This is a genomic window from Aestuariibaculum scopimerae, from assembly GCF_059428085.1.
In genome coordinates, this window is sequence record NZ_CM182089.1 from 1,989,514 (window position 1) to 2,220,199 (window position 230,686).

Sequence of the window (230,686 nt, forward strand, 5' to 3'; positions counted from 1 at the left end):
CCAAAATGGGATTTGGATATTACTGCTTTCACGACTTCGACCTTATCCAAGAAGGTGCTACATTCGTCGAATCTGAAAGCCGATTGGCAACCATTACCGAGTATTTAAAACAAAAACAGGCAGACTCTGGTGTAAAACTATTATGGGGAACAGCAAACTGTTTCTCTAACCCACGTTACATGAATGGCGCAGCTACCAACCCAGATTTTAATGTGGTGGCTAGAGCTGGCGGACAAATAAAACTGGCCCTAGATGCTACCATGGCTCTTAATGGTGAAAACTATGTGTTTTGGGGCGGACGTGAAGGTTATATGAGCTTGTTGAATACCGATATGGGTCGTGAATTGGATCATATGGGGCAGTTCTTAAGCATGGCAAGAGATTATGCACGTGCCCAAGGGTTTAAAGGTAATTTCTTTATAGAGCCTAAACCCATGGAACCCTCTAAACACCAATATGATTTTGATACAGCAACAGCTATTGGCTTCCTTAAAGAGTATGGCTTAGATAAAGATTTTAAAATCAACATCGAAGTCAACCATGCTACCTTGGCACAGCACACCTTTCAACATGAATTGGAAGTAGCGGCCAAAGCAGGAATGCTGGGAAGTTTAGATGCCAATCGTGGCGATTACCAAAATGGTTGGGATACCGATCAGTTTCCCAATAACATCCAAGAAACAACTGAAGCCATGTTAGTGTTCCTAAAAGCAGGTGGCCTACAAGGCGGAGGTGTTAATTTTGATGCCAAGATAAGACGTAACTCTACCGATTTAGAGGATGTATTTCACGCCCATATTGGAGGTGCCGATACCTTTGCAAGAGCTTTGTTGATTGCAGATAAAATTATCACAGCATCGCCTTATGAAACCCTTAGAAAAGAACGCTATAGTAGTTTTGATACAGGTAAAGGAAAAGATTTTGAAAACGGAAAATTAAGTTTACAGGATTTGTATAAGATAGCCCAAGAGAATGGTGAACTAATATTGCAAAGTGGTAAACAAGAGCTGTTTGAGAATATTATTAATCAATATATTTAATTTATATTTATAAAAGGTTAAGCAACGTCAAATTCAACTAAACTAAATTTTAATATATGGGACATTATTTATTAGCCATGCAATCAGTGTTAGAAAGTTTTGATTGGGTGGTTTTGGGAATTTACTTCCTCGCTTTAGTAGCGGTGGCAGTTTGGGTGGTACTTCAAAAGGACAAAAACACTGAAGATTATTTTTTAGCAGGTAGAAATGTAGGCTGGTTTGTAATAGGAGCTTCTATTTTTGCGTCAAACATCGGATCGGAACACGTTGTGGGTCTTGCGGGAACTGGCTTTGAATCGGGAACCCCAATGGCACATTACGAGCTACATGCTTGGATTGTATTGTTGTTAGGCTGGTTGTTTTTACCATTTTACATTCGTAGTGGCGCGTTTACAATGCCCGAGTTTTTAGAAAAACGTTTCGATAGCCGTTCACGATGGTTTTTATCAGTATTTTCATTAGTGGCCTATGTGTTAACAAAAGTATCGGTAACCATTTATGCAGGAGGTATTGTTGTTTCAGAACTCTTAGGTATTCCGTTTTGGTACGGTGCCATTGGTATTGTGCTTTTTACAGGTGTTTATACTGTAGTTGGTGGTATGAAAGCAGTAATTTATACAGAAACGCTACAAACAGTTATTTTAATTTTTGGGTCGGTAGTTATCACGTATTTGGGTATGCAAGAAGTAGGTGGTTGGTCTCAGTTGCGCCAAACAGTAGAATCTGTAAGTCCAGAACACTTTAACATGTGGCGCCCAATGAGCGATCCGCAATTCCCATGGACCGGTTTATTAATTGGTGGCACCATTGTAGGTATTTGGTATTGGTGTACAGACCAATACATTGTACAGCGTACCTTGGCAGCCAATAATATAAAAATAGGTAGGCGTGGTGCCATTTTTGGTGCCTACTTAAAACTACTTCCCATAATGATCTTTTTAGTACCTGGTATAATTGCCTTTGCATTAACCATACAAAATCCAGAGGTCTTTTCGGTTGAAAAAGCAGATCGGGCATTCCCCATGCTGGTTAAAACCTTATTGCCTGTTGGTTTAAAAGGATTAGTCGCAGGAGGATTAATGGCTGCTTTAATGAGTTCATTAGCATCGGTTTTTAACTCTTGTTCTACAATATTTACTATAGATATTTACAAAAAGCTACATCCTCAAAAAACTGAAAAAGTATTGCTAAAAACGGGTAAGATCGCTACAGGTATTATTGTGCTTTTAGGGATTATTTGGATTCCTATTATGGAGAAGATAGGTGGCGGTGTTATGTACCAATATCTACAAAATGTACAATCGTACATTGCCCCACCAGTAACAGCTGTGTTTTTATTGGGCATCATATGGAAGCGTGTTAACTCTACCGCAGCTATAAGCACTTTAATGGTTGGATTGGTGTTACTTATTTTAAGGTTGGGAAGTGAGATTTACTACCAGCCACAAATAGCAGCAGGCGAAGCTGTAGATGGTATAGCCTATGCGTTTGCAACTATTAACTTTGCACATATGGCTATCTTTATGTTTGTGTTTTCAGTATTTATTTGTATTACGGTAAGTGTGATGTCTCAAGCACCTAATTATGAACTTATAAAAGGTTTGGCGTTTGGAACACTTACAGACGAACAGAAACATGCCAATAAAAATAGCTTCGATACAATTGATATTGTATTATCAGTTATATTAGTATTGATTGTTATAGGTGTGCTTAGCTATTTTACATAGACTTTATAAAAATAAACACATAAAAAAAAAGACTGCTAAACAGCAGTCTTTTTAATTTATAACAAGGCTCAAAGATTACTCTTCATTAACTTCTTCAGCCTTTTTGTCAATAACATCACCTGATTTTTCTATGGCTTCATCGGTGGCTTCAATGGCATCATCTGTAGCATCTACAGCATCGTCCATAGCTTCGCCCATTCCTTCAAAAGCGCCTTGAGTAGCTTCTTCAGCTTCTTCGGCAGTATTTTCAATAGCATCTCCAACAGAGTCTGCTTTTTTAGTATCTCTACAAGATGTAAAGGTTAAACTTAATGCTAACAATAGAACTGAACTTAATAATAATTTTTTCATCGGTTTTGTTTTAGTATTAATTATAATTGTTGGTATATATACGTAAACAATTATAAGTTTGGATGTATTAAGTTCAAACAGCCTTTTTTAAAGCCCTAAATAATGAGAGATAGTAGTGACAGCACCTTTGTTTTCGGCAATATAAAGTGCATTGCTTTTTCCAGCATTTAAACGCTTTTCTTTATTATCAATAAGTTCAGTCAAGACGGCATTAAAGCCTTTTTGATTTGAAATAGCAAACATGCCATTTCTAGAAATCATTGCTTGGGCTTCAGGAAACTTATCGTGGTTGGTCCCTATAATAATGGGTACTCCAAAAACAGCAGGCTCTAAAGTATTGTGCAGTCCCGTAGTACCAACAGCACCTCCCACATAAGCAATATCAGCATAGTTGTATATTTTAGAAAGAATGCCAATAGTATCAATAATAAAAACTTGGGCCGTATTTAATGGGCTGTTATCTTTTTCTGAAAATAGCACACTATGAACGCCCAGTTTTTCTTGAAGAGCTTTTATTTGTGTTGACTTAATATTGTGTGGTGCCATAATAAACTTAACCTCTTTAGGTGCATTATTGTTTATATAATTAATAAAAAGCGCTTCGTCTTCAGGCCAAGTACTTCCTGCCACAACACAAAGTTGGTCTTGTTTAAAAGTTTCAATAAAATCTAAAGTATTATCATGTGCTAATTGACTGGTTACCCTATCAAATCGTGTATCGCCAGCTACTGTTACCGCTTTATATCCTATAGTTGCAAGTAAAGTTTTAGAGGGATCGTTTTGGGTAAAGATATGCTCAAAAGCAAATAAGGCTTCCCTTAAAGGTTTTCCATAGAATTTAAAATAAGATTGGTGACTTCTAAAAGCTGCCGAGATAAGAATAGCACGCAAGTGTCTTTTTTTAATTTCGTTTAAAAAGTTAGGCCAAATATCGTATTTAACAAAAATGGTCAATTCAGGGTTTACTAGATCTAGAAAATAATTGGCATTTTTTGGCGTGTCTAGGGGTAAGTAAACCACAATATCGGCAATGGGAGAATCTTTTCTAATAGTATAGCCAGAGGGCGAAAAGAAACTTAAAACAATCTTGTGGTTTTTATAATGTTCTCGAAGTACCTTAAAAATAGGTAGTCCTTGCTCGTATTCACCCAATGAGGCACAGTGGAACCATAGGGTATTATCTTGAGAGGTTATATGTTCTTTTAAAATAGAAAAGGTATGTTGTCTTCCAATAACACCTTGCTTGATCTTGGGATTAAATGCAGCAACGCCTTTTAATCCAAAACCCATAAGTTTAATACCAATGTTATAAATAAAACCCAATTCTTTTTTGTTTGGCGCTAAAATACATTTCTTTAAAATAAATTCATTGGTTACCGACTACTAATTTTGTAATTTCGTGCCTTAGTAAGAGACCTATCGCAAAAGACCAGTTCATGATTTACCAAAGGACAATACAGGCCAAGTTTTTTTATCCCTATCTACTGGCAGGCAGGTTTTGTTTAACAGTGAAACGGTCTAATATCTAAAATATAAATAGATGAAAAAAATTCAAATGGTTGACCTTAAAGGTCAATATGAAGGCATCAAAGAGGAGGTAAACACCTCTTTTCAAGAAGTTTTGGAAACCACGGCATTTATAAACGGGCCAAAGGTACACCAGTTTCAAGAGCACTTGGAGCAGTATTTAGGTGTTAAGCACGTGATCCCCTGTGCCAATGGAACCGATGCCTTGCAAATAGCCATGATGGGCCTAGGTTTAAAACCTGGTGATGAGGTTATTACAGCCGATTTTACATTTGCAGCCACAGTAGAAGTCATCGCACTATTGCAACTAACCCCTGTTTTGGTTGATGTAAATCCAGATGATTTCAATATTAATATAGAAGCCATTAAAAAAGCTATTACGCCCAAAACAAAGGCCATAGTGCCTGTGCATTTATTTGGGCAATGTGCCAATATGGAAGCAATTTTGGATATAGCTAAGGCACATAATTTATATGTTATAGAAGACAATGCCCAAGCCATAGGAGCTAATTATACCTATACCAATGGTAAAAAAGTAAAGGCAGGTACTATGGGGCATGTGGGAGCAACCTCCTTTTTCCCTTCAAAGAACCTAGGATGTTATGGTGATGGAGGTGCCATTTTTACTAACAACGACGATTTGGCACATACTATAAGAGGCATTGTTAACCACGGGATGTATGAGCGCTATCATCATGATGTGGTAGGTGTAAATTCGAGGTTAGACAGTTTACAGGCAGCTGTACTGGATGCCAAATTACCTAAGTTAGATGTCTATAATAAAAAACGACAAGCAGCAGCTAGAAAATATAGTGCTGCGTTTAAAGATGTTGAAAAGATAATAACCCCAAAAGTTTCCAATGGCTGTTTAACTATCTGCGATACATGCGATTGCCATGTTTTTCACCAATATACATTGCGTATGAAAGGAATAGACAGAGATGCTTTGGCAAAGCATTTAAATGACAAGGCCATTCCATGTGGTGTGTATTACCCCATACCACTTCATAAACAAAAGGCTTATGCCGATGCACGGTATAATGAGGCAGATTTTAAGGTAACCAACCAATTGGTTAAAGAGGTTATATCGTTACCCATGCACACAGAGCTGGACGACGAACAAATAGAGTATATTACATCAACAATTATAAACTTTGTAAATGAATAAAATATTAGTTACTGGCGGATTAGGATTTATAGGCTCTCATACGGTTGTAGAATTACAGAATGAAGGCTATGAGGTTGTTATAATAGATGATTTATCTAATTCCTCCATAAAAGTGCTGGATGGTATTACGGCCATAACAGGAAAGTCACCCATTTTTGAAAAGCTTGACTTAAAAGATAAAGCTGGAGTAGAAGCTTTTTTTAAAAAACACAATAATAATATAAAGGGCGTTATTCATTTTGCGGCTAGCAAGGCGGTGGGCGAGAGTGTTAAGGAGCCCTTGTTATATTATGAAAACAATATAAGTACGCTAGTTTATTTACTTAAAGAATTAAAAAAATTACCTGAAGCCAGTTTTATTTTTAGTTCCTCATGTACTGTTTATGGTCAAGCTGATACATTACCTATAACCGAGAACGCTCCAGTTAAGCAAGCCGAGTCTCCTTACGGAAACACTAAGCAAATAGGAGAAGAAATTATACGCGATACCTGTAAAATAACACCAAGTTTAAAGGCCATTGCATTACGCTATTTTAATCCCGTTGGGGCTCACGAGTCTGCCAAGATTGGTGAATTGCCCATTGGTGTTCCACAAAACTTGGTGCCTTTTATAACGCAAACAGCCATTGGTGTTCGTGAACAACTATCAGTATTTGGAGATGATTATCCAACACCCGACGGAACCTGTATTCGTGATTATATTCATGTAGTAGATTTGGCAAAAGCTCATGTGGTAGCACTTAAAAGGTTGCTGAATAATAAAAACAAAGCGAACTATGAAACCTTTAATTTAGGAACAGGTAAAGGAAGTTCCGTTTTAGAAGTTATTCAAGCTTTTGAACGGGTTTCGGGAGAAAAGCTGAATTATAAAATTGTGGGGAGGCGCGAAGGCGATATCATTTCAGCCTATGCTGATACTACCAAAGCCAATAAAGAATTGGGTTGGAAAGCCCAATTAGATTTAGATGATGCCATGCGTTCTGCCTGGAAATGGGAGCAAGTAGTAAGGGGATAGTCAATTTGTGATGGTACTCAGGCTATACTTAGATGTCTTTATTGGAATAATAACCTTAACCATAACGTTTCCATTCTCATTAGCGATATCAAAAGAAAAATTGTTTTTGAACAATATTTTTAACCTGTCCTGAATATTTTTTAGTCCTATTCCCTTTTTCATGTTTTCTTCAAAACTACCTGAAAAAGGAAGACCATTATTTTTTATTACTATTGATAATGTGTCATTAATTTGTTTTATAGTAAGAGAGATTTTTAATTTTTTTGAATCATACCCATGTTTTAAAGCATTTTCAAATATAATTTGTAATAGCATGCTAGGAATAAGTACATGTTCTATATTTTCTTCAATATTTAGTTCAATTTCTAAATTATTTGAAAACTTAAGTTCCATGATTCTAATATATTTGTTTAGTAAGGAAACTTCATCCTGCAACTCAGATAGATTGTCATCTTTGTAGTCTAGGATCATTCTCAAAAGATCACTTAAATCTACTAGCATAGATTTAGATTTTTCTTTGTCTATATCAATTAATGTTTGAATGTTGTTTAAGGTGTTAAACAAAAAATGTGGTTGTATTTGCGAATTCATAAACTTTATTTTAGCATGAGTCAATTTTTGCATCAGCTTAAATTTTTGTTTATGTATTTGGTTTAATTGTTTTTGATTTAAATAAATATGTGTAATTACAACAATTGAAAAGTAAATTAAAAAATTTAGATCTAGAACATTAAAGTAGTAATAAATAACTTTTTCAAAGGTGAGGTTTATTTTTGGAGTTGACCCAAACCAGCTTTGTATTACGACTAATCCAAAAAATATAGTAAACCCTAGTAAAATTGAAAGTAATAAATGAACACAAATAATAGTAATCCATTTATACTTATTAACAACCAAATATTTTGTAATTATGGATACTACAGACATGAAAAGGATAACCAACATATAGTCAACAAAATAGGTCTCAAAAAACATGTAGGTCCATGTATTATTTACAAACCTTTCGCCAATACTCTTAAAATATATCATTTTTATTAGGGCAAAAAAAGTATATATTGAATAAAACCCTATACTAATAATAAATAGTTTTTTGTCAATGTAGGGTTTTATTTTTTTTAGAAAAGACATATGGTTTTTTAAAACAGAGAATATTGATTTTTATAAATGGTTTGTTCAAACAAAATAAAAAGTATTTAAAAAGGATTGAGCTCTTCAGATAATTCAGAAATTGATAGTTTAATAGGAAAACTTACTTCAGTAATCACTTTATTAGTATCATTAAAAATTTTAAACACATATTTGTCTTTATATAATGTTTCTAGTCTTTCTCTTATATTGTTAAGACCTGTTCCTTTTTTCAATAAAGTAGATAAGTCTTCATCAACTTTTTTTCCTGTGTTTTCAATTTTAATTATAAGCTTTTCTTTTTTGCTATATATATTTACAAAAACATCTAGTAACATATGGTTTTTGCTGTAACCATGTTTAGTGGCATTTTCTATAATAGGTTGAATTAACATGTTAGGCACTAAAACATTTTCAAGTCCATTTTCAATATTTAAATGAAAATTTAACTGATCAGAGAAGCGCGTTTTCTTTATGTTTATGTATTTATAAAGAATGTCTAGCTCTTCTTGTAGTTCGATTAAATTTTGGTCTTTTTTATCTAAAACACTTCTAAGCAAATCACTTAAATCTATTGCCATACTTTTAGATTTATCAATATCTATATCCATTAAAGAACAAATGCCATTTAGCGTGTTAAACAAAAAGTGTGGGTGCATTTGCGATTGCAAAAATTTTAAATGAGATTTAGATAATTGTTCCTGTAGTTTAATTGTTTTAAGTGTGTTTTCTTGGTTTTGTTTAAAGTAATAATAAGAGTAAATAATAGAAACCAAGGTTATATAAATTAAAAAGTGTAAATCTGAAAGTCTTACAAAAGCATTAAAAAAATCTAAAAATGAAAATTCTGATTTTGGGGATGGATTGTTAATATAATTTATTATGCGTACAATGCTTAGTGTAAAAATGCCAATGAAAAAAGAAAAAAATAAATGAAACAACCCAATATAAATTAATTTGGTCTTTTTTTGCATCATTATTTTAGTTGTTAATGCTATAAAAACAATAAATACAGTTATAATAAACCAATCTAAAAGGTTTTCATAAATAAACGAACCCCAATTAGTTGATGAGCTATAGAAAATTCTTAAATAAGCATTTTTAGACGCGTAAATAACTACAAATAATAAATAGAACAAAGATAAAATGCCTATAAGCTTAAAGTCTAGATGTTGTTTTATTTTTTGTATCATAAGTTAAATGCCCATTTTGTTTTGAAACTCTTTTTTGTGGGACTTACTAATTCTAAATAACTTTTCATCTTGCATTTTTACATCAATCTCCCCATAATTAGAATATATCAACTCATTGATAAAAGACATATTAATTATTGTAGATCTGTGAATTCTTATAAATTTGGTTGAACTTAATTGATCTTGTAAAGAACTTAAAGAAATTCGAAGTAGGTATTTTTTTTGGTCAGAGTATATTTCGGCATAGGAACCCGAAGCAATAATATATTTTATTCTAGTTTTTTCTATAAAAGAAATCTTGCCGTTTGATTTTATAGCTAGCTTACTCTTTTTAATTTCAGAAAAATCTTCGTCTGGGTTTTCAATAAATTTCATTAAGTCATTTATTTTTTTGCTTATAACACTTGATTCATTAGAATGGAAAGACTCTATTACTTTATTGGTTGATAAAAAGAAGCGCTCATCCTTAAAGGGTTTTAATAAATAATCAAAAGCAAAAAAATCAAAGGCCTTAAGCGCAAACTCATCAAAGGCAGTTATAAATATAACTAAAGGCCTAATAGATAAGTCAATTTGTTTTAATACATCAAAACCAGTCATGTCTGATAATTGAATGTCTAGAAAAATTAAATCGGGTTTTAGGGTAGATACCATATCAATAGCTTCTTTTCCAGAACTACATTCGCTAATAAGTTCAATGTCAGGTATTTCCTCTAATAGATTAGAAACTCGCCTTCTTGCTAAAAGCTCATCGTCTACTATTATTGTTTTTATTTTACTGCTCATTTGATGATTGATGATTTTTGTATTTTTTGACGAAACTAATACATTTTATTTTTTCTAGAGATCATTACACAAGCCTTTATAACATTATTTAGTTGATTCATAACCAAATAAGATTATTTGAACACTTTTATTAGGTTGTTCAAATCAATTTGAATGATTAAGATTATTTTAAGTTTTTTAAGCAAAATGTTAACTATAAGCATTTGTGTTTAAGTTAATTATAAAAAGTTGGACACTAGTTGTTTTTAGAATTTTTTTAAGCAATAATTTTAAAAATTGATAAATACATTTCAACAAAGAAAACAGACAAATTGAATCAAGTTAAAAGTGTTTCAAAACTTTAGTTTAAGTACAACGTAATTAATTCTATTCCTTTACTAATGCAATTGCATAAGGTTTGGTGGCATAAGAGCTTTACTATATACTTTGAGTTCCACTAAACTTTGGTTCTTTTCGTGAAGTAATTTTTTGAATTAGTCCTTTAAAAAAATGTCTTTGCCACCTTCCTTATCGCAATCTGCTTAGACTAACTCAAAATTATTTATTTATGAAAGTAAAAAAACACTATTTTTTGTTTGCGCTTTTGTTGTTTGGTGTCACCATAACATATTCGCAAGAAAAGGTAATTTCAGGATCGGTAACCGATGAGTCTGGATTACCATTATCAGGAGCTACTGTTTTAGTAAAGGGTACTTCTTTAGGAACATCAGTCGATTTTGATGGCAATTATTCAATTAAAGCAAATCAAGGAGATATTCTTGTGTTTAGTTTTATTGGCTATACCAGCCAAGAGATTACAATTGGATCTTCAAATGTAATTAATGTTTTAATGCAAGAGGATACAGCCATTTTAGAAGAGGTTGTTATAACAGCTTTAGGGCTTTCTAAGGAAGAAAAAACATTAGGGTATTCAGCACAATCAGTAAAGGCCGATGAAATTGCGGGTACAGGTCAAGGAAACTTGGTAAATGCTCTTAACGGAAAAGTAGCGGGGGTCAATATAACTAGTTCTAATGGTGCTCCTGGAGCTTCTGCAAATATTGTTATACGAGGATCTTCTAGTATATCTGGAAATAATCAGCCTCTTTTTGTAGTCGATGGGCTGCCAATAAACAATAATACTGACAATGGTTCTCAGTTTGGAATATTAGATGGGACAACATTTGAAGATTATGGTGAAACAGTGGGAACCAATAGGGCAGCAGATATCGATCCTAACGACATTGAGTCAATGACAGTTTTAAAAGGAGGAGCCGCTACAGCACTTTATGGAAATAGGGCAGTAAATGGGGCTATTATTATAACTACAAAAAAAGGAAAAGCAGGGCATGGTTTAAATGTAACCTTAAATACAAGTTATTCTTTTGAAAAAGTTAATAAGACTCCAGAATTTACTTTTGGATATACTAGAGGTAGAAGCGGTCAATATTCAAATGTAACCCACTGGAGTTGGGGATTGCCTTATGCTAATAATCCAGTTTTTCCATCTGGAACAACAACCGATTTGGATGGAGATGGAGTTGTTGAAGATGTGTCTGGGCAACCTATTCCGCTTTTTAAAGATAATTATAAACGATTTTGGAATGAGGGTCATACCTTAAAAACTTCATTGTCTGTATCAGGAGGTAATCAAGAAGGGAGTTTTTATATATCCGTAGGGAGACATGATCAAGAAGGTATTGTTCCAAATAGTGGCTATGAGAGAATAAATTCAACCATTAAAGGAGAATATAAAGTTACCAGAAAATTTAAAATAGGAGGGTATGCAACTTATGTCAACTCTAGAACAGCTTCTTTACAAGGTGCCAATACGGGTTACCAAGCTTTAGGTTATTGGCATCACATGTGGGATATTAAAAGTAGAGGGTGGAAAGACGCCCAGGGTAATAGAACTTGGTTTAGTTCAACAGTTGCTGATATTAATTGGACGGTAAATGAAGAAATTGAAGATAGTGAAGTTAACCGTTTTATAGGGAATATAAATTTCTCATATGATTTTACTGATTGGTTAAAGTTATCTTATCGTGTAGGTATGGATACTTATAGTGATGATCGAAATTTGGTAAGACCAATAAGCTCAGTTAATACAACAAATAATTTGGGAGATTTATATGAAGTTAGAATAAATAACAAAGATTTCAATTCAGATGTTTTATTAACAGGAAGGATTAATGCCACTACAGATTTTGGCATTAGTTATTTGTTAGGAAACAATATTTATGAAACTTTATATGATAGGCTGTTTGTTAAAGGGGATGGTTTATCCGTTCCAGGATTTACAGATATTTCTAACGCCATTGCCATAACATCTAACAACATAACTAAAAGAAAAAGGACCATAGGTGTTTTTGGAGAGTTAAGCTTTGATTATAAAAACACCTATTTCTTAACGGTAACAGGTAGGAATGATTGGTCCTCAACATTGCCAGAGGGTGCCAATTCTTTCTTTTATCCTTCTATTAGTGGAGCTATTGTTTTATCAGAAATGGTTAAACAACAGGGCTGGTTGTCATTTGCTAAAATAAAGGGATCATGGGCAGAGCTTGGAAATGACTCACAGGGGCTTTATGCAACGACAGATACATATGCAAAAAGAGATCCCAATGTTTTGGGGCAGCCACGGTTTACTGTAAGCAATGTTCAAGGAAATCCCAATATTAAGCCTGAAATATCATCAACATGGGAAGTTGGTACAGAATTAAAGTTCTTGGATAAATTAGTGAATATAGATTTTACTTACTATAACAGAACAACGAATGATCAAGTTGTTCAAATTCCGCTATCATCAACAACGGGTTATGCAGCCTATTATGATAATGCAGGTAAAGTTGTAAATAAAGGTGTTGAAGCTATTTTGAGTTTTGATAATATCTTGAGGAAATCTGAAAATTTTCAATGGAACTTACTATTCAATTTTACTAAAAATGAAAGTGAAGTTATTTCAATACCAGAAGGATTAGATGAAATCATTATAGGGTACGGGTACTGGAATGGGGCTAACATTGTGGCAAGACCAGGGTTGCCCTATGGTACGTTTGTTGGTTCTGGCTATAAACGAAATGAAGACGGGGTCTTGTTACTAGATGATAATGGTTACCCACAAGTAGCCACAGAGAATTTAGTATTAGGAGACCCAAACCCAGATTGGATTTTAAATATAAACAATAGCTTTTCTTATAAAGGGTTTACCTTAAGTGCAGATTTAGAATTTAGGCAGGGAGGTGAAATTTTAAATGATTCCGAAGCCTTTTGGGTTTATGCAGGTTTAAGTAAAACTACTGAAGATCGTTTTTATACAGCAAGTACACCCAATGGAAACGCTACTACTGTTTTTGATGGGATTATCGAGTCTACAGGACAACAAAGTGATATTGCAGCACCACTTACAAATGGTTATTACCATAATCTTAACTCATTTGTTGATGAAGCCCACATAGAAGATGCCTCTTGGGTTAGGCTAAGAAATATAAGTTTATCATATACACTTCCAAAAAAATGGCTTAAAAATACTGGGTTTACAGGTATAGATTTAACACTAAACGGTAGAAATTTATGGCTAGACACCAATTACAAAGGTGTTGATCCAGAAACAAATGCTCTAGGAGCTGGTAATGTTCAAGGTGTCGATTTAATAAATGCACCAGGAACTAAAAGTTATGGTTTTGCGGTTAAAGTTAACTTTTAAAAAATTGGAAAAATGAAAAATATAAGTATTAAAATATTTCTTTTAATAACCCTATTTCTTTCTCATTCATGTCAAGATGAGTCATTAACAGAGTTAAATATAGATCCAAACAACCCCGCTAGTGTAAATTTGGGTTTAACATTTACTGCAGGAGCAGATTATATTCTTTATAAATACGGTCGGTTTACCAATGGTACAGATTGGGATTCATGGGCAGGGTTATTTACACAGCAATGGGCAGGAAACCACGGAAGCGGAATAAATTTTGACCAATATAATATTAGAAATAATGATGCCTTATGGGGTAGATGGTGGGATGGTTTATTAGATCTAAAAGATGTAATAAATAAAGGGACAAATCAAGAAGCTTGGGGGCATGTAGGGGCAAGCAAGGTACTTTCAGCATTAGCTCTTGGCACTCTAACTAGTTGGTATGGAGACCTTCCATGGACTGAAGCCTTACAAGGATCTAACAACCCCACCCCAGTTTTTGATTCGCAAGAACAAATATACAATGCCATCTTTTCTCTTCTTGATGATGCCATAATAGATTTAGATAAAACCTCATTAATTCCTATGGGGGCTGAAGATATAGTATATGCTGGTGATGTTGCTAAATGGAAAGCATTAGCATATGCACTTAAGGCAAGATATGAAAATCACTTTAGTATAAAAGACCCTAACGGTTCTGCAACTAGGGCATTAGCAGCCATAAACCAAGCTAAGGCATTAGGCTTCACTAGTTTTGAATCTGATCTTAAGTTTACATACGATAATACAGGGGAATATCAAAATGGGTGGTACGATATGTTTGAGAACAACCAAATGATCGCTTCAGAGAATTTCATGAATTTATTAATTGACACAAACGATCCCAGATTATATTCTTATTGGAATGATTTTGAGGTAACAGGATCTTATGTTGGTTTTATTGGTAAGCCAACAGGTTTTGGCACCTCTAATGTAAGCTTTTCACCTATAGGTCCTAAAGGATTTTATGGAGCGCCTAACTCACCTCAATTAATAATGACTCATTTTGAACTCTTATTTATTGAAGCAGAAGCTGAATTTAGGCTTAACGGGGCAACTACTGCAGCAGCAGATGCACTAAATAATGCAATAGAAGCACAATTAGACCTTGTACTTCCAAATGATTCGAATTACTTGAGTGAGTATATGAGTTTAAAACCAGGATACATTTCGAGTTTTGCAAATGAGTCTGCAGCTACCATTACCTTAGAAAAGATAATGGTAGAGAAATATAAGGCTATGGTAACTATTAATAGTGAATGTTGGGTAGATGTTAGAAGGCATAACTATCAATATCCTGATTATTTAGAAATTCCTGTAACGCAAAGTGGGGTACAAGTGGCAGATGAATTTATACAACGTGTATTGTACCCTCAAGAATCAATTAACACAAATCCAAATACGCCAAATACGGTAAGTATTTTTGATAAGCTTTGGATTTTTCAATAAAACATTTAAAAATGAAAAATTTTAGATACATATTATTAATTACAGTACTATTTTCTGTATTGTATTCTTGCGTTGTTGAAGACGGAGAAAATCCCTATTATAGTCCCAAAGCTTATGGAATTTATCCTAATTATGTGGCGGGATCTAACTCTGTATATAACCTATTGGATCCTTCCAATTCTATTGTTGATTTTACCCTTGAAGCTTCAGAGTCTGGTGGTGCTAAAGCGGCATCTGCAGAATTACATGTAGCACTAAATAATGGTGATTTCTCAAAAATTAATGATGTTAATACATTTCCTTCAACTTTAAATATTTCTTTATCTGATGTTGTTAGTGCACTCTCAATGAATACAAGTTCATTAACAGGAGGCGATATCGTTAGATTTAAAACTTTTTTCATAGATTCTAAAGGGATGAAAATGACTTCTGGAGGGATATATAATGCAGCAATTGTCTGCCCTCCAATATCTGGAACATATACTATTGACATGCAGGATTCATATGGAGATGGATGGCAAGGAGGGGGAATTAATGCTACTTTAGATGGTGTTACTACATTTATAAATATTCCTGATGGTGGAGGGAGTAGTTTGTCCACTACCTATACTGTGCCATTTGGTTCAATTGCATTAGTTTGGGAATATATTAATGATACATATAATGAAGAGGTTTCATTTCAAATCTATGACCCTAATGGTCAATTGATTAATGAGAGTTCAAACCCAACACCTGGCGTATTGTCTGTGCCTTCTACTTGTCCGTAAATGACAAAATGAATGTAAAATAGCTATAATCAACTATAAAAAGGCTGTAAAATTAATTTTGCAGCCTTTTATTCAGTAATTGGTTTCTTCTTTTTAAAACTAGTAAATAACAATATAAACATGCCAGTAGTAACCGAAAGATCTGCCATGTTAAAGATACCTGTTCTAAAAACACCTCCTAAATCTATAAAGAAAAAATCGGTAACAGAACCATATACAATCCGGTCATAAACATTTGCCAGGCCACCACCAATAATGCTGGAAAAAGCAAATAGCGAAAGTTTATCAATGGTCTTATCTTTTATAATATGTCTTAAAACAAATGCCAAAACCACTATAGGTAAAATAAGCAGGGTAATAAGTCTTAAGGTAGGGTTTAAATCACTACCCATGCCCAAAAAGGCACCAGTGTTTTCAACATTCATCATAAGGAAAGCATCCCCGATTAATGAGATACGTTCACCCGCATTTATTTCAGTTCGTGGTTCAATATTAGCCCTTACTAGAACTTTTGATATTTGATCAATTGCAATGGTAATTGCAATAACAGTAAGTATATATAGGTTACGTTTTGTAAACTTCATTATAAGCCAGCGGAAGCCGTTTGCGCTTCTCTATTTATTTTTTTCACTAAACCTTGCAATACATTTCCAGGACCTACCTCGGTAAAAGATGTAGCGCCATCAGTAATCATTTGTTGTACAGATTGTGTCCAGCGTACGGGGGCCGTTAATTGCGATATTAAATTAGTTTTTATAGCTGCTTCATCAGTAACAGCATTGGCTGTAACATTTTGGTATATCGGACAGCTTGGTTTGTTAAAAGTTGTATTTTCAATAGCAGCGGCCAATTCTTCACGTGCAGGTTCCATTAACGGAGAATGGAAAGCACCACCTACAGGTAATACCAATGCCCTGCGAGCACCAGCTTCCTTTAAAGCTTCACAGGCTTTGTTGATAGCTTCTATTTCACCAGAAATCACCAATTGCCCCGGGCAGTTATAATTAGCAGCTACTACAACACCATCAGTTGCAGCACAAACCTGCTCTACCACGGCATCCTCTAAACCTAAAACAGCCGCCATAGTACTGGGTTGTAGCTCACAGGCTTTTTGCATGGCCAATGCACGTTGTGATACCAGCTTTAAACCATCTTCAAAGGTTAGGGCGCCATTAGCTACCAAAGCAGAAAACTCGCCAAGGGAATGGCCTGCAACCATATCAGGTTTAAACGTATCGCCTAAAGTTTTCGCCAGAATTACAGAATGTAAAAAGATTGCTGGTTGGGTTACTTTTGTTTCTTTAAGGTCTTCAGCAGATCCTTCAAACATAATATTAGTAATATTAAAACCAAGAATAGTGTTCGCTTTTTCAAAGAGTTCTTGAGCTAAAGGCGAGTTTTCGTAAAGATCTAAACCCATGCCTGTAAATTGGGCACCTTGCCCCGGAAATATATATGCGTTCATTTTTTATTTAGTTTTTTGACGCTGCAAAAATAGCAATAATTTTTGGAGGCAACGGCTAAAATACCAACAGTCTAACAATAGAATCTTCTAAAGCCCTCTAACTGCTGCTTCGGCACAACGTTCCCCATCCATAGCAGCCGATACAATACCGCCCGCATACCCGGCACCTTCACCACAAGGGAAAAGGCCCTCTATTTGCGGATGTTCTAACTGCTCATTTCTAGGAATACTAACAGGTGAAGAGGTCCGAGACTCTACACCCACTATATTAGCTTCAGCTGTGTAATAGCCTTTCATTTTTTGTCCGAAAGCCGTAAAGCCTTTTCGCAACCGACTTCCAATAAGTTTAGGCAATAGCGAATGTAAAGGTGCCAGGTTTAATCCAGGCTGATAGGACGTAGGGTTGAGGTTGTTAGATAAGCGTCCTTCCACAAAATCTGTTAAACGCTGTGCAGGAGCTGCTTGGCTACGTCCACCAGCAGTAAAAGCCATACGCTCTAGGTTTTTTTGGTATTCCAACCCTTTTAAAGCACCAAAGTGTTCATATTTATGAAGATCGCTATGGGCATCAATTTCAACCACAATACCCGAATTAGCAAATAGGTTGTTGCGTTTGGATGGCGACATACCATTCACCACCACTTCACCATTGGCAGTGGCAGCAGGGACGATAAAACCACCTGGGCACATACAAAACGAATACACTCCACGCTCATTTACTTGCTGTACCAAGCTATATGAGGCAGCTGGCAACAACGCATGGCGTCCTCCTTGGCAATGGTATTGAATACTATCGATAATATGCTGTGGATGTTCTACCCGCACACCCATTGCAAACGACTTTGCTTCTATGGCAATCTGCTTGTTATGTAGCAAATAGAAAATATCCCGGGCCGAATGCCCCGTTGCTAAAATAACACGATTCACAGGCATCTCGGTGCCATCCAGTAATTGAATAGCCTGTAGTTTATTGTTTTTGATGGTGAAATCCGTTACGCGACTCTCAAAATGAATCTCGCCTCCATAGTTTAAAATGGTTTCTCGAATATTCTGTACCACTTTAGGGAGTTTATTCGTGCCAATATGCGGATGGGCATCTACCAGAATTTGATCGGTAGCCCCATGATACACCAGATTTTCGAAGATTCTGCGCACATCTCCGCGTTTTAAACTGCGGGTATACAGCTTGCCGTCACTATAAGTCCCGGCACCGCCTTCACCAAAGCAGTAGTTAGAATCTTCGTGCACTTCATGCTGCTGGTTAATAGCTCTAAGATCTCGCCTGCGGTCCTTCACATTTTTGCCGCGCTCCAATACCACGGGTTTAAATCCTAATTCAATACACCGTAACGCTGCAAACATGCCCGCAGGGCCAAACCCAATAATATGAATAGGCTTGGCTTTAGAGACATCTTTATAATAAAACTGATATTCTGAAGTTTTGGGTAAAGCTTCTTGGATATAAACAGCCACCTTGTAGTTAAAGATAATGGTAGGTTTTCGGGCATCAATAGATTTTCTTAAAACCTTAATGCCAGTAATATCGGTAGGTTCAACACTTAAAAATGCGGCCGACTTAACCACCAATATGTCCTCGTGTTCCTCTTCCTTAAGTGTTACACGCAGTTGTATCTCTTTAACCATGCTGCGAAATTAGTGAAAATAGTTATGCTCTATCTAAAGATTTTAATCAACGAAACGTATTCTGTTTCTACCACTAAGCTGCATTAAATCTCCAAGATCATAATACTTCAAAACTCCATACAACACATTCGTATAAATATCGCGTTGCAACGGATTTTCCAAATAGTCTCTATAAGACTTTACGGAGCGCGTTATGTCTGTATGCGCAATCCGATTATCCAGATACGTGGCGTGAATGGCTGTAGGACCATAGAGTCCATTAGCTACTAAAGAAACATTACGTCCCTTCAACTCCGGCGTGGCATCTATAAAATCCATGAGCGTTATCACATCAATAACACGTTGCCCCATAATAGGTTTACCAATGTGCATACTCGCCATGGCATTACGGTATTCCCAATTCCAGTATTTGGAATCATTAAGGTTGGCCGGGTCTTTCGTTTCTCCAAAGCCCCGTAGGTCTGCCAATACAAGAATATTCCCTTGGTTAATATGGTTGTCAATTAAGTTTTCGTTTGCCATGATATCTGCTTTGCCACTTTCGTTCAAATACAGAACAATTTCACTATTGGCACTCACATTCCCAGGCAAAAGCACCAAGCAGGGCACAGGCATTTGTCCAACCCTATTAATGGTATATTTGTGTAAATCGTACTTTCTTAATGCAGCTGATCCTGTTGATTGAATATCGATAGGCTCTTTTGGGATATTTAAACCTAACAGGTCCATAACTTTACCTTTAATAATTGAAGCATCTTGCTTTAAAAAGGCTTCCCGGTCGTTTTTATAATCATTAAAAAGTTGCAAATGGTAATCAGGAATGGAAATATTATCTGCTATTGCAGTAATAACTTGTCCTGTTGAAGTGCACTGCAGGTTTTCCAGAGCGGTGGTTCTACTTTCAGTTTCTTTTACCGGGGTCGTATCATTATAAAACCAAGTTCTAAACCAGGTGACCATAGCTTCCCGTTTGGGTTGTGGCATACCATGACCACTTTCCACCGCTACCATATCTACCTTTTCAGGATTGCCCAATACGGTATAGGCGCTTTTAAGTTCTTTATATCCTTGGGTAGCACCCCAAAAATCCACAAAATCATATTTACCAGACATGATTAAAACAGGCTTAGGAGCCATCATAAAAACAAAGTCGGCAATTTCAAGTTTTTCCCGACCTTCGTACGGGATATGTTGGCAACCATCGGAAGCACCAAAGATTTCAAAAACTTTTTCCCGTTGGTTAAAATAACTACATACGGTAGCCACTTTAATACGGGGTTCTAAACCAAGCATATAAGAGGTTTGCGTACCACCGCCAGAACTACCATAAACGCCAATACGGTTTTTGTCAATATCGTTGCGGGTTTCTAAATAGTCTATAGCACGATGGTTGTCCCAATATTCTTCAGCGGCCAGGCTGGTGCCTAGTAAATTGGCACCCATGTTAACCAAAGTATGGCCAGTTGTGGCACCACGGGTAAGAGATTGGCTGTTTTTGTCTACAAACTGAATACGTTCACCTTGGCCTATTGGGTCTACCACTAAAACAGCAATCTTATTTAGTGCCATAAGAGTGGCAGCACGCGATAAAGGGCTTTTGCCTCTTAGACCATGACCACATAAATGCAATGATACAGGAAAAGGACCATCTCCATCGGGTATATAAAGGTTGACCGTTACATAGCGCTTAGGAGTGCTTTCAAAAATAATTTTCTCTACTCTAAATCCATCTAGTTGAGTTACACCAAGCACCTGTGCGTTTAAATCCCCTTTTTCAGGAAACTCGCCCACAATACTTTTGTATTTTTCAATGAGGTTGTCACGATATTTCAATAAGGCTTTTTTAGAGGAAAGGGCTTCTTCAAAATCATGCTTTCTGTCACTGTATTGTTGATGGATATCTCGCATGAGATGGTTGTTGTAGGCCGTATTCATACGCCAGGGGAGGGCATTGGAATTGGTTTGTGTATAGCCGTTAAAAAGTAAAAAACAAAAAGCTAGTGTGGTGAAAGTTTTTAAATGTCTCATTAGTAAGCAAATATTAAGTAAAGTTGCTTACAAATTACACAAATTTATATAAGATAGAAAGGAAGAGATATGGCTTTAACAAAATTATTTTCTTTCATAGGTTAAAAATGAAAAGTCATATTCATTTTTGTCGTCCTTACTGTGAAATGTGTTAGCCGTTTCTTTCCATATATGAGGATCTATCTTTGGGAAAAATGCATCGGCCTCAAAAATCTCATGAACACGTGTTATTTCTATTTTATCAGCAATATCCATAGCTTGCTTATAAATCTCACCACCCCCAATAATAAACGGTTGGTTGTCTTTTTTTGCAGCATCAAGGGCATCTTCAAGGGAGTTAACTACAACAACGCCATCTGGCACTGGATATTTGTCTTGCCTGGTAATAACTATGTGTGTTCGGTTAGGTAAGGGCTTGGCAAAGCTTTCAAAAGTTTTGCGTCCCATAATAATGTGATGGCCATTGGTTAGGTTTTTAAAATGTTTTAAATCATCACTCAAGTGCCAAATCAGTTTATTATCTTTTCCTATAGCATTATTCTCTGCTGCAGCCGCAATAATGGTAATTGTTGTTTTTGTGTCTTTTGGTTTTATGTTTGAAATAGCTTCAGTATCTTCACTACCAATATCCTTTTTAAGTTTTTCAATACGTGCTTGTTGCTTGGCAACCAATTTGTTCAATTGCTTTTTCTCCCAGGCCTTACCCATAAACCGATGTGTAATAAATACATTGAATGTATGGTATATAAGAAAAAATAACCATAATAGGATGGCAAATAAAAACCATTCTCTGCCAAATATTTTAAAAGTTTCACCTATGCCCAAGAGGGTGTTGGCAACAATTAGAAAAATACAGCCAATTAAAAAGAATATAAAGTGAACGTACAAGCGCTTCTTTTGTTTAATTCGCTTTTGTGCATTTTCAATAAGCTCTAATTGATCTTTATCTATTTCTGGTATGGCTTTCTTTTTTCCGAACATAGCTATTTAATAATAAGCGTAAAGTTAAAGTTTTTTAGTAATACCTACTATTTTTTATTTAGGGCTTTAAACAATTAAGGTGCTATAGTTTGTTTTGTTTAGAATGGCTTGAAAATCAGATATAAACATATTTTTGCCATTGTTAAAAACATAATTAATGCGCTAAAAATTTGCCAGCTTTAAATTAAGTTAAGGCCATATTATTAAATTGATAATTCTTATAGGTAAAGTCATTTTTAATGATAAGCCAATTATAATGTTTTATAAATTTGCGTAGTACACAACACAAAAAAAATTAATTATGGCTATTACAAAACAATATTTAAAAAGCAAACCAGTTTGCAAGGTAACATTTTCCATTCTTGCAAAAGACGCAAAAAAAGTATCACTTGTTGGAAGTTTTAATGAGTGGGATACCAAATCTACACCTTTAAAAAAATTAAAGAGTGGTGTTTTTAAAGGTACTGTAGATTTAGATAAAGACGATTCTTATGAATATAAATATGTAGTTGATGGGACCTATGTAAATGACGATGCTGCCGATGCCTACGCTTGGAGCGATTATGCAGCTGCAGATAATAGTGTAGTGAATGTTTAGTTAAATCCTAATTAAACTCAAAAAAAGACCATCTAATAAGGTGGTCTTTTTTTTTGTAAATAATATCTTAAGGACTAAATTGCCACAATACCCTTAATGTGCGGATGCGGATTATAGTCTTCCAAACTAAAATCTTCAAACGTAAAGCTAAAAATATCTTTTACATCTGGATTTAGTTTCATTTTCGGCAATGGTCTGAGTTCTCTAGATAATTGTAATTCCAGTTGCTCAAAATGGTTGCTGTAAATATGGGCATCGCCAAAGGTGTGGATAAATTCACCAGCCTCATAACCACAAACTTGTGCCATCATCAACGTGAATAGAGCATAAGACGCAATATTAAAAGGAACTCCCAGAAAGATATCAGCACTGCGTTGGTACAACTGGCAAGATAGTTTCCCGTTAGCCACATAAAATTGAAAGAAAGCATGGCAAGGTGGCAAAGCAGCTTTACCATTGGCAACATTTTCGCTAAATGATTTTGAGGTATCTGGTAGTACAGATGGGTTCCATGCCGATACTAGCATGCGTCTACTATTAGGGTTGTTTTTTAAGGTTTCTACAACCTCTTTTATTTGGTCTATTTCATCACTGTTCCAGTTACGCCATTGGTGTCCATAAACAGGGCCTAAATCACCATGTTCGTCTGCCCATTCGTTCCAAATGCGCACCCCATTTTCAGTAAGGTATTTTATGTTGGTATCGCCTTTTAAAAACCAAAGAAGTTCATAAATAATAGACTTTAAATGTAGTTTTTTGGTAGTAACCATAGGGAATCCCTCGCTCAAATCAAATCGCATTTGATACCCAAAAACACTTTTGGTACCAGTGCCAGTACGATCGCTCTTTACATTTCCATGTTCTAAAACATGTTTTACTAAGTCGTGATATTGCTTCATGCCATCTGCCGTCTTCCCAATTAGAAGAAACTGTTTTTAATTAAAATTAATTGTGGGTTAAAAATATAAAAACAACCAGCTATTTGCTATTAAATTTAAGGCTAATTATTAATAGGTTATTAACCACACAGTGTCTCTTAATATTAGAGCGCACAAAATTGTTAAGTTGATCAGTTGAAAACATTAAGTTAATCAGTTGGAGAGATTAGGTTAATCAGTTAAAGACATTAAGTTAATCTTTCTAAGATTATAACTTATCCAATAATCATACCGGCAATGGTAGCCGAAACTAGAGATGCTATAGTGCCCCCAATTAAAGCTTTCATCCCAAATTTAGATAAGGTTTTACGCTGCCCGGGTGCCAACGATCCAATACCCCCAATTTGTATGCCTATAGAGGCAAAATTGGCAAACCCACAGAGCATATAAGTTGCCATAATGATGGATTTTTCGTAGTTAAGATGTACAATATTAGCAACATCTTTTAAATCTCTAAGTTGTATGTAACCTATAAATTCACTGGCTGCAAGCTTAATGCCCAGTAGTTGCCCCATCATCATAATATCCTCTTTAGCTACACCAATAAGCCACATTAAAGGGGCAAAGGCATAACCTAAGACAAACTCAATGGACAGACTATCGTATCCCGTATTACCAGCAATCCAATTGTTTATAGTAGAAACATCGCCAACCCAACCTAAAATGCCATTAAACATGGCAATAAATGCCACAAAAACCAATAACATAGCTCCTACGTTAACGGCCAACTTTAAGCCTTCAGTTGTTCCGTTGGCTATAGCATCTAAAAAATTAGAACCTATTTTTTCTTGGGAGACTGAAACATTGGTATTGATGTTTTCTGTTTGCGGATACAATATTTTTGAAACAACAATAGCCCCGGGAGCAGCCATAACAGATGCAGCTAAAAGGTGTTTGGCATAAAATAATCTAAGCAAAGGGTCATCGCCACCTAAAAACCCAATATAGGCTGCTAACACGGCGCCAGCAACTGTAGCCATACCACCAATCATAACCAATAGCATTTCAGATTTATTCATCTTTTCCAAATAGGCCTTAATTAAAAGAGGGGCTTCAGTTTGTCCTAAAAAAATATTACCGGCTACACTTAAACTTTCAGCACCAGATATTTTTAATGCTTTTGAAAGTAACCAGGCCATTGCTTTTACCACTTTTTGTATAATGCCCAAATAGAATAAAACAGAAGTTAAAGCCGAGAAAAATATAATGGTTGGCAATACTTGAAAGGCAAATATAAACCCGAAAGTATCCATATCAACCACTAAACCTTCAAATAAAAACTTGCTACCGGCTCTGGTAAAGTCTAGAACGCTGACAAACAAACTGCCAACAAACTCAAAACCGGCCTTAATTAATTCAACTTTTAAAACTCCAATAGCTATAAGTAATTGAAAAGCCAACCCAATACCAACAATTTTCCAATTAATGGCCTTTCGGTTGCTGCTAAATAAAAATGCTATAAAAATTAAGCAAATCATTCCCAAAGCACCTCGCCAAAGGCTGGTTATAGTAAACCCCTGGCTACTTATAATAGGTTTTGAAGCAAGAGTCGTAGTTACAGTTGGCTGTTCTGTTTTTTGTGAATTGGTTTTTAACGAATCGGCAGCCATTGTAGCTATTGGCTGTGCTACGATTTCAGTTTGGATACTATCTGGTGTTGTAATTTTGTCTGTGCTCTGTGCGGTAAGTGTAATGGAAATTGAAAGAACTAGGGCAACGGACAAAAAAACATGTTTCATAGTAATGCTAGTGTGTATGGTTATTCGCGTTTGGATATTTCATCCCGGATGTGTGCAGCTTTTTCATAATCTTCATTAGCAACCGCTTCGTCCAATAGGTTTTGAAGCTCTTCCAGAGTTTTGCCTTTCAAGTTTTCTCGTGGCGAACTGCTTGGCTCTAGCTCATTGGCTATTAAATCGTCAACCAAAACACTGTCCTGCGATTCATCACGTTCTTTATCTTTTTTAGGGTTCACCTTTAAATAAATACCAGCTTTGTCAAGAATGTTTTTGTATGTAAAGATAGGTGCTTCAAAGCGCAGCGCTAAAGCAATAGCATCACTAGTTCTGGCATCTATAATCTCTTCAATTTTATCACGTTCACATATTAAACTGGAGTAAAAGACACCATCTACTAACTTATGGATAATAACTTGCTTTACAATAATATCGAAACGATCGGCAAAATTTTTAAATAAATCATGTGTAAGGGGTCTAGGGGGGCGGATTTCTTTTTCCAGTGCAATGGCTATAGATTGGGCCTCAAAAGCACCAATAACAATAGGTAGTTTTCTGTCTCCGTCTAATTCATTTAAAATCAATGCGTAAGCGCCATTTTGTGTTTGGCTATAGGATATTCCCTTTATATTTAATCTTACTAAACTCATAAACTTATCAAAACGCAAAGAACTGTTTAAATTAGGACTTTACCAACTGCCAACGGCAGATTTAAGAAAATTAATGCTAATTTAAGCAGTTCCTTAAACAATACAATTTATAAAAAATAATTTATTGTTGCGCTTTAAACGCTTTTAATTTTTCAATTAGCCGGGGTACAACTTCAAAAGCATCGCCTACTACACCATAATCAGCAGCTTTAAAGAAAGGTGCTTCAGGATCGGTATTTATAACCACTTTTACTTTAGAGGCATTAATACCAGCTAGGTGTTGAATGGCCCCCGATATACCTATAGCAATATATAAATTTGAAGCTACTGGTTTACCGGTTTGTCCAACATGCTCTCCATGAGGACGCCACCCTAAATCAGATACCGGTTTAGAGCATGCAGTCGCAGCCCCTAGCACATCGGCTAATTCCTCAATCATGCCCCAGTTTTCAGGCCCTTTAAGCCCGCGACCTCCAGAAACCACAATATCAGCATCGGCAATACTTACTTTATTGGTAGCTTTGTCTACCGACTCTACAGTAACCCCCATATCTGAAATAGTAGGAGCAAAGGCCTCAGTTGCAGCAGCACCATTACTTTCTACCAATCCAAAAGCATTATTTGAAACACCAACAATCTTTACATCGGTATTAATGGTTATATTTTCAAAAGCTTTATTGGTAAAAGCGTTGCGTTTTACTGTAAAAGGGTTTGTGTTTAAAGGAGCTTCAATAACATTAGAAGCATAACCAGCATTTAAACTAACCGCCAACAAAGGAGCTAAATACTTACTATTGGCACTTGAACTTAAAACAACAACCTTAGAGGCATCCTTTTCAGCAGCTTGTTTAATGGCTTGGGCGTATCCACTGGCATTAAATTTTTCCAATTGTGAATTGGATACCGTTAAAACCTTATCAACACCATACTTGGTCAATGCCGAAGCGTCGTCTATGTTAAATGCTATGGCTGTAACCGTTGTGCCTAATTGGTTAGCCACAGCTTTGGCATAGGAAGCCACTTCAAAGGCTGTTTTTTTAAAGGTTCCTTTTTCGGATTCTGTATATACTAAAACTGACATGTTTTTTATTTAAAGATTAAAAGATTTAATAATTGAATGATTGTTGTTTCTAAATAACTTTAGCTTCATTGTGAAGTAAATTAACCAACTCATCTAAATTATCAGGAGCTACTAATTTTACAGCACCTTTTGGTGCAGGCTTTTCAAACTTAACAGAAGTTGTTTCGGCACTGGCATCAATAGGGTCTACAACCGTTAAGGGTTTTTGTCGTGCCATCATAATACCTCGCATGTTAGGAATACGTAGGTCGCTTTCTTCAACCAATCCCTTTTGGCCACCAATAACTAAAGGCAATGATGTAGAAACAGTTTCTTTACCACCATCTATTTCTCTAATAGCTTTAACCGATGTGCCATCAATTTCCAAACCAATACAATTATTGATAAAATTTGCTTGTATTAAACCAGCAATCATACCAGGAACCATACCGCCATTATAATCAATAGACTCACGGCCAGCTATTATTAAATCATAAGCATCATTTTTTGCAACGCTAGCCAATTGTTTCGCAACCGAAAACCCATCATGGGCCGGTGCATTTACGCGAATGGCAGCATCGGCGCCTATAGCTAAAGCTTTACGCAGTGTTGGCTCGGTTTCAGCACCTCCAACATTAACTACAGTAACATGGGCACCTTGTTTTTCTTTAAACCACATAGCACGTGTTAATCCAAATTCGTCATTCGGATTAATAACAAATTGCACACCATTCGTATCAAATTTGGTGTCGTTATCAGAAAAATTGATTTTAGATGTGGTGTCTGGAACATGACTAATGCACACTAATATTTTCATACTTTTTTTAGTTTAAAAGGTTTATGTGTATATGAGCTTATTTTAATCAGTTTAGATAAAATCATAACACTGAACTCATAACTTTGAACTTCGAGTTATCGAGACTGCGAAGTTAATTATTTTATTCTGATTATTTAGTATGCATGCATAGTAAATTTTGATAAAATCGCAGTAATTTTTAAATAATTCCTATTAGAAGGTTTGTTATTTATTGCTATTTTTGCAATTCGAACTAATAATTACTTAATGAAGACAATTCAATTTAGAGAGGCGATCTGTGAAGCCATGAGTGAGGAAATGCGCCGAGATGAGAGCATTTATTTAATGGGAGAAGAAGTAGCAGAATATAATGGTGCTTATAAGGCATCAAAAGGGATGTTAGATGAGTTTGGCCCCAAGCGTGTAATCGATACACCCATTGCAGAACTTGGGTTTGCAGGTATAGCTGTTGGATCGACCATGACAGGAAATCGCCCTATAGTTGAATATATGACCTTTAACTTCTCGTTAGTTGGTATTGACCAAATCATTAATAATGCAGCAAAGATTAGGCAAATGTCTGGCGGCCAGTTTAAATGCCCTATTGTTTTTCGTGGGCCAACAGCTTCGGCAGGACAATTAGGTGCCACACATTCACAGGCTTTTGAAAGTTGGTTTGCCAACACACCTGGTTTAAAAGTGGTTGTGCCTTCAAATCCATATGATGCCAAGGGACTGCTAAAAGCAGCTATTCGTGATGACGACCCCGTTATTTTTATGGAGAGCGAGCAAATGTACGGCGACAAAGGCGAAGTGCCAGAAGGGGAGTATATATTGCCATTAGGGGTAGCAGATATTAAACGAGAAGGTACCGATGTTACCATCGTATCTTTTGGGAAAATCATTAAAGAAGCCTATAAAGCTGCTGATGAACTTGAGAAAGAAGGTATTTCTTGTGAAATAATCGACTTACGTACCGTACGCCCAATGGATAGAAAAGCAATTATTGAATCCGTTAAAAAAACAAATCGCTTAGTAATTCTGGAAGAAGCATGGCCTTTTGGAAATGTATCAACCGAAATTACCTATTTAGTACAAAGTGAGGCTTTTGATTATTTAGATGCTCCTATTGTAAAAATAAACACAGCCGACACACCGGCACCTTACTCGCCAGTTTTACTAGCAGAGTGGTTGCCAAACAGCGATGATGTTATTAAAGCGGTAAAAAAAGTATTGTATATATAATTATTATATAAGAAACCATATTTTTTACGTTATATAAACTTCATTAGCATGATTGTTGATGGAGTTTTTTTATATTTTATGAACTTAAAACTACTTATCACATTTTTTCTATTTGGAATTATAAGTGCATTTGCGCAAACAAAAGTTAGCGGATATGTATTTGATGAGTTTAATGACCCCGTTCCATTTGCCAACATTATATTTAAAGGCTCAACAAAAGGCACTATAACTAACGAAAATGGTAGGTTTTATTTAGAATCCGATGAAACATGGGAGACTTTAACCGTGTCTTTTATAGGGTATGAAACCCTAGAGATTCCATTAACCAAAAAAGTAAATTACGATTTAAAGTTTACCCTAAAAGAAGAAGCTGCCCAGCTGGACCAAGTTTTTATAGTTTCAGGCAAACAATCCAAAAAGAATAATCCTGCTATTGATATCCTTAGAAAAATATGGGAACACAAGCGTAAAAACGGATTAAACCTCTATAAACAATATCAGTACGATAAATACGAAAAAGTAGAGTTTGATATCAATACCATAGACAGCGCACTTATTAAAAGCAAGTTGTTTAGAGGGATGGAGTTTGTTTTTAATGAAGTAGACACCTCTAGAGTTACAGGCAAAACCTATTTGCCCATGTTTATTAACGAAGCGGCATCAACTGTTTATGGCGACAACCTTATTAACAAAGAAAAAGAGGTACTAAACGGCAATAAAAATTCGGGGTTTAGTGATAACCAAGTAATCATAGATTTTGTGGATGATCTGTATTCAGACTATAATGTGTATGATAATTACCTGCGTTTTTTTGATAAAAGCTTCGTAAGCCCACTATCAACAACAGGCATAAACACTTATAACTATGTTTTAAAAGATAGTGCCTATATAGACAACAAATGGTGTTTTAATATCATTTACTATCCCAGACGTAAAAACGAGCTGACCTTTAAAGGCGATTTTTGGGTGGCCGATACAACCTATGCCATTAAAACCATTAATCTACAGGCATCAAAAAGTGCTAATATTAACTGGGTAAAAGAAATTTATATCGAACAAGAATTTGAAGTCCTAAACGACTCCCTGTTTTTAGTGAAGCGCGACTATATGATGTCCGACTTTGCATTTAATAAAAAAGAAGCTTCCAGAGGTATTTATGGCAAACGAACCACCTTGTATGATAATTATAAGTTTGATATAGAAAAGGACAAAAAGTTCTATGAAGAAGAAGTGTACAACTACGATAAAGATGTTTACGATAGAGACGATGCCTTTTGGGAAGCAAACCGTTTGGAAGCCTTAAACAAAGACGAAAAGGGAGTTTATAAAATGCTGGATACCTTAAAAACCGTAAAAAAGTTTAAACGTCTTTATAACTTAGGAAGTATTTTAGCCTCTGGCTATATCGAGTTCAATACCTTGCCGTTAGATTATGGTCCTATATTTTCAACCTTTGGGTTTAACGAAGTAGAAGGTTTGCGTTTACGCACTGGGGGGCGCACCTATTTTGGAAGAAATGATTTATGGCGATTGGAAGGCTTTTTAGCCTATGGCTTTAAAGACGATAAATTTAAATATGGCATTTCAGGAAAGTGGTTATTGGACAAGAAAAGCCGGCTCATTATTTCAGGAGGCAATAGGCGCGATGTAGAACAAATAGGAGCCAGTTTAACAACCAGTACCGATGTCTTGGGCCGTAGTTTAGCATCCTCATCCGTAGTAGGTACAGGAGCCAACGATAAGCTAACCTCCATTAACCTAACCAGTTTAGCTATAGAGGCAGAACCCTGGCGAAATGTTATTTTTAGGTTGGGAGGTAATTATCGAACCTTAGAATCGGCATCATCTACCTTTAGTTTAGATTATAATACCCCAGAAGGTGTAGCATCAGAAATCAAACAATACGAGTCCACGTTATCGGTATCCTACTTTCCCAAGCGAAAAATGACAGGCTTTGGGGTAGAGCGTAAAGAAGCCAATGATGATTTTGCTCGGCTTTTTGCTCAAGTAAGTCGTGGTGATAAAGCCATTTTTAGTAGTGATTTTGATTATACCAAAGTACAATTCTCATACATTCAACCTTGGCAAATAGGAGGCTTTGGTAGGTTAACCACAACCATTGAAGCTGGAAAAACCTTTGGCGAAGTGCCCCTTGGTTTATTAAGTGTAATACCAGGAAACCAAACATATTTCTCTATTTACAATACTTTTTCACAGTTAGATTTTTATGAATTCGTATCAGATACTTACACCTCATTTCATTTAGAGCATAACTTTAACGGACGCCTATTTTCAAGAATTCCCTTTTTACGAAAATTCAATCTACGTGAAATTGTAAGTCTACGTGGGGTTTGGGGCGATATCTCCGATGAAAACATAGCGTTAAACACCACCGGCAACCCTTATAGCATCCCATTAATAGCGCCCAACAATAAAGTTTATTACGAATATAGTTTTGGTATAGGCAATATATTTAAGGTATTTAGAATCGATTTTAACTTTAGAGGAAACTATTTAGATCCTATTGAGAATCCCGATGCTAGAAAATTTGGTATTACAGGAACATTCGGATTTTATTTTTAAGCCCTTTTTTTATTTCAGATTATTTATATAAAATATTTGAGTACTTCCATAGGATTTAGGTGTACGAATAATGTGTTCAAAGTAATTGCTGTGCCATAATTTTTTAATGGAATCATTGCCGTATCATTCAAAACAAAATCCAATAACAAAACCTTGCACCAACCCAAACCAATCAGTACCTTTGCACCTTAAATTGAATATAGAATGAGTATAGATAAAACAGTAACTTTTGATGTATTGATAGAGATACCAAAAGGCAGTAGAAATAAATACGAATACGATTTTACATTACATAAAATTAGGTTCGATCGCATGTTGTTTTCATCCATGATGTATCCAGGCGATTATGGGTTTGTTCCAGAAACTTTAGCTTTAGACCAAGACCCCTTAGATGTATTGGTGTTAGGGCACCAACCTACATACCCAATGGTAGTTATGGAAGTGAGACCCATAGGTGTTTTTCATATGACCGACGAAAAAGGCCCAGATGAGAAAGTAATTTGTGTACCCGTATCAGATCCTATTTGGAGCAAGAACAAAGATATTAGTGATTTAAACCCACATAGATTAAAAGAAATTGAACACTTTTTTCAAGTATATAAGGATTTAGAAAAGAAAAAAGTAGATGTTGGTGGCTGGGGAAATGCCGATGAAGCCGTAAAGATTTACCACGAATGTGTTAAAAGGTATGAAGAGAGTGACCACAAGAAAAAAAGAACCTTTACTATATAAATTAAAAGATTCACAAAATATTACGAAAAAAATGAACCATCTTAAAACAAAGGTGGTTTTTTTTATCACTTATATTTTACTATTTTTAGCGACGTTTAAAAAAAGAACTCCAGAAAAGAGTTTATGATATTAACTTAAAACCAACTAATTTCATATGGATTTAATAATAAAATTTTTACCGCTGTTTGGTGTATTAGCACTAGCGTTTGTATTTATTAAAAGTGCTTGGGTAGCAAAGCAAGATCAAGGAACAGATCGCATGATCAGGATTGCTAAAAATATTGCCGATGGCGCCATGTCTTTCCTTAAGGCAGAATATAAAATTTTATCAGTATTTGTTATAGCAGTTGCTATTCTACTCTATTTTAAAGGCGCTAACGAAGTAGGGTCCAACGGTATGGTAGCTGTTTCCTTTATTGTTGGGGCTATTTGTTCAGCTTTAGCAGGCTTTATAGGTATGAAAGTAGCTACCAAAGCTAACGTTAGAACTACCAGTGCAGCTAGAACATCCTTAGGAAAAGCATTAGAAGTTGCCTTTGCCGGTGGTGCCGTTATGGGACTAGGCGTGGTTGGCTTAGGCGTTTTGGGCTTAAGCAGTTTGTTTATGATTTATAGTGAAATGGGCTGGGGGTTAAATGAAGTGCTTAATGTGCTTTCTGGCTTTTCATTAGGAGCTTCATCTATAGCGCTATTTGCACGTGTAGGAGGCGGTATTTACACCAAGGCTGCCGATGTTGGCGCTGATTTAGTAGGTAAAGTAGAGGCAGGAATACCAGAAGACCATCCTTTAAACCCTGCAACCATTGCTGATAACGTTGGAGATAACGTTGGAGATGTTGCTGGTATGGGAGCCGATTTGTTTGAATCGTATGTAGGGTCTATAATAGGGACTATGGTGCTGGGAGCTTTTATAATAACACCCGATTTTGCAGGCTTAGGAGCTGTATATTTACCATTAGTGTTGGCAGCAATAGGTATTATTATGTCTATTATAGGAACCTTTTTTGTAAAAGTAAAAGATGGCGGAAATCCGCAAACAGCATTAAATATTGGAGAATTTGGTTCAGCAGGATTAATGGTTATAGCATCCTATTTTGTTATAACCGCATTACTTCCAGAAACAGTTGAAGGCTTACCTTTTGGTGCTATGGGGGTTTTTTGGGCAACCATTGCAGGCTTGGTAGCTGGATTGGCCGTTGGTAAAGTAACCGAATATTATACGGGTACAGGAAAGGCACCAGTAAATTCTATCGTAAAGCAATCTGAAACAGGTTCTGCAACAAACATAATAGCCGGACTGGGCATTGGAATGATGTCTACTGCAATTCCAATTTTACTAATTGCAGCTGCTATTTTGGTATCCCATTATTTTGCAGGTTTATATGGTATAGCTATTGCAGCAGTAGGTATGTTGGCAAATACAGGCATTCAGTTAGCTGTTGATGCTTACGGACCCATATCAGATAATGCTGGAGGTATAGCAGAAATGGCAGAGTTACCAAGTGAAGTACGTGAGCGAACCGATAAATTAGATGCCGTTGGTAATACCACGGCCGCTATTGGCAAAGGTTTCGCCATTGCTTCTGCTGCGCTTACGGCATTGGCATTATTTGCTGCTTTTATGAAAACAGCCAATGTAATAGCTATTGACGTATCACAGCCTGATATTATGGCAGGATTACTGGTGGGTGGTATGTTGCCGTTTGTGTTTTCCGCTTTATCTATGAATGCTGTAGGTCGTGCTGCCATGTCTATGATTGAAGAGGTGCGTCGTCAGTTTAGAGATATTCCACAACTTAAAGCTGCTTTAGAAGTGATGCGCAAGTATGACTCCGATATGAGTAAGGCTTCTAAAGAAGATAGGGCAATTTTTGATGCTGCAGATGGTTGTGCAGAATACGATAAGTGTGTGGCTATATCAACAAAGGCATCTATAAAAGAAATGGTATTACCAGGCTTGTTGGCTATTGCAGTACCAGTAGCAGTTGGTTTTATTGGTGGTGCAGAAATGTTAGGAGGCTTGCTGGCAGGAGTTACTACTTGCGGTGTACTTATGGCTATTTTTCAATCAAATGCTGGAGGTGCTTGGGACAATGCCAAGAAAACCATAGAAGAACAAGGTAGAAAAGGTACAGAGGCTCATAAAGCAGCCGTAGTAGGTGATACAGTAGGCGATCCATTTAAAGATACATCAGGGCCTTCATTAAATATTTTATTGAAATTAATGTCGGTAGTAGCTTTGGTTATTGCGCCAAGTATAGCATTATCTTCAGATGTTGTTACGGCATATGTATCAGATAGTGTACAAGAAAAAGTTGAGGTAGTAAAGGAAGTAAAGGTGGATATGAATAAAAATGAAGATGGTACTGTTAAAGCAGTTGTAAAAACCATAACCACAAATAATGGCGAACAATCCACTAGCTATAAAACCTTTGAAGGAAGTGAAGCAGAAGTGAAAGCAAATCTTGAAGCCTTAGAAAATAATGTGGCAACTGTTATAGAAGAAACCATTAAATAACGCAACTACTTAATTTTATATACTTAAAACCACACTTATAAGTGTGGTTTTTTGCTTATATGTGCTATCTTAAACATAAAAGATTACCAATGTCTCTTTTTTACAATTATTACACATGCAACCCTTATAATTTAGCGCTTTAAAATACTGTAAAAGTTTTGTTTTTAACGCATAATAAAGTAAGAATTCACAGAACAAATGTTAATTGTTTGTTTTCTATGTGTCAAATATTAAAATAATATTAATTTTAAAGAAAAAACGACCCCGCATGCGTGACTATTTTTATGTTGTTATTCTTCATGGTTTATTAGTAGTTAATTTTTGTTTTTCACAATCACAATCACAATCGGCAATACCAAGTAAACAGTATTATAAATTTTATGATGCATCTACACTTACAGAAAACAGTGATATTTATAATGGCTTAGAATATGTGGATGAATTTAGAAGCCTAAAATCAGATAATCACAAATTTTATTACTCATTTGATTTTGTAAATGGATTTGTTGTTTATAACGGACAGCCATTTTACGATTTAAAAATGAAATACGATTTGTTAAGAGACTTAATAGTTATTGAGTTTGTAAATGTTAAAGTCAATAACTTAAGTTTAAACCCTTCGTTGGTCGAATCATTTGTTGTAAACCAGGATAAATTTGTTAGACTTTCCTTTAACAAGACCTTAGAGCCTTTTTATGGTAATGGTTATTTTAGGGAAGCTTATAAGGGTAATACCTATTCATTTTATATTAAGTATGAAAAGAAAAAGATAGAAAAAATACGTAACAAAAAGGTCTTTTATGTTTTTACAGATCACAATACCTATGTTTTGCAAAACAAAGAAGTCTTTTATAAAGTTGATAAATTAAGAGACCTTATAAAGGCCATACCAGAAAAAAAGAATCAGATAGAAGCATTTTACAAAACTAACAAAAGACAATACAGAAACAATAAGCACCAATTTTTAGTTAGGCTCTTAACGAGCATAGAAAGATAATTATAGACAGTACTATATATGATTATAAAAAGAATATTTTTTGCATTGCTTTTATTGGTGTTTTTACAAACCAGCCATAGTCAATCCAACAAAAAAGTATCAATAAGTTTTAACGATGTTACGCGTATCGATGCCATTTTACAATTAGAACGTGAGGTAGATTTTGTGTTTTATTTTGATAAGGATTGGTTTGATAATTCCTTAATAACAAAAACTTTTAATAATGTTGAAGTTACTACCATTGTAGAAGGTATATTGGAAGATACACAATTAAATTACATTTTGTTGGACAAAAGAATTGTGCTTACCAAAAACAACGCGATAGTAAACGAACTGCCTCTCAATTTTTTTGGAACTGATGAAAAGCAAGAGGAAGACAATATTAAACCTCCAGTACTACAAAAACAGTTTGTACAAAGTTCGGCAAACAATACAGGCAAGGTATATGCCATAGGTAAAGAAAATAAGGCATCTTCAAAAAATGAGTTTATGGTTTCAGGATATATAACAGATTTTAAAACGGGTAGACCCATTGAAAATCTAGCTGTTTTTGTGACTGGGGAAAATGCTAATGCCTCAACCGATGCTAATGGATTTTATTCGTTAAAGCTCCCTTCAGGGTTTAATATTTTAGAAACCTCTTCGTTGTCTTATGGCAAGCAACAAAAAGAAATAATTGTTTATGGTGATGGTACCTTAAATTTCAGTCTTGAAGAGTCTCTTGAACAATTGGAAGAAGTAGTCATAGAGTCCAATAAAGATGATAACATAAAGAAAGCCTTAGTGGGTGTTACCAAAATAGATGTAGAAGGAATAAAGAATATACCCTTAGTATTGGGAGAGCGTGATATTTTAAAAGTAGCCACTACCATGCCCGGGATAAAAACAGCAGGTGAAGGCGCTTTGGGATATAATGTTAGGGGAGGTAAAGTAGATCAAAATTTAATTCTTTTTGATAATGCAGTAATGTACAACCCCTCCCATTTTTTTGGAGTGTTTTCTGCTATCAATCCATTTGTTACTGGAAGTGTTGATATCTATAAAGGTAGCATACCTGCAGAATTTGGGGGGCGTTTATCATCTGTAATAGACATTTCAACAAAAGAAGCCAATATGGAATCTTTTGCAGGAGAGGGTAACATAGGGCCCATTACTGGAAATTTAACTTTAGAGACGCCTATAGTGAAGGATAAAATTTCTGTAATGGCGGGGGTAAGGGCTACCTATTCAGATTGGGTTCTTAAATCTATAAAAGAAGAATCCATTAAAAATAGTCGAGCATCTTTTTACGATGCGGTTTTAAAATACGACCACAAGATAAATGAAAATAACTCCTTACAGGCAACAGGCTATCTTAGTCACGATGAGTTTAGTATCTCGTCAGATTCTGTATTCAGTTACAGCAATCGCCTAGCTTCTATCAAGTGGGACCATAAGTTCAATGACAAGAATAGGGCAACATTACAATTGGCCAATAGCCAGTATAAATTCAATATAATTTATGAAGGCGATTTTAATAGAAATTTTGATTATGGTTACAATATTAACGAAACACAGTTAAAATTAATGGCTAACTATAATCACAGCAAAGCGCATAAAATCAGTTATGGATTAAGTAGTAAATTATATGATATACAGCCGGGAGACATGAAACCTTTAGGCAATCAGTCTGTTATAGAGAGTAGGCATGTGGAAAGTGAAAAAGGCTTAGAATCGGCAGTGTTTATCTCAGATTTATTTGAAGTGAATGATAAATTGTTGTTGGATATTGGCTTTAGGTATTCTTTGTACGCAGCATTGGGGAAAAGTGTTCAAAATATTTACAACCCCAATCTGCCCATAAGTGAAGAAAGTGTTATAGATATCAAGACATATGGCAATAATGAGATTATTAAAACATATGGAGGTCCTGAGGTACGCCTCTCTGGTAGATATTTTTTGTCCCCAAGTATGTCAATAAAAGCAGGGTACAATAAAACTATTCAATACTCTCATTTATTATCTACAAATACAACTGCTTCTCCTGTAGATTCGTGGAAATTGTCAGATCTTAATATTGAACCACAGCGGGCAGACCAATACTCGGTGGGCTTGTATAAAAACCTTAAAGATGACCTTTATGAAGTTAGTCTTGAGAGCTATTATAAGCGCATGAAGAATTTGCTTGATTTTAAAATTGGTGCAGAATTGATCTTGAATGAAAATATTGAAACCGAATTATTGCCAGGTACAGGAAAAGCCTATGGGGTAGAGTTTTTAATAAAGAAGAAAAAAGGCCGATTAAATGGCTGGTTAGGCTATTCCTATTCCAGAACATTGGTAAAATTGGATAGTGAGTTTCTAACAAATCGAGTTAATAACGGTGAGTATTTTGCAGCCAACCAAGATAGGCCCCATGATTTAAGTTTAGTTTCTAATTTTAGAATTACAAAACGTTATAGCATTTCATTCAATTTTAATTACCAATCGGGTAGACCTATTACATATCCCATTGGAAAATATACCTATGGAGGTATTGAGCATGTGTTGTATAGTGATAGGAACAAGTACCGAGTACCAGATTATTATAGGCTCGACCTTGGTTTAAATATAGAAGGGAATCACAAAAATGTAAAATTGGCACATAGTTTCTGGAACATTTCAGTCTATAATCTTTTAGGAAGAAACAATCCTTACTCTGTGTTTTTTGTGAATGAAAACGGTCAAATAAAAGGCTATAAATCGTCTATATTTTCCATACCCATTCCAACAATAACATATAATTTTAAGTTCTAAAAATGCGTAGATTACATGTAATATATAGTATGGTTGTCATTAGTTTAATTGGTCTGGGCTTAACAAGTTGTACAGAACAATTTGAATTGAAAACAGAATCATTTGAGGATGCGCTTGTTGTTGAGGCAACCATAACGGATGAATTAAAAGCACAGGAGATTAAAATTTCAAGAACCTATTTACTTGAAAACGACCTTCCTGTTTTAGAAAATAATGCCAATGTTAGGATAGAGGACAGCAACCAAAATGTTTATAATTTCACCGAAACTGCTAATGGGTTGTATACATCTACTGCTGCATTTCAAGCAGTAGAGGGGGTCTCTTATACGCTTTATATAAACACAGTCGATGGAAAGCAATATGTGTCTTCAGAAGAATCTTTAGCTGCCAAGGCTACGATAGATAGGTTGTATGCTGAGGCTATTACCATAAATGGAGAACCTGGAATTCAGGTTTTGGTAGATACTAATGAAGATTTGGGGAATGCACAGTTTTTTAGGTATGAATATGAAGAAACCTATAAAATTGTAGCGCCTTATTTTGTTTATTATGATGCGGTGATTACCAATTTGACATTTGGTGAGGATCCAGACCCTCCACTTGAATATAATTTAGAGATGGTACCTAGACCAGAAGAGCAAAAAACATGTTATTCATCCAATTATTCTAATAAAATTATAATTACCAATGTTAATGGCCTATCTGAAAATTCGCTTAAGCAATTTCCTGTTCGTTTTATACCGGTAGGTGACCCTATTTTAAGGGATCGATATAGTATTTTAGTAAAACAATATGTGCAATCTGTTGATGCAAATAATTATTATAAAATTTTAAAAGCGCTCAGTTCTGATGAAAGTGTTTTTGTAGATAGCCAACCTGGCTTTATTCAAGGGAATGTGTTTTCTCAGCAAAGTTCAAGCGAAAAGGTTATTGGCTTTTTTGATGTATCGTCTGTAACTTCAAAAAGAATTTATTTTAATTACTCAGATTTTAATATAGCAATGCCCCCTTATTTTTATGAGTGCGAATTAGCTGTTTTAGATTATAATAAAATAGGGCCAGACGAGCCTAATGAGCGCTATTTATTATATCAATTATTAACTTTTGATAATTATAAATATGTTGGTAATAATGATTTAATATATTCTGTTGTAAGACCAGAATGTGGCGATTGCACAACATTTTCATCAAGTATAAAACCAGTATTTTGGGAAGATTAATTAAACATATAACAATGGTAAGCACAATGGTATTGTGTTTATTAAGCCATGTTATCTTGGCACAAGAGACTAACCACCTTAAAACATTACCAAATGAGGATATGTATTTAAGTTTGAATACTAACATATTTATAGCTGGTGAAGCACTCTACTACAAGTTATATAGTTTGGTAAATAATAATAGCCCCAGTACTATTAGCAAAATTGGGTATGTGGAGCTTATCGATGAAAAGGGCGCTCCACTTTTTAAGCATAAACTGAAATTGAGTAAAGGTCTAGGACAGGGTGATTTTTTTATTCCATCAAATGCACCCACAGGACATTATAAAATGGTGGCCTATACCAAATGGATGAGTAGTAGTAATTCTAAACCTTTTTATGAGAAGGATATTTACATTATTAATCCCTATATACCGTTCGATACAAACAAAATTAATGTAACAAAAGCATCGGTCAGTGTTCAAGTTAAAGATATCGAACAAGATGCCATTAAATCGAATAACTCACCTATTGACATTATTACTGAATTTAAGGATTACAATACAAGGAGTCTTGTTTCAATACAATTAAACAGCAATTTAAGTGTAACAGATCTGGGCAACTTCAGTTTGTCTGTTAGAAAAGTCAGTCCAGTGAAAATTCAGAGACATTTGGATGCCAGTGAGGCCGTTGATATTGTAAACAAGTCCAATGATGGGGTACTGCCAGAAATTAGGGGTGAAGTTATATCTGGAGTAGTTAAATCTAAGGCAGATGATGCTTTGGCCCCTAATAAAATTGTTTCAATATCCATTCCCGGAACTAATTTTATCTATAAGAATGCTAAAACAAACCAAACCGGTAGATTTTATATAAACCTGCATGAAAATTATAACGATGGGAGTGTATTAATGCAAATTTTAGATGAGCAAAGCCAGGATTATAAGATTGTTTTAGATGATGCTGCATTTCAGTATTATAATGATTTAAACTTTCAAACCATATATTTAAATCCTAATATAAAAGAATGGTTATTAAAGCAGAGCATATATAGCCAGATTGAAAATACCTATCTAAACTCTAAACAGGATAGCATTATTAACCAAGCACCTCCAAGTGTTTTTTATGGCAAACCAAGCGTTGTTTATGTTTTGGATAATTACAAAAGGTTTCCAACCTTAAAAGAGACATTTATTGAAGTTATAGAAGAAGCTGCTATGCGAAGAGAAAATGGCAGCTTTGAGTTTAAGGTGTTTAATTATGAGGAACAACGAAGTAATTATTTTAGAGATTGGGATCCTTTAGTGCTTTTTGATGGTGTATTAATACAAAATACGGAAGATGTTATTAACTATGAAGCCCATAAAATTGAAAAAATAAGTATTGTTAGAGGTATTTACTTCTATGGACCAAGTATATTTAATGGTATTATAGATGTTACAACCAAAAACGGTGATTTTAGATTGGTAAGTAACGGAAGTAATATGGTAGAATTGCCACTTAAGGCTCCGGAAAGACCAAAACTATATTACAAACCGAATTATAAAAGTGGAGACGTTGATTTGAAAAGAATCCCAGATTACAGGAACCAATTATTGTGGCTGCCAAATATTCAAATGGATGCTAATACCAAGTCAATTATGTTTTACACTTCTGATGTAGAAGGCACTTTTGAGATTGTGTTGGATGGATTTACCCAAACAGGAAATCATATAGTTTCGAAAGCTTATATTAAGGTAAACGAGTAATTAAAATAACCCATTTATTTCAGCATCAATGGTATTAATTACGTAACCTAAATCTTCAGGTTTGTCTACAAAATTCAATCTATCTACATCAATAATAAGCAATTTTCCTTTGTCGTAGCCATGAACCCAAGCTTCATAGCGCTCATTTAACCTGCTTAGATAATCAATGCTTATGGAATTCTCATAATCGCGCCCACGTTTATGAATTTGTGAAACTAAATTAGGAATGGAACTTCGCAAATAAATTAAAACATCGGGACCATGTACCAAAGATTCCATCAAATCAAAAAGTGATTTATAGTTTTCATAATCACGATTGGTAAGCAACCCCATAGCGTGTAAGTTTGGAGCAAAAATATGGGCATCTTCGTAAATAGTCCTGTCTTGAATAATATCTTTACCACTTTCCCTAATTTGCAACACTTGCCGAAACCTACTGTTTAAAAAGTATACTTGTAAATTAAAACTCCACCGCTCCATTTGATTGTAAAAATCGTCTAAGTATGGATTATCTACAACGTCTTCCAGTTGGGCTTCCCATTTATAATGTTTTGCTAGTAATTTAGTGAGCGTTGTCTTTCCTGAGCCAATATTTCCGGCAATAGCAATATGCATAATGTTAGTCGATTTTTATTTGGAATTCGAAAAGGGTTTCATTGTTGTAAATATACAAGGTTTCATCGGTTACAAAAAACGCTTCTATTAAAAAATTTGGTAATTTAATAGGAATGACGTTTCCTTTATCTTGTTTCAAATAAAATAGGGTGTTTCCTTTTTTAAAAACAAAATCACCCTGATTTTCAATGAACGATGTGTAACCATCATTCTTCATTTTTTTAATAAGGCTTCCAAAATAATTATAAACGTACAAATACCTTTTGGTAAGTAAAAAACAGGTGTTGTAGTTACTTTTTAAATCCAGAATTTCACTTTTTATAGGTAAAGTTTTGGCCCGGGTAGAATTTGTTTTATAATCAAAAAGCTCTAGCTGTTGGGTGTTTTGGTTAAAAACCCAAATGGTATTGTCGTGTCCTGTAGAAATATGAGAGATATTTTTATAAGGTGTAATGGTGTTAAAATCTATTTTAAAGATTTCCGCCAATCGGTTATCCAATATAATAGCTGTATTAAAATCTTTGTAAAAAACATTAATTTTTAAGGGGTTAAAGGTGTTTACGGAACTAATGTCCCCCAATTGAAAGTTGTTGTAGCCAATATCAATACTCTTGGTTTCTTCACTTTTTTTAAACAACACATTGTCAAAAAGGTAAAAAATGGTTTTAAAATTATTAACACTAACTAAGGCATCAGCGTTTAATGTTGTTTTTTTAACAAAAGAAGTTTCAATAAACTCTTGAGAATGTACTGAGAATGATAAAAATGTGAGGAGGTAATATAAATATTTCATTGTGGTGTGCAAAATACAAAAATCAAACCAGTTTTTAACAAATTAATTTATAGCCAACCCCCCGAATATTTATAATTTGAATGGATTTGTCTTGATGTAATTTTTTTCTAAGTTTAGTAATAAATACGTCCATACTTCTAGCATTGAAGAAATCGTCATTGCCCCACAACTTTTTTAAGATAACAGACCGATTTAATACAGCATTTTTGTTCTTGATTAAATAAAACAGTAAGTGGGCCTCTCTATGGGTTAATTGAAAGGTATTGCTGTTTTTAAATTGAAGCGTTTGTTTTGGGAAGTTAAAGGTATAATAACCGATTTGAAATAGTTCAGGTATTTTTTGGTTGTTTTTTCTATTGAGCAAGTTGTTTATGCGTACTATAAGTTCTTCCATGCTAAAAGGCTTTTTTAAATAGTCGTTACCTCCAATATTAAACCCTTCAACAATATCATGGGTTTGTGATTTAGCCGTAAGGAATATAATAGGAATAGCCTCGTCTATGCTTCTAATTTCCTTGGCCAAGGTAAAACCATCTTTTTTGGGCATCATAACATCCAAAACTAATAGTTCTGGGTTGCAGTTTTTATAAGTGCTCAAAGCCTTTTCTCCATCGTCGCAAAGCAATACATTAAAGTTTCTTGTTTCTAAACTTTCCTTTATTATTAGTCCTAAAGCAGGCTCATCTTCAGCTAAAAGAATGGTTATTGGTTTATGCATTGGGAAATGATATTTTAAAATTGGTTAAACCATTATCTATATCTAATTGTATTGTGCCACCATGCTTCTCGGCAATTTTTTTGGCGTAATACAAACCAATCCCATACCCTTTTACATTGTGTGTATTGCCTTTTGGAACTCGATAAAACTTTTCAAATACTTTGTTTTTGGACAATTTGGTCAGTATGTTGCCATCATCAGAAATAACAACCGTGAAATTTAAAGTGTTTTGTTTTAAAGATATATTTATGGTATTTCCACCATATTTAATGGCATTATCTAATATGTTATTAATGGTGTTTTCAAAATGGAACACATCAACTTTGGCATATACATCATTTTTTGGGACATCTAAAATTATTTGTTTTGTAGTTTGTATTTGATGCTTTTCAGCAATCGTAACTATAATGTTACTAATATTGCTGGTGTCTTTATTTAAGTTTAAACTATCACTGTCTAAAGAAGCTGTTTCAAGTATTTTCTCAACCATGGTGTTTAACTTGGTTAGTTGCTGTGAAGACATGTCTAAATACGTTTTTGTTTTCTCTTTGTTGTTTATGGTGTCAAATGCTTTAATACTTTCAATAGCAACTCCAATAGTAGCTATGGGTGTTTTAAATTCATGGGTAATATTGCTAATCAGGTCGTTTTTTATTTCTGCCAGTTGTTTTTGGTGCTTTATAATACTTAATAAATAGAATAAGCAGCTAATAACGGCCAAGACAAGTGCCAAGGAAATAAGGAATCCCCCCATAATGCGTTTTAAAATAACACGGGTTGCATTGTTAAAATAGATGTTTAGCTTACTTTCCTTTGGTAAAAAGCTGGATTTGGAAGATGTGTGCAATAAATGTTCATAGGTGTTTACACTAGTATTCTCTAGAGGATAGTTACTGTAGTGTTTTAAGCTGTTATTTTCTGTTTTAAAAGTTAAACTGTATTGTAAATCGATTTCTTTTCTTTTAAGTTCAATACCTAAAAGGCTATCAATGTGTTTTAGGGTTAGGGTGTCATTGCTAATAGAAACAATAACTTTAGTGGTAAGAATTTCAATTTTTTTTAATTGAAGTGCATCCGTTGCTTTTAATAAGGAGTAATTTTCCAATACTTCATTAATAGTATCGTTATGTATAAGGGGGTCTTTATAAAAGAAAATACTTTTATAGGGTTTGGGGTTTAGGCTATCGGACTTATAAACCATATTGTTGGTCTCATTAATCCGTTTAATGACTTTATGAAGGTTATAGTTTTTGTTATCTCTATTATTTATACTATCTCCCCTAAATGCAAACCCAATAGTTGTTTTCTTAGCTAGATGGGTATAGTAATCATCTACAGATTTGTCCAAACTCGCCTGTACGTCATTTATAAGTTGTTGTTTACTGGCTAGATAATGTTGGTAATTCCAATATACTTGAATACCAATAGTGGTTATAATTACCGAAATTATAACATACAAAATAGCCTTATATCGCAAACCATCCATAAGTCAAAAATAACCCTTAAAATCATACAAAACCAAGCAGTTAACACACGTTAACACATGTTAACCATGGATTTAAATTATACATGACATATTTGTATATCAAATAATTAAAAGCGAACAGCTATGACAACATTTTTAAAAACAATATGTGTTTTAGTTTTAATAATGGGCCATACTTTGTGTATTGCACAAGATTTTCAAGGAGCGGCTACATACAAAACAAAACGAAAAATTGACATTGCGTTAGATAGTACGCAAATGAATTCGGATATGCACCAGCGTATGCTGGAAATGCTGAAGAAGCAGTTTGAAAAAACGTTTATTCTTAATTTTAACAAGGAAGCTTCTGTTTATAAAGAAGAAGAAAGTTTAGAGCCACCACAAACAGGTAATATGCGTATAGTGTTTGTATCTACTGATGGTTCAGATATATTGTACAAAAACATTAAGGAAAATCGATTTACATCACAAAATGAAGTATTTGGAAAAATATTTCTTGTAAAGGACCATCTGGAAAAATTAGAATGGAAATTGGAAAATGATACCAAATATATTGGTGATTATAGTTGCTATAAGGCAACTTTAACACGTATGGTAGAAGTTGAGGAAAGCGCCATAAGTATTAATGGGGATAAAGATTTAAACGTAAGCCCAGTGCCTAAAATGAAAGAGGTTGTTGTTACAGCTTGGTATACACCCCAAATACCTGTTAATAATGGACCTGCAAAATACCAAGGCTTACCTGGGTTGATTCTTGAGATAAATGATGGGCAGGAGACCATTATTTGCAGTAAAATTGCGTTGAACTCTAAAGATACCATAACCATCAAAGAGCCTAGAAAGGGGAAAGTGGTCAATCAATTAGAATTTGAATCTATTGTAGAAAAACGTATGCAAGAAGAAGAGGAAAGTGCCAATGGTAGGCATGCTGATGATGGCGGGATGCGTGTTGGAATTAGAATTGGAGGATAAATATTTTGCTTATGCTATTTAAACTTATTGATACAAAAAGGGTCTAATTGGAAAATTAAATCTGACTTCAATGCAAATAAATAGTATAAAAAATGGAATCTTAGGGTTGTTACTGGTTGGGTATACAGTTTCATATGCACAAAAAGAATTTCAAGGTAAAGCCTATTACCAAAGTAAAACCACAGTAGATATGAGCAACTTTGGAGGCGAACAAATGAGTGATGAGCGTAGAAAACAAATTGCCGAACGTATGCGAAGTGCTTTGGAAAAAACCTATATCCTAACATTCAATCAAACAGAATCTATTTATACCGAAGAAGAAAAGTTAGAGACCCCTGGAGGTGGTGGTGGCCGTTGGAGTGTTATGATGGGTAGTTTTACTGGAGGACCACAATATAAAAACATAAAAGGGGGACTTTTGTTACAGGAGCAAGAGTTTTTTGGGAAGAACTTTTTAATAAAAGATACCTTACCAAAATTGAATTGGGCCATGAGTGGTGAAACCAAGCAAATAGGAAGTTACATGTGCTTTAAGGCAACTGCTACAAAAACAATAGAGGATCCTGGTTTTGGACGCTTTAGAAGGTCCTCTGGTGAAGAAGATGAAGATACTTCCAGAGATATAGAAATTGTAGCATGGTATACCTTACAAATTCCAATAAACCAAGGTCCAGGAGACTACTGGGGGCTTCCAGGTTTGATTTTAGAAGTTAATGCTGGTCGTACCACCATTTTATGTTCAAAAATAGTGTTGAACCCTGAAGATAAAACCAATATAAAAGTACCCTCAAAAGGGAAAGAAGTTACTAAAAAAGCATACGATGCCATAGTAAAAACAAAGACACAGGAAATGCGGGAGAACTTTAGGGGCAGAGGGGGTCGTCGTTAAAACAAACCAACGATTTTTTTAAGAAGATTAATGAAACTAAAATTTATTACGTTACTGTTATTTGTGACAAATGCGGTAACTTTTGCACAGGTAAGGTTAGAAGGTGTTGTAAAAGATAGTATAGGTAACCCTTTAGAATTGGCTAATGTTGTTGCCATAAACCAAGAAACAAAAGCATTGGATTCTTATGGAATTACCAATGATGAAGGGCGTTACAAGCTTAGTTTAAATAAAAACACATCTTATAAAATTCAAGTGAGTTACATTGGTATGAAAATGGGAGAAATGCTCTTTGATACTACCGAAGAGGACATTACCCAAAACTTTACCTTACAGTATGATAATGCCTTAGATGAAATTGAATTGGTTTATGAAATGCCCGTAACTATTAAGGGAGACACGATTGTTTACAATGCCGATTCTTTTAACAAAGGAACAGAGAGAAAACTTGGAGATGTTCTTAAAAATTTACCTGGGGTTGAAGTTAATGATGATGGCCAGGTGGAAGTAGAGGGTAAAGTGGTTTCCAAGGTCATGGTAGATGGTAAAGATTTTTTTGATGGCGATACAAAGTTGGCTACGCAAAACATTCCATCGAATGCCGTTGATAAGGTACAGGTGTTAAAAAACTATGCAGAAGTGGGTCAATTAAGTGGTGTTACTAATAACCAAGATAATGTGGCCATTAATATTAAATTAAAAGAGGGCAAAAAGAATTTTTGGTTTGGTAATGTGACCTTAGGAGGTGGTGCGTCCAACCAAAATGGATTGTATTTACTTCAGCCAAAGCTATTTTATTACAGTCCCACATACAGCATCAACACCATTACAGATTTAAATAATTTAGGAGAAGTGGCGTTTTCACGACGCGATTACTTCAACTTTACAGGAGGCTTTAGAAATCCTAGTCGCCAAAGTGGCACGAATATTAATTTAGGAAGCAACAATTTGGGGTTTTTAACTGCTCAAAACAATCGAGCTAAAGACATTAACACCAAATTTGGAGCAGCTAATTTTAGTTGGTCACCTAAGAAAACATTGGATTTAAGTGGGTTTGCAATTTTTTCTAATAGTAAAACAGAATTGCAAGAAAATAGAGATGTACAATATACCGATCCAGATTTAGGGATTCCAGACGAGCGTACTCAAAGCAATACATTACAGCGCAGTGATTTGGGTATGATGAAATTATCGGCCAAATATAAGCCCAATGTAAATAACCAATTGGATTATGATATTTTGGGGCGTCTCTCAAAAGAATCACAAGACCAAGGTTTTTTATCAACAGTTAATGGCAGTATCGATGAGTTGGAAAGCGCAAGTCCATATAGTATTAACCAAAACTTGAATTATTATTATACACTGGACGACACCAATATTTTTGCTTTAGAGGTACAGCATTTGCTACAAGATGAAGACCCTTTTTACAATGCCGTTCTAGAAGACAAGGCAGGCTATGATGATACAGCAAATAATTTGGGGCTAGATGGCGCACAAATTAATTATAACATTGCCCAAAACAAACGCGTAAAGTCCAATCAGTTAGATGCTAAGTTGGATTACTGGAACATTTTAAATAATAAAAGTGATATTAACTTTACTGTGGGGAGTATATTGAGTACACAGCAATTCGATTCTAATATTTTTCAATTTTTAGATAATAATACCACTTACAATCCTACACCAACCATAAATGATGGTATAGATACCAATGCCATTAAATACAATTTTAGTGATGTTTATGTAGCAGCACATTACCGCTTAAAGTCTGGTATATTTACCTTTACACCTGGAGTTTCTGCACATGCTTATAGTACAAAAAACATACAGTTGAGTACAAAGACCATTGATAACTTTTTTAGGCTGTTGCCCGATTTCAATATGATAATGCAACTTAAAAAGAGTGAGCAAATAATATTAGATTATCGTATGCAAACCCAATTTACAGATGTGTCCAAATTTGCAAGAGGGTTGGTGCTTAATAGTTATAGCTTACTGTTTTCAGGAAATCCTGAATTGGAAAGTGCATTATCTCACAATGTCAATCTGTCTTATTTTAGTTTTAACATGTTTAATTACACCAATGTCCATGCTCGTTTAAGCTATAGCAAAAGTGTAGACAACATTAGGAATACGTCATTTTTTGAGCCGGGCAGTGTTATACGCATTAGTACACCTTTCAATTCTGGTTTTGCCGACGAAAGCGCTAGTGCCTTTGGTAGGTTTCAGCGAACATTTGGAAAAATAAGAGCTTCAATTAATGGGAATTTCAATTATTCAAAATTCAATCAATTTATTCAAAATGTGCAATCGGTTAGTGAAAGCTTTTCGCAAACCTATAGAGCCGAATTAAGAACAAACTTTAAAACAGCACCCAATGTAGAATTAGGGTATCGCTACACCATACAAGACAACAATCAAGGGAATAACAATACAAAGTATTTTACAAAATCGCCATCCATAGAGTTCGATGCGCTCATTTTTAAAACATTTACACTTAAAAGCGATTACTCGTATAATAATTTTAGTGATGAGGACAAGACCATTAACAGCTATGAGTTTTTAAACGCTTCCTTATCTTATAGAAAAGATAAAGATGCCAAGTTTGAATATGAAATTAAGGCAACCAACCTATTCAACACCAAATCGCAGAGCAATAGTAGTACAGGAAGTGTTTCGGTAAGTGCTACAGAATATTTTATACAACCACTTTTTATATCATTTAGATTGCGATACGAGTTGTAAGTAATGTGTTGTGTTTTGTGTAATTGTTTGATTGTGATATATTTATGTAATTTATTAGTAGGGCAGTTAACATTGAAACTTCAATGTTAACTCATAAAACAACATATAATGAACCGTATTGTAATTTTAATTTTAGGCATGTCTTTGCTGCTAGGCTGTAAAGAAAAAGAAGCGACCAATATTAATAACATAGCCTTGTTAACTCCAACTCCTGGAAGTGTTATGGTAGCTACCAACGAGATGTTCATGCTGCATTTCAAAGAAGGTATTACCATTAACCCTGAGGAGTCGATTACTATTTTTAACGAAGATGGATCGTTGTTCGAGCAAATCCAATTAGACTCTACTAGTTTGGTAGCGAGTAAGTCTACAAGAATTATATTCAATCCTAAAAAGAATATGGAAGTTGGTAAAAGCTATTACGTTAACATATCCCAGGAGGCCTTTAGTGATAGTACAGCAATAAAAGATCAGTCGACTTGGTCTTTTACTTGCGGACAGGAATTGCGTCAAGTTAAGATGTTCAGTCATGCTATTAATGGAAATTTCCGTTTGCTTATTGGAGAGCCTGCTAATTACAATAAAGACAGTAGTAAAACATATCCTGTAGTTTACATAACAGATGGAGGTATTTTTAATCACAATCAATATAACGAGATTGCCACAGCCTCAGCAAATGGGGAGATTGTTGATGTGATTACGGTTGGGATTGCATATCCAGAAGCATATAATTTTGCAGATGAGAGGCGTTTTAGAAGTCGGGACCTTGCACGAACCCCCGATAACTTATTTAATTTTTTAAAGGATACCATTATGCCATTTATCAATAAAGAATACCGTACCCAAAAAGATAATAACACATTAATTGGAAATTCACTAGGTGGGTTATTTACAACAGGTACACTTATGCGATACCAAAATGATACTGATTATCCATTTAAAAACCTCTTTGCTGTTGCACAAATAAAAGATTATGTAGCTGAAGAAGCAGCTTTGGCACAAACGGTAAACGATCTGCCCTTAAACTTTTATTTGGCTATTGGGGGCGCCGATAACGAAAACTGGCTGGCATCTTACGATACCTTGGTTAAAAAACTATCCAGTAGAGCTTATCCCTCATTTAATTTCAGGCATAAAATTTATGAAGGACTACCACATGGAGAAGTATCCTCAACACCAGCTTTTAAAGATGCCTTTAAATGGGTGTTTTCCAAATAAAATACCAAGGTATTTATTGTGTAAAATGAATTGGTAAAATTGCCTTTTTTTATTTTGCAAACTTCAGGAAGTATGATATATTTGCGCTCGGTTTTGGGGAGATACTCAAGCGGCCAACGAGGGCAGACTGTAAATCTGCTGACTAAGTCTTCGCAGGTTCGAATCCTGCTCTCCCCACATAGAAACAAAAAAAGCAAGCTTTTTAGGCTTGCTTTTTTTGTTTCATATTTAAACCTGTGCCATATAAGCACGGAAGTGTTTAACCTTACTGTTTGAAGGTGCTCCAGATTACTATCAGAATAAGCTACAGGCCAAAGGCTTCTTTAACCCTTTCAACATAATCCAATTTCTCCCAAGTAAACAATTCCACATCAAGCGTTATGCTTTCCCCGTTGGGTTGGGTAAATGTTTTGGTAACAGTCTCATTGTTACGTCCCATATGGCCGTAAGCCGCTGTTTCACTATAAATAGGTGCACGTAATTTTAAACGTTTTTCAATGGCAAATGGACGCATATCAAAAATGGTAGAGACAATCTCGGCAATTTCGCCATCCGTCATGTTAAACGGGCAGGTGCCATAAGTGTTTATAAAAATACCCATAGGTTCTACCACACCAATAGCATAACTTACCTGTACTAAAACCTCTTCCGCAACACCTGCAGCAACTAAGTTCTTAGCAATATGGCGTGTTGCATAAGCAGCACTTCTATCTACTTTGCTCGGGTCTTTTCCAGAAAAAGCACCACCACCATGCGCTCCTTTTCCACCATAAGTATCAACCACTATTTTTCGCCCTGTAAGTCCTGTATCGCCATGAGGGCCTCCAACAACAAATTTGCCAGTAGGGTTTATGTGATACTTAATATCATCTTTAAAAAGTAACTGTATAGACTCAGGTAATTTTGCAATAACTCGAGGTATTAAAATATTAACAATATCTTTTCTAATGGTATCAAGCATAGTAGCTTCGTCAGCAAAATCGTCATGCTGGGTAGAAATCACAATAGTGTTAATGCGTTGTGGAATGTTATCATCACTGTATTCTATGGTTACTTGGCTTTTAGAGTCAGGCCTTAAGTAAGTAATGTCTTTACTTTCACGACGTAACTCAGCAAGTTCCTTGAGTATTCTATGTGATAAATCCAAAGCCAAGGGCATGAAGTTTTCCGTTTCATTCGTGGCATACCCAAACATCATACCTTGGTCGCCAGCACCCTGTTCTTCTTTAGAGCCTCTGTCTACACCACGGTTTATGTCATCCGATTGTTCATGGATGGCCGATAGCACACCACAGGAATTACCGTCAAACATATAGTCACCTTTTGTATATCCTATTTTATTGATGGTATCTCTGGCAATTTGCTGAACATCCAAATAAGTATGCGATTTTACTTCACCAGCAAGAATAACCTGGCCAGTGGTAACCAAGGTTTCGCAAGCTACTTTCGATTCGCTATCGAAAGCCAAAAAATTATCAATTAAAGCATCACTAATTTGGTCTGCTACTTTATCTGGATGTCCCTCAGAAACACTTTCCGAAGTAAATAAATAAGCCATAATATATATTTTATTCAAGATTTGACGATAACGTCGAAGGGAGTTCACACTGCCTTTAGCATTTTTAATCCTGCACTTGATGCAGGGTCTCATCATCGATTTCTCGATTCTGAAGAGAGGTTGCAATCAGTCAAATCTTTCCTCTGTTATTTGCGTTGGCAAAAGTAAAAAAATAAAAGGAAAAGCGAATTACTTTTTATTTTTTTCAGCAATAAATTGGTTTTTAAAATTTAATTGTCAATATTTGTCGTTCAAATAAAAAATGAAGAATCTAATTTTAAATAGCATTTCTATTATTGTCGTTGTGATTATTTCGCATGGCGTAGGAAGGCTATAATTAAAATTTACACATTATATATGTAAGCCTTCCCGAAACGGAAGGCTTTTTTTGTGGATTATTTTTCAAATTTGAACGTCATAAAAATAATTATTTAAAATATTGATAAATAGGTTGTTATGTTGTTTTTTGTAGTGCTGGATTTAACCTTGAATTATAAAGGATACGGGATATAAAAACCTAATGGATTAATTTCGAAACTTAAATACAAAGATTGAGTTTTTACCAACAAGAATCTTAAATAATTAAAACATTGAATAAAGAAAAAAGATAAATAGTAAATTATCTGTAATAAAAATGAAAGAACTAAATAAATACAGCAAAACAGTAACACAAGATCCAACGCAACCAGCAGCACAAGCCATGTTGCATGCTATAGGACTAACCGAGGAAGATTTTTATAAACCTATGGTTGGTATAGCAAGTACAGGTTACGAAGGCAACCCGTGCAATATGCATCTAAACGATTTGGCCAAACTAGTAAAACAAGGCACAAAAAATGAAGATGTTACAGGGCTTATTTTTAACACAATTGGAGTAAGTGATGGTATTTCTATGGGAACTCCAGGAATGCGTTATTCGTTGCCGTCTCGTGATATTATTGCAGATTCAATGGAAACCGTTGTACAAGGCATGAGCTATGATGGCTTAGTAACTGTAGTGGGTTGTGATAAAAATATGCCAGGAGCCTTAATGGCTATGATTCGTTTAAACAGGCCATCCATTTTAGTGTATGGTGGTACGATAGATTCTGGTTGTCATGAAGGTAAAAAATTGGATGTTGTTTCAGCCTTTGAAGCTTGGGGCAGCAAAGTGGCAGGAACCATGAACGAAGCCGAGTTTAAAAATATTGTTCAAAAAGCTTGCCCAGGAGCAGGAGCCTGTGGTGGAATGTATACGGCAAATACCATGGCATCGGCCATAGAAGCTTTAGGAATGGCATTGCCTTACAACTCATCAAACCCAGCAACGGGAGAAGAAAAGAAACAAGAAGCTATAAAAGCTGGTGAAGCCATGCGTTTATTGCTAGAAAAAGATATTAAACCCTCAGACATTATTACCCGTAAGTCTTTAGAGAATGCCATTCGTTTAGTAACAATTCTTGGAGGCTCTACCAATGCGGTACTTCACTTTTTAGCAATAGCTAGAGCAGCACAAATAGAATTTACACTTAAGGATTTTCAGGATATTAGTGATAACACACCATTCTTGGCAGATTTAAAACCAAGTGGTAAATACTTAATGGAAGATGTACACGCCGTTGGGGGTATTCCAGCGGTTTTAAAATACTTGTTGAAAAAAGGATTGTTACATGGCGATTGCCTAACAGTAACAGGAAAAACATTAGCTGAAAACTTATTGGATGTTCCCGATTTAAGTGAGGGGCAAGATGTTATTAAACCTTTAGAACAGCCAATAAAAATTTCAGGACATTTGCGCATGTTATATGGAAACTTAGCAACCGAAGGTAGTGTGGCAAAAATTACTGGAAAAGAAGGATTGCGATTTGTAGGTAAAGCGAAGGTTTTTGATGGAGAGTATGCAGCCAACGATGGTATTCGTGATGGAAAAGTTGAAAAGGGTGATGTGGTCGTCATCCGTTACGAAGGGCCAAAAGGGGGGCCAGGAATGCCAGAAATGCTTAAGCCTACAGCGGCCATTATGGGTGCTGGTTTAGGTAAAGATGTGGCTTTAATTACAGATGGTCGTTTTTCTGGTGGAACCCATGGTTTTGTTGTTGGTCACATAACCCCCGAAGCACAGGAAGGTGGTAATATAGCTTTTGTAGAAAATGGAGATATTATAACCATTGATGCCGAAACAAATACCATTTCAGTAAACATTTCAGAAGCAGAATTAGAAACAAGAAAACAAAATTGGAAAGCACCAAAATTGAAATTTGAAAGAGGTGTACTTTATAAATATGCAAGATCGGTATCATCAGCATCCAAAGGCTGTGTAACGGACGAGTTTTAAAGAATTCCATTGAAAAAACAAGAATCTCATAAATTGAGAAGTATGAATACAGAAATAAAAACCCAAACGCAAAAGGCAACAAAACAAACCATGCGTATTACAGGTAGCGAAGCCATTATAAGATGTTTATTGGCAGAGGGTGTTGATATACTTTACGGTTATCCCGGAGGTGCTATCATGCCAGTTTATGATGAGTTATATAAATTTAGAAACGAGATCCACCATGTCCTTACAAGACATGAACAAGGTGCTGCACATGCAGCACAAGGTTATGCGCGTATTTCTGGAAAAGTAGGCGTAGCAATGGCAACATCGGGCCCAGGGGCTACCAACTTAGTGACTGGCATTGCCGATGCACAAATAGATTCCACACCCGTAGTATGCATTACTGGTCAAGTGTTTTCACATTTGTTAGGTAGCGATGCCTTTCAAGAGACAGACATCGTTGGTATATCCACTCCTATTACAAAATGGAACCATCAAATAACCAAAGCCTCCGAAATTCCAGAAGTAATAGCTAAGGCATTTTATATTGCCAAGAGTGGTCGCCCGGGACCTGTTTTGATTGACATTACCAAAGATGCACAGGTAGGTGAATTAGACTTTAGCTATGAAAAATGTACTGGAGTAAGAAGTTATGTACCAGTACCTAAAACAGATATCGAATCCGTTAAAGCAGCTGCAGAACTTATTAACGCAGCTAAGAAACCCATGATTGTTTGGGGGCAAGGTGTTATTCTTGGTCAGGCTGAGGACGAACTTAAAGCAATTATGGAAAAATCGGGTGTCCCTGCTGCATGGACTATTCTTGGGGCTTCTGCAATACCAACTTCACATCCCTTAAATGTGGGTATGGTAGGTATGCACGGAAATTATGCGCCCAACAAGCTAACGAATGAGTGCGATGTGTTAATTGCCATAGGGATGCGTTTTGATGACCGGGTTACGGGTGATTTGAATACCTATGCAAAACAAGCTAAAATCATTCATTTTGATATAGATCCAGCCGAGATTGATAAAAACGTAAAAACAGACGTTGCCGTATTGGGTGATTCTAAAGACAGTTTAGCAAAACTGTTGCCTTTATTAAATAAGAATTCGCATGATGCTTGGTTACAAGAATTTAAAGACCTCTATGCCGTAGAATTTGAGCAAGTAATAAAAGGGGACCTTTATCCAACCAAGTCGGGATTGACTATGGGTGAAGTGCTTAAGCAAATCAATATAGAAAGTAAGGGGGATGCAGCTATCGTATCAGATGTTGGACAACATCAAATGATAGCATGCCGCTATTCTGAGTTTAACTTATCCAAAAGTAATATTACCTCTGGTGGTTTAGGCACTATGGGTTTTGCACTTCCAGCAGCAATTGGAGCAAAAATGGCCGAGCCTAACCGAGAAGTGATTGCCATTATAGGTGATGGGGGTTACCAAATGAACATTCAGGAGTTGGGTACCATATTCCAAACAAAAGTACCTGTTAAAATAGTGGTGCTAAATAATGAGTTTTTAGGCATGGTACGCCAATGGCAGCAGTTGTTTTTTGATAAGCGTTATGCATCAACTGAAATGACAAATCCAGATTTCATTACCATTGCTAAAGGATATCATATTAATGCTAAACGTGTTACAAAAAGAGAGGAATTGGCAGATGCTGTTAAAGAGATGATCGCGTCTAAAGATGCCTACTTCCTTGAAGTATGTGTAGAGAAAGAAGATAACGTGTTCCCTATGGTACCCACAGGAGCCTCCGTGTCTGATGTACGTTTGAGCTAAAAATCTAAAAAATGAACGAAGAAATTAAAACACTTACCATATCTATTTACACCGAAAATAACATCGGGTTGTTAAATCGTGTTTCGGCCATATTCCAACGCAGGCACATTAATATAGAAAGCCTTACCACCTCGCAATCAGAGATAGATGGGGTTAATAGGTTTGTTATTGTGGTTAATATGACCAAGTCGCAGGCCGCTAAAATAGTTAAGCAGTTAGAAAAACAAGTAGAGGTGATACGCGCTTACTACCATACAGACGAGCAAACCATTTATACCGAGTCTTGTATGTTTAAGATTAAGTCGGATTTATTGTTTGAAGAACCTCAAATTCAAAATATTATTAAAGAGAGTAATACCAGAATTGTAACTGTAAACAAAGAATTTTTTGTACTTGAAAAATCAGGTAGAAGAAACGAAATAGAGTCTTTGCGAAGGGACTTAAATGTGTTTGGTATCATGCAATTTGTTCGAGCAGGACGCATTGCAGTTACTAAAGATGAAATGAAAATAACAGAAATGCTAAAGGCATTCAATAACCAATAAATAGTAACTAAAAATTAAAGATGGGAAATTATTTTAACACACTATCGTTAAGGGATAAATTAAATCAATTATCGAAGTGTAGATTTATGGACACTTCAGAGTTTGAAGATGGGGTAAATGTATTAAAGGGCAAGAAAATTGTTATCGTTGGATGCGGAGCACAAGGCTTGAACCAAGGCTTGAACATGAGAGATTCCGGATTGGATATTTCTTATGCCTTAAGGCCGCAAGCCATTGCTGAAAAACGTGCCTCGTACGTTAAAGCTACCGAAAATGGTTTTAATGTTGGAACGTATGAAGAATTGATTCCAACAGCCGATTTGGTATTGAATTTAACTCCAGACAAACAGCATACCAATGTTGTAAAAGCAGTGATGCCATTAATGAAAAAAGGCGCTACACTATCCTATTCACATGGGTTTAATATTGTTGAGGAAGGCACACAGGTTCGTGAAGACTTAACCGTTATTATGGTGGCACCAAAATGTCCAGGTACCGAAGTAAGAGAAGAGTATAAAAGAGGATTTGGTGTACCAACACTTATTGCAGTGCATGAAGAAAATGACCCAGAAGGGAAAGGTTGGGCACAAGCAAAAGCCTATGCAGCAGCTACAGGAGGTGATAGGGCTGGAGTATTAGCCTCGTCGTTTGTAGCAGAGGTGAAAAGTGATTTAATGGGAGAACAAACCATTCTTTGTGGATTACTGCAAACAGGATCCATTCTTTGTTTCGATAAAATGATAGAGAAAGGCATTGAGCCAGGATATGCTTCAAAATTAATTCAATATGGATGGGAAACCATTACAGAAGGGTTAAAATATGGCGGGATTACAAATATGATGGACCGTCTTTCCAATCCAGCAAAAATTAAAGCATTTGAACTTTCAGAAGAATTGAAGGATATTATGCGTCCACTGTTCCAAAAGCACATGGACGATATTATGGAAGGTAAATTTTCAAGTGGTATGATGGAAGATTGGGCCAATGACGATAAAAAGCTTTTAACCTGGCGTGCCGAAACAGCCGAAACCGCTTTTGAAAAAACACCTGCAGGTAATGTAGATATTTCAGAACAAGAATATTACGATAATGGTGTGCTAATGGTAGCTATGGTAAGAGCAGGTGTAGAGTTGGCATTTGAAGCTATGACCGATTCTGGAATCATTGATGCTTCTGCATACTACGAATCATTGCACGAAACACCACTTATTGCTAATACCATAGCAAGACGTAAATTGTATGAAATGAACAGTGTGATTTCTGATACAGCCGAGTATGGGTGCTATCTATTCGATCATGCCTGTAAACCATTATTAGCAGATTTTATGGCTAAGATTGATACCGATGTTATTGGAAAAGCTTATGCAACTGATAATGGGAAAGGTGTTGATAACGCCAAATTAATAGAAGTAAACAAAGCGTTAAGAGAGCATCCTGTTGAAAAAATAGGAACCTTTTTACGAGCATCTATGACGGCTATGAAGCCTATAGTTTAAAACAATAAAAGTTTATGGATAAAGGAAAAACAGTATATTTTCCTAGTGTTGATTCTATAAAAGTAGCTGCCGATACCATTAAAAAGGTATCGGCAGTTACGCCTTTAAGTCCCAGCCTTAGGTACTCCAAGCAGTTTGGCGCCCAAGTTTTGTTGAAGCGCGAAGATTTGCAGCAGGTACGTTCCTATAAGATAAGAGGGGCTTATAATAAGATAAGCTCATTAACCCCAGACCAATCAGCTCATGGCGTAGTATGTGCCAGTGCAGGAAACCATGCCCAGGGAGTGGCACTGTCATGCAAATTGTTAAAAATAAGGGGGACTATATACATGCCTGCTCCTACACCCAACCAAAAAGTAGAACAGGTTAAAATGTTTGGTGAAGATTATACAGATATTAGACTTGTAGGCGATACGTTTGATGATGCTTACCACGCAGCCATGTTAGAGTGCAAACAACAACAAAAAACCTTTATACACCCGTTTGATGACGAAAAAGTGATAGAGGGACAAGCTACCATAGCTTTAGAAATTTTAGAACAAACAACAACCCCTATCGATTATATTTTTGTAGCTGTTGGTGGTGGTGGATTGGCAGCAGGTCTTTCAACTGTTTTTAAAGTCCTTTCTCCCAACACCAAGATTATTGGAGTAGAGCCAGAAGGGGCACCATCCATGACAATTTCCATAAAGAATAATAGAAATACAGAGCTAGAGCGTATTGAAAAATTTATAGATGGTGCTGCTGTAAAACGGGTAGGCGATTTAACCTTTGATATCTGTAAAACCAATTTGCATAGTATGTGTACCGTGCCAGAAGGCAAGGTATGCGAAACGATTTTAGAGCTCTATAATAAAGATGCCATTGTTGTAGAACCCGCAGGAGCCTTAAGCATTTCGGCATTGGATTTTTATGCCGAGGAAATAAAAGGAAAACATGTTGTTTGCATAGTAAGCGGTAGTAATAATGATATTACCAGGACAGCTGAAATAAAAGAACGCGCTTTATTGTATGCTAATTTAAAGCATTATTTCATTGTAAAATTTCCACAGCGTGCAGGAGCCTTAAAGCAATTTGTGGTGGACATCTTGGGGCCTAATGACGATATTACACATTTTCAATATACAAAAAAAACAAACCGGGAAAACGGCTCAGCAGTAGTGGGAATTCAATTAAAATCGGCTGATGATTTAGAGCCACTAATTACCAAAATGAAGCGCCATAATTTTTATGGAGACTATTTAAATAATAAGCCCGATTTGTTTCAGTTCTTAGTCTAATTAGATTAGCCCAAAATGCACAATGCATTTGTTAATTCGTGGCAAATAATTTAAACTTTAAAAGGCGAAAACGATTGCGGTTTACATTATTTATTTAGGGTTGATTCTTATGTTAAGAATATGATATTTTTTGTACAACTCCTTATTTTTAAAAGTACTTTTAGTGAAATATTAAGTATCTTAGCAGGAGTTGTAATACTATTTTTTTATATATGAATACTACAAAATTGGAAATCCCAGAACCCTATAAAATCAACACACTTTTGCATCAAAAAAGCTATTTGGTTTCAGGCGAACTAAAAATTTGGGATGGTGACATGGCAGAAGTGTATTCAACAATTTCTTCTACAGAAACCTACAAGCCAACATTATTGGGAACTGTGCCAGACTTGGGAGAGGTAGAGGCTGTAGAAGCATTAAATTCGGCCTTGAGTGCATACGATAAAGGTCAGGGTTTATGGCCCACCATGAAAGTGGTAGATAGAATCGCTTGTATGGAAAAGTTTGTAGAGCAAATGAAAACGAAGCGTGAAGAGGTTGTAAAGTTGTTAATGTGGGAAATAGGTAAAAACCTGCCCGATTCACAAAAAGAATTTGATAGAACGGTTGACTATATTTATGATACCATTGAAGAATATAAACAAATAGATAGAGATTCCGCTAAGTTTGAAAAGCATGATGGGGTTTATGCCCACATCCGCAGAGGTCCACTAGGGGTGGTTTTGTGTCTAGGGCCTTATAACTATCCACTTAACGAAACATTTACCTTGCTTATCCCTGCTCTAATTATGGGTAATACCGTTATATTTAAGCCAGCTAAGCATGGTGTATTACTTATTTCTCCATTGTTGGAGGCTTTTCAAAATAGTTTTCCAAAAGGGGTAGTAAATATTATTTATGGTAGAGGTCGTGTTTTGGCGGCGCCTATTATGAAATCTGGTAAAATAGACGTGCTGGCATTAATTGGCAATAGCAAATCGGCTAATGCCTTACAATCTCAACACCCTAAAGGAAACCGTTTAAGAATGGTATTGGGCTTAGAGGCCAAAAACCCAGCAATAGTATTGCCCGATGCCGATTTAGACCTAGCCGTAGACGAATGTATTTCAGGAACCTTGTCTTTTAATGGCCAACGTTGTACAGCATTAAAAGTGTTATATGTCCATGAATCCATTATTGGGAAATTCAACAAACGTTTTTCTGAAAAAGTAGATGCCTTGAAATTTGGTAACCCTTGGGACGAAGGTGCAAAACTTACGCCGCTACCAGAGGTAGATAAACCTGGGTATATACAAGAATTAATAGACGATGCTTTACAAAAAGGAGCAAGCATATTAAACTCAAGAGGGGGAGAAACCAACGAGAACTTTATATTTCCAGCAGTATTGTATCCCGTTAGTAAGAACATGAGGGTTTTTGAAGAAGAGCAATTTGGTCCCGTTATACCTATTGTGCCCTTTACAGATATAGAGGAGCCCTTACATGATATGGCCGAATCTAATTATGGCCAACAAGTGAGTCTCTTTGGTCAAGACATCAAAACCTTGGCACCATTAATAGACACCTTGGTAAACTTGGTTTGTCGTGTTAACCTAAATAGCTCTTGCCAACGTGGGCCAGATGTATACCCTTTTACAGGAAGAAAAGATTCTGCATTCAGTACCCTGAGTGTACATGATGCCTTGCGTTCATTTTCCATAAGGACCTTTGTGGCATCAAAAGATAACGACTATAACAATGCCATTATAAAAGAGTTGTTAGATAAAAAAACATCTAACTTTATAAGCACCGACTATATTTTATAACTATGAGAACTTTAAAAACAATATTGTTATTTTCTTTTATAGCCATATTTATTAACTGTGGCGGAAAAAAAGAAGAGAAAAAACAAACTGGTTTTACTTATGAAGACGCTGTAAAAGACGATTCAACAGTAACCAAAGAGGTTACAGATGCCAATATTGCCAATATTGTTATTACAGGCAACGATGCCATGCAATTCAATCTCAAGGAAATAAAAGTTAAAGCAGGCCAAAAAGTTAAACTAACACTACGGCATATAGGGAAATTGGATGTTAATGTAATGGGGCACAATTTTGTGTTGCTAAAAAAGGGCATAGACTTAGTTGATTTTGCAACCAAAGCAGCCAAAGAAAGAGACAATGCATATATTCCAAAAGGCACCAATGCTATTATTGCCCATACGGACATGATTGGAGGTGGGCAAACAACTACCATAGAGTTTAAGGCTCCCGAAGAAGGTACATACGACTTTTTATGCAGTTTCCCCAGTCACTATTTAATGATGAAAGGGAAATTTATAGTAGAATAAAACCGTAAAGTAAACATCTTTTAGCGCTTCGTAGGTCTCCGAAACCCTATTTCTTGTTTCCGAAACCTTTTTTCCATCTTCCGAAGGTTCATCTCTGTTTTCCAAAACCATTTTTCCAACCTTCAAAAGGGTTTTTCCATTCTCCAAAGCCTCATGGTTGTTTTCCAAAAGTTTGAAAGATATTTATTTTTAACGGGCAATAGGTTCCATTTTCTATAAAAATATGTTTCAAACAAAACAATGTGTAATTTTTTAAAAAAAAGTAACCAATTTTTTAATTTGTATTAAATAAAATTATAGTTTTACAACATGAAAACTTTAAAAAATAAAATACGTTGTACTGTACCCGGTTTGCCCGTGCGCAATCGCCGCCGCTCTTAATCCTACCCAAGAAGCAAAACCAATAACGTAATTTTAAATTTTTTATAGTGTCCAATTTATTTCTCATATCATATCAAAACCAAATAGTTAGTTTGCTAATTAACAAACGTTTCTTTGGTTATATTTTTCCCCGTCGCCCGTAAGGGTGTGCTTCTATATGTCTAGAACCTAGGTGAGTCCGGTTCATTTCTAAAAAACAACTCTAAATTTTAATTTATACTTTTAAAGATTGTAATGAAAATTGTAATTGCTGATACATCACATTTTAAATACGCAGAAATTATTTGCGAAACGATAGCCGAATCTGCTGCAGTAAGAGGTACCGGTATAGCCAGACGTACCCCCGAATATATCATAAAGAAAATGACCAATGGTAACGCTGTTATTGCTATTGATGGCGATAAGTTTGCAGGGTTTTGTTACATTGAGCTTTGGGGGCATGGTAAGTTTGTAGCTAACTCCGGTTTAATTGTACATCCAGATTACAGAGGTATTGGTTTAGCAAAAAAAATAAAACATAAAATCTTTGCACATTCCAGAACGAAGTTTCCAGATGCTAAAGTGTTTAGTATAACAACAGGATTAGCTGTTATGAAAATGAATAGTGATTTGGGGTACAAACCAGTGCCATTTTCAGAATTAACAGACGATTCAACATTTTGGGACGGTTGCCAAACCTGTAAAAACTATGATGTGTTAACACGCACCAATAGAAAAATGTGCTTGTGTACAGGCATGCTTTACGATCCTAAAGCCAAAAATAAAATTGAAACAAAAAAAATTAAAGAAAAGATAGAAAAAGGATTTAATAGGCTAAAGCATATTAAAGAAACCATGTTTTTAAAAAAAGATAAAAAGGAAACTAATAATTAAAAATGAAAACGAACAACTAACAGTTGTGAGTTGGTTACCGCGTAGCGGTTAAAGTATTGTAGAAAATAAATTAAACAAGGATATTAATTCCTCGTAGAGGATAAACAAAAAAATAATGAAAAAACTAGTAATAGCATACAGTGGCGGGTTAGACACCTCATATTGTGCCGTAAGCTTGTCAAAGAAATTCGATGTACATGCCGTTAGTGTAAACACGGGTGGTTTTACAAAAGCCGAAATAAAAAAGATAGAAACAAACGCTTATAAAATGGGCGTTACAACGTATAAAAATATTGATGCTGTAGCAACATTCTACCAAAAAGTTGTGAAGTACTTAATTTTTGGAAACGTTTTAAAGAACAACACCTATCCATTGTCAGTAAGTGCCGAGCGTATTATACAGGCTATAGAAATTATTGAATATGCCAAGAGCATTGGTGCCGAATATATAGCACATGGTAGTACTGGTGCAGGAAACGACCAAGTTCGATTTGATATGATTTTTCAAACCCTGGCACCAGAGATTGAAATTGTTACTCCTATTAGAGACGAGAAACTTACCAGACAAGAGGAAATAGACTATTTAAAAGCCAATGGTGTTGATATGTCTTGGGAAAAAGCTAAATACTCCATTAACAAAGGACTTTGGGGTACCAGTGTAGGTGGTTCAGAAACCTTGACTTCGGAAAAGCCATTACCCGATGAGGCCTACCCATCACAATTAAAACATGCCGAAGACGAAAAGGTTAAGCTAACCTTTAAAAAGGGAGAATTAGTAGCTGTAAACGGTGTTGAAAACGATCCTGAAATAAATATTGAAGTGTTAAATAACTTAGCATCGGCCTATGCCATTGGAAGAGATATTCATGTTGGTGATACGATTGTAGGTATTAAAGGACGCGTTGGTTTTGAAGCCGCTACTGCATTAATAACTATTAAAGCACATCATTTATTAGAAAAGCATACACTAACCAAGTGGCAATTGCAGCATAAGGAATATTTAGCCAGTTTTTATGGTATGCATTTGCATGAAGGACAATATTTAGATCCTGTTATGCGAAACATAGAAGCTTTTTTAGAAAGTAGCCAAGATAAGGTGAGTGGCAATGTTTTTGTAACTTTAAAACCCTACCATTTTAATTTGGATGGTATTAGCTCTGAGCATGATTTAATGAATGCCAAGTTTGGTAGTTATGGAGAAGTGAATAAAGGCTGGACAGCAGATGAGGCCAAAGGATTTATAAAAATCTTTGGAAATCAAAACAAAATATATCATCAAGTAAACTCATAATCATGATTCAAGCAGGGATAATTGGAGGTGCAGGATATACAGCGGGAGAGCTAATTAGATTACTAATTAATCACCCACAAGCAACCATTAACTTTGTATACAGCACATCCAATGCAGGCAATAAAATAAGCAAGGTACACCAAGACTTAGAGGGAACTTTAGATTTAGAATTTACAGATACCATTAATCAGAATGTCGATGTCTTGTTTTTATGTTTAGGCCATGGCAACTCAGTTAAATTTTTATCTGCAAATACTTTTTCTGAAACCACAAGGATTATCGACCTTGGAAATGATTTCCGATTAGAAAACGATAAAAACTTCAATGGGAAGGCCTTTGTATATGGATTGCCCGAATTACAAAAAGAAGCTGTTAAAACAGCTCATTATATAGCAAATCCGGGTTGTTTTGCCACAGCCATACAATTGGCATTATTACCCTTGGCAAAAGCCAATGTATTGAAAAACGATGTGCATATAAATGCTGTAACAGGAGCAACAGGTGCTGGAACATCATTATCAGCAACCTCACATTTTCCATGGCGTGATAATAATTTTTCATATTACAAGCCTTTTACACATCAGCATTTAGGTGAAATAAACCAATCTATAAAACAATTGCAAAGTGGATTTTCTTCTAAAATTTTGTTCATGCCCAATAGAGGGAATTTTTCAAGGGGCATTTTTGCAACTGCCTATACCGATTTTGAAGGGACTGTTGAAACGGCCATTAATCTTTATAAAAACTTTTATAAAGAGGCTGCATTTACATTTGTTTCAGAACAGGTGCTGCATTTAAAGCAAGTTGTAAACACCAATAAGTGTTTAGTGCATTTGCATAAGCATGATAATAAATTATTGATTACTAGTGTTATAGATAATTTGTTGAAAGGGGCATCAGGGCAAGCCATACAGAATATGAATATCATGTTTGGTTTAGAAGAATCGACAGGATTACAACTTAAAGCCACCTATTTTTAAATCAATATCAACCAACAATCAAAAGCATGAAAATAGCCATTATAGGAACCGGAAATTTAGGAAGCTCTATTGCAAAGGGACTTATTAAAAACAATACTTTTTCGTCGTTGTATTTAAGTGATAAAAACACGGTAAATGTAGATGCTTATAGTACTTTACAAAATGTTACTGTTACTAATGATAATGTATTGGCTGTAGAGCAGTCCGATATGATCATTTTTGCATTACAACCAAAACATATCGATAAAGTTTTAGAAAGTGTGGCTTCAAAAATAACTAAAAACCACATTATTATATCAGTTGCTGCTGGGGTAGAAATCCCTAGAATAGAGAACATTATAGGAAGTGATAAAAATATTATTCGGGTTATGCCCAATACAGCCATTTCCATTGGGAAATCCATGACCTGCCTTGCAGCCAATACAGTAGCCCAAGACAAAGTAACCTTAGCCCAAGATATTTTTAACCAATTGGGAACCACATTGGTAATCCCCGAAGAGTTAATTCAAGCCGCTACGGTAATTTGTGCTAGTGGTATTGCTTTTTGGATGCGTTTGGTTCGTGCTACCACACAAGGAGCAATACAACTGGGCTTTGAAGCACACGAAGCTCACCAATTGGCTATGCAAACTTGTTATGGTGCAGCTAGTTTATTGTTGGAATCTGGTAAGCACCCAGAGCAAGAAATAGACCGTGTAACTACACCAAGTGGATGTACTATTGAAGGCTTAAATGAAATGGAGCATCAAGGATTAAGCTCCTCCTTAATAAAAGGTATAGTTGCCTCGTTTGAAAAGATTAATCAAATTAAAAAAAATTAAAATGCCATTATTTGACGTTTATCCATTATATAATGTAACTCCAGTTTCTGGTAAAGGTGTATATGTTTACGATGAAAACAACACCGAATATCTAGACTTGTATGGCGGTCATGCTGTCATATCCATAGGACATGCACATCCTAATTATGTTAAGGCAGTAACTCAGCAAGTCGCGGCTTTGGGGTTTTACTCAAATGCCATTCAAAATCCATTACAGGTAGAACTAGCCAATAAGCTGGAATCGTTATCAGGTTGTAAAGATTACAATTTGTTTTTATGTAATTCGGGTGCCGAAGCCAATGAGAATGCCTTAAAGCTGGCATCCTTTAAAACGGGTAAGTCGCGTGTTGTTGCCTTTAAGAACGGCTTTCACGGACGTACCTCTGCAGCCGTGGCTGCGACTGATAATCCCAATATTATCGCACCTATCAATGCCCAACAGCAAGTTACCATCTTACCCTTAAACGATATTGAAGGAGTGAAGGCAGAACTTGAAAAAGGCGACGTGTGTGCCGTCATTGTTGAGTTTATACAGGGCGTTGGTGGACTAGACCAGGCTACAGCCGAATTTTATGAAGCTGTAGACACACTTTGTAAAGCGAATAATACCCTATTTATTGCCGATGAGGTACAGTCGGGATACGGACGTTCAGGACAATTCTTTGCCTTTCAGCATTACAAAGTAACACCCGATATCATTTCCATAGCCAAGGGTATGGGAAATGGGTTTCCAATTGGAGGTATTTTAATCCACCCAAGTATTAAGGCTAAGCATGGTATGCTGGGCACCACCTTTGGTGGTAACCATTTAGCTTGTGCTGCTGGATTGGCTGTACTTAATACCTTAGAAGCAGAAAAGCTTATTGATAATGTGAATACTATTTCAGAGTATTTTATATCTATAGCCAATACCATTCCACAGATAAGAAACATAAAAGGTAGGGGCTTAATGCTAGGATTGGAATTTGATTTTGAAGTGGGAGCACTTAGAAAAAAACTTATTTACGATCACCACATATTTACTGGTGGGGCATCCAATAAAAAGCTTTTAAGAATATTGCCACCACTAACCATTAAAAAGGCTCATGTGGATCAATTTTTTGAAGCCCTTAAGTATGAATTAAAAAGTTTAGAAGTTAAGAGTTTAGAGGAGAAATCGACTTTACAACCAACAACTCAACAACAAACAAAAAAATAATGAACACGCTATTATCAATTGAAACAAGAAATGCTGTATTACTAAAAATGGCAGCGCTTTTAGAACAAGAAAGAGCCACCATTATTGAAATAAACAAAGGCGATTTGCAGGCTTATGACGGAGAAGATATTTCAATGTACGACCGATTAAAGGTTGACAATGCCAAAGTAGATGACATGATTGCCTCGGTAACACATTTGGCCGCACAGGAAGATCCTATTGGAATTGAACGTTTTAGTTTTAAACATGATAATGGCATGCAGGTATACAATAAAACAGCATCCTTTGGGACGGTACTGATTATTTATGAATCGCGACCAGATGTAACTGTTGAAGCGGCAGGTATTGCTTTTAAATCTGGAAATAAAATTTTACTTAAAGGAGGAAAAGAGTCCACCAATTCAAATTTAAAAATTGTTGAATTGTGGCATAAAGCTTTAAAAGATCATGCGGCATCTATAGATTGGGTAACCTATTTACAGTTTAATAGAACAGAAACGCAGGCCTTTTTAGAAAACCCTACCCAAAAAGTAGATTTAATTGTGCCCAGAGGCGGCGAGCGTTTGATAGCCTTTGTAAAACAACACGCTACTTGTCCTGTTATTGTTAGTGGTCGCGGTAATAACTTTGTGTATGTACACAAGGAAGCCGACCAAGATATGGCCTTAGAGGTTATTGTGAATGCTAAAACCACAAAAATATCCGCTTGTAATGCCTTAGACAAGGTGTTGATTGATGAAAACCTGCCCAACAAAGAGGCTTTTATAAAGACACTCATTTCCAAACTTAAAACATTCGATGTGGAGATTTTTGGTAATCAGGCGATAGCGCAATATAATGGTGTGGAACTTATACCTAATAACGATATTTGGTACAAAGAGTTTCTGGATTATAAAATCGTTATCGGTGAGATAGAAAGTACTGAAGAGGCCATAGCCATGATTAATAAGTATTCTGGCGGACATTCCGCATCTATCATTACCACCAAAAATGACGAAGCACAGCTATTTATGAGTAATGTAGACACCGCAGCTGTGTACCACAATGCGTCCACTCGATTTACCGATGGGGGACAATTAGGACTTGGTGGCGAACTCGCCATCAGTACCGATAAGTTACACCAGCGGGGGCCTATTGGCTTACAGCACTTGGTTACTAATAAGTGGTATGTGCACGGCAACGGACAAATACGATAAGCATGCAAAAAAAGAAGCGCATATTACTTAAAGTAGGCTCTAATACCCTTACCAAAGAAACCGATAATATATCGCGAGGTAAAATAGAGGATATAGCCAGCCAGATAGCTAAGCTTAAGGATACTTGCGAGTTTGTTATTGTAAGTTCTGGAGCCATAGCTGTAGCCAAGCAGTTTGTTAAGTTAGAGAGTAAACAAAAAGAGGTGTTTGTAAAGCAAGCTTTGGCATCTATTGGACAACCACACCTTATTAGAATCTATCAAGAGATTTTTAGGGAGTATGGACTGTTAACTTCACAGTGCTTACTATCGTATTCAGATTTTGAAAAAAGGGAAAGTAAAACCAATATTGTAAATACTATAAATGTTTTGGTAAATAACCATTACATTCCTATTATTAATGAAAACGATACGGTGGCTACCGATGAGATTAAATTTGGTGACAATGATAAATTGGGCGCTTTAACGGCCTCACTTTTAAAAGCCGATTTATTTATTATAGCAACCAACACCCAAGGGATTTATACCAAGGCATCTATGGAAAATGGTCAACCCCAAACCATAGAGTTAGTAGAGGATTTTGACGTATTGACACAAGAAGTTGTCAATTCAAAATCATCACATGGCAGCGGGGGTATGCTATCCAAAATAGAAGCAGCCGCTGTAGCCAAGAAATCAAATATAGAAACCTGGATTGTTAATGGTCTTGAAGATAATTTTATCCTAAACGCCATGGCAGAGAAGGTGCCATTTACCAAAATTAAGTGAAGAAAAGAATAGATCTGCCTGCTGGCAAGGCAGGGAGAAGAGACGAATTAGTAAATTTTAAAATAAATATTAATAGAGATATAAAGCTTTGTTGAAAGTGAATTAGAGAACAATCCGCAAGAGTGAGTAGCCTGTCTGCCGATAGGCAGTTCTAATAGCGAAGCGGTCTAATATCTAACAGCGAAGCGGTCTAAAAATCTAAGTAAAATGAAACACTACACCTCCATACAAGACATAGATAATATCCATTCCTGGATTGAGGAAGCCAAAGCATTAAAATTAAGACCGTTAAAATATTTAGAGCTAGGGCAACATAAAACGTTGGGATTATTGTTCTTCAATTCTAGTTTGCGTACCCGATTAAGTACCCAAAAAGCTGCTTTGAACTTGGGTATGAACCCTATTGTTATGAATGTTTCAGGCGATGCTTGGGGGATCGAATTTGGAGATGGCACCGTTATGAATGGTAATACTGCTGAGCACATTAAGGAAGCCGCAGCCGTAGTGTCACAGTATTGCGATATCATTGCAGTAAGAGCATTTCCTACTTTAACAGATAAAGTCAAGGACGAAAGCGAAGAGGTTTTAAATGCCTTTAAAAAATATGCATCAGTACCAATTGTTAATATGGAAAGTGCCACAGCGCACCCATTGCAAGCACTTACCGATGCCATTACCATTTCAGAGCACACCAAAAAGCCAAGACCCAAAGTGGTTTTAAGTTGGGCGCCTCATGTTAAAGCCCTACCACATGCGGTAGCCAATAGCTTTACACAGGCCATGCAAAAAATGGATGTAGACTTTATGATTACCAACCCGGAAGGTTACGATTTAAATCCGGAAATAACAGGAAATACTCCCATTATCCATAATCAGGAAGAAGCATTTAAAGATGCCGATTTTGTATATGTTAAAAATTGGAGTAGCTATAATGATTATGGGAAGGTATTGAACACAGATATTGATTGGATGATTACCAAAGCAAAATTAGGCAATGCTAAGTTTATGCACTGCTTACCTGTAAGACGAAATGTTATTGTAGAGGATGCCGTTTTAGATAGCAATAGCTCATTGGTCATTCAACAAGCCAATAACAGAACCTATGCCGCACAATTAGTACTAAAAAAAATACTAGAACATGCCTAAAGATACCTTAAATATAGTAAAAATAGGAGGTAACATTATTGAGGATGCCAACGCTTTACAGGCATTCTTAAAACTGTTTGCAAATTTGGAAGGCAAGAAAATATTAGTGCATGGTGGTGGCAAACGTGCTACACAAGTTGCCACCAAATTGGGTATAGCATCCCAAATGGTCAATGGCCGACGTATTACGGATGCTGAAACCCTGGAAGTCATTACTATGGTATATGGAGGCCTGGTAAACAAAAATATGGTAGCAAAATTACAAGCCTTAAATGTAAATGCAGTAGGTTTAACCGGTGCCGATGCCAATAGCATTACATCCATTAAGCGTCCTGTAAAGGAAGTCGATTTTGGTTTTGTGGGCGATGTAAAACATGTTGATTATCATGCGGTGGACAAACTGATTGAAGCAGGTTTTACCCCAGTTTTTTGTGCCATTACCCATGATGGAAATGGGCAGTTGTTAAATACCAATGCCGATACCATAGCATCACAAATAGCCATAGGCATGAGCCACCTCTACGAAACATCCATCTACTATTGTTTTGAGTTAAATGGTGTATTAAGAGATATTCAAGATAAAAATTCCGTAATAAAACATATTAATACGTCGCAATACAGTAAGTTGTTGGCACAAGGTATTATTGCCGATGGTATGCTGCCCAAGTTAGAAAACTGTTTCGATGCCTTAAATAATGGTGTAAAAACCATACACATGGGCAATACCGCCATGCTAACCCAAGAAAATGATAACTTTACAACCATAACGCTATAATATGACACCACAAGAATTAACAAACGATGCCATAGCACTATTAAAGCAGTTAATAGAAACACAGTCGTTTTCATCCGAAGAAGACCAAACAGCATCGCTTATAGAAGGGTGGTTTCAGCGTTATGATATCGATTATAAGCGTACCCAAAACAATGTTTGGGCATGCAATAAGTATTTTGATGCTAGCAAGCCAACTTTATTGTTGAATTCACACCACGATACCGTAAAACCAAACAGTGCTTATACTAAAGATCCGTTTAAAGCCATTGTAGAAGATGGTAAGTTATATGGTTTAGGAAGTAATGATGCGGGAGGTTGCCTGGTATCGCTTATAGCAACCTTTACCTGTTTTTACAACCACAAAGATTTAAAGTATAACTTGGTTATGGTTGCTTCAGCAGAAGAAGAAAGTAGTGGCCCTAACGGATTGAACAGTATGCTGTCCATTATACCAAAAGTAGATGTGGCCATTGTAGGAGAACCAACGCAGATGCATTTGGCCGTTGCCGAAAAAGGGTTGGTGGTTTTTGATGCTGTAGTGGCAGGAACACCAAGCCATGCCGCACACCCTAATAATAACAATGCTATTTACAACACCATAAATGTATTGCAGTGGTTTAAGGATTTTAAATTTAAAAAAGGCTCTAAGGCCTTAGGAGATGTAAAGCTAACCGTAACACAAATAAATGGTGGCTCCCAACACAATGTGGTGCCAGCCGATGTGAAATTGGTGATCGATGTTCGCGTTAACGATGCCTACACCAATGCAGAAATCGCCGAGATTTTACAAAAAGAATCACCCTGCACTAGCATTACCCCCAGAAGCTTGCGACTCAATTCGTCCTCCATTCCCATGGACCACGATTTAGTAAAAGCTGGGATTGCTATGGGAAGAACCACGTATGGGTCACCAACGCTATCAGACCAAGCAGTGTTAACCTGCCCGTCATTAAAGCTTGGCCCTGGTGATAGCACCCGGTCCCATTCCGCCGATGAATTTATTTATCTTAGCGAAATCGAAGAAGGCGTTGCTTTGTATATCGCTTTGCTGGAAAGTGTATTGTAATTAATAGAATAGAGAGAAGAGAATAGAGAGAAGAGACAAAAAGATTAACGATTAACGAATAACGAGTAACGATTTTTGATTAACGAATTTAAAATATAAGATAACCTAAGCTTAGTTGAAAGTACATTGAAAAGTAACTTCGCGCCTTTGCGAGAGAACATTCCGCAAGAGTAAGCAGTCTAACAGCGAAGCGGTCTAATGTCTAACAGCAAAGCGATCTAAAATCTAAAAAAAATGAAACTTTGGGACAAAGGCATATCAATAGATAAAAAAATAGAAAACTTCACAGTCGGCAACGATAGAGAAATAGATATCCACATTGCAAAATACGATGTTGTGGCATCAAAATCACATGCCAAGATGCTTGAAAAGATAGGCATACTAACTACCATTGAGTTAGAACAACTTTTGGGCGGATTGGAAGTATTGGCAAATCAAATAGAAGCAGGCACCTTTGTAATCGATGCGCAATTTGAAGACGTACACTCCAAAATAGAATTTGAATTAACTAAAACTTTGGGTGATGTTGGTAAAAAGATCCACACAGCACGTTCTAGAAACGATCAAGTTTTAGTGGCATTACACCTATACTATAAAGAACATTTAGGTTTAGTAAAAGAAAAAACGCAAACCCTTTTCAATACTTTGTTAGATTTGGCTAACACACACAAAGATAAAGTGTTGCCAGGCTACACCCATTTACAGGTGGCCATGCCATCATCTTTTGGCTTATGGTTGTCTGCCTATGCCGAATTGATGATTGATGATGTATACCTATTAAATGCGGCCATTAAAACCGTAGACCAAAACCCATTAGGTTCAGCAGCAGGCTATGGCAGTTCCTTCCCAATAGATAGAGCGTTTACTACAAAAGAAATGGGCTTCGAAACCCTAAAATACAATGTAGTTGCAGCACAAATGGGACGTGGTAAAAACGAGCGTACCATTGCGGCCAGTTTGGGCGGACTTTGTAATACGCTGGCGCGTTTTGCTATGGATGTGTGCTTATATATGAGTCAGAATTTTGGATTTCTGTCCTTTCCAGATGAATTAACTACAGGAAGTAGTATCATGCCTCATAAAAAGAACCCAGATGTGTTTGAACTCATCCGTGGTAAGTGTAATAAAATACAAGCCTTACAAAGTGAGATGATTTTAATAACCAATAATCTGCCAAGTGGTTATCATAGGGATTTTCAGTTGTTAAAAGAAAACATGATTGCTGCCTTTGAAGAAGTTAAAGATATCCTGGATATTTTTAACTATGCCATACAACGAATGATTGTAAAAGATGTAGATATCCATAGCGATTTGTATAAATACCTATTCACGGTAGATAATATCAATACCCTAGTAGTAGAAGGGCAAACCTTTAGAGAAGCCTATCAAAAAATTGGTGGCCAGGTACAAGATGGCACTTATGTGCCAGATATATCAAAAAAACATACCCACATGGGCAGTATTCATAATCTATGCCTAGAGGACATTCGGGCTAAGTTTCCTGCTTAAAATATTGTAGTTATATAATCATACCTATAGCATCATATTTAACCAATAAAAAAAGCGCATCTTTCAATGCGCTTTAAAGGACAATTTAATAAATTATAATTTTGGTGACTAACTCAAATAATTAAATGATCGTAGATTGTCCTAAATGTATGTTGGTAAAGTTTAAATTGGTCTCATCAGGATTGTTAATAAAATCCTCAATAAAGTCGCCAACTTTGGTTGTGGTAATATGGTCGTATTTAGTGTTTAAATCTGGTGTGGTAATGTGCAGCTTCAACGATTTGTCAACCCCTGCTCTTACCAAATCGGCTTCATCATCCAGGCCAAAATGATCCAATAGCATAGCGGCCGATAAAATCGACGCTATAGGATTGGCAATGCCCTTATTGGCAGCTTTAGTATAAGCCCCGTGAATTGGCTCGAACATGGCATGCTTATCGCCTATAGATGCCGATGCCAGTAGGCCAATAGAACCTACAATAACACTGGCTTCTTCTGAAAGGATATCGCCAAACATGTTCTCTGTTAAAATAACATCAAACTGTCTGGGGTTAATAATAAGTTCCATGGCAGCATTGTCAATAAACTGATACTCCAAATGCACATCGGGATATTGTGGTGCCAATTCTTGGATAACCTTGCGCCATAACCGTGAACTTGCCAACACATTGGCTTTATCTACCAAAGTGAGTTTCCCTTTTCTAGATTGGGCTGCTTTAAAAGCCAAATGGGCAATGCGCTCAATCTCATAACGGTTGTATTCACAAATATCAGAGGCTTTGTTACCATCGTTACTAACTACTTTATCACCAAAATATATCCCGCCTGTTAACTCTCTGTAAATAAGAATATTGGTATCCTTAATCTGCTTTTTCTTTAGTGAGGATTTGTTCAATAAATCTTCATAAGCAATAATAGGCCTTATATTGGTATATAGATCGAGTGATTTTCGCAGTTTTAATAAGCCTTGTTCAGGTCTTATTTTAGCATTGGGATCTAAATCGTAAGCCGTATTTCCAATGGCACCAAATAAAATGGCATCAGCTTTTTCGCAAATGGCAACCGTTTCATCGGGCAGTGGATTACCGCTAGCCTGCATGGCGCTAGCACCAACCAAAGCTTGTTGAAATGTAAATACATGGTTAAACTCCATAGCTATGGCCTTCAATACCTTTACGGCTTGTGCTGTAACTTCTGGACCTATGCCATCGCCTGGCAAAACAGCTATGTTTAACTTCATAATATTATTTAAAATCAAGCAGAAGTAATCTCTCTGTAAACACTACTATTTTCTATAATAAAGTGTATATCATCATCATTTACTTCTTTCTTATTATCGGCAAAATCTAAAAAGTTTTTATAGATTTCATCCAGTTGAAGCTTTGTTAACTCATACCCCACATTTTTTGCTCTGTAAGCCAATGCAGCTCTTCCGCTTCTTGCGGTTAATACAATGGCAGAAGCTGTAACACCTACAGCTTTAGGGTCGATAATCTCGTAAGTTTCCCTATTTTTAATCACACCATCTTGGTGAATTCCCGAACTGTGTGCAAAAGCATTGGCACCAACAATAGCTTTATTAGGTTGGGTGTAAATACCCATGCTATCTGCTACTAACTGACTGATACCATAAAGCATTTCGGTTTTAATACCAGTATCTAAGTTAAGATAGGGATGTTGTTTTAAGATCATAACCACTTCTTCTAAAGCGGTATTTCCAGCACGCTCACCAATACCGTTAACGGTACATTCAATTTGTCTGGCACCATTAATAACCCCTTCTATGGAATTTGCCGTAGCCAGACCTAAATCATTATGGCAGTGGCAAGATATAATAGCCTTTTCGATGCCTTTTACGTTTTCTTTTAAGTATTTAATTTTGGCGCCATATTCATGTGGTAAGCAGTAGCCTGTGGTGTCGGGTATGTTCAACACGGTGGCACCTGCTTTAATGGCCGTTTCACAAACACGTGCTAAATAGTCGTTATCTGTTCTACCAGCATCTTCGGCATAAAATTCTACATCTTCTACAAAAGACTTGGCATAGCTTACGGCTTTAAAAGCACGCTCTAGAATAGCTTCTCTATTAGATTTAAACTTGTGTATTATGTGCGAATCGGAAGTCCCGATACCTGTATGTATTCTAGGTGTTTTAGCATATTTTAATGCTTCGGCAGCCACTTTTATATCATTTTCAACCGAGCGGGTTAAACCACAAACCGTTGCGTTTTTTACAATTTTAGAAATGGCTTCAACCGATTTGAAATCGCCAGGACTTGATACAGGAAAACCGGCCTCAATAATATCTACACCTAATTGATCGAGCTGTTCAGCTATAATTAATTTTTGTTCGGTGTTTAATTTGCAGCCAGGGACTTGCTCGCCATCGCGAAGCGTTGTGTCAAAAATTTGGACGTTAGTATTAGACATTTAGTAAAATAAATTTTCTTTTTGTACTACGAATGTATATTTTGGTTTCGTAAAATGATAATGCGATGTGCTTTTATTACGATGTTTAACTCTGTTTTGTGTAATATAAACAATTGTAAATCAAGTTTTTAATGCTGTTTTTGTAACTATGACAAAAGAACAAAAAGATAATTTGTTTGTGCTGGTAAAGTCGCTTTCTAAATCGGAAAAGCGACAATTTAAACTTTATGTGGGACGATTGGGAGTTAATGAAGATTCTAAATTTTTAATGCTTTTTAACATCCTTGAGAAGCTTAATGTTTATGATGAAGCTGCTATTTTAAAAAAAGGGATTGTTAAAAAAGAACAGTTATCTAATTTAAAAGCACATTTGTACAAACAGATTTTAATTAGTTTACGGCTAAACCCATCGCACCAAACCATACGCATCCAAATTAGGGAACAATTGGATTTTGCTACCATTCTATACCATAAAGGCTTATATAAGCAGAGTTTGAAAATTTTGGATAAGGCTAAAAACTTGGCCATAACCAATGAGGAGAAAAATGTAGCATATGAAATTGTGGAACTGGAGAAAGTTATAGAATCGCAGTACATTACCAGGAGCTTAAGCAATCGGGCAGACGAGCTGTCAATTCAGGCCAAAACATTGAGTCAGCAAAATGTATTGGCGAGCAAGTTATCCAATTTGTCGTTGCAACTATATGGCTTATTTTTAAAAACGGGTTATGTAAAAAACGATAAGGAAAGTAAAAGGGTTATTAAATATTTTAAAGCCCGATTACCAAAGTATGATATTAATACCTTGGGCGTTCGGGAAAAGTTGTGGTTATATAAAGCGTATTTATGGTATAGCTTTTTAACCTTGGATTTTTTGGCGTGTTATAAATACGCATCTAAATGGGTGGACCTTTTTTATGAAAACAAGGATATGATACACTTGCATCCTGTTTTTTTTCTAAGGGGAAACCATTATTTGTTGGAAGCCCTGTTTTATTTAAGGCATTACGATAAGTTTAAAGAGGCCTTGATACGATTTGAGAACATTACCAAGGAGCGTTGGTTTCCTGTTGATGACAATGTAGACGGGTTAGCGTTTTTGTACATCTATAATAATAAGTTTAATTTACATTTTTTTGAAGGTAGTTTTAAGCAAGGACTTCCTTTAATTGATGAGGTTTTAGAACGCTTAAAGGATTATAACGATAGAATAGACGAGCACCATATTATGGTGTTTTATTACAAGATTGCCAGTATGTACTTTGGAGCTGGTGAGCATAAAAAATGTATTTGTTATTTAGAGAAAATTATAAATAATAAATCCTTGCAAATGCGAGAGGATTTGTTGTGCTTTTCAAGGATATTGAATTTAGTAGCTCATTATGAGGCCGGTATGGATTATAATTTAGATGTGCTGATAAGAAGTACCTATAAGTTTTTAATTAAAATGGAAGACTTGTACGAGGTGCAAAAAGAATTTATAAAATTTTTACGTGGGTTGGGTGATATTTATCCACATGAAGTTAAAAATGAGTTTGTTAAACTCCATAAAAAGTTAAAAGAGTATGAGGACGACCCTTACCAAAGTAGGGCCTTTCTATATTTGGATATTATTTCTTGGCTAGAATCTAAAATACAGAATAGACCTATAGATTTAGTGATTAAGAATAAGTTTTACGAGTTACGTTACGGTAAATAAATACCGCGTAGTGCCTGCCACATTATTAACGGGGGTTCAAGAATTGTAGCAAGAGATAGTTTACGGTAAACAATTACCGCGTAGCGGTTTAAGTATTGTAGCATTGTAGCATTTACGCAATCCGCATCCATTAATTCCCCGTAGGGGGATACACAACAAATTAGCCCCTCAAATAAAAAAAATCACTAAAAAATTAGGAATTTTAAATTTTCTAACTGAATATTTGCATTCACAAAGTTCAATAATTTATTGAGATGTTATCAAGAAAGGTGGAGGGATTAGACCCTTTGAAACCTTAGCAACCCTTTACCTGTAAAGAAGGTGCTAAATTCTACTTAATTTTTAATGTATGTATTGAGAATTGGATAGATAACTAACAACTGTTTTTCATAATAGTTTATATTTTCTTTTTAACATTTTTCTAAATAAGTACATCAGTTTTGATGCATTTGGCTTTTGGTTCGTTTAAATATTAACTAAAAATTAGAAAAATGAGTACACAAAAATTCGCAACAAACGCATTACATGCAGGATACGATGTAACGGCTAATAGTGGGGCTAGAGCAGTGCCTATTTACCAAACAACATCGTATGTTTTTAATAATTCAGATCATGCCGCAAATCTTTTTTCATTAAAAGAGTTAGGATTTATCTATACCAGGCTTAATAATCCCACAAACCAAATATTACAAGATCGATTAGCTGCTGTAGAGGGTGGTATAGGCGCTGTAGTTTTTGCCTCGGGAACTGCGGCCATTTCAACCGGGTTGTTAACGCTGCTTAAAGCAGGTGATCATATTGTGGCTTCGAGTAGCTTGTATGGAGGGACTTATAATTTATTAAGTGTAACTTTGCCAAGATTGGGAATTACAACGACGTTTGTAGATGCAGACGACCCTAAGAATTTTGCAGCAGCTGTTCAAGATAATACAAGAGCCTTTTTTGTAGAATCTTTAGGGAATCCAAAGTTGGACGTTTTAGATTTAAAAGCGATTTCAGTTCATGCTAAAGCAGCAGGGGTGCCATTTATTGTAGATAATACCGTAGCTACGTCGGCACTAGTTAGGCCCATAGAGCATGGTGCTAACATTGTAATACATTCACTAACAAAATATGTTGGAGGACAAGGAACATCGTTAGGAGGAGCTATTATTGATGCAGGTACATTTGATTGGACAAATGGGAAGTTTCCCGAGTTTACAGAGCCCTCGGCAGGATACCATGGCTTGGTTTATAGTGAAGCCTTAGGAGCTGCAGCTTATACGTTTAAATTGATATTAGAAGGATTAAGAGATTTTGGAGGCGCTTTAAGCCCGTACAATGCTTTTCAAATCATCCAAGGTTTAGAAACACTTCCATTAAGAATAAAACAGCATAGCCAAAGTGCTTTGGAATTAGCGAAGTGGTTAGAGGAACAGCCTGAAGTGGCTTGGGTTAACTATCCCGGGCTGGAATCTAGTAAATATAAAGATCTGGCAGATAAATATTTGCCAAATGGTCAAAGTGGTTTGATTACGTTTGGTGCAAAAGGAGGTTTTGAAGCTGCCAAAACCATTGCTGATACTACCCAATATTTTTCATTGTTGGCTAATATAGGGGATACAAAATCGTTGATTATTCATCCTGCAAGTACCACGCACCAACAATTAAGTGAAGCAGCACAAGAAGATGCAGGGGTAACGGGAGATTTAATTAGACTATCTGTTGGTTTGGAAGATATTGATGATTTAAAAAATGATTTAAAAACAGCCTTTAGTAAAATTTAATAACTTATGGATGCCTGTGTGGTTTTAAAAATCTTGCAGATATTTAAACAATAAATACATTGAAACACCTATTAGAACATATTATAATAAAAGATTTTACTACCCAAAGTGGGGTGGTTAACCCAGCTATAAAGCTAAGCTATCAGGTTTTTGGAAAGCCTCTTGGAACGGCACCTATCGTCTTAATTAACCATGCCCTTACCGGTAACAGTAATGTGGCTGGAGAAGACGGCTGGTGGAAGGACCTGGTAGGTGACCATAAGGTGATTGATACAACCCTTTACACCGTTTTAGCTTTTAACATTCCCGGGAATGGTTTTGATGGTTTTGTGATAGAAAACTATAAGGATTTTGTGGCTAGAGATATTGCCAGTCTGTTTTTAATAGGCTTAAAAGAACTTAAAATAAAAAAGCTATTTGCCATTATAGGTGGTTCTTTGGGGGGTGGTATTGCATGGGAAATGGCGGTATTAAACCCCAATATTACAGCGCATTTAATACCAGTGGCAACGGATTGGAAATCGACCGACTGGCTTATTGCCAATTGCCAGATACAAGAGCAGTTTTTATTGAATTCCAGAAATCCAGTCCATGACGCTAGAATGCATGCTATGCTGTGTTATAGAACACCAGAGTCGTTTAAAGAACGGTTTCAGCGTTCCAAGAATGAGGAATTGGAGATTTTTAACGTAGAAAGTTGGTTGCTGCATCATGGTAAAAAATTACAAGAACGGTTTCAGTTGTCTGCCTATAAATTAATGAACCAACTATTAAAGACTATAGATGTTACTAAAAATAGGCCAACCGATTTTAATGTATTGGAGAACATTCATTGTAACATCCATATTGTAGGGGTGGATTCCGATTTGTTTTTTACGGCTGAAGAAAATAGACAAACCCATAAACAGTTGGCGGTTACTAACCCAAATGTGACTTATAATGAGATTAACTCGGTGCATGGGCACGATGCATTTTTAATGGAATACGAACAATTAGAGAAAATTATAGAAGGCATTTTTGTGCCAGATTCTAAAAAAAGAAGAATGAAAGTATTAAAGTTTGGTGGAAAATCTTTAGCAAACGGTGAGGGCTTGCAAACCGTTATTTCAATTATAGAGAATAAGGTGAAGGATGGTGAAAAGATAACCGTTGTGGTTTCGGCCAGAGGGTCTGCCACAGACGATTTGGAAGCTATTTTAAACAACGCCGTTAAAGGCAAAGCTTATAAAGCCGACTTAGAAGCGTTTAAAGCTTACCAAACAGCGCCATTAAAGGCTATAGACTTTTCAAAGGAATTTGCAATTTTAGATAAGTTGTGCGAAGGGGTAAGTTTATTGGGCGACTACAGTAAAAAAACCAAAGATGAAATATTGGCCCAAGGCGAGTTACTTTCAGTAAAGCTTATTGCGAGTTTATTAAATAAAAAAGGCATCCAGGCATCGGCCGTAGATGCTAGGGAATTAATAAAGACCGATGGTACCTTTGGTAATGCACAGCCTATTTCACAGTTATCTAAAGACAACGTAAAAAACTATTATAAAACCAAAGGGAAAGATGTGGTAAATATAGTAACAGGTTTTATAGCCTCGAACACCAAAAATGAAACCACAACTTTGGGTAGAAACGGCAGTAATTACACAGCAGCACTATTGGCTAACTATTTAGATGCCGAAGAACTGCAAAATTATACCCATGTGAACGGTATTTACACCGCCAATCCTGATTTGGTAGAGGATGCTAAAATAATTAGAGAGTTATCTTTTAGTGAAGCTAATGAGTTGGCAAATTTTGGGGCCACGGTGTTACATGCCAAAACAATTATACCCTTGGTGGAGAAAAACATCAATCTTCGTATTTTAAATACTTTTAATGCTGATGATGCGGGTACCCTTATTACGGCCAAGCCCAATGCCAAAGAAGTGACTTCTTTATCAGTACTGGATGATGTGGCACTGTTAAACCTAGAAGGGCGTGGCCTATTAGGTAAAAGTGGTGTAGATGCTAGGATTTTTGGGGCTTTGGGCAATAAAGATATTAGTGTGAGTATTATTTCTCAAGGGTCTTCTGAACGTGGTATTGGGTTGGTTATTAATGCCGATCAAGCTACACAAGCCGTGATTGCTTTAGAACGTGAGTTTGAAAACGATTTTTATTCACAAGACGTCAATAAAATTGGGGTTGTAGATGATGTGTCTGTGATTTCTATTATAGGAATTGAACTAAGTTCCTTTCACAAACCTTTTAATGCCCTTATTAAAAACCAAATTACACCATTATTGTTCAATAATACGGTAACTGGGAAAAATGTGAGTTTAGTGGTTAAGAAAAACCAGTTGCACAAAGCTATGAATGTGATTCATGGAGAGGTTTTTGGAATTCCCAAGAAAGTAAACATAGCCATCTTTGGTCATGGAGGTGTTGGTGGCGCATTGATTAACCAGATTTTAAAATCGAAAGACGATATTGAAAAACGAAAAGGTATTAACTTGAATGTATTTGCTATTGCCAATTCTAAAAAGCTCCTTTTAAACAAGAAAGGGGTAGACGCCAATTGGAAAGCAGATATAAAAAGTTCGGTATTGAACAGTAATATTGCCGACGTGATTGCCTTTGCTAAAACCCATCATTTAGAAAATTTGATTGCTGTGGATAATACGGCAAGTCCTGATTTTCATGAAAACTATGTGCCATTGGTAGAAGCAGGATTCGATTTGGTGTCATCTAATAAAATAGCCAATACCATTTCACATGATTTTTATAAAGCCTTACGTGTTCAGCTTAAAGAACATAATAAGGAATATTTATATGAAACTACCGTAGGAGCTGGGTTGCCCTTAATAGATACCATCAAATTATTGCATGAATCGGGCGAGAATATTACCAGGATACGGGGTGTTTTTTCAGGAACTTTAAGTTATCTGTTCAATAATTTTTCAGTTCAGGATAAACCCTTTAGTGCCATTGTACAAGAAACTATTGACAAAGGATTTACTGAACCAGATCCCAGAGAAGATTTTTCAGGAAATGATGTCGCTAGAAAATTGTTAATTTTAGCAAGAGAGTTAGATTTACAAAATGAATTTGAAGATGTGTCTGTTCAAAACCTCATTCCAGAAGCTTACCAGAACATTGCAGTTTCAGAATTTTTAAGCCAACTGGATGTGTTAGATGCAGGTTTTCAAAAATTAAAAGACCAGCAAAAAGCAGGTCATGTATTGCGGTACATTGGGGATTTGTCTGGTGATTTATCAAAAGACAAAGGTCATTTAGAAGTTAAGTTAGTGTCCATTCCAGGGGATAGCACGCTGGGACAAATAAAAGGTTCGGATGCTATTTTTGAAATATTTACAGAATCCTATGGCGAGCAGCCCATTGTAATTCAAGGTGCCGGTGCCGGATCTGAAGTAACAGCTAGAGGTGTTTTTGGAGATATATTGAGATTATCTAAACATATTAATTAACAATTTTATTTTTTTTTATTTCCACGAAGGCGGAAATCTATAAATACTGTAACATGAGTAAAGAAAACAACAAGCATTTTGAAACCCAAGCCATTCGTACGCAGCTTAATCGCAGCGAATTTTTAGAACATAGTACCCCGTTATACTTAACATCTAGTTTTGTGTTTGAAGATGCTGAAGATATGCGTGCCTCCTTTACAGAAGAAAAAGAGCGTAATATTTACAGCCGCTTTACAAACCCAAATACGACCGAGTTTGTTGAGAAAATATGTAATATGGAAGGTGCCGAAAGTGGTTATGCCTTTGCTACGGGTATGGCAGCTGTGTTTTCAACTTTTGCAGCTTTACTTAATAGTGGCGACCATATTGTGTCTGCACGTTCCGTTTTTGGTTCTACCCATGCTTTGTTTACAAATTACCTGCCTAAATGGAACATTACAACAAGCTATTTTAATATTAATGAGCCAGAAACCATTGAAGGATTAATAACCCCAAACACTAAAATTCTATATGCCGAATCGCCAACAAACCCGGCCATTGATATTATAGATTTAGAATTGTTGGGCAACATTGCAAAAAAGCACGATTTAATATTAATTATAGATAACTGTTTTGCAACACCTTACTTGCAGCAGCCCATTAAGTATGGGGCACATTTGGTAATCCATTCTGCAACCAAACTTATAGATGGCCAGGGCCGTGTATTGGGTGGTGTAACAGTTGGTAATGCCGATTTGGTTAGAGAGATTTATTTATTTTCAAGAAATACCGGGCCAGCAATGTCGCCATTTAATGCTTGGGTGTTATCCAAAAGTTTAGAAACTTTGTCGGTAAGGGTAGACAAGCACTGTGAAAGTGCATTAAAAGTAGCCGAGTTTTTAGAAGGTCACCCTAAAGTTAATTGGGTAAAGTATCCTTTCTTAAAATCGCATCCACAGTATGAAGTGGCGAAAAAACAGATGAAGTTAGGCGGTAATATTGTAGCGTTTGAAGTGAAGGACGGTATAGATGCGGGAAGGAAATTCTTAAATAGTATAAAAATGTGCTCATTATCGGCCAACTTAGGTGATACAAGAAGTATTGTAACCCACCCGGCCTCTACAACGCACAGTAAATTGTCTGAAGCCGACAGGCTGGAGGTAAGCATTACAGATGGGCTGGTTAGAATCTCGGTGGGCTTAGAACATGTTAATGATATCATTCAAGATTTGGAGCAAGCGCTAAATTGAGTATATTAGCGCCATGCTATCTAAAAAAACAAAATACGGACTTAAAGCGCTCACTTTTATAGCTAGAAGCGAAGGGGAGCAACCTGTGCAAGTTGGTGAGATTGCCAAAAGTGAAAACATACCCCAAAAATTTTTAGAGAGCATTCTGCTAACCTTAAGAAAGTCAGGTGTCCTTGGGTCTAAAAAAGGTAAGCTAGGGGGCTATTATCTAAGAAAAGACCCTTCTGAAATTATGATGACTGATGTAATGCGTGTTTTAGAAGGCCCTATAGCTATGGTACCATGTGTAAGCCTGAATTTTTATGAAAAGTGTGACGATTGTGCCGATGAAAATGAATGTAGTGTGCACAAACTCATGATTCAAGTAAGGGATAGCACCTTAGAAGTTTTTAGAAATATCTCGCTAAAGGAGTTGTCTTTAACAAATTAGGTTCATATTTCGTAAAATAAAGCAATGTTACTTCACATTTTTGCCTTATAACCTTTAAAATATTCCGTTTTTCAAAAAAATAGACGAATGTGTTTGTTATGTTATAAAAAGTTTTAATTTTGTAATTCCTACTAAATTGATAGGAATAATATAAAATTAAGTAAAATGATAGCACAGATGTTATTAAAAAGCAAAGAAAAAACGACTTACAAGGAGGATAGCGCTGGAGAAAAACCTATTAGAAGTGTTGTTAAATCCTTAAGTTGGAGAACTATCGGAACACTTGATACGATTTTGATTTCTTGGGTAATAACAGGAGAATTAACTTTGGCTTTTTCAATAGGTTCAATAGAATTAGTGACAAAAATGGTATTGTATTTTTTTCACGAACGCATCTGGAATTCCATTAAATGGGGAAAGTAAATTATAAGATGATGACACAACACAAAATAGACGAATTGAATGTCCTTTTTAAGGAAGCAAAGCCATCTGAGATTATTAAAAAGGCATTGGAGCTTAGTAAAGAAGCCGTTGTAACAACAAACTTTAGACCTTATGAAGCAGCTATTTTACATGCAGTAAATACCATGGAGCCTAATATTCCTGTGGTTTGGTGCGATACAGGTTATAATACGCCTCAAACATACAGGCATGCCAATAAAGTTATTGAAGATTTAAAGCTTAATGTGTTTTTGTATGTGCCCAAACAAACGGCCGCACACAGAGATGTGGTAATGGGAATTCCTAGTGTTGATGCACCTGAGCACGCATTATTTACTGAACAAGTTAAGTTAGAGCCATTTAGAAGAGCCATGGAAGCCCATAAACCCGAGGTTTGGTTTACAAATTTGCGTCAAGGTCAAACGGCTTTTAGAGATAGTATTGGTATATTTAGCCTTAGTAAAGATGGCGTTTTAAAAGTGAGTCCATTTTACTATTGGTCTGATGCCGATTTGGATACCTATTTAGAAGAGTTTAATTTACCAAATGAATTTAAATATTTCGATCCAACAAAGGCTTTAGAGAATAGAGAATGTGGGCTACACGCCTAGCCCGAAAGGTTTTAAAAACTTCTAGGGTCTATTAAGTCTAAAGTAAAAACATAAAGTAAACAAATGAATAAAGATACATCACATATCAACTCACTAGAAAACGAAGCTATATACATTATAAGAGAAGTAGCAGCACAGTTTGAAAAACCAGTATTGTTGTTTTCTGGGGGTAAAGATTCCATAACATTAGTACGGTTGGCCGTAAAAGCTTTTTATCCAGCAAAAGTGCCATTTCCATTAATGCATATCGATACGGGGCATAATTTCCCAGAGACTATTGAATTTAGAGACCGATTGGTTAAAGAACTAGGATTGGAACTTATTGTTAGAAATGTCCAGGATTCTATTGATGAAGGTAAGGTAAAAGAAGAAACAGGTAGGTATGCCAGTAGAAATCAATTGCAAACAACAACGTTATTAGATGCTATTGAAGAGTTTAAGTTTGATGCCTGTATTGGTGGTGCCCGTCGTGATGAAGAGAAAGCAAGGGCCAAAGAACGTATTTTTTCAGTGCGTGATGATTTTGGGCAATGGGATGAGAAAAACCAACGTCCGGAGTTGTTTGATATGTTGAATGGGCAGATTGAATTGGGGCAAAACGTACGTGTGTTCCCTATTTCAAACTGGACAGAATTAGACGTTTGGTCTTATATAGAAAAAGAAAACATAGAAATACCATCTATTTATTTTGCGCATACCAGAGCAACGTTCCTTAGAGACGGTTTAATCTGGTCGGCAGACGATGATGTGGTTTACAGGGATGAGCACGAAGAAGTAGTAGAGCGTATGGTGCGTTTTAGAACCGTTGGTGATATGAGTTGTACTGCGGCCGTATTATCTGATGCAGCCGATATTAAAACGGTTGTTCAGGAAATTAGGGACAGTACTATTTCAGAACGCGGGGCACGTATAGACGACAAACGTTCTGAAGCCGCAATGGAAAAGCGTAAACAACAGGGGTATTTTTAAAATTTGCATTGCAAATTTTGCCTTTAGCTTTTGGCAATTAGCCATTAGGAAAGAATAAAACGAATTAAAGAACAGGCCAAAAGCCAAAAGCTAGAGGCCAACAGCGAAATAAACACATGGAAGTATTAAAAATTGCAACAGCAGGAAGTGTAGATGATGGAAAAAGCACCTTAATAGGGCGCATACTTTATGATACAAAATCATTGACCACCGATAAATTGGAAGCGATAAAGAAAACCAGCAAGCAACGTGGTTACGACTACCTGGACTTTTCATTGGCTACAGATGGCTTGGTGGCAGAGAGGGAGCAAGGTATCACTATAGATGTGGCCCATATCTATTTCTCAACAAATAAAAAAAGTTACATCATTGCCGATACCCCGGGCCATGTAGAGTATACCCGAAATATGGTTACAGGGGCTTCAACGTCTCAAGCATCCATTATTTTAATTGATGCCAGAAAAGGGGTGATAGAACAAACCAATCGTCATTTCTTTATCAATAACCTATTGAGAATTAAAGATGTTGTTGTAGCCATTAATAAAATGGATTTGGTTGATTACTCTGAAGAAACCTATAATAAAATTAAAGCTGATTTTGAGGCCTTAATGAGTAAGCGAGATTATCAAGACCAAAAAATTACGTTTATTCCAGTAAGTGCTTTAAAAGGGGACAATGTTGTAAACAGGTCTGAAAACATGCCTTGGTATAAAGGTGAGGCTTTATTGGAGCATTTAGAGCAATTGGATAAAGCCGATATTTTTAATGTGGGAACACCTCGTTTTCCAGTACAGTATGTTATACGTCCTAAAACAGAAGATTTTCATGACTTTAGAGGTTATGCTGGTAAAGTGTATGGAGGGAATTTAAGTGTAGGTGATGATGTTATTGTATTGCCGTCTAAAACAAGATCAAAAATAAAGGACATTTATTTTTATGATCAAAAGTATGAAACGGCTTCAAGGCGGTCATCCGTCACCATTACCTTAGAAAATGATATTAATGTAAGTCGTGGTGACATGATTGTTAAAGAAGGTGATTTGCCAACCATCGATAAGCAATTTACAGCAAATGTATGTTGGATGGATGCCTCAGAATTAACACCAGGAACCAAATATGTGGTACAGCATGGTATTAATAAGGTTTTGGCAAAAGTAGATAGAATAAACCATAAAATACATCCAGATTATTCTGGTATAGAAAAAAATGTTACCGGATTAGCGGTAAACGATATAGCATCGGTAACATTCAAATTAAACAAACCTATTTTTTACGATCAATTTAAGAATCATAGAACCAATGGTTCATTCATTTTAATTGATACGCAAACCAACAATACCGTTGGAGCAGGTTTTATTCAATAAAAAAAGAATATGCAGAGTTTTAGAACAGAAATAGAGAACCCAGTAGTGGAGAAAGACATTGTTGAATTGGCTAAAAAGATTGAGCTTTTTAACAATGGAAAGATAGATGAAGAGAAATTCAGAAGTTTGCGTTTAGCCCGTGGGGTTTACGGTCAGCGCCAAGAAGGTGTTCAAATGATTCGTATAAAACTTCCTTATGGAAAAGTAAAGAGCAATCAATTGCGTAGAATCTCAGAGGTATCCGATGAGTATTCACGGGGGCGTTTGCATATTACAACACGTCAGGATATTCAAATTCACTATGTGGATTTAAATAGAACCCCAGAACTTTGGGCTGAATTGGAGCGGGACGATGTTACGTTAAGGGAAGCATGTGGTAATACCGTGCGTAACGTTACGGCTAGTGAAACAGCGGGGATTGATATAAATGAACCTTTTGATGTATCGCCTTATGCCGATGCACTATTTCGTTTCTTTTTAAGAAATCCTATTTGTCAGGAAATGGGCCGTAAGTTTAAAGTGTCCTTTTCTGCTTCTGATGAAGATACCGGATTATCGTATATGCACGATTTAGGCTTTATTGCCAAAATAGAAAATGGTGTGCGTGGTTTTAAAGTAATGATAGGTGGTGGCTTAGGGTCACAGCCACGTCATGCAGACGAGCTATATAGCTTTTTACCCACCGATAAGATCATTCCAGTTATGGAAGGTGTTTTAAGGGTTTTTGACCGTTATGGTGAGCGTAAAAGCAGAGCCAAAGCACGTATGAAGTTCTTAATAAAAGATATAGGTTTAGAAGCGTTTAAGGAATTAGTGGAAGCTGAGCAAAATGCTATTGAATTTAAATCGGTTGCCATTGATGCCGATGCTTATGAAGCTTCAAAACCAGTACAAGTTGAAGCGCCACAAGTAGAAATTAAAGATCAAAAAGCGTTTGATTTATGGAAGTCGACCAATTTAATCCCGCAAAAGCAAGCAGGCTATGTAGCAATAGGTATTAAAGTGTTATTGGGAGATTTTTATACTGATAAAGCTAGGTTGTTGGCCGATTTGGTTGAAAATTATGCTGCAGGCGAAATACGCTTGTCGTTGCGTCAAAATATTGTTATTCCATTTGTGAAAGCCGACTTAGTGCCGTTTTTCTATACCGAATTGGAGAAATTAGGATTTGTAGAAGCAGGCTATAATAAAGCTGTGGATATTACAGCATGCCCTGGTACCGATACCTGTAATTTAGGTATTGCAAGTAGTACAGGTATTGCAGATGAATTAGAGCGTGTTTTAAAAGCTGAATACCCACAATATTTAAAGAATGACGATCTAGTGATTAAGATAAGTGGTTGTATGAATGCTTGTGGGCAACACAACATGGCAAATATTGGTTTTCAGGGCATGACAGTTCGTACCCCCGATAAATTAATAGCCCCCGCATTGCAAGTATTGTTAGGTGGCGGTAATTTAGGAGATGGTAATGGTCAATTTGCCGATAAGGTTGTAAAAGTACCTAGTAAAAGAGGACCAGAGGCTTTAAGAAGAATATTGAATGATTTTGAAGCCAATGCCAATGGGAAGTCGTTTATTGCCTATTACAAAGAAACAGGCGATCGTTATTTTTATGATTTATTGAACGACCTTCAAGACGTTACCAATTTAACCCAAGCTGATTTTATTGATTGGGGTGAAGAAGAGAAATACGTAAAGGAAATTGGGATAGGCGAATGTGCTGGTGTTGTGATTGATTTGATAGCGACCTTATTTTTAGAGAGTGAAGAAAAAATTGAAAATGCCAGACAATCATTTAGTGACAAAGTGTATTCACATGCCATATACCATGCGTATAGCTCCTTAGTGAATTCAGCAAAAGCATTATTGTTGGCAGAAAACAAAAAGACAAACACTCATGCAGGTATTATCAGTCAGTTTGATGAATTGTTTGTAGCAAATGATAAAATCAATTTAGGAACATCTTTTTCTGAATTAATATATCAAATCAATAAATTTGCACCAACCGAGGCATTTGCATCACAGTATATTGAAAGTGCCAACCAGTTTTTAGAAAAGGTAAAGGCATATAGAGAAGAGGAAAACAAGCTTAATAGAGCAGTTTAACATTAGAAGATGAGTTTAATAACCCCAAAATTAACAGTTGTAGGAGCAGGTCCGGGCGATGTAGATTTAATAACGCTTAAAGCTATTAAGGCTATAGAGTCTGCCAATGTTATTCTATACGATGCACTTATAAATGAGGCTTTGTTAAAGTATGCCTCAAAAGAAGCAGAATTGATTTTTGTGGGAAAGCGAAAAGGCTGTTATGTATTCCAGCAAGAACAAATAAATGAGCTAATTGTTAGCAAAGCCAAAAGCAAAGGACATGTGGTGCGCTTAAAAGGAGGCGATCCATTTGTTTTTGGGAGAGGTGCTGAAGAAATTGATTATGTACGGCCATTTGGTTTAGAAACTTATGTGGTGCCGGGTATTACATCGGCTATTGCTGTGCCAGCGTACCAAGGTATTCCCTTAACCAAGCGTGGAGCTTCTGAAAGTTTTTGGGTTATTACAGCGACTACCAAGCAACATAAACTATCTACAGATGTAGCTCTAGCAGCTAAGTCTACGGCAACTGTTGTAATACTTATGGGAATGCATAAGTTGGATAAAATTGTTAAAGTGTTTTCTAAGGAAAACAAACAAAATGCACCAGTGGCAATCATCCAAAATGGAACTAGGGATGATGAACAAGTAGGTATAGGTACCATAAGTACCATTGAGGCCATTGTGGCAGAAAAACAATTGGCTTCACCAGCTATTATAGTGATTGGTGATGTTGTAAAAGAGCGGGTTAAGTTAACATCCATTTACAGGGAATTAAATAAAATATAGTTTAAGGCTAAGCGCATGGAAAGGAATAATTTATATCCTGTTTTTTTAAAGCTTAGCAACCTTAATGTGCTAATTGTAGGTGGAGGAAATGTAGCGGAAGAAAAGTTAACGTTTATATTAAAATCAAGCCCCGATGCCCAAGTTACCATGGTGTCACCAATGTTTCGAGAAAAAACGGTAGCACTGGCCAAAACAGGTCAGGTAACATTGATAAAAAGGCGCTATAGTAAACGGTATTTAAAAGGGAAACATTTAGTGATAGCAACCACAAATGTTCCTAGAGTAAATAAAAAAGTATATAAACACTGTAGGCAACGAAGTGTTTTGGTAAATGTAGCAGACAACCCACCGTTATGCGATTTATATATGGGAGGTATTGTTACCAAAGGAAATGTAAAAGTGGCGATTTCCACTAATGGAAAATCACCAACAACAGCCAAGAGGTTGCGTCAGTTTTTCGAAGATGTTATTCCAGAAAATGTAGACGACTTGGTTAAAAATTTAAATGAATATAGAAAAACAATAAAAGGTGATTTTGAGCAAAAGGTGGAAACACTAAACGAATTTACCAAAGGATTAATTGAAAAAAAAGAGTAAAAAGAGTCATAAAATGATTAAAACAGATATACTTATAATAGGTGCAGGACCAACGGGTTTATTTACGGTTTTTGAAGCGGGATTGTTAAAATTGAAATGCCACTTAATAGATGCATTACCACAACCCGGAGGCCAATGTTCAGAGATTTATCCTAAAAAGCCTATTTATGATATTCCTGGATTCCCTGAAATCTTAGCAGGCGATTTAACTAAAAACCTATTAGAGCAAGGCAAACAATTTGAACCAGGTTTTACATTAGGTGAACGTGCTGAAACTATCGAAAAGCAAGATGACGGATCATTTATTGTAACAACCAATAAAGGAACTAAACACCAGGCGCCTGTAGTGGCCATAGCTGGAGGTTTGGGGTCATTTGAGCCTAGAAAACCTGCTATAGATGGTATAGTTGATTATGAAGATAAAGGGGTAGAGTATTTTATAAAAGATCCTGAAATTTATAGAAATAAAAAAGTAGTGATTTCTGGTGGTGGAGATTCGGCTTTAGATTGGAGTATCTTTCTTGCCGATGTAGCATCAGAAGTGACTTTAATTCATAGAAGAAATGAATTTAGGGGCGCTTTAGATTCTGTAGAGAAAGTTGGGGAGTTGAAACTTTTAGGAAAAATAAACCTAATAACACCGGCCGAAGTTACTGCACTACATGGAAAAGGAAAGGTTGAGGCCGTTACAGTAACCAAAGATGGTGAAGAAAGCCGCTTAGAAACAGACCATTTTATTCCTTTATTTGGGTTGTCGCCTAAATTAGGGCCTATTGGAAATTGGGGATTGGAAATAGAGAAGAATGCTATAAAGGTTGATAATACATTAAACTATCAAACTAATATACCTGGAATTTTTGCTATAGGTGATGTAAATACCTATCCAGAAAAGTTAAAACTGATTCTTTGTGGTTTTCATGAAGCAACATTAATGTGCCAAGCAGCCTATAGAATTATAAACCCAGGTAAAAAGTATGTTTTAAAATATACAACCGTTAGTGGTATTGATGGTTTTGATGGTACACGTAAAGAAGCTCCAAAAGCAGTCGTACAATCAATCAAGTAAAATTTATTTGTGTAAATTACGCAGAATTATTGCGAAAAATAGCTGATGAAAAGTTACAATGTTTGTTTAAAAGACACCGTTAAAACCTTTACTAAAAGATTGTTCTATGCCTTGTTTGATGAGGAACAAATGGTAGTGCATGGCGCCTATTTAGAATCTACATTCCTTAAAATTCTTTCTAAGATTTCCGTTAAAAATGGAGAGGCTATTTGGAAAGATTTTAAAGGGAGTTTACCTGATGTTAGAAGAAAATTGGATTTAGATGCTGTCGCTTTTGAGAATAACGACCCTGCCTCTTATAGCTTAGAAGAAATTTATTTAGCATATCCCGGTTTTCATGCCATTGCCATTTATAGATTGAGCCATGCGCTTCTTAAATTAGACGTACCTATTTTACCCAGAATGATGAGTGAGTATATTCATGGTATTACGGGTATTGACATACATCCTGGCGCTACCATAGGAGAGTCTTTTTATATAGACCACGGCACGGGTATCGTAATTGGCGAAACATCCATAATAAAGAATAACGTTAAAATTTATCAAGGGGTTACTTTAGGGGGCATTCAGGTAAGTAAGGACTTTGCCCAAACTAAAAGGCACCCTACCATAGATGAAAACGTTACTATATATGCCAATGCAACCATATTGGGTGGTGATATTGTTATTGGAGCTAATAGTATTATAGGGGCCAATGTTTGGATTACCCATTCAGTTCCAGAAAATTCTTTGGTAACCTATCAAACTGAAATAAAAATAAGACCCAAAAAGAATGGCATCCGTTAAAGGTATTTTAGATCAAATAGGAAATACACCGCTTGTAGAAGCAAGTCATCTCATATCAAAAGAGGGTGTAAAACTGTATTTAAAATTAGAAGGGAATAACCCTGGAGGAAGTGTGAAAGATAGGCCTGCTTTTAATATGATTAATGAGGCACTTAAAAGAGGTGATATAGAAAAGGGAGGATATCTTGTAGAAGCAACCAGTGGCAATACTGGTATTGCATTGGCGCTTATAGCTAATTTATTTGGTTTAAATATGGTGCTTATCATGCCCGAGAATTCTACAGAAGAACGTGTTAAAACAATGCGTGCTTATGGTGCCGAGGTTATTCTAACACCAGCAGAAACAGGCATAGAAGGTTCTAGAGATCTAGCATTTCAATTGCGGGATGAAAAGGGGTATGTGCTGTTAAATCAATTTGAGAATGACGATAATTGGAAAGCACATTATAAAACCACAGGGCCCGAAATTTGGAAGGATACAGCGGGGCAAATAACCCATTTTGTATCTGCTATGGGAACCACAGGAACCGTTATGGGCGTGTCAACTTATTTAAAAGAGAAAAATAAAGCCATTACCATTGTAGGGGCACAACCAGAAGATGGAGCTAAAATACCGGGTATTAGAAAATGGTCGCCAGATTATGTGCCTAAGTTTTTTGATAGGTCAAGGGTCGATCAAGTTATAGAGCTCAGTGAACAAGATGCTAAAAACACAACACAAAGATTGGCTAAAGAAGCAGGTGTTTTTGCGGGTATGAGTAGTGGAGGGGCTGTATATAGTGCTTTGAAAGTAGCAGAGACTATAGATAGGGGCGTTATTGTGGCAATTATTTGTGATCGAGGTGATCGTTACTTGTCATCAACTCTATTCGAATAAATCAAGGATTTTTTTCAATTTAGTGCTAATAAAAAAAATATAAGTAGTATTTTTGCGCACTAGTTCATAAACGTATTAATAATGTTATCAAGAAAGGTAGAGGGAATAGACCCGTTGAAGCCTTGGCAACCCTTTATCTTGTAAAGAAGGTGCTACGTTCTACTAATCTGTATTCAGTATTAGAAAGATAACGAAAAGTTTTATTTACTTTTCTTGATGACATATAGATATAAATATCAAAATGTCAACAATTCAAACAGCTTTAAAGAAACGTATTTTAGTGCTCGACGGTGCTATGGGTACCATGCTGCAGCGTTATAAATTCACTGAGGAGGACTTTAGGGGTGAACGTTTTAAAGCGTATCCAATACCGTTGCAGGGCAACAACGATTTATTGTCCATTACCCAACCCGAAGCGATTAAAACTATACATGCTAAGTACTTTGAGGCAGGTGCAGACATTGTGGAAACCAATACGTTTTCAGGAACCACTATTGCTATGGCTGATTACCAAATGGAAGATTTGGTTTACGAGCTAAACTATCAGTCGGCAAAAATAGCCAAAGAAGTAGCGGATGAATTTACAACCAAAGAACCCCACAAACCCCGCTTTGTAGCAGGATCTATAGGGCCAACTAATCGTACAGCAAGTATGTCACCCGATGTTAACGACCCTGGTTATCGTGCCGTAACATTTGATGAGCTTCGTGTGGCCTATAAGCAGCAAGTGGAGGCATTGGTTGATGGAGGAGTTGATTTGTTATTGGTAGAAACCGTTTTTGATACTTTAAATGCCAAAGCAGCGTTGTTTGCCATAGAAGAAGTGAAGGAAGAACGGCAAATAGATATCCCTATTATGCTAAGTGGTACCATTACAGATGCTAGTGGTCGTACCTTATCTGGGCAAACTGCCGAAGCCTTTTTAATTTCGGTGTCGCACATTCCATTGTTATCCATAGGTTTTAACTGTGCTTTAGGAGCTAATTTATTGCAGCCGCACTTAGAAGCGATTGCTAATAAAACAGATTTTGCCATTTCAGCACATCCTAATGCCGGGTTACCAAATGCTTTTGGGGAATACGATGAAACCCCGGAAGAAATGGGAGAGCAAATAGAAGCCTATTTAAAAAAGAATTTAATAAATATCATTGGTGGCTGTTGTGGAACGACTCCAGATCACATTAAAGTCATCGCAGATATTGCTGCTAAATATGAACCTAGAACAGCTGTCACCCTAGGCGAAGTTGAAGGAGCTCACTAAAGGAAGCATGAAAATTAAACAAACAAAATATATGAAACTTTCGGGACTGGAACCACTGGTCCTAAACGAAAACAGCAACTTTATTAATGTTGGTGAACGTACTAATGTTGCGGGATCAAGAAAGTTTCTAAGACTTATAAAAGAAGAAAGATTTGATGAAGCACTTGATATTGCCAGACATCAAGTAGATGGCGGTGCCCAAATTATAGATATTAACATGGATGATGGCCTGATTGATGGTAAAGAATCCATGGTACGCTTTTTAAACCTAATTGCTGCTGAGCCCGATATTTCCAGAGTGCCTATTATGATAGACAGTTCAAAATGGGAAATTATAGAAGCAGGCCTTCAAGTGGTACAAGGTAAATGCGTGGTTAATTCTATTTCCTTAAAAGAAGGTGAGGACAAATTTATTTGGGAGGCCAAACAGATTAAGCGTTATGGAGCTGCCGTTATCGTTATGGCATTTGATGAGGTAGGACAGGCCGATAATTACAAAAGGCGTATTGAAATAGCCGAGCGTTCGTACCGTGTATTAGTAGACAAAGTTGGGTTTCCTTCTGAAGATATTATTTTTGATTTAAATGTATTTCCAGTAGCTACTGGTATGGAAGAGCATCGTAAAAACGCGATTGATTTTATTGAAGCTACGCGTTGGGTGCGTAATAATCTGCCTAATGTAAGTGTAAGTGGTGGGGTGAGTAATGTGTCCTTTTCATTTAGAGGGAACGATACTGTTAGAGAAGCTATGCATTCTGTATTCCTATATTATGCCATTCAGGCAGGTATGAACATGGGTATTGTAAATCCAGCCATGTTGGAAGTGTATGATGATATTCCAAAAGATTTGTTGGAACATGTGGAAGACGTTATTTTGGATAGACGTGATGATGCTACCGAGCGCCTATTGGAGTTAGCCGAAACAGTGAAGGGCTCAAAAGTGGGAAAAACTGTGGACTTATCATGGCGAGAAGGTACTTTGCAAGATAGAATTACACATGCTTTGGTAAAAGGTATTGATGCCTTTATTATTGAAGATGTGGAAGCAGCCAGATTGGAAGCCGAAAAACCAATTGAGGTCATAGAAGGGCACCTTATGATTGGTATGAACGTGGTTGGCGATTTATTTGGAGCAGGGAAAATGTTCTTGCCACAGGTGGTAAAATCGGCACGTGTTATGAAAAAAGCAGTCGGCTACCTAAACCCATTCATAGAAGCAGAGAAATCTGATGATGCTGAGCCTGTTGGTAAAATATTGATGGCTACTGTAAAAGGTGATGTGCACGATATTGGAAAAAATATCGTGAGTGTGGTATTGGCCTGTAACAATTATGAGATTGTCGATTTAGGGGTTATGGTACCACCTGAAAAAATCATAGAAACAGCCATTAAGGAAAAGGTAGATGCCATTGGTTTATCAGGATTAATAACCCCATCGTTAGATGAAATGGTGTATCTGGCTAAAGAAATGCAACGTGAAAATTTCGATATTCCATTGCTTATAGGTGGCGCCACTACATCTAAAGCTCACACAGCTGTTAAGATTGATACACAGTACAAAAATGCTGTGATACATGTAAATGATGCCTCTAGGGCAGTGACCGTGGTGGGAGACTTGTTAAACAAGAGAACCTCAAAAGAATATGTGGCTGCCATGAAGAAAGATTATGATGAGTTTAGAACCAAGTTTTTAAAACGAGGCAAAGAGAAGTCATACATTTCCTTAGAAGAAGCTCGAAAAAGAAAATATCAAATTAATTGGAATACAATAGATATAGTCAAGCCTAGAGAGTTGGGTGTTCAGGTTTTAAAACAACTTAGCTTAAAAGACCTTATACCTTATATTGACTGGAGTCCCTTTTTTAGAAGTTGGGATTTGCATGGCAAGTACCCCAATATTCTAAATGATGAAGTAGTAGGAGAACAGGCTACACAGTTATTTGAAGATGCCAATAATATGCTCAAGGACATTGTGGCAAAACAACTTTTAAAGCCCAAGGCCGTATTTGGTTTGTTTGAAGCCAATACTATTCATGATGATGATATTTCAGTGCAGAAAAAAGGTAAAGAAATAGCAGTGTTTAGAACGCTTCGCCAGCAATTGAGCAAAAGGCCGGGAGTTCCTAATATAGCTTTGGCAGATTTTATTGCACCTAAGGAAACAGGACTTACGGATTATATAGGTACTTTTTGTGTTGCCATTTTTGGTGCACAAGAATTGTCCGATAGCTATAAAGCTAAAGATGATGACTATAATGCCATCATGGCACAAGCCATTGCCGACCGGTTTGCTGAGGCTTTTGCTGAGTACTTGCATAAACAGATTCGTACTAAACATTGGGGGTATGCTGCAAATGAAGACTTGAGCAATGAAGATTTAATCAAGGAAAGCTATAAAGGCATTCGTCCAGCACCAGGTTATCCCGCATGTCCCGATCATTTAGAAAAGGAGACTATTTGGGAATTACTCGATGTTGAAAAGTTAATTGGTGTAACCTTAACCGAAAGTCTGGCCATGTGGCCTGCATCAGCTGTTTCAGGATATTATTTTGCAAACCCCGAAGCTAAATATTTTGGTTTGGGTAAAATTACAGACGATCAAGTAACCGATTTTGCAGAACGTAAAGGTATTACAAAAAAGAAAGCTAGAAAGTGGTTGCATCCAAATATAGCCGATGCATAACGTATAAAGATTATGAAAGTAACAGACCATATTAAAAAAGCCCAAGGAAAGACTTTATTTTCTTTTGAGGTAATTCCACCACAAAAGGGGAAGAACATTCAAGATTTGTATAATAATATCGATCCATTAATGGAGTTCAATCCGCCTTTTATAGATGTAACAACCTCAAGAGAAGAATATGTTTATATTGATAAGGGCAACGGGCTTTTAGATAAGCGTATTACGCGTATGAGACCTGGAACAGTTGGTATTTGCGCTTCGATTATGCATAAATATAAAGTTGATGCCATTCCACATTTACTATGTGGAGGCTTTACTAAAGAAGAAACCGAATATGTGTTGGTAGATTGTCACTATCTAGGATTGGATAACGTTATGGCGTTACGTGGAGATTCCATGAAAGATGAACCCTATTTTAAACCTGTTAAAGGTGGTAATGCCTTTGCCAGCGAATTGGTAACGCAAATAGTAAATTTAAATAAAGGAAGGTATTTGCATGACAATATTGAGGTTGAGCATAATTCTGATTTTTGTATTGGCGTAGCAGGCTACCCCGAAAAACATATGGAGGCCCCATCACTGGTAACCGATTTAAAACGGTTAAAAGAAAAGGTTGATGCTGGGGCAGATTATGTTGTAACGCAAATGTTTTTTGATAATAGTAAATATTTTGAGTTTGTGGATAAGGCTAGAGCCATAGGTATTGATGTTCCCATTATACCAGGAATTAAACCCATTGCCGTAAAGCGTCATTTACAACTGTTACCTCAAGTGTTTAAAATAGATTTACCCCAAGATCTTATCGATGCTGTAGAGGCTTGTAAAGATAATAAAGCCGTTAGGCAAGTGGGTATTGAGTTTGCTATTCAGCAATCCAGAGAATTAAAAGCTGCTGGTGTACCGGTACTGCATTATTACTCTATGGGTAAAAGTGATAACATTAAAGCGATTGCATCCCAATTGTTTTAATTATATTCCCTTACATTTGCCTAACAAGCAAATATGGTAATGAGGCAATTTGTAACCTACACCTTTTTAATCGTTTCGGTATTTGGTTTTTCCCAAGAAAAGCAACATACATCTTATATAGACGTTAATTATTTTAAAGGTAACATTGCACTGCACAATAATGATATCCTGCATTTAATTAAAGGACACCCCGAAGGCATTATTGTTAGCTGGAATAAAAAAACGTATGGTTTTAACGATTGGGAACAACGTTTTAACTACCCCGATTATGGTGTGTCGTTTATTTACCAAGACCTAAAAAATGAGGTGTTGGGTAATAACTTCTCTGTTTACGCCCATTATAATTTTTACTTTTTAAAACGCCACCTTATGTTTCGTATTGGTCAGGGATTGGCTTATAATACGAATCCGTATGATAAAGAAGATAATTATAGAAACATTGCTTTTGGAACCCATCTTTTAAGTAGTACCTACATGATGCTTAACTTTAAAAGAGAACGATTTATAGAAAAAAGATTGGGGGTTCAGGCAGGGCTGTCATTTATTCATTATTCCAATGCCAATGTTAAAGCGCCCAATACCAGTGTTAATTCCATAGCGTTTAATGTAGGATTGACCTATAGTTTGGGTGATGATGCTATACCACAATACATTACCACCTTAAAGCACCCCAAAGAAAAATTTACAGAGCCCATTAAATATAACTTTGCTTTTAGAACAGGTGTTAATGAAAGTGATGTGGTGGGCAGCGGACAGTTTCCGTTTTATATTGTTTCGGCCTATGCAGACAAACGCATTAATGTAAAAAGTGCCCTGCAATTAGGGACTGATGTGTTCTTCTCAAACTTTTTAAAGGAACTTATCTATTACAAAAGTGTTTCTTATCCAGAAGAAAACGTATCTGGTGATGAAGATTATAAACGGGTAGGGGTATTTGCAGGTCATGAACTGTTCATTAATAAATCATCCATCATTACCCAATTGGGCTATTATGTATATTACCCGTTTGATTTTGAAGGGAGAACTTATTTTAGGGTCGGCTTAAAACGTTATTTTGGTAAAAAATGGTTTGGGGCTCTAACATTAAAAGCACATGGTGCAAAAGCAGAGGCTGTTGAATTTGGAATAGGTGTTCGATTATGATAAAGATGGTTTACATACACGAAAGGGTTAACCACTTAAAAAATGTTATATACATTCTTATTGGTATAGTGCTATTTACTTGCGATAGTGAAAATGCCAACGACTGTTTTCAAAAAGCAGGTGCTATTGTTAGGCAAGAAGTTACTGTTTCCAGTTTTGATAAAATATTGGTAAATCGTGATATCGAACTCATCATTAAAGAGGGCGACACCCAAAAAGTCATTATAGAAACAGGGGAGAATTTAATGAATGATGTAGAAGCTATCGTTGCCGACGGCAAATTGATTTTAACAGACCATAACACCTGCAACTACATTCGTAATTATGGCGTAACAAAAATATATGTAACGGCACCTAATATTACCGAAATACGAAGCTCTACCCAGTATGAAGTTCGTTCAGATGGGGTGCTAACGTATCCAACCTTAACCATCTTATCAGAAGATTTCAATGTACCAGACACATTTACAAATGGAAATTTTAGATTGCAGGTTAATAATAACACATTCCGTTTGGTATTTAATAATTTATCCAATGCCTACATTTCTGGAGCAACTAATAGTTTAAGTATCACCTTTGCGGCTGGTACTTCACGTTTTGAGGGACGCAATTTCATAGCCCAAAATATTACGCTTTGGAACAGAAGTTCTAACGACATGATTGTAAATCCCCAACAATCCATAAAAGGAAAAATATCGGGGGTTGGTAATGTTATTTCGGTTACCAAACCTTCTATTATTGATGTCGAGGAACAGTATAGGGGCCGACTAATTTTCGAATAGTTGTGTGGCTTGCTTTGCTATTTCCAATTCTTCATTAGTTGGTATTACCAAAATATCCACTTTAGAACTAGCTGCTTGTATAGCATTAATGCCTTCAGAAAGGTTGGTGTTCTTACCATTGTCTAATACAATTCCTAAATAATCCAAATCCTCACAAACCATTTGCCGGATTAATTGAGAGTTTTCGCCAATACCCGCCGTAAACACAATGGCATCCAATCCATTTAATATCGCAGCATAGCTGCCTATATATTTTTTTATTCTATAGGCATTCATCTGTAAAGCTAGCTGGCAATCTTTGTTGCCTTTGGCAGCTTCAGTTTGAATATCCCTTAAATCACTAAAACCTGTTAGCCCTAGCATACCACTTTGCTTTTGTAGCAAGGTATTGATATCCTTTAAATCATACCCTAATTTGTTAGCCAAATGAAAAATTACAGAATGGTCTATATCCCCAGACCGGGTACCCATAATAAGCCCACCTATAGGCGAAAACCCTAGAGAATGATCAATGCTTTTGCCCGCTTTAATAGCGGTCATGCTACAACCATTACCTAGATGGATGGTAATGATCTTAGAGTCCTTTTTACCCAAATAGGCTTCGGCCTTCTCTGAAACATATTTATGACTTGTACCATGAAAACCATATACGCGAATGTTATGCTCAGTTAAAAACATATTGGGTATGGCATATTTATAGGCATATTCGGGAATAGATTGATGAAATGCAGTATCAAAAACAGCAACTTGTTTGGCGTTTTCAAAAATAGCTTCAGCAACTTCAATGCCTTCTAAGTTAGCTGGGTTATGTAAAGGTGCTAAAGACGATAAGGCTTTTATTTTTTCTTTTACAAGGGCATTGATCTCTGTTGTCTTGCTAAAATGACTCCCACCATGTACAACTCTATGTCCAACAACAGCAATGTCTTCTGGAGATTCTATAACGCCAATAGTTTCATCTAAAAGGTGTTCAGACACTAATTTCAGTCCGGCCCGATGATCTAAAATCTCAGCAGTAAACGTAATGGTTTCTTTGGGGGTCTTGAATTTGAATATGGCATCGTTAAAACCAATACGCTCAATTAAACCAGAACATAGTATGGTTTCTTCTGGCATGGAAAACAGCTGAAATTTTAGAGACGAACTCCCAGAGTTTAAAACGAGTACTTGCATGCTTAAAGTTCTTGTGCTTGAATAGCGGTTATAATAACAGTGCTGTAAATATCATCAACAGTACAGCCTCTACTTAAATCGTTTACGGGTTTGTTTAAACCTTGTAACATCGGGCCTATAGCAAGTGCACCCGTTTCCCGTTGTACAGCTTTATAGGTGTTGTTCCCTGTATTTAAATCTGGGAAAATCAAAACACTGGCACGGCCTGCAACTTCAGAGTCTGGCATTTTACTTTGACCAATACGCATATCCACCGCAGCATCATATTGAATAGGACCTTCTATTTTTAAATCCGGTGCCTGAGCTTTTACAATGTCGGTAGCTTGTCGCACTTTTTCAACGTCAACACCCTTTCCAGAGGCACCCGAAGAATAGGACAGCATAGCTACTTTAGGCTCAATGCCAAAATTTTTGGCAGTTTGTGCAGATGAAATAGCTATTTCGGCTAACGCTTCTGCATTTGGATTAGGGTTAATGGCACAATCACCAAAAACGGATACTCTATCTTCCAAACACATAAAGAAAATGGAAGACACAATATTTACACCAGGTTTTGTTTTAATAAACTGTAAGGCTGGGCGCAAGGTATGTTGGGTAGTATGTACAGCCCCAGACACCATACCATCGGCATGGCCTTTATAAATCATCATAGTTCCAAAATAGGATACATCTGCCATAGCATCCCGAGCCATTTCCAGATTAACATTTTTATGTTTTCTAAGTTCATAAAAGGTGTTAACATAATCGTCGTAATGTGGCGATTTGGTGGGGGATATAATATTGATTTCATCTAAGTTCAATGAAATATCAAGCTTTTCTATAAGATCTTTAATTTTATCTGCTTCACCCAATAAAGTTAATTCTGCTACATGTGCATTAACAATGCGAGCAGCTGCTCGTAAAACGCGCTCGTCATGTCCTTCTGGTAATACAATATGCTTTTTGTTTTTTAAAGCACGTTGTAGTAGGTTGTACTGAAACATTCTTGGAGTAAATATGTCAGACTGGAACGTTATTAATTTATCGGCTAGTTTATCGGTGTCTACATGTTTTTCAAAAGTAGCAATAGAGGTTGTAATTTTTTCGGTGTTTTCAGCATAAATTTTAGATTTAATGCTGCCAATACTATTGGTTACAAAATAAGTACCTGCATTAACACTAATAATAGGTACCACACTAGAAAGCCCTTCAATAAGTTTTAAAATGGGATCTTCAGGAATTAGGCCTCCCGTTAAAATAATACCGGAAATTTTTGGGTAATTTTTAGAGATGTTTGCCTGTAAGGCTCCCAAGATAATATCGGCTCGGTCACCTGGAGTAATCACTAGTGCATTCTCTTTTAAATGGGTCAGGTAGTTTCGCAACTGCATGGCACCCACACTAAAGTTTTCAATAAGGTTGTTCTGCAAATCTTTTCCAAATAGTACGTTTCCATCTAAGGATTTTACAACTTCCTTAATGGTAGGGCTTGCCAGGCTACATATTTTTGGAATTACCGTAAGGTCGGTGTCATTATCAATACGTTCCTGTAGTAAGCTTTTTAGCTTAGGTAGATCATCAGGATCCACCTTATTGGTCATAATAGAAAGTACGTCTACACTTTGTTTAAAGGTATCGTGGGCCAATTGCACACTATCAACAATTTCCTTGAGTGCTTTTTTATCACCCTGCATTACAATAATTACAGGCAAGCTAAGGTTTTTAGAGATCAAGATGTTTAAGTCGAGTTCAATGCTGGAGTTCTCATGAGAAAAATCGGTACCTTCTACCAAAACAAAATCGAAACGATCTTCTAGGTATTTGTACTTTTTAATAATTTCATCAAGCACCTCGCCAGAGCGTCCTTTATTATATAGGTCCAATACTTCATTTCTAGTAAACGCAAAGGTTTTTTTGTAGTTAATATCCAATTCAAAATGCGACAGTATGGTATTAATATGGTTATCCCTTTCGCCTGCTTCTAAATCTTCAATAATGGGCCTAAAATACCCTACCTTAGCAGTCTTTCCTAAAAGCATACGCATTAAGCCCAAAACAACAACAGATTTACCGCTGTTTGGCTCTATGGTAGCAACATAAACTCCTTTACTCATCTTGTGTTTGCTTGTGTTACAAAGATAGCTTATTGCATATTTTTACTAAAATAAGTATCCTTTATTATTATATGATGGTACAAAATTACCACCTTCATAATTTATTGAAGATGATATTTGTCATAATTTAGTTTTAAGTTGCAAGCTATAAAAAGAAGGGCTGTTTATTTAGAAGTTAAATCCCTGAACAAAGACTCTAAATCACTGTTTTTTTGATTGAGCTGTAATATTTTCAATTGGTTGTCATGAGCAAAGTCAAACACATGGGAACGCATATCTTGCGAGGTAGAAAAAGTAATCTCATAAACAAAATCATAGGTATTGGTTACCTGCTTTACCTTGGGCAATTTTAATAAAAAGGCATCTTCAACCCGGTAATCAAATTCAACCACAACAACTTGTTCATTGCCTTGTCGGAGTGCTTTTAAATTTTTATCGGCAACAATCTCGCCCTTATTAATAATAATAACCCGATCGCACATGGCCTCTACTTCTTGCATAATGTGGGTAGATAGGAACACTGTTTTAGTTTTTCCAATGGTTTTTATTAGGTTTCTTATATCTACCAATTGGTTAGGATCTAAACCTGTTGTGGGTTCATCTAATATTAAAACATCCGGATCGTGTAAAAGCGCATTGGCCAAACCCACCCGTTGCCGATACCCTTTAGAGAGCTGTCCAATTTTTTTATGGGCTTCGGGGGTAAGCCCTGTTAATTCAATAACCTCATTAATACGTTGTTTGTTAACATGGTATATACGGGCATTAAAGCTTAAATATTCTTTTACATATAGCTCAAGGTACAATGGGTTGTGCTCAGGCAAATAGCCCACACTTTTTTGTACGTGCACTTTGTCTTTAGTAACATCAAAACTATTTACTTTTGCCAATCCTTCAGTAGCTTTTAAGTAAGTGGTTAAAATTTTCATCATGGTTGATTTCCCAGCGCCATTAGGACCTAAAAAACCAACAATTTCAGGTTTTTCCACCTTAAAAGAGATGTTGTTTAATGCTTTCTGTTTCCCGTAAAGTTTCGAAATGCCCGTTACTTCTATAGACATATTTAAAATTATTTCTTCAAAAATAATGATAATATAATTTAAACGAAGGTTTGCTGTAAAATCTTTAAAACTTTTAATAAAAGTGCAAAAAAAGGTTTTTATGTATTTTGATTTCTTAAAATATTAATTACTTTAGCGCTGTAATTATGACAACAACAGTATATTATACATATTTTAACAACTGGTTTTATTTCTTTTTTAGCAAAAGAAACGAGGCGTTGTATGTATAATTTATAAACATAAATTAAGTATGAGTCTCGATGAAAATCGGGACTTTTTTTTGTTTAACAGTTGGTTAATTAAAACTATAATAAATATTGAATTTTGATTAATACGGTAGCTATACAAGGAATAAAGGGCTCTTTTCACGATATTGTGTCAAAGCAATTTTTTAATAAACCCGTTGGTGTTATTGAGTGTTTAACATTCGATAGGGTGGTAGATTCCCTCATTACAAAAGAGTGCGATGCCGCCATTATGGCTTTAGAAAATTCCATTGCCGGATCCATTATTCCCAATTATGCATTAATTGATAAATATGGATTGCATATTGTTGGAGAGCATTATTTGGATATCCAGCATAATTTAATGGCATGGCCCAATCAAAATATAAAGGAAATTAAGGAAGTGTATTCGCATCCTATGGCTTTGTTACAGTGTAAGGAGTTCTTTAAGCTGCACCCCCATATTAAATTGGTGGAAGATAAAGATACCGCCGAGGTTGCAGAGCGCATCCATAAACAGCAATTAAAAGGTGTTGGGGCCATTGCAAGTGTTATGGCGGCCGAAATTTTTGAATTGGACATTCTGGCACATAGTATACAAACCATTAAGCATAACGAAACTCGTTTTGTTATTGTAAAGCGGGTAAATTCTGAAGTGCCAGAGCATGAGATTAACAAGGCCTCCTTAAAATTTGAAGCCGACCATAAACGAGGCAGTTTGGCGGCTATTTTAAATGTAATGAGCGATTGTAAGCTTAATTTAACCAAGATACAATCCTTGCCTATTGTAGAGACCCCTTGGAAGTACGCATTTTTTGTTGATGTGACTTTTGAAACATATACGGATTTCAAAAAAGCGAAATCCCTCATGGATATTATGGCCCATAACTTTAAAGTGTTGGGCGAGTTTAAAAATGCTAAGTTATGATAGAAGTAGCTAACAGATTGCAAACCGTAGAGGAATACTACTTTTCTAAAAAACTAAGAGAAGTCAATCTGCTTATGGCCAGTGGTAAGCCCATAATCAATTTAGGGATTGGTAGTCCAGATTTACAGCCACCACAAAAAGTAATCGATGCGCTTACGGCAGGATTAGCACATCCCAATGCACATAAGTACCAAAGTTATCAAGGGCTTCCAGAATTACGGGATGCCATGGCAGGGTTTTATAAAATGCATTTTTCGGTTAGCTTAAGTCCGTCAACCGAAATATTACCGTTAATGGGAAGTAAGGAGGGTATTATGCACATTTCTATGGCTTATTTAAATGAAGGCGATGCAGTTTTAATACCAAACCCGGGATATCCTACTTACCAATCGGTAACAAAATTATTGGGTGCCACGCCAATGTTTTATGAATTGGACGAAGCCAACAACTGGCTGCCCGATTTTAAGGCATTGGAAGCAATGGATTTAAGCAAAGTAAAAATCATGTGGGTAAATTATCCACATATGCCAACAGGGGCCCAGGCCAGTAAATTTTCATACGAGGCATTAGTGGCGTTTGGCAAAAAGCACAATATATTGATTGTTAACGATAACCCGTACAGTTTTATATTAAACGACGACCCAAAAAGTATTTTAAGTGTTGCGGGTGCCAAAGAAGTTTGCTTAGAGCTTAATTCGTTAAGTAAAACATTTAATATGGCGGGTTGGCGTGTAGGCATGGTTGTAGGCGATAGTGTGCATATAAGCAACATATTAAAAGTAAAAAGCAATATGGATTCTGGTATGTTTTACGGTGTGCAAAAAGGGGCTATAGAAGCCTTAAAGTGTTCAAAAATGTGGTTTGTAACATTAAATAATGTTTACAAGCAACGCCGAGATTTGGTGTGGCAATTGGCAGAAGCTTTAAACTGCACTTATGATGAACACGCTACCGGACTTTTTGTTTGGGCTAAACTACCAGCCTATGTTAAGGCAGAAGAGTTTATAGATTTAGTACTAAAAGAAAACCACATATTCATTACGCCAGGAACTATTTTTGGTAGTAAGGGAGAAGGGTACATACGGTTTTCATTATGTGCATCAACCGAGGTGTTAGAAGAAGCAATAGCAAGAATAAAATGAAAAATATATACGCAATAGGAGTTGGTTTAATAGGAGGTAGTCTTGCTAAAGATATTAAGGCTAAGTACCCAAATGTGGTTATTCATGGTATTAGTAGAAAAGAAACGACTTTAGATCAAGCATTGGCGCTTAAGCTTATTGATAAAAAAGCAACATTGGATGATATTGGTAATGCCGATTTGGTTATTATATCGATTCCTGTAGATGCTACCGTTAAACTGCTGCCAACCGTTTTGGATAAAGTAGCAGATACAACTTTGGTAATCGATGCGGGCTCTACAAAGTTAGATATTTGTAAAGTAGTAGAAAACCATCCAAAGCGCAGAAACTTTTTGGCCATGCACCCAATAGCAGGAACAGAACATTCAGGCCCCTCTGCAGCCATTAGTGGTTTGTTTATAGGGAAGACCAATATTATTTGTGAGGTAGAAAAAACAACCTTTAAACTTCAAGAAAAGGCTCTAGAGCTGTTTAAAAAGTTGGGCATGCGTATTCGTTATATGAACCCAGAAGCGCATGATAAACACATTGCCTACGTATCACATTTGTCGCATATAAGTTCGTTTATGTTGGGTAAAACCGTTATAGAGAAAGAAAAAAATGAACGCGATATTTTTGATATGGCTGGAAGTGGATTTGCCTCGACCGTTCGATTGGCTAAAAGTTCGCCCGAAATGTGGACACCAATATTTAAACAGAACAAACAAAACGTTATAGAAACATTAGAAGAATATATACATAACCTTACCCATTTTAAAGAGCTGATGAAAGATGATGATTTTGAAGCTATTTTTAATGAGATGAAAAACACAAACCATATAAAAGATATATTAAACGGTATTATTTAAGAGAACAAAAACTAAAAGTTATTTCGAACCATGTGGGGTGTCACATAAAGTAGATTTATAAGGTAAATTAAACAAAAATGGAAAACAAGAAAGAAATGAGAACCTGGTTAGATGATTTAAATTTAGATCATCCGTTGGTAATTGCAGGACCTTGCAGTGCAGAAACCGAAGAGCAAGTATTAAAAATAGCGCACGAGCTAAAAGATACAGATGTTAATTATTTTAGAGCAGGTATTTGGAAACCGAGAACACGACCAGGTATGTTTGAAGGCGTAGGGGCTTTGGGACTAAAGTGGTTACAAAAAGTAAAAGCAGAAACGGGCATGAAAGTTTGTACCGAGGTAGCCAATGCGGCGCATGTAAAATTGGCATTAGAGCATGATGTGGATTTATTATGGATTGGTGCACGTTCCACTGTAAGTCCGTTTATCATGCAAGAAATAGCAGATGCATTACAAGGTACCGATAAGCCAGTACTGATTAAAAACCCGGTAAATCCAGATTTATCATTGTGGTTAGGGGGTATAGAAAGAATCTACAATTCAGGCGTTAAAAACATTGGAGCCATCCATAGAGGGTTTTCAACATACCAAAAAACAAAATACCGAAATATTCCAGAATGGCAATTGGCTATTGAGTTTCAAAACAGATTTCCAGATATTCCTTTAATTAACGACCCATCGCACATTACAGGAAAAAGAGATATGATTTTTGAAGTATCACAAGAAGCATTAGACTTGAATTTTGATGGGTTAATGATTGAAACACATTACGATCCAGACAATGCCTGGAGCGACGCAGCGCAACAAGTAACACCATCAACTTTGGTTCAAATCATGAAGGATTTAAAAATTAGAAAAGAAACCGATTCTGAAGCCGAGTACAATAAATCGTTGGGTAACTTAAGAGCCCAAATAGATGTGGTAGATAATCAAATTATTGAATTATTAGGCCAACGTATGAAAGCAGCCGACAGTATTGGAGCTCTTAAAAAGCAAAAAAACGTTGCTATTTTACAAAGCAAGCGTTGGAATGAGATTTTAGGCAAAATGGTATTAGAAGGAGAAGCTCACGGATTAAGTGAGGAGTTCATTTTAAAAATGTTTAAGGCCATCCACCAAGAATCCATCAACCATCAAGAGAAGGTTATTAATGGGTAAAAAGTAAAAAGGCTCGCCACTGGCGAGCCTTTTACATATTATTTATTCCGTTTAAAAATATACCGCGTAATAAAGATACCTTGTCCGTCTTCTTTGCCACTGTCACTTTCAACAGCACTGGTTACAAAAGCCAATTCCCAGCCTTCCGCTATCATGGCGTTTATCTTAGAGCCAACAACCGCATCATTGGCCGCAATGTTTTGAAAGCGAATCCCGCCAATATTGTAAAAGTTTAATAGCTTGGTTTCCTCAAAATATTTTACACGAATATCGCCTCGGTCAGATTTGTTCCGTGTATTGTTGTCTTCCGTTTGTTCTGATGTAAAATCTCTATAATCACGTTCATCAACAGCAGAAATTAATCTCGAGCGCCCCAAGCCACTGGGTACAATAGACTCCACACTTGTAATAATTTTGTATTCAACTTGGGCATACACATCCAACAAACCTATAGATAAAAAGGCTGTAACTAACAGTAACTGTTTCATGGTTTTAGTTTTAAAATTAAGTATTTAAATATACATTTTTTTTGAATTGCTATTTATGTGTCTGTAGGTTATCTTCCTGTCGCTTTCAAACTTTATTACTTTGTTACTTTTCTACTAAAATAACTCCTTACCTTTGTATCTTTAGGATTTTATTCTATTTGAATGACAGGACGCGTATATAAATCTACAGGAAGCTGGTACACTGTAAAAACCGAATTGGGGGAGACTTACGAATGCCGCATAAAAGGTAAATTCCGTATGCAAGACATTAAGAGTACCAACCCCATAGCGGTAGGCGATTATGTGGATTTTGAGTTGGAGACCGACAATAATGAGGTTACGGGCATTATCAATAACATTCACGACCGTACCAATTACATCGTTCGTAAGTCCGTTAACCTGTCAAAACAAACCCATATCATAGCTTCCAATATCGATCAGGTGTTTTTAATGATTACCATTAATAATCCACCAACGCTAACAAGCTTTATCGATCGGTTTTTAGTAACCACCAATGCCTATTCCATTAAAACAATTTTGCTGTTCAACAAAATTGATACGTATGATGAAGAAACACTTAATGAAGTTAAGTATTTGGCCCATATATATCGAAAAGTAGGCTATCAATGCATTGGTGTATCTGCCAAAACAGGTAAAAATGTCGATAAGGTAAAAACCTTAATGCATAACAAAGTAAGCATGTTTTCTGGTCATTCTGGCGTGGGTAAATCTACTTTGGTGAATGCCATAGAGCCTGCTTTAGACTTAAAGACCAAAGAAATATCCAGTCAACATATGCAAGGGCAGCATACCACCACCTTTGCCGAAATGTTCGACCTTAGTTTTGGTGGTAAAATTATAGATACGCCAGGCATTAAAGGGTTTGGGGTAGTAGATATGGATAAGGAAGAAGTAGGCGATTACTTTCCCGAAATTTTCAAATTAAAACAAGACTGTAAATTTAATAACTGTTTGCATATTCAAGAGCCCAAATGTGCTGTAAAAAAAGCATTGGATAACGATGAAATCGCCTATTCACGTTACCGAAGCTATCTACAGATTTTAGAAGGTGAAGACGAGCATTATAGGACGAATACATGGGATGATAAGTTATGAGTTTTAGTTTATAATCGAACCATCTAATAATCTAACAATCTAAATGAAAGCTGTAATACAACGTGTTAGCCAAGCCAATGTAACCATTAAAAATAAAGAAGTAGCGTCTATCACCAACGGTCTTTTAATACTTGTGGGGATTGTAGATAATGATACCCAGGAAGATATTAGTTGGCTTTCAAATAAGGTAGTTAACCTACGTATATTTAACGATGACCAAGGTGTTATGAACAAATCGCTGTTGGATGTTGATGGAGATGCCATTGTGGTAAGCCAGTTTACCTTACATGCCGCTACCAAAAAAGGCAACCGTCCTAGCTATATCAAAGCAGCAAAACCAGATATAGCCATTCCGCTTTACGAAGCTTATGTTAAGCAGTTGGAAACCGATTTGGGTAAACCGGTTCAAACGGGACAATTTGGTGCCGATATGAAGATAGCATTAGTTAACGATGGTCCTGTAACTATCATTATCGATTCGAAAAATAAAGTATAATGGCATCCATATTCGGGCATAGTATAGTAGGCTTTACACTAACCAAGGTGTTGGATACACACCAAACCAAATGGTTGCTCTTGGCAGCTATTTTTTCAACCATATTGCCAGATTTTGATGTTTTAAGCTTTCAGTTTGGGGTGCCTTATTCCCATCCTTTAGGACATAGAGGCTTTACACATTCTATTCTTTTTGCACTTTTATGGTCCCTTATTTTAATGTTTACAATAGGGAGAAAATATAAAAGCATTTGGTTTTTGGTTATATTTTTGTCCACAGCATCACATGGTGTTTTAGATGCCATGACCTCTGGAGGCAAAGGGGTTGGTTTCTTTATTCCCTTCAATAACCATCGCTTCTTTTTTCCATTTCGAGGTATTAAAGTCTCTCCCATAGGGATAGAGCATTTTTTTTCAGAATGGGGACTTAATGTTATTTTTAGCGAAATAAAGTATATTTTTATTCCATGTTTTTTTATATTTGGTGTAAGAATTTTAATGAAACCTAAATAATAGCTAAAGGTTTTCTCTCTCCATTAATTCTTAATTGGTAAATAAAGTGTATAAAACTTTACTATACAGGTTACGATGATTAAAAAATGGCTTAACATTCTTGTTTTTTTTACAACCCTTTTTGTATTTCCCCAAGACAATTTATACACAAGTTTAACCATTCCAAAAAACCTTACGCAGCATGCCAATGCTGTTGTCAGGTTAAATGAGGTAGCTATTACAATAGATTCTCAACAAGAATTACATATTGTAAAAAAGCGTATTGTTACTGTTTTAAACGAAAAGGGTAATTCTTCTGTACAAGCCTATGCGGGTTATGATAATTATTTGAAAATCAAAAAAATAGAGGCTTTAATCTATGACGATACAGGAGCAGAAATTAAAAAAGTTAGGAAGAAAGATTTTATAGACCATAGTACTGTAGATGGGGGTACACTCTATACAGACTCTAGAGTGTTGTTTTTAGGGTATACACCAATTACATACCCGTATACAGTAGAATTTTTTTGTGAAATAGAAACATCCAATACAGCTAGTATATCCTCATGGATGCCCATAGATGATTATTATGTTAGTATAGAGACAGATATCTATACATTAAAAGATTACGCAAATTTAGGGTTGCGATTTAAAGAAAAGTATTTTGAAGGCTTTCCTATAGATGTGAATAATACATCAACATCACTAAGCTATACTTTAAAAAATGCACAAGCAGTCCAACCTGAAGACTTAAGTCCCTCATTATCCAAATTGGTTCCTCAGGTTTTAGTAGCATTAGAGAATTTTCAATTTTACGGAATTAACGGAAAAGCAAAGGATTGGCTGGAGTTTGGAAATTGGATGAATTCACTTTTGGTTGGAAGAAATACGGTAACCGATGAAACCAAACAAGCTATATTAAAATTAACAGCTGATATACAAGATCCAGTAGAAAAAGCAAAGAAGGTTTTTGAATTTGTTCAAAACAATACAAGATACATCAGCGTTCAGGTGGGTATTGGTGGTGTACAACCTATATCGGCGCTAGAGGTAGATCAATTAAAATATGGCGATTGTAAGGGGCTTACTAATTATACCCAATCGCTTTTAGCTATTGCGGGAGTACCTTCCTATTACACCATTGTGGAATCTGGCAGTAATATATATGATATGGAAAACGACTTTGCTTCCTTACAACAAGGCAACCATATTATATTGGCCATTCCAAATGATGATGATATGATTTGGTTAGACTGCACCAGTCAAGTACATCCCTTTAATTTTATTGGTGATTTTACAGATAACAGAAAGGTGCTTGTTGTAAAGCCAGATTCCAGTGAAATTTTAAGAACCACCATCTATCCAGACACACTCAACCATCAATTAATGAAAGCAGACATTAGGTTGAACGGAGATGGAAGTATTGATTCTAAAATAACAATGACAAGTCAAGGCACCCAATACGATAAAAAATTTCAAATTGAAAGCTTGTCTGATAAAGATGTTATTGAGTTTTATAAAGAATATTGGGGGTATGTAAACAATCTTGAAGTAGTAAAATACAATTTTAACAACGATAGAGAACACATAGAGTTTACAGAAAGTATTAACGTACATGCAAATAATTATGCCTCATTTAGTGGAGAAAGGCTATTGCTTAGGCCAAATGCGTTTAATAAAAACACTTTTATTCCCGATAGGTACCGTATTAGAAAATTGCCTTTAGAAATACAAAGAGGTTATCTAGATGAAGATTATTTTACTTTAGAAATTCCTGAAGGTTATGAAATAGAAGCAATTCCCAACAATATATTGGTGAAAAATAAATTTGGAGAATATAAGGTTGAAATTGATAAGGTTAATAATAAAATTGAATACACAAGAAAACTTTTAATTAAAAAAGGCGAATATCCAAAATCTGAATATGAAGCCTATAGAAATTTTAGAAAAGAAGTTTCAAAAGGTGATAACGCTAAACTAGTACTAAGAAAAACCAACTAATTATGAATGCAAGAAGATTTATATTGTTATTATGCATGTTCGTTTTCCAATTTAATTTTTCTCAAGAAATAGAATTTGGAAAAGTATCAAAAGAAGAGCTTTTAGAAACAGCTTATCCTAAAGACGCATCGGCAAATGCAGCCATATTGTATAAATGCCAAAACACCTATTTTAGTAGTAGCACCTCGTCTATTAGTTTAATAACAGAAATTCACGAAAGAATAAAAATATACAATAAAGAAGGCTTTGAAAAAGCCACCATAACTATAAATCTTTACAATGGAAGAAGTGATGAAGAACATGTTGGCAAAATTAAGGCATATACATATAATCTTGAAGGGGACAAAGTTGTTAAAACGGAGTTGGATAAAGACCAAATTTTTGAAAATGAATACAGCTATAATTATAACCAGGTAAAATTTACAATGCCTAATGTAAAAGAGGGTTCCGTTTTAGATATAGAATATAATATAAAGTCACCATTTTATTGGAATATTGATGAGTTTAGATTTCAGTACGATATTCCTATAAAAAGATTAGAAGCAGAAATTAGAACGCCCCATGGTTTTAATTTTAATGCCATACAAAAAGGCTATATTGGGTTTTACCCCGAGCGATCCAGTAAAAAGGACAATAGGTTGGGTATGACGGTAGATATTATAAAATACAACTTAAATGATGTGCCTGCCCTTAAAGAAGAAGGCCTGGTTGATAATATTAATAATTATACAGCAGGGGTTATGTTCGAGTTGGTGTCAATCGAAATAGGGGCCACTTACAAAAGTTTTGGAAAAAGTTGGAGCGATGTTGCTAAAACCATTGGAAACTCTGATGATTATAAATATAAACTAGATAAGACAAATTCATTTGATGAAACATTGGATGAGGTAATTTCTGGAAAAACAAATCAGGTAGAGAAGATGAAAGCGGTGTTTAAATTTGTGAAGGACAATATTAAGTGGAATGGCATGGACGGGAAATATTTTTATAACGGCATTCGCAAAACTTTAAAAGAAAAAAAGGGAAATGCAGCCGATGTTAATCTAACCCTTGTAGCTATGTTACGATATGCAGGAATTGATTCCAATCCTCTTATTATAAGCACAAAAGATAATTCAATTCCAGTTTTTCCTACGGTTGATAGACTAAACTATGTATTGGCTTATGCTGTTATTAATGGAGAAAAATATTTTCTAGACGCAACAGATGAATTCAGTGATATTAATTTATTACCGATTAGAGATTACAACTGGCAAGGTATTTTGGTTGATAATAATAAGATGGTTTGGAAACAAATAGAAATAGATGATGCAAAAGCAGCAGTAGGGCAATACGTTGTTGATGCAGAATTAGATGAAGATGGTGTTATGCAGGGAAATTTTAAATCGAGATATACAAACCATAAAGCATATGAGTTTAGAGAAACGTTTAAAGACCAAGATTTAGATGCTTTTGTAGCCAACAGGGAAACCAAGTATCAAAATATAGAAATATCAAACTATGAGGTGAAAAATGCAGACGATTATCAAGGGTTTGTATCAGAGTCTTTTAATTTTTATAAAGAAGGTGGTGCCGATGTAATTGATGATAAAATGTATATACAGCCCATGTCTTTTCTTAAAATTACAGAAAATCCGTTTAAATTAGAAAATAGAGAATTTCCAATAGATTTTGGTCACCCCTTTAAGGATAGTTATATTGTTAACGTTACAATTCCTGAAGGGTATAAATTAGAGTCTTCCCCAAGCCCTGTAATTATAAAAATACCAGAGGACTTGGGAGAGTTTAGATTTGTGCCAAAAGTATTGGGTAACAGAATTCAGTTATCAGCTTCTTTAGAAATTAAAAAAGCAAGTATGGCTGCAAATACCTATCTATTTTTAAAAGAGTTTTTTAACCAAATGATCAATAAAGAATCAGAACAAATAGTTTTAACTAAAGTATAATGAACATTCAAAACGCACAACAGGTAGTAGACGATTGGATTCAGGCGCATGGGGTACGCTATTTTAACGAGCTTACCAATATGGCTCAGCTTACCGAAGAGGTTGGTGAGGTAGCACGTATCATTGCACGCCGTTATGGAGAGCAAAGCGAAAAAGAAAGCGATAAGGACAAAGATTTGGGTGAAGAACTTGCCGATGTTTTGTTTGTTGTTTTGTGTTTGGCTAACCAAACAGGGGTAGATTTACAGCAAGCTTTTGATAAAAGAATGGACAAGAAAGCAAAACGCGACCACGATAGACACCATAATAATAAAAAATTAAAGTAAATTTGCAGGCTTAAACCAACTTTGGTAACACTTTTATAATGAATATTACCCTGCAAAAATCGTCAATCGTCAACTTGTCTGCCGGACAGGCAGGTCGTCAACCGCACATTCAAATTACTGGTTCAAAAAGTGAGTCTAATAGGTTATTGCTTTTACAGGCATTATACCCGCACATACGCCTTGAAAACGTTTCCAATTCAGACGACAGTAACTTAATGGCGAATGCGCTCAGTACAACATCAAATGTGGTAGACATTCACCATGCCGGTACAGCCATGCGATTTTTAACAGCTTTTTTTGCCATACAAGAAGGCCGAACCGTTGTGCTTACGGGCTCTAAACGCATGAAAGAACGCCCCATTCAAATTTTAGTAGAGGCCCTACAACAGTTGGGAGCCGATATAACTTATGAAGAAAATAGTGGGTATCCGCCCATTAAAATAACCGGTAAAAAGCTCACCAAAAACAAGGTATCATTAAAGGCCAATGTTAGTAGCCAGTATATTTCGGCACTATTACTTATAGCTTCTAGGTTGGAAAATGGCTTAGAGCTTACTTTGGAAGGCGAGATCACGTCGGTACCTTATATAAAGATGACGCTGGCTTTGCTAAACGAAATAGGCATAGAAACAGCGTTTAACGGACAGGTTATTAGTGTACGGTCGCAGTCGCAGGACCCAACACCCAACACCCAACACCCAACACCCAAAACCCTTACCGTTGAATCCGATTGGTCTTCGGCATCCTACTACTTTAGTATTGTAGCGATGAGCCCTATTGGAACTGAAATCACCCTATCTGCCTACAAAGAAAACTCCTTACAGGGCGATTCGGCTTTGGTGGATATTTACAAGGACTTTGGGGTAGAAACCACCTATCAAAACAATAGCATTACCTTAAAAAAAGCAGGTAAAGCACAAGAGGCGTTTAGCCATAACCTAACCAATGCGCCCGATATAGCGCAAACCATAGCCGTAACCTGTTTTGCATTGGGTATATCCTGTAATTTACTGGGGCTGCATACTTTAAAAATAAAAGAAACCGATAGGTTGGTGGCGTTAAAAACCGAAATCGAAAAATTAGGTGGTAATGTTACTATTACCAATCATTCGTTACACTTAGCACCTTCTAAAACCATACATTCCAATGTGTCTATTGCCACCTATAACGATCATAGAATGGCTATGGCATTTGCGCCTTTGGCTTTAAAAACAAGCCTGCTTATCGGGGACGCTATGGTAGTTTCAAAATCCTATCCCACCTTTTGGGATGACCTGGAATCCATTGGTTTTAAAATAACTAAATAATAATCATACAATTACTTGACAAGCCCTACTTTCAGATTGTATATTTGCAGCCGTTTGGAATTTTATAGGGTAAGATTTTAGTAATAAAACCATAAGCCCTAAGCTTCTAAACTATAAACACTTAAACACTTTTAAATGAAATTATCACACTTTGGGTTTAATTTACCAGACGAATTATTAGCAGAATATCCAGCAGAAAATAGAGACGAGGCCCGTTTGATGGTCTTAGATCGAAAAAAGCAAACCATCGAGCATAAGATGTTTAAAGATATTGTGGATTATTTTGATGAGGAAGATGTTTTAATTTTAAACAACACCAAAGTATTTCCAGCCAGATTGTATGGCAACAAAGAAAAAACAGGTGCTAGAATAGAAGTGTTCTTATTAAGGGAGTTGAATGAAGAGCAACGCCTTTGGGACGTTCTTGTAGATCCGGCACGTAAAATACGTATTGGTAACAAGTTGTATTTTGGTGAAGATGACAATTTAGTGGCCGAGGTTATAGACAATACCACATCTAGAGGGCGTACCCTACGTTTTCTATATGATGGCTCTTATAAAGAATTTAGAAGAAAACTAAACGAATTGGGCGAAACACCACTGCCTAAATACATTCGTAGAGAGGTAGAGCCAGAAGATGAAGAGCGTTACCAAACCATTTATGCCAAAAATGAAGGCGCTGTAGCAGCACCTACTGCAGGGCTTCACTTTTCAAAACACCTATTAAAGCGTTTAGAAATTAAAGGTGTTAATTTTGCTGAAGTAACACTACATGTGGGCTTAGGAACGTTTAACCCGGTTGAGGTTGAAGACCTGTCTAAGCATAAAATGGACAGTGAAGAACTTACCATAGATGAAAAAGCCGTTGAAACCGTAAACAAAGGCATTAAAAACAAAAAACGTGTGTGTGCCGTAGGTACTACCGTAATGCGTGCCATAGAAAGTTCGGTATCTTCAAACGGTATGTTAAATGAAATGGATGGGTGGACCAACAAGTTTATTTTCCCGCCATACGATTTTAGTATTGCCAACTGTATGATTACCAATTTCCACACACCAAAGTCTACGTTGTTAATGATGGTGTCGGCATTTGCAGGGCACGATTTTATTAAAAAGGCTTACGAAGAAGCCATCAAAGAAAAATACAAGTTCTATAGCTATGGGGATGCGATGTTGATTCTTTAATTCCTGCGGAGGCAGGAATCTCATAATAGTAAACGCCCTTTTATAGGGCGTTTTACATTTTTATAAGGTTATCAAAGGGCATTTTTTTTAATACGTAAAGCCCTTAAGGATAATGGAACGTTTTTATTGTTTTTGGATTTGTATGGGGGGGGAGGTGATTTGGCGAAGGCACCAACACCCAGCACCTAACACCTAGTACCCAAAACCCAAAACCCAAAACATACAGCCTATAACTAAAATCATTACTTTTGCAGCACTTATGGCAGAAACCAAAAAAGACATACGGGCATTGACAAAAGCACAACTACGCGATTTTTTTGAGCAACAAGGTGATAAGGCTTTTCGGGGCAATCAAGTTTACGAGTGGTTATGGCAAAAGGCCGCACACTCTTTTGATGATATGACCAATATTTCTAAGGACACCCGCCAGATGCTTCAAGACCACTTTGTAATTAATCATATTAAGGTAGATACCATGCAGCGCAGTAGTGATGGTACGGTTAAGAATGCCGTGCGCTTGCATGATGGCTTGATTGTGGAATCGGTTTTAATACCAACCCCAACGCGTACTACCGCTTGTGTGTCTAGCCAAGTAGGTTGTAGTTTAGACTGTAAGTTCTGTGCTACAGCACGATTAAAGCGCATGCGTAACTTAAACCCAGATGAGATTTACGACCAGGTGGTAGCCATTGACAATGAAAGTAGGCTATACTTTAACCGCCCCTTGAGCAATATTGTATTTATGGGTATGGGCGAACCGCTTATGAATTACAACAATGTTATTAAGGCGATTGATAAGATTACCTCACCAGAAGGCTTGGGGATGTCCCCAAAACGGATTACACTTTCTACATCGGGCGTGCCCAAGATGATAAAGAAAATGGCCGATGATGGGGTTAAGTTTAATTTGGCGGTGTCACTACACTCGGCTGTGGATACAGTGCGAACCAAAATAATGCCCTTTAATGAAACGTTTCCGTTAACAGATTTAAGAGAGGCTTTGGAGTATTGGTATGCTAAAACCAAACGTAAAATAAGTTATGAGTATGTAGTTTGGAAAGGTATTAATGATACTAAAACTGATATTGATGCTTTTGTAAAATTTTGTAAATATGTACCTTGCAAGGTGAACATTATTGAGTACAACCCTATTGATGATGGGGATTTTCAACAAGCATCTAACGAGGCCCTGGAGCATTATATTTCTGAGCTAGAGGCCCATAGAATTGTTGTGAATGTACGCCGCAGTAGGGGCAAGGATATTGATGCGGCCTGTGGGCAGTTAGCTAATAAAAGTTAGAGGTTAAAAGTGAAAAACTAAAAGTTAAAAGTTGAAGATTGTTGAGCAGATAAAGCAACCGATTGCGTTTGAAATGGACCTTTTTGAACAAAAGTTCTTGTTGTCTATGTCCAGCAAAGTGGCTCTGCTTAATAGAATTACAACCTACATTGTAAATAGAAAGGGCAAGCAAATGCGCCCTATGTTTGTGTTTTTGGTATCTAAAATGGTTTCTAATGGCGAGGTGAGCGATCGTACCTATAGGGGCGCATCGGTTATTGAGCTTATACATACGGCCACCTTGGTGCACGACGATGTGGTGGATGATAGTAATAGGCGTCGCGGCTTTTTCTCGGTAAATGCCCTTTGGAAAAACAAGATAGCGGTTTTAATTGGCGATTATTTACTGTCTAAAGGCCTGCTGTTAAGTATTGATAATAATGATTTTGACTTGCTTAAAATTATATCGATAGCAGTAAGGGAGATGAGTGAAGGGGAGTTGTTGCAAATTGAAAAGGCCCGTAAGTTGGATATTACGGAAGCGGTGTACTATGAGATTATCCGCCAAAAAACCGCTACGCTTATTGCAGCGTGTTGTAGTTTGGGTGCAGCCTCGGTAAAACCGGAATCCCAACATGTGGAGGCCATGCGAAAGTTTGGTGAGCTTATTGGAATGGCATTTCAAATTAAAGATGATTTGTTTGATTATAGTGATGACCAAATTGGCAAACCCACGGGCATTGATATTAAGGAACAAAAAATGACCTTGCCATTAATTTATGTGCTTAACAACGTGGATAAAAAGGACAAGAGCTGGCTGATTAATTCCATTAAAAACCATAACAAAGATAAAAAGCGGGTACGGGAAGTGATTGCTTTTGTAAAAGACCACGGTGGTTTGGATTATGCTACAGAAAGAATGAGGGATTTTCAAAAGGAAGCCCTGCAAATTCTTCAAACCTATCCGAAATCTGATTATAGAGATTCTCTGGAGTTAATGGTGAATTATGTAATTGACAGGAAAAAATAAACAATCTTAAACTGTTTTAAACCTATTGCTGCTGTTGCTGTTGCTGGATACGCTCTAAATTACGCTGAAAGCTGTTGTTTTTAGTTGAAACAGGTATTTCGGGTATGCTTACCGTTTCATTTTTTGAAGTGCTAACATCAACTTTCACAAATAATTTAGATTCTACTTTTCCCTTAAATACACCTTTAACGGGTGCACAATCGGCATAACTTCTGCCTATAGCTAAACGTACGTGATTTTCGTTAGCTATGGCATTGTTGGTAGGGTCTAAGCCCAGCCAGCCATAATTGGGGATGTAGGCCTCAATCCAAGCATGGGTTGCGCCTTCGCCACGGGTAATATTATCGTTAGGACATATATAGCCACTAACATAGCGGGCAGGAATACCGCACATTCTAACGATTTGAAGTAAAATATTTGTAAAATCTTGACAAACGCCTGCTTTTAAATGCCACACATCGTCTAGTGAGGTGTCTACTGTGGTAATGCCCTTTTTGTATTTAAAGTTGGAATAGATATACTCACAAAGCTCTAATACAACTTTATAGGGTGTTTTTTCAGTAATTTTAATGGAATCGATATGTTGAAGGATGGCTTCGGTGCCAGAAAACTTAGGGTGTTTTAAAAAATCGTAAAAAGCACCATTGCTGGTTAAGGATTTAAGTGTTTCCCATTGGGTTGCTGCATCTACAGTATCTTCTGGAAACATCTTGTTAAATGTTGTGACTTCTATATTCGATTCTATGTACAATTCTTTTATAGGCTCGGTAATCATAAAGGTGCCTACTTGGTTGTTGTAATAGTCTGTAAAGGTCTGTATAAAGGCATTATTGGTAACAACAATGTAATGCGATTTTACTTTTTGGTATTCGTCATTAATAGGATGCAATCTAATTAAGTTTGCACCATCAATCACCGTATTACTGTAACTGTATTTAGTTATATGTTTTATATAGAAAGTTGCCATGGAAGATTAAAATAATCAATTAATTTGTGAAAAATATACAGAATTGATGTTTGTTGATATATTTCTGATATCTTCTTTAATGCCATCAATAAAATTGTTGAGCCCTTGCGCATTGATACTTTCAATGGTGGTATATTTTATGTTACTTTCTAGCTTTCCAAGTAGAAATTCCAGATTGTTTTTTTCCAGCTCATTAGCTTCAACAAGCTGGTCTATGTATCCCGCCAATTTATTTACACAATAATATACCGATCGAGGAAACAGTTTGTCTTGAAAAACCATACTGATAATATGGTCTTCATTAAAAGTAGACTTATGTGTTTTTAAGTACAATTGGTAACCCCCTATAGATAAAAGCAGGTTTTTCCAGTAAAACCCTTTTTCTAAATTATCTGATGTATTGCCTATTTCTATAAGCTTTAGGGCAGTAAAATCGGAGATTTGAATAACACGTTCTAGAAACTTGCCTACATTCATGAAATAATATGATGGCCCACGTTCTTGGGTAATATCCATTGTGCCATAGAATATTAAATGGTGTTTCCTTAGGTCTTCTAAAAACTGAACGGGATCTTCTTCTCTTAACCGTTTGGGCAAATCTTTGTTGGTTATGTATAGGTAATAGTTGTTTATGCATAACCAGATCTCTCTAGAAATATGTTCTTGAACACTTCTGGCATTTTCTCTGGCTCTGGTAACAATATTGAGTATGGAGTTGGAATTGTTGAGGTTAAAAACCATATAGTCTATACACTCGATAGCATCCTCGGTATGAAATTCATTTTCAGAATACGAGAAGTTCTTCATAATGGGGGTCCATGAAAATAATTCTGGGGAGTCTTGATTGGCATAAAAATTCACTTTTAAAAGGCTTAAAATACCATTTCCGCGTTCCATGTATCTGTTTAACCATATTAGGTTATTTGCTACTCTACTTAACATATATTATCAATTTCAGAATTATTTTAAAACCCAAGTGTCTTTACTGCCACCGCCTTGTGAACTATTAACTACTAACGATCCTTTTTTAAGGGCGACCCGGGTAAGTCCCCCTGGGCAAATATCGATACCATCTCTACCAGATAAGGCAAATGGCCTTAAATCGATACAGCGAGGCGATAGTTTTCCATCTATATAGCAGGGTGCGGTAGATAACCTTAAAATAGGTTGGGCAATAAAGTTTTCTGGCCTTTTGTTTACGGTTGCAAGATAATCTTTTATTTCTTCATCGGTGGCTTCGTGCCCCATAAGCATACCATAGCCACCACTACCATCGGTTTTTTTAATAACCATGTCCCTGATGTTTTTTGTAACATACGCCAGATCTTCTGGTTTACCTAATTGGTAGGTTTCTATGTTTTTTAAAATAGGTTCTTCACCTAGATAGTATTTAATCATGTCGGGCACAAAGGTGTAAATGGCTTTATCGTCGGCAATACCTGTACCGGGAGCATTTACAATATTAACATTCCCTTTCCTGTAGGCAGCCATAATACCGGCCACGCCCAAAACACTTTTGGCGTTAAACTCTAGGGGGTCTAAAAAATCGTCATCCACCCTGCGGTAAATAACGTCCACTTGCTTTAACCCATTGGTGGTTTTCATGTAAACAAAATGGTTTTTAACAACCAAATCGCTGCCTTCTACCAACTCAATACCCATAAGCCTGGCTAAAGTGGTGTGTTCGTAATAGGCAGAATTATATATGCCGGGAGTTAAAAGTACAATGTTGGGATTGGATATGTTTGATAGTTCTTTTAATTTTTTATACAGCATGTTGGGGTAATTGGATACCGAGCGCACACTGTTTTCTGGTAATATACCAGGGAAGAGGCGTTTTGAAATTTCCCTGTTCTCTAGCATATAGCTAACTCCAGAGGGTGTGCGTAAATTGTCCTCAAGCACATAAAACTCCCCATCACTATTACGAATTAAATCTACACCAGAAATATGCACATATATATCATAAGGCACTTTTACACCTTTCATTTCGCGTAGGTAGTTTGGACAGGAATAAATTAATTCGCCAGGCACTATACCGTCATTAATAATGAATTGCTCATTATAAATATCTTTAATAAACAAGTTTAAAGCTTTAAGGCGCTGTTTTATGCCCTTATCAATTTTGTCCCATTCTGCGGCTGTAATGATTCTTGGTACAATATCAAAAGGGAATATTTTTTCAATTCCTTCATTATCATTATACACTGTAAAGGTAACACCTTGGCTCATAAACAATTGTTTAGAAAGGTCTTCTTTCTTTGAAAGCTTGTCTGGAGATGACTTTTTTAAATATTCAATAAACCTTTCATATTGGGATCGAAATTCGGCATTTTCGTTATACATTTCATCCCAAGTTTTTGGTAGTGTTTCGTAAGAAGAGAAAAGATTATTGCTATTCATAAAGTAATGGTGTATACCCAAATGTAATAAATTATTAAAAAATAATTAAGAAATTAGGAGTTTATGTGAATTAAAATCAGTGTTTATTCGTATTTGTTAAAAATAATTTGAAATTTTAATTAACTATATATTTTTTTTAGTTTTAATTATGTTCTAATCAATACAATGTTTGTAAAAAATAATGATAATTATTCACAAATGCCAGTACATTATGGTTTTTTAAAAGTATAATAACCTTTTAGAGAACTACTGCTGTAAAAATTATATTTATGTAAACAAAAGCTTGTACTAATAATTATGTTGAGGGCTTAGGCTTGAATGTAGCCCTGAGTTTAAATTCATTTTTTTTAAAATGGATAGTTTGTATTACATTTACATTCTATATAAATTTTCTCATTGATATCACCAGCTTCCATAGATTTAGTATTTGAAACCGCCCGTGTAGAGGAGGTTATTGGTGATTTTGTTCAGTTAAAAAAAGCAGGGAGTAACTTTAAGGGCTTGAGTCCGTTTAGTGATGAACGTTCCCCAAGTTTTATGGTATCGCCAGTAAAACAAATATGGAAAGATTTTAGTAGTGGTAAAGGGGGTAATGTTGTTGCCTTTTTAATGGAGCATGAGCATTTTACCTATCCCGAAGCTATAAAATACTTGGCAAAAAAGTATAATATTGAAATAGAAGAAACCGAGCAAAGCAACGAACAGAAAGAAAAGGCAAGCGAACGTGAAAGCTTGTATTTAGTGAGTGAATTTGCCAATAGTTATTTTCAAAACATATTACATAAAACCGACCAAGGAAAGTCTATTGGGCTAAGTTACTTTAAAGAACGCGGGTTTAGCGAAGAGACTATTAAAAAGTTCAACTTGGGATATTCGCTAGATGAATGGCAGGCCTTTACAGATGAAGCCTTAAAAAAGGGCTATAGTATAGAATTTTTAGAAAAAACAGGCCTTACCATTGTTAAGGACGAGAAACGTTTTGATAGGTTTAAGGGACGTGTTATGTTTCCCATTAAGAGTATGAGTGGGCGCGTGTTGGGTTTTGGTGGCCGTATTTTAGGTAATGATAAAAAAGCAGCTAAATACCTAAACTCTCCTGAAAGTGATATTTACCATAAAAGCAATGTGCTATATGGTATATATCTTGCCAAGCAAAGCATTGCTAAAGAAGATAATTGTTTTCTGGTTGAAGGTTATACCGATGTTATTCAATTACACCAAACGGGTGTTAAAAATGTGGTATCGTCATCTGGTACAGCTTTAACCTCCGAGCAAATACGCTTAATAAACAGACTTACCAAAAATATAACGGTATTGTTTGATGGCGATGCAGCGGGTATGCGTGCTTCGTTACGTGGTATTGACTTGATCTTGGAGCAGGGCATGAACGTGAAGGTCTGTTCCTTTCCTGAGGGTGAGGATCCAGATAGTTTTGCCAAGCAAAATACCTTGGAAGAACTCACATTGTATTTAGAGGAAAACGCTAAAGATTTTATACAGTTTAAAGCATCTGTTTTATTTGAAGCCTCTAAGAATGACCCCATTAAGAAAGCTGAAACGGTTAGGGACATTGTAAACAGTATTTCTAAAATACCCGATAGGATTAAGAAGGAAATATACATTCAAGAATGTGCTAGAATAATGGACATAAGTGAAGATGTTCTGTTTAGCACCTTGGCCCAAATCAATAAAAAGGAATTTCAAGAACAAAGTAAGGCACTAAAAAGTAGTTCAAGGCCCTTTGAGGTTATACAGAACAAAAAGGCTGTAGAAAAAATAGATGTACAGTATGTTCTGGAACGAAAAATTATAGAGGTATTGTTGCTGTATGGTAATAAAACGGAAGATTTTGAAGACTTGGTGCTAAAGGAAAACGACCAAGGTGAATTGGTTTTAGAGCCAGTAATACACCAGGCCAAGGTATTTGAGAAGGTGTTTTTAGACCTTCAGGATGATGAAATGGAATTTAGCAACCCACAATTTAAAACACTTTATTATACCATAATTGATGCTTTAAACCAAAATCCTGATTTTGAGCTTAAAAATTTTATAAATAGTGTTGATGCAAAAATGGGTAGTGAAATAACTACCATTTTAATGGAGGATGAACGCTATAGCCTAGATAATTGGCAACGCATGAATATTTATCCAAAGGAGAAAACACACAGCGTTGCCCAATTAGTAAGTGAAACTATATTAAGTCTTAGATGCTTTTTAATTGACCAAAAAGTAAAAGAGTTTCAACATGAAACATTAACTAACAAAACAGATGTTAATAAAAATGTTTTGGAAGAAGTAAAGGATTACTCTGGTTTAAAAATGCTACTATCTAGAAAACTAAACAGAGTTTTATAGTAACGATTCGTTAAGTTTTGCTTGATTTACTAAATCAACCAAATTGGTCACTTTTAGCTTACGCATTAAACGCGCTTTATAAGTGCTCACGGTTTTTTCGTTAATATCCAGTTCTTGAGAGATTTCTTTGTTCTTCTTACCGATAGTTAAAAGTTTTAAAACTTCAGCTTCTCTAGTAGATAGTTTTTTGAAAAAAGAACCAGATTTATTGCCTCTGGCACCAAATGCCAATTGCTGTGTTAACTCGTTACTTAAATAAATACCACCATCGCTAACTTTTTGTACAGCTTCGCTAACGGTTATAACGTTTTCAGATTTGTGTAAATATCCACAAGCACCAGCTTTAATGGCGTTTATGGCATATACTTCCTCTGGTTCGCCACTAAAAATTAGGGTTTTAACGTCTGGAAAATCATTTTTTAAATAACGTAAAATTGTTAAGCCGTTTAGTTTAGGTAAATCGGCCTCAATTAAAATAACGTCTACAGGATTTTTTTTGATGTATTCAATTACGGCCTCACCATCACCTAAACTTGCTACAATTTCGATGTTTGACGAAGCAGAGAATAATACTTCAAGCCCTTTCCTTGTAATAGGGTGGTTGTCTGCTATTAATAATTTGATCATAATTTAAAGCTTTATTGTGTATTATAATTCGTTTGTTGTTTATTATAATTTTGAGAGAAAATAAGCTCAAGTTGTAAAAGTAGTAAATTTTTTATTTGCTTGCAATATTTACAATAAATTGTTGGGAATCTTACATATAGGAATAGGCAACATTTTATGCTTATTAGCAGTATTAAATCGCTTATATATTTTAAAAACAACTTGCTCTCTGCCAGAAAAATCACCAATTGTTTTTCCTATATCATCCATTTTCATGGCCCATTCAAGCTCAGGGTATGAGGCGCCTATTTGATCTTCATCAGTTCTATCATCACCCCAAAGACCATCGGTGGGTGCTGCATTTATAATATCTTCATTAATGCCAAGATGTTTAGCAATCGTATAAACTTCTGTTTTCAATAAGTCTGCAATCGGACTCAAATCAACACCGCCATCGCCATACTTAGTATAAAAACCAACACCAAAGTCTTCTACCTTGTTGCCAGTTCCAGCTACCAAAAGCTTATCGAGTGCAGCAAAATAATAAAGTGATGTCATTCGTAGCCGAGCTCGGGTATTTGCAAGAGACATATAGCGGTCTTCTTCATTGTCAACAGGAGGTAGTGCATCAATTAAACTATCAAATACGGGCGTTAGGTTAACTTGCGTCATGCTAACATTACTAAAGTTGGATTTTAACCATTTAATATGATTAAGGGCGCGGTTAACTTGGGAAGGGGCTTGGTGAATAGGCATTTCCAAGCATAAAAGCGATAAACCTGTTTTTGCACAAAGTGTAGATGTTACGGCAGAATCAATACCTCCTGATACACCTATTACGAACCCATTAACACCTGCCTTGGTGGCATAATCCTTTAACCAAGTAACAATGTGATCCACAACTTTTTCTGTCTGCATATTAAATGATTTTAAATCTAAGAATAGTACCTTTGCAAACAAAAATAAACCAAACGGCCAATTAATAAAAATTTATAGCGTTTTTGTTTTATATGAAGTATGTAATATTCTGTTTATTTATTGTGGTAGGAATTGTTTCTTGTAAAAAGGAAAACAATTTGGAAAGTACCATCGCTAAAATTGGTACAGATGTGCAAATTGAAAGGTTTGATACTCTGTTTGCCAATGTAAATAGCAACAGCTTACCAAGTTTAAAACGGGCTTATCCTTTTATGTTTTCTGAAACATATAGAGATTCTTTTTGGTTAGAAAAGGTGTCGGATACATTACAGATACAATTGTTTAATGAAGTTGAGAAAACATTTCAGGATTTTGATGAAACAGAGCAGGAAATTGAATTGTTATTTAATCATATAAAGTATTATTTCCCAGAGTTTAGAACCCCAAGAATTATAACAACCACAAGTGATGTGGATTATAGAAATAGGGTTATTGTAACCGACACAATTGTGGTAATTGCTTTGGATAATTACTTAGGAAGTGAACACGAATTTTATCAAAGCATTCCTAAATACTTAAGTGCAGATTTACAAAAAGAACGTATTGTTATTGATTTGGCAGGGGAGTACGCCAAAAAATATATTTACCAAAACAGTAGAACATTTTTAGATAATATGATTTACTATGGAAAAGTGCTATATTTTAAAGATGCTACTATACCCTTTAAAACAGAAGCTGAACGTATAGGTTATACAAATGAGGCCTTAGAATGGGCCATGGTGAATGAAAGTTATATATGGCGTTATTATGTGGAACGGGAATTATTGTTTAGTACCGACTCTAAGCTATTGGGTAGGTTTATTACACCGGCTCCTTTTTCGAAATTTTATTTAGAGGGTATTGATGCAGAGTCTCCCGGACGCTTAGGACAATATATTGGCTGGCAGATTGTGAAAGCCTATATGGAAAATAATCCGGTAACATTAAAAGATATGTTGAGCACGCAACCAGAAGAAATATTTAACAACTCAAAGTTTAAACCACGTAAATAATGTCTAAAAACCATAAATCTAAGATAGAACTGAATGTAGAATTGGATGCCAATAGAATTCCCGAAAAACTGCATTGGACAGCACAAGATGGAGGTATTAACAATGAAGAAGCCAAAGCCCTAATGCTGGCTGTTTGGGATTCAAAAGCACAAGAAACCCTTCGCATTGATTTGTGGACTAAGGATATGCCTGTTGATGAGATGAAAGTGTTTTTTCATCAAACCTTAGTTGCCATGAGTGACACGTTTCACCGAGCAACCCAAGATGAAAAGATGACGGCAACTATGAAAGATTTTTGCGATTATTTTGCAGAAAAGCTAGAATTGAAAAAGTAGCGTAAAGATGGAGTGGCTACCATTCATTAATCTTATTGGAATCTAGTTTAATAAATATAAAAATTAGAATAGTAAAAGCCCAAAGCCCGGAACCCCCATAGCTAAACAGTGGTAAGGGAATGCCAATGGTGGGGATTAACCCCATAACCATCCCAATATTTATAAAGAAATGGACAAAGATAATGGCTGCCACACTGTAACCATAAACTCTGCTAAATTGCGACTTTTGCAATTCTGCCAAATGGAGAATACGCAATAACAGTAAAACAAAAAGAATTACTACAAAAGCACTTCCTAAAAACCCCCATTCTTCACCTACGGTACTAAAAATATAATCGGTGTGTTGCTCTGGTACAAATTTACCTGTAGTTCGAGTACCTTCCATAAAACCTTTACCTGTAAATCCACCTGAACTAATTGCTTTTTCCGATTCATTTAAGTTGTAGGCAAATGTTTGTTTCATACGCTCTAAGGTTTCAGGGTCTTTTTCTAGGCGTAGCCAAAGGCTAATCCGATCTTTTTGGTGGGGCTTTAAAACGGAATTATAAAAAAACTTAACGCCAATAGATAGTGCTACAGACAGCAATAGTAAAAATATGGATTTAAGAAGTGATGTTTTTTTGCTGTTTAAAAAGTAATATCCAAAAATACATACTGCTGCAATAACTGCCGTTATAGTGCTTCCAAACTTGAGGGATAATACGGATATTACAATTATTGAAATACCTATGGTTAAATAATACTTAGGTAAACCCTCTCTATATAGTACAAAAAAGAAGGCGCCGTAAACAATAGTGCTGCCCGTGTCATTTTGTAACAAAACCAAAAAGGCTGGTATTAGTATAATTGCAAAGGTTTGTATTTGGTCCTTAAAGTTCTTTATGTTGGTGTTTAAATCGCTAATGTATTTTGCTACGGCAAGCGCGGTTGCTGCTTTTGCAAACTCACTGGGCTGTATAGTCATGCCCCCAATAGCATACCACGAAGTTGCCCCGTTTACATTTTTACCAAATATAAACAGCCCAATTAATGACAACATGGATATGATGTACATAATACTGGAGAACCGTTCATAAAACTTAGCGTCTATCGATAAGATAAGAATGATTAACCCAAAAGTGAGAAATATAAATATAAGCTGTTTGCCATACGATTGGGAAAAATCCAAATAATTTAAAGTATCGCCTGTATGGGATGCGGATAAGATGTTTAGCCAACCAAAACCAACCAACAGCAGAAAAATAATAATAGTAATCCAATCGAATTTAAAATATTTATGAGTTTCTCTTGGCATATTATTCTATAACTTGTAAAGTGGTTTCTCCATTAATTTTAAAAGGTTGTCCAGAGTAAGGTTTTGCATACTCATGCTCTAAACTATGAGTAAAAATCCAATGCTCTAGATCTTTTCTGGTTATATGGCCTTTTATATATTTTTCAATCATTAGACTGGCAATTTTACCCGCAAAGCGGCTGCCCCAATAGCCGTTCTCTACAAAAACTGCAATCGCTATTTTAGGGTTGTCCTTTGGAGCAAATGCAACAAAAATAGAATGATCAGTCAATTGTGTTTTTACACCATCAATTTTCACAAAGTTTTCTGCAGTCCCTGTTTTACCACATATTTCAATACCGGGAACTTGTAATGAAGCAGCCGTACCTTTATTGTAAACATCGAACATACCCTCAACAACAGGCTCAAAATATGCTTTGTCTATGGTCGTATATTTGGGTGTTGTGTAGTTTTCATCAATGGTTTCACCTTCAATATGTTTTATAATGTGCGGGGTGTAAAAATACCCTCTATTACCAATAGCAGCCACCATATTAGCTAGTTGAATGGGTGTTGCCTCAACTTCACCTTGCCCAATAGCATTGGATATGTTATAGGTTGATACCCACCGGCCTTTACCATACCATTTATTGTAAAAGCTACCATCGGGGATGCGCCCTGGACTTCCAACTTTTAAATCGTAACCCAGATAATCACCCAGTCCAAAACTTTTTATATGATCACTCCAAACATCCATACCTTCTTCAGGGTTGTCATATTTATCAATAACACGCCTATATACATTTGCAAAATAGGCGTTACAGGATTGTGCTATGCCCCCGTTCATATCTAAAGGGCTTGAGTGCGCATGGCAACCTGTTAGCCTTCTACTACCTAAATAATATCCCATTCTACAACTAAATCGATCTTTTGGGGTAACTACTTTTTCTTGGAGTCCTACTAGGGCATTCATTACTTTAAAAGGAGAGCCTGGTGGGTATTGAGCCAAAAGACTTCTATTAAATAAAGGATTGGCAATGGTGTCGTTATAAAGTTTTGTAAAGTTTTTAGAGCGCTGCCTTCCAACAAGCATGTTAGGGTTGTAAGTGGGGGCAGAGACCATTGCTAAAATTTCGCCACTACTGGGTTCAATGGCAATAATGCCACCACGCTTGTGTTGCATGAGTGCTTCTCCATAAGCTTGCAGTTCGGCATCTATGCTAATGGTGATGTCTTTACCAGGCTGCGGTAAGGTATCGTAAATACCATCTTTATATGGACCAATATTTCTATTGAAACGGTCTTTTTGTATAAACTTAATGCCTTTAACACCACGTAAAATTTCTTCATAGGAGGCCTCTACACCGTCTTTGCCTATTAAATCGCCCATTTTGTAATAGGGGTCATTTTTTATGGTTGCTTGGCTTACCTCGCCAATATCTCCTAGAACATTGGCTCCAATACTGGTTTGATAGTGTCTTAAGGATCTTTTTTGAATATAAAACCCTTCAAATTTTCGCATTTTTTCCTGTAGAACAGCATAGTCTTCTTTTGACAGCTGCGATATAAAAACAGACGGTAATCTTGGCGAGTAATGATAGGCCTTTTTGTATATACTGATAAATTTTTCTTTATCAATTTTAAGTAAAGAACAGAACTCTAAGGTATCCAAAGGCTTAACTTCCCTTGGTATAACCATAACGTCATAAGACGGTTGGTTGGCAACTAAAAGTTTGCCATTTCTATCATAAACAAAGCCTCGTTTTGGGTAATCATAGACTTTTCTAATAGCATTGTCTTCAAATAGTGTGGTAGTATTTGATGTGTAAATTTGCAAATAGAACAGCCTTAAAATAAACAAAAGACCAACCAAAACTACAGAAACGAAAAGTAAAAATTGTCTCATTTGGTTCTTTTACTAAAAACAATAGTTATTATCATGCATAATAAAATAGTAAATATACTTGAGAATAACGCTTTTTGAAGTATTAAAATTATTTTAGTGAGATTAAAAATTTCCAATGAAAATAAAATGACGTGGTGCATCAAGGTAAGCAAGGAAAAGTATGTAAACTTGGCAACTAGATCTGCTGATTCAAATTTGATGGTTTGGTATTCATACATCATTCCAAAAGAAAATTTTAAAATCACGGGCCTGGCATAAGCAATAAATACACTTGCAGCAGCATGTATACCCCCTGAATCTTGAAACAAATCGATGGTTAGACCTATTAGGAAACTTAAAAAGATGATTAGTATTCGGTTGTTTTTTACCGGGAACAATGCAATAAAAAGCAAGTAGATATAAGGATTAATATAACCTAAAAAGTTAATATGATTACATATTAAAACCTGGGCTATAACCAATGCAATAAAGCGGATACTATTTGCATAAATGGCGCTATTCATCTAGTTACTATTTAATAAATTAGTAATTTCTAAAGCATTATTATTCTTTATAACATAAACATGCTCAAGGTTTGTCATATCATTGAGTAGCTTAACGCTAATCTCATAATAGTTTTCGGCAAAGTCCAATTTAAAATTGTCTACGATACCCACTGGTATTCCTTCTGGAAAAATAGACGACCTGCCTGAAGTAACAATAGTGTCACCAATCTTTACGGGTGCTATTTTTGGAATATCTATAAGTTGTGTAAAGGCAGGATCTTTACCATCCCAGGTTAAAGTGCCAAAATGATTTGTTTTTTTAAGCTGGGCGCTAATTTTACTTGTAGTATTTAAAATAGATATTACGGTAGCATAATTTTTACTTGTTTCGTCTATTATGCCAATAATACCTTTTGATGAAATGACTCCAAAATCCTGTTCAATACTATCTTTTGTGCCCTTGTTTATTAAAAGAATATTATCGGTTGCTGTATAGCTGTTCCTAATAATGTTGGCCGTAGTGAGTTTATAAACAGCGCTAAAACCAACGCTGTCTGTGTAAGCTGAATCTACTACATTTTCATAGTTGTACAGCAGTGATTTTAACCGATTGTTTTCTTCAACTAAAATGTCGTTTTGGGATTTTAGATGAAAATATTCGTTAATATTATTTAGTGAGTTGTAAATGCCACCAGTAAAAAAGTTTGCTGAATTAATAAACTTACTCTTATGGTAAGAGTGGGTTTGGATAGTGAATAGTAAGGAAAGAGAAAACAGCAACAAGAATAACAAAAACGTTTTGTTTCTTATTATAAAATTAATAATCTGTTGCATGTTTTATGGTCCTATTTAATCAATACACTTTTGTATTTTAGTAAATTTTTAAGTGTAATACCGGTTCCTCTTACAACTGCTCTTAAAGGGTCTTCTGCTATATAGACCGGTAAATCTGTTTTTTGTGATAAACGTTTGTCTAGTCCTCGCAACATAGATCCTCCTCCTGCTAAATAAATACCGGTATTGTAAATATCTGCGGCCAATTCTGGTGGGGTTTGTGATAGGGTTTCCATTACAGCATCTTCAATTCTTAAAATAGACTTGTCTAATGCTTTGGCAATTTCCCTGTGTGAAATGGACACTTGTTTTGGTTTTCCAGTTAGTAAGTCACGTCCTTGAACGCTCATATCTTCTGGAGGTAGGTCTAAATCTTCAGTAGCGGCACCAATTTGAATTTTTATTTTTTCGGCAGTACGTTCGCCAACATACAAATTGTGTTGCGTGCGCATGTAGTAAACAATATCATTTGTAAATACGTCCCCAGCAATTTTAACCGATTTATCACAAACAATACCACCAAGGGCAATAACAGCAATTTCTGTAGTACCACCACCTATGTCAACTACCATGTTCCCTTTGGGTTGCATAATATCTACTCCAATACCAATAGCGGCAGCCATAGGTTCATGTATTAAGTATACTTCTTTACCATTAACACGCTCGGCACTTTCTTTTACAGCACGCATTTCTACCTCAGTAATTCCCGAAGGGATACAAATAACCATGCGAAGTGCTGGTGTGAAGAATTTCCTTTTTAGTGCAGGAATGTTTTTAATAAACATACTTATCATTTGTTCGGAAGCATCAAAATCGGCAATAACCCCATCTTTTAAGGGGCGAATGGTTTTAATGTTCTCATGTGTTTTTCCCTGCATTAAACTGGCTTCTTGACCAACAGCTATTATTTTACTTGAAATTCTGTCGCGCGCAACTATAGATGGCGCATCAACAACAACTTTATCGTTATGGATTATAAGAGTATTTGCAGTACCTAAGTCTATTGCAATTTCTTCGGTTAGGAAGTCAAAAAAGCCCATGTGCAGTTAATAATTTTAGAGGTTTAAAAAAACGAATTCCGTAAATGTAATAAAAGTTAATAAATATATTCTATTTAATTAATGTTTAAAATGACGGGTTCCGGTAAATACCATTGCCACATTGTTTTCGTTACAATAATCAATGCTTAATTGGTCTTTTATGGAACCACCAGGTTGAATTACAGCATTAACACCGGCATTTTTGGCAATTTCAACACAATCTGGGAACGGAAAAAAAGCATCACTGGCCATAACGGCATTATTTAAATCGAAATTAAAGGATTTTGCTTTATGAATGGCTTGTTGTAATGCGTCAACACGACTGGTTTGTCCTGTTCCGCTGGCGTATAGTTGTTTGTTTTTCACTAAAACGATTGTGTTAGATTTTGTGTGCTTGCAAATTTTAGAAGCGAATATTAAATCTTCTAACTCGTTTTCTGCTGGTTTATTGTTTGTAACATATGTTAACCCTTTAATAGAATCAGTTACGTTGTTTCTGTCCTGTACCAAAACCCCGTTTAAACAACTTCGTACATTTGTTTTAGGTAAATCAACATCATGAAGAACTAAAATAATTCTGTTCTTTTTACCCTTAAGTATCTCCAATGCTTCAGCTTCATAAGAAGGAGCGATAATCACTTCACAAAACAGGCTGCTAATTTCTTCAGCTGTAGTTTTATCTATCTCAGTATTACTAATTAAAATACCACCGAAAGCAGATACAGGGTCACCAGCCAATGCATCTACATAGGCTTGGTGTATGGTGTTGCGTTGTGCAAAACCACATGCATTATTGTGCTTTAAAATGGCAAATGTGGGCGCTTCGCTTTTAAATTCGTTTATTAAATTAACTGCTGCATCAACATCCAGTAAATTGTTATAGCTTAATTCCTTACCATTAAGTTTGGTAAACATAGCATCAAAATCACCAAAGAAAAAACCCTTTTGATGAGGGTTTTCGCCATAGCGTAATACCTTGCCGTTGGTTTCACTAATTTTTAGAACAACTTCTTCTTCCTTTTGGTTGAAGTAATTAAAAATGGCCGTGTCATAATGTGATGACACATTAAAGGCTTTTGCGGCAAAACGTTTTCTACTTTCTTCTGAAATGCTACCATTGTTTTCTGAAATAAGTTCTAAAAACTCAGCGTAGTCATTAACAGACGATACACAGATAACATCAGCATAATTTTTAGCTGCAGCACGAATTAGTGAGATACCACCTATATCAATTTTTTCTATAATATCTTGCTCACTTGCACCAGAGGCAACAGTTTTCTCGAACGGATATAAATCTACAATTACAACATCAATTTGAGGGATTTCAAAAGCTTCCAACTCTTGAATGTCACCAGAGTGGTTTTGCCTGTTTAAAATACCACCAAATACTTTAGGGTGTAATGTTTTTACACGTCCCCCTAAGATAGAAGGGTAGGATGTTATTTCTTCTACAGGAATAACTTCAATACCAAGATCGTTAATGAATGTTTGAGTACCTCCAGTTGAATAAATGGTTACACCCTGATCGTTTAGTTTTTTTACAATGGGTTCTAATCCGTCTTTGCTAAATACTGAGATTAAAGCTGATTTTACTGTTTTTTCGTTGCTCATTTTTGTAATGTGGTTATAAGTAGCAAAAGTAGTTATTTTAACTAAAAAACGAGTTCAGAAAACCTAAAAAACACGGTGATTTTTTAAACAAAAGGCGAAGTTGTTAACAAGGCTTCTAGAAACAGCTATCTTACTCTAAGATGGTAGCTACTTGAGCGCAAACAAATTCCAAAAAATGTTCATCGGCTTTAGTAAAAGGGTCGGGCGTATTAGAGTCGATGTCTATTTGCCCAATGTTTTTACCGTTTACAAAAATGGGAATTACGATTTCAGCTTTTACTGTAATGCTACAGGCAATATAATTGTCTTGAGCAGTTACATCGGGTACCACAAAATTTTGGTTGCTAACAGCAACTTGCCCACAAATGCCTTTGCCAAAAGGAATAACCGTATGATCGGTTGGGGCACCCACGTAGGGACCTAAAATAAGTTCTTTTTTGTTTCCATTGGAAAAATAAAACCCAACCCAGTTGTAGTAATCTATATGGGTTTCAAGTAATTCGCATATCTTTAGCAAACGTTCGTTAATCGATTTTACGTTGTTGTTTATAATTGCTTGTACTTGAGGTTTTAAAGTTTCAAAAGTCATAACTTCAAAAGTTTTGGTAAAAGTATTTAAAAAGCTGTAATTTCGATATTCGATTTGGTTTAATTTAACGTTTTAGTATTTCTGATTGAAAACGCTTTTTGTAAAATATAAAACAGTTGTTAGGTTTATACTAACTTTTTTGTTGGTTTACTTGTTGTTTTCAGTATTGTATAAATTTTATTTACAGTATTCAGATGGTTCTATGTTTTATCCAGATTACTTAACACATTTGGTTGCAGTACAATGCGAATCCTTGCTCAATACCTTTGGGTACCAAGCACAGATTTTGCCGCATCCCAACGAGCCCTCTATGAAGTTAATAGTCAACGACTATTATTTAGCGAGAATTATTGAGGGCTGTAACTCTGCAAGTGTCATTATTTTATTTGCATCGTTTATCATAGCGTTTGCTACAAACTTTAAGACCACTTTTTTTTATATCCTTTCGGGAAGTGTATTGATTTATGTAGCAAACTTATTGCGTATTGTGCTTTTTGCTATTGCGATTTATCATTTTCCAAAGTATACGGAGTTTTTACATGCGGTGGTGTTTCCAGCAATTATTTATGGTATTGTTTTGTTACTGTGGATATTTTGGGTAAGTCGTTTTTCTAAATTAAAGAAAGCCAATGGGTAAACCGCTTAAGTATATATTGCTTTTTATTCTATTTGGGTTCTTGATATTGATTCGGGTTTATGAAAACGAGCTGTTTTATGATCCTTACTTGAAGTTTTTTAAAAATGATTATTTGTATATAGATAGCCCTAGAAGGGAGGTTTTTAAATTAACAGTATTTACCACTTTAAGGTATGTGTTAAACACGGTTTTTTCTTTAGCTATTCTATATGTTGTTTTTAGAGATAAGCAAATAATTAAGTTTTCGGTATTGTTGTATAGCGTATCTTTGGTTGTTTTATTAGCTATCTATTTATATTTTGTAATAAACCCTAGGCAAGAGGACTATTATATGTTTTTTAATGTGCGGCGTTTTTTGATACAGCCCATTCTTTTACTGCTTTTGTTGCCAGCCTTTTATTATAATAAACTCAAAGGATAATTTTTTTAAGAATGGCTTATTATATAATTTGATATTAGGTACTCTTCTTCTTGTTCAAGTCTATATTATTTGATAATTTTAATATGAAATTGTTTGTTCAATTTTGAATGCACAATAGTTATATTACTTAAGAATTTTCAAAATTAATTCCATTGCCATGCAACATACATATAAAATTACAGGAATGACCTGTAATGGCTGTAGAACATCTGTAGAAAGCAACTTAAATGCAATAGACGATGTTATAGAAGCCAAGGTGGATTTAGAAAAAGGTGAAGCACTTTTAGAAATGCAGCACCATATTCCTGTTGAGAAACTTCAAGAGGCTATAGGTACCCATTATGGTATTTCGCTTCCTGGAGAGGAGCACAAACACAAGCATCACGAACATCAAAAGAAACAGGAAGAAAGGCATGGTACAGGGGTGTTTTATTGTCCTATGCGATGTGAAGGCGACAAAACTTATGATAAACCAGGAGACTGTCCTGTTTGTGGTATGGATTTGGTGGAAGAAGTGGGTGTTAACCAAACACCTGCCGAAGATACAACCTATAAAAAACTATCTAAAAAATTTTGGGTATCGGCGGCATTTACTTTGCCTATTTTTTTAATAGCTATGTCCGAGATGATTCCCAATAATCCATTACACCAAATATTGGCATTGAAATACTGGAATGGTGTTCAATTTCTATTATCCATTCCTGTAGTGTTTTATGCAACTTGGATGTTTTTTGAGCGTGCTTATAAATCTATTGTAAACTGGCATTTAAATATGTTTACACTTATTGGTATTGGTGCTGGTGTTGCTTGGCTTTTTAGTGTTTTTGGCATGCTGTTTCCAGAGCTATTACCTATGCAATTTAAAACGGATACTGGTACTGTGCATGTTTATTTTGAAGCTGCTACTGTAATATTAACTCTTGTCTTGTTGGGACAACTGTTGGAAGCCCGGGCACACCAAAAAACCAATTCCGCAGTTAAGGAATTATTGAAACTAGCACCTAATAAAGCAGTTCGGGTGGTAGATGGTGAAGAAGAAGTTATTGCTATTGATGCTATTAAGATAGGCGATATTTTGCGTGTAAAACCAGGGGATAAAATTCCAGTGGACGGTACAATTGAAGAAGGTGAAAGTACGGTAGATGAATCCATGATTACCGGCGAGCCCATACCAGTATCAAAAAAACAGCATGATGGGGTAAATGCCGGAACCATAAATGGCAAACAATCTTTTTTGATGAAAGCTGAAAAGGTGGGAGCTGATACTTTGCTGTCTCAAATTATAACCATGGTAAATAATGCTAGTAAAAGTAAAGCGCCCATTCAAAAACTAGCCGATAATATATCTGGTTATTTTGTGCCAATTGTGGTGTTGATTTCAATTGTAACATTTATTGTTTGGAAACTATGGGGTCCTGAGCCTTCTTATGTATATGCCTTGGTAAATGCCATAGCCGTATTAATTATTGCCTGTCCCTGTGCATTGGGGTTGGCAACACCCATGTCTGTTATGGTTGGGGTGGGGAAAGGTGCCAAATCAGGAGTTTTGATTAAAAACGCTGAAGCCTTAGAAACCTTAAATAAAATAGATGTTTTGATGATTGACAAAACAGGTACTATTACAGAAGGTAAACCCTCGGTAGATGAGGTTAAAAGTGTTCACAAGGATTTTGATGCTACAACCGTTTTGCAATACATTATATCATTAAATAAGCACAGTGAGCACCCTATAGCTGATGCTACAATGGCTTATGGTAAGTCCCAAAAAATAGCATCTCTAGAAGTTACTAATTTTAATTCCATAACAGGAAAAGGTGTTACAGGAACCATTAAAGGGAAACAAGTGGCGCTGGGTAACACCTCCTTGATGAAAGAGATGGAGGTGTCTATATCCGAAACTTTAGAGAGCGATCTTTTAAGGCAACAACAGCAAGGTAAAACCGTGCCTATTCTTGCCATAGGCCATGATGCTATAGGTTATGTGGTAATTAAAGATAAAATTAAAAAGCAAAGCAAAAAGGCCATATCAAAATTACAAGCTAAAGGTATTCGCGTTGTTATGTTAACGGGAGATAATATAAACACGGCTAAGGCAGTAGCATCAGAATTGAACATTAGTGATTTTAAAGCTGAGGTATTACCAGCAGAAAAATTAGAAGAGGTAAAAAAGCTTCAAGAACAAGGCTATATGGTGGCTGTGGCGGGTGATGGTATTAATGATGCACCAGCACTGGCCCAAAGTAATATAGGTATTGCTATGGGAACAGGAACCGATGTGGCCATTGAGAGTGCTCAAATTACATTGGTAAAAGGAGATTTGCAGGGTATTGTAAAAGCCTATAATTTGAGTGAAAGTGTTATGAAGAACATTAAACAAAATCTGTTTTTTGCACTTTTTTATAATAGTATAGGTGTACCTGTAGCTGCAGGTGTATTATTTCCTGTTTTTGGGTTATTGTTATCTCCCATGATTGCAGCTGCAGCTATGAGTTTTAGCTCCGTATCTGTCATTGCTAATGCTTTGCGGCTAAAAAATAAAAATATTGATTGAAAAACATTGATGCAAATCTTAAAAAGAGAGGCTGTGAAAAGTAAGTTTTTTAAGTCTCTTTTTTTTGCTTTTTAATAATAAATGGTTCAGAAAATTATTTATATGTAAGAATTTTTTATATATTTATATTTCCCTCCTGAAGAATAATTGGATTTTTTTTTCAATAATCTACCTACTGTTATGAAAAGTGAATTTGTTATATCTATCATTATTAGCCTTATCTTCTTAAGTATAGGGTTTATGCTCTTGCATTTTGGACAAATAGGTTATGGGGTGTCCTTTTTCGTGTTTTTGCCATTTACTATTGGTTATATATGTGGCAATTCAACGGTTAAAGCTATAAGCTTATGGGGCCATGTTATATCCCTAGCGGTTTTCTTTACTTTGCTTTTTATAGGAGGTTTAGAAGGCATGTTGTGTATTCTTATGGCTATGCCTTTAATTGTAGTTGCCATTGCTATAGGGGTCTTGACAAAGTATGTTGTTAAAACCTATCGTGTCTTTAATTATAAAGAATCAGGTATTGTTAAAAGTTCTATATTGCCTTTTTCTATTTTTCTCCTTTTTAGTTTTGTTGAAACGGAATTGACAAAAGATGATAAGGCGGTGATAGAGGTGAAGTCGGAAATGATTTTACCGTATGGGTCTTTACAGGTTTATGAATGTATTAAATCTGTTGATACTTTGGATTCTGAAATAAAACCATTTTTAATGAAATTGGATTTACCTGTTCCGCAAAAGTGTATTCTAGAGGAGGAGAAAGTTGGCGGATTGCGAGTATGTTACTTTGAAGGGGGTAAGATTGTAGAGCGCATTACAGAACTTAAAAAAGGCGAACTATTAAAAATGGATGTTATAGATTACCAAGTAACAGGTAAGAAATGGTTAGGTTTTAAAGAAGCCACTTATATGTTTGAAGATATAAGCAGCAATTATAGTAAAATAACAAGAACTACTACTTACACATCGGTATTATATCCAAGGTTTTATTGGAGGATGGCCGAGAAAATGGGTATAGAGCAGGAGCACGAATATGTATTTAGAAATTTAAAAGAAGATTTAATAGCACTTTATGGTACGAATTAATAAAAAAGCGCTTCAAAATTAATTGAAGCGCTTTTTATTTGTTAATAGTTATGCATTTAATTACATCATGCCCGGCATACCACCGCCGCCCATTGGAGGCATAGCAGGTGTATCTTCTTTAATGTCTATTAAGGCACATTCGGTTGTTAAAATCATTCCCGAAACAGAAGCAGCATTTTCTAAGGCAATACGCGTCACTTTTTTAGGATCGATAATTCCAGCTTTAAGCATGTCTACGTAGGTTTCAGATTTGGCATCAAAACCAAAGTCTTTTTTGCCTTCTAATACTTTAGCAATAACAACACTGCCTTCGCCACCAGCATTTTCAACAATGGTGCGTAGTGGAGATTCTATGGCGCGTGCTACTATTTGAATACCGGTTACTTCATCTAAGTTATCGGTTGTTAATTTATCTAAAACCGCTATGGCTCTAACAAAAGCAACACCACCACCAGCTACAATGCCTTCTTCTACAGCAGCTCTGGTAGCATGTAATGCATCATCAACACGATCCTTTTTCTCTTTCATTTCAACTTCACTGGCAGCTCCAACATATAGTACGGCTACACCTCCGGCCAATTTGGCTAAACGTTCTTGAAGTTTTTCTTTATCGTAATCGCTTGTTGTTGTTTCTATTTGAGCTTTTATTTGGTTAACACGTGCTTTAATGTCTTTAGCATCACCAGCTCCATTTACAATTGTTGTATTGTCTTTGTCGATGGTTACCGTTTCAGCAGTACCTAACATACTTAAATCTGCATTTTCTAGCGTAAAGCCTCTTTCCTCAGAAATAACAGTACCACCAGTTAGAATGGCTATGTCCTCTAGCATGGCTTTACGTCTGTCTCCAAAACCAGGTGCTTTTACAGCAGCAATTTTTAATCCGCCACGTAATTTATTAACTACTAGTGTAGCCAAAGCTTGTCCATCTACATCTTCAGCAATAATTAATAATGGGCGGCTAGATTGTGCTACAGGCTCTAAAATTGGAAGAATTTCTTGAAGGTTAGAAATCTTTTTGTCGAATAATAAAATGTATGGATTTTCTAAATCTGCAATCATTTTATCGGCATCTGTTACGAAGTAAGGTGATAAATAGCCACGGTCAAACTGCATACCTTCAACAACATCTACATAGGTGTCCATACCTTTAGCTTCTTCAACGGTAATAACCCCTTCTTTACCAACTTTACTAAAAGCAGTTGCTATTAATTCGCCAATAGTATCATCGTTGTTGGCCGAAATAGCTGCAACTTGCTTAATCATTTCAGAAGAGTTACCTACTTTTTTGGTTTGTCTTTCAAGATCTTTAGTAATAGCCTCCACAGCTTTATCAATACCGCGTTTTAAATCCATGGGATTGGCTCCGGCAGCAACATTTTTTAAACCTTCTTTTACAATGGCTTGTGCCAATACGGTTGCAGTTGTTGTTCCATCACCAGCCAAATCGTTGGTTTTAGAAGCGACTTCTTTTACCATTTGGGCACCCATATTTTCAAGGGCATTTTCTAATTCAATTTCTTTAGCTACAGAGACCCCGTCTTTTGTTACTTGAGGGGCTCCAAAACTTTTACTTATAATCACATTACGTCCTTTTGGGCCTAATGTTACTTTTACAGCATTTGCTAATGCATCAACACCACGTTTTAATCCGTCGCGTGCTTCAATATCAAATTTTATATCTTTTGCCATATCTTATTTTGCTTTTTTGATTTTATATAAATTGTTTAAAGGGTTAATTTTTTAATGCGGTTATATGATTGCTAGAATATCACTCTCTCGCATAATTAAATAATCTTTGCCTTCTAGTTTAAGTTCTGTTCCAGCATATTTACCATATAAAACAGTATCGCCAACTTTTACAGTTATTGGGTCATCTTTAGTGCCTTTTCCGGCAGCGACAACAGTTCCTCTTTGTGGTTTTTCTTTAGCGTTGTCTGGAATGATAATTCCAGAAGCTGTTTTGGTTTCAGCTTCGGCTGGTTCAATAAGAACACGGTCTGCTAATGGTTTAATGTTTAATGCCATGTGTTATATTTTTAAGTTTAAAATAATTAATGTTAATGCGATTCCATTATTCTAAAAGTATGCCAATACGGGTTAACTGACAAACTTGCAGCAACAAAAAATGCCAACTTGAAAAGTTGGCATTTTTTGTTTGTTTATAGACATCGATTACTGGGCTGTATCATTTACAGTGGCAGCATCGTTAGTTGTTTGTTGTGCAGGTGCAGCTTGTGGTAATGGCTGCGTTGTTGTAGCATCATCTGTATCTAAGGCTTTAGAATCTATAGCGTCTGAACCACTATGAATGGTCATGTTAGATAATAGGATTAGCACTAACAATAAAGTTGCTAAGGTCCATGTGCTTTTGTCTAGAAAATCGGTAGTCTTTTTTACACCACCTAATTGTTGGGTGCCACCGCCCCCAAATGATGAAGACAAACCGCCCCCTTTTGGGTTTTGAACCATGATTACTACAACAAGTAAAAAGGCTACTATAACTATTAAGGCTAAAAATATTGTGAACGTACTCATTACTTTTTATTGTTTTGTTCTTGTAATTCTTCTACAGCTTTTATTTGGTTTGCAAAGAAACTACTTTTTTCTGGATATTTCAAACTTAAAATTTTATAAGATTGAATTGCTTTTTTATAGTTTTTTTGCTCTACATAAATACGCGCCAAAGTTTCGGTCATCAAAGACTCGGTTTGTATCATTTGGGCTTTGGCGAGGTTCCCTTTTGGTGATGCAGTTTTTGAAGGGTTTATTTTAGGGTTTTTATTAATGAACTTATCTATAAGTTCAAATTTTTTATGCCTTTCTAAATCCGGGTCTGCGTTTTGCGATTGTACTTCTGGCGTTGAGCTTGGTTTTTGTTCTGCTTCGGTAGTTGTGTGGGGTGTTTCTTTTGTACTGCGTTTAATGGGGCTAAAGCGAGTAAGTTTAAGCCACTCATTAAAGGAATGGGTTTCGCTTTTTCCAAATTGAAGGGGTTGTCCTAAATTAAGAATATCTGAAGCTGATGCTTTTTGTGTTTGTGTATCTTTAGTAACGGGCTCTATGTTTTCAGATTCATCTAAAGCAAAATGAGCTATTTTTTTTTGGCGTTCTTCTTTTGGGCTAAATAAGGAGGGGTCTAATACCCCATCGGTGTCTTTAATTTGTTGTCTTAGGGCATCATCAATTTTAACACTTTTATAAACGGAAATGTCTTCTACGTCTACATCAATATCTTTTAAATGCTCTGAATTTCTTTTTATTAATTCTGAAATCTTGTTTTGTACAAAGACATCGGAAGTTATAAAATCAAAAAGAATACTACGATCTGTGGTATAAGCAGCTGTTGTTTTTAGCTCTTGATTGTATTTAAAACTACTTTGGTCTTTTAGCCCTTTTAGGTAAACGGCCCGAGCAGATTGAAAATAAGGGAACTCATCAATAATGGATTTTACGGCCTCCGTTTGTTCATGCGTAATGGCTTGTGGCTGTTGTAATATGTATGTAAAATCTTTTTGATTCATTGGTAAGCCCAAATTTAAATATTTTTCTTCAGTTTATCTTATACCCACCTTATACTGATGAACCGCTGAAGCTGTACTTGTTACCATTTAGCTAGCGAGGCATTGAAAATATCTTGTGTAAGGCGTTCTAATATTTCTTCATGTGCTGTTGCCTTCTGTGCTCCAATAAGTTGCTCTCTTCCGGGGTAATCGTAAAAGAAAGAAAAAGTTTGCTCAAAATCATCTTCCTCTTTTTTTCTATTATAAAACCGCACTTTAACACTTATGGTCAACCTGTTTTGTGCTGCTGTGTTTTCTGATGTGGCCGTTGTTGGGGAAATTCTATAATCGGTTATTTCTCCTTCATAAACCAAATCGGCATTAGAGGTTACTAAGCTTAGGTTGGTTTGGTTTTGTATTAAATCTTCTAGGGCCAACTTAAAATCACGTTCTAGCCCGGGTTCTATTAATAAGGCGTTATTTTCAAAACGATTGACCTGATAGGTTTTTGTGTCAGGAGGTATGGAGGCGCCTGTAAAGGAGTAAAAGCCACAATTGTAAAGTGAAAAACTAAAAACTAAAAGAGAAAAGTATAATATATGGTATTTCATAGGTTTGTTTTTGTTCTATAGGTTAGCTTTTAACTGTTGGTTTTACTCTTAACGGATTTAGAGGTCATATTGTTTTATCTTTCGGTATAATGTGCGTTCGCTAATGCCCAATTCGGCAGCAGCTAATTTACGCTTTCCGTTGTGACGTTCAAGCGATTTTTTTATTAATTCCAATTCTTTGTCTTGCAATGAGAGTGTTTCTTCTTCTTCAATTTCTTCGGCAAAATGGTATTTATCTGGAACGGGCTCTATAATATCGTTGTTAGGGGTGTGCTCTGGAATAGAAATTAAGTCGCTATTTTCCACAGCTTCATCATACTCAGTGTCCTCTTCGTCATCACCATAAATTTTTTGAATAAGGCCTTCATGGCTCTTTTCAACATCTTTTGTATTGCCACTTTTCATGAGCTCGAGTGTGAGTTTTTTTAAATCGTTTAGGTCACTTTTCATATCAAAAAGAACCTTGTATAAAATTTCACGCTCGCTACTAAAATCGCTTTCTGCTTTAGATGTTTTTATAACTGCCGGTAAGTTGGAGCCCGATGTAGGCAAATAACTTTTTAGGGTTTCGGCAGTAATGGTTCTGTTTTGTTCTAATACAGAAAGTTGTTCGGCAATGTTTCGTAATTGTCTAATATTACCACTCCAACGATGTTTTAAAAGAACCTCAATAGCATTGTCTGTTAGCTTAATGGTTGGCATTTTGTATTTCAATGCAAAATCACTGGCAAATTTTCTAAACAGCAAGTGAATATCATCCTGCCTATCGCGTAATGGTGGCAAATGGATGTCAACAGTGCTTAACCTATAGTAAAGGTCTTCACGAAATTTTTCTTTTTCAATAGCCTCAAACATATTAATGTTTGTTGCAGCTACAATACGCACATTGGTTTTTTGTACTTTACTGGAACCTACTTTTAAAAATTCGCCATTTTCTAAAACACGTAGTAAGCGTACTTGGGTTGTTAAGGGTAGCTCGCCAACTTCATCTAGAAAAATAGTACCGCCATCGGCTACTTCAAAATACCCTTCGCGTGTTTGTGTCGCTCCTGTAAAGGCTCCTTTTTCATGACCAAAAAGTTCACTGTCTATGGTACCTTCGGGAATGGCCCCACAGTTTACGGCAATGTATTTATTGTGTTTTCTGTGTGATAATTGGTGTATTATTTTTGGAATACTTTCTTTACCTACGCCACTTTCGCCTGTTACCAATACTGAAATGTCGGTTGGGGCTACTTGAATGGCTTTTTCTATGGCACGATTTAGTGCAGGCGTATTGCCAATAATACCAAAACGTTGTTTTATAGCTTGAACTGATTCCATATTTTTAAGTTAAAAGTTAAAAACTAAAAAGTTTATTTATAATTGCTTTTAATGTCACCATTTAGTTTTAGCTTGTTCATTTTTACTGTTAACCTTAATTGTTAGTTGAGTAACCAATGGCTTCACCAATAAGTGTTGCACTGGTACAATCGGTAACTTTTACATTTACAAAATCGCCAACTTTATAGTGTGCTTTAGGGAACACGGTAACAAGGCTTTGTTGTGTTCTACCAGACCAATGGGCGTCCGATTTTTTAGACTCTTTTTCAATAAGGACTTCTACAATGGTATTTAAGTTTTGTCGGGTTCTAAAACCACTGTGTGCTTGTTGAAGTTCTACAATTTCTGTTAGTCTTCTTTTTTTTATGTCTTCAGGAACGTCATCTTTCATTTTTCGTTCAGCCAAAGTGCCTGGGCGTTCAGAATATGTGAACATATAACCAAAATCGTATTTTACATATTCCATAAGGGATAAGGTGTCTTGGAAATCGGTTTCTGTTTCGGTAGGAAAACCTACAATCATGTCTTGGCTTATGGCACAATCTGGAATAATGTTGCGAATATTGTCTATTAGCTGCATGTACTCCTTGCGCGTATGCAAGCGATTCATTTCTTTTAAAATACGATCGCTTCCACTTTGTACGGGTAAATGAATATGGTTACAAATGTTTTTGTGTTTAGCCATCGTTTCAATTACATCAAGAGTTAAGTCTTGTGGGTTTGATGTTGAAAAGCGAATACGCATTTTAGGTTGTGCATTGGCACAAAGATCCAGCAGCTTTGCAAAATTAACGGCAGTAGCTTTTTGTAGATCGGAAGCTTTATTGAAATCTTTTTTTAAACCGCCCCCGTACCAAAGGTAACTATCTACATTTTGGCCTAGTAAGGTAACTTCTTTAAAACCTTTGTTCCATAAATCATTAATTTCTTCAATAATACTTTGCGGTGCTCTACTACGCTCTCTGCCACGCGTAAAGGGCACTACGCAAAATGTGCACATGTTATCGCAGCCTCGTGTAATAGATACAAAAGCGGTTACCCCATTAGTGTTTAATCTAACAGGAGATATATCTCCATAGGTTTCTTCCTTGGAAAGGATTACATTAATAGCCTCATTCCCTTCATCTACTTCAGTTAAAAGATTGGGGAGGTCTTTGTAAGCATCGGGGCCAACAACTAAATCAACAATCTTTTCTTCTTCTAAAAACTTGGTTTTTAAGCGCTCTGCCATACAGCCCAAAACGCCTACTTTCATTTTAGGATTATGGGATTTTTTTACGGCATTGTATTTTTCTAAACGTTTGCGAACAGTTTGTTCGGCTTTATCTCTAATAGAGCAGGTATTTACTAAAACCAAATCGGCGTCTTCTAAGCTTTGGGTTGTGTTAAAGCCTTGCTCTGCCAATATAGAGGCTACAATTTCACTATCACTAAAATTCATGGCACATCCATAGCTTTCTATAAAAAGCTTGCGTTTATTGCCTTCTTGTTGTTTTAATGTTAAGGTTTCCCCTTGTTTACTTTCGTCTATAATTTTCTCCATAGTTAACTAGTAACACGTTATCTTTCAATAAGCATGCAAAGATACAACATATTTATGGTTTATGACAAAGTGTCATATTTAAAAATACCATAAAAAAATATTAAAATATTGAAGAAAATTTTTACTTTAGTTGGCAGCTAACCAATAATAAAAAAATGAGTACAAAGGAAAGCCTATTGGCAAAAATAGCAAATGCTAAAGCATTAGATTCTGGAAATGTTATTAATGAAACCATAGAGTTGTTTAAAAAAGTATGGATAAAGGGCTTTTTAATAATTATGCTCATTGTTCTTCCAAGTATTTTTATAGGATTTATTTTTAGATTAATAGGTCTGGCCCCCGATGTAGAGGTTTTTAGCAATGGGTTTGATATGGATTCTTTTTTGCATTTCTACTCCGTAAATGCAATTTATAATATCCCACAAGCCATATTGGCCAGTACCCTAACACTTGCTTTTGTTGCAGGTTTTTATCGTATTTGCCGTCAAATAGTTACTGGCAGTGGTGGTGAAGACGATTATTTTTTCTTTTTTCGTAAAGCCTATTTTAGCAAAGTGTTTATGTTGGGTATTATTTACACCATTATAGCCTCTATTGCGCAATACTTATTTTTAATTCCTTACATATATGTCTTTGTGCCGTTGTCTTATTTTGCTGTTATTCTGGCGGATTATCCAGATTTTAGTGAGATGCAAATTGTAAAAGCCAGTTTTGCACTAGGTAACAAAAAATGGCTTATTACTTTTGGAACCATGTTTGTTGCCGGGTTAATAGGCATGTTGGGAATTTTAGGCTGTGGCATTGGATTGCTCTTTACCATATCCATAGTTTATTTGCCTGCTTTTGTTATTTATAAGAATGCCGTTGGGTTTCAAGAAGAATCGGAAATAGATCAAATAGGGGTGCAAGATGATTTTGAAAATATATAAACTATTTTAATTATGAGTGATAGTAATATTTTATTGAGAAAGATTGAAGGTGCTAGACCATCGGATTTTGGTACTATTTTTAATAATTGTATTGAATTGTTTAAAAAGGTTTGGGTACAAGGTATTGTTGTTTTGTTATTGAATATGGCATTTATGTTTCCGTTCTATATTATAGTGTATTTACCGCTTGTGGCATTGGGTGTATTTAGCCCTGAGTCTTTTGAAGGGGAAGGGTTTTCAGGATTAGAGGGGCTCGGTTTTGTTGTTATGGCCGTATCCATAGTATTGTTTCTTTTTATGATGATAGGTATGATGGCTATATCTGTTGGGTTAAAAGCCGCTTATTTTAGAATTGTAAAAAATAAGGATTTGCGGTTAAACCAGGCCGATGATTATTTTTTCTTTTTAAAGAAGCGCTATTTAAAAAAGACAATTACTTTAGGTTTAATGATGTTGGGAATTGGCCTATTGGCAGCATTGCTTTGTGTATTGCCTATTATTTATGCCATAATTCCCCTATCGTATATGGTTGTGGTGTATGCCCTTAACCCAGATTTATCTCCGTCTGAAATTGTAAAAGTAGCCTTTAAATTAGGGAATAAAAAGTGGCTAATAACCTTTGCGCTTGTGTTTGTTACCTGGTTATTATCAACTGTAGTAGGGTTTTTAATGTGTTTTATAGGTATATATGTAACACAGCAATTTATTGATTTGCCTTTTTACCATGTTTATAAGGAAGCCATTGGTTTTAAGGAGCAGGATGTTATAGATACTATTGGAACAGAGTAATTTATTTTAATACCGCCTAACGCCTGTTCGCTCATCGTGTGGCAGGCGTTACAAGGTAGCCTAAAAACATACCACCCTACATATAAAAATAGATTTTTTTTACACAATTACGGAAAAACCGTAAAATCAATTCAAAATACTTTTGTAAGTTTATGCCCATAAAGCCCCCAAGGCTATCAAACTTAATATTTCTAAAAAGGAATGAACTTAACTTACAAATTATGCTTATTAAATAAACTAGTATCTAAAGTTTACAACACCTTTATTATACCGACTACCTTAGAGCCACCGTAAGACGATTCTTCCCGCTAAAAAAACCGTTCCTTCCGGAAAAAAATCGGACCTCCCAAGAAAAAATGGTAGAGAACCATAAAAAAATGATTCCTCCCTGAAAAAAATGGCAGGTAACCGGAAAAAAATCATTCCTCCCGGGAAAAAATGGGAAGTCACCACAAAAAAATGGTTCCTCCCTAAAAAAAATCATAGGGAACGGGAAAAAAATGGCAGGGAACCATAAAAGAACGGCATATCCCGGGATTTAATTATAAAAACGAACCAATGTAAGGTTCAAAACAATTTTTTTAAAATTTAAAACGTAACATATAATTTAAAATGGAAAACAAAACCATAGATTCGAAATTAGCGCACTGTACCGTAATTTTAGAAAACAGTTTGCAAAATGATGTTATAAAAGCAGCGGTTGGAGCTTTTAATTATGATGAAATTAAACTACAAGAAGGTTTAACCTTATTAAATAACACAAAAAGTTTGCACAGTGAACAAAAAAAGGAATATGGAGACCAATATGAAGCAACAGATGCATTACAGATCGCAATGGCCGATGCTAATGAGACCTATATAGAACATGTAAGCATAAGTAGAATTGCTTTTAAGAACAAACGAGGCATTAGAGAAACATTGCAATTGGATGGGCGTAGAAAAAAGAGTTATTCTGGGTGGTTAAAGCAAGCCAATATTTTTTACACCAATGCCTTAAAAAGTGACGAGATTAAAGCGGCAATGGCTGCTTTTGGTATTGATGAGGCAAAATTGCTTGATGCACAAGCCAATGTAAAAAACGTAGAACAACTTTTAGCAGCACAGCACAAAGAAACAGGCGAAGCCCAGGAAGCAACCCAAACCAGAGATAAATCGCTTGATGAGTTGCAGGAGTGGATAGGCGATTATATGGTGGTTGCTAAAATAGCTTTAAAAAATAAGCCACAATATTTAGAAATGTTAGGGGTTGTGGTGCCTTCTTAATTAAAAAACAACAGTGTAAAGCTGTTTTTTTTAGGTTTATTAATGGCCTGTTATATACCATATATTACAGGCTTTTTTGTGTAATTAGCATACAGTTAATCTACCAAATTATGCAGATAAACTTTTTTTACTATACATTTGTACCTTCAAAAATTGATGTATGGCGAAGAATTTAGTAATTGTTGAGTCTCCTGCTAAAGCAAAGACTATTGAAAAATTTCTGGGAAAAGATTTTAAAGTAGCTTCTAGTTTTGGACATATAGCTGACCTTCCTTCTAAAGAATTGGGGGTAGATGTAGATGGAGATTTTAAACCCAAATACGAAGTTTCAAAAGATAAAAGAACCGTTGTAAAACAACTGAAGGATTTAGCCAATAAGGCCGATTTGGTTTGGTTAGCAAGTGATGAGGACCGCGAGGGAGAAGCCATAGCTTGGCATTTGGCAGAAACTTTAAAATTAGATAAAGAAAAAACAAAACGTATTGTTTTTCATGAGATAACCAAAACCGCCATTCAAAAGGCCATTGAAAACCCAAGAGGCATAGATTACGATTTAGTAGATGCCCAGCAAGCACGTCGTGTTTTAGACAGAATTGTGGGTTACGAATTGTCGCCCGTACTATGGCGTAAAGTCAAAGGAGGCTTATCGGCAGGACGCGTACAATCCGTATCTGTACGTTTAATTGTAGAACGCGAACGCGAAATACAGGGTTTTAAGCCCGTAGCATCATATAGAATAGATGCCGAATTTTCTAATGAAGAAGGCCAAACCTTTAAGGCCAAGCTTCCAAAAAACTTTTCAACCAAAGCAGAAGCACAAGCCTTTTTAGAAAAAAATGCCAGCGCATCGTTTAAGGTTGCAGATTTAGAGAAAAAACCAGCTAAAAAATCGCCAGCAGCACCATTTACAACATCAACCTTGCAACAAGAGGCGTCACGTAAACTATACTTTTCAGTTAGTAAAACCATGACTATGGCACAACGCCTTTATGAGGCGGGACTAATAACCTATATGAGAACAGATAGTGTGAATTTATCTGATGAAGCACGCCAAGGCGCCCAGGCAGAAATAGAAAGTGCCTTTGGCTCTAAATACAGTAAGCCCAGAAACTATACAGGGAAAACTAAAGGAGCCCAAGAAGCACATGAGGCTATTAGACCAACCAATTTTGCAACGCACTCCGTAAGTTTAGATCGTGATCAAGCACGCCTTTACGAATTGATTTGGAAACGGGCCATTGCATCACAAATGAGTGAGGCAGAATTAGAGCGTACCAATGTAAAGATTGATGCTTCAACACATAATGAAACCTTTACAGCAAATGGGGAGGTTATTACATTTGACGGGTTTTTAAAAGTTTATTTAGAAGGTACAGACGATGAGGAGGTTGAACAAGAAGGTATGTTGCCAGCCATGCGGGTTAATGAAACCTTACTTAATAACTACATTACAGCCACACAGCGTTACACAAGGCCACCGGCTAGATATACAGAAGCCTCTTTGGTGAAAAAACTAGAAGAATTGGGTATTGGGCGTCCGTCTACTTACGCTCCCACTATTTCTACCATACAGAATAGAAATTATGTAGAAAAAGGAACTGTAGAGGGCACCGAACGCCAATATTCGCAAATTACCTTAAAAAAAGGGGTGGTAAAAGATAAATTGCTTACCGAAAAGGTAGGGTCAGACAAAGGGAAATTGGTGCCAACAGATATTGGAATGATTGTAACTGACTTTTTGGTAAATCATTTTGAACATATATTAGATTACAATTTTACAGCCAAGGTTGAGGCCGATTTTGATGATATAGCTGAAGGGAAAGTAGATTGGTCCAATATGATGAAAGCCTTTTATAAAGACTTCCATCCACAAGTTGAAGATGTACAAGAAAATGCCGATAGAGAGTCTGGAGAGCGTGTTTTGGGAACCGATCCCAAAACAGGAAAACAAGTTAGCGTTCGTTTGGGTAAGTTTGGACCTATGGTGCAAATTGGAACTCAAGAAGATGACGAGAAACCACAGTTTGCCAGTTTGGGGCCAGACCAACAACTTAATACCATTACTTATGAAGAAGCTATGGACTTGTTCCAGCTACCCAAAAAACTAGGGGAGTATAAAGGAGAAGATGTAGAAGTAAACAATGGGCGCTTTGGACCCTATGTTAAGTTTGGTAGTTCGTTTGTTTCGCTGCCCAAGGGTGTAGATCCCTTAAGTGTAGAATTAGATGATGCCATTGTTTTAATAAAAGAGAAGCAAAAGGCAGATGCACCAATATATACCTATAAAAACCTTCCAGTACAAAAAGGTAAAGGTCGTTTTGGTCCCTTTATAAAATGGAACAATATGTTTATCAATGTCAATAAAAAATACGATTGGGATAATTTATCCGACGATGATATTGTGGAACTTATTGAAACCAAAATCCAAAAAGATATCGAAAAGGTTGTACACCATTGGGAAGATGAGGGCATAAAAGTAGAAAAGGCCCGTTGGGGTAGGCACAACGTTATTAAAGGAAAGACAAAAGTTGAGTTAGATAAAACGGTTGATGTATCTAAAATGACCTTGGAAGAGGCCAAAGGTTTAATTGAAGCCAAGGCACCCAAGAAAAAAGCAACCAAGCGTAAAGCCTCAGCAAAAAAGAAATAGTTGTTGTAAATATTAGTAAGGGCTTTTAAGCATTTTACAAATAATGGTTTCTTTCTTTTAAAGATTGCAAATTTTAGTAGATTATTTTTATGTTAACAGCATGGCAAAAGTCATTTATTCTAGTGATATTTGTAGATAAGTCAAATTGAATTAAAATGACTCTTATGAATTTTAATTTCCTTTCTCCAGTTTCAGATGCTGTATTGGCTCACAACCAGTTGCTTTCTATGCAAGCTTTAGGAAAGAAAATCAAGATACATTCTGCACAAAATGGTATTCCAGATTTAGAAGGTGTAGATATTGCTGTTTTTGGTGTTATTGAAAACAGAAATGATATAAATTATATAGGAGCAGAGTTTCAACTAGACGAAATACGAAAAACATTTTATGGTCTCTTCCCAGGAAGCTGGAGCACATCCATTGCAGATTTAGGTGATATTAATAAAGGAGAAACGGTAGAAGATACCTATTTTGCCCTTAAGACAACTGTTGCCATATTGGTAAAAAAGAATATTATACCTATTATAATAGGAGGCACTCAAGATTTAACGTATGCTAACTATCGGGCTTACGATAATATAATGCCAATGGTTAATATTGTAAATGTAGATAGTAAGTTCGATTTAGGCGATTCAAACAAACCTATTAAAAACGATAGCTTTGTTGGTAAAATTATTTTAGACAAACCCTATAACCTTTTTAATTATGCAGCCATAGGGTATCAAACTTATTTTAATTCGCAAGAGGAAAAAGACTTAATGGATGATCTTTATTTTGAATCGTACAGGTTGGGAGAGATATCAAAAGATATAACCCTAGTAGAACCTGTAATGCGAGATGCCAATATTGTTAGTATAGATCTAAGCGCAGTAAAAGGAGCAGAAGTGAGTTTAAACCAAAAGGTTTCACCAAATGGCTTAGATGGAAAAGAAATTTGTGCCATTGCACGTTATGCAGGTATAAGTAATAAGGTAAGCTCTTTTGGTATTTATGAATACAAGCCGTCTAAAGATGACGAGTTGTCTTCCATGTTAATCTCCCAAATGCTATGGTATTTTATAGAAGGTGTAAATTATCGGGTAAAAGATGATGACTTCACAGATGATAGGAACTATCAAAAGTTCATAGCACTTGTAGATTCAGACGAATTGGTGTTTTATAAAAGCAACAAAACAGGTAGATGGTGGATTGAAATTCCTTTTTTATCGGAAATCAATAATAAATTAAAGAGACACACGTTATTACCATGCATGCACCAAGATTACCTAGATGCCTGTAATAATAAGGTGCCAGACCGTTGGTATAAAGCGTTTCAAAAGAATTGCGTTTAGAAGGAATAAATAGCTAAAAGGGTCATTTCATCGGTAAAATGCTGTTTTTTTACGATGAAATGTAAATTTTTCAGTAAAAAAGTTGTTTTTTAAAAAATATATAAATATGTTTACGCTCTCAAAATTGAAGCTAAATAATTAACCTCGAGTTTTCTATGGATATGAAGAAGTTTATATTATTAACCACAGTAATAACATTGCTAGCTAGTTGTGGGTCTAACGACAAAGGCGAGTTAGTGGGTGTTAAAGGAAAGAAATGGCACCCTGAAAAACCTTATGGGATGGAACTCATACCAGGTGGCGCATTTATTATGGGTAAGGCCGATGATGATTTGGCCGGCGTACAAGACGCTCCTGCAAAAACAGTTACAGTAAGAGCATTCTATATGGATGCCACTGAGATTACTAATAGTGAGTATCGCCAATTTGTAAATTGGGTAAGAGACTCTATTATTAGGATGAAGCTTGCCATTTTAGCCGATGAGGTTGGTAAACTACCAGAAGATGGTGGTATTGGTGAGTATGCATTTAAAGATGCCGATACCGCAAATATGTCGGTTTACGAAAAATACATGTTTGAAAACTATACAGGTTTAGGACCAACAGGATATGAAGGAAGAAAATTAAACAAAGACATTGATTTAATTTTTGATACTGCTGAATATCCAGATGAATTCTACACAGAGGTTATGGATACCATGTATTTACCTTTAGAGGCATCTTATAATGGACAACGTACTTGGGACGTTAAAAAGTTTAAGTTTCAATATAGCCATATGGATATCCAAGAAGCTGCAAGAAATAGAAACATTAAACGAGAAGATGTTATTTTAAAAGAGGAAATAGAAGTATATCCAGATACAACAGTATGGATTCGTGATTTTGCTTACTCTTACAATGAGCCTATGCACAATGACTATTTTTGGCACGATGCTTATAGTGATTACCCTGTAGTAGGTGTAACTTGGGATCAAGCAAAAGCCTTTTGTGAATGGCGAACCATAAACAAAAACGCTTATCAAAAATCAAGAAAAGGTGCCGCTATGGTAAACACTTTTAGATTACCATCTGAAGCAGAATGGGAGTATGCTGCTCGTGGTGGCCTGCAAGCTGCAACGTATCCTTGGGGCGGTCCTTATACCAAAAGTGATAGAGGTTGTTTTATGGCAAACTTTAAACCTGTGAGAGGGGATTATGCCTCAGACCAAGCACTTTATACTGTAGAAGCAAAATCGTATGAGCCAAATGATTATAACCTATACAATATGGCAGGGAATGTATCAGAATGGGTAAATGCGTCTTACGATCCATCATCTTATGAATATACATCTACCATTAACCCGAACGTTAATGATGATGATAACCAACGTAAAGTGGTTAGAGGTGGTTCATGGAAAGATGTTGCTTACTTCTTACAAGTAAGTTCCAGAGATTACGAGTATGCAGATTCTGCAAGAAGTTATATTGGTTTTAGAACCGTTCAAGATTACATGGGGACACAAGTAACAAAAAACGCTAAAAACAAATAGAATCAAATCAAATCAATAATAAATAAACTATTAATTAACCTACTTAAGTAATTTATACTTAAATCAAAAATTGAAAATTATGGCACAGTCAAAAGCAAGTAAAAAGTTCATGAACATGGCTTACGGATTAGGAGCAGCAATTGTAATTATTGGGGCACTTTTTAAAATCACTCACATGGAGTTTGGATTTATAAACGGTAATGTCATGTTAACATTAGGTCTTGTAACCGAAGCAATTATTTTTGCTATTTCAGCGTTCGAGCCCGTAGATAACGATTTAGATTGGTCTTTAGTGTATCCAGAATTAGCTGGAGGTGAAGCATCTAAAAAAGAAAAAGAAAATCCACAAGGTTTATTATCCAAAAAATTAGATGAGTTGTTAAAAGACGCTAAAATAGATGGCGAATTAATGGCAAGTTTAGGAGATAGTATTAAAAACTTTGAAGGTGCAGCTAAAAATATGTCATCTACTGTAGATTCTATTGAAGCTACTAAAAAATACGGTGAAGAATTATCTTTGGCAGCAGCACAAATGGAGTCTTTAAACAGTTTATATAAAATACAATTAGAAAGTATTAACAGGCAAGCTTCAATCAATGAAGAATCTATTGAGAATGCAGCTAAATTGAAAGAACAAATGCAATCATTAGCTTCAAACTTATCTTCATTAAATGGCGTGTACGGCGGTATGTTATCTGCTATGAACAAAAACTAATTAGGGTTTTCCCAAATTAATAATATTAATTAACCAAAACCTAATTAGACATGGCAGCAGGAAATTTATCACCAAGACAGAAAATGATTAATCTGATGTATTTAATATTTATAGCTATGCTTGCTTTAAATATGTCTAAAGAAGTGCTTTCAGCCTTCGGATTAATGAATGAAAGAATGACCGAAACTAACCAGGCCACAGAATCTAGAAATACAGCATTCTTAGCAGGGTTAGATACTAAAGCGGAAGAACAACCAGAGAAATACCAAAAACTTAAGGCAGATGCGGCACAAATTCACATCTTAGCCGATAATCTTGATGGTTACATTGAAGATTTAAAAAGTAAAATGGTAGCAACGGTTGATGATCCGACAGATTATGAGATTATGGATAAAGGCGACTATTTAGATGAACATTTCTTTATAGGCGGCAGATTAAAACCAGAAGCTGAAGAGTTTTTAAATAAAATGGCTTCATTTAAAAATGGCGTTACTGAAATTTTGTCTACCATTGATGGTATGCAACCCATAGTTAAAGATGTTAATGAAAAATTTAGCACCGATAAAGTTACCAATAGAGATGGTATTAAAATTGATTGGTTAGATTATCACTATAAAGGATTTCCTTTAGTAGCGTCTTTAACAAAGTTAACAGCATTACAATCTGATATCAAGTCAACAGAATCTGAAGTTTTATCGCGTATGTTACAAGGCACGCTTACTACAGAGGTGTCTATGACAAACTATACAACGTTATTGGAAACATCAAAATCAGCCTATTTTAATGGTGAACAGTTTGATGGGCAAATCGTTTTAGGGCGTAAAGATGCTACAACAAAACCAAATAGAGTAGAATTAACCTTAGATGGCGTTAAACTTACCGAAGATCAATATGCTATTGAAGATGGTAAAGTAAAATTGAAAGTAAACACAGGAAGACCTGGTGAGCATAAAATTGAAGGTAAATTGATTTTCTCTCAAGATGGAGAAGAAATTGAAGTACCAGTAAACACTTCTTTTGCTACTGTGGCTAAACCAAATGCAGCAACTATTTCTGCTGATAAGATGAATGTTGTTTACCGTGGCGTTAAAAACCCAATGACCATCTCTTTTGCAGGTATAGCTGATAATAATGTAACAGCCTCTGCACAAGGGTTAAGTAGAGTAAGCGGAAGTAAATATATTATGGATGCTACCAGAATTCAAGGTAGAGAAGTAACCATTAATGTTACAGGTAGAATAGACGGACAAACCGTAAGCGATAGAGCTACATTTAGAATTAAAGATTTACCAAAACCAACAGGTACGGTTAGAGGTGAAGATGGTTCTGTAAGAATGCAAAGAAATTCACTTGAAATTTCAACTATCGGAGCTAAATTTGATGATTTCGATTTCGAATTACCATTACGTGTAACTGGATTTAAATTTAAAGTTCCAGGACAACCTACGGTTAATGTTAATGGGAACAAATTAGATAGTAGAGCAAAAGCTGTCTTATTGAAAGCTAAGCGTGGTTCAGACGTTACAATTTTTGACATTGAAGCAAAAGCAAGTGGTGTTAGTGTGATACTTAAGAAAGTATCTCCAATTATCATTGAGCTTACAAACTAAAATAGTGTGTTAGTTACACTCTAGAATATAAATTAAGATGAAACACCCCATATCGTAAAGTTGAAACTTAACTAGTTACAAATGGGGTGTTACATGTGACCATTGAGAAACACAAAAAAAGAAGCACATGAATTTAAAAAGTTTTTTATTAACCGTTACAACTGTTTTTACAGTATCAGGTGCATTTGCACAAGCCAATATTCTAAATGCCAAAAGCCCAGATGAAATAGGTGTGAGAACAGAGGCACAAAAGGCTATTGATAACGATAAACCGTTGGAATATGGTTATGTTGATGATAGAGATATCCTTTTCTCTAAAATGGTATGGGAAAAAATCGTTTTAGATGAACGTGCTAATTTTCCACTGTACTATCCTATAGATACCAATAATATTGGTAGTGAAAGACGTTCGCTTTATGACGTGCTTATGAAAAGCATTAAAAATGGTGATATCGAGAATATATACGATGATTCTTATTTTAAAACCAAGCGAACCTTAAAGGATATCCAAGCGGCATTAGTTAAAATTGATACCACCGAGTTAGGTATTGAGCAATTGAATGCGGGTGAGGAATTATCGGCTGAATATATTGACCGAAGAGATATAACAGCGGCAGATATTATGGAATACCGTATAAAAGGACTTTGGTATTTTGATAAGCGCCAAGCTGAAATGAAATACAGATTATTAGGAATAGCACCTGTAGCGCCAGACGTTAACTTTATTGATACAGAAAACTCAGATTTAGTAGAGTTGTTTTGGGTGTTTTTCCCAGATGCTAGAGAGGTGTTGCACGAAGCCAAATCATTTAACAACACGAATAGCTCTATGCCATTTTCATTTGACCATGTTTTAAATGCCAGACGTTTTCATGGCTTTATTTACAAAGAAGAAAATGTTCAGGGAGATAGGCAAATTAATGAATATGTGTCTGAAAATGCATTGATGCAATTACTAGAATCTGAAAGGATTAAAAATAAAATCAGGGATTTTGAATTAGATATGTGGACATACTAATTTTATCAAAATCATTAGTAGTAATAAAAGAAGCCCCGCCTAATTAAGCGGGGCTTCTTTTATTGTTTATCTTCGCAGCTAAATGCAAGTAGATTACATTATAGTAGGGATTGGCTTGGCCGGTATTAGCTTTTGCGAACAACTAAAAGCTAACAACAAATCATTTGTGGTGTTTGACAATGCATCGCAACAATCGTCTACTGTAGCAGGTGGTTTATATAACCCAGTAGTGCTAAAACGCTTTACACCTGTTTGGAAAAGCCAAGAGCAATTGGATTTAGCATTGCCCATGTATGCCAAGTTAGCGACAGAGCTAGATGTGGTGTTAGATTATAAAATACCTGTATATAGAAAATTTGCGTCCTTAGAAGAACAGAATGATTGGTTTGCAGCTTCAGATAAGCCCATACTATCAGATTACCTATCCGCAAAAATCATTAAGAACAACAATCAAGCTATTGAGGCGCCATTTGGTTTTGGTGAAGTATTAGAAACTGGTAGAATAGATGTAAAAACATTGATATATACCTATAAAGGCAATCTAAAGAACAAGGAATTATTAGTTGAATGTGCCTTTGACCATGCTGATTTAGAATTTAAAAAAAACCATATTCAGTATAAAAATATTGATGCTAAATATATCGTGTTTGCTGAAGGCTATGGTGTAGTGAAAAATCCATTTTTTAAAAACTTACCCTTAGTTCCTGCCAAAGGAGAATTACTTACCATACACAGTCCTGAATTACAAATAGATTATGTGTTAAAAGCAGGCGTGTTTTTAATTCCATTAGAAGACAATAATTATATAGTTGGTGCAACATACGAGTGGAAAGATTTAACCCATAAAATAACAAATACTGCAAAAGAAGACTTGTTGGAAAGATTAAATAAAATTATTCATTGTCCTTATACAGTTATAGACCAGGTAGCTGGTATTAGGCCTACGGTTAAAGATAGGCGTCCATTGGTAGGCCAGCACCCAGACTATAAAAAGATGTTTGTTCTGAATGGTTTGGGAACGCGGGGTGTTATGATAGGGCCTTACGTTGCCAAACAACTTTATGATTTTATTGAAAACGGTAACCCTTTAAATAAAGAGATAGATATAAATAGGATTTTATAATTATTTCTTGACCAAAGATTTGTCATAGTGCATAAAAATATTGATCCAAATATTTCGAGATAGCCTAATAATAACAGGTAAAAAAACAACCAAAGTCCCTACAATTGATACAAAAACCATGTTGATACTCGCCTTAAAAAAGAAAAAAGAAATAATAAAAGCCGCTACAGCAAAAGCAATGCCTACAGCATAACTCACATACATAGCGCCATAGAAAAAAGAGGGTTCAATCTTATATTTGGTTTTACAATGGCTGCAATTTTCATGCATGTCCAAGACTTCAGAAAGGTTATAAGGATTTTTATTCTTATACATAGACTCTTCGTGACACTTAGGGCATGTTCCCGTAAAAATACTATATAATTTAGAGCCTTTTTTAAACATATTATTTAATGTACTTTTGCATTCTCATTTACAGAACAAAAGTAAAGCATATAAATTAAAGTACTGTATCTTAAGTTACATTTCTATGATGAACATTCATAATTTATCGATCTCATTTCAAGGGGAGTATTTGTTTGAAGATATTACATTTAAGCTTGGTAATGGTGATAGGATAGGCCTTATTGGAAAAAATGGCGCCGGTAAATCTACCATGCTTAAGATTTTGTCAAAAGAAATGGAACCTGATACAGGTCAAATAGCAACCGATAAAGAACTTAAAATCGGATTTCTAAAACAGGATATCGATTTTGTTTTTGGTAAAACTGTATTAGAAGAATCCTACGAAGCTTTTACAGATATAAAAAAAGTGGAAGCTAAGATGGAAGCTATTAATACACAACTGGCCGAGCGCACAGATTATGAAAGTGAGGGCTACCACCAATTAATGATTGATATTAATGACTTGCAACACCAATACGAAATATTAGGGGGTTATAACTATCAAGGTGATACCGAAAAAATTTTACAAGGATTGGGTTTTAAACGTGAGGATTTTAACAAGCTTACCGATACTTTTTCAGGGGGCTGGCGTATGCGTATAGAACTGGCCAAGTTACTGCTTCAAAATAATGATATTTTGCTACTGGATGAGCCTACAAACCATTTGGATATTGAATCCATTATTTGGTTGGAAGGATTTTTAAAGAACTATGCGGGCGCCGTAGTTATAGTATCTCATGATAAAATGTTTTTAGATAATGTAACTAATAGAACCATTGAAATTTCACTAGGCAGGATTTACGATTATCCCAAGCCCTATTCCAAATACCTCATATTGCGTGAGGAGCTAAGGACGCAACAGTTGGCATCACAAAAAAACCAGCAAAAGCAAATAGAGCAAACAGAGAAGCTCATTGAAAAGTTTAGGGCAAAAGCATCGAAGGCTACTATGGCACAGTCGCTTATAAAAAAACTGGATAAAATAGACAGGATTGAGGTTGATGCGGACGATAGCAGTGTTATGACGCTTAATTTCCCAGTTTCCGTAATACCCGGAAAAGTAGTTGTTGAAGCTGAAAACATATCTAAAAGCTACGGTAGTAATGAAGTTTTAAAGCAAGTAGGCTTGTTGATTGAGCGTGATAGTAAGACTGCTTTTGTTGGACAAAACGGACAGGGGAAATCTACTTTAGCTAAAATTATAGTTGGCGATATTAAGTTTGAAGGGCAATTAAAACTGGGTCATAATGTTCAAATAGGGTATTTTGCACAAAACCAAGCCGAGTATTTAGATGGGAACAAAACCGTTTTAGATACAATGATAGATGCTGCTAATGAAACTAACCGAAGCAAAGTAAGAGACATTTTAGGATCTTTTTTATTTAGGGGAGACGAGGTAGAAAAATATGTGCGTGTGCTTTCAGGAGGCGAACGCAACCGTTTGGCATTGGCAAAACTTATGTTACAACCATTTAATGTTTTAATAATGGATGAGCCTACAAACCACTTAGATATAAAGTCTAAGAATGTTTTAAAGGAAGCTTTAAAACGGTTTGAGGGGACATTAATTCTGGTATCTCACGACCGCGACTTTTTACAAGGTTTAACTAACAAGGTCTATGAGTTTAAAGATCATAAGCTAAAAGAGTATTTAGGTGATATTGATTACTATTTAGAGCAGCGTAATGTAGAGAGCCTAAGAGACGTTGAAAAGCGAACCGTAATTAAGGACAAACCCAAAGAGAAAAAGCAACAATCTTACGAAGAGCAGAAAAAGCTAAAGTCTCTTAACAATAGGCTTAGTAATGTTGAGGCTAAGATTAACCAATTAGAAAAGGATATAAAGGCAATCGATTTGGATTTGGAGGTTAATTACGAAGCTATAACGTCTAAGCCCAACTTTTTTGATTCTTACCAAAAACTAAAAACCGATTTGCAGGAATTAATGGAAAAATGGGAGGATATCCAATTAGAAATTGAGCAGATTGCTGATTAATATTAAGTTTTTTTTAACTTAAATAAAGTAGTTATTAATTAAATTTAAAACTTATTCCATCTTAAACTTAATGAATGCGTAAAATTATACTTTCTGCATTAGGGGTTGTACTTATAGTAGCCTCGGTATTATTTGCCAAATATCTCATAGCAAATAAAAACAAACCAGTGACCGTTAAAGATAAAGTTGTAAAAACGGTATTTACCGATACGGTTAAAAACAGCACCATTCAAATTGTTATTCCAGCCAATGGTAATTTAGTTGCAAAAAGGCGGGTAGAGCTTTATGCCGAAGTACAGGGTATTTTTAAAACAGGTAATAAATTGTTTAAGCCCGGTCAACAATACAGGCAAGGGGAGCCTTTAATACGTATGGACGATTCAGAGTATTTTTCCAATGTACAAGCCTCAAAAAGTGACTTATATAATGCTATTTCGGCCATCATGCCAGATTTACGTTTAGATTTTCCTGAAGTTTTTCAAAAGTGGCAGGATTATTTAAATAGTTTCGATTTAAGAAAAACCACCCCTAAACTGCCCGAGATGTCTTCAGAAAAAGAAAACTATTTTATAACAGGAAGGGGTATTGTATCAAGTTATTACAATGTAAAAAACCAAGAGCAGCGCCTCTCAAAATATACAATTGTGGCACCATTTTCTGGAGTATTGACAGAAGCCTTGGTAACCGAAGGGTCTTTGATACGAAGCGGTCAAAAGCTGGGGGAGTTCATCGATCCGTCCATTTATGAAATGGAAGTAGCCATTAGTAAATCAGATGCCAGTTTGCTAAAAGTTGGAGAAACAGTGCGTTTAACAAGTTTAGATAAAACCGAAACTTATGAAGGTGTGGTGTCTCGAGTTAATGGTAGTATCAATACCACTACACAAACCATTACCGCTTACATAGAAGTAAAAAATGAAAGTTTAAAGGAAGGTATTTACCTAGAAGCAAATTTAAATGCCAGGAAAGAAGAAAATGCTATTGAGATCAACCGGAATTTGTTGTTGGAAAACCATCAAATCTTTGTGGTTAGGGATAGTATTCTGGATGTTGTAGATGTAAAACCTATTCATTTTTCGCAAACAAAGGTTGTTTTAAAACATGTGCCCGATGGCACGGTAATCTTGAGCAAGCCAGTTCCGGGTGCTTATGCAGGGATGTTGGTGAAAAGCTATAAAGACTAATATAATAAGTTAATAATTAACTGGTAGAATGAGAAAAATAATTGCTTACTTTATTAGATATCATGTAGCTGTAAATGTTTTTATTTTAGCTTTTTTTGCTTTTGGTGTCTTGGGCATACTATCACTTAGGTCCTCATTTTTCCCACTTACCGATTCTAAAATTATTACTATAAATATAACATATCCTGGTGCTTCACCTCAAGAAATTGAAGAGGGCATAGTGCTTAAGATTGAGGATAATTTAAAGGGGTTACGTGGTATTGATCGTGTTACTTCAGTTTCAAGAGAAAACAGTGGTACCATAACCGTAGAAATCATTAAAGGAGAGAATATTGATTTCATGCTTTTGGAAGTAAAGAATGCGGTAGATCGTGTGCCTTCATTTCCAACAGGCATGGAGCCTTTGGTAGTTGCTAAACGCGAAGAAGTTAGAGAAACTATATCCTTTGCCATAAGTGGAAAAGAGGTGCCTTTGTCAACGTTAAAACAACTGGGCAGGCAGGTTGAAAACGATTTGCGTGCTATGGATGGTATCTCCCAAATAGAAGTTAGTGGTTACCCCAATGAAGAGATTGAAATTGCAGTTAACGAAACCAGTTTATTGGCTTACAATATAACCTTTTCAGATGTTTCCCAAGCCGTAAGCAGCTCTAATATCTTGGTTACAGGCGGTAATATAAAAACTGATACCGAGGAATATTTAATTAGAGCCAACAACCGTTCCTATTATGGCGACGAACTTTCTAATATTATTGTAAAAGCAGATAGCGATGGTAAAACAGTGCGTTTAAAGGATGTAGCCATTATTCGCGACCGTTTTTCAGAAACCCCTAACGCTATGTATTTTAGTGGGCAATTGGCAGTAGATGTTGCCATTACTAGTACCAATGTAGAAGATTTAATATCTTCGGCCGATAAGGTAAAAGCCTATATTAAAAACTATAATGAGAAGCATAATAATGTTCGGCTAAATGTTGTAAGAGACCGTTCCATAACATTAAATCAGCGTACAGAATTATTAGTTAAAAATGCTATGATGGGGGTTGTGTTAGTATTGATTTTCCTGTCCATTTTTTTAAATACTCGTGTTGCTTTTTGGGTAGCACTGGGACTTCCTATCTCTTTTTTAGGAATGTTTATTTTTGCCAATCAGTTTGATGTTACAATTAATGTATTATCCCTTTTCGGGATGATTATTGTTATTGGTATTTTAGTAGATGACGGAATCGTTATTGCAGAGAACATATACCAACATTATGAAAAAGGCAAAACCCCTATACAAGCGGCTGTAGATGGCACTATGGAGGTAATCCCTCCTGTAGTTTCAGCCATTGTAACTACACTTTTGGCCTTCTCTTTGTTTTTGTTTTTAGAAAGTAGGATTGGAGAGTTTTTTGGTGAGGTTTCGGTTATAGTTATACTTACATTATCCATATCGCTTATTGAAGCCCTAATTATTTTACCTGCGCATTTAGCACACTCAAAGGCTTTGAGAAAGCAAAAAGTAGAAGAAAATCCATCAAAGTTAAAAATGTTTTTCTCTAAAATGCGTTTGCTCAATAAAATAGGAGATGGCGTTATGGCATTTTTAAGAGATAAAATTTATACTCCGCTTTTACATAATGTTTTAAAATTCAAATTACTTTCTTTAGGTGTTTTTGTAGCGCTTTTAATAATAACAATTGGTGCCGTAGGAGGTAGTATTATTAGAATGACTTTATTTCCGGCTATTGCCAGTGACCGCGTTTCAGTAGAATTGGAAATGCCTAACGGTACCAATGTAAAAATAACCGATTCCATTATCTCTATGATTGAACAAAAATCATTGATAGTGAACAAGGAGTTTTCTGAAAAGTATTTGGCAGGAACTGGAAAAGAACTCTTTGAAAATACAATTTTACATCTAAATAGTAGTTCCAGTGCCCGTTTGGATATTAATATGTTACCTGGAGAAGAACGCCCCGATGTTATCAATGCCGATTTGGTATCAAACCGATTAAGGGAAATTGTAGGTCCTATAGTTGGTACAGAACGCCTAATTTTTGGGTCTGGAGGTAACTTTGGTGGTAACCCCATTTCAGTATCTTTACTTAGTAATGACATTGATGAATTAAAAGCTGCTAAAGTTGAGTTAAAAGAAGTGCTATCAACCAATCCGCTTTTAAAAGATGTAGCTGATAACGATCCGGCAGGTATCAAGGAAATTAGATTGGAGCTCAAGGAAAATGCTTATTTGTTAGGCTTAGATTTAAGAACTGTGATGGCACAAGTAAGAGCAGGCTTTTTTGGGGCACAAGCCCAACGATTTCAACGCGGACAGGATGAAATTAGGGTATGGGTGCGATATGATCGTACCAACAGGGAATCCATAAACGATTTAGACGGCATGCGTATTGTAACACCATTGGGTGGGCGTGTTACTTTAAAGGATATTGCAACATATAGTATAGAGCGGGGTGATGTATCCATAAATCATTTAGAAGGACAACGTGAAATACAAGTTTCGGCCGATTTAAAAGACAGAAACACAAGTTCAACGGATATCTTAGACAACATCAAAAATAGTGTCATACCCGATATCCAATCCAGATATCCCACCATTCGGGCTTCCTACGAAGGACAGAATAGAGAAGCTAGCAAGTTATCTAGATCTCTGAAAAAAGCAGGAATACCTATTTTAATCCTTATTTATATTACCATAGCTTTTACATTCAGAAGTTATAGCCAGCCATTATTATTGTTGTTATTGGTGCCTTTTAGTTTAACATCGGTTGCTTGGGGGCATTGGCTACTTGGTTTTCCAGTAAACATTTTATCACTTTTGGGTATTATTGCATTAATAGGTATTATGGTAAACGATGGCTTAGTGTTGATTGGAAAGTTTAACTCTAACCTAAAAGACGGTATGAAGTTTGACGATGCCCTTATGGATGCTGGTAAATCCAGGTTTAGGGCCATCTTTTTAACATCCCTGACTACCATTGCTGGTTTGGCACCTTTACTATTGGAAAAAAGTAGACAAGCACAGTTTTTAAAACCAATGGCTATTTCTATATCCTTCGGAATTGCCTATGCCACTATTTTAACTTTATTGGTACTGCCATTATTCTTATCGTTTAGTAACAGTATCAAGAAAAACACTAAATGGTTGGCAACAGGTAATAATATTACAAAAGAAGAAGTGGAACGTGCTATAAAAGAACAACATGAAGAAAATGAATATTAGGCCTTTTGTTTTAAAGTTGCTAGTACTCACTGCATCGGTTTCAATATCTGCGCAGCAACAATTGGTCACACCCAATGATGCTGTTGCTTTGGCATTAGATAATAATTACGGTATTAAATTAGCGAACAATTCTGTTGAAGTGGCCAAGAACAACACCCATATTTTAAATTCAGGATACTTGCCCACACTTACCGGAAATGCGGGCGCCATTTATAATCTAGACAATACAGAAGCAGAGTTTTCCAACGGATCAGTTACTGTTTTAAATGGAGCCGAAAGCTCCAGATATAATGCTTCCATTAATTTAAACTATACATTATTTGATGGTTTAGGTAGATCCTATAATTATAAACAACTCAAAGAACAGTACCAACTATCGGAATTGGAAGCTAGAGAAACCATTGAAAACACTATCCTGCAGTTGTTTGAAGTTTACTACAATGTGGCCCAATTAACAGAAAACATGTTAGCTATTCAACAAACACTCTCCATTTCAGAAGACAGACTGGTTAGGGCCCAATACCAATTTGAATATGGACAGAGTACCAAATTAGCCGTTCTAAATGCTCAGGTAGATATCAATAATGATAGTATCAACCTAATTAATGCCAATCAGCAACTAAAAAACTTCAAGCGCGATTTAAACGTTGTTGTGGGCAATGTGTTACCAGAAGACTTTAATGTAGCTACCAACATTAATTTTCTGCTGCAGCTTAATAAAGAAGATTTGTATGCTAAAGCCTTGGCTAAAAATACAGCGTTGTTACAAGTAGATACCAATATAGCGATTAGTGAATTTAGCATGAAATCAGAACGTGCTGCTTATTTGCCAACAATTGGATTAACTGGTAGTTATGGTTGGAATGAGAACAATAATAATGCAGCTTCATTTTTGGCAGTTTCAACAAATACAGGCTTGTCTGGAGGTATTAATTTAAGGTGGAATTTATTTGATGGAGGCACAGCTATTACAAGAGTGAAAAATGCCAAAATCAATATAGAAAACCAAAAGCTGCTTAAGGAGCAGTTAAAAATCGATTTAACTCGTAATTTTAATAATGCTTGGGATGATTACCAAAACAAATTGAATATTTACAGAATTCAAGAAGCGAATATTGTAACTTCCCAAAATAATTTTGATAGAACACAGGAAAAGTTTAAAATTGGTCAAGTCAATTCCATTGAATTTAGGCAAGCCCAGTTAAATTTACTAAATGCCGAATTAAGCCGCAACCAAGCTAAATATTTAGCAAAATTGGCAGAGCTGGAAGTCTTGCAACTAAGTGGCGAACTCTTGAACTTTAATTTTGAATAGTAATAATAGTTGGCATTATGTGGCGTTCAACCAAGAAACAGCAGGTTTGTCGGGATAATTATGTTAAAATTTTATGCATTTCATCGAATAAAATAGTTTTTTATCTACTTCTAAGTTACTTTCGTAGTAGAATTAATCCCAAATTTATTCAGTAATGAAGACTTTAAAACTTATAGTTATATCCTTTTTTATAACAGCACATGCATTTGCTGGCGTATCTTCAAATGAAAAACAGGCTTTAGTAGCACTATACAATGCAACCAATGGTAGCGAATGGAATACTTCGTGGGATTTAAATGCTGCTGTAGATTCTTGGTATGGTATAACTTTGGAAAATGATAAAATAGTTGAAATTAACCTACAGTTTAACAACTTGCAGGGCACTTTGCCTGAAGCAATTGGTAACTTGGTTAATTTAAGAAAATTGAATTTAGGATTCAATAAGTTAACAGGAACCCTTCCAAAATCCATAAAAAATTTAAAAGCCTTAACAACCCTAGAGTTGTTTATGAATGGCTTTGAAGGACCTATCCCTACAGAACTGGGAGCCCTAAACAATTTAGAGTCTTTAAAATTATATAGTAATAAGTTTACTGGCGAGATTCCTGAAGCTTTAATGGGGTTAACCAATTTAAAAGAATTATTATTGGGAAGTAACTTTTTAATAGGAACTATTCCAAATCAAATTTATGCACTATCTAAGTTGGAAAAATTAAGTTTAATGGATAACAAATTAGAAGGTGAAATTCCAGTTGAGATAGCCCAATTAACAGAATTACAGGAATTAATATTATCTACTAATCAGCTTACAGGTGATGTGCCCATGGAATTTATGAACTTAAAAAATTTAAATACCATGATGCTTAGTGATAATAACTTAAACCAAGAATACATAACAGTATCTGGCAACCACCCTCCAGGGCTTATGTTTTTAGAAGATCAAAATAGTGCTACAGCTGCTATGGATATTGAAAAAGATTAAATAAAAGAAGAGGAAGTTTTAATTATTATATACAAATTAGTTTTTAAGGGATAGCATATTATATGCTATCTTTTTTTATCTTAACATATATGGAGGCGCACTATTTTACATGTCCGTATTGTTGGGAAACCATATCTATGTTGTTAGATCATTCTGTATCAAAACAAGAGTATGTAGAAGATTGTGAGGTCTGTTGTAACCCTATCCAAATTACCGTACGGTTTTCAAATTTACAATTGATACACTTCCAAGCAGATAGCTTGGAACAATAATTTTTTAAGGTTTTATGCTTGTAGAAATTAAAAAGGATTGTATATTTGCAGTCCAATATCGCGGGATAGAGCAGTAGGTAGCTCGTCGGGCTCATAACCCGAAGGTCACTGGTTCGAGTCCAGTTCCCGCTACTAGGAATGACAAGGGTTTCAAGAAATTGAGATCCTTTTTTTATTTCTATGTACAACATATGTACAACAAAATTTACTTTTAAAGGTGTCTGCTTTAAAATCTAAAACCAAATAGAGTCTCAGAAGCATCCTTATCGCTAAGATTCAACACAATCTCTGAAGAATCAAACTTAATAGGTTTATCGTTCTCATCAGTTGGTAGGTCATCCTTTATAACAGAAAAAATGTATTGTAAATCAAACTCTTCAATAAGTTTCCTGATTAGCTTCATAAACCGGCTCTTTACCCCATTATCTTCGTTTGCTAATACATCATCATGATATACAAATCTGTAGTAGGACTGTTTGTTATATGCAGTTAACAAGGCTAAATCAAATGCCACACAAAATAATTTTCCATAGGTAAAGCCATCTCCTTGGGCTGTATCTCTTTTTATATCTCCTTCAGAAATGACTTTAGGTTGATTAAAATCCACATTGTTTGATGTGTTTATATTCCAAGATATGTAAGCATCTTCATTTAATATAGCCTTGTAATACGATCCAAATTTATTTCTTATTTCCCTATAAATAATGTTGGAGTCTGTATTTTTGTATTGGTCGCCAATTTTTTCGATTGTTTTATCAAGTTTTTGTTTAATATCTTTTATTTCTTTTTCCTTCTGAAGGATAGTATCAATTGTTTTTAATTTTTCTTGTAGTTGAATTAATTGGCCCTCAATCTTCACTAATCCCTTTTGATATTCCTTGAATTTTTTAAAAACATTAGATTCTTGTAAAAAAGAAAGTAATTCCTCTTTTTTATCATTGAGTCCTTTCAATTCCTTTTTAATTTCCTCTAACTCTGATGACTTTGTTTTTAATGTTGTTCTTAGTAGCTTATTCCTTTCTAAAGTTATGTTCTTGTTGAATTCAATTAAGTCTTCATAATCTTTTTTCAATTGGTCAGAAAAAAACATTTCAGCTTCTGTAAAGACTTTTTCAACTTTCTTTAAATCAAAAGAAAATTTATTTTTGATTGATGATTGTAAACGATTGATATCGAACTCTAAATTATAAGCAATAGTATTTAATTCACTAATTCTCGTTTCAACATCTTCAACCCCTTCTTTTATTAATCTTTCATCTTGTTCGTAAAAATTAAATCTATCAATTTGATGTTCAGCTTCTTTAGTTTGATTTTCTTTTAATTGAATCTGAGCTACAAGTTCATCTCTTTCTTCTACCTTGACTGAAAATTCATTCTTTAAATTGTTAATAAATTTAGATATGTCATCAATTTCATCATCTCGTTCATATTTCTCTTGCAAAAGCTTTCCATTAAAACCTAATAAATCAAACATAAAAGGTTTCCAATACAAATCTCTGCCTTTGAATTTTGTTAATCGATATATATCTGCATAATCACCTTGTTGTCGAATACTGTAATTAATTGACTTTCTATAATCATATTCTTCTTTGCTCCTGAAAAAATCAAAATTTAAATATTCAGCAAGAGCATTTCTTGCTTTATCAATTGATATGTTATCTTCATCCCAATTTTGAGGAGGATTAAATCCATCTGTTTCTTGCTCATTTAGTTTTAATGATATCTTACTATTATTAGAAACACTTCTTTTTATTGTTAAATATTTTCCATTATTCAATAGTATTTCTAAATAAAAAATATAAGAGGTAAAAACCCCTGTTCCTTTATCGTTTTTAGTAGTAAATAAAAAATGATTTTTAGGAGAAAGCTTTTTAAGAAGCATTATATCTATTAGCTCTGAGAGCAATGTCTTACCAAGATTATGTGAATTCTTTTTTTCAGAAATTTTAGTTTTTACTTCTGCATAAATCACATTAAGACCAGGGTTGAATCTAATGTTTTTAAAATTTTCTTTGTTTGTATATAATTTACTGAGTTTCATTTATGCTAAAACAGTCATTATTTGATTCATATTCAATCTTCCCTAATAAAAATAAAAAATTTAACGCATAAGGATAAACTTCGGTGGCATCTTCACTTAGCTCTTTCCTAATAGACTCGAGTAATTCGTCATATCCTACTTTTTCTCTACGTTTAAATTGCTTAAGTAGAAATGCAGTAATGTTTATTACTGATATATCGAGATTTGTATGTTTATCTGGCTTTAACATCACTTCAGACCAATTGAACAGGTATAATACATATAGTGAAGAAATACACTTACAAATCTTTTACTGCCCTTTAGGGAAGTGCTTCCGTCACAAACCAATTTATATATATATAACAATACTTCCTCAAAGGCACCAAAATCATCTCTTTTGATTAAAATAATTTGGCTTAATTCATTAACACAATCGAAATAACAATCCTTTAAATGGCTGTTCCTAGGATTTTGCAAGAAACTATCAACTTTATAAAAATGTTCTAATGATTTCTCAACAATCACCTGCTCGAAATATTCCTTTCCTAAACTGTTTTTCTCATTTTTATCTTGAATCTTTATGCCACTATAGTCGTATTTTACTTCTTCAACCTTCTTTTTGATTTCATCACTAATTTCATCCAGTTGTTTTTTAAATTCGGTTATAACGGCCTTTATTTCATCTTCCGAAAAATCAAAAGGCAATATCAGTCTATCCAAACCATATTGCTTAACAATCTTTTTATTGCTATTCAAATATTGATTATTAATAGTTTCCAATCCAATGATTTCAACATTATTTAGCCCAACTTCTAATTTTATTTGTTTCCTTAAGGACTCACCTTTTACACCAGTATATTTTCTATTTGTAAATAGCAAGTAATTTTCAATATCACCTGAACCTTTGAGCTTTTTTAATCTCTCTATTTCCTCTTTAACAACAGTTTCAAAAGCTGAATCTGAGCAACTAGCTATAGGATTAGTGGTGTGTTTTGATTGTATAATAAATTTTCCACTCCAATTTTCCGAATTAGAGGGGTAGTTATTAGCTTTTCCATCAAACCTTCCGTCCCTACCACCATCTTTACCTTTTGAAAAAGTAACAAGACCTGTACCTAGAATTTCTTGACAAATTGTGTTTACCAAGTTTTCAAATTCATCATCGGATAGAAGTTCAAGTCTATAATTCATTATTTATTTTGAAGCTCACTATTAAATTACTCAAAGGTACCAATTATTATTACTTTGTCCAGTCTAAATATAAGATTTATCCTTACTTGAAATTAATTTTTTAATTTACCGCAACTCAATATCCGATTCTTTTGTAGCCTTCCCTAAAAATAAGACAGCATAAAATTCAAATTTACTAATTTTAAATTTTAAACTGTCAGATGAAAAAAAGTAGATTTACCGAGAGTCAGATTATCAAGGTCTTGAAGGAAAACGAACAAGGTCGTGCCGTAGGTGATATAGCACGAGAATTAGGTATCGACAAGAGTACCATTTATTATTGGCGCAAAAGGTACGGAGGTATGGAAACGAGCCAATTAAAACGCTTAAAAGAGTTGGAGGAAGAAAACCGCAAGCTCAAGCAGATGTACGCAGATGCTAGCTTGGATAACCAAATGCTTAAGGATATATTGTCAAAAAAGTTCTAAGGCCTTCCGACAAGAAGCACAGGGCGGTTTATTTAATCAAGGAATATCAGGTATCTATACAAAGGGCCTGTGGTGTTGTGGATTTAACCCGTTCAATGTGGTATTACCAAACCAAGCGTGATGACCGTGAAGTAATCGACAAACTCTCTGAATTGGCTTCGGAACTTCCAACCAGAGGATTTGATGAGTATTACAAACGGATTCGTCGCGAAGGCCATAGGTGGAACAGAAAACGTGTACTACGAGTATATAGGCAAATGAAACTTAAACTGAGACGTAAACACAAAAAGCGTATAACGGGCAGGGTGAAACACCCTTTGGAAGCACCTGAGTCATTAAACATGGTTTGGAGCATGGATTTCATGTCTGATACACTTTCCGATGGAAGAAAGGTACGGATACTGAACATTATGGACGACTGTAATCGCGAGGTATTGGCCATAGATCCAGGATTGAATTATCCGGCTAGAAAGGTAGTAGAAACCCTAGAACAGTTAGAAGAAGAGATTGGCCTGCCACAAACAATTCGTTGTGACAATGGACCTGAATTTATATCCAAAACCTTAAACGCTTGGTGCAAGCGAAAACGAGTAGAAATACGGTTCACCCAGCCAGGTAAACCTATGCAAAACGGATATATAGAACGATTGAATAGATTTTATAGAGAGGATATACTGGATGCGTATTGGTTTAACGATTTGCACCAATTAAGAACATTAAGCAATCAATGGATGGAAGATTATAATAGTAATCATCCACACCAATCACTAGGGAACAAGTCTCCTAGAGAATATAAACCTAGATTCGGTGAAGAATTCTTCATCGAATCTGATGATATTAATGAAAATTTGTTGAATTTAGTAGTGTCTTAATTTGGGTAAGGCTACACTTTTAGCGTATTTTTTTATCAATTCTTAAGCATCAGCTTTTTATTCAAGACGTCATATTCATAATTCAATGTATTCTCATTTATTATTAATTGAACTACTTCCTCAATTACATCTACATCCGCATATTCTTCTAAAAATATGAGCAATGTAAATAAAATTGTTAAATTTTTATAAGTTAAAAATTAAGAACGAAGAAAAGAGTTTGTAATTGGGTGTTTTATTTAACCGTTTTACGCACTCTTTTCTTGTCTTACTTTCTTTGAGAAAATATTTTGATGGCTATTGTTCTTGATATTGATGCACCTTAAACAAAAGGTTATCATTAATTGCCTTTTCCATCGTCCCTTCTGGAGTTGGTAAATTGTTATCGTTGGCAATAATAGTCATCTGACTTTCTAAAGCATCTGCCCAACAATAGAGATGGAATGAAGAAGGTGTTCTCACCCCACATTCCCATTTGCTGACCAATCGATCGGCTACACCCAACATATGGTTTAATTCATCTTGGGTAATCCCAAGTTGCAACCGCCGTTGGACGAGTAGTTTCACGACTTCTTTTAGAAAGTCCTCTCTAGTTTTAAACGGGTAATCAAAGTTCATATTCATCATATGTCTCCTTTCGGCTCACGTTTTAAAAACTAAGTTGCGAGGACAATACGCACCCAATGGTTAATTTTCCATAAAACTACAAGAAGAAAATACTCGGTTATTCAATTTTGGGTTGTTTGTGTGCGTTTTGTTTTGAAAATACCTCTTTAAAACCCTTCTCAACTTAACTGAGGAAGGAACTCTAAAATGCCAAAAACTATTGAAAATAATTCCGTTATACTTATAGACCCCGATGAGGAAGCAGAAGTTGTTGCCCACCTGCTCCTTAAAATGAATGCGTTTGTGTCCATTAAAACAGCAGAACTGGCAACAACCTTAGACAAAATGACCCAATATAGAGAACGTAAGGCGGGACGGTTTCCCGAACTTGTTACTTTAACGCATCATGGTCGTAGGAAAGCTTATAGGATACGGGATTTAGAAAATTGGATGAAAGACCCATCGGTCTATCATTCTTCAAATCATCAGGCAGAAGATTAATTTGATGTGTGGGTTTAATAATCTTTGATCTAATTTCATCAAAACTAGGGACGCTCTCAACATTTGGGCTATTTATTATTATTTCAATAGCTTTACTGAGAGCGTCCAATGCCATCTTTTTTTCATTATCATAGGTATAAAGGTCATAAATGCCCGTGACATCTGAAGTTGTGTGATTAAGAACCATAGAGGCAAAATCACGTCTCCCGAATAGTCCAGCAATCATTGTTGCACCAGTTCTCCGTAAATCATGAGGGTAGAAACTTTCATTTATGCCGAATTTCTCAAAATGCCTACGAAAAACCTGAGATAAAGTCCAAACCTTAAAGGGTTTGTATTCTTCATCAATAACTTGACTTCTACCGTTGTATTTACGATGTGAAAAAATCCATTCGCTAGAAGAAGTATGTTCATGAGCCTCACGGATTATGCGGATTGCCAAATCACTTAAAAACAGGCGATGCATTCTTCCGTTTTTTGACGTAGGCATTGTCCATACACAGCCTGATAAATCAATATCATTCCATTTCATTGTTCTAACCTCAATAGAACGTGAAGCAGTGCATAACAAAAACTTCAATGAAAGTTTTAACAATGGGCTTACAGGTATGTTTTCTAAACTATGCCAAAATAGGTATATTTCTTTCGGACTTAGAAAGCGTTGTCGTCTTTTTTTGGGAAGGTTTAGCTTAATACCAATGCAAGGATTGTTGCTTTGTTTTAAAAGTAACAACCCTGCCCCATAATTAAACAGTCTCTTGGTATATTTTAAAAGATGACTTGCCGCACTTGGCGTACCGTTTTTAACCTTAGCATTGATAACCTCGGCTATTTCTCGTGGGGTTACCTGAGATATTCTTTTGTTAATGATATTCTGCCCCAAACCAACCAAGATAGACCTACATTCTCTATCATAGCTTTTTTTGCCAGTTTGTTTTGAATGTTCCCTATAATGCTCCAAAAGCTCCAAGACAGTGAGGTCGTTTTTCTGTTGGTCTTTCTTTAATTGCTTTTGTTCTAATGGGTCTATACCCAGATCGACATCAGCCATAATGTTTATGTAGGATTGACGTGCCTCTACGATAGATAAGTGAGGGTATTTCCCAAGCGTCATTCTACGAAAGCCGTTTTTGGATGGGTATTGTATAACCCACTTCTTCGTTCCAGAGGGCATAACGCGTATTCCAAACCCTTTATACCCATCAAACCAAAAAAGGGTTGCTTTTTTAGGTTCTTCTAAACTTTCGATGTCACTACTCGTGAATTTAATAGTGTGTTTTCGTTTTCGACCAGTCCCCTTATTTGAAAAACTGTCTATATTATTGCTGTTATTTGATGTTTTCCTACGATTGCTCATGAAGGCTTCCTTTCTTAAAATCAAAAATTTCTATAAAAATTTAGGATTTATTTTGAAGGACTTAAGGAGCTATATGTACGCACAAGATGTTTAAAAAAATGGCGCACCCAGCAGGACTCGAACCTGCAACCTGCTGCTTAGAAGGCAATCTCTTAATTGATTAAAAACACAAACAACTAAAGATAACCGACTGTTTTAGTTTCGCTTTTTGCCTTTGCTATAAATCTTATCATTTTTACAGATAAGGTTTGTCTATATAACTGTCCAAATTATACCATTAATTATGCGTAATGTGAATCAGTTTATTGCATTCATGTCTCTCCGAATAATTTATCAAAGCTATCTACAGGCCTTAAAAAAAGACAAGGATTTGCTTGTGCCAATTCCTCCTTGCTTTTTTAAGGCTCTCCGATGTTGCCAAGAAAATTATTTAAGGAGCAACATTATGAATACAAAACACTTAAAACACCAGTTACGCGCCATTATTGATGAGAAACCCAATACACTTGAAGCCTATGTAGCAAATGAAGCTTTGGAACACGAAGATATAACAGCCTTCTTTTCCGATTTACAGCATCATGGGTGCGCCAGTGGTATGATCTCTTCACTTATCTATTACAACGACACACATGCCTTCTATGACCAATTTTACGATGAAATTGAAGAATTGCGTTTAGACTATGAAGATAATTTCGGCGAACCTCTTAAAGTCCAAGGTGATTTAAAGAATTTCTTTGCTTGGTTTGCCTTTGAGGAAACTGCTTGTCATCTTTTAGAGAACTTAAATTGCTAAAAAAGTAAAAAAGCAATCTATAATTTATTCCAAACTCTTTTAGTATAATTGGTTAATGTCTCTAGCAATAATGACTACTTTTATTCTGAAAAAAGATAGTAGCTATAAGTTTTAATCTATTTCCTCATCGGGAATATAAGTCCTGACATAATCCTTTGCTTCCTTAAGTATTTCTTTCGCTTTTGCAGGGTTTTCTTTTAGTAGTCTGACATATGACCTTCCACAATTAGCATGTTTTGAACGGTCAGAAAGCAAGTTCTTTAATATTATCTCATAATCATCAGGATTATCATCTTCATCAAGAATACCAACAATAGCTAAAATTTTTTCACAACGTTCTAAAAAAAGCCTTCCTCTTTCATCTGCTCTTCCTAAACGGAAAAATTCAATAGTAGTTATCGCCTTTTCAAAATCCATCCCATTTTTTTTAACGGGAACAGGAATCGAGCCTTCAAATGTAATTAGGTCTTCGCATTTATCACCAATCTCTCCAATGGGAAATAATAAAAGTCTTTCTTCTCCATCCGACTCTGTTAAAGGATTTTCCATTTTGGCATTGTATTCACCTTTAATTGGAAAACGATCTTTTTTTAATGCTTGATTACATGGTCCACAAGCAATGGAGTAGTTCAACAGGTTGTACGTCAGTAAGTGATAACCTTTGGAGTTTTTTGGGTCAGTAATCTTAATGTTTAAATCAATATATTCTTTAGAAGCTTTCCATTTTGTGATTCTGTTTTTAGGTCTAAAATGCTCAATATCGTGTACTCCTTTACCAGCAGTTCTGCCTTCTAACTCAGATTCACAAAAAGCACACTTATTGCCTTGAATCTTCATGAAAACTTCTTTTACTTCACTCCATATATGGCTTTCATCTGTAACCTTTCCTGCAATTCTATATGAATCTGTTCTTTGAGTAGCCCTATTCAACCAATTCGGCTTATGTTCATCAATAAGGTTCTCGATATATTTCAGATTAATATTTTTACCCTTATTGTCCTTTTTATATGAAATCATATCGCTTCTCCTTTTGCCATTAATTCCATTAACTCTTTTCGGGCTTCAGCGTTACCCATAGACGCTTTAAAGGAAAGTACTCTGATTTTATCCGCAACAGAATCATTCCTAGTACTTTTAAGTCCAAAAAGGTCAGAAACTAAAATTTGGTCTGAATCTAAGCCATAGGTGTTTCTTTTGTCCCTGATAGGGTAAGAACAGCCTTTTTCGTCCGTTTTTAAATAGATAATATTCTGCCATTCAACACTTCCAACTACCAAAGGACTATGAGTTGTTACAAAAAATTGAATTCTAGGTAATGCTTCAGCTAAAAGCGGAAGGATTTTCATTTGCCAAGCTGGATGAAGGTGTAAATCAATCTCATCAATTAGTACAATACCTTCATTGTCAACTAATTTTTTTCCCTTGGGACAAGTTTGCTCTATGTGAAAAAGCAAATCACCTACCCATCCTAAAAAAGCTCTGTAGCCATCCGACAAGGCATTGAACGGAATTAAACTTCCTTTCTTTTCAAATATATATTGGTCACCTTCTAATTTTTCAGTAAGCTGAAAATGCTCACTACCTGTAATTTTTGATAAAAGCCCTAATATTTGAACATAACGTCCCTTATTATTATTTTTCATTTTAGGTAGCCAAGCATCTAGTGGCACCAATTGATAGGTCTCCTCAAAAAGACTACGAACTTTATTTATTCTGATTAATTTGCCACCCTTTCTTAGAGTGGGGTCAAACTTCTCTGGTAATTCAACTGTTCTACTAGCTCCGTAACCAACCAAGAACATAGAGGCAGGATCATTATCAAATACTGGGTGCCATTCTTTACTTTGATTATGATTCCAAGAAATCCTATCCTTAAAATCATTACTTGGTATAACCTTTAGAGAACTCTCTACCCTTCCATATTTAATACGATCTTGTTGGTTTGATTCAAAGTAAGCATTCAAAAAAGCAACTTTCGGATTTTCTTTGGGCGACCTGCGCACCCACATAAAAGGTTCAATAGTCCCTAATTCAGGAACAGCAGGTCCTAATGTTGATAGGGCGATAGCTTTTAAGAAAGCTGTCTTGCCAGTTGAGTTATTGCCTAGTATAACATTAATGTTTTCATGTCTAACATTCTTTGCATCAAAATCTTGTGATTGGTTATGGCTAGAAATTTTCGGGTATAAAAATTTTAAATCATCGAATTTTTCAAAAGATTTAAAATCTTGAACACTTAGACTTTTTATATACATAGATTTTTATTAAAATTTTAAATTCGTTTCCATTTCTCAAGCCCTTCACTAAAGTACTCATCTCCTTTTAAGTAAATAAGTTCGTTGTCTCTGGTGACACTAAATTCTATAGGTTGATTTCTAATTCTCCCATTTCTCCAATTTTCAAAACATTTTTTAATGAGATTTATATCTTCATCTTTTGTTAAGTCCATATCCAAGTCATATAATTCATTCATTAATTCAATAACAGTTGGATCGGAATTTTTATCAACATGGATTATAGGGGAAAGACGGATAAATCGATCTTCAATATTGTCAGAGGCTGATTTTGATAAAAACATTAACCCTACAAAATTTGCCCAATCAGGTGGTTGAAATAAAATTGTTTTAGCTTGATTCATTACGGTTTCTTTAAAGTATTCAAATTGGAACTTATAACGCCAAAACAATAACTTTTTTTTCCTTTCTTTAATGGTAATTGATCTAACCTGATAAAATCTATCTTTTTGAGCTTTAGACATAAGTTTATTGGCATTCCCTAACGAAACAACAGTTATATCATTTAATGGTATTGATAGCCTAAAAGCTTCTATAATACCAGCTACCACGGGATTATTAAAACCTCCTAATGCCCCATCCCATAGATAATACCAGATATCTGATTTGCTTGCCTTTATTCTTGCTGGAAAATCAAAATATTGTACTGGAGCGTTAGAAGATCCATGGATTGCTTTGGTAAGAGGAACAAATTCTTCAGATGCCCCTTCAGGAGTATAAGATCTGAAAAATTTAGCTCTATTGTTTAAAGCATCAAAAGTAGAAACAATTATCTTTAAAGAAGGCTTGCCAATTACATTTGGTAATTCATCCATCGTCGTTTTATGCGCAGTTGGGAATAGTTTCTTGAAAGCATCATATTTTCTACTGGAACTATATTTAGGGCCAAACGAAAACATCTTGGTTAAAGTTACAGGCCAAAAAGTCTCCCAAAATGAATTTTTGCTAAAAATGCTTTCTCTTACTGATTTGTCATCAAAAAGGGATAACGCTTCATCAATTGTCCAATCTTCAGCTAAGGCACATAAAACAATACTCCCGCCAGAATTCGCAATAACCATATCAAATCGTTTTAATATGGCACGCCCTTTTAATTCTGGCATTTCATCTTTGTATCTTTCTTTTAATGTTAATAATTGGAGGATTGCCCAACTTCCTCCTCCATCAAGCGATAAAATTTTATACATGGTTTTTTAAAATAATAGATATTTCCCAAATGTGGGAAATTGTCTCTAAAGTAGTGAAAAAGAATGTATTGAAGCAAAATCTCACAATCTTTTTTTAATTTAACTATAATTTTATTAGAATATTTTTCTTTCCATGCCTCCGAATTTTTAATTAGAAGGTATGGGATATGAATAGTCTCATGTATCTTATTGTTTTATTTCTTTTTTCTGACACATTGACAGTTGTAAATAATTGGTATTCATTTGGATAGGGTTTAATAATACTAAATAATTATCCAATGCAAAAAATTAGAGAAACGGAAAAGTTAATCATATACAAGGAAGTCAAAGGGGATTCGACGGAGTTCTTTCGCCAACATAAAGAAGATGAAACTAAACAGAAAGTTTTAATCTATAAGGTAGTTGGAAAAAATTTTGAATATTATTACGAAGGAGCTGTAATAAAAAAAATCATATTTGAAGGCTTTGAAGATTTGCCCTATGCAATAAGTAATGTGGGCTATGGCTTTCGAGAAAGAAGTTTAGATAATTTTTTCAAATATAATTTCGATGATAAAAGAATTGATACTATAAAAATATCAGAAATTCTGAACTCAGAAATTAATGGAAAAACATTAATTCTCAATTATGAAGAACTTCAGTCTTTGATTTCAAAAATTAATGTTGAGCAAAGAGCATGTAATGATACTAAAAAGATTTTAATTAAAAATCTTATTGTAGATGCTTTCCCTGCTGTGAATTTTGACTATCAGGAAACGAATAACAACAAAGAACTTATCCTTAGAAATCTAAATGACAAACTTATTGATAAACTAACTGCTGATGATATAGAGAAACTTGGAGAGTTTTATGTAAGGGCAACTCGAAAATTTAAGGCTACTCATATTGTTAAAAAAATGTCCGCAGGATTAGTAAAAAACGCTAAATTAATAAGCCTTCAAGAAATAATTTCTAAATATGAGGAGCATTTAAAAAAAGACCCACCGGAAAGTACATGGCAAGCTTTCTTTGATGAATATATTACCCTTTTTGATAGCCGCTACGCTCATAAATTGAATTACAAAAACATTGCTACTGGATTAACAAAATATCCAGATTTAGTTCTAGTAGATATTTATGGCTATTTAGACTTTTATGAGCTGAAAAAAAGCGGTACAAAGCTTCTTCAATATGATAGTAGTCATAAGACTTGGTTTTGGTCTAAGGAGGTCTCAATGGTAATTTCACAAGTGTCAGACTACCTTCAAAAGGCAAAAGAAAATGCTCTAAGTTATTCTCAAACAATAAAATTAGAAACTGAAACTGAAACAGAAGCAGGTTTAGATGTTAGTATTATAAATCCTAGAGCAATTATTGTTATTGGTTCAAATAAAGAATTGAATTCTGATAAAAAGCGAAATCAGTTCAAAAATCTGAGGGAGAGTCTTAAAGATGTCGAGTTTGTGCTATATGACGAACTTTTAGATAGACTCAAGAATTTGCTTGATTCTATAAAGTTAGAAAAAAAATAACAAATTTCAATTCATGTTTTTTGCTTCAATTTCCATTCAAGAGTTATATGAGTAACGAATGCATCATTTTCATTGATTGAACTCAGATAGCGTTTATCAAAAGCCTTAATGGATTTAACATTAAATTGCCTTAGTGCTTCGTAGATTGCATCCAAACAATATCCCTTTAAGGTGATTAAATGTGTGGCGAAAAATATTTTAATAATACGCTCTCCATTTTCTTTGCCCATCCATGACGTGATGTAATGCGAATAATGGAAATTCTGCCTAGTGCCATCTAAAAGCTCAAAATCAATCGTTTTGGTATCTCCTGTTTCAAACACGGTAATGGTGTTTGGGTCTTTGGTTGTTTTTTCCTGAGAGTGGTCGCCTTTGGCAATCTGTAAGCTAATAAAGTTATATTTCTGGCTCATAATCCTTGTTTGGTGTTATGTCTTTTCTTGTTTCCTTATGACGTGATTGGTCAATGTCAATCGTTTTGATTGCAAAATCTTTTTCGGTCAGCAACTCAGTTGCCCCTTGGCGGTCACCCGATTTTTCAATATGGCTTAATAAATCTTCACGGTCATCCGTGTAAATGGTAACACTCTCACGCCCCCTCGATACAGAAACATAAAACTGCTTTTGGTTGGATGCAGGGAATGTAACAGCAGGTTGGGCAATAATCACATTATCCACGGTTTTTCCCTGTGAACTGTACGAGGTGGACGCATAGGCATAATCAAAATTCCCGTGATCGTGGCTTAGGGTAAAAGTTGAAAGCTTGGAATTTGACTTTTTCACACCCTCAATTTGACCATTGGGCTTTATTTTTGAAACCGTTAAAACCGCGCCATTATTTAAGCGTTTTCCTGAGTCATCATAACCATTTTTAGTGATTTTAATTTCATCACCTTTGCTGATACGCACTGCATGGGTACTATAAACATCAAAATCTTTAGCCCTGCTTAGGGGTAAAATATGCTGTGTGCCTTGCTTGTCCTCAACCCTAACGTTTTTATTTTCTGCATCGATGACCCTAAGCACCGCCCCCTTTTTTAAATTGGGCATATTTTGATGGAGCTGAATGATATGTCCTTTTATGTAAGAACGACTATCTGACTTTTGAGCATGGGTTAAATACAAATTCTCATAAACGGTAAATTCTTTTTCTCGCTTGCCAATAATCTTGTTTTCTTTAAGTCCTTCTCTTATCTCTTGATTGATTTCTTTTGCCTTGGCACGGGTGGGAGAGATGACCAGAGCAGATTTATTGTCTTTTCTGCTTTTTAAATAATCATCGACAACGGCTTGTGATATTTTATCCGATGCGATCTCTTGAATTGCACCTTGTTCATTGAGCATATCAAATCCAGTAGCAATATTGCCGTCACTAATTTCCTTTACAGCCGATTTATAACCGTCTTGTTTTTGGCGATAAATGGTTTCCATGGAAACGTGGGGGATATGGGCAACCGTTTGTAATATCCGCATTGCATCCCCTCTTTGTACGGCGTTATGTTGCCTTGGATCACCAGAAAGGATAAGCCTTGTTTGGTTTTTATCGGCTATGGAGAGGACTTCAGACATATCTTGCGACCCCAACATGCCAGCCTCATCAATCCACATAACCTGCCCCTTGGTTTGTTCCTGTAAATCTTTATCCAATAAAAACCGCGCAACGGTATCTGCTTTGTCAAAACCTTCCTTTTTTAATACATCACGGGAGGCTTCTGCCGTTGGAGCAAATAAAAACACTTCTTTTCCTGTGTTTTCAATTTCAGGAACAATCACTTTTAATAATGTCGTCTTGCCCGTCCCTGCACCGCCCTTAATCATGGTTAATTGGTCTTGGGAGGTCATCACATGGCGGATGGCATTTATTTGTTCGTCATTTAAGTTCTTAAATTGGGATATTTTGAAATCCGTTTTTAACGGACGTAGCTTGCCAATGCCATTTCTGGCCATGTTGACCATTTTTCGCTCTTCCGCATGGACAAGTTCGGTAGTGCAAAGTTTTTGACTACCGACTTGGACTTTAAAAATACTCTCATTCTTTAAAAAAGCCGTGTCAATATCTTCCAAAGAGATATTTGTTGTATCAATGGCATGTTTATAGCCTTCAGTTAAAATCTGGCGTTCACGTTTGACAGAGGCTCTGGTAAATACATGGGAAATTGCATGGTCTATGGTTTGTTTGGCATCAAGGGAAATATCGGTTGTTTTAGCCTCGCTTTTCTCATCCTTATCAATACCTTTTTCAATGAGTTGCTCTCGCCACATATCCTGTAATTGAGGCATGGTAAGATTTTTTTGTTTCTTGGCACGGGTTCTTGCGCCTAATTGGTCGAGTTCTTTTGGGTTAGTAATGCCTTTTTCAATGGCTACTTGCCCAATTAAATTGGTGCGTTTGGAAAAATGGTCAATAGCACGTTGGGGGATAACGGCTAATTCAAAGCCATTTTTGGTCTTTCGGATGTCATACCCCATTGTCGATAATTTATCCGCCAATCGTTTTTGAAAACGGGCTTGATGATAAGGCATGTCTTTTTTGATATTGTGAAATTGCCCTGCCTTAAATCGCCCTTCTGTCTCATCCCAAGTCGCATTGAAGGTAAAGCAATGACAATGAAGGTGTGGGTCTGGTGGGTTATTTGCAACGGCGCGTGCCGTTTGATGAACAAAGTTTGTCCATATTAATTCTCCAGTATGCCGGTCGTCATATTGCCCTTGTGTTCGCACCCTTGTTTGGGTGTCAGCTTCAATATCCAACATGGTTTCTTGAACACTTTCTTCAAAGGCTTGTAAAACTTTTTTATCATCACTCAAGGCATGGAGAATGGAAACTGATTTTGGGCAGTGGAAACTAATGTCATAACCGACACGCCGATCTGAAACTGTACGAGGGGTTAATGAACCGCCATCCTTTGGATTGGTATTATCGCAAAGTTTTTCAAAGGTTTCTTTGTCTATGCGTGTGTTTTCAATGCCTAACCGTTTGGCTATTTTACCATTAAATTGACCATTGAGTTCCTGGTCTTCTAAATAATAGTCAGCCTTGGAAAGGGCATCACGGAAATAGTCTTTAGCCTGAGCGGATGTTTGGCTCTGGTACATTCGTATCATGTTGAATATTGCCTTAAATTAAAAAATATCTGTTTTTAAGGAATATCCGTGGAGAGCAATACGCACGATAAAACTACGCATTATTTTTTACATTTTTGGATTTTCTTTGTGTGCGTAACCGTCCGAACCTCTTTGGGTTACATATTTCAAGTCAGATGATGACAGGCCTTAACACCAACGCGCTTATTTACCCTTCTCTTGCCCTCACCAAAACTTCCGTGTGGTTACGGGTAAATAAGCTCTGCCTTGATGTTTGGATAGCCACATCATCTGAAATGAAACTAACAAAGGAGATTACAAGATGACGGATAAAACAAAAGAAAACCAAGCCAAAGGTAAAAAGCCAACCCATACGCTTTATACAAACAGCTATGTCGATAATGCCCCTAAGCTTGTTAAAGTTGGCGTGGTTTGGAAACATTCAAAAGGGGATGGGTTTAATATTGCCCTGAATGACATTGTTGCCTTTGAAAACAAAGACAATGATGAAGCGGTATCAAATACGGCTTCAAAAAATCAGCCCAAACCATAATTTAAGGGAGCGAAAGCTCCCTTATTTGCTTTTACTATTTAAACCTTTATCCATGAAAAATTGTAAATTTATGCTATGAATGCCTCATCCGATAATATCAAAGCCATTGCGTTTCAAAATGATGCTTTTCGTTCTGAAATAGGCAGTTTTAAAAGTAATTTCCCTGCTATTAATGGTAAATGTGTGCTTGGTAAGGATGTTTCACATTTGACCAAGGAACATGTCAATGAAATCATTTATCGAACCCGAGATTTTAATGGGTTTGATAGATATAACGACCCGAACGGTGAGCATAATAAAGGACGGTTTTATTATGGTGCAATTAACAAGGATGTTGTTTGGGAAATTCATTATTATGCAGATGGGATATGCAGAAAACCTAGCCAAGACCCGTCCGATGTTTCTAAAACATATCGGGATTTAAGAATTAACCTTGAACCAAGATTATAATTATTCATCCCAAAAACACTTCATAGATTTGTTCGGTAGATGTTAGGGGCTTTTTGGTTTGTGCATGGAGCGAAGGTCTGTGCGCTTTTCCTAATGTTGGTTTTTATAACTTAACCTAAAGATGACGTAATTTTATTTGTTCTCAAAAAAACAAAATAATATCTTAGGGCTTCTAAAATCCTAAAAATAAGACAAATGGGCTTTAATGATAAAACCGATTACGAAAAAGAAAAGGAAAGATGGGGCAAGTACGATGCTGTTCAGCGTAAAATACAAGAGCAAGACCGAAAAAAAATATTAAACCAATCAGGAAATAACAATGGAAACAAAGGCTGTATGTTTATGCTAATGTTTTTGATTGTAGCATCCACTTCCTGTGTTGTGTTCCTGTAAGCAATTTAAAATATACATTAATTCTGCTTAATTTATATGTTTGCAACCTTCATAAATAAGGGAGCAACACGACTCTTTGCTGTGCGTTTATTCTAAATAGAACAGTGCTAAAATGGATCAGACATCTCCCCTAAGCGGTGCTTGAGGTAGTTTTTAGTTTTTACCCTAAGAATTATTCTGGTTTTGGGGCTTTGCTTTTAGAGGATGTGGATACTTCATTTTCCTCTGCGGCTTTTAAAGCTTGCCAACGTTCATAAGTTAGCTTAACGGAATTTCTTGTCCACAGCTTTTTTCTCATCGTTTTAATGCCGTTTTCATTTAAATAACTTGCTTTAGAACCAAATGATTTGAAGCCTTCTTTATCAAGTTTTTGGAAAGTATGCCCCATACTAAGAGCAAATAAATCAGCAGATTTTTTTATTTGTTTTCCAATATTAGCATTGCCCAATTTTTTGTTGTCCAGTTTTTCAGATAAATAACAAAGTGTCTTGGAGAATGCTTCAGCTATCTCACTATTATTAAGAGATGTAAATTTTATTTTTTTCTCAACAACCAAGTCAACAAATTTATTATTATTGATCAAGGGGAGAATATCATGAATCACAATTACATCAGCCTGATTGGTTTCAAATTCATAGATAATATCTTCTATTAGGTTGGTGGACTCAGGTGATAATACATTTATTGCCAAGTGCTTATTTCCTTTTAGTACCCGCCCATTGTAGCTAAATCTGCGGCTTGTCTTACCTTTTATGCTAATTTCTACATTATTTATTTTGACTTTTTTATAAGGAACTTCAATAGAAACATTAGCTTTTTTAGAAGGTTTAATTAAAGATCCTTCAATAATATTTTTTTCTATTTTTTTTATGCCATAATCTTCCTCTAAAATTCTTGCTAATTCAAGAACTTCTTCCTTTGACATTGTGTCATTTTTTGTATGTAGATGTCCCTTAACGATGCCATCTTTTTTCATAATGTTATTGTCTTTTTTATAAAAATACAATAAAAAAATTAAAATAATTTCCGTATTAAATTATTAATTATTACATTCGTATTAAATTATTAGTTTAATACGTTTTGTGTTGATAAAAAAGAAGGAAAGTTTTTAGATGAATCTTATGACCTCCTGAGTATGTGATTTTTTCAATTACATGATGAATATGAATTTTAGTCAGGTTATCAAACCTGAAATAGATACGTAGCCTACAATCTTGATCCCTATTGAGAGATTTTGAATCTCAATTTAGTACGTTGTTTAGCAACGGTGAGAATAAGTTTTAATTTTAAAAATGAACCTTATGAGCAATCAGGGATTAATTGTTACTTATAAAAAAGGCGAAGACTACCTTAAGATATACAGCCATCTTGATGGTAAAACGAGAGATGTTCATGTTTCCGAAATTCCAAATAAGAAAAGGAAAAATCTTTTAAGGATGCTTGGGCATAACCTTGTAATCTCCACGTTATTGTAATTTTTTTTCAATTACATGATGAATATAATTTTTGTCAGGGTATTAAACCTGAAATAGATACGTAGTCTACAATCTTGACCCCTATTGAGAGATTTTAAATCTCGATTTAGTACGTTGTTTAGCAACGATGCGGAAAAAATTTAATCTTAAATTTTATAATTATGAGCAATCAAAGATTCATTGTAACTGCGAAACAGGGGAGCGGTTACGCACAAGTTAGAAAAGAAGGGAGCAGTACATTTAAGACTGTGACTTTTACTTCTTTGCCACAACGTGTACAAAACGACTTGAAAAAGAAGTGGTAGACCTCTTAATGAATGTCCTTGTTGGAGAGCAAGAACGCATTCAGTTGTTGATGGCTTGATGTTGAATAGCGCAATTTAATATTAAAGTCTGCAATCCATCTATCGGACGCGGTGGATGGTTTTTAAAGGATACTGGCTCTTAGTCCAGTTAAATAATCTAATATTTTATTTTTTCAATTTTTTAGACAGCAAACTTCTACAAGTTTATTGTCAGCATACCTATTGTCTAATTCTAAATAAAAATATTATGAACGATTACTTAGAGCGGGTTCTTTTTGAGTGGGATTATGGCGACTTCTTTCAAATTCGTGATGCAGTAGAGGGCATTTTTACCACTGGTGGATTAGGAAGTGGTAAAACATCAGGATTCGGTAATCATATTGCAAAACATTATCTAATGAATGGTTTTGGTTTTTTGGTCTTAACAGCCAAAGAGAATGAAAAAGACCTTTGGGTTAAGTATTGTAAAAAACACTGTAGAGAAAAAGACCTCGTTATTTTTAGTCCGACTTCTGGTCATTGTTTCAACTTTTTTGATTACGAATTAAATCGAAAAGATGGTGGTAGAGGAATAATACACAATATAGCTGATGTTCTAAAAACGGTCATTAAATCAGGATATGATGATAGGAATGGAAACGATACTGCTTTTTGGGATTCAAGCTTACAGAAACTCTTAGTAAACGCTGTAGAGCTTTGCTTTATCAGTGGGAATAAACGATTTGAGCATATTTATCAAATTGTTCAATCAGCCCCTAGAACCTTTGAGCAAAGAGATAATGCGAATTGGCAAAAATCATCAAAGTGTTATCGAGTTATCCATCACATTACATCAAACTTAAAAGCGAGTGAAAAGACCTCGGATACAGATGAGTTAGCTAAGCGGGTTGAATTAATCGAAGGATTTTTTTTAAAAAGCTGGATTACTTTAGCCGAAAAGACAAGGAGCATTGTTGAAGAAATGTTTTTTGCCTTTGGAGATCGTTTTATGCGTGACCCTATGTACAGCCTGTTTAATGGTAAAACTACGATTACTCCTGAAGATACTATACGAGGAAAGATTATCATCTTAGATATGCCTGTGCTTGTTTACGATGAAATAGGTAGAGATGCCCAAATATTGTGGAAATATATCTGGCAACGCGCCATGCAACGCAGGAAAATAAAAAATAGGAGTAGACCTGTGGTGCTTTGGGTTGATGAGTTTCAGTTATTTATCAATCCTGAAAAGGATGTTCAATTTCAATCCATTGCGAGAGAATATAGGGTATGTACTGTGTATATCACTCAAAACCTTCCAAACTTTTACCTCAATGCAGGTGGTGGAGATATTGGAAAAACACGTTTTAAAGCCCTTGTTGGAAATTTAGGAACAAAGTTCTTTCTCGCTAATTCTGACCCTGAAACCAATGAATACGCCGCTGATCTGATCGGCAAAGCTTGGCAGTGGTCAGACAATAAAGGGATGTCTATAGGAGAAAACATGTCCCACAGTTCAGGAAGTACAGAAACCTTAACCCATATAATTGAACCATCTGATTTTACGATACTTAAAACAGGTGGCCCACAAAACAATTTTATTGTGGAGGCCATAGTGCATCGTCAGGGGAAATTTTTTAGATCAACAAATAGCAATTATGAAATAATAACATTTAAACAAAACACATTATGAGACGACAACAAAACACACCGCAGTTACGAAAAGGGAAACAAAGCATTTTTAGAATAACACAAGCAGGACGCGTTAATTTTCTATTTGACTTTGTTACGACTATGCTTTTTTCCCTTTCTTCATATCCAAGTTATATCTCAGAGATATTTATGAGGAAAAAATTTGGCGAACGCTATTTTACAACAGCTAATGCCATCTTAATTTCAGCCATTATGATTTTTATATGGATAAAAGCAGGACACCAAGGACAAGAATTTTTAGGGATTGCATGGCTTCCCTTTACGGCTCTAATTCTTTGGAAGTCGATAAAACATCGACTTGAAATAAAAAAGTTTGGCGCGACATATGATTTTGACCGCTACAGCTATTCTGATGGAGAAATATTTCCCTTTTGGTTTGATTTAATTGGAACTGAAATCTTAGGCGTAAAAATTACAATATATCGTGTATATATTCTGTTAGAACCAATGATTCCCATTCTATGTGGTTTAATCTTATTAATACTTCCTTTTACGAGAGGTATTGGTTTTTTGATTTTGATAAGTGGGTTGTTTTTTGGTTTTAGAAACTTCATGAAAGCACATATGGCTAGAGGTAGTGTATTGGACGCGATAGATAAGATTTTAGTTGATAGATGGAAATATGATGTCTTGGTTGAGGAAAAGCCAAAGAGTGAAACCAGAGGGCTTTCTTTGCCGATTGACTTACCGAGAAGTAGAGAAGTAAGGGAAGATTTGGTCAATTCGCTTGATGTTTGGGAAGACGATTTAGACGAACCTGAACCCGAGTTGGCTTAACAAGAACCTGCTTTGGCGTATTCAAGCATAATGGTATTGACGACACCAACATGGAATTCAATTTTCTTATCGAGGTCTTCTTTGGAAAACTCGCTATTATCAAACCGTTTCAAAGCACTGCGTATGCACAATTCGCCAAACACTGAAAGTTCAACTGGCGGTTCATATCCCAATCTTTCACAGACAATTTCACGGGCTTGGATTTTATAATCCAAGTCCTGTGTTACATAGGATTCAAGTTTGTCGGTACTGACTTCAATTCCGTGATAAATTGGCATGGAAACCCTCTAAAAGTGATGATTAAACCTAACATAAAACTTAGTTTATGTCAAAAGAAATAGACGAGTTAAAACTCATTGCAGTAATCGAAATAGGTAAGAGTAGCCAAAAAGTCCAAGACCTTATTACAGAAAAGAATAATGAGATAAACAGACTTGAAAGGGGACAAAAAAGTAATTTTAAAAAATTTGACCCTGCCCCTAAACCAAGTGGCGACATTCGGATTGCAAAAATCCATACCAAAGAAAACTATTCACCAGAGGCAACTAAACAGGCAATTCAAAAAACAGAAGATAAATTTGCGAGGGATTTGAAATCTGCAATGGAAGAGAAAGCCTTGGAAACTGACCAAGACCACATTCTTCCCTCCATACAAGAAATTGAAAAAGATGATTTGCATATTTTAGTAGAAAGAGGGCTTTATGCCTATAAAGAACGGCAAATTGAAAAGGAAAAAGAATTAAAGCAGTCTCTCGAATTTGATTTAGATGATAAAAGTAATTTTGAGGATTATCCCATCTATCTTGATTTTGAAGCTAATTCAAAGGATATGAATATTGAAAAAGCCCCTTCACCCTCAGATGATTTTGAATAAAAAGCCCACTTTTTAGTGGGCTTTAAGTTTTACAGTCCTAAACTATTCAAGCTTGATAGATATAATTATAGCTTCACCAGAAAAAATTCGTAATGTATCTACCGATAAGTTACTTACATCTATTTCTACATTTGTATAGCCCGCAGGTATATCAACATCCGTAATCTCTTTTAATACGTTAGAACCATTCAAAACACTAACTAAGGTACTACCCGCGCCATTATTGTGCATGTAAGCAGTTATTTTTGAAATGCCTGTTATATTATTCAAATCTAATTCAATCGTTCCTGGCCAAATACCAATTCCTTGAATTAAGTTTTCAGGGCTTGATTCCGCACTGTCAGATTTAAAATTGAATCCATCCACCGAGAAAGAAGTGTCCGTTTTGCCAATATTTACGTTTTCAAGGGATATGGTAACGGGTTCAAAATCTTGTTTCGGGTCATCATTGTCTTTAGAACAGAGAGACAATGGCAAAGTCATAAGGGTCATAAATAAAAATTTGTAACTAAATAAAAGTGTTTTCATTGTGTGAGATTGTTGGGTTTATTGTGGTTGTGTAACTGGTTCAAGACGTTTTCCTCCTTGAACGATAGCAGTTTCTATAATTTTTACAGGAAACTTATTTCCTTGTGTTTTAAACATTCCAATAAAATCATAGTGGGGTATGTCTACCTCGTTATGACTGGATGTATTCAAATTGCTATATTTTAGGCAGTTTAATTCGTAATTGACGTATTCTATACCGTCGCCACCAATGTAAGTTCTATCCTCACTATTGAATTTGAATGCTTTGAGAATGTTGCCTTCCTTATCTTTCCCCAAAGGAGGAATGTCGTCTGCTAAACGTTCTTCTTTTGCTTTAATGGTAAAACTACCTTTTTCAATAACGCGTACGGAATTGTCTTCATAAGGCAAAGTCCAACCTTGATTTTCAAAAGTCATAGACGAATCAATAATTAGTTGAGCATTAGCGATATTTTCAGCACAGAAAATGAATGAAATAGTTACATTGTTTCTTTCTGTATCGTTTGTATTGTATGCTGAATAAGCATCCTTTGTTGTTTTAGGATAAGAACCGTCTTTATTATAGCTACCGCCTGAAATACAATGAATGCTAACACTATCAGGAATGTTAAGGCTTTTTCGATAAAAAGAAGTGCCATGATATGGCATTTTCTTTCCTTTTATTACAGCAACATGTTGTTCTTTCCACGCTCGTGTAAAATTACCAATCCAAAGAGTGTTGATATTTTCAGAAGGAACAGCATTGTTATCATTTTTGCCACCTTCTGTATCAGAACTATCAGTACTGCATCCTAACACCAAAAAGGAGCATATCGCCAAAATATACTTTATTGTTTTCATTTTGTATGATTTTTGAATTAATTATTGTCGCAATATTTCCAGCCATCATTGGTCTTTGTGAACTTTAATGTTTCAGTGATTGTTTCTTTTGGATTGCCTAAATTTAATGTTGCAAAAGGTGTAATATCTGAAACTTTGTATTGTACCTTTACTTCTGCTATATTGATGGCAGGAACTTCATGGATTTCTAAAACTTCATCGACAACATACTGATAGGTTTTAAAAAAAGCTAATGTCTCTGTCATTTTTGAAGGTTTGTATAAGTAAGGCTTTGCTTTTTCGGTAAGCTGAACATCATAATACTGGTTTTCTTTCAAATAATTATTCTTTTTATCCGTCAAGGTAACTCTCAAGTAGCCTTCATTGGCGAGCTTTTTATAATTCTCTATTCTGTTTTTAGAATCTGTGTTATCTGGTGACATAGAAACTTCTCCAATCATGATTGGAATGGATTTTTGTTCTGGGTCAGATTCCAAACATTCATTAATTAATTTCTTTGCTTTTGATTTTGTTAATTCTTCTGAATTACAGGAAAAAATGGCAAGCAACACTATTCCCATTAACATTATTTTTTTCATTATGTAAGATTTAGTTTGTTCTTTAGTTCGTCTGCTCACATTACAGCCAACAATTGGTCTATTCAAGTTTGGGATTATTCAACTCGATTTAGAACCATAGGAGGAATATTATTAGTGTCCTCAAATGTTTCAGGTCTTCTTTTGGTTGGATCGTTGGTGCTAGCCAATCGCATTTTGTTTTCTGTTAAAAATTCTACCAAATATAATATCCTGCCGGTTTCTTCATTATTTTCTGCTTTATAGTATATTATATCCAACCATCCAGGTTTTTTAGAATAGTCTATTTTATATTTCACTTTGTATTTGACTCCATCTATCACATAATTGTCGCCACCAATAGTTTCAAAGCCAAATGTCCCAATAATATCTTCCGAATTTTCAAATATTAAATCAACTGTACCATTACCCCGAATTTCAGATTTCCATTCTCCAACATGGTTTTTGGATTTATCGGAACATCCAGTAATAAAAAGTACTATGATGGTTAGAGTGAAGCAATTAAATAGTTTTGTTTTCATTTGTTATTGATTTTAAGTGATTATGATTTTTTGTTTAGTAATTCTGTGATTTTATCAAATAGGACAAAGGCATTGTCTTCAGAAAGACCTGTTGCTAAGGCAACTTTTCTATTGCCATACAAAAACTCAATTCTATAACTTGCTTTATGGATGGCGTTTCTCATTATTTCTGACGTTGCTCTGGCACCCGAAGATGCCACAGATGTCGCTCCAACGGCGATAGCCCCCATGCCTCTGCCTGCTACAATAAATCCGGTACTTCCATTATCGGTTGTTCTGTACATATTGCCTTTAGGGTCTTTGATATAGATTTTCTGTATATCCTTAATAGCATAATTACTGCCCCCAACACCTATATATTCCTTGCTAATGGTAAAGGTTTTATCCTTTCTGGATTTTTTAATAAGTTGAAATACTAAAATTGTTAAACCGATCGGTATAACAAGCCAATGAAAAACAAGACCTGTACTACTATTGGTTTGAGGAAATATTAAACTCGTAATTGGTGATATGATTAATGGATACATAAGTATTACCAAGACAAATATGCCGCATCCCAAACCTACTCCAAACTTGTCTTTTGAGTAAGTGACATGATGGGTATCACCTATATGGTCAATTTTAAAATTGTAATTTGCGTCAATATTTTTTGCCATGCTTAGGGGGTTTTAGGGGTGTTAATAATGTAATTTTGATAGAAATCCTGCCATGTTTTAAAGTTCTTTTTGGAAAACGACCCTTCAAAAGAAGTGTCTTCTTTATCTCTAGCTTCGGCTTGTCCTTGCAACAAGCCCTGTTGCATGATTCTAAACTCAACAGTTTCTGCATTAATAATTGTTTCTAATTGGCTTTGAGTAATTCTATATCGTGCATTTGTTTTTGAGTTTAAACTTGTTGAATAATCAGAGTTTAAACTCAAATTACTTTCTTCGTTAAAAGAGCCGTCCGTAGATAATGCCACTCTTTCGTCATCTGCCAAAAAGATTAATGATTCTCCATCCATTACCCAAAATCTAGAATCATCTTCTATGGTAATTTTTAAAATGACCGATAATTCACTTATGCTATCATTTAAAATGTGGTTTTCTAGTTGTAATCGGGTTGTCATTATACTTAATTGTGCCGATTTATTTTTGCTTATTAAACTGAATGCACCTTTTAAGACACTACCCGCAACAGCTCCATTAATTTTAACCTTATTGCCCGTCATACGATAGGTGGTTGTGCCTTCAAACTTATCGTGGCTTTCTTCTACATTCACACCAAGCAAATTATTGAGCCCACCATTTTTTTTCTCTTTTTGGGCATATATTGAAATAGTCCCTAGAAGAGCCAGACATATTAAGAATGTTGTTTTTTTCATTATTTGATTTTTATATGTTAAATAATAGATTTAACACAAGGCAGGTTTAATAAAAGGGGATTTGAAAGCATTAGGAAAAACTTTCAAGGGTCACGGATATGGTTAAGAAGAGCATTCATACGGCAAAAAAATAGCGTGGAACTTAATTGTGTCTCTTCTGTAGAGGTACTGGTATACCTTAATCCAAAGACAGCAACTAAGCCCACGCATTACCGCAGGCATTAGCAACTTAGTCTTTCGCTTGGATTAAAATGAAAATTACCAGTTTTCTACAGAAAGCGAAATTCGTTAGCTAATGCTTATATTATAATTATTTTTTATTTATCTAATAATCTGTTCTTTATACAATTCATGTTTAACGAATCTAAGATAGAGATTCCAATAACCCTGCCAAACATTTTTTTGATTTTTATATGAATGGTCAAAAAATCGGATTAAGTTCTTATCTCAAAAAACACATAAATACCTATATAAAACTAAGCCCACACCTAAAGATGTGGGCATTAGCAATTTGTCTTTCACTCGGATTGTAATAAAAACCAGTTTTCTACAAAAAGTGAAAGGACTTTATTAATTCATTTCGGTTCTTTGTCATTCCAAATTTACCGTATTAAGCCAAAATTTTGACTGGGGATTTAGTTTACGTAGATGCCGTTTAGTTTTCGTTATATGTAGGGATCAGCAACAATGCTCAACGGTTAAAATAAAAATATCTAAATTAGAGACGAAAACTAACCTAATACCTCTCAATGAAGAAGAACAATTGCTACGTTATAATTATATTTCTTTTGAATTTTTTTATTCTTTCTGCTCAACAGAAAATTATTGATTCACTGGAACAGCAACTCATCCTTTCAACTAATGGCTTAAGTCGTGTTGAAAACCTCAATGAAATAAGTTGGTATTATGCCCATTCCAACACGCAAAAGGGCATAGAAAAAGCAGATGAAGCGATAAAACTTTCAATTGAAAATAATGATTCTTTGCAATTGGGTATTGCATATGAACGTAAAGGCTTTAACTACCAAAATAGAGGAAGTGACTCGCTTACCATTTTGCAATACAAATTAGCCGAAGATGTTTATTCCCATATTGGACATTCAAAAAGATTGGCAACCCTTTCATTCAACTTAGGCAACTTTTATTTTCGTAGGTCAGATTATAAAAAATCATTACCGCTTGTTCAAAAGGCTCTTGAAGTTTACACAAGTGAAAATGATACGGTAACAATGGCTAGGATATATAATCAGGTAGGCTTAAACTATCTTTATTTAGGCGATTATTCTACATCACTTGATGCCTTTCAAAAGGGAGCATTTCTTTTTGAACAAATAAATGAAAATGAATCTTCTTTCTTTGCAGATATACAAGGGAATATTGGCATGCTCTATGAAAAGCTTTCTGAGTATGAAACCGCAATGGAGTACCAAAAAAAAGCCTTAAAAATTCATAAAAAAAATGACAACCAAATAGGGATTGCCAATACTTATAATAGCCTAGGCAAGTTATATAGTGTTCAAGATCAAAACCAAAAGGCATTGCAGATGTTCAATGCTTCCTATGAAATCAAGAAAAAAAGAGATGATAAATATAGCACGGCAAGTGCTTTGGCGAATATAGGTATCGAATATCACGCGCTGAAGAAGAGCGGTAAGGCCTTGGATTATTTGAACCAATCCAAATCGATCTATGAAGCATTAGGTCATGATTCTAACCTTGCAATAGTACTTACAACTATTGGGGAAATTTATATAGAAAAACAACAGCCGCAAAACGCCAAATCATATTTTGAGTCTGCTTATTTGCACGCTAGAAAGGCAGAAGATAAAAGGCAGATGTTTTTAGCTAAGGAGGGCATAGCAAAAGCGGCATTTGTAACGCAAGATTATAAAAATGCCTATACTGAACAGCAAGAAGCTATATCCATTAAAGACAGTATATTGTCGAATGAAAAAAGAGATGAATTGGCAGAGCTAAAAGCCAAATATGAATACGAAAAGGAAAAAGCCATCCTTCAAGCGGATTTTGATAAAAATAAAGCAATTGACGAAGCCGAGATAAAACAGCAAATCTTTGTTCGAAACACAAGTATTGGCGTTGGCATTTTTAGTATGGCTATGCTAGCCGTTGGTTTTACTTTGTTCAGGCGCAAAAAAGAAGCTGACCTTAATACCAAAATTGTTTCATCAAAACTACAAACGTTGAGAGCGCAAATGAATCCTCATTTTATTTTCAACTCCCTTAATTCCATCAATGATTATATCCTTAGAAATGAAAAGCACGAGGCAAGCAGTTATCTTACTCGTTTTTCTACAATGATGCGTAATATCCTTGAAAATTCAAAAGAAGATGAAATACCCTTGAATGAAGAAATAGAGTTTTTGGAAACCTATATAAAACTAGAGCAACAAAGACTTAACAATGCCTTTACTTACAACATTTCTGTTTGTGATGACATCGATATTGAAGACACCCTTATACCACCATCACTATTACAGCCTTTTATTGAGAATAGTATCTGGCATGGCTTTTCTGAAAAAAAAGAAAACGGGCTACTTACAATCGCATTCATGCAAGAAAAGAACACGCTCATTTGCGCTATTGATGATAACGGGGAAGGGATAAACAACAATAAAGTTTCCAATAAAAAATCATTTGGGACAACTAGCGCAAAAAACAGATTAGATTTATTGAACGAATTAAGAGGGTCTAATTCGAAAATTGATTTCATTAATAAAAAAGAGGGGGTTCGCGTTGAAATAAGATTACCCTTATCCCTAGATCAGTAACCGATGATAAAAGTGCTCATAATTGATGATGAACAACATGGTATCAATGTATTAATAGACCATTTGAAAAGATACGATGATTACATGGTTTGTGGTACGGCAAAAACAGTTAAAACTGCCGTTGAATTGACTCGTGCGTTTCAGCCCAATCTCGTCTTTCTTGATATTGCTTTGAAAAATGAAACAGGGTTTGATTACCTGAACACCTTTCTTCCAAGCATAGATTTTAATGTCATCTTTACGACAGCGCATGATAATTATGCTGTCAAAGCGTTTGAATATAGTGCGCTCCATTATTTGTTAAAGCCGATTGATTCCAATAAGTTTCAAAATGCGCTTTCAAGGATGAATGAACAGATCGACCAACAAGAGCAGTTGGAAAGGTTACAAAGTCTTGAACACAATATTGAACAGCCAAGCACTTATAAATTAATTCTTATTTCTACTACAAATAGAAATTATAAAATAAGCACAAAGGATATTTTATTTATAAAAGCAGATAGCAATTACAGTCATTTTCACTTAATAGACGGCACGAAAATAATGGTAGCTAAAACACTAAAGTCCTATTTAGGGTTAGCCGAAGAAAGTCATTTTTTTCATGTGCATAAATCTTATCTAGTAAATACAGAACAAATGAAAACTTATAGTAAAAGAACTAGCAAATTGACGATGAATGATGCCACTTCTATTCCGGTGGCAATAAGAAGGCAAAAAGATTTTACCGACACCTTTTTTTCTTAGAATGGTTATCAAATAAGGCTTAAATCAGCAAATGATAAATAGGTTTCATCCGTTACAATGAGGTGATCCAAGACTTGTAAATCCAATACTTTTCCACCTTCAACAAGCTTTTGGGTAATGCTCTTGTCCGCTAGACTAGGTTTGGTATTACCTGACGGATGGTTATGTCCTAAAATTATTGAGCAGGCACGTGTAAGCTTCCCCAAAAATCGAACTGTTTAGAAGTAGAAAAATAGTTTTAACTTTAAGCAGTAATTATGAGAAAAAGCAAATTCAGTCCGCAACAAATTGCAAAGATTTTAAAAGAGTTTGATAACGGGAAAAGTGTTGAACAGATTACCCGGGAATATGGGGTTAGTTCATCTGCCTTCTATAAATGGCGTGAGCGCTATGCCGGGATGAACGGCAAAGAACTAAAGCGCATCAAAGAACTGGAGGAAGAAAACCGCAAGCTCAAACAGATGTATGCCAATCTGGCCTTGGACCATCAAATGGCCAAGGAGATCATCGAAAAAAAGCTTTAAGGCCCTACCGTAAAAGAGTAATAGCCAAAGAACTTATTCATTACGGTATTAGTAGGGCGTGCCGTGTTTTAAATATGAGTAAAAGTGTCTATTATTATAATGCGATAAATAAAGATGACACAGAGATTGAGCAGGCATTGCTTATAAAAGCAGAGGCACACCCAGAAGAAGGTTTCTGGAAAGCCTTTGACCGCTTAAAGGCAGAAGGGAAGCCCTGGAACCACAAACGCGTTCATCGTGTTTACCAGTCCATAGGCTTACCGTTAAGACGCAAAGCCAAAAAGCGTCTGCCCACCCGTGTTAAAGAGCCTTTAGAAGTCCCCAATACACTTAATCATACTTGGAGTATGGATTTTGTAACAGACGTACTGGAAAACAAAAGACGATTTAGAGCATTTAATATAATTGATGATTATAACAGGGAGGCACTGCACATAGAGATAGATTTTTCCTTAACCAGTAACCGTATAGTATGGGTTTTAAATCATTTGGTAAACAGGAAAGGAAAGCCTAAAAAAATACGTATGGATAATGGCCCTGAATTCATAGCAAATATTACTTCGGTTTGGAGCAAGATGTATGGTATAGATTTTCAATATATCCAACCGGGAAAGCCAACCCAAAATGCTTTTATAGAACGCTTTAACGGTTCTTATAGAAGAGGTGTTCTAAATAGATATATTTTTGAGACTCTAGAACAGGTTCGTGAACAAACTCAGATTTGGATACATGATTATAACTATAACAGACCTCACGATGCGCTTGGAAAATTGTCCCCAAAAAAATATGCAGAAATCAATTGTAATGGGGGTAACCCCATTACAATTGAAAACAATAACTTTATAGAAATTTTAGACAATTAAACAGTTCTAATCTGGGGAAGCTTACACACGGGCTTTAAGCGCAGAAGAAAATACGAGTTTAGGGTCAATAAATGTTCCTGAGACGCCACCTTTTGATAGGGGAACAATACCCATACAATGATTATTTCTATCCAAAAGAAGAATTTTAAATTCCTCCATCAGATTAATGGTCAAATCATTCCAGTTCTCCCGAAATAGAGCATAGGCATCCTGTGAGCAAGTGATTTTAGGGCGGTCACTTGCCTTTACCTTGCGCTTGTAGGTGAGTTCAATTTCACTGATTTTAAAGAGGTCTATTTTTGTCATGGAGAGAAACTCTCACAACAAAAAACTAATTTGTACGCACTTAAAATTAATCCAAAAAATTAATTTGGTAAGACGTACTACGTCCCTCACCTTCAACTTTAAAAACGTTTAATTCTACAAGTTTTTGTAAATCCCTTGTGGCGGTCGGTTTAGAGGTTTGGTTAATCCGCATATATTTTTTAGCGGTCATGCCCCCCTCAAATCCTTTAGGTCCTTCATCCAACATGCGTTTGACAGCTTTTATTTGTCGGTCATTTAACTGTCCTTGGTAGTGGTCAAACAATTTTGCTTTTTTCAAAGTAAAATCAATCAGGGCTTCGGATTCATCCTGTGCCATTAAAATAACATCTATAAAATAAATGAGCCAGTCCGTGATTTCATTACTGCTTTGTCCTACTTTCAAAGCGTTGTAATAGGCTTTTTTGTTTGCTTCTATTGTTGATGATAGGCTTAATAACAGAGGATAACCAACCGTTTGAGATAATACTTTTTCAGCAATAGCACGACCAATTCGTCCGTTGCCGTCTTCAAAAGGATGGATGCTTTCAAAGTAAAGGTGTGATATTGCCGAACGGATTGGGGCATGTTTCATCTCATGTACCCCTTTAGGAGCGGTATCATTAAACCATTGAATGAAATTATCCATTTCCAAGGGAACTTGTTTTGAGGGCGGGGCTTCAAAATGAACCGTTGGTTTGTCTACTCTGCCCGACACCACTTGCATAGGGTCTTCGTGAGTACGCCAAGCACCAACGTTAATTTTTGACCCCATAGGAAATATCATTTTGTGCCAATCAAAAAGCTTTTCCTTGGTCAAGGTTTCTGCATAACTGTTTTGTATGTCGGTTATAAGAGTTGCCATGCCTTCCGCGCTTTTGTCTTTAACCGTAGCTTGATTGGTGTTAAGTCCTAAATTATTACGGATAGAGGAAAGCACGTCTATTCGACTGATATACTCGCCTTCAATCTCAGACGTTTTAACAGCCTCAGCAACCATAATATGGATCATGGCTTGGATATGGTCTTCTTTAGGTAGAGCTTTTAGAATACCGCTGATACGACCTGACTTTTCAGCAAAGGCATAGAGTTTTTCCTCTAGCTTGCTTAAGTCATAGCTGAATTTTGTCCAATCTTTTTGTTGCCAATTATATCTCATGAGCCGATTATATCATATAATTGGCTCAAAAATACATAAAATAATGAGCCGATTAGCAAAATTAATCGGCTCATTTAAAAAATTTATTGAGAAAATAGGAATATTTGTTTTGAAACAAGCTACATATCCATATCAATTCCTTTGTCTTTATTTTTGCTTTTATCATGGCTATCGAGATTAATATAGGGCGTTTCAATATTGTCCAAATCCAAAGGTGGGATGATCTGTTTGTCTTTATTGAGTTCAATATCCTTTGCGTATTGTTCCATACCTTCTTTCATGGCTTGAATGCGGTTATTACCTGCATGAATGTCCTTTAAAATATCAGGTTTTAACCCTAGCTCTTTGGATAACTCATAACCTTGGTTAAAAGCTTCTTTGTATTCCTTATCAACTTTTGTGTTTTCCTGCATAACTAAAAGGTTTCACGAACATGACTTTCAATATATTCATTGATAGAATCACGATCATAAAGAATGATGCGTTTTTGGGGTTGTGAATATCTGATTTTCCCCTCGTCTCTTAATTTCTGCAACGTTGTCTTTGAAGTAATGTTGAGCAAGGACATAGCTTCCTCTCCATCAATCCACTTGAAAGGTTTATCCTTACCTCGCTTTTCTTCTAGGTGTTCAATCACCTTATCGAAAAGCTTATAAAATGCTTCTTCCTGTAAACAAACGACTTGCACGATATTTTATGTATGAGAAATTTCGTTATAAATATAAAAATTATATATTTAATCGTTATAAAATAATCTTCAATGAAAGAAAAAGGACAAACCCAAGAAGACAATATTCCTGTAGCAATTTATGGTTTTGTTAATAAACTGATACCGTCGAAAATTTCTAATTTCATTCGACTTTTTTTCTTCAGTATTACTCCTGATGTTCCTTATGATTTAAGCAAAAGGATGCAGTCAAAAAATTATTGGAATCCTATTGTATATGGATTTTTAATAGGGTTGTTTTTATGTTTTTTTGTAACAGCAGGTTTTTGTTGGCATGAGGGTGTGCTTTATTTTGATGAAAACACCATGGTAGACCCAATATTTTCAAAAGTTACTTTCTTTTTTGAAGATCGAGTAAATATTATAATGTACACAATCATTACCCCTGCGACTTTTAGCTTAGGCTTAGCTATGCTTTCAGCTACCTTTAAAACATGGGGGCAATTAGATAGCGTTATGAGTAAAAAGAGAAGTGCTTTGTTTGATTGGAAAGGATTTATACTAATTATTTTAATATTAATTGCTTCAAGTGTAGCTATTTCAAATTATATAAATGATATAGTAAACAATAATAGCGAGCTTGGAATTAAAGCTAATGAACTTCATTTTTGGTTTTTGGGAAATCCACTAAATGATAATCTAGTCAAGCCAATTACAATTTACTACACTATCCTAAATTTCTTAATCTTGGCATTTACGCTAACTTGTGTGGCAATTTTTGTTACAGCAGTAAGACCAATTATAAGATTATCGGATTATTTATCAAAGAAAATGGAAATGGGTGAAGAGGAGAATATATCAAAAAATATTGTTGAACGTCTATCGGCATTTGCTGATGTGTATTTATTCGCAAAGCTGTTGTTAGCTGTAGTAATGATTCATAGTATAGTATGGAGCCATTCTCCATTAGCCCTTACAAGTAATTTTAATATTGAACGTGGATTTATTTTATTTGTGAGTTTGTTTTTTATAGCAATTCCTAGATTACATTTTGAATTCGAATGGTTTCGAACATCATTGATTTATAAAGAGAAAGGTATTGAACTTGAACCTAAGCCAAAATTCATAAGAGGATTTAATTATTATGCTATTTATGTTGCAGATTATATAATTGTTGGAGGCTATTTTTTATCCGTAACTGGACTATTGGATTTTGGGACATATCAAGGGATTTAGAAATTAATCACTTTCTCTAACGCATCATCGGTTTCTTTGTGCATAAAATTTGCTTGATAATTGACAGTCGTTGTAATTGAAGAATGGCGATACAGTTTTTGAAGCATTTGAATAGGGATTTTATCGCCAGAGATATTACCGAAACTATGGCGCGCAATATGCATAGATAATTTTTTCTCTATACCTAATTTTTCGGCCACCGTTTCAAGACGTCGATTAAGGCTTCTAGTAATCGTGTTTTTGCGGGTGGCTAACCTTTGAGGGTTTTTTAAATCTGCCTCCTTTAAAAAATCAAAAACTAAAGCTTTTTTATTTTCTACGTCCTTGCTGTAAATATCTAAGATAGCTTGTGCCTTGTCAGGAATAACAAGAGACACCAGTTTTTCATTCTTTCCCATACGATAATGTAAACGCTCGTCTCTTAAATCAGACCATCTCAATTTTATAACATCGCCAACACGGATGCCTGCAAAATAGAAACTCAACAACCAAACATGCAATGCTTGTTGTTGCGATGGCGTTAGATTTTTGGCATTTTCCAGTAATTGAACTTCTGCAATCGTAAGCCCGATTTTTTCACTTTCAGGAAACTTGATTTGCACCTTGTCTTTTCCAAATGGATAGTTTTTGGTATCTACAAGATATTCCTTAATGGCTAGATTATAAATTGTTCTAATCAAAATAAGATAATTGACAGCAGTTCTAGGGGAGACCCCTCTTTCGTGTAACAGATGGGTTTTAAACCTGTTGAGTAGATTGACGTCCAAATCAATAAATTCTAAATATTTTGCGCCCAAAAAGCGTTGAAATATTTGAAGTCTGCCCTTTTCGGTTCTATGTTGCCCTATCTTATTTCTTTTAAGGAGTGATGCCAAATGTATTTCAGACACAGCAAAAAAATCAACGTTATCTTCGCCAGTGATTTTCTTTTTAATGTTTGTTAGGGATGGTCTGGCTTCCTCTGTTTGGGCATCTAAAGCGATAGTATGTGCTTCGCTTAATTTCTTTAAAAGGAAATTGTTCAGCCTTGATGAATTTGGGTGTGATTTCTTGGCAAGCCCTTCTTTCTCGTTCCAATCCTTTTCAAGAATGTATTCACCAGTAAACACAAAACGAGATTTGCGGTTTTGAGTAATGCGAAGCGCAATAGGATAAGAACCATTCTTTTTCTTGTAATTTTTTCGAAGGATTATCTTTACCGTTGCCATATCTGTTTATTTGGATTGGTATAAAGATACAAATTCTCTGTACAACATATGTACAACAAATGCTGCTTTTTGATGGTTTTTATTAAATTTACAAAAAAGACAAAATCGTTGAAAACCCCATAAATAAAGGGGTTTTTGAATACATTTGAAACCATTTGAAAACACGATTCAAAGAACTCATAACCCGAAGGTCACAGGTTCGAGTCCTGTTCCCGCTACACAGAAGCTCTTTGAAAAATCAAGGAGCTTTTCTTTTTTTGTTTAGAACCATTTAGAGGATAAATTAACTAATAAATTGTGTTCCACATCTTACCACTACAGATGTTCCTATACATGAGGGATTTCTAGACTCAACACCCACTTGAATTTAATGTCTTATCTTTAGGATTACTTATGGATGAACAAAACAACTATTATTGTTCTTGAGCTGAATTGTGGAAATAAAGAGATATACAAATAATAAATCACGGCTTTCCCTTCAATAATACTAACTAGTAACCAATGATAAAATTCTTTAGAAACATACGAAAAACACTTTTGAATGAAGGTAAAACCACCAAGTATCTAAAATATGCCATAGGAGAAATTATATTGGTTATGATTGGAATTCTATTGGCACTTCAAGTCAACAACTGGAATGAGAAAAGAATTCAAAGCATAAGCCTCAAAAAAGCTCTTGGACAGATTATAAATGACTTGAAGCAAGATGAGGAAACTTTGAAAATTTATGAAGAGATGGAACATAAACACCTTCAATATCTGGAGGCAATCTCAAACAGGAATTATAACAACATTAAGTTAGATTCAATACTGCATAATCTAGACCATTACATATACTTTTTTGAGAGTAATAATGCTTATTCAACTATAAAATCAAATGGTCTGTTCTCGGAAATTAAAAATGAGGGTTTAAAAGGTAATTTGACAAACTATTACGAAAGGCAATATGACCATTTAGAAGCTTCTTCTGAATTTGCTGAAACCTTTACCAATGATAGAATAGTACCTTTTGTACTATCGAATTTGGATTGGGATGAAAACAGAATAGTTGATGAAACCCTAGTTAAAGAAAGGATGGCTACGACCAATCTTTTGCAACTTGTCAAATTTCAAATAGATGTAAAAAGATATTGTATTAATCAAATTAACTATGCACTTGCACTAAATAATACTTTGAGAACAGAAATTAAAAAGGAAATAGATAATCTAAAATAACTAAAGCATAACAAAATCCATAATCAGAAGCCAATTAAAAACCAGATTGTACCTATTTGAAAATATAAACACTCACATTATGTCCAATCACAAATGTTCCTATACATGGAAGATTTCTAGACTCAACACCCCCTAAAATTTAATTTCTTATCTTTAGGAATACATATCGATGAACAAAACAACGATTATTGTTGTTTCTGAGCTGAATTGTAGTAGTAGAGCCTATTTTATCATCAGATAATCATTTAGTATTCCTTAAATCTAGCCCAATTTTTGCTACATATCTAACATCATCTATTATTCTTATGGTAATTAAAATCATTTTAAAATGAAAAAAATCATTCTAATAATTACCCTCGCAATTTTATTCAGTAGTTGCAAACATGAAAACAAAAACGGTTCAGCCATAAAAAATGAAGTACAATCCTTTTTAGAGAACTACAATACTACATACAAAAAACTTTATTATAAATCAGAGCTTGCAAGGTGGGACGCTAATACACATATTGTACCTGGCGACACTATAAATGCATATAAGGTTCAAAAAACAAAAGAGGCACTTGCCAATTTCACGGGAAGTAATGAAAATATAAATAAAGCCAAACAATTCCTGAAAAACAAAGATGTTTTAGATATTGAACAGGTGCGCCAACTGAATGTGATTTTATACAAAGCTGCCGATAACCCCGAAATTGTTTCTGATTTAGTATCCCAAAGAATAACAGCCGAAAATACTACAACTGAAACTCTTTTTGGTTTTGATTTTAAACTAGATGGAAAATCCGTAACTACGGGTGAAATAGATAAAGTACTAAGAGAATCTAATAATTTAAATGAACGTTTATTGAATTGGGAAGTCTCTAAAGAAGTTGGCATAGATTTGAAAGATGGCTTAGAAAAATTAAGGGACCTACGTAATGGAACTGTAAAGGCTCTAGGGTACGATGATTATTTCAGCTACCAAGTGTCTGACTATGGAATGACAAGGGAGGAAATGCTTTCTGAAATGAAAAAAATGGTAAAAGAAATCTGGCCACTTTATCGAGAACTTCATACTTGGGCACGTTATGAATTGGCAAAAAAATATAATGAAGGTGTACCAGAGTATTTACCAGCACATTGGTTACCCAATCGATGGGGACAAGATTGGAGCGTATTGGTCAATGTAGAAGGATTAGATATCGATGCTGCTATTGCAGATAAAAATCCTGAATGGATGGTGAAAGAAGCTGAAAATTTTTATATAAGTATTGGTTTTGATGCCTTGCCAAATAGTTTTTATGAAAAATCAAGTTTGTACCCGCTTCCTGCTGACGCAGCATATAAAAAAAACAATCATGCTTCTGCTTGGCCTATGGATTTAGAAAATGACTTACGTTGTTTAATGAGCATTGAACCTACAACTGATTATTATGATACGGTTCATCATGAACTGGGCCATATTTATTATTACCAATACTTTTCAAACCCTGATGTGCCACCAATATTACGAAAATCAGCAAACAGAGGTTTCGATGAAGCTATTGGAAGTTTATTAGGGTTTGCAGCCATGCAAAAACCTTTTTTGACTGAAAAGGGATTAGTGGGTTCAGATATTCATATAGACGCAACTCAAAACTTATTAAAGGAAGCTTTAAAATATGTTATATTCATTCCATGGTCAGCGGGTGTAATGACAGAATTTGAAAATAAACTGTACTCAGAAAATTTATCGAAAGACGAATTCAATAAAGTTTGGTGGGAATTAGTTAAAAAATATCAGGGCATTATACCCCCTTCAGAAAGAGGTGAAGCCTATTGTGATGCCGCTTCTAAAGTTCATATTATTATGGATGCCGCTCAATATTATGATTATGCAGTATCCTTTATTTTGCTATTCCAGTTTCATGACTACATTTCAAAGAATATACTCCAACAAGACTCTCATGCTACTAATTATTATGGAAGTAAAGAGGTAGGAGAATTTTTGATAGATATACTAAAAACTGGAGCCAACAATGATTGGCGAACATTGCTCAAAAAAAGTGTTGGAAGCGGTATGAGTGCCAAACCCATGTTGGATTATTTTGCGCCATTGATGACATATCTGAAAGAGAAAAATAAAAACAGAACATATACCTTACCCGCAACTATTTAAAAATAGTAATGCCCCCTACATTTAATACTATCACAAATGTTCCTATGCTCGGTGGATTCTTTGCATTAACATCTACTAGAATTTAATGTCTTATATTTAGGATTACATATTGATGAACTAAACAACAGCTGTAGTTGTTCCTAATTTGAATTGTCGGGATAAAGAGAGATATTTAAATAACAAATTACGAGTTTCCATTCATTATAACCAACCACTAACCAATGATAAAATTTTTTAGAAAAATTAGACAAAATTTACTTTTTGAAGGTAAAACTACCAAATATCTAAAATATGCCATTGGTGAAATTGTTTTGGTAGTGATTGGTATTTTGATTGCTTTGCAAATAAATAATTGGAATGAGAATAGGAAGGCCAATAAAAAATCCAGAAACTACTTAATTGAGATTAAAAGTGATTTAAAAGCGGACACCATCCTTTTTAATACCGCAATAAAGCACTTAAATAATTATATTGCCGATGAGGAATGGGTTTTAAACGCTACCGATTACACCTACAAGGATGCCGATAGATTATGGGAGTGTATAAGTGGTTGGTATATGCACTTTAGTGTTAATACTCGAACCTTTAAAGAAATGCAAAATCAAGGTAGCTCTAAATTAGTTGGGTTTAATGCACTCTCAGAAAAAATCAATACGTATTACACAAGTATAAATGATAAAACTGAAAGAGCCGCTGCCTGGGAAATGAAAGATGTAACTGAACGACAAATTTATTTAAGGGATTTAGAAGAAACAATAGAAATAAGTAACCACAGAATGAAAGTTTGGGGAGTTGGCCTAGTTAAGAAATCCTTCCCAATGCGACAGGACTCTATAACTAATTCTGAATTAATTATAGCCTTTGCCAAATCCATTCGTGGTCGCAATCATTTTAAAAATAACTATGTAAGACACCTAAGAACAATAAAAACGTTTATAACAGTTACTACTGAAGCCAAAGAACTCATAAAAGAAATAGAAAAAGAATTACAAAACTAATGAAAGTACATTAACTTCTATAATCAATAGCTTATTGAACACTAGAGATATTGCATCTATTTAATAATGTACCCCACCCACATTTATTACTTACACAGACGATGGTTTAACTGGAGGTTGATTTTTCAAAATCAATTATTTTGATGATGTCACTGATTAAGGTATTTCGGTTCGATAATTCAACCTTTCCCGCTACAAAAAAAACATAATTTTAATTATGGGTTTTTCTTTTGAATAAGGTCGTATAAATAGTAGTATTGCAGAAGTGCCTTTACTTAGGTCACTATTTACTTTTATTCATTGAGTTCTATATACTTTTTTGTCAAGAAAGATTCGGCTTGGGAAATAGTTTCACACAAAACCGTTGTTACTGGACTATATGTTTTTTCTAAAGCTATGGAAGATAATTTTGAAAACAAATCAGGAGATATAATGCTAATATTATATCTTAACCCATATTCAAAATTTAATGGAAAAAAATAGTTGCTAATCCAATCAACTAACCCGGCCCAAGCGCCTTCAATTTCTTTGGTATCATGTACATGAAAACGACATTTGGTTCTTTTCCACTCTTTTTTTTGCCATTCATACATGCGCATGGAAGCCATTTTAACTTCTTCTTCAGAACAAGGCCCTATCCATTTCATCAAAAGATAGTTTTTTTGTGGCTCATAACTTATTTTTGCATAAATCGTGCCTTGGCTATTTCTGATTAAATCAACAACTATCATGGGTTTACAAAACTTATTTAAACAATCTCAGGGAAAATAAATTTCACCTCATGAGATGGTGCATGTTTAAAAACTCTATCTAAGTTTAAGCTTTCAATATTAGGAACTTTTTTTAAATCTGGAATATCAGATTCGCTTTTAATTTCATCTCCAATAACCCTAAAGTAATTGAGCAAATTACCTGGTGTTAGCAAAACAATCATTTTACCCATAGTCTCTCCTACATTTTTAAATGTATGTACAGCATCGGACGGGACATGGATAACACTCCCAGGAAAAGCTTTAATAGGGTTTTCAGGATCGTTTAAAACAAACTCAAAAGTTCCTTCTAAAACATAAAACAATTCTTCGTCTGGGTGCTGATGTAATGGAGGACCTCCTAAAGGTGGAACACACTCCTCAAAAATGGCATATTGATGATTGGTTTCTTGTTCGTTTACAAGAACACTAATCAAGTCTGTTAAAACTAATAACTGTTCTTTTTTTGAATTAAATAACATGATTTTAAGATTTAAAATTAATTTGCTTAGACAAAGGACCTAAACTATATTCAAACTTAAATTGATTTGAATCAAGAAAACATTAAATCGAGAATTTCGCTCTATATCTGCTCAAGGTTTCGGGAGTAATCCCTAAATAACTAGCAACATAGTATAAAGGAATTCTTTTAAATATTTTAGGGTGTTCTTCAGTTAGCTTTTTAAACCTTGTTTCGGGATTGTCTAGTAAAAGGGTTGCGGTCCTTTTTTCAGCTTTTAGAAATTGCTCTTGTAAAATAACTTGCGACATAAAATGGAAGCTATCATGCTTTGATATTAATTCCATTACCTTTTCTCGTGTTAAAGTAAAAATTTGACACTTTTCTATAGCAACTATGTGCGATATAGATGGTGTTTGGGAAATGAAACTTCCTAAAGATCCTACTAATGAGTTTTCAAAAAAGAAATCATTGCAAGTTTCCTTTTCGGGTGATTCGTAAAACAAACGCATTGATCCTTTGGTTAAAAATCCAATTTTAGTACACACATCACCTAATTTTAGAAAACTCTCACCTTTTTCTAAATGAACGTCTTCAAGTGCTTCAGACAAATAATTGAGTTCAATCTTTGAAATATTAAAAGCCTTTTCAATGTTGAAAATTAAATTTTTCATAGTGGTGGCTAACAGCCTTTTTAAGTACTTCTAAATTTATTTAAAAATGTGTTTAGTTGATCATTTATATTTGAAAAAGACGCAGGAACCTTCATTATGTTACAAGCGTTAAAAATTTATAGTGAATACAACTAAGTGTTTATTTAACTCTTACAAACTTATGTTATCCAATACAATTCAATCTTGATTCAAATCAATTTGTTTTGTTCTCAATAATCTCATTTTTGCAAAAAATATTTTATAATAATGAGCACAAGATTAAAACTACTAAAAGGAGGAACAGTACTGACCTATAATAAAGAAAAATGGGTGTGCGATACCTTAGATGTATTAATACAAGACGATAAAATTATCGACATAGCCAAAGAGCTTAAAGCTTCCGAAAACACAATGGTAATAGATGCTTTAGACAAATATGTAATTCCCGGATTGGTTGATACGCATCGGCATGTATGGGAGGCTGCCTTTAAAGGAATAGCTTCAAATTGGACTTTAATGGAATACTTAACCAAGTTTTTAGGAGAAATTGCCCCAAAAATGACTCCAGAAAATGTTTATTTAGGAAATCTACTGGGTGCTTTGGAGGCTATTAACTCTGGTGTAACTACTATTTTTGATTGGTCGCATATCATGAATTCTAGTGAACATACCGATGCTGCCATTAAAGGGTTAAAAGACTCTGGAATTAGAGGACTGTTTGGATATGGAACTCCAGGAACCTCTGTTTGGGAATGGTTTTTTGAAAGCAAGTTACCACATCCATATCTTGCTAAAGATGTAAAACAAAAACATTTTAACTCACAAGATGATTTAGTGCAAATGGCTTTAGCTATTAGAGGGCCTGAATATTCTACACTTGAGATTGCAAAAAATGATATTCAAATGGGACGAGAATTAAATCTGCCCATCTCTATGCATATTGGCGGAGGTTTGTTTGGCCCTAAATATGATGGCGTTCAAAAATTAGCAAATGAAAAATTATTGGGACCTGACTTAAATTTTGCACATGCAAATACTTTGTCGCACCTTGACTTTGAGTTGCTGGCAAATTTTGGTTGTTCAGTCTCCATTACACCTGAGGTTGAAATGCAAATGGGATTAGGTATTCCCGCAACAGGGCGTGTCATGCAATATGGAATAACCGCTGGTTTGGGTGTTGATATTGTTACAGCTACTTCTGGTAGCCTTTTTAATCAAATGCGTATGGCCTTACAAGTAGAAAGAGCGGTTAGAAATGACCTGAGCTATAAAAAAGGCGAAATGTTGAACTCTTTGACCATTGACTGTAAAGATATTTTTAAATTAGCAACTATAGGCGGTGCAAAAGCACTTGGATTGGAAACTAAAATTGGATCTATTGAAGTAGGAAAGCAAGCCGACTTACTTTTAATAGATGCTAAAAGTATACACAAGTATCCCACAGCAAACCCGCTTTCATCCTTAGTGCTTTATAGTGTAGAGCAAGATGTTAATACTGTTATAGTATCTGGAAAAATAATGAAGAAAAATGGAGTTTTGATTTACAATGACATAGATAAATTGATTAAAAAAGCACTCCATTCATCACAAGATATATTAGAAAAACCGCTTTCAAATTAAAAATCAATACCTAAATTATGACAGATTTGATTGTGATGTCCTTCATGGAATTAGTACTGGATTTTGTATAGCCTGCATGCGTCTGGTTCTACAAAATATTTAAAAATAATTCATGGGAAATTTTTAAAGTAATGCTAAACTTAATTAAATAAAACCGAAAACCTTGAAATTCCATTATTTAAAATCTGGGAGTATATTATGAAGGTTGTTATATTTATAGCACGTTAAAATTAAATTAATATACAAGTGGAATTAACCTTGTTTGATCACTTAAAATCTCATGAAACCCTAGGTTCACAAAAAATGGATTTAACTAGGTATGAGTATTTGCTGACTCCTGGAGTGGTAGAAAATTATATCTATTTTGTCGAAGAAGGCGCTTTGCGCCTTTTTTATATGTCTGAATACGAAGAATATGATATTAGGTTTGCATACTCAGGGAATTTAATCACTTCGTTGAGTTCCTTTTTAACAGATAATTCTTCAGAATATTTTATTCAAGCTATTAGAAAGAGTACTATTTACAGAATCCCTAAGAAGGAATTTTTTGAATTTGTTAATAGCGATATAAAATGGCTGAGAGATTATGTGGGAATTATGGAAAATGTAGTGCTACAACAATTGGAAAGAGAAATAGATATCTTAACAGAGTCGCCCCAAGAAAGGCTTAAAAGGGTTTTACACAGAAGTCCCAAATTATTTCAGGAAATCCCCCTTAAATATATAGCTTCTTACTTAAGGATGACCCCAGAAACTCTTAGCAGATTACGTAGCAAGCTTTAATTAAATTCTTGATTTGAATCAATTTTTATTTGTAACACAAGTTAGATTTTTGTAAAAAAATATTTAGCAGATGTTGACACATGACCTATTTGAAGAATTAAATGATATTTCTAATAAAGCTCTCCATTTTGGTATAGCCTTAAAAAATTTAGATGACAGCCAGTTAAACTTTAGGCAACATCAAAATCAATGGTCAATTTTAGAGTGCTTAGAGCATTTAAACCTTTATGGAGATCATTATCTTACTGAAATTGAAACCATTTTATCGAAAAGCAAGAAAGTCCAAAACAAATTAACATTCAAAGGAAGTTTATTAGGAAATTACTTTGTTAAAATTATCAAACCCAAAAAAGGTAGTTCAAAAAAAATGAAAACAGCAAGCACCATGAACCCTTTAAACAAAAAGCTGGATAAAACAACTATTGACAGGTTTATTCAGCAACAGGAGCATCTGCTGCTTTTATTAAAAAAATCTAAAAACTATTCATTGGTAAAAATTAAGATACCCACAACACTTTCAAGATTCCTATATCTAAGCTTAGGAGATACATTAAGGTTTGTAGTGTTTCATAACGAAAGACATCTTTTGCAAGCCAGTCAATTACTTCAAAATATGAACATAGAATACAAATTTTAAAAATAAAAATGAGAACAAAGAAAATTATAACATGTCTTTTATTACTTATATGTAGTGGTATACAGGCGCAAATGTCATCGCATCAAATAGATGATTTAGTAAACGAGGCTTTAAAAAAGTTTGATGTAGTTGGAGCTGCTGTTGGAATTGTTAAAGATGGAAAAATTATACACGCAAAAGGCTATGGTTATGCCTCATACAACACCAAAACATTAGTTAACGAGCATACTTCATTTGGTATAGCATCTAATAGTAAAGCTTTTACTGTAGCGGCATTAGCTATTTTAAAAGACCAAGGTAAATTAAATTGGAACGATAAAGTGATCGATTATATTCCAGAATTTAGAATGTACAGTCCATACGTTACAGAAAATTTCACAATTACAGATCTTCTAACACATCGTAGTGGTATTGCAGAAGGATCAGGAGATCTTATGCTATATCCTGATGGCGGAGATTTTACAATTGACGATGTCGTTAAATGTTTTCAATATTTTAAACCCCGTGCTGCATTTAGAACAGAGTTTGACTATAGTAATCTTTTATATTGGATAGCAGGCGAAGTTGTAGGCAGAGTTAGTGGAGTTAGTTTTGATGATTATGTAGAGGCCAATATTTTTAAACCCCTTTCAATGCCAGATTCTTTTGGGAAGCTAAGTGAGCATCATAAGAATCAAAATATTGCAATGCCTCATGTTATTGACAATCAATATGGTTTGAGGCAAATTGAACCTTTCCAGGAAATCATTAATAGTGCGCATGGCGGGTTTGATTCTAGCGCATATGATATGTGTCAATGGATGCTTGTTCAACTAAACCAAGGGAAGTATGGTAAAGATTTAACTGAAACCTTGTTCTCTGAATCCAGTCAAGAAGAAATGTGGAAAGTACATACCGTTTTAGATGTTAGAACCAGCCCGCATTACAACAATCATTTTTTTGGTTATGGGTTAGGGTGGTTTGTATCTGATATTGCAGGTAAAAAGAGTATTCTCCATACAGGAAGCTCTCCTGGTATGCTCTCTAGAACCTGGTTAATTCCTGAGCTTGATTTAGGTGTAGTTGTATTAACCAATACTAGCGATTCAGGGGGAAGTCTGTATTCCGCGGTTTCCAAAACTATTATGGATACTTACTTAGGACTAGAAAAAGTAGACTGGATAGACTACCACTATCAGTCATTAATAAGAAGAACCGAAAATGAAGATTTTGTTACAAAAAATGTTGAAGAACAAATTTTAAAAAACAAAGGGATAAAAGTAGAAGCAGTTAATTTAGTTGGAGTATACGAAGACCCTTGGTTTGGTAAAATAGAAATTTATAAAGAGAATGAACAACTATGGTTTAAATCGTATCGTTCTCCAAAATTAAAAGGGCCTATGTTCTATTATAAAGCAAATAGCTTTGTTGTAAAATGGTTAGATAGAAGCCTTCATGCAGATGCCTTTGTTAATTTTCTATTAGATGAGGAAGGAAAACCATATCAAATAAAAATGAAAGGTGTTTCACCAGGTATAGACTTTAGTTATGACTTTCAGGATTTAAACCTCAAAAAAATATCTAACAGATAATCTTCAATACTAAACGTTTTTTTAGAGGAGCCGTCTAGAGCATGTTCTCTCAGGCGGCTTTTTTGTAAATATACCTTGCGTATATAAAATTAGAACCAACCTATTTTCTTGATTCAAATCAAGTATAACAATTTTATACTGCTTTTATTTTGCTATTGGATTTTAGGGGATTTTATAGTGGTTTTCTATTAACACCCCAAAGTGATTTCCTTTAATAAATATTTTATCAATAAAAAAAGAAACAGTTATGAAAAAAATTAAAAAAAAGAATTTGGTATTGATATCTTTTGTCCTATTAGTGCTTTTGTCTTGCCAAGATGATGATACATCACAACCTATACAGCCTATTGGTTCTGTGCCTGAAGAATTAGTAGGTGTTTGGGTCGACTCGTGGAGCTTTTACATGAATTATGAGTTTGACCCACTACTCTACAACCCAGCCTCTAACAAATGGTTCTCAGGAGCACTCGATCCTTGGTCCATGAACCCTGTTCCTGCACTTGGCATAGAATTTAAAGAGAATGGCGATTTTGTTCATTCAGTAGTTGTAAGCACCAGCACTGGAGGGTGCCAAGTTTACACAGCCGAATACTTAAAAGGAATTGTAGACGGCGCTTCATTAGATCAAATAATTTTTAAACCACAGGTTAGAAGAATGAAACACCATAGTGTTTGTAATCCAAGTATGGATTTTGATAGAGACGAACCTATTAGTAATTACGCAATTACGGCTGAGATTTCTACAACTTTAAACAATGCAGGTCAAGAAATTAGTGAATTAAAAATGACCGATGAACACGGTGCTTTCTTAAAGTATTACAGATTAAATCAATAAAAAAATAATATAATGAAAAATAAAATTTTAAACTTAAAAGTAGCTATTTTATCATGCATTGGTTTAATAGCATGTCAAGAAAACGATTCAATAGATAGTGTTAATCCATTAAAAGCCAATGCTGGTTCAGATATACTGGCAATTGTTGGTAATACAGTTACATTAGATGGCAGTAAATCTACGGACTCTGAAGGCGATGAATTTTTGTTTGAATGGTTAGTAAAAAGCCAACCAGCTAATAGTGAAGCTGAATTAATTAATAAAAACCAAGCCAAACCATTATTTACACCAGATAAAGCAGGAGATTATATAATTCAATTAAAAATTTCAAAATCTAATTGGGAATCAATAGACGAAATTAAAATCATAGCCTCTGATGTTGGTACACAAACCATTGTCATTTCTGAAGATATCACTCAAGATATGGTTTTAAACAATGTTTTTATAGATGATTATCATTTGGTAGATTACTTGATTACCCAGCCAATTCAATTACATGCCAAGTTAACCATTATGCCAGGTGTAAGAGTGGCATTTGCTGAACATGCTTCTCTAAAAATTACTCAAGAAGGAGCTTTCATTTCTGAGGGTGGTTCAACTGAAGAAAATAGAATTTACTTAACAGGCGAAGAAGAAATCCCGGGCTTTTGGAATGGAATTTATATTAGCTCTGATAATCAAAATAATAAATGGAACTACACAGAAATGTCATATGCTGGTGGTGTTGCAGAGTGGAGTTCAGAAGCCATAGGGGTATATTTAGATGAGAATAGCTATTTACCAATAACCAACTCTTTTTTCAAGGAAAACTCAGGAATTCAAGTTTACTATTCGGAATTTTCGCAAATATCAGAGTTTAATGGTAACAATATGCTTGGTGTAGAAAACAACAAACACAATCTTTTAGCGCCAATAACTCAAATAAGCAATATAGGTACAAGCAATCAAATTTTAAATGGAGATATAGCCTTTAAAAATTCTATTTTGAACAATGGTGAGAATATAGATTGGCCAAGTTATTTATATACATCTTTAGACGGTATCAAACTACTTAATGGAACCACTTTAAACATTCCAGAGTACACTCAAATAAGAGTTGCACAAAACAAGAGAATTGATGTATTAAATGAAAGTAAAATAATAGCAGAAGGCTCTCAATCTGGTATTATTTATTTCATGGGTTTAGAAGACATTTCTGGTTACTGGAAAGGTATTTATATAGAACATAGTGGAAATAATCATTCTGTATTTGATTTTGTAGTTATTAAGAATGCAGGAAGCGAACCTTTAGCTGGCAATCAAGCGTCATCTTTCCATTTAGGGGCTTACGGAGTCGCCTCTATTGATAACTCTTCTTTTAATAATGGTGCTGGTGATGGTATTGAAGCTACCTCTGAAGGTTCAACCATTTTGTCTTTTACAGGTAATTATATTCGTGGACACCAAGGTTACCCTATTGCAGTGTCAACTAAAAATGTAGCAATTTTAGATTTCTTAACGTTTTTTAGTAATAATGGTAAAAATCAAGTTAGAGTTGATGGAAACTATCCGATATTTTTTGATAGTGAAACTATTTGGAGAGGGTTTCAGCAAACCAATATAACCTACCATATTAATGGCTTGGGGAAGGACTTAACAATTTGGTCGGGTTTAAGGTTAATGCCAGGAGTAATCCTGGAAATGGAAGAAAACTCAAGAATTGTAGTAGAAAGCGCTAATGGAAAAGAGGGGTATTTAAAAGCTTTAGGAATTATATCCAAACCAATAATAATAAGGAATATATCAGGAGTTTCTGGGTCTTGGTATGGAGTGACTTTTTCAAACACTCATATAAATAACTATTTGAATTATGTTGAAGTTTTACATGGTGGAAAACCAGTTGACAATAGTTTTTCAGCAAATATAATTATTGATAACAGTCCGGAAGGACGATTAAGTATTTTAAATTCAAAAATTGGTTATAGTGGACAACATGGAATTTCAGTTTTAAATCAGTCTAGAGAGAATTTAGCAGATGATAACTTAACATATGTAGAAATTCCTGGTAATAATGTTTATGAATGGTAGCAATTTTATTGCAGCCACATAAATTCTATTGATTTTTTTGATATTTGTTTTAATAGGTAGTTCATTTTTAAAAATAATTATAGGGTGCTTGGCTATGATTCCTACTAAAGAATCTAGAGTTTTTTTAGTAGGAATCATTCAAGTAATTAACTTAGGTAGCAATGAATTTTAACTATTACATGTCATTTTATTTCCTTCAACTTTAGTTGGAGGTTTTTTTATAAGCGGCATTATTCTCCAATCAAATTTTTAAAGCGGTAAAACAGATTTACCGTTTTTAACATCTAATGCCAATTCATTAATAGTGTTTGATTTTAAGTTTTTTATCAATACGGTTCTTGATTTGTTAGCTAGGTGATGTATTGGACAAGGGTTATCAGAATTACAAAGTTCCAAACTCAATAAACAGGCATTCAATTTTCTTTCCCCATCTATAGCGTTAATAATGTCCATAACACTTCTTTTTTTATCACTTTCACTTAAATAGAATCCTCCTTTAGGACCACGTGTAGATGATATCAACTTTTGTTTTGCAAGTTGTTGTAATAATTTAGCAATATATGCCTGTGGTACATTTATAGGCTCTGAAATATCTTTCACCATAATTTTTTTTTCTTCATTAGAGTGTATGGCCAAAAACAATACAGCTTTAATGGCATATTTAGTGGAATTTGAAATCATTTGCTTAAAATATTTAACATGTCAAAATAAAAAAGATATTTTTGTCTTAAATATGATTTTTATCATGTTTTATAATTAGTCTACATTCTATTTTTGTGTTGTTAAATCGAATTTTTAATTAAAAATAACTTAAAAATCAACATGAAAGCAATGTTCAAATTATTCTCACTCATATTTCTTAGCTTATTAATTAGTTGTGGTGGGAAAAGCGAAAAAAAGAAAGAGTCATTTTCTTATGAAAAAGTGATTACTACTGAAACAAAAGCACCGGCTGAAACTAAAACGGTTTTGGCTTCAGAAAAAGTAGATCTTACCAATAAAGGTGTTGGGCCCATAACGTCACTTGAGTTAAGTGATGAAATTGATCAAGCTATGGTTACCCACGGACAAGAAATTTACAATAAAATGTGTACAGCTTGTCATAGGCCTAACAAGAAATTTATTGGACCAGCACAAGTGGGAATATTAGATCGTAGAACACCAGAATGGATTATGAATATGATTTTAAATCCTGAAGAAATGGTTCAAAAAGATCCTTTGGCTAAAGAACTATTAACAGAGTTTAACGGCGCCCCTATGGCTAATCAAAATCTAACTCAAGAAGAAGCCAGAGCAATATTGGAATACTTCCGAACATTAAAATAACATTTAAATGAAATCCCATGATAATTACTCTCTCAGATACACAGATAATTATTAAGGGTATTCTATCTGATTAAATAAAAAACAATAAAAACAAACAGATGAAAACCAAACTAAACATTTTATTAACCCTTTTTGTTGTCTTGAGTATTTTTGGCTGTAAAAATAATCAAGACCCAGAAACTAAAGACCCTTCAACAGAAGTAAACAATACTACTGAGAAAAAACAAGGACAAGCTTTTATTAAGGATGATGAATCTAAGCCTAATGTTTTACAAATAGCAATTGGTTCAAAAGACCATACCACTTTAGTTGCTGCTGTTCAAGCTGCTGAACTAGAGAATGCCTTAGTAAACGCAGGCCCTTTAATGGTATTTGCACCAACAAATGAGGCTTTTGCTTTGCTACCAGAGGGAACCGTTGAAAACTTATTGAAACCCGAAAACAAAGCAAAGCTTGCTCTTATATTAAAACATCATGTTACTCCCGGTAACTACTCAAAAGCATTTTTAAAGAAATTTAAGCACTTAGGTCAAGCTAGTAATGAAAATGTTAGCGTAGAGGTTAAGGGTGAAGATGTTTTTGTAGGGGGCGCAAAAATCATTGCAAGTGTCCCAGCTGGAAATGGGATTGTTCATGTTGTTGATAAAGTAATATTACCTGAAAACTAATACTAAATAAATATTATAATGAAACAAATTTTAAAAATATCAGTTGGATTTATAATTATTGTTCTTGCATTTACAAGTTGCAATAATGGAAAATCTTCAAAATCTAATGGCGCTTTAAGTTCAAGCGCTGCTGAAAAAGTATATGTAGCTCCTGGAGAGCATGACGAATTTTATGCCTTTATATCTGGAGGTTTTAGTGGTCAATTATCTGTTTATGGATTACCATCTGGCAGATTGTTTAAAATAATTCCTGTATTCTCCCAAGATGCAGAAAAAGCTTGGGGATATAACGAAGAAACTAAACCAATGCTAAATACTTCTCATGGGTTTATACCCTGGGATGATTCTCACCACCCAGACATTTCACAAACCAATGGGGTTGTGGATGGCAGGTATGTTTATATTAACGCTAATAACACACCTAGGATAGCTAAAATTGACTTAACAACATTTGAAACTACCGAGATTATTGAAATACCAAATAGCGCAGGTAATCACAGTTCTTCATTTGTAACAGAGAACACAGAATATGTAGTAGCCGGAACCCGTTTTTCTGTTCCAGTTCCCCAAAGAGATATGTCAATTAAAGATTATAAAGGTAACTTTAAAGGCGCCTTGTCTTTTTTGAAAATAAATCCTGATAATGGTGAAATGGCAATTAAATTTCAATTATTAATGCCAGGATTTAACTATGATTTATCTCACCCTGGGCGTGGTAAATCTCATGGATGGTTCTTTTTTACAACGTACAATACCTAAGAGGCAAATTCTCTTTTAGAAGTGAACGCTTCTCAAAATGATAAAGACTTTATTGCTGCTATTAACTGGAAAAAAATAGAGGAATATGTAAATAATGGCGGTGGAACTAAAATGCCTTCAAAATATGCACATAACATATATAGCGACGAAACACATACAGCAACTTCTACCATGATAAACGAGGTGTTAACCGTAAACCCCTTAGACGTCCCAGGAGCTGTTTATTTATTACCTACACCAAAATCTCCTCATGGTTGCGATGTAGATCCCTCTGGTGAGTATATTGTTGGAAACGGAAAACTTTCGGCCAATCTTACTGTTCATTCATTTACAAAAATGCTTGATGCCATTAAAAACAACAAAATTGATGGAGAAGCTTATGGAATTCCAATTTTAAAATTTGAAGATGTTCTAGCGGGTTCTGTAGTACAACCGGGCTTAGGGCCATTACATACAGAGTTTGATGGTAAAGGGAATGCTTATACTACCTTCTTTATTTCTTCTGAAGTTGTAAAATGGAAATTAGGCACTTGGGAAGTTATAGACAGAAAACCAACGTATTATTCTGTTGGCCATTTAATGATTCCGGGTGGTAACTCTGCTAAACCTTTTGGAAAATATGTGTTGGCCATGAATAAAATTACAAAAGACCGCTATTTGCCAACAGGTCCAGAGGTAACACAATCCGCTCAATTATATGATATTACGGGCGATAAAATGGAACTTTTATTGGACTTCCCTACCGTAGGAGAACCCCACTATGCAGCTGGTTGTCCTGCTGATATTATAAAAGTTAATTCAAAAAAATTATATCAGCTAGAGGAAAACAACCATCCGTATGCTGCTAAGAGTGATGCAGACACTAAAGTGGTGCGGAAAGGAAACGAAGTTCATATACAAATGACAATGATTCGAAGCCACTTTTCTCCTGATAATATTGAAGGTATTAAGGTAGGAGACAAGGTATATTTTCATGTTACCAACTTAGAGCAAGATTATGATGTGCCACATGGAATAGCTATGATTGGAGCAAATACGTCTGAGCTATTGATTATGCCTGGACAAACTGAAACATTTGTTTGGGAGCCTAAAGCGGTAGGTGTTTGGCCATTTTACTGTACAGATTTCTGTTCTGCTCTACACCAAGAAATGCAAGGTTATGTAAGGGTTTCTCCTGCATCATCAAGCATTGATTTGTCTTGGTCTTTAGGTGATGATTTTTAATTGTAAATAACTTAAAAAAGGCGAGAGCATTATGTCGCTCTCGTCCTTTTTTTAAGAAATAGTTAAACCCATTAATATTTAATACCATGAAAAAGTCAAACATCATAATGCTTCTTGCTGCTATATTGCCTCTAGGCTTATTCCTGTTTCCACTATGGAGCATTACTTTAGAGGCGCCACAATATCCTACACCCTTAGGCATGAATATCTATATTAATGATTTTGCAGACGCTAACCCACATGATATTCAAAATATTAATTTAATGAACCACTATGTGGGCATGAAATATATCCCAGATGCTATTCCAGAATTCAAAATTTTTCCGCTAGGAATTATTATAACAACCATAATAGGGTTAATTATTGCTTTTAAGGGAAACTACAAATGGTTTTTAGCATGGTTTATATTAATGATTATATTAAGTGGAGCTGGAATTTATGATTTTTATTTATGGGAGCATGATTATGGACATAATTTAGATCCAAAAGCCATAATGAAGTTTACCAATCCAGATGGTTCTATTATGGGGTTTCAACCCCCTTTATTCGGGACTAAGCATATTCTAAATTTTACAGCGCACTCGTATCCAAAATTGGGCGCCTTCTTTTTAGGGTTAGGAATTGTAATTTCTTTGTTGGCCTATTATGTTGGTTTAAAAAAGCATAAGAAACTTTAAACATTTAATACTTTAAAAAATGCAATCAATAAGATACTTTTTAACGTTTTTATTACTAGCGCTCTATGCAAGTTGTAATGTATCTCCTCAAGCAATAAACTATGGCTCTGATGGCTGTTACTATTGTAAAATGACAATTGTAGATAAGGTTCATGCAGCAGAAATTGTTACAAATAAAGCAAAGGTGTATAAGTTTGATTCAGCCGAATGTATGATTAATTTTTTAAAGGAATTTGATGCTTCATCTCATGTAGAACTGTACCTGGTTAATAGCTTTTCAGAACCAGAAATATTGATTGATGCTACTAAGGCAACCTTTTTAATTAGCCAAAACATTCCCAGTCCAATGGGCGCATATTTAACGGCTTTCAAAAATGAAGACGAAGCTATTAAAATGCAATCTAAAAAAAGTGGAAATCTATATACCTGGCAAGAATTATTAAAGCATTTTAAATAATATTTAAGGGGTTATTTTTTTATCATGAAAAACATTAAAGTATTTTTTGCACTCTTTTTATGCCTATACTTTTTACAAGTAAAAGCACAAAACACAATGCATTGTGCAACGTGCAACATGCTTGTTAGAGATAATGCCCATAAAGCCAGAGCTGAAAAAAATGGTGAGACGCTCCATTTTGATTCGGCCGAATGTTTGATTAATTATTTAAAACCCTATAACCAAAATGAATTTTCTTCAATAGAAGTTTCAGACTACAGCACACAATCCTTTATAAATGCAAAAACGGCATTCTTTTTAATTAGCAAATCTATCCCTAGCCCTATGGGAGCCAATTTAACAGCTTTTAGTAATCAGGAGGTCATTAAAAGCATTATAAGTGAAAAGGGCGGACAATTATTTACTTGGAACACAATTGTTGCAAAGTTTAACAATCCTCAAGAAAACAGTTTAAAAATTATTAAACATGATCATTACAGGCCAGATGCCCATGCCCCAATAGGCGTTATGGGCGACCATTTACACCAAAAAGGAGAGGTAATGGTTTCCTTGCGTTATATGAACATGGCTATGAAGGGAAATGTATCAGGGTCAAACAATATTTCTAATGCAACGATATATAATAATTATATGGTAGCACCTCAAAAAATGAACATGGAAATGTATATGTTGGGCGTAATGTATTCTCCCTCAAATAAACTAACCCTCGCTTTAATGCAAAGTTTTTTAATAAAAAACATGGATTTAACAGCAAGAATGATGGTAAATAATATGGCTATGTTAGAAAATTTTTCAACCGAAAGTTCAGGTTTAGGCGATTTAAAATTAGGCGTTTTATACGGCATTTTTAACCATAATGAAAAGGCTTTACATTTAAATATGGGTTTTAGTATTCCAACAGGAAGCTTATCTAAAAAAGACGATACACCTATGGGATCTAATATAAAGCTACCATATGCCATGCAACTTGGAAGCGGCACTTTAGATATAGCATTTGGGGCCACATATAAAGCGGTTTATACAAATACTTCTTGGGGCACACAAGTTCTAGGAACATTTAGAACGGGAACCAATAGTGAAGGTTATCATTTTGGAAACACCTATGAATTAAACTTTTGGGGTGCTTACAAACTGTCACAAAATATCAGCATATCTGCAAGGGTACTCGGAATTGATGAGGGCGGAATAACAGGAGCAGATGCCGAATTAAATCCAATGATGGTCCCAACAGCCAATACCAATAATTATGGAAGCGAAAAGATAAAATCCTTTATTGGGTTTAACCTGTCATTTCCTGTAACATCAAGTTTAAATGATTTTAGATTTGGTGCAGAAGCTGGAGTGCCAATCTATGAACATTATAATGGCATTCAAATGAATGAAAATTTAACCATTAATGTTGGTGTAAAATATAATATATAAACACCCATTTAATGGGTAAAAACAATAAATATAACATGAAATTATACTTTCAATATAGTGTTTTGGTTTTTGTGATTTTGTTATCACAAGTAGCGCGTGCACAGTATATTGAAGTGTGTAAAGGTTGTAACATCCAATCACTTAAAGAAGCTATTTTAAAAGCCCAGGATTTTGATACCATTCTTGTTAAAAAGGGTGTTTACAAAGAAAACAATATCCAAATAAATAAACCATTAACAATTATTGGAGAAAATTATCCAGTTATAGACGGGGAGTTAAAAGGGGAAATTATCACAATAGTTTCAAACCATGTTAGTGTAGATGGGTTGTTTATTATTAATGTAGGCACAAGTTATACCGAAGATTATGCGGCCGTTAGAGTAAAACGAAGCAAGCATTTTGAAATAAAAAATTTAGTGCTGGAAAAACTGTTTTTTGGTATCTATCTTGAAAAAGCCGAAGATGGAATCGTGTTCAATAACAAGATTGTTGGTCAAGCCGTTGAAGAGTATAATTCAGGAAATGCTATACAACTGTGGTATTGTAAAAGAATCAGCATTCAAAATAATATTGTACAACATGTTAGAGATGGCATCTATTTAGAGTTTTCAGATGATTGCATTATAAAAAATAATGTAAGCACAAACAACCTTCGTTATGGTTTGCATTTTATGTTTTCAAATAACGATGTATACGAAAACAACGAGTTTTCTAAAAATGGGGCAGGCGTTGCAGTTATGTTTTCAAAGCAAATAAAAATGTATAACAATGTATTTAAGGAAAACTGGGGCACCGCCTCTTATGGCGTCTTGCTAAAAGAAATTAATGACGCCGAGATTATAGGCAATACTTTTGAAGAAAATACCATAGGCATTAATATAGAAGGCTCCAATAGAATTGTATATAAAAACAATAATTTTATTAATAATGGTTGGGCTATAAAAGTTAGGGGTGCCTGCTATACAAATCAATTTATAGGGAATAATTTTTTATATAATTCTTTTGATGTTTCATATAACAGTAATATAAACGACAATGTTTTTGATAGAAATTACTGGAGCAATTATACGGGTTACGATTTAGATAAAAATGGTGTTGGCGATGTGCCGTACAGGCCCGTAAAACTGTTTTCCTATATTGTAAACAGAACACCAGAAACCATTATATTACTTAGAAGTTTGTTTATTGATATTATTGATTTTTCCGAAAAAGTATCTCCGGTTTTTACGCCAGACAACTTAATGGACAATAATCCTTTAATAAAAAGAATACCATGATTACTATTCAAAATCTACATAAAACATTTGGAAAGAACATTGTGCTAAGCGGTGTTAATTTAGATATTAAAGAAGGCGGTATTTTTGCAGTTCTTGGCCCTAATGGTTCTGGAAAAACAACGCTTATAAAATCAATTTTAGGAATGGTAATTCCAAATAAAGGAAGTATTCATTTATTTGGAAAAAGTATTAAAAACAATTCCGATTACCGAAATAAAATTGATTACCTACCCCAAATAGCAAACTTTCCAAGTAATTTAAAAGTAAAAGAATTAATCACCATGATTAAGGATTTAAGGGGTAATACAACACATGATAATGATTTGATAAACCAATTTAAGCTTCAACCTTTTCTTGATAAAAAACTAGGAACCCTTTCAGGAGGTACCAAGCAAAAAGTCAATTTGGTTTTAACCTTTATGTTTGATAGCCCAATTATTATTCTAGACGAACCAACATCGGGGTTGGACCCCATATCCTTGTTACGTTTAAAAGACTTAATTCAATTTGAAAAAGCAAAAGGCAAAACCATATTAATTACATCCCATATCATGAGTTTTGTTGAGGAAATATCAGATGAAATCGTTTTTCTCTTAGAAGGACAAATTTATTTTAAAGGAACCATTGGTGAACTTAAGGAAAAAACCAACCAAACAGATTTTGAACATGCCATTGCATCAATATTAACAAAAAACCATGCTTAAGATATTAAAATATAGTTTTTACGATTTAATGCGTAGCCGTTGGAGTTATGTATACTTTGCTTTTTATTTATTACTCAGCATTGTTTTATTGTTTTTAAATAACGATCTCTCTAAAGCAGTTATTACTTTAATGAACATCATCATCGTTTTAGTGCCTTTAATAGGAACTATTTTTGGGGTTATGTATTACTATAACTCCAAAGAATTTACCGAGCTGCTTTTAGCGCAGCCTTTAAAACGATCCACCATATTTTTGGGTCAATATCTAGGTGTTGCCTTATCACTATCAATGAGTTTAATTTTAGGATTGGGGCTCCCTTTTGTCT

202 protein-coding genes, 2 tRNA genes, 1 pseudogene and 2 riboswitches (2 of these 207 running past the window's edge) are annotated in these 230,686 nt (G+C 35.3%); of the genes and pseudogenes, 130 read left to right on the forward strand and 75 right to left on the reverse strand.

Annotated elements, in window-relative coordinates; all coding sequences use genetic code 11:
• Both xylA and AC5SR4_RS08615 read left to right on the forward strand, forming a co-directional pair.
• Nucleotides 1-1,040, forward strand: partial view of a xylose isomerase gene (gene xylA / locus AC5SR4_RS08610; RefSeq protein WP_495355837.1) — the 3' portion only. It extends 286 nt beyond the left edge of the window; 1,040 of the gene's 1,326 nt are visible here — the last part of the coding sequence; its start codon lies off the left edge, out of view; it ends in the stop codon at nucleotides 1,038-1,040.
• A gap of 56 nt (nucleotides 1,041-1,096) precedes the next feature.
• Nucleotides 1,097-2,767: a sodium:solute symporter gene (locus AC5SR4_RS08615; RefSeq protein WP_495355838.1), complete on the forward strand. Its 1,671-nt coding sequence runs from the start codon at nucleotides 1,097-1,099 to the stop codon at nucleotides 2,765-2,767.
• 75 nt (nucleotides 2,768-2,842) lie between these two features.
• Here the strand turns inward: AC5SR4_RS08615 and AC5SR4_RS08620 are convergent, their stop codons facing one another.
• Together AC5SR4_RS08620 and AC5SR4_RS08625 are read right to left on the reverse strand one after the other, a co-directional pair.
• The gene (locus tag AC5SR4_RS08620; RefSeq protein ID WP_495355839.1) at nucleotides 2,843-3,118 is read right to left on the reverse strand and encodes a hypothetical protein; all 276 of its coding nucleotides are present in this window, start codon (nucleotides 3,116-3,118) and stop codon (nucleotides 2,843-2,845) included.
• An 87-nt stretch (nucleotides 3,119-3,205) separates the two neighbouring features.
• Nucleotides 3,206-4,408 carry a 3-deoxy-D-manno-octulosonic acid transferase gene (locus tag AC5SR4_RS08625; RefSeq protein ID WP_495355840.1) on the reverse strand — a complete coding sequence of 401 codons (1,203 nt, stop codon included), beginning with the start codon at nucleotides 4,406-4,408 and terminating at the stop codon, nucleotides 3,206-3,208.
• A 250-nt stretch (nucleotides 4,409-4,658) separates the two neighbouring features.
• Between AC5SR4_RS08625 and AC5SR4_RS08630 the strand changes: the two genes are divergently transcribed.
• Together AC5SR4_RS08630 and galE are read left to right on the forward strand one after the other, a co-directional pair.
• Nucleotides 4,659-5,813 carry a DegT/DnrJ/EryC1/StrS family aminotransferase gene (locus AC5SR4_RS08630; RefSeq protein ID WP_495355841.1) on the forward strand — a complete coding sequence of 385 codons (1,155 nt, stop codon included), beginning with the start codon at nucleotides 4,659-4,661 and terminating at the stop codon, nucleotides 5,811-5,813.
• Nucleotides 5,806-6,828: a UDP-glucose 4-epimerase GalE gene (galE, locus tag AC5SR4_RS08635; protein WP_495355842.1), complete on the forward strand. Its 1,023-nt coding sequence runs from the start codon at nucleotides 5,806-5,808 to the stop codon at nucleotides 6,826-6,828. Before AC5SR4_RS08630 ends, galE begins: the two co-directional genes overlap by 8 nt.
• Here galE and AC5SR4_RS08640 read toward each other — a convergent pair whose 3' ends face one another.
• The 3 genes from AC5SR4_RS08640 to AC5SR4_RS08650 form a co-directional block, all read right to left on the reverse strand.
• A complete protein-coding gene (locus tag AC5SR4_RS08640) occupies nucleotides 6,829-7,956 on the reverse strand; it encodes a sensor histidine kinase (protein WP_495355843.1) in 1,128 nt (375 codons plus the stop codon).
• Nucleotides 7,957-8,021: 65 nt separating this feature from the next.
• Nucleotides 8,022-8,729, reverse strand: a complete 708-nt coding sequence (locus AC5SR4_RS08645; RefSeq protein WP_495355844.1) for a sensor histidine kinase — start codon at nucleotides 8,727-8,729, stop codon at nucleotides 8,022-8,024.
• Between the two features lie 420 nt (nucleotides 8,730-9,149).
• The gene (locus tag AC5SR4_RS08650) at nucleotides 9,150-9,932 is read right to left on the reverse strand and encodes a LytR/AlgR family response regulator transcription factor (RefSeq protein WP_495355845.1); all 783 of its coding nucleotides are present in this window, start codon (nucleotides 9,930-9,932) and stop codon (nucleotides 9,150-9,152) included.
• A gap of 547 nt (nucleotides 9,933-10,479) precedes the next feature.
• Between AC5SR4_RS08650 and AC5SR4_RS08655 the strand changes: the two genes are divergently transcribed.
• Genes AC5SR4_RS08655 through AC5SR4_RS08665 form a run of 3 tightly spaced genes read left to right on the forward strand, consistent with a single transcriptional unit; the run spans nucleotide 10,480 to nucleotide 15,863 of the window.
• Nucleotides 10,480-13,617, forward strand: coding sequence for a SusC/RagA family TonB-linked outer membrane protein (locus AC5SR4_RS08655; protein WP_495355846.1), 3,138 nt, complete (start codon nucleotides 10,480-10,482; stop codon nucleotides 13,615-13,617).
• Between the two features lie 12 nt (nucleotides 13,618-13,629).
• Complete coding sequence (locus AC5SR4_RS08660; RefSeq protein ID WP_495355847.1) at nucleotides 13,630-15,096, forward strand: SusD/RagB family nutrient-binding outer membrane lipoprotein; 1,467 nt, start codon at nucleotides 13,630-13,632, stop codon at nucleotides 15,094-15,096.
• 59 nt (nucleotides 15,097-15,155) lie between these two features.
• Complete coding sequence (locus AC5SR4_RS08665; protein WP_495355848.1) at nucleotides 15,156-15,863, forward strand: hypothetical protein; 708 nt, start codon at nucleotides 15,156-15,158, stop codon at nucleotides 15,861-15,863.
• A gap of 68 nt (nucleotides 15,864-15,931) precedes the next feature.
• Here the strand turns inward: AC5SR4_RS08665 and lspA are convergent, their stop codons facing one another.
• The 5 genes from lspA to AC5SR4_RS08690 all read right to left on the reverse strand — a co-directional run bounded on the left by lspA (nucleotide 15,932) and on the right by AC5SR4_RS08690 (nucleotide 21,981).
• Nucleotides 15,932-16,447 (reverse strand): signal peptidase II, encoded by a 516-nt coding sequence (gene lspA, locus AC5SR4_RS08670; protein ID WP_495355849.1) that lies wholly within the window; start codon nucleotides 16,445-16,447, stop codon nucleotides 15,932-15,934.
• Nucleotides 16,447-17,328 carry an ACP S-malonyltransferase gene (gene fabD, locus AC5SR4_RS08675; protein ID WP_495355850.1) on the reverse strand — a complete coding sequence of 294 codons (882 nt, stop codon included), beginning with the start codon at nucleotides 17,326-17,328 and terminating at the stop codon, nucleotides 16,447-16,449. Before fabD ends, lspA begins: the two co-directional genes overlap by 1 nt.
• An 87-nt stretch (nucleotides 17,329-17,415) precedes the next feature.
• Complete coding sequence (locus AC5SR4_RS08680) at nucleotides 17,416-18,972, reverse strand: NAD(P)/FAD-dependent oxidoreductase (protein ID WP_495355851.1); 1,557 nt, start codon at nucleotides 18,970-18,972, stop codon at nucleotides 17,416-17,418.
• A gap of 42 nt (nucleotides 18,973-19,014) precedes the next feature.
• Nucleotides 19,015-21,000 carry an alpha/beta hydrolase family protein gene (locus AC5SR4_RS08685; RefSeq protein ID WP_495355852.1) on the reverse strand — a complete coding sequence of 662 codons (1,986 nt, stop codon included), beginning with the start codon at nucleotides 20,998-21,000 and terminating at the stop codon, nucleotides 19,015-19,017.
• Between the two features lie 84 nt (nucleotides 21,001-21,084).
• Nucleotides 21,085-21,981: a dihydrofolate reductase gene (locus AC5SR4_RS08690; RefSeq protein ID WP_495355853.1), complete on the reverse strand. Its 897-nt coding sequence runs from the start codon at nucleotides 21,979-21,981 to the stop codon at nucleotides 21,085-21,087.
• A 301-nt stretch (nucleotides 21,982-22,282) separates the two neighbouring features.
• On the opposite strand from AC5SR4_RS08690, the gene AC5SR4_RS08695 reads away from it, so the two are divergent.
• Nucleotides 22,283-22,579 (forward strand): isoamylase early set domain-containing protein, encoded by a 297-nt coding sequence (locus tag AC5SR4_RS08695; RefSeq protein WP_495355854.1) that lies wholly within the window; start codon nucleotides 22,283-22,285, stop codon nucleotides 22,577-22,579.
• Nucleotides 22,580-22,653: 74 nt separating this feature from the next.
• On the opposite strand, the gene AC5SR4_RS08700 is transcribed toward AC5SR4_RS08695, so the two are convergent.
• The 5 genes from AC5SR4_RS08700 to AC5SR4_RS08720 all read right to left on the reverse strand — a co-directional run bounded on the left by AC5SR4_RS08700 (nucleotide 22,654) and on the right by AC5SR4_RS08720 (nucleotide 27,780).
• On the reverse strand, nucleotides 22,654-23,478 hold the full coding sequence (locus tag AC5SR4_RS08700; protein WP_495355855.1) for a thymidylate synthase: 825 nt from the start codon (nucleotides 23,476-23,478) through the stop codon (nucleotides 22,654-22,656).
• A 254-nt stretch (nucleotides 23,479-23,732) separates the two neighbouring features.
• Nucleotides 23,733-25,256, reverse strand: a complete 1,524-nt coding sequence (locus AC5SR4_RS08705; protein ID WP_495355856.1) for a NupC/NupG family nucleoside CNT transporter — start codon at nucleotides 25,254-25,256, stop codon at nucleotides 23,733-23,735.
• Between the two features lie 20 nt (nucleotides 25,257-25,276).
• Nucleotides 25,277-25,903, reverse strand: a complete 627-nt coding sequence (locus AC5SR4_RS08710; RefSeq protein ID WP_495355857.1) for a bifunctional nuclease family protein — start codon at nucleotides 25,901-25,903, stop codon at nucleotides 25,277-25,279.
• Between the two features lie 121 nt (nucleotides 25,904-26,024).
• Nucleotides 26,025-26,984 carry an electron transfer flavoprotein subunit alpha/FixB family protein gene (locus AC5SR4_RS08715; protein ID WP_495355858.1) on the reverse strand — a complete coding sequence of 320 codons (960 nt, stop codon included), beginning with the start codon at nucleotides 26,982-26,984 and terminating at the stop codon, nucleotides 26,025-26,027.
• A 49-nt stretch (nucleotides 26,985-27,033) separates the two neighbouring features.
• Nucleotides 27,034-27,780: an electron transfer flavoprotein subunit beta/FixA family protein gene (locus tag AC5SR4_RS08720; protein ID WP_495355859.1), complete on the reverse strand. Its 747-nt coding sequence runs from the start codon at nucleotides 27,778-27,780 to the stop codon at nucleotides 27,034-27,036.
• Between the two features lie 246 nt (nucleotides 27,781-28,026).
• Here AC5SR4_RS08720 and AC5SR4_RS08725 point away from each other — a divergent pair, with 246 nt between their 5' ends.
• The 8 genes from AC5SR4_RS08725 (at nucleotide 28,027) to AC5SR4_RS08760 (ending at nucleotide 41,556) form a co-directional block, all read left to right on the forward strand.
• On the forward strand, nucleotides 28,027-29,004 hold the full coding sequence (locus AC5SR4_RS08725) for a pyruvate dehydrogenase complex E1 component subunit beta (RefSeq protein ID WP_495355860.1): 978 nt from the start codon (nucleotides 28,027-28,029) through the stop codon (nucleotides 29,002-29,004).
• Nucleotides 29,005-29,082: 78 nt separating this feature from the next.
• Nucleotides 29,083-31,587: a DUF5686 and carboxypeptidase-like regulatory domain-containing protein gene (locus AC5SR4_RS08730; RefSeq protein WP_495359171.1), complete on the forward strand. Its 2,505-nt coding sequence runs from the start codon at nucleotides 29,083-29,085 to the stop codon at nucleotides 31,585-31,587.
• 204 nt (nucleotides 31,588-31,791) lie between these two features.
• The gene (locus AC5SR4_RS08735) at nucleotides 31,792-32,319 is read left to right on the forward strand and encodes an inorganic diphosphatase (RefSeq protein ID WP_495355861.1); all 528 of its coding nucleotides are present in this window, start codon (nucleotides 31,792-31,794) and stop codon (nucleotides 32,317-32,319) included.
• 154 nt (nucleotides 32,320-32,473) lie between these two features.
• Nucleotides 32,474-34,837: a sodium-translocating pyrophosphatase gene (locus tag AC5SR4_RS08740; RefSeq protein ID WP_495355862.1), complete on the forward strand. Its 2,364-nt coding sequence runs from the start codon at nucleotides 32,474-32,476 to the stop codon at nucleotides 34,835-34,837.
• Nucleotides 34,838-35,105: 268 nt separating this feature from the next.
• Nucleotides 35,106-35,834 carry a hypothetical protein gene (locus AC5SR4_RS08745; RefSeq protein WP_495355863.1) on the forward strand — a complete coding sequence of 243 codons (729 nt, stop codon included), beginning with the start codon at nucleotides 35,106-35,108 and terminating at the stop codon, nucleotides 35,832-35,834.
• An 18-nt stretch (nucleotides 35,835-35,852) separates the two neighbouring features.
• Nucleotides 35,853-38,609, forward strand: a complete 2,757-nt coding sequence (locus AC5SR4_RS08750; RefSeq protein ID WP_495355864.1) for a TonB-dependent receptor — start codon at nucleotides 35,853-35,855, stop codon at nucleotides 38,607-38,609.
• A gap of 2 nt (nucleotides 38,610-38,611) precedes the next feature.
• Entirely contained in the window at nucleotides 38,612-39,829 is a 1,218-nt protein-coding gene (locus AC5SR4_RS08755; protein ID WP_495355865.1) for a DUF4249 domain-containing protein, read from the forward strand.
• A 14-nt stretch (nucleotides 39,830-39,843) separates the two neighbouring features.
• Entirely contained in the window at nucleotides 39,844-41,556 is a 1,713-nt protein-coding gene (locus AC5SR4_RS08760) for a hypothetical protein (RefSeq protein WP_495355866.1), read from the forward strand.
• Here the strand turns inward: AC5SR4_RS08760 and AC5SR4_RS08765 are convergent, their stop codons facing one another.
• From AC5SR4_RS08765 to AC5SR4_RS08780, 4 genes are read right to left on the reverse strand one after another with little or no spacing between them, the layout of a single operon-like run.
• Nucleotides 41,557-42,171 (reverse strand): deoxynucleoside kinase, encoded by a 615-nt coding sequence (locus tag AC5SR4_RS08765; RefSeq protein ID WP_495355867.1) that lies wholly within the window; start codon nucleotides 42,169-42,171, stop codon nucleotides 41,557-41,559. It lies immediately after the preceding gene.
• 4 nt (nucleotides 42,172-42,175) lie between these two features.
• Complete coding sequence (locus tag AC5SR4_RS08770; protein ID WP_495355868.1) at nucleotides 42,176-42,964, reverse strand: hypothetical protein; 789 nt, start codon at nucleotides 42,962-42,964, stop codon at nucleotides 42,176-42,178.
• A 34-nt stretch (nucleotides 42,965-42,998) separates the two neighbouring features.
• The gene (locus AC5SR4_RS08775; protein ID WP_495355869.1) at nucleotides 42,999-43,682 is read right to left on the reverse strand and encodes a response regulator transcription factor; all 684 of its coding nucleotides are present in this window, start codon (nucleotides 43,680-43,682) and stop codon (nucleotides 42,999-43,001) included.
• The gene (locus AC5SR4_RS08780; RefSeq protein ID WP_495355870.1) at nucleotides 43,675-45,168 is read right to left on the reverse strand and encodes a sensor histidine kinase; all 1,494 of its coding nucleotides are present in this window, start codon (nucleotides 45,166-45,168) and stop codon (nucleotides 43,675-43,677) included. Before AC5SR4_RS08780 ends, AC5SR4_RS08775 begins: the two co-directional genes overlap by 8 nt.
• Before the next feature lie 123 nt (nucleotides 45,169-45,291).
• Here AC5SR4_RS08780 and AC5SR4_RS08785 point away from each other — a divergent pair, with 123 nt between their 5' ends.
• The 5 genes from AC5SR4_RS08785 (at nucleotide 45,292) to AC5SR4_RS08805 (ending at nucleotide 51,169) form a co-directional block, all read left to right on the forward strand.
• Nucleotides 45,292-46,140: a GLPGLI family protein gene (locus tag AC5SR4_RS08785; RefSeq protein ID WP_495355871.1), complete on the forward strand. Its 849-nt coding sequence runs from the start codon at nucleotides 45,292-45,294 to the stop codon at nucleotides 46,138-46,140.
• 70 nt (nucleotides 46,141-46,210) lie between these two features.
• Nucleotides 46,211-47,029 carry a GLPGLI family protein gene (locus AC5SR4_RS08790; RefSeq protein WP_495355872.1) on the forward strand — a complete coding sequence of 273 codons (819 nt, stop codon included), beginning with the start codon at nucleotides 46,211-46,213 and terminating at the stop codon, nucleotides 47,027-47,029.
• 30 nt (nucleotides 47,030-47,059) lie between these two features.
• Entirely contained in the window at nucleotides 47,060-49,774 is a 2,715-nt protein-coding gene (locus AC5SR4_RS08795; protein ID WP_495355873.1) for a carboxypeptidase regulatory-like domain-containing protein, read from the forward strand.
• Between the two features lie 108 nt (nucleotides 49,775-49,882).
• Nucleotides 49,883-50,992, forward strand: coding sequence for an alpha/beta hydrolase-fold protein (locus AC5SR4_RS08800; protein ID WP_495355874.1), 1,110 nt, complete (start codon nucleotides 49,883-49,885; stop codon nucleotides 50,990-50,992).
• Between the two features lie 95 nt (nucleotides 50,993-51,087).
• Nucleotides 51,088-51,169, forward strand: a tRNA-Tyr gene (locus tag AC5SR4_RS08805).
• 127 nt (nucleotides 51,170-51,296) lie between these two features.
• On the opposite strand, the gene metK is transcribed toward AC5SR4_RS08805, so the two are convergent.
• Nucleotides 51,297-52,550 (reverse strand): methionine adenosyltransferase, encoded by a 1,254-nt coding sequence (gene metK / locus AC5SR4_RS08810; protein WP_495355875.1) that lies wholly within the window; start codon nucleotides 52,548-52,550, stop codon nucleotides 51,297-51,299.
• A 634-nt stretch (nucleotides 52,551-53,184) separates the two neighbouring features.
• On the opposite strand from metK, the gene ilvD reads away from it, so the two are divergent.
• The 7 genes from ilvD to azu all read left to right on the forward strand — a co-directional run bounded on the left by ilvD (nucleotide 53,185) and on the right by azu (nucleotide 62,293).
• Complete coding sequence (gene ilvD / locus AC5SR4_RS08815; protein WP_495355876.1) at nucleotides 53,185-54,864, forward strand: dihydroxy-acid dehydratase; 1,680 nt, start codon at nucleotides 53,185-53,187, stop codon at nucleotides 54,862-54,864.
• 42 nt (nucleotides 54,865-54,906) lie between these two features.
• A complete protein-coding gene (gene ilvB, locus AC5SR4_RS08820; protein WP_495355877.1) occupies nucleotides 54,907-56,640 on the forward strand; it encodes a biosynthetic-type acetolactate synthase large subunit in 1,734 nt (577 codons plus the stop codon).
• A gap of 11 nt (nucleotides 56,641-56,651) precedes the next feature.
• Nucleotides 56,652-57,185 carry an acetolactate synthase small subunit gene (ilvN, locus tag AC5SR4_RS08825; RefSeq protein ID WP_495355878.1) on the forward strand — a complete coding sequence of 178 codons (534 nt, stop codon included), beginning with the start codon at nucleotides 56,652-56,654 and terminating at the stop codon, nucleotides 57,183-57,185.
• 20 nt (nucleotides 57,186-57,205) lie between these two features.
• Nucleotides 57,206-58,681, forward strand: coding sequence for a ketol-acid reductoisomerase (gene ilvC, locus AC5SR4_RS08830; protein ID WP_495355879.1), 1,476 nt, complete (start codon nucleotides 57,206-57,208; stop codon nucleotides 58,679-58,681).
• Between the two features lie 14 nt (nucleotides 58,682-58,695).
• Complete coding sequence (gene ilvA / locus AC5SR4_RS08835) at nucleotides 58,696-59,961, forward strand: threonine ammonia-lyase IlvA (protein WP_495355880.1); 1,266 nt, start codon at nucleotides 58,696-58,698, stop codon at nucleotides 59,959-59,961.
• Between the two features lie 212 nt (nucleotides 59,962-60,173).
• The gene (locus AC5SR4_RS08840; RefSeq protein ID WP_495355881.1) at nucleotides 60,174-61,766 is read left to right on the forward strand and encodes an NADP-dependent glyceraldehyde-3-phosphate dehydrogenase; all 1,593 of its coding nucleotides are present in this window, start codon (nucleotides 60,174-60,176) and stop codon (nucleotides 61,764-61,766) included.
• Between the two features lie 2 nt (nucleotides 61,767-61,768).
• On the forward strand, nucleotides 61,769-62,293 hold the full coding sequence (azu, locus tag AC5SR4_RS08845) for an azurin (protein ID WP_495355882.1): 525 nt from the start codon (nucleotides 61,769-61,771) through the stop codon (nucleotides 62,291-62,293).
• Here the strand turns inward: azu and AC5SR4_RS08850 are convergent.
• Entirely contained in the window at nucleotides 62,261-62,461 is a 201-nt protein-coding gene (locus tag AC5SR4_RS08850) for a hypothetical protein (RefSeq protein ID WP_495355883.1), read from the reverse strand. The genes azu and AC5SR4_RS08850 overlap by 33 nt on opposite strands.
• Nucleotides 62,462-62,908: 447 nt before the next feature.
• Here AC5SR4_RS08850 and AC5SR4_RS08855 point away from each other — a divergent pair, with 447 nt between their 5' ends.
• The 11 genes from AC5SR4_RS08855 (at nucleotide 62,909) to argH (ending at nucleotide 74,296) form a co-directional block, all read left to right on the forward strand.
• Entirely contained in the window at nucleotides 62,909-63,547 is a 639-nt protein-coding gene (locus AC5SR4_RS08855) for a GNAT family N-acetyltransferase (RefSeq protein ID WP_495355884.1), read from the forward strand.
• A 115-nt stretch (nucleotides 63,548-63,662) separates the two neighbouring features.
• Entirely contained in the window at nucleotides 63,663-64,838 is a 1,176-nt protein-coding gene (locus AC5SR4_RS08860; RefSeq protein WP_495355885.1) for an argininosuccinate synthase, read from the forward strand.
• A gap of 2 nt (nucleotides 64,839-64,840) precedes the next feature.
• Entirely contained in the window at nucleotides 64,841-65,818 is a 978-nt protein-coding gene (argC, locus tag AC5SR4_RS08865) for an N-acetyl-gamma-glutamyl-phosphate reductase (protein ID WP_495355886.1), read from the forward strand.
• A gap of 26 nt (nucleotides 65,819-65,844) precedes the next feature.
• On the forward strand, nucleotides 65,845-66,639 hold the full coding sequence (gene proC, locus AC5SR4_RS08870) for a pyrroline-5-carboxylate reductase (protein WP_495355887.1): 795 nt from the start codon (nucleotides 65,845-65,847) through the stop codon (nucleotides 66,637-66,639).
• 1 nt (nucleotide 66,640) lies between these two features.
• A complete protein-coding gene (locus tag AC5SR4_RS08875; protein ID WP_495355888.1) occupies nucleotides 66,641-67,837 on the forward strand; it encodes an aspartate aminotransferase family protein in 1,197 nt (398 codons plus the stop codon).
• Nucleotides 67,837-69,033 (forward strand): glutamate-5-semialdehyde dehydrogenase, encoded by a 1,197-nt coding sequence (locus AC5SR4_RS08880; protein WP_495355889.1) that lies wholly within the window; start codon nucleotides 67,837-67,839, stop codon nucleotides 69,031-69,033. Before AC5SR4_RS08875 ends, AC5SR4_RS08880 begins: the two co-directional genes overlap by 1 nt.
• Before the next feature lie 2 nt (nucleotides 69,034-69,035).
• On the forward strand, nucleotides 69,036-69,800 hold the full coding sequence (proB, locus tag AC5SR4_RS08885; RefSeq protein WP_495355890.1) for a glutamate 5-kinase: 765 nt from the start codon (nucleotides 69,036-69,038) through the stop codon (nucleotides 69,798-69,800).
• Between the two features lie 207 nt (nucleotides 69,801-70,007).
• On the forward strand, nucleotides 70,008-70,946 hold the full coding sequence (locus AC5SR4_RS08890) for an N-acetylornithine carbamoyltransferase (RefSeq protein WP_495355891.1): 939 nt from the start codon (nucleotides 70,008-70,010) through the stop codon (nucleotides 70,944-70,946).
• Nucleotides 70,939-71,721 carry an acetylglutamate kinase gene (argB, locus tag AC5SR4_RS08895; RefSeq protein WP_495355892.1) on the forward strand — a complete coding sequence of 261 codons (783 nt, stop codon included), beginning with the start codon at nucleotides 70,939-70,941 and terminating at the stop codon, nucleotides 71,719-71,721. The genes AC5SR4_RS08890 and argB overlap by 8 nt, the downstream gene beginning before the upstream one ends.
• 1 nt (nucleotide 71,722) lies before the next feature.
• The gene (locus tag AC5SR4_RS08900; RefSeq protein ID WP_495355893.1) at nucleotides 71,723-72,787 is read left to right on the forward strand and encodes a M20 family metallo-hydrolase; all 1,065 of its coding nucleotides are present in this window, start codon (nucleotides 71,723-71,725) and stop codon (nucleotides 72,785-72,787) included.
• Nucleotides 72,788-73,021: 234 nt separating this feature from the next.
• Entirely contained in the window at nucleotides 73,022-74,296 is a 1,275-nt protein-coding gene (gene argH, locus AC5SR4_RS08905; RefSeq protein ID WP_495355894.1) for an argininosuccinate lyase, read from the forward strand.
• Nucleotides 74,297-74,417: 121 nt separating this feature from the next.
• On the opposite strand, the gene leuB is transcribed toward argH, so the two are convergent.
• Together leuB and AC5SR4_RS08915 are read right to left on the reverse strand one after the other, a co-directional pair.
• The gene (gene leuB / locus AC5SR4_RS08910) at nucleotides 74,418-75,536 is read right to left on the reverse strand and encodes a 3-isopropylmalate dehydrogenase (protein WP_495355895.1); all 1,119 of its coding nucleotides are present in this window, start codon (nucleotides 75,534-75,536) and stop codon (nucleotides 74,418-74,420) included.
• Between the two features lie 14 nt (nucleotides 75,537-75,550).
• Complete coding sequence (locus tag AC5SR4_RS08915) at nucleotides 75,551-76,726, reverse strand: 2-isopropylmalate synthase (RefSeq protein WP_495355896.1); 1,176 nt, start codon at nucleotides 76,724-76,726, stop codon at nucleotides 75,551-75,553.
• Between the two features lie 148 nt (nucleotides 76,727-76,874).
• Here AC5SR4_RS08915 and AC5SR4_RS08920 point away from each other — a divergent pair, with 148 nt between their 5' ends.
• The 20 genes from AC5SR4_RS08920 to AC5SR4_RS09015 all read left to right on the forward strand — a co-directional run bounded on the left by AC5SR4_RS08920 (nucleotide 76,875) and on the right by AC5SR4_RS09015 (nucleotide 101,740).
• Nucleotides 76,875-78,425 (forward strand): hypothetical protein, encoded by a 1,551-nt coding sequence (locus tag AC5SR4_RS08920; RefSeq protein ID WP_495355897.1) that lies wholly within the window; start codon nucleotides 76,875-76,877, stop codon nucleotides 78,423-78,425.
• A gap of 254 nt (nucleotides 78,426-78,679) precedes the next feature.
• Nucleotides 78,680-78,801: riboswitch (SAM riboswitch) on the forward strand.
• Nucleotides 78,802-78,916: 115 nt separating this feature from the next.
• Nucleotides 78,917-80,191, forward strand: coding sequence for an O-acetylhomoserine aminocarboxypropyltransferase/cysteine synthase family protein (locus tag AC5SR4_RS08925; RefSeq protein WP_495355898.1), 1,275 nt, complete (start codon nucleotides 78,917-78,919; stop codon nucleotides 80,189-80,191).
• A gap of 59 nt (nucleotides 80,192-80,250) precedes the next feature.
• Nucleotides 80,251-83,652, forward strand: coding sequence for a bifunctional aspartate kinase/homoserine dehydrogenase I (thrA, locus tag AC5SR4_RS08930; RefSeq protein ID WP_495355899.1), 3,402 nt, complete (start codon nucleotides 80,251-80,253; stop codon nucleotides 83,650-83,652).
• A 53-nt stretch (nucleotides 83,653-83,705) separates the two neighbouring features.
• The gene (locus AC5SR4_RS08935) at nucleotides 83,706-84,881 is read left to right on the forward strand and encodes a trans-sulfuration enzyme family protein (protein ID WP_495355900.1); all 1,176 of its coding nucleotides are present in this window, start codon (nucleotides 83,706-83,708) and stop codon (nucleotides 84,879-84,881) included.
• Between the two features lie 13 nt (nucleotides 84,882-84,894).
• Nucleotides 84,895-85,311, forward strand: coding sequence for an RrF2 family transcriptional regulator (locus AC5SR4_RS08940; protein WP_495355901.1), 417 nt, complete (start codon nucleotides 84,895-84,897; stop codon nucleotides 85,309-85,311).
• Between the two features lie 165 nt (nucleotides 85,312-85,476).
• Nucleotides 85,477-85,734: a DUF2061 domain-containing protein gene (locus tag AC5SR4_RS08945; protein ID WP_495355902.1), complete on the forward strand. Its 258-nt coding sequence runs from the start codon at nucleotides 85,477-85,479 to the stop codon at nucleotides 85,732-85,734.
• Nucleotides 85,735-85,742: 8 nt separating this feature from the next.
• Nucleotides 85,743-86,363: a phosphoadenosine phosphosulfate reductase domain-containing protein gene (locus AC5SR4_RS08950; protein WP_495355903.1), complete on the forward strand. Its 621-nt coding sequence runs from the start codon at nucleotides 85,743-85,745 to the stop codon at nucleotides 86,361-86,363.
• Nucleotides 86,364-86,426: 63 nt separating this feature from the next.
• Nucleotides 86,427-87,332: a sulfate adenylyltransferase subunit CysD gene (gene cysD, locus AC5SR4_RS08955; protein WP_495355904.1), complete on the forward strand. Its 906-nt coding sequence runs from the start codon at nucleotides 86,427-86,429 to the stop codon at nucleotides 87,330-87,332.
• Nucleotides 87,333-87,448: 116 nt separating this feature from the next.
• Nucleotides 87,449-88,696: a sulfate adenylyltransferase subunit 1 gene (locus AC5SR4_RS08960; RefSeq protein ID WP_495355905.1), complete on the forward strand. Its 1,248-nt coding sequence runs from the start codon at nucleotides 87,449-87,451 to the stop codon at nucleotides 88,694-88,696.
• 9 nt (nucleotides 88,697-88,705) lie between these two features.
• Nucleotides 88,706-90,805: a ferredoxin-like domain-containing protein gene (locus AC5SR4_RS08965; protein WP_495355906.1), complete on the forward strand. Its 2,100-nt coding sequence runs from the start codon at nucleotides 88,706-88,708 to the stop codon at nucleotides 90,803-90,805.
• A 9-nt stretch (nucleotides 90,806-90,814) separates the two neighbouring features.
• A complete protein-coding gene (cobA, locus tag AC5SR4_RS08970; protein WP_495355907.1) occupies nucleotides 90,815-91,576 on the forward strand; it encodes a uroporphyrinogen-III C-methyltransferase in 762 nt (253 codons plus the stop codon).
• Nucleotides 91,577-91,591: 15 nt separating this feature from the next.
• Entirely contained in the window at nucleotides 91,592-92,173 is a 582-nt protein-coding gene (locus tag AC5SR4_RS08975) for a precorrin-2 dehydrogenase/sirohydrochlorin ferrochelatase family protein (protein ID WP_495355908.1), read from the forward strand.
• Nucleotides 92,174-92,186: 13 nt separating this feature from the next.
• Complete coding sequence (locus AC5SR4_RS08980; RefSeq protein ID WP_495355909.1) at nucleotides 92,187-93,239, forward strand: NAD(P)/FAD-dependent oxidoreductase; 1,053 nt, start codon at nucleotides 92,187-92,189, stop codon at nucleotides 93,237-93,239.
• A 45-nt stretch (nucleotides 93,240-93,284) separates the two neighbouring features.
• On the forward strand, nucleotides 93,285-94,025 hold the full coding sequence (epsC, locus tag AC5SR4_RS08985) for a serine O-acetyltransferase EpsC (protein WP_495355910.1): 741 nt from the start codon (nucleotides 93,285-93,287) through the stop codon (nucleotides 94,023-94,025).
• Nucleotides 94,012-94,902, forward strand: a complete 891-nt coding sequence (gene cysM, locus AC5SR4_RS08990) for a cysteine synthase CysM (RefSeq protein WP_495355911.1) — start codon at nucleotides 94,012-94,014, stop codon at nucleotides 94,900-94,902. Before epsC ends, cysM begins: the two co-directional genes overlap by 14 nt.
• A gap of 81 nt (nucleotides 94,903-94,983) precedes the next feature.
• Nucleotides 94,984-95,096, forward strand: a riboswitch (SAM riboswitch).
• Nucleotides 95,097-95,143: 47 nt separating this feature from the next.
• Entirely contained in the window at nucleotides 95,144-96,163 is a 1,020-nt protein-coding gene (locus AC5SR4_RS08995; protein WP_495355912.1) for a homocysteine S-methyltransferase family protein, read from the forward strand.
• A gap of 7 nt (nucleotides 96,164-96,170) precedes the next feature.
• Complete coding sequence (metH, locus tag AC5SR4_RS09000; RefSeq protein ID WP_495355913.1) at nucleotides 96,171-98,846, forward strand: methionine synthase; 2,676 nt, start codon at nucleotides 96,171-96,173, stop codon at nucleotides 98,844-98,846.
• A 12-nt stretch (nucleotides 98,847-98,858) separates the two neighbouring features.
• Nucleotides 98,859-99,815 carry a methylenetetrahydrofolate reductase [NAD(P)H] gene (metF, locus tag AC5SR4_RS09005; protein ID WP_495355914.1) on the forward strand — a complete coding sequence of 319 codons (957 nt, stop codon included), beginning with the start codon at nucleotides 98,859-98,861 and terminating at the stop codon, nucleotides 99,813-99,815.
• Between the two features lie 39 nt (nucleotides 99,816-99,854).
• Nucleotides 99,855-100,958, forward strand: a complete 1,104-nt coding sequence (locus tag AC5SR4_RS09010; protein WP_495355915.1) for an acyloxyacyl hydrolase — start codon at nucleotides 99,855-99,857, stop codon at nucleotides 100,956-100,958.
• A 5-nt stretch (nucleotides 100,959-100,963) separates the two neighbouring features.
• The gene (locus AC5SR4_RS09015; RefSeq protein ID WP_495355916.1) at nucleotides 100,964-101,740 is read left to right on the forward strand and encodes a head GIN domain-containing protein; all 777 of its coding nucleotides are present in this window, start codon (nucleotides 100,964-100,966) and stop codon (nucleotides 101,738-101,740) included.
• On the opposite strand, the gene AC5SR4_RS09020 is transcribed toward AC5SR4_RS09015, so the two are convergent.
• The 3 genes from AC5SR4_RS09020 to gldA all read right to left on the reverse strand — a co-directional run bounded on the left by AC5SR4_RS09020 (nucleotide 101,726) and on the right by gldA (nucleotide 106,067).
• Entirely contained in the window at nucleotides 101,726-102,913 is a 1,188-nt protein-coding gene (locus tag AC5SR4_RS09020) for an acetate/propionate family kinase (RefSeq protein ID WP_495355917.1), read from the reverse strand. The genes AC5SR4_RS09015 and AC5SR4_RS09020 overlap by 15 nt on opposite strands.
• Before the next feature lie 2 nt (nucleotides 102,914-102,915).
• Nucleotides 102,916-105,006 carry a phosphate acetyltransferase gene (gene pta / locus AC5SR4_RS09025; protein ID WP_495355918.1) on the reverse strand — a complete coding sequence of 697 codons (2,091 nt, stop codon included), beginning with the start codon at nucleotides 105,004-105,006 and terminating at the stop codon, nucleotides 102,916-102,918.
• A 164-nt stretch (nucleotides 105,007-105,170) separates the two neighbouring features.
• Nucleotides 105,171-106,067: a gliding motility-associated ABC transporter ATP-binding subunit GldA gene (gene gldA, locus AC5SR4_RS09030; RefSeq protein ID WP_495355919.1), complete on the reverse strand. Its 897-nt coding sequence runs from the start codon at nucleotides 106,065-106,067 to the stop codon at nucleotides 105,171-105,173.
• A gap of 324 nt (nucleotides 106,068-106,391) precedes the next feature.
• Between gldA and AC5SR4_RS09035 the strand changes: the two genes are divergently transcribed.
• The 4 genes from AC5SR4_RS09035 to AC5SR4_RS09050 all read left to right on the forward strand — a co-directional run bounded on the left by AC5SR4_RS09035 (nucleotide 106,392) and on the right by AC5SR4_RS09050 (nucleotide 110,369).
• Nucleotides 106,392-107,219 (forward strand): prephenate dehydratase, encoded by an 828-nt coding sequence (locus AC5SR4_RS09035; protein ID WP_495355920.1) that lies wholly within the window; start codon nucleotides 106,392-106,394, stop codon nucleotides 107,217-107,219.
• Entirely contained in the window at nucleotides 107,216-108,361 is a 1,146-nt protein-coding gene (locus tag AC5SR4_RS09040) for a pyridoxal phosphate-dependent aminotransferase (RefSeq protein ID WP_495355921.1), read from the forward strand. The genes AC5SR4_RS09035 and AC5SR4_RS09040 overlap by 4 nt, the downstream gene beginning before the upstream one ends.
• Complete coding sequence (locus tag AC5SR4_RS09045; RefSeq protein ID WP_495355922.1) at nucleotides 108,358-109,209, forward strand: prephenate dehydrogenase; 852 nt, start codon at nucleotides 108,358-108,360, stop codon at nucleotides 109,207-109,209. Before AC5SR4_RS09040 ends, AC5SR4_RS09045 begins: the two co-directional genes overlap by 4 nt.
• Before the next feature lie 77 nt (nucleotides 109,210-109,286).
• Nucleotides 109,287-110,369 carry a chorismate mutase gene (locus AC5SR4_RS09050; RefSeq protein ID WP_495355923.1) on the forward strand — a complete coding sequence of 361 codons (1,083 nt, stop codon included), beginning with the start codon at nucleotides 109,287-109,289 and terminating at the stop codon, nucleotides 110,367-110,369.
• Nucleotides 110,370-110,407: 38 nt separating this feature from the next.
• Here the strand turns inward: AC5SR4_RS09050 and AC5SR4_RS09055 are convergent, their stop codons facing one another.
• Nucleotides 110,408-110,857, reverse strand: coding sequence for a hypothetical protein (locus AC5SR4_RS09055; protein WP_495355924.1), 450 nt, complete (start codon nucleotides 110,855-110,857; stop codon nucleotides 110,408-110,410).
• 162 nt (nucleotides 110,858-111,019) lie between these two features.
• Between AC5SR4_RS09055 and rsgA the strand changes: the two genes are divergently transcribed.
• The 10 genes from rsgA to AC5SR4_RS09105 all read left to right on the forward strand — a co-directional run bounded on the left by rsgA (nucleotide 111,020) and on the right by AC5SR4_RS09105 (nucleotide 122,034).
• The gene (gene rsgA / locus AC5SR4_RS09060) at nucleotides 111,020-111,973 is read left to right on the forward strand and encodes a ribosome small subunit-dependent GTPase A (protein ID WP_495355925.1); all 954 of its coding nucleotides are present in this window, start codon (nucleotides 111,020-111,022) and stop codon (nucleotides 111,971-111,973) included.
• Between the two features lie 43 nt (nucleotides 111,974-112,016).
• Nucleotides 112,017-112,469 (forward strand): D-aminoacyl-tRNA deacylase, encoded by a 453-nt coding sequence (gene dtd / locus AC5SR4_RS09065; RefSeq protein WP_495355926.1) that lies wholly within the window; start codon nucleotides 112,017-112,019, stop codon nucleotides 112,467-112,469.
• Entirely contained in the window at nucleotides 112,469-112,981 is a 513-nt protein-coding gene (locus AC5SR4_RS09070; RefSeq protein WP_495355927.1) for a metal-dependent hydrolase, read from the forward strand. The genes dtd and AC5SR4_RS09070 overlap by 1 nt, the downstream gene beginning before the upstream one ends.
• A 75-nt stretch (nucleotides 112,982-113,056) precedes the next feature.
• On the forward strand, nucleotides 113,057-114,961 hold the full coding sequence (locus AC5SR4_RS09075; RefSeq protein ID WP_495355928.1) for a DUF3858 domain-containing protein: 1,905 nt from the start codon (nucleotides 113,057-113,059) through the stop codon (nucleotides 114,959-114,961).
• Nucleotides 114,962-114,963: 2 nt separating this feature from the next.
• Entirely contained in the window at nucleotides 114,964-116,907 is a 1,944-nt protein-coding gene (locus tag AC5SR4_RS09080; RefSeq protein WP_495355929.1) for a transglutaminase family protein, read from the forward strand.
• Nucleotides 116,907-117,233, forward strand: a complete 327-nt coding sequence (locus AC5SR4_RS09085; RefSeq protein WP_495355930.1) for a nucleotide pyrophosphohydrolase — start codon at nucleotides 116,907-116,909, stop codon at nucleotides 117,231-117,233. Before AC5SR4_RS09080 ends, AC5SR4_RS09085 begins: the two co-directional genes overlap by 1 nt.
• Before the next feature lie 38 nt (nucleotides 117,234-117,271).
• Nucleotides 117,272-118,540: a 3-phosphoshikimate 1-carboxyvinyltransferase gene (locus AC5SR4_RS09090; protein ID WP_495355931.1), complete on the forward strand. Its 1,269-nt coding sequence runs from the start codon at nucleotides 117,272-117,274 to the stop codon at nucleotides 118,538-118,540.
• Between the two features lie 135 nt (nucleotides 118,541-118,675).
• Nucleotides 118,676-119,725: a tRNA preQ1(34) S-adenosylmethionine ribosyltransferase-isomerase QueA gene (gene queA / locus AC5SR4_RS09095; RefSeq protein WP_495355932.1), complete on the forward strand. Its 1,050-nt coding sequence runs from the start codon at nucleotides 118,676-118,678 to the stop codon at nucleotides 119,723-119,725.
• Nucleotides 119,726-119,984: 259 nt separating this feature from the next.
• The gene (gene rlmN / locus AC5SR4_RS09100; RefSeq protein ID WP_495355933.1) at nucleotides 119,985-121,025 is read left to right on the forward strand and encodes a dual-specificity RNA methyltransferase RlmN; all 1,041 of its coding nucleotides are present in this window, start codon (nucleotides 119,985-119,987) and stop codon (nucleotides 121,023-121,025) included.
• Between the two features lie 31 nt (nucleotides 121,026-121,056).
• On the forward strand, nucleotides 121,057-122,034 hold the full coding sequence (locus AC5SR4_RS09105; RefSeq protein ID WP_495355934.1) for a polyprenyl synthetase family protein: 978 nt from the start codon (nucleotides 121,057-121,059) through the stop codon (nucleotides 122,032-122,034).
• Nucleotides 122,035-122,056: 22 nt separating this feature from the next.
• Here the strand turns inward: AC5SR4_RS09105 and AC5SR4_RS09110 are convergent, their stop codons facing one another.
• Genes AC5SR4_RS09110 through AC5SR4_RS09120 form a run of 3 tightly spaced genes read right to left on the reverse strand, consistent with a single transcriptional unit; the run spans nucleotide 122,057 to nucleotide 125,404 of the window.
• Nucleotides 122,057-123,001 carry a transglutaminase family protein gene (locus AC5SR4_RS09110; protein WP_495355935.1) on the reverse strand — a complete coding sequence of 315 codons (945 nt, stop codon included), beginning with the start codon at nucleotides 122,999-123,001 and terminating at the stop codon, nucleotides 122,057-122,059.
• 15 nt (nucleotides 123,002-123,016) lie between these two features.
• On the reverse strand, nucleotides 123,017-123,943 hold the full coding sequence (locus AC5SR4_RS09115) for an alpha-E domain-containing protein (protein ID WP_495355936.1): 927 nt from the start codon (nucleotides 123,941-123,943) through the stop codon (nucleotides 123,017-123,019).
• 18 nt (nucleotides 123,944-123,961) lie between these two features.
• Entirely contained in the window at nucleotides 123,962-125,404 is a 1,443-nt protein-coding gene (locus AC5SR4_RS09120; protein WP_495355937.1) for a circularly permuted type 2 ATP-grasp protein, read from the reverse strand.
• A 396-nt stretch (nucleotides 125,405-125,800) separates the two neighbouring features.
• Between AC5SR4_RS09120 and dnaG the strand changes: the two genes are divergently transcribed.
• Complete coding sequence (gene dnaG, locus AC5SR4_RS09125; RefSeq protein WP_495355938.1) at nucleotides 125,801-127,759, forward strand: DNA primase; 1,959 nt, start codon at nucleotides 125,801-125,803, stop codon at nucleotides 127,757-127,759.
• Here the strand turns inward: dnaG and AC5SR4_RS09130 are convergent.
• Both AC5SR4_RS09130 and nadE read right to left on the reverse strand, forming a co-directional pair.
• Entirely contained in the window at nucleotides 127,754-128,386 is a 633-nt protein-coding gene (locus AC5SR4_RS09130; protein WP_495355939.1) for a response regulator, read from the reverse strand. The two genes, dnaG and AC5SR4_RS09130, sit on opposite strands and share 6 nt — an antisense overlap.
• A 108-nt stretch (nucleotides 128,387-128,494) precedes the next feature.
• Complete coding sequence (gene nadE / locus AC5SR4_RS09135; protein ID WP_495355940.1) at nucleotides 128,495-129,283, reverse strand: NAD(+) synthase; 789 nt, start codon at nucleotides 129,281-129,283, stop codon at nucleotides 128,495-128,497.
• Nucleotides 129,284-129,375: 92 nt separating this feature from the next.
• Here nadE and gldB point away from each other — a divergent pair, with 92 nt between their 5' ends.
• Complete coding sequence (gene gldB, locus AC5SR4_RS09140) at nucleotides 129,376-130,335, forward strand: gliding motility lipoprotein GldB (protein WP_495355941.1); 960 nt, start codon at nucleotides 129,376-129,378, stop codon at nucleotides 130,333-130,335.
• Nucleotides 130,335-130,670 carry a gliding motility protein GldC gene (gldC, locus tag AC5SR4_RS09145; RefSeq protein WP_495355942.1) on the forward strand — a complete coding sequence of 112 codons (336 nt, stop codon included), beginning with the start codon at nucleotides 130,335-130,337 and terminating at the stop codon, nucleotides 130,668-130,670. The genes gldB and gldC overlap by 1 nt, the downstream gene beginning before the upstream one ends.
• Before the next feature lie 16 nt (nucleotides 130,671-130,686).
• On the opposite strand, the gene rodA is transcribed toward gldC, so the two are convergent.
• From rodA to AC5SR4_RS09180, 7 genes are all read right to left on the reverse strand, one after another.
• Nucleotides 130,687-131,964: a rod shape-determining protein RodA gene (rodA, locus tag AC5SR4_RS09150; protein ID WP_495355943.1), complete on the reverse strand. Its 1,278-nt coding sequence runs from the start codon at nucleotides 131,962-131,964 to the stop codon at nucleotides 130,687-130,689.
• A gap of 1 nt (nucleotide 131,965) precedes the next feature.
• Entirely contained in the window at nucleotides 131,966-133,849 is a 1,884-nt protein-coding gene (mrdA, locus tag AC5SR4_RS09155) for a penicillin-binding protein 2 (RefSeq protein WP_495355944.1), read from the reverse strand.
• On the reverse strand, nucleotides 133,846-134,352 hold the full coding sequence (locus AC5SR4_RS09160; protein WP_495355945.1) for a rod shape-determining protein MreD: 507 nt from the start codon (nucleotides 134,350-134,352) through the stop codon (nucleotides 133,846-133,848). The genes mrdA and AC5SR4_RS09160 overlap by 4 nt, the downstream gene beginning before the upstream one ends.
• Nucleotides 134,353-135,168 (reverse strand): rod shape-determining protein MreC, encoded by an 816-nt coding sequence (gene mreC, locus AC5SR4_RS09165; protein WP_495355946.1) that lies wholly within the window; start codon nucleotides 135,166-135,168, stop codon nucleotides 134,353-134,355.
• An 11-nt stretch (nucleotides 135,169-135,179) separates the two neighbouring features.
• Entirely contained in the window at nucleotides 135,180-136,208 is a 1,029-nt protein-coding gene (locus AC5SR4_RS09170; RefSeq protein WP_495355947.1) for a rod shape-determining protein, read from the reverse strand.
• 78 nt (nucleotides 136,209-136,286) lie between these two features.
• Nucleotides 136,287-137,819, reverse strand: a complete 1,533-nt coding sequence (gene purH / locus AC5SR4_RS09175) for a bifunctional phosphoribosylaminoimidazolecarboxamide formyltransferase/IMP cyclohydrolase (RefSeq protein WP_495355948.1) — start codon at nucleotides 137,817-137,819, stop codon at nucleotides 136,287-136,289.
• A 130-nt stretch (nucleotides 137,820-137,949) separates the two neighbouring features.
• Nucleotides 137,950-138,408, reverse strand: coding sequence for a GAF domain-containing protein (locus AC5SR4_RS09180; protein WP_495355949.1), 459 nt, complete (start codon nucleotides 138,406-138,408; stop codon nucleotides 137,950-137,952).
• Nucleotides 138,409-138,493: 85 nt separating this feature from the next.
• Here AC5SR4_RS09180 and xrtF point away from each other — a divergent pair, with 85 nt between their 5' ends.
• The 4 genes from xrtF (at nucleotide 138,494) to AC5SR4_RS09200 (ending at nucleotide 143,103) form a co-directional block, all read left to right on the forward strand.
• Nucleotides 138,494-139,045: an exosortase family protein XrtF gene (gene xrtF / locus AC5SR4_RS09185; RefSeq protein ID WP_495355950.1), complete on the forward strand. Its 552-nt coding sequence runs from the start codon at nucleotides 138,494-138,496 to the stop codon at nucleotides 139,043-139,045.
• Complete coding sequence (locus tag AC5SR4_RS09190; protein WP_495355951.1) at nucleotides 139,038-139,466, forward strand: exosortase F system-associated membrane protein; 429 nt, start codon at nucleotides 139,038-139,040, stop codon at nucleotides 139,464-139,466. Before xrtF ends, AC5SR4_RS09190 begins: the two co-directional genes overlap by 8 nt.
• A 157-nt stretch (nucleotides 139,467-139,623) precedes the next feature.
• Nucleotides 139,624-142,017 carry a heavy metal translocating P-type ATPase gene (locus AC5SR4_RS09195; RefSeq protein WP_495355952.1) on the forward strand — a complete coding sequence of 798 codons (2,394 nt, stop codon included), beginning with the start codon at nucleotides 139,624-139,626 and terminating at the stop codon, nucleotides 142,015-142,017.
• Nucleotides 142,018-142,197: 180 nt separating this feature from the next.
• On the forward strand, nucleotides 142,198-143,103 hold the full coding sequence (locus AC5SR4_RS09200; protein WP_495355953.1) for a hypothetical protein: 906 nt from the start codon (nucleotides 142,198-142,200) through the stop codon (nucleotides 143,101-143,103).
• A gap of 60 nt (nucleotides 143,104-143,163) precedes the next feature.
• Here AC5SR4_RS09200 and groL read toward each other — a convergent pair whose 3' ends face one another.
• From groL to miaB, 7 genes are all read right to left on the reverse strand, one after another.
• Nucleotides 143,164-144,795, reverse strand: a complete 1,632-nt coding sequence (gene groL, locus AC5SR4_RS09205; RefSeq protein WP_495355954.1) for a chaperonin GroEL — start codon at nucleotides 144,793-144,795, stop codon at nucleotides 143,164-143,166.
• 60 nt (nucleotides 144,796-144,855) lie between these two features.
• Nucleotides 144,856-145,131 carry a co-chaperone GroES gene (locus tag AC5SR4_RS09210; protein WP_495355955.1) on the reverse strand — a complete coding sequence of 92 codons (276 nt, stop codon included), beginning with the start codon at nucleotides 145,129-145,131 and terminating at the stop codon, nucleotides 144,856-144,858.
• A gap of 147 nt (nucleotides 145,132-145,278) precedes the next feature.
• Complete coding sequence (gene secG, locus AC5SR4_RS09215; RefSeq protein WP_495355956.1) at nucleotides 145,279-145,641, reverse strand: preprotein translocase subunit SecG; 363 nt, start codon at nucleotides 145,639-145,641, stop codon at nucleotides 145,279-145,281.
• Nucleotides 145,641-146,627, reverse strand: a complete 987-nt coding sequence (locus tag AC5SR4_RS09220) for a DUF8458 domain-containing protein (protein WP_495355957.1) — start codon at nucleotides 146,625-146,627, stop codon at nucleotides 145,641-145,643. The genes secG and AC5SR4_RS09220 overlap by 1 nt, the downstream gene beginning before the upstream one ends.
• An 80-nt stretch (nucleotides 146,628-146,707) precedes the next feature.
• Nucleotides 146,708-147,217 (reverse strand): LptE family protein, encoded by a 510-nt coding sequence (locus AC5SR4_RS09225; RefSeq protein ID WP_495355958.1) that lies wholly within the window; start codon nucleotides 147,215-147,217, stop codon nucleotides 146,708-146,710.
• Nucleotides 147,218-147,274: 57 nt separating this feature from the next.
• Nucleotides 147,275-148,540: a sigma-54 interaction domain-containing protein gene (locus AC5SR4_RS09230; protein WP_495355959.1), complete on the reverse strand. Its 1,266-nt coding sequence runs from the start codon at nucleotides 148,538-148,540 to the stop codon at nucleotides 147,275-147,277.
• A gap of 94 nt (nucleotides 148,541-148,634) precedes the next feature.
• Complete coding sequence (gene miaB / locus AC5SR4_RS09235; RefSeq protein ID WP_495355960.1) at nucleotides 148,635-150,083, reverse strand: tRNA (N6-isopentenyl adenosine(37)-C2)-methylthiotransferase MiaB; 1,449 nt, start codon at nucleotides 150,081-150,083, stop codon at nucleotides 148,635-148,637.
• Nucleotides 150,084-150,238: 155 nt separating this feature from the next.
• Here miaB and AC5SR4_RS09240 point away from each other — a divergent pair, with 155 nt between their 5' ends.
• The 10 genes from AC5SR4_RS09240 to AC5SR4_RS09285 all read left to right on the forward strand — a co-directional run bounded on the left by AC5SR4_RS09240 (nucleotide 150,239) and on the right by AC5SR4_RS09285 (nucleotide 163,040).
• A complete protein-coding gene (locus tag AC5SR4_RS09240) occupies nucleotides 150,239-151,012 on the forward strand; it encodes a hypothetical protein (protein ID WP_495355961.1) in 774 nt (257 codons plus the stop codon).
• A 12-nt stretch (nucleotides 151,013-151,024) separates the two neighbouring features.
• Nucleotides 151,025-151,801 (forward strand): hypothetical protein, encoded by a 777-nt coding sequence (locus AC5SR4_RS09245; protein WP_495355962.1) that lies wholly within the window; start codon nucleotides 151,025-151,027, stop codon nucleotides 151,799-151,801.
• A gap of 612 nt (nucleotides 151,802-152,413) precedes the next feature.
• Entirely contained in the window at nucleotides 152,414-153,064 is a 651-nt protein-coding gene (locus AC5SR4_RS09250) for a PQLLE family protein (protein WP_495355963.1), read from the forward strand.
• Between the two features lie 160 nt (nucleotides 153,065-153,224).
• Nucleotides 153,225-155,714: a type I DNA topoisomerase gene (gene topA / locus AC5SR4_RS09255; RefSeq protein WP_495355964.1), complete on the forward strand. Its 2,490-nt coding sequence runs from the start codon at nucleotides 153,225-153,227 to the stop codon at nucleotides 155,712-155,714.
• 164 nt (nucleotides 155,715-155,878) lie between these two features.
• A complete protein-coding gene (locus tag AC5SR4_RS09260; RefSeq protein ID WP_495355965.1) occupies nucleotides 155,879-157,045 on the forward strand; it encodes a formimidoylglutamase in 1,167 nt (388 codons plus the stop codon).
• A gap of 161 nt (nucleotides 157,046-157,206) precedes the next feature.
• Entirely contained in the window at nucleotides 157,207-158,574 is a 1,368-nt protein-coding gene (porK, locus tag AC5SR4_RS09265; RefSeq protein WP_495359172.1) for a T9SS ring complex lipoprotein PorK/GldK, read from the forward strand.
• A 79-nt stretch (nucleotides 158,575-158,653) separates the two neighbouring features.
• On the forward strand, nucleotides 158,654-159,289 hold the full coding sequence (gene porL / locus AC5SR4_RS09270) for a type IX secretion system motor protein PorL/GldL (protein ID WP_495355966.1): 636 nt from the start codon (nucleotides 158,654-158,656) through the stop codon (nucleotides 159,287-159,289).
• Between the two features lie 50 nt (nucleotides 159,290-159,339).
• Complete coding sequence (gene porM, locus AC5SR4_RS09275; RefSeq protein ID WP_495355967.1) at nucleotides 159,340-160,899, forward strand: type IX secretion system motor protein PorM/GldM; 1,560 nt, start codon at nucleotides 159,340-159,342, stop codon at nucleotides 160,897-160,899.
• Between the two features lie 127 nt (nucleotides 160,900-161,026).
• Nucleotides 161,027-161,917, forward strand: a complete 891-nt coding sequence (porN, locus tag AC5SR4_RS09280) for a type IX secretion system ring subunit PorN/GldN (RefSeq protein WP_495355968.1) — start codon at nucleotides 161,027-161,029, stop codon at nucleotides 161,915-161,917.
• A gap of 82 nt (nucleotides 161,918-161,999) precedes the next feature.
• Entirely contained in the window at nucleotides 162,000-163,040 is a 1,041-nt protein-coding gene (locus AC5SR4_RS09285) for an NAD(P)/FAD-dependent oxidoreductase (protein WP_495355969.1), read from the forward strand.
• Here the strand turns inward: AC5SR4_RS09285 and AC5SR4_RS09290 are convergent, their stop codons facing one another.
• Entirely contained in the window at nucleotides 163,041-163,424 is a 384-nt protein-coding gene (locus AC5SR4_RS09290; RefSeq protein ID WP_495355970.1) for a DUF983 domain-containing protein, read from the reverse strand.
• An 85-nt stretch (nucleotides 163,425-163,509) separates the two neighbouring features.
• Here AC5SR4_RS09290 and AC5SR4_RS09295 point away from each other — a divergent pair, with 85 nt between their 5' ends.
• From AC5SR4_RS09295 to AC5SR4_RS09325, 7 genes are all read left to right on the forward strand, one after another.
• Nucleotides 163,510-165,420, forward strand: coding sequence for an ABC-F family ATP-binding cassette domain-containing protein (locus AC5SR4_RS09295; protein ID WP_495355971.1), 1,911 nt, complete (start codon nucleotides 163,510-163,512; stop codon nucleotides 165,418-165,420).
• A 74-nt stretch (nucleotides 165,421-165,494) separates the two neighbouring features.
• Nucleotides 165,495-166,604 carry an efflux RND transporter periplasmic adaptor subunit gene (locus AC5SR4_RS09300; protein WP_495355972.1) on the forward strand — a complete coding sequence of 370 codons (1,110 nt, stop codon included), beginning with the start codon at nucleotides 165,495-165,497 and terminating at the stop codon, nucleotides 166,602-166,604.
• A 28-nt stretch (nucleotides 166,605-166,632) separates the two neighbouring features.
• Nucleotides 166,633-169,830: an efflux RND transporter permease subunit gene (locus tag AC5SR4_RS09305; RefSeq protein ID WP_495355973.1), complete on the forward strand. Its 3,198-nt coding sequence runs from the start codon at nucleotides 166,633-166,635 to the stop codon at nucleotides 169,828-169,830.
• The gene (locus AC5SR4_RS09310) at nucleotides 169,820-171,145 is read left to right on the forward strand and encodes a TolC family protein (RefSeq protein WP_495359173.1); all 1,326 of its coding nucleotides are present in this window, start codon (nucleotides 169,820-169,822) and stop codon (nucleotides 171,143-171,145) included. The genes AC5SR4_RS09305 and AC5SR4_RS09310 overlap by 11 nt, the downstream gene beginning before the upstream one ends.
• Before the next feature lie 154 nt (nucleotides 171,146-171,299).
• Nucleotides 171,300-172,127: a Two component regulator three Y domain protein gene (locus tag AC5SR4_RS09315; RefSeq protein WP_495355974.1), complete on the forward strand. Its 828-nt coding sequence runs from the start codon at nucleotides 171,300-171,302 to the stop codon at nucleotides 172,125-172,127.
• 89 nt (nucleotides 172,128-172,216) lie between these two features.
• Entirely contained in the window at nucleotides 172,217-172,399 is a 183-nt protein-coding gene (locus AC5SR4_RS09320) for a CPXCG motif-containing cysteine-rich protein (RefSeq protein WP_495359174.1), read from the forward strand.
• A gap of 59 nt (nucleotides 172,400-172,458) precedes the next feature.
• Nucleotides 172,459-172,531 (forward strand) — tRNA-Met (locus AC5SR4_RS09325).
• A gap of 94 nt (nucleotides 172,532-172,625) precedes the next feature.
• Here the strand turns inward: AC5SR4_RS09325 and AC5SR4_RS09330 are convergent.
• From AC5SR4_RS09330 to AC5SR4_RS09340, 3 genes are read right to left on the reverse strand one after another with little or no spacing between them, the layout of a single operon-like run.
• A complete protein-coding gene (locus AC5SR4_RS09330; RefSeq protein WP_495355975.1) occupies nucleotides 172,626-174,440 on the reverse strand; it encodes a DUF2326 domain-containing protein in 1,815 nt (604 codons plus the stop codon).
• A complete protein-coding gene (locus AC5SR4_RS09335; protein ID WP_495355976.1) occupies nucleotides 174,427-174,669 on the reverse strand; it encodes an ABC-three component system middle component 8 in 243 nt (80 codons plus the stop codon). The genes AC5SR4_RS09330 and AC5SR4_RS09335 overlap by 14 nt, the downstream gene beginning before the upstream one ends.
• On the reverse strand, nucleotides 174,669-175,610 hold the full coding sequence (locus AC5SR4_RS09340) for an ABC-three component system protein (RefSeq protein WP_495355977.1): 942 nt from the start codon (nucleotides 175,608-175,610) through the stop codon (nucleotides 174,669-174,671). The genes AC5SR4_RS09335 and AC5SR4_RS09340 overlap by 1 nt, the downstream gene beginning before the upstream one ends.
• A gap of 200 nt (nucleotides 175,611-175,810) precedes the next feature.
• On the opposite strand from AC5SR4_RS09340, the gene AC5SR4_RS09345 reads away from it, so the two are divergent.
• A protein-coding gene (locus AC5SR4_RS09345; RefSeq protein WP_495355978.1) for an IS3 family transposase occupies nucleotides 175,811-176,949 on the forward strand; the annotation gives its coding sequence in 2 pieces (ribosomal slippage) (nucleotides 175,811-176,072 and nucleotides 176,072-176,949; 1,140 coding nt in all).
• Nucleotides 176,950-177,246: 297 nt separating this feature from the next.
• On the opposite strand, the gene AC5SR4_RS09350 is transcribed toward AC5SR4_RS09345, so the two are convergent.
• Nucleotides 177,247-177,516, reverse strand: a complete 270-nt coding sequence (locus AC5SR4_RS09350; protein WP_495355979.1) for a helix-turn-helix domain-containing protein — start codon at nucleotides 177,514-177,516, stop codon at nucleotides 177,247-177,249.
• A 246-nt stretch (nucleotides 177,517-177,762) separates the two neighbouring features.
• Between AC5SR4_RS09350 and AC5SR4_RS09355 the strand changes: the two genes are divergently transcribed.
• The gene (locus AC5SR4_RS09355; protein ID WP_495355980.1) at nucleotides 177,763-178,056 is read left to right on the forward strand and encodes a hypothetical protein; all 294 of its coding nucleotides are present in this window, start codon (nucleotides 177,763-177,765) and stop codon (nucleotides 178,054-178,056) included.
• Here the strand turns inward: AC5SR4_RS09355 and AC5SR4_RS09360 are convergent.
• Nucleotides 177,947-179,437 (reverse strand): tyrosine-type recombinase/integrase, encoded by a 1,491-nt coding sequence (locus AC5SR4_RS09360; protein WP_495355981.1) that lies wholly within the window; start codon nucleotides 179,435-179,437, stop codon nucleotides 177,947-177,949. The genes AC5SR4_RS09355 and AC5SR4_RS09360 overlap by 110 nt on opposite strands.
• Before the next feature lie 421 nt (nucleotides 179,438-179,858).
• On the opposite strand from AC5SR4_RS09360, the gene AC5SR4_RS09365 reads away from it, so the two are divergent.
• Nucleotides 179,859-180,206, forward strand: coding sequence for a DUF7222 domain-containing protein (locus tag AC5SR4_RS09365; protein ID WP_495355982.1), 348 nt, complete (start codon nucleotides 179,859-179,861; stop codon nucleotides 180,204-180,206).
• 111 nt (nucleotides 180,207-180,317) lie between these two features.
• On the opposite strand, the gene AC5SR4_RS09370 is transcribed toward AC5SR4_RS09365, so the two are convergent.
• The 3 genes from AC5SR4_RS09370 to AC5SR4_RS09380 are packed head-to-tail and all read right to left on the reverse strand — an operon-like array spanning nucleotide 180,318 to nucleotide 183,687.
• Nucleotides 180,318-181,223, reverse strand: coding sequence for an HNH endonuclease family protein (locus AC5SR4_RS09370; RefSeq protein ID WP_495355983.1), 906 nt, complete (start codon nucleotides 181,221-181,223; stop codon nucleotides 180,318-180,320).
• The gene (locus tag AC5SR4_RS09375; RefSeq protein ID WP_495355984.1) at nucleotides 181,220-182,461 is read right to left on the reverse strand and encodes an AAA family ATPase; all 1,242 of its coding nucleotides are present in this window, start codon (nucleotides 182,459-182,461) and stop codon (nucleotides 181,220-181,222) included. Before AC5SR4_RS09375 ends, AC5SR4_RS09370 begins: the two co-directional genes overlap by 4 nt.
• A gap of 17 nt (nucleotides 182,462-182,478) precedes the next feature.
• Nucleotides 182,479-183,687 (reverse strand): patatin-like phospholipase family protein, encoded by a 1,209-nt coding sequence (locus AC5SR4_RS09380; protein WP_495355985.1) that lies wholly within the window; start codon nucleotides 183,685-183,687, stop codon nucleotides 182,479-182,481.
• Between the two features lie 278 nt (nucleotides 183,688-183,965).
• Here AC5SR4_RS09380 and AC5SR4_RS09385 point away from each other — a divergent pair, with 278 nt between their 5' ends.
• On the forward strand, nucleotides 183,966-185,198 hold the full coding sequence (locus tag AC5SR4_RS09385; protein ID WP_495355986.1) for a Shedu immune nuclease family protein: 1,233 nt from the start codon (nucleotides 183,966-183,968) through the stop codon (nucleotides 185,196-185,198).
• An 11-nt stretch (nucleotides 185,199-185,209) separates the two neighbouring features.
• On the opposite strand, the gene AC5SR4_RS09390 is transcribed toward AC5SR4_RS09385, so the two are convergent.
• Both AC5SR4_RS09390 and mobF read right to left on the reverse strand, forming a co-directional pair.
• Entirely contained in the window at nucleotides 185,210-185,611 is a 402-nt protein-coding gene (locus AC5SR4_RS09390; protein WP_495355987.1) for a hypothetical protein, read from the reverse strand.
• Nucleotides 185,595-188,294, reverse strand: coding sequence for a MobF family relaxase (mobF, locus tag AC5SR4_RS09395; RefSeq protein WP_495355988.1), 2,700 nt, complete (start codon nucleotides 188,292-188,294; stop codon nucleotides 185,595-185,597). The genes AC5SR4_RS09390 and mobF overlap by 17 nt, the downstream gene beginning before the upstream one ends.
• Before the next feature lie 310 nt (nucleotides 188,295-188,604).
• Here mobF and AC5SR4_RS09400 point away from each other — a divergent pair, with 310 nt between their 5' ends.
• The 3 genes from AC5SR4_RS09400 to AC5SR4_RS09410 all read left to right on the forward strand — a co-directional run bounded on the left by AC5SR4_RS09400 (nucleotide 188,605) and on the right by AC5SR4_RS09410 (nucleotide 189,678).
• Nucleotides 188,605-188,835 (forward strand): hypothetical protein, encoded by a 231-nt coding sequence (locus AC5SR4_RS09400; protein WP_495355989.1) that lies wholly within the window; start codon nucleotides 188,605-188,607, stop codon nucleotides 188,833-188,835.
• Nucleotides 188,836-188,910: 75 nt separating this feature from the next.
• Nucleotides 188,911-189,285: a DUF3768 domain-containing protein gene (locus AC5SR4_RS09405; protein ID WP_495355990.1), complete on the forward strand. Its 375-nt coding sequence runs from the start codon at nucleotides 188,911-188,913 to the stop codon at nucleotides 189,283-189,285.
• Between the two features lie 195 nt (nucleotides 189,286-189,480).
• Complete coding sequence (locus AC5SR4_RS09410) at nucleotides 189,481-189,678, forward strand: hypothetical protein (RefSeq protein WP_495355991.1); 198 nt, start codon at nucleotides 189,481-189,483, stop codon at nucleotides 189,676-189,678.
• A gap of 172 nt (nucleotides 189,679-189,850) precedes the next feature.
• Here the strand turns inward: AC5SR4_RS09410 and AC5SR4_RS09415 are convergent, their stop codons facing one another.
• A complete protein-coding gene (locus AC5SR4_RS09415; RefSeq protein ID WP_495355992.1) occupies nucleotides 189,851-190,654 on the reverse strand; it encodes a hypothetical protein in 804 nt (267 codons plus the stop codon).
• 325 nt (nucleotides 190,655-190,979) lie between these two features.
• On the opposite strand from AC5SR4_RS09415, the gene AC5SR4_RS09420 reads away from it, so the two are divergent.
• The 3 genes from AC5SR4_RS09420 (at nucleotide 190,980) to AC5SR4_RS09430 (ending at nucleotide 193,927) form a co-directional block, all read left to right on the forward strand.
• Nucleotides 190,980-191,153 carry a hypothetical protein gene (locus tag AC5SR4_RS09420; protein WP_495355993.1) on the forward strand — a complete coding sequence of 58 codons (174 nt, stop codon included), beginning with the start codon at nucleotides 190,980-190,982 and terminating at the stop codon, nucleotides 191,151-191,153.
• 552 nt (nucleotides 191,154-191,705) lie between these two features.
• Nucleotides 191,706-193,130: a type IV secretory system conjugative DNA transfer family protein gene (locus AC5SR4_RS09425; RefSeq protein ID WP_495355994.1), complete on the forward strand. Its 1,425-nt coding sequence runs from the start codon at nucleotides 191,706-191,708 to the stop codon at nucleotides 193,128-193,130.
• Entirely contained in the window at nucleotides 193,127-193,927 is an 801-nt protein-coding gene (locus tag AC5SR4_RS09430) for a hypothetical protein (RefSeq protein ID WP_495355995.1), read from the forward strand. Before AC5SR4_RS09425 ends, AC5SR4_RS09430 begins: the two co-directional genes overlap by 4 nt.
• Here AC5SR4_RS09430 and AC5SR4_RS09435 read toward each other — a convergent pair.
• A complete protein-coding gene (locus AC5SR4_RS09435; protein WP_495355996.1) occupies nucleotides 193,924-194,205 on the reverse strand; it encodes a hypothetical protein in 282 nt (93 codons plus the stop codon). The two genes, AC5SR4_RS09430 and AC5SR4_RS09435, sit on opposite strands and share 4 nt — an antisense overlap.
• Before the next feature lie 47 nt (nucleotides 194,206-194,252).
• On the opposite strand from AC5SR4_RS09435, the gene AC5SR4_RS09440 reads away from it, so the two are divergent.
• Nucleotides 194,253-194,801, forward strand: a complete 549-nt coding sequence (locus AC5SR4_RS09440; protein WP_495355997.1) for a hypothetical protein — start codon at nucleotides 194,253-194,255, stop codon at nucleotides 194,799-194,801.
• 42 nt (nucleotides 194,802-194,843) lie between these two features.
• Here the strand turns inward: AC5SR4_RS09440 and AC5SR4_RS09445 are convergent, their stop codons facing one another.
• The 6 genes from AC5SR4_RS09445 to AC5SR4_RS09470 form a co-directional block, all read right to left on the reverse strand.
• Entirely contained in the window at nucleotides 194,844-195,293 is a 450-nt protein-coding gene (locus tag AC5SR4_RS09445) for a hypothetical protein (RefSeq protein ID WP_495355998.1), read from the reverse strand.
• Nucleotides 195,294-195,347: 54 nt separating this feature from the next.
• Nucleotides 195,348-196,169, reverse strand: coding sequence for a hypothetical protein (locus tag AC5SR4_RS09450; RefSeq protein ID WP_495355999.1), 822 nt, complete (start codon nucleotides 196,167-196,169; stop codon nucleotides 195,348-195,350).
• 17 nt (nucleotides 196,170-196,186) lie between these two features.
• Nucleotides 196,187-196,747 carry a hypothetical protein gene (locus tag AC5SR4_RS09455; RefSeq protein WP_495356000.1) on the reverse strand — a complete coding sequence of 187 codons (561 nt, stop codon included), beginning with the start codon at nucleotides 196,745-196,747 and terminating at the stop codon, nucleotides 196,187-196,189.
• Nucleotides 196,748-196,821: 74 nt separating this feature from the next.
• Nucleotides 196,822-197,265, reverse strand: coding sequence for a hypothetical protein (locus AC5SR4_RS09460; RefSeq protein WP_495356001.1), 444 nt, complete (start codon nucleotides 197,263-197,265; stop codon nucleotides 196,822-196,824).
• A 20-nt stretch (nucleotides 197,266-197,285) separates the two neighbouring features.
• A complete protein-coding gene (locus AC5SR4_RS09465) occupies nucleotides 197,286-197,921 on the reverse strand; it encodes a hypothetical protein (RefSeq protein ID WP_495356002.1) in 636 nt (211 codons plus the stop codon).
• A gap of 2 nt (nucleotides 197,922-197,923) precedes the next feature.
• Entirely contained in the window at nucleotides 197,924-198,628 is a 705-nt protein-coding gene (locus tag AC5SR4_RS09470) for a hypothetical protein (protein ID WP_495356003.1), read from the reverse strand.
• Nucleotides 198,629-199,416: 788 nt separating this feature from the next.
• On the opposite strand from AC5SR4_RS09470, the gene AC5SR4_RS09475 reads away from it, so the two are divergent.
• Nucleotides 199,417-201,417 (forward strand): tetratricopeptide repeat-containing sensor histidine kinase, encoded by a 2,001-nt coding sequence (locus AC5SR4_RS09475; RefSeq protein ID WP_495356004.1) that lies wholly within the window; start codon nucleotides 199,417-199,419, stop codon nucleotides 201,415-201,417.
• Between the two features lie 3 nt (nucleotides 201,418-201,420).
• A complete protein-coding gene (locus tag AC5SR4_RS09480) occupies nucleotides 201,421-202,161 on the forward strand; it encodes a LytR/AlgR family response regulator transcription factor (RefSeq protein WP_495356005.1) in 741 nt (246 codons plus the stop codon).
• 8 nt (nucleotides 202,162-202,169) lie between these two features.
• Here the strand turns inward: AC5SR4_RS09480 and AC5SR4_RS09485 are convergent, their stop codons facing one another.
• Nucleotides 202,170-202,367 (reverse strand): JAB domain-containing protein, encoded by a 198-nt coding sequence (locus AC5SR4_RS09485; RefSeq protein WP_495356006.1) that lies wholly within the window; start codon nucleotides 202,365-202,367, stop codon nucleotides 202,170-202,172.
• A gap of 51 nt (nucleotides 202,368-202,418) precedes the next feature.
• On the opposite strand from AC5SR4_RS09485, the gene AC5SR4_RS09490 reads away from it, so the two are divergent.
• A protein-coding gene (locus AC5SR4_RS09490; RefSeq protein WP_495356007.1) for an IS3 family transposase occupies nucleotides 202,419-203,548 on the forward strand; the annotation gives its coding sequence in 2 pieces (ribosomal slippage) (nucleotides 202,419-202,680 and nucleotides 202,680-203,548; 1,131 coding nt in all).
• 21 nt (nucleotides 203,549-203,569) lie between these two features.
• Here AC5SR4_RS09490 and AC5SR4_RS09495 read toward each other — a convergent pair.
• The 4 genes from AC5SR4_RS09495 to AC5SR4_RS09510 form a co-directional block, all read right to left on the reverse strand.
• A complete protein-coding gene (locus tag AC5SR4_RS09495; RefSeq protein WP_495356008.1) occupies nucleotides 203,570-203,854 on the reverse strand; it encodes a JAB domain-containing protein in 285 nt (94 codons plus the stop codon).
• 46 nt (nucleotides 203,855-203,900) lie between these two features.
• A complete protein-coding gene (locus AC5SR4_RS09500; protein WP_495356009.1) occupies nucleotides 203,901-205,010 on the reverse strand; it encodes a Fic family protein in 1,110 nt (369 codons plus the stop codon).
• A 119-nt stretch (nucleotides 205,011-205,129) separates the two neighbouring features.
• Nucleotides 205,130-205,423, reverse strand: coding sequence for a hypothetical protein (locus tag AC5SR4_RS09505; protein ID WP_495356010.1), 294 nt, complete (start codon nucleotides 205,421-205,423; stop codon nucleotides 205,130-205,132).
• 2 nt (nucleotides 205,424-205,425) lie between these two features.
• Nucleotides 205,426-205,698 (reverse strand): helix-turn-helix domain-containing protein, encoded by a 273-nt coding sequence (locus AC5SR4_RS09510; RefSeq protein WP_495356011.1) that lies wholly within the window; start codon nucleotides 205,696-205,698, stop codon nucleotides 205,426-205,428.
• Between the two features lie 72 nt (nucleotides 205,699-205,770).
• Here AC5SR4_RS09510 and AC5SR4_RS09515 point away from each other — a divergent pair, with 72 nt between their 5' ends.
• A complete protein-coding gene (locus AC5SR4_RS09515) occupies nucleotides 205,771-206,913 on the forward strand; it encodes a hypothetical protein (RefSeq protein WP_495356012.1) in 1,143 nt (380 codons plus the stop codon).
• Here AC5SR4_RS09515 and AC5SR4_RS09520 read toward each other — a convergent pair.
• Nucleotides 206,910-208,121: a phage integrase SAM-like domain-containing protein gene (locus tag AC5SR4_RS09520; RefSeq protein ID WP_495356013.1), complete on the reverse strand. Its 1,212-nt coding sequence runs from the start codon at nucleotides 208,119-208,121 to the stop codon at nucleotides 206,910-206,912. The genes AC5SR4_RS09515 and AC5SR4_RS09520 overlap by 4 nt on opposite strands.
• A 501-nt stretch (nucleotides 208,122-208,622) precedes the next feature.
• On the opposite strand from AC5SR4_RS09520, the gene AC5SR4_RS09525 reads away from it, so the two are divergent.
• From AC5SR4_RS09525 to AC5SR4_RS09535, 3 genes are all read left to right on the forward strand, one after another.
• Entirely contained in the window at nucleotides 208,623-209,336 is a 714-nt protein-coding gene (locus tag AC5SR4_RS09525; protein ID WP_495356014.1) for a DUF6090 family protein, read from the forward strand.
• Between the two features lie 328 nt (nucleotides 209,337-209,664).
• Entirely contained in the window at nucleotides 209,665-211,473 is a 1,809-nt protein-coding gene (locus tag AC5SR4_RS09530) for a M2 family metallopeptidase (protein WP_495356015.1), read from the forward strand.
• 221 nt (nucleotides 211,474-211,694) lie between these two features.
• The gene (locus tag AC5SR4_RS09535; RefSeq protein WP_495356016.1) at nucleotides 211,695-212,471 is read left to right on the forward strand and encodes a DUF6090 family protein; all 777 of its coding nucleotides are present in this window, start codon (nucleotides 211,695-211,697) and stop codon (nucleotides 212,469-212,471) included.
• Between the two features lie 293 nt (nucleotides 212,472-212,764).
• Here AC5SR4_RS09535 and AC5SR4_RS09540 read toward each other — a convergent pair whose 3' ends face one another.
• From AC5SR4_RS09540 to AC5SR4_RS09550, 3 genes are all read right to left on the reverse strand, one after another.
• On the reverse strand, nucleotides 212,765-213,202 hold the full coding sequence (locus AC5SR4_RS09540; protein WP_495356017.1) for a hypothetical protein: 438 nt from the start codon (nucleotides 213,200-213,202) through the stop codon (nucleotides 212,765-212,767).
• A 17-nt stretch (nucleotides 213,203-213,219) separates the two neighbouring features.
• On the reverse strand, nucleotides 213,220-213,702 hold the full coding sequence (locus AC5SR4_RS09545) for a cupin domain-containing protein (RefSeq protein WP_495356018.1): 483 nt from the start codon (nucleotides 213,700-213,702) through the stop codon (nucleotides 213,220-213,222).
• An 82-nt stretch (nucleotides 213,703-213,784) separates the two neighbouring features.
• On the reverse strand, nucleotides 213,785-214,354 hold the full coding sequence (locus AC5SR4_RS09550; RefSeq protein WP_495356019.1) for a Crp/Fnr family transcriptional regulator: 570 nt from the start codon (nucleotides 214,352-214,354) through the stop codon (nucleotides 213,785-213,787).
• A 246-nt stretch (nucleotides 214,355-214,600) separates the two neighbouring features.
• On the opposite strand from AC5SR4_RS09550, the gene AC5SR4_RS09555 reads away from it, so the two are divergent.
• From AC5SR4_RS09555 to AC5SR4_RS09580, 6 genes are all read left to right on the forward strand, one after another.
• Nucleotides 214,601-215,953 (forward strand): amidohydrolase family protein, encoded by a 1,353-nt coding sequence (locus tag AC5SR4_RS09555; RefSeq protein WP_495356020.1) that lies wholly within the window; start codon nucleotides 214,601-214,603, stop codon nucleotides 215,951-215,953.
• Nucleotides 215,954-216,256: 303 nt separating this feature from the next.
• Nucleotides 216,257-216,736 carry a Crp/Fnr family transcriptional regulator gene (locus AC5SR4_RS09560; RefSeq protein WP_495356021.1) on the forward strand — a complete coding sequence of 160 codons (480 nt, stop codon included), beginning with the start codon at nucleotides 216,257-216,259 and terminating at the stop codon, nucleotides 216,734-216,736.
• Nucleotides 216,737-216,806: 70 nt separating this feature from the next.
• Nucleotides 216,807-217,373, forward strand: a complete 567-nt coding sequence (locus AC5SR4_RS09565) for a DinB family protein (RefSeq protein ID WP_495356022.1) — start codon at nucleotides 216,807-216,809, stop codon at nucleotides 217,371-217,373.
• A gap of 8 nt (nucleotides 217,374-217,381) precedes the next feature.
• Nucleotides 217,382-218,944, forward strand: a complete 1,563-nt coding sequence (locus tag AC5SR4_RS09570) for a serine hydrolase (protein ID WP_495356023.1) — start codon at nucleotides 217,382-217,384, stop codon at nucleotides 218,942-218,944.
• 247 nt (nucleotides 218,945-219,191) lie between these two features.
• Nucleotides 219,192-219,779 carry a hypothetical protein gene (locus AC5SR4_RS09575; RefSeq protein WP_495356024.1) on the forward strand — a complete coding sequence of 196 codons (588 nt, stop codon included), beginning with the start codon at nucleotides 219,192-219,194 and terminating at the stop codon, nucleotides 219,777-219,779.
• A gap of 12 nt (nucleotides 219,780-219,791) precedes the next feature.
• A complete protein-coding gene (locus tag AC5SR4_RS09580) occupies nucleotides 219,792-221,846 on the forward strand; it encodes a PKD domain-containing protein (RefSeq protein WP_495356025.1) in 2,055 nt (684 codons plus the stop codon).
• 249 nt (nucleotides 221,847-222,095) lie between these two features.
• Here AC5SR4_RS09580 and AC5SR4_RS09585 read toward each other — a convergent pair whose 3' ends face one another.
• On the reverse strand, nucleotides 222,096-222,527 hold the full coding sequence (locus tag AC5SR4_RS09585; RefSeq protein WP_495356026.1) for an RrF2 family transcriptional regulator: 432 nt from the start codon (nucleotides 222,525-222,527) through the stop codon (nucleotides 222,096-222,098).
• A gap of 141 nt (nucleotides 222,528-222,668) precedes the next feature.
• Between AC5SR4_RS09585 and AC5SR4_RS09590 the strand changes: the two genes are divergently transcribed.
• The 9 genes and pseudogenes from AC5SR4_RS09590 to AC5SR4_RS09630 form a co-directional block, all read left to right on the forward strand.
• Nucleotides 222,669-223,172, forward strand: a complete 504-nt coding sequence (locus AC5SR4_RS09590; protein ID WP_495356027.1) for a c-type cytochrome — start codon at nucleotides 222,669-222,671, stop codon at nucleotides 223,170-223,172.
• 98 nt (nucleotides 223,173-223,270) lie between these two features.
• Nucleotides 223,271-223,840, forward strand: a complete 570-nt coding sequence (locus AC5SR4_RS09595; RefSeq protein ID WP_495356028.1) for a fasciclin domain-containing protein — start codon at nucleotides 223,271-223,273, stop codon at nucleotides 223,838-223,840.
• An 18-nt stretch (nucleotides 223,841-223,858) separates the two neighbouring features.
• Nucleotides 223,859-225,823: pseudogene (nosZ, locus tag AC5SR4_RS09600) on the forward strand (Sec-dependent nitrous-oxide reductase).
• 86 nt (nucleotides 225,824-225,909) lie between these two features.
• Nucleotides 225,910-226,500, forward strand: coding sequence for a hypothetical protein (locus tag AC5SR4_RS09605; protein ID WP_495356029.1), 591 nt, complete (start codon nucleotides 225,910-225,912; stop codon nucleotides 226,498-226,500).
• 19 nt (nucleotides 226,501-226,519) lie between these two features.
• Nucleotides 226,520-226,957 (forward strand): nitrous oxide reductase accessory protein NosL, encoded by a 438-nt coding sequence (locus tag AC5SR4_RS09610; RefSeq protein WP_495356030.1) that lies wholly within the window; start codon nucleotides 226,520-226,522, stop codon nucleotides 226,955-226,957.
• Between the two features lie 24 nt (nucleotides 226,958-226,981).
• Nucleotides 226,982-228,379 carry a nitrous oxide reductase accessory protein NosL gene (locus AC5SR4_RS09615; protein WP_495356031.1) on the forward strand — a complete coding sequence of 466 codons (1,398 nt, stop codon included), beginning with the start codon at nucleotides 226,982-226,984 and terminating at the stop codon, nucleotides 228,377-228,379.
• Between the two features lie 35 nt (nucleotides 228,380-228,414).
• Complete coding sequence (locus AC5SR4_RS09620) at nucleotides 228,415-229,656, forward strand: nitrous oxide reductase family maturation protein NosD (RefSeq protein WP_495356032.1); 1,242 nt, start codon at nucleotides 228,415-228,417, stop codon at nucleotides 229,654-229,656.
• A complete protein-coding gene (locus AC5SR4_RS09625) occupies nucleotides 229,653-230,360 on the forward strand; it encodes an ABC transporter ATP-binding protein (RefSeq protein WP_495356033.1) in 708 nt (235 codons plus the stop codon). The genes AC5SR4_RS09620 and AC5SR4_RS09625 overlap by 4 nt, the downstream gene beginning before the upstream one ends.
• Nucleotides 230,353-230,686: the beginning of an ABC transporter permease gene (locus AC5SR4_RS09630; RefSeq protein ID WP_495356034.1), read on the forward strand. It continues 449 nt past the right edge of the window; 334 of the gene's 783 nt are visible here — the first part of the coding sequence; it begins with the start codon at nucleotides 230,353-230,355; its stop codon lies off the right edge, out of view. Before AC5SR4_RS09625 ends, AC5SR4_RS09630 begins: the two co-directional genes overlap by 8 nt.

Bases quoted from the DNA above. Each gene is read 5' to 3' on its own strand.
- AC5SR4_RS08710 (WP_495355857.1), bottom strand. From the start codon at position 25,903: ATGAGTTTAGTAAGATTAAATATAAAGGGAATATCCTATAGCCAAACA.
- AC5SR4_RS09605 (WP_495356029.1), top strand. From the start codon at position 225,910: ATGAAAAAGTCAAACATCATAATGCTTCTTGCTGCTATATTGCCTCTA.
- AC5SR4_RS09290 (WP_495355970.1), bottom strand. From the start codon at position 163,424: ATGTTTAAAAAAGGCTCTAAATTATATAGTATTTTTACGGGAACATGC.
- AC5SR4_RS08965 (WP_495355906.1), top strand. From the start codon at position 88,706: ATGCAGAGTTTTAGAACAGAAATAGAGAACCCAGTAGTGGAGAAAGAC.
- AC5SR4_RS09515 (WP_495356012.1), top strand. From the start codon at position 205,771: ATGAAAGAAAAAGGACAAACCCAAGAAGACAATATTCCTGTAGCAATT.
- AC5SR4_RS08755 (WP_495355865.1), top strand. From the start codon at position 38,612: ATGCGTAGATTACATGTAATATATAGTATGGTTGTCATTAGTTTAATT.
- AC5SR4_RS09520 (WP_495356013.1), bottom strand. From the start codon at position 208,121: ATGGCAACGGTAAAGATAATCCTTCGAAAAAATTACAAGAAAAAGAAT.
- AC5SR4_RS08795 (WP_495355873.1), top strand. From the start codon at position 47,060: ATGAAACTAAAATTTATTACGTTACTGTTATTTGTGACAAATGCGGTA.
- AC5SR4_RS09625 (WP_495356033.1), top strand. From the start codon at position 229,653: ATGATTACTATTCAAAATCTACATAAAACATTTGGAAAGAACATTGTG.
- AC5SR4_RS09470 (WP_495356003.1), bottom strand. From the start codon at position 198,628: ATGAAAAAAACAACATTCTTAATATGTCTGGCTCTTCTAGGGACTATT.
- ilvA (WP_495355880.1), top strand. From the start codon at position 58,696: ATGGATAAAGGAAAAACAGTATATTTTCCTAGTGTTGATTCTATAAAA.
- AC5SR4_RS09080 (WP_495355929.1), top strand. From the start codon at position 114,964: ATGAATGCAAGAAGATTTATATTGTTATTATGCATGTTCGTTTTCCAA.
- AC5SR4_RS09385 (WP_495355986.1), top strand. From the start codon at position 183,966: ATGCAAAAAATTAGAGAAACGGAAAAGTTAATCATATACAAGGAAGTC.
- AC5SR4_RS09450 (WP_495355999.1), bottom strand. From the start codon at position 196,169: ATGAAAACAATAAAGTATATTTTGGCGATATGCTCCTTTTTGGTGTTA.
- AC5SR4_RS08745 (WP_495355863.1), top strand. From the start codon at position 35,106: ATGCGTGACTATTTTTATGTTGTTATTCTTCATGGTTTATTAGTAGTT.
- AC5SR4_RS09070 (WP_495355927.1), top strand. From the start codon at position 112,469: ATGGCATCCATATTCGGGCATAGTATAGTAGGCTTTACACTAACCAAG.
- AC5SR4_RS09590 (WP_495356027.1), top strand. From the start codon at position 222,669: ATGAAAGCAATGTTCAAATTATTCTCACTCATATTTCTTAGCTTATTA.
- AC5SR4_RS09480 (WP_495356005.1), top strand. From the start codon at position 201,421: ATGATAAAAGTGCTCATAATTGATGATGAACAACATGGTATCAATGTA.
- topA (WP_495355964.1), top strand. From the start codon at position 153,225: ATGGCGAAGAATTTAGTAATTGTTGAGTCTCCTGCTAAAGCAAAGACT.
- AC5SR4_RS09330 (WP_495355975.1), bottom strand. From the start codon at position 174,440: ATGAAACTCAGTAAATTATATACAAACAAAGAAAATTTTAAAAACATT.
- secG (WP_495355956.1), bottom strand. From the start codon at position 145,641: ATGAGTACGTTCACAATATTTTTAGCCTTAATAGTTATAGTAGCCTTT.
- AC5SR4_RS09565 (WP_495356022.1), top strand. From the start codon at position 216,807: ATGTTGACACATGACCTATTTGAAGAATTAAATGATATTTCTAATAAA.
- lspA (WP_495355849.1), bottom strand. From the start codon at position 16,447: ATGAAGTTTACAAAACGTAACCTATATATACTTACTGTTATTGCAATT.
- AC5SR4_RS09580 (WP_495356025.1), top strand. From the start codon at position 219,792: ATGAAAAATAAAATTTTAAACTTAAAAGTAGCTATTTTATCATGCATT.
- AC5SR4_RS09355 (WP_495355980.1), top strand. From the start codon at position 177,763: ATGCCAAAAACTATTGAAAATAATTCCGTTATACTTATAGACCCCGAT.
- rsgA (WP_495355925.1), top strand. From the start codon at position 111,020: ATGACAGGACGCGTATATAAATCTACAGGAAGCTGGTACACTGTAAAA.
- AC5SR4_RS09260 (WP_495355965.1), top strand. From the start codon at position 155,879: ATGAATTTTAATTTCCTTTCTCCAGTTTCAGATGCTGTATTGGCTCAC.
- AC5SR4_RS09540 (WP_495356017.1), bottom strand. From the start codon at position 213,202: ATGATAGTTGTTGATTTAATCAGAAATAGCCAAGGCACGATTTATGCA.
- AC5SR4_RS09055 (WP_495355924.1), bottom strand. From the start codon at position 110,857: ATGAAACAGTTACTGTTAGTTACAGCCTTTTTATCTATAGGTTTGTTG.
- AC5SR4_RS08620 (WP_495355839.1), bottom strand. From the start codon at position 3,118: ATGAAAAAATTATTATTAAGTTCAGTTCTATTGTTAGCATTAAGTTTA.
- AC5SR4_RS09535 (WP_495356016.1), top strand. From the start codon at position 211,695: ATGATAAAATTTTTTAGAAAAATTAGACAAAATTTACTTTTTGAAGGT.
- AC5SR4_RS08750 (WP_495355864.1), top strand. From the start codon at position 35,853: ATGATTATAAAAAGAATATTTTTTGCATTGCTTTTATTGGTGTTTTTA.
- AC5SR4_RS09425 (WP_495355994.1), top strand. From the start codon at position 191,706: ATGAACGATTACTTAGAGCGGGTTCTTTTTGAGTGGGATTATGGCGAC.
- AC5SR4_RS09115 (WP_495355936.1), bottom strand. From the start codon at position 123,943: ATGTTAAGTAGAGTAGCAAATAACCTAATATGGTTAAACAGATACATG.
- AC5SR4_RS09410 (WP_495355991.1), top strand. From the start codon at position 189,481: ATGGGCTTTAATGATAAAACCGATTACGAAAAAGAAAAGGAAAGATGG.
- proB (WP_495355890.1), top strand. From the start codon at position 69,036: ATGCAAAAAAAGAAGCGCATATTACTTAAAGTAGGCTCTAATACCCTT.
- AC5SR4_RS09415 (WP_495355992.1), bottom strand. From the start codon at position 190,654: ATGAAAAAAGATGGCATCGTTAAGGGACATCTACATACAAAAAATGAC.
- AC5SR4_RS08785 (WP_495355871.1), top strand. From the start codon at position 45,292: ATGACAACATTTTTAAAAACAATATGTGTTTTAGTTTTAATAATGGGC.
- miaB (WP_495355960.1), bottom strand. From the start codon at position 150,083: ATGGAGAAAATTATAGACGAAAGTAAACAAGGGGAAACCTTAACATTA.
- AC5SR4_RS08720 (WP_495355859.1), bottom strand. From the start codon at position 27,780: ATGAAAATATTAGTGTGCATTAGTCATGTTCCAGACACCACATCTAAA.
- AC5SR4_RS08770 (WP_495355868.1), bottom strand. From the start codon at position 42,964: ATGAAATATTTATATTACCTCCTCACATTTTTATCATTCTCAGTACAT.
- metF (WP_495355914.1), top strand. From the start codon at position 98,859: ATGAAAGTAACAGACCATATTAAAAAAGCCCAAGGAAAGACTTTATTT.
- AC5SR4_RS09525 (WP_495356014.1), top strand. From the start codon at position 208,623: ATGATAAAATTCTTTAGAAACATACGAAAAACACTTTTGAATGAAGGT.
- ilvB (WP_495355877.1), top strand. From the start codon at position 54,907: ATGAATACAGAAATAAAAACCCAAACGCAAAAGGCAACAAAACAAACC.
- metH (WP_495355913.1), top strand. From the start codon at position 96,171: ATGAAAATTAAACAAACAAAATATATGAAACTTTCGGGACTGGAACCA.
- AC5SR4_RS09390 (WP_495355987.1), bottom strand. From the start codon at position 185,611: ATGAGCCAGAAATATAACTTTATTAGCTTACAGATTGCCAAAGGCGAC.
- metK (WP_495355875.1), bottom strand. From the start codon at position 52,550: ATGGCTTATTTATTTACTTCGGAAAGTGTTTCTGAGGGACATCCAGAT.
- AC5SR4_RS08625 (WP_495355840.1), bottom strand. From the start codon at position 4,408: ATGGGTTTTGGATTAAAAGGCGTTGCTGCATTTAATCCCAAGATCAAG.
- AC5SR4_RS08650 (WP_495355845.1), bottom strand. From the start codon at position 9,932: ATGAGCAGTAAAATAAAAACAATAATAGTAGACGATGAGCTTTTAGCA.
- AC5SR4_RS09190 (WP_495355951.1), top strand. From the start codon at position 139,038: ATGGGTAAACCGCTTAAGTATATATTGCTTTTTATTCTATTTGGGTTC.
- AC5SR4_RS08695 (WP_495355854.1), top strand. From the start codon at position 22,283: ATGGCTATTACAAAACAATATTTAAAAAGCAAACCAGTTTGCAAGGTA.
- AC5SR4_RS08730 (WP_495359171.1), top strand. From the start codon at position 29,083: ATGAACTTAAAACTACTTATCACATTTTTTCTATTTGGAATTATAAGT.
- AC5SR4_RS09610 (WP_495356030.1), top strand. From the start codon at position 226,520: ATGCAATCAATAAGATACTTTTTAACGTTTTTATTACTAGCGCTCTAT.
- AC5SR4_RS09315 (WP_495355974.1), top strand. From the start codon at position 171,300: ATGAAGACTTTAAAACTTATAGTTATATCCTTTTTTATAACAGCACAT.
- AC5SR4_RS09295 (WP_495355971.1), top strand. From the start codon at position 163,510: ATGATGAACATTCATAATTTATCGATCTCATTTCAAGGGGAGTATTTG.
- AC5SR4_RS09015 (WP_495355916.1), top strand. From the start codon at position 100,964: ATGGTTTACATACACGAAAGGGTTAACCACTTAAAAAATGTTATATAC.
- argH (WP_495355894.1), top strand. From the start codon at position 73,022: ATGAAACTTTGGGACAAAGGCATATCAATAGATAAAAAAATAGAAAAC.
- mobF (WP_495355988.1), bottom strand. From the start codon at position 188,294: ATGTACCAGAGCCAAACATCCGCTCAGGCTAAAGACTATTTCCGTGAT.
- AC5SR4_RS09050 (WP_495355923.1), top strand. From the start codon at position 109,287: ATGGAAAACAAGAAAGAAATGAGAACCTGGTTAGATGATTTAAATTTA.
- AC5SR4_RS09340 (WP_495355977.1), bottom strand. From the start codon at position 175,610: ATGAATTATAGACTTGAACTTCTATCCGATGATGAATTTGAAAACTTG.
- gldB (WP_495355941.1), top strand. From the start codon at position 129,376: ATGAAGTATGTAATATTCTGTTTATTTATTGTGGTAGGAATTGTTTCT.
- AC5SR4_RS08780 (WP_495355870.1), bottom strand. From the start codon at position 45,168: ATGGATGGTTTGCGATATAAGGCTATTTTGTATGTTATAATTTCGGTA.
- AC5SR4_RS09320 (WP_495359174.1), top strand. From the start codon at position 172,217: ATGGAGGCGCACTATTTTACATGTCCGTATTGTTGGGAAACCATATCT.
- porL (WP_495355966.1), top strand. From the start codon at position 158,654: ATGGCACAGTCAAAAGCAAGTAAAAAGTTCATGAACATGGCTTACGGA.
- AC5SR4_RS08700 (WP_495355855.1), bottom strand. From the start codon at position 23,478: ATGAAGCAATATCACGACTTAGTAAAACATGTTTTAGAACATGGAAAT.
- rlmN (WP_495355933.1), top strand. From the start codon at position 119,985: ATGGCAGAAACCAAAAAAGACATACGGGCATTGACAAAAGCACAACTA.
- AC5SR4_RS08740 (WP_495355862.1), top strand. From the start codon at position 32,474: ATGGATTTAATAATAAAATTTTTACCGCTGTTTGGTGTATTAGCACTA.
- AC5SR4_RS08725 (WP_495355860.1), top strand. From the start codon at position 28,027: ATGAAGACAATTCAATTTAGAGAGGCGATCTGTGAAGCCATGAGTGAG.
- AC5SR4_RS09435 (WP_495355996.1), bottom strand. From the start codon at position 194,205: ATGCCAATTTATCACGGAATTGAAGTCAGTACCGACAAACTTGAATCC.
- queA (WP_495355932.1), top strand. From the start codon at position 118,676: ATGAAATTATCACACTTTGGGTTTAATTTACCAGACGAATTATTAGCA.
- AC5SR4_RS08680 (WP_495355851.1), bottom strand. From the start codon at position 18,972: ATGGTTAAAGAGATACAACTGCGTGTAACACTTAAGGAAGAGGAACAC.
- AC5SR4_RS09375 (WP_495355984.1), bottom strand. From the start codon at position 182,461: ATGTATATAAAAAGTCTAAGTGTTCAAGATTTTAAATCTTTTGAAAAA.
- AC5SR4_RS08760 (WP_495355866.1), top strand. From the start codon at position 39,844: ATGGTAAGCACAATGGTATTGTGTTTATTAAGCCATGTTATCTTGGCA.
- AC5SR4_RS09090 (WP_495355931.1), top strand. From the start codon at position 117,272: ATGAATATTACCCTGCAAAAATCGTCAATCGTCAACTTGTCTGCCGGA.
- AC5SR4_RS09620 (WP_495356032.1), top strand. From the start codon at position 228,415: ATGAAATTATACTTTCAATATAGTGTTTTGGTTTTTGTGATTTTGTTA.
- AC5SR4_RS08940 (WP_495355901.1), top strand. From the start codon at position 84,895: ATGCTATCTAAAAAAACAAAATACGGACTTAAAGCGCTCACTTTTATA.
- AC5SR4_RS09285 (WP_495355969.1), top strand. From the start codon at position 162,000: ATGCAAGTAGATTACATTATAGTAGGGATTGGCTTGGCCGGTATTAGC.
- ilvD (WP_495355876.1), top strand. From the start codon at position 53,185: ATGAAAGAACTAAATAAATACAGCAAAACAGTAACACAAGATCCAACG.
- groL (WP_495355954.1), bottom strand. From the start codon at position 144,795: ATGGCAAAAGATATAAAATTTGATATTGAAGCACGCGACGGATTAAAA.
- AC5SR4_RS09500 (WP_495356009.1), bottom strand. From the start codon at position 205,010: ATGAGATATAATTGGCAACAAAAAGATTGGACAAAATTCAGCTATGAC.
- AC5SR4_RS09550 (WP_495356019.1), bottom strand. From the start codon at position 214,354: ATGAAAAATTTAATTTTCAACATTGAAAAGGCTTTTAATATTTCAAAG.
- AC5SR4_RS09245 (WP_495355962.1), top strand. From the start codon at position 151,025: ATGAGTGATAGTAATATTTTATTGAGAAAGATTGAAGGTGCTAGACCA.
- epsC (WP_495355910.1), top strand. From the start codon at position 93,285: ATGAAAAGTTACAATGTTTGTTTAAAAGACACCGTTAAAACCTTTACT.
- AC5SR4_RS09585 (WP_495356026.1), bottom strand. From the start codon at position 222,527: ATGATTTCAAATTCCACTAAATATGCCATTAAAGCTGTATTGTTTTTG.
- AC5SR4_RS08900 (WP_495355893.1), top strand. From the start codon at position 71,723: ATGACACCACAAGAATTAACAAACGATGCCATAGCACTATTAAAGCAG.
- AC5SR4_RS08840 (WP_495355881.1), top strand. From the start codon at position 60,174: ATGAATACTACAAAATTGGAAATCCCAGAACCCTATAAAATCAACACA.
- AC5SR4_RS09335 (WP_495355976.1), bottom strand. From the start codon at position 174,669: ATGTTAAAGCCAGATAAACATACAAATCTCGATATATCAGTAATAAAC.
- AC5SR4_RS09240 (WP_495355961.1), top strand. From the start codon at position 150,239: ATGAGTACAAAGGAAAGCCTATTGGCAAAAATAGCAAATGCTAAAGCA.
- AC5SR4_RS08925 (WP_495355898.1), top strand. From the start codon at position 78,917: ATGAGTACACAAAAATTCGCAACAAACGCATTACATGCAGGATACGAT.
- AC5SR4_RS09575 (WP_495356024.1), top strand. From the start codon at position 219,192: ATGAAAAAAATTAAAAAAAAGAATTTGGTATTGATATCTTTTGTCCTA.
- AC5SR4_RS09430 (WP_495355995.1), top strand. From the start codon at position 193,127: ATGAGACGACAACAAAACACACCGCAGTTACGAAAAGGGAAACAAAGC.
- AC5SR4_RS09445 (WP_495355998.1), bottom strand. From the start codon at position 195,293: ATGACCCTTATGACTTTGCCATTGTCTCTCTGTTCTAAAGACAATGAT.
- cobA (WP_495355907.1), top strand. From the start codon at position 90,815: ATGAGTTTAATAACCCCAAAATTAACAGTTGTAGGAGCAGGTCCGGGC.
- mreC (WP_495355946.1), bottom strand. From the start codon at position 135,168: ATGCAACAGATTATTAATTTTATAATAAGAAACAAAACGTTTTTGTTA.
- AC5SR4_RS09420 (WP_495355993.1), top strand. From the start codon at position 190,980: ATGAGCAATCAGGGATTAATTGTTACTTATAAAAAAGGCGAAGACTAC.
- pta (WP_495355918.1), bottom strand. From the start codon at position 105,006: ATGAGTAAAGGAGTTTATGTTGCTACCATAGAGCCAAACAGCGGTAAA.
- AC5SR4_RS09570 (WP_495356023.1), top strand. From the start codon at position 217,382: ATGAGAACAAAGAAAATTATAACATGTCTTTTATTACTTATATGTAGT.
- AC5SR4_RS09530 (WP_495356015.1), top strand. From the start codon at position 209,665: ATGAAAAAAATCATTCTAATAATTACCCTCGCAATTTTATTCAGTAGT.
- AC5SR4_RS08800 (WP_495355874.1), top strand. From the start codon at position 49,883: ATGAACCGTATTGTAATTTTAATTTTAGGCATGTCTTTGCTGCTAGGC.
- AC5SR4_RS09465 (WP_495356002.1), bottom strand. From the start codon at position 197,921: ATGGCAAAAAATATTGACGCAAATTACAATTTTAAAATTGACCATATA.
- AC5SR4_RS08630 (WP_495355841.1), top strand. From the start codon at position 4,659: ATGAAAAAAATTCAAATGGTTGACCTTAAAGGTCAATATGAAGGCATC.
- ilvN (WP_495355878.1), top strand. From the start codon at position 56,652: ATGAACGAAGAAATTAAAACACTTACCATATCTATTTACACCGAAAAT.
- AC5SR4_RS08875 (WP_495355888.1), top strand. From the start codon at position 66,641: ATGCCATTATTTGACGTTTATCCATTATATAATGTAACTCCAGTTTCT.
- AC5SR4_RS08735 (WP_495355861.1), top strand. From the start codon at position 31,792: ATGAGTATAGATAAAACAGTAACTTTTGATGTATTGATAGAGATACCA.
- AC5SR4_RS09170 (WP_495355947.1), bottom strand. From the start codon at position 136,208: ATGGGCTTTTTTGACTTCCTAACCGAAGAAATTGCAATAGACTTAGGT.
- AC5SR4_RS08920 (WP_495355897.1), top strand. From the start codon at position 76,875: ATGACAAAAGAACAAAAAGATAATTTGTTTGTGCTGGTAAAGTCGCTT.
- AC5SR4_RS09545 (WP_495356018.1), bottom strand. From the start codon at position 213,702: ATGTTATTTAATTCAAAAAAAGAACAGTTATTAGTTTTAACAGACTTG.
- azu (WP_495355882.1), top strand. From the start codon at position 61,769: ATGAGAACTTTAAAAACAATATTGTTATTTTCTTTTATAGCCATATTT.
- AC5SR4_RS09085 (WP_495355930.1), top strand. From the start codon at position 116,907: ATGAACATTCAAAACGCACAACAGGTAGTAGACGATTGGATTCAGGCG.
- AC5SR4_RS08715 (WP_495355858.1), bottom strand. From the start codon at position 26,984: ATGTCAGTTTTAGTATATACAGAATCCGAAAAAGGAACCTTTAAAAAA.
- cysD (WP_495355904.1), top strand. From the start codon at position 86,427: ATGAATAAAGATACATCACATATCAACTCACTAGAAAACGAAGCTATA.
- AC5SR4_RS08880 (WP_495355889.1), top strand. From the start codon at position 67,837: ATGAACACGCTATTATCAATTGAAACAAGAAATGCTGTATTACTAAAA.
- AC5SR4_RS08960 (WP_495355905.1), top strand. From the start codon at position 87,449: ATGGAAGTATTAAAAATTGCAACAGCAGGAAGTGTAGATGATGGAAAA.
- AC5SR4_RS09180 (WP_495355949.1), bottom strand. From the start codon at position 138,408: ATGACTTTTGAAACTTTAAAACCTCAAGTACAAGCAATTATAAACAAC.
- AC5SR4_RS08615 (WP_495355838.1), top strand. From the start codon at position 1,097: ATGGGACATTATTTATTAGCCATGCAATCAGTGTTAGAAAGTTTTGAT.
- AC5SR4_RS08860 (WP_495355885.1), top strand. From the start codon at position 63,663: ATGAAAAAACTAGTAATAGCATACAGTGGCGGGTTAGACACCTCATAT.
- AC5SR4_RS08765 (WP_495355867.1), bottom strand. From the start codon at position 42,171: ATGCATATTGCTATTGCCGGAAATATTGGCTCAGGAAAGACAACGCTC.
- proC (WP_495355887.1), top strand. From the start codon at position 65,845: ATGAAAATAGCCATTATAGGAACCGGAAATTTAGGAAGCTCTATTGCA.
- AC5SR4_RS08890 (WP_495355891.1), top strand. From the start codon at position 70,008: ATGAAACACTACACCTCCATACAAGACATAGATAATATCCATTCCTGG.
- AC5SR4_RS08945 (WP_495355902.1), top strand. From the start codon at position 85,477: ATGATAGCACAGATGTTATTAAAAAGCAAAGAAAAAACGACTTACAAG.
- AC5SR4_RS09120 (WP_495355937.1), bottom strand. From the start codon at position 125,404: ATGAATAGCAATAATCTTTTCTCTTCTTACGAAACACTACCAAAAACT.
- AC5SR4_RS09365 (WP_495355982.1), top strand. From the start codon at position 179,859: ATGAATACAAAACACTTAAAACACCAGTTACGCGCCATTATTGATGAG.
- AC5SR4_RS08705 (WP_495355856.1), bottom strand. From the start codon at position 25,256: ATGAAACATGTTTTTTTGTCCGTTGCCCTAGTTCTTTCAATTTCCATT.
- AC5SR4_RS09405 (WP_495355990.1), top strand. From the start codon at position 188,911: ATGAATGCCTCATCCGATAATATCAAAGCCATTGCGTTTCAAAATGAT.
- AC5SR4_RS08915 (WP_495355896.1), bottom strand. From the start codon at position 76,726: ATGTCTAATACTAACGTCCAAATTTTTGACACAACGCTTCGCGATGGC.
- porN (WP_495355968.1), top strand. From the start codon at position 161,027: ATGAATTTAAAAAGTTTTTTATTAACCGTTACAACTGTTTTTACAGTA.
- AC5SR4_RS09110 (WP_495355935.1), bottom strand. From the start codon at position 123,001: ATGGCAACTTTCTATATAAAACATATAACTAAATACAGTTACAGTAAT.
- AC5SR4_RS09440 (WP_495355997.1), top strand. From the start codon at position 194,253: ATGTCAAAAGAAATAGACGAGTTAAAACTCATTGCAGTAATCGAAATA.
- AC5SR4_RS09595 (WP_495356028.1), top strand. From the start codon at position 223,271: ATGAAAACCAAACTAAACATTTTATTAACCCTTTTTGTTGTCTTGAGT.
- AC5SR4_RS08775 (WP_495355869.1), bottom strand. From the start codon at position 43,682: ATGCATAAACCAATAACCATTCTTTTAGCTGAAGATGAGCCTGCTTTA.
- AC5SR4_RS09225 (WP_495355958.1), bottom strand. From the start codon at position 147,217: ATGAAATACCATATATTATACTTTTCTCTTTTAGTTTTTAGTTTTTCA.
- AC5SR4_RS09195 (WP_495355952.1), top strand. From the start codon at position 139,624: ATGCAACATACATATAAAATTACAGGAATGACCTGTAATGGCTGTAGA.
- AC5SR4_RS09200 (WP_495355953.1), top strand. From the start codon at position 142,198: ATGAAAAGTGAATTTGTTATATCTATCATTATTAGCCTTATCTTCTTA.
- galE (WP_495355842.1), top strand. From the start codon at position 5,806: ATGAATAAAATATTAGTTACTGGCGGATTAGGATTTATAGGCTCTCAT.
- AC5SR4_RS08655 (WP_495355846.1), top strand. From the start codon at position 10,480: ATGAAAGTAAAAAAACACTATTTTTTGTTTGCGCTTTTGTTGTTTGGT.
- AC5SR4_RS09210 (WP_495355955.1), bottom strand. From the start codon at position 145,131: ATGGCATTAAACATTAAACCATTAGCAGACCGTGTTCTTATTGAACCA.
- AC5SR4_RS09040 (WP_495355921.1), top strand. From the start codon at position 107,216: ATGATAGAAGTAGCTAACAGATTGCAAACCGTAGAGGAATACTACTTT.
- purH (WP_495355948.1), bottom strand. From the start codon at position 137,819: ATGAGCAACGAAAAAACAGTAAAATCAGCTTTAATCTCAGTATTTAGC.
- AC5SR4_RS08950 (WP_495355903.1), top strand. From the start codon at position 85,743: ATGATGACACAACACAAAATAGACGAATTGAATGTCCTTTTTAAGGAA.
- AC5SR4_RS09045 (WP_495355922.1), top strand. From the start codon at position 108,358: ATGAAAAATATATACGCAATAGGAGTTGGTTTAATAGGAGGTAGTCTT.
- AC5SR4_RS09130 (WP_495355939.1), bottom strand. From the start codon at position 128,386: ATGATCAAATTATTAATAGCAGACAACCACCCTATTACAAGGAAAGGG.
- fabD (WP_495355850.1), bottom strand. From the start codon at position 17,328: ATGAACGCATATATATTTCCGGGGCAAGGTGCCCAATTTACAGGCATG.
- AC5SR4_RS09230 (WP_495355959.1), bottom strand. From the start codon at position 148,540: ATGGAATCAGTTCAAGCTATAAAACAACGTTTTGGTATTATTGGCAAT.
- AC5SR4_RS09380 (WP_495355985.1), bottom strand. From the start codon at position 183,687: ATGTATAAAATTTTATCGCTTGATGGAGGAGGAAGTTGGGCAATCCTC.
- AC5SR4_RS08980 (WP_495355909.1), top strand. From the start codon at position 92,187: ATGATTAAAACAGATATACTTATAATAGGTGCAGGACCAACGGGTTTA.
- AC5SR4_RS09455 (WP_495356000.1), bottom strand. From the start codon at position 196,747: ATGAAAAAAATAATGTTAATGGGAATAGTGTTGCTTGCCATTTTTTCC.
- AC5SR4_RS09400 (WP_495355989.1), top strand. From the start codon at position 188,605: ATGACGGATAAAACAAAAGAAAACCAAGCCAAAGGTAAAAAGCCAACC.
- AC5SR4_RS08975 (WP_495355908.1), top strand. From the start codon at position 91,592: ATGGAAAGGAATAATTTATATCCTGTTTTTTTAAAGCTTAGCAACCTT.
- AC5SR4_RS08935 (WP_495355900.1), top strand. From the start codon at position 83,706: ATGAGTAAAGAAAACAACAAGCATTTTGAAACCCAAGCCATTCGTACG.
- AC5SR4_RS09305 (WP_495355973.1), top strand. From the start codon at position 166,633: ATGAGAAAAATAATTGCTTACTTTATTAGATATCATGTAGCTGTAAAT.
- AC5SR4_RS09310 (WP_495359173.1), top strand. From the start codon at position 169,820: ATGAATATTAGGCCTTTTGTTTTAAAGTTGCTAGTACTCACTGCATCG.
- AC5SR4_RS08855 (WP_495355884.1), top strand. From the start codon at position 62,909: ATGAAAATTGTAATTGCTGATACATCACATTTTAAATACGCAGAAATT.
- AC5SR4_RS08660 (WP_495355847.1), top strand. From the start codon at position 13,630: ATGAAAAATATAAGTATTAAAATATTTCTTTTAATAACCCTATTTCTT.
- argB (WP_495355892.1), top strand. From the start codon at position 70,939: ATGCCTAAAGATACCTTAAATATAGTAAAAATAGGAGGTAACATTATT.
- AC5SR4_RS08690 (WP_495355853.1), bottom strand. From the start codon at position 21,981: ATGTTCGGAAAAAAGAAAGCCATACCAGAAATAGATAAAGATCAATTA.
- mrdA (WP_495355944.1), bottom strand. From the start codon at position 133,849: ATGAGACAATTTTTACTTTTCGTTTCTGTAGTTTTGGTTGGTCTTTTG.
- gldC (WP_495355942.1), top strand. From the start codon at position 130,335: ATGTCTAAAAACCATAAATCTAAGATAGAACTGAATGTAGAATTGGAT.
- AC5SR4_RS09370 (WP_495355983.1), bottom strand. From the start codon at position 181,223: ATGATTTCATATAAAAAGGACAATAAGGGTAAAAATATTAATCTGAAA.
- AC5SR4_RS08640 (WP_495355843.1), bottom strand. From the start codon at position 7,956: ATGTCTTTTCTAAAAAAAATAAAACCCTACATTGACAAAAAACTATTT.
- AC5SR4_RS09250 (WP_495355963.1), top strand. From the start codon at position 152,414: ATGGAAAACAAAACCATAGATTCGAAATTAGCGCACTGTACCGTAATT.
- ilvC (WP_495355879.1), top strand. From the start codon at position 57,206: ATGGGAAATTATTTTAACACACTATCGTTAAGGGATAAATTAAATCAA.
- porM (WP_495355967.1), top strand. From the start codon at position 159,340: ATGGCAGCAGGAAATTTATCACCAAGACAGAAAATGATTAATCTGATG.
- AC5SR4_RS09220 (WP_495355957.1), bottom strand. From the start codon at position 146,627: ATGAATCAAAAAGATTTTACATACATATTACAACAGCCACAAGCCATT.
- AC5SR4_RS09560 (WP_495356021.1), top strand. From the start codon at position 216,257: ATGGATTTAACTAGGTATGAGTATTTGCTGACTCCTGGAGTGGTAGAA.
- dtd (WP_495355926.1), top strand. From the start codon at position 112,017: ATGAAAGCTGTAATACAACGTGTTAGCCAAGCCAATGTAACCATTAAA.
- AC5SR4_RS08685 (WP_495355852.1), bottom strand. From the start codon at position 21,000: ATGAGACATTTAAAAACTTTCACCACACTAGCTTTTTGTTTTTTACTT.
- AC5SR4_RS09075 (WP_495355928.1), top strand. From the start codon at position 113,057: ATGATTAAAAAATGGCTTAACATTCTTGTTTTTTTTACAACCCTTTTT.
- AC5SR4_RS09020 (WP_495355917.1), bottom strand. From the start codon at position 102,913: ATGCAAGTACTCGTTTTAAACTCTGGGAGTTCGTCTCTAAAATTTCAG.
- AC5SR4_RS09300 (WP_495355972.1), top strand. From the start codon at position 165,495: ATGCGTAAAATTATACTTTCTGCATTAGGGGTTGTACTTATAGTAGCC.
- cysM (WP_495355911.1), top strand. From the start codon at position 94,012: ATGGCATCCGTTAAAGGTATTTTAGATCAAATAGGAAATACACCGCTT.
- AC5SR4_RS09010 (WP_495355915.1), top strand. From the start codon at position 99,855: ATGAGGCAATTTGTAACCTACACCTTTTTAATCGTTTCGGTATTTGGT.
- AC5SR4_RS09505 (WP_495356010.1), bottom strand. From the start codon at position 205,423: ATGCAGGAAAACACAAAAGTTGATAAGGAATACAAAGAAGCTTTTAAC.
- AC5SR4_RS08995 (WP_495355912.1), top strand. From the start codon at position 95,144: ATGTCAACAATTCAAACAGCTTTAAAGAAACGTATTTTAGTGCTCGAC.
- AC5SR4_RS09495 (WP_495356008.1), bottom strand. From the start codon at position 203,854: ATGACAAAAATAGACCTCTTTAAAATCAGTGAAATTGAACTCACCTAC.
- AC5SR4_RS09460 (WP_495356001.1), bottom strand. From the start codon at position 197,265: ATGAAAACAAAACTATTTAATTGCTTCACTCTAACCATCATAGTACTT.
- leuB (WP_495355895.1), bottom strand. From the start codon at position 75,536: ATGAAGTTAAACATAGCTGTTTTGCCAGGCGATGGCATAGGTCCAGAA.
- AC5SR4_RS09555 (WP_495356020.1), top strand. From the start codon at position 214,601: ATGAGCACAAGATTAAAACTACTAAAAGGAGGAACAGTACTGACCTAT.
- AC5SR4_RS09615 (WP_495356031.1), top strand. From the start codon at position 226,982: ATGAAAAACATTAAAGTATTTTTTGCACTCTTTTTATGCCTATACTTT.
- AC5SR4_RS09160 (WP_495355945.1), bottom strand. From the start codon at position 134,352: ATGAATAGCGCCATTTATGCAAATAGTATCCGCTTTATTGCATTGGTT.
- nadE (WP_495355940.1), bottom strand. From the start codon at position 129,283: ATGCAGACAGAAAAAGTTGTGGATCACATTGTTACTTGGTTAAAGGAT.
- argC (WP_495355886.1), top strand. From the start codon at position 64,841: ATGATTCAAGCAGGGATAATTGGAGGTGCAGGATATACAGCGGGAGAG.
- AC5SR4_RS08790 (WP_495355872.1), top strand. From the start codon at position 46,211: ATGCAAATAAATAGTATAAAAAATGGAATCTTAGGGTTGTTACTGGTT.
- rodA (WP_495355943.1), bottom strand. From the start codon at position 131,964: ATGCCAAGAGAAACTCATAAATATTTTAAATTCGATTGGATTACTATT.
- gldA (WP_495355919.1), bottom strand. From the start codon at position 106,067: ATGTCTATAGAAGTAACGGGCATTTCGAAACTTTACGGGAAACAGAAA.
- porK (WP_495359172.1), top strand. From the start codon at position 157,207: ATGAAGAAGTTTATATTATTAACCACAGTAATAACATTGCTAGCTAGT.